This window comes from Alteromonas sp. ABV2_168, from assembly GCF_056161165.1.
The window spans coordinates 403,700-634,385 of record NZ_JBSWYQ010000001.1; the positions used below are offsets into that span (position 1 = coordinate 403,700).

A 230,686-nucleotide genomic window follows, 5' to 3' on the forward strand; every position below is an offset into this window, starting at 1 on the left:
ACGATACCCACGGCCGTTTGTATAAAGTGGTGAAGTTTGCCACAGAAATAACCGCTCAGGTTCAGCAGGAACAAGCGGTAGCGAATGCCGCTGATATCGCCTATCACACCTCTAATAATACCGATGCAGTTGCCCGCAAAGGTAAAGACGTAATCAATAAAGTGCTGGAAGAAATGTCCACGCTGTCAGAGCAAATGGACAAGGCGAAAGAGGGGATTCACGCACTGGACTCTCAGTCCCAGCAAATCGCGACTATTATCAGCAGTATCAGTGCTATTGCGGATCAAACTAATCTGCTGGCACTGAACGCTGCTATTGAGGCGGCCCGTGCGGGTGATCAGGGACGTGGCTTCGCCGTTGTTGCTGATGAAGTGCGTCAGTTGGCTTCCCGTACGTCTGAAGCCACGGAAGAAATTGTGAACGTAGTGAAACACAACCAGACACTGGCTGCAGATGCCGTAGAACTGGTGAATAAAGGTGATGAACGTGCACAAACAGGACTGGCTTTCGCAGAAGAGGCCGGTGCGGTCATTGATGAAATCCAGGAAGGTGCCCGTGCCGTTGTGGATGCCGTCGGTCAGTTTGCCAATCACCTGACAAAATAATCTCAAATCTGTTTGTTTTACTAAGAGCGCAGCCCGCACTTTAGCCGGCTGCGTTTTTTTGTCCCTGCATAACCGGCAGCGTTGTAAATCCGCTGCCTCATTCTCCTGTCTTGTCCCGTTTTATACCGACCTGTTCCGGACGTCCGGTGCGCCCTTCAGCCAGCTTTCATGTCTGAGTGGCCACTTCCCCGCGCAATCAACAGTTGCAATATAAGAAAATATTTATATAATAAAATTCTTATGTTTGTTTGGGTGATCCTGTGAAAAAGCTGTCAGCACGTTTTCTTAATTTTTCTGTCAATCATGCTCTGTGGGTTTATGCGCTTGTCGGGCTGATCACATTAGCGGCTGCTGCCATGATCCCGTACCTTCAGGTCGATACCGATCCTGAAAACATGCTGCCTGCCAGTCATCCTCAAAGAGCTTTTCACAATCAGGTAAAGCAAGATTTCGCGATGCATGATGCCATCGTGGTGGGCGTAGTACCGCAAAATGAAGAGAGTATTTACACCCCGAAAACACTGGCAGAAATTAAACAGGTTACCGGTGCAATACTGGCTATTGACGGGGTCATCGATGCAGATCTTATGTCCTTATCCACCGTGGATAACATCACTCAGGCCGGCCCCGGGACAATCCGGTTTGAATGGTTGATGGATAAGGCACCTGAAGATACCGCCGGTGCTGAGCGAATTAAAGAACAAATCGAAAGGTTGCCGTTACTTTACGACACGCTGGTGGCTGAAACTGGAATGGCTGCGGCGATTTACGTCCCCATCGCAGATAAAAATGAAAGTTACCGTATCGCGACGGCTATCCGTACTGAAATTGATAAAACGGGGTCGGAGCAGTCATGGTATATCACCGGCTTACCTGTTGCTGAGGACCAGTTCGGTGTCGAAATGTTTGTGCAGATGGGGATTTCTGCGCCGCTGGCCGGCGCCACAATCTTCTTCCTGCTTTTCCTTTTCTTCCGCAACTTGCCACTAATCATTGCGCCAATGATTGTTGCTATGGTCACGGTCATTGTGACCATGGGCGTGATGATTGGTATGGGATTTACTGTTCATATCATGTCGTCAATGATTGCTATTTTTCTCATGCCCATTGCTGTGGTGGATTCAGTTCATATTTTGTCGGAGTTTTCTGACCGTTATAAGCCCGGCGAGGATGCAGGCGATGTCGTTAGCCGGGTGGTGTCCCATTTGTTTACGCCGATGCTATATACCTCTGTGACCTCATCTGCCGGATTCTTCTCGCTGATGTTAACGCCAATTCCGCCGGTACAGATTTTTGGCGCGTTTGTGGGCAGCGGTATTCTGCTGGCGTTTCTGCTGACACTTATTTTTATACCGGCTTACGTGTCGCGGATGAGTGAATCATCGTTAGCCGGGCTTCAGCAGGCTCTCCACGGTGATGGTCAGTCTCAGTCCGGAGTCGCCCGGTTCGCTGCAAATATCGGCAGGGCGGCTATGGCATGGCGTCGTGGTTGGATTTTCTTATTTGGTGTCTTGTTCGTTTTTTCTGTTTGGGGCATGACAAACATTCAGATTAACGATAATCCGGTACGCTGGTTTAAAGAAGATCATGAAATTCGTGTGGCAGATCGCGTACTGAACGAACAGTTTGCCGGTACCTACAATGCTTACCTGGTTTTGACAGATAACCGTCCGGTACCGGACGCCGAATCCCTGCTGAGTACTCCTGTACCGGTGTCATTGAGCACCTGGCGCGAAGACACGCTGAAAAAGCTCGCTTCTTCTGATAGCGCCGCTGCTCTTGAAGCGCTGGTCTTTGCTATTGATGATGCGTTGTTTGCCGCAGAAGACGATGAGGCCATTGAATGGCTTGAGGGGGCAATGAGTAAAACTGAACTGGCTCTGTCTGCCAGCAAGACGTTTCAGTCTCCTGACTTATTAAATCAAATCAGTGAACTGCAAGGGTACCTGAGTCAAACCGGTTTGACCGGTAAATCAAATTCACTCGCTGATGTGGTGAAAGTGGTTAACCGTGAACTGAGAAGCGGTGAAGACACAGACTACACTCTGCCTGAATCTGAACAGGCTGTGGCGCAAACATTGTTGCAATATCAGTCGTCACACCGGCCCGGTGATCTCTGGCATTTTGTGACCCCTGATTTCAGACAATCCCTGCTCTGGTTGCAACTCACCAGTGGTGATAACCAGGCAATGACTGCAGTAAAAGAGAAAGTTGCAGCCTGGTTTGCAGACAACCCGTTACCTGAGGGTATTGAATACCACTGGGCAGGCAAAGCTTATCTGAATGTGGTCTGGCAGGACAATATGGTAAAAGGCATGACAGAAAGTCTGACCGGTGCGTTTGTCATGGTGTTCATTATGATGGTGATGTTGTTCCGCTCTCTGGTATTTGGCATGCTTGCCATGCTGCCGCTTACCATCACCATTTCATTGATTTACGGCATGATTGGTTTTATTGGTAAAGACTATGATATGCCAATCGCCGTTTTATCAGCGCTGACACTTGGCTTGTCTGTTGATTTCGCTATTCACTTTCTGGAACGTGCCCGCGCAATTTATAAAGAAACCGGGAACGTTGATATCACTTTGCAGGCAATGTTTGGCGAACCCGCCAGCGCGATCACTCGCAACGCGCTGGTAATTGCACTTGGATTTACACCGCTTCTGTTTGCACCACTCGTGCCCTACATCACAGTAGGTATTTTCCTGGCGGCTATTATGGCAATTTCAGCACTGGTCACTTTACTGGTGCTGCCTTCCGCCATGAGCCTGCTGCGTCGTTTTGTGTTCCCCTGATAACGGAGAGATTTTATGTTTATTGCTCAACAGTATTTTAAAAAAGTCAGGGTGTTATCGTTCGCTCTTATGTTCACCTTGCCGGCTGCTTTTGCCACCGCTGAGTCTGTGGATGTCACCGCCTTAATAACGGCATCGGAAAAAGCAGCCTATTATGCGGGAGATGACGGACGGTCAGACGCCAGAATGATGATTGTGGACGGGCAGGGACGGAAGCAAATGCGTCAGTTCACTATTTTACGAAAAGATGTTGCCGACAATGGCGATCAGAAAATGATGGTGTTTTTCAGTCGCCCGGCAGATGTGAAAGACACGGTTTTTCGTGTTGAGAAACATGCCAGCCTGCAGCAGGAAGATGACCGGTGGTTATATCTGCCGGCACTGGATCTGGTCAAGCGGATTTCCGCCGGAGACAAGCGAACCTCTTTCACTGGTTCCCATTTCTTCTATGAAGATGTATCCGGACGGGCAGTCAGTGAAGATCACTTCACGCTGCAAAGCGAAACCACTGAGCGTTATATCTTAAAGGCAAGTCCGAAAACACCTGATTCTGTGGAATTCAGCTATTACGTCGTTGAAATTGATAAACAAACTACGTTACCGGTGTTGATTAATTTTTATCGTGAAAACGATGAAAATTATCGCCGCGTTGAAGCTGTGTCTGTGGAGACAATACAGGGAAAGCCCACCGTTACCCGCTCTAAGGTAACGGATCTGGCATCAGGCGGTTATACCCTGATGGAATTCAGAAATGTGAGTTATGACCTGGGACTGGATGATAATATTTTCAGTGAACGGAGTCTTCGTACACCACCTGTTCAGTGGCTGAAATAGTATGAACCGGCAAGCTACCGTAGCAGTGGCACTGTGCCTGATGTCCGGGTTGACCACAACGGGTTACGCCCGGCAGTTCGCGGAAGAGCAAGGAGGTCAGGATGATCTGTGGGAAGACATGGGGGATTGGGATGAAACAGTATCGCCATTCAACTGGTCCGGCTTTCTCGATGTTGCCGGCGGTACCCGGTTGCAGAGCGATCCTTACCATCCGGACAGTACAACGCTGGCCGATGTGAGAATTCAGTTGCAGGGAGCGCACACGTTTTCTGAATCAAAAATCAGTTTTCGCGGCGATGCGTTGTACAACGGTGCGGAAGATAGGTGGCAGTCTCAAATCAGGGAATTGTACTGGCAGGGTAACTTAGGATTCTTAGGAGAAGCCGGCAAATCTGTCGACGTAAAAGCTGGTCAGCAGATCCTTACCTGGGGAACCGGCGACTATTTGTTTCTCAATGATTTATTCCCGAAAGATTACCAGTCCTTCTTCGCCGGGCGGGACGATGACTATTTGAAGTATCCCTCGCTGTCCATGAAAGTGAGTGGTTACTTCAATGTTTTGAATGTGGATGTGGTGATAACGCCTGAGTTTGAACCTGACAATGGCATCGACGGTGATATTTTTTCTTACTTTAATCCGCAGACCGGTGGAAACACATCAGACAGACTGTCGGTCAGTAATGAAAATACACCTGATAAACCGGAATATGCACTGCGCCTTTACCGGACCCTCGCCGGTACTGAACTTGCGGTATACGGATACAAAGGTTTCAGTAAATTGCCGCAATCTGCTGATGTGAATGGCCTGCCCCGTTACAGCGAACTGTCAGTGACCGGGTTCAGTGCAGTACGTGCCGTCGGACCTGGGCTGGGTAAACTGGAATACGCTTTTCACGATGGTGAAGATACATCGGGTAATGATCCCCGTTTGCCCAATGATCAAAGCCGCTTTCTGGTGGGGTATGAGCAGGAGCTGATAGCAAATCTGACCGGGGGTGTTCAGTGGTATACAGAGCTGACTCATGATTATGAAGCACTGATGACCAATTCGATGTGGCCACAATATGAACCGTCACAAAGGCGTCATGTGTTAACTACCCAATTGCGCTATCAGGCCTGGCGGCAAACCTTATCGTTGCAGGCTTTCAACTTCTATTCACCCACTGACGGGGATGGCTATCTGCGTCTGAAAGCAACCTGGTCACCGGTGGATACCTGGCAACTGAGCGGCGGGCTGAACCTGTTTTATGGTGACGAACTACACACGTTTTACAGTCAGTTCAAAGATGCCTCTAACGTCTATGTCTCATTTCGCTACTATTTCGGAGAATAATTATGTCAGCAGAACGTGCTCTTACAGCTTTCGCAGGCTTTATGGTGTTGTTAAGTGTTGCACTCACGTACTTCGTCAGCAGTTACTTTGTGTGGTTTACGGTTTTTATCGGTGCAAACCTGTTTCAGCAGAGCTTTACCGGCTTTTGCCCTGCAACCATTGTGTTAAGAAAATTCTTTGGTTTCAAAACGGAGAAAGAGCTGGCGTTTGCTGCCGGTCATAGTAAGTAGCCGGCCCCGGTTTCCCGCACCTTTAAAGCACCATGCCTTTGCATGGTGTTTTTTGAGTTATCCGCCCTCCTGTCTCTGTTAATCCCCTGTCTGACGAAAATTATCCATCGTGATATTGATTAGCATGCTAACTACATGCTTAAATGATTAGCATGCTAACTAATTGGATGTGCAGTGCAGATGGAAAACAATATCGGATGGTTACTGAGTCGTGCGGCGTTTGCCTGGCGGCACGCCGTAGACCACTACATGGCGGATCTTGGCCTGACTCAGTCCCGCTGGATCGCCATGCTACATCTCGACCGCACCGGTGAAGGATGCAGCCAGAAGGAACTGGCCGGTGATATAGGCATTGAACAGCCTTCGTTGCTACGCACGCTGAATTTGTTAGAAGAGGCCGGGCTCATACTCAGAAAGCCTTGTCCCGATGACGCCAGACGAAAAACCCTCTGGTTTACCGAAAAGGGCAGAGAACTCATGCAGGCCGTTGAGGCCAGAGCATTTGAGGGTCGCCAGCAGATGCTGCGCGGGCTGTCCGATGAAGAACGGTCAGTCTTTTACGGGCTGCTGAGTAAAGTCATCGATAACGCAAACCGTATTTCTACTCCGGAGAATTCATGACCGCAGATGCACAATTTAACCGATGGATGCGCGGCGCATTAGTGCTGTTCATTGCCATTTGTGCTTACATTTTTATTGCCGATTTCAATATTCCCATGACACCTCATTCCATGGTGCAGCGTCCTGTTGTGACTGTGGCACCCAGAGTGTCGGGTGAAGTGATCAGCGTTGCTGTGCGAAACAATCAGCCGGTCCGTAAAGGGGACGTGCTGTTTAAAATTGACGGTACTGACTACGAACTGGCGGTGGAAAAAGCCCGCCTGGCACTGCGGGAAGCGCAGCAGACTAACGACAATTTGCACGCACAGCTGGCCGAAGCGCAGGCAAGTATTATCGAATCACAAGTTACCCTTGCTGAAGACAAACGTGAACATAAGCGTTTAGCCTCGTTAGCTGCTAAAAATCTGGTCAGTACCCAACTGGTCGATCAAAAAATGGCTGAAGTTGAAGCCGCCGGGGCAAGACTGCAGGCTGCACAGGAGCGTAAAAAAGCGTTACAGGTTGAGCTTGGTGATGAAGGGGAAGATAACCTGCGCCTTCGTATTGCTACAAATACGCTTAAACAGGCTGAACTGGATCTGGCGCGAACAACTGTCGTAGCACCTGAAGACGGTGTCATTTCGAATCTGCAACTTTCGCCTGGCATCCAGGCTCAGGCAAATCAATCTTTGCTCTCGCTGGTGGTTACTGGTGAAGAACGTGTCGTTGCCGATTTTCGCGAAAAGAGCCTGAGTAAAATTGGCAATAGCGCAGATGCTCTGGTGGTATTTGATGCCCTTCCCGGGGAAGTGTTTCACGCTTCAGTTGTCAGTAAAGATTTGGGTGTGGCTACAGGACAACTTTTGCCGGACGGGAAGCTGGCCGAACCGGACGTATCCGACCGTTGGGTACGTGATGCCCAGCGTGTCCGTGTGTATGTTGCATTAACCGGCCAGGCTCTGCCCGCCGATATGGTGAGCGGCGCACGGGCGACGGTGTTGCTGCAACGTCATGAGGACGGCATCTTTAACTGGATAGGCGCAACGCAGATGAAAGTTGTCAGTCTGTTGCACTATATCTATTAAGATGGGTATCAGTAAGTTGTCCGGTCTTATACTGAAAAAGCAGCGTGACCATCGCTTTATTAATTCGGCCGGGGATTATTCCCCGCAGGATCAGCGTCGGGTGTTGCGCATAGCCCTTGGCAGCTGTGCCGGGTTTCTCATCAGTAAATACATGAACTGGCCGTACGGCGTATTTTTCGCTGTCTATCCCATGTTATTGCTGGGCATGTTGCCTAAGTTCGACCGCCTGATTGCCTGGCAGTTTATGGTAGGTGTGGCGGTGAATGTGGTGGAAATCTATCTGCTGAATGTGTTTTTCAAACATCATCCGGCTTTAATGATAATGGGTGTGTTTGCAGTATTTTTTGTTCATTTCAGGTTGATGGCTAAAGGTTCGCACTTCCTGCTATGGGCCTCCGGAATTGTCACTCTCTCAGTGTTGCTCCATTTTTCAAGCTATCCGGATGCATCACTAACCGATATGACAATGGCGGCATTCCTCGCCACGCTGATATCCGTTATTTCTGCAGCGGTGCTCTACTGGCTGATACCGGAGACTGATCCCATCGCACCGCCACCACAGCATAACGTGACGTTTGCACAGATTAATCACCGCACGCTGATGGGGGCGATTCTGGCGACGCTGTCATTCGTTGTCTTTCAAATTTTCGATTTGAAAGATTCCTTGTCTGCGCAGGTAGCAACCGTACTCGTGCTGTTTCCCATGACCTTCCGCGGCTCGCTGGAAAACTCCATGAAGCGGGCGAAAGGCGTTGCCCTTGGGTGTGCGCTGGGTATTACCGTACAATTATTTATGTACGATCTGATCCGCTATCTTCCCCTGGTCGTGATTGCGATGTTTATCACCGTTATGCTCACGGCACGGTTGCATCTGATTGAACGCACCGGTTCAGGTATGGGCTTTGGTGCCTTAACCACCATTGGCATTTTGTTCGGGCAGTATCTTCAGCCCAATTCAGACATGCTGTACAGCAGTATGTACCGCTTTTCCTCTGTCGTTATCGCACTGTCACTTCTTATGAGCCTGGCGTGGCTGCTGGATGGTTTTTTAAATCGATTCGCGATTACGCGAAATGTATGATGCAGTGATAATTTATTGAAGGAAAACAGTAATCTTGGAAGTAGCAAGCTTTACAGATTTATTTACCGGAGGCGGGGCAGTATCCGCTGCTGTGGCGCTGGGACTGATTATTCTTGCAGGCCTTACGTCAATGATAACTGCCTCATTCGGTGTCGGTGGCGGTGTTATGTTGCTGGCGACCATGGCAACGGTTGTGCCAGTCGCCGCGTTGATCCCTGTGCACGGACTTGTTCAGTTAGGTTCTAACGGGAGCCGTTCGTGGCTGACCCGTTCACACATCGACTGGGCCATGGTGAAGTGGTTCAGCGGTGGTGCGCTGGCCGGGGCTGTTGCTGCGTCTTTCATTGTGGTGCAACTGCCGCTAATCACCATTCAGTTTACTGTAGCGGGTTTTATCTTATTTTTAGTGTGGGGACCCAAACCGGCGAAAAGGGAGCTGAGCAAAACCGGCCGTTGCATTGCCGGTGCGCTGACGACGGTTGCGACTATGTTTGTGGGCGCGACAGGGCCGCTGGTCGCCGGGTTTGTGCACTGGAATACCGATAATAAGATGACCCTCACCAGTACGTTCGCTACCTGCATGACATTTCAGCATCTGCTTAAAGCCTTTGTTTTCAGCTTTGCCGGATTTGCTTTTTTTCAGTGGTTGCCACTGGTAGTTGCTATGGTAGTCAGCGGCTTTACCGGCACCTGGCTGGGGTTGAAAGTGCTGAAAAAAGTGTCTGATGCGCGCTTTGCACTGCTGTTTAAAGTTATCGTTACCATACTGGCTCTGCGCCTTATCTGGCAGGCAGTGATGTCGCTCTAACGCCTGCTGAGCGTCAGGCCGTATCGCCGGAGTTTTCTGTAAAGTGTTCTGGTGCTTATGCCAAGTACGTCTGCCAGCGCTTCCGGCGTACCGTCGAAGGCTGAGATGATTTTAGACAGGTACGCTTCCTCTGCTTCTTCCAGTGTTTTTAATCTGAGCGGGCCGGACTCCTGTTCGCTTTCCGGTACTGTCAGATGTGAAGGCAAGTCCGCCGGAGTGATGTGTTCATCTACCGATAACAGAGCGGCTTGTTCGGTGACGTTGCGCAATTCTCTGATATTGCCGGGAAATGCATAACGGCTGAGTACGGACAGGGCATCTTTGTTAAAGGTCATCTTCGTGTGCCCGGCTTGCGCCAGGAATTGCCCGCATAGCGCAGGAATGTCTTCCCTGCGCTGGCGTAGAGAAGGCAGGGCGATGGGAAAGCCGGCAATCCGGTAATAGAGATCTTGTCTGAATTCGCCTTTCTCAACCAGCTGTTTAAGGTTTTTGTGTGTAGCGCAGACCAGCCTGAAATCAGAGTGCTTCAGCTTCAGGCTGCCGACAGGACGGTAAGTTCCTGACTCCAGCAATCGCAGCAGCTTGACCTGCATACTCATGGGCACATCGCCAATTTCGTCAAAAAACACCGTGCCGCCACTGGCCACGTCAATGAGTCCTTTTTTCGACGATGATGCGCCGGTAAATGCCCCTTTCTCGTGGCCGAACAGCTCTGATTCAAATAATGACTCAGTCAGTCCGGTGCATTCAATGACTACAAACGGTTTGTCCTTCCGCGGGCTGCTTTCGTGAATAGCGTGAGCGACAAGTTCTTTTCCGGTGCCTGTTTCTCCCTGCAACAACACGGCAATGTCTGCCGGTGCTGCGCGGCTGATTTGATGCAGCATATTCCTGAAAGACGGTGCACTGCCAATGAGTTTCGCATTACCGGCACGGGGAGAAGCAAAGGTGATCTGCTCCAGCACCTCCAGGTAGCCAAGTACCATGCCATCTTCGTCCTCCACCGGCTTCATTGTGATCTGGCAATGAGAATCGCCTGTGCGGGTTTTGTGATTGTGTACCACTGAGCTTGGTCTTTGTGTACTTTTGCATTCAGCAAGGGGGCAGTCTTCTCCGGCTTGATCACAGGGAACAGCATTGTTGTGAGACACGCTGAAGCAGGTACTTTTACCGGTGATGATGTGCTCTTCATAAGTGTCGCGGTAGAGCTGGTTAACCGCATGCACCACATAATCCGGCGTGATAAAAATCGCCGGCTTATCAATCGCATTGATCATCGACTGAATAATAGAAATGTTCACGTTTATGCCCCCTCAGTGAGTTATGACAATTATGTCACAAGATTTGTCAAAAATGACTTTGTTTTTCCGGTGAGAAAGCTTGCGTTGGATCAAATAGCGGCCTGTTCGAAGGGTGTAAGGTAGCGGCTATGAAATTTGCGATGTATCCGAAGTCGTCCGGTGGCTCAAACATCCCTGTTGTGTTCGTTATTCACGCTTTCTGCGCACAATAATTGCGGTTTTTGATTTATCTCACGCTTCTGTGATTGCCAACGTTACTCTGTGGCACGACTTCTGCTCTGCCAGTGATATTAAATTCGGCTACATCGTCGACATTTCGCCAAATTACTAATTAATCGGGAGATGTTCCTAATGAGCGATACATTACTGGAGTTATCGCGCTGGCAGTTTGCATTGACTGCTATGTTCCACTTTATCTTTGTACCCCTTACCTTAGGTATGACTTTCCTGCTTGCCATCATGGAATCGGTTTACGTGATGACCGGCAAGGAAATCTACAAACAGATGACCAAATTCTGGGGTAAGTTGTTCGGGATAAACTTTGCGATTGGTGTGGCTACCGGCCTCACCATGGAGTTCCAGTTCGGTATGAACTGGTCTTATTATTCACATTACGTGGGTGACATTTTTGGCGCGCCGCTGGCTATTGAAGGCCTGATGGCGTTTTTCCTTGAATCAACTTTCGTCGGACTGTTCTTCTTTGGCTGGGACCGCATGTCAAAAGTGAAGCACCTTATGGCTACCTGGCTGGTGGCTATCGGTTCTAACTTTTCGGCGCTTTGGATCCTTATCGCCAACGGCTGGATGCAAAACCCTGTGGGCGCTGACTTCAATGTTGAATCTATGCGGATGGAAATGACCAGCTTCGCTGACGTTATTTTTAATCCGGTGGCACAAGTGAAGTTTGTACACACTGTTTCTGCAGGCTATACAACAGGCGCAATGTTCGTGCTGGCTATCTCCAGTTATTACTTACTGAAACACAAGCATGTTGCGTTTGCCCGCCGCTCTTTTGCCATCGCTGCAAGCTTTGGTCTGGCGTCTGTGTTGTCAGTGATTATTCTGGGCGATGAAAGTGGATACGAAATCGGTGACGTGCAGAAAGTGAAACTTGCCGCCGTTGAAGCGGAGTACGAAACCCATCCTGCGCCTGCGCCATTCACCATCTTTGGTATTCCCAATGACGAAGAAGAGCGTATGGACTACGCCATTCAAATCCCTTACGCCATGGGCATCATCGCCACCCGAAGCTTTGATGAAGAAGTTACCGGCATTAAAGATTTGAAAGAGCAGCACCGTGTTCGCATTTTGTCCGGTGTGCAGGCATACAAGCACATGGATGCAGTGCGTGACGGTTCAGCTACGCCGGCTGAGCAGGCCCTGTTTGACGCAAATAAAGAAAACCTCGGTTATGCCATGCTGCTGCAACCCTTTACGCAGGATATTACGCGGCCTACACCTGAAGCGCTTGAGCGTGCCGTGGATTACAGTATTCCGCCTGTTGCACCGCTGTTTTATTCCTTCCGCTTAATGGTACTGGCAGGCTTTTTAATGCTGGCTCTGTTCGCGGCAGCGTTCTGGTACAGCACTAAACACCGCATTACTCAGCCCCGCTGGTTACTGAAATCAGCCCTCTACGGTTTACCTCTGCCCTGGATTGCCTGTGAAGCAGGCTGGTTCGTCGCCGAGTTTGGTCGTCAGCCATGGTCTATTGCAGAAGTACTGCCGGTCCACGTGTCTGTTTCCAATCTGAGTGTGGGCGATGTGGTATTCACCATGGTGGGCTACACCTTGTTCTACACCGTGATGTTCATTATCAGCTTCTACCTGATGAAGAAATTCGCCAAAAAAGGACCGGTTCCTCCCGGCGATGAACAGGATGAAGCAAGCGTAATTGGTTTAACTGAAAAAGGAGCAAACGCATGATCGATTATGAAGTGTTGCGGGTGATCTGGTGGGTCCTTGTCGGCGTGTTACTGATTGGCTTTGCCATTACCGACGGCTTTGATTTAGGTGTAGGTTCGCTGCTGACGATTATCGGGCGTACCGACGAAGAGCGCCGGGTGATGATTAATACCATCGGCCCGCACTGGGACGGCAACCAGGTGTGGTTCATTACGGCCGGCGGCGCTATTTTTGCTGCCTGGCCAATGATTTATGCCACTGCGTTCTCCGGCTTTTACATCGCGTTATTTCTTACGCTTGCTGCGTTATGGATGCGCCCCATCGGCTTCGATTACCGTAGTAAACTGCCCGGAGCAAAGTGGCGTCAGCGTTGGGACTGGGCGTTGTTTGCCGGCGGATTTGTTCCGGCACTTATCTTTGGTGTTGCGTTCGGAAACCTGTTACAGGGCGTACCCTATGAATTTGATAACACGTTGAAATCCACCTATACCGGCTCTTTCTTCGGGTTATTGAATCCCTTTGCCATCCTGACCGGTCTGGTATCCGTTGCATTACTGCTTAATCACGGTGCCACCTGGTTGCAAATGAAAACAGACGGTTTTGTTGAAGTGCGTGCCCGTGCCACCTCAGTGATCCTGTCTTTGGTGACTGTGGCGTTATTTATTCTGGCCGGCGTGGTTGTAGCCTTCGGCATAGATGGTTATGTGATGAGCTCTGTAGCAGACACTTATGCCGTCTCAAATCCGTTGCACAAAACCGTTGTCACTGAAACCGGCGCGTGGATGAACAACTATGGTACTTACCCCTGGATGATGATTGCACCGGCACTGGGTATTGCAGGTGGCCTGGCGTGCGCGGCCTTTTCAAAAGCAGGCCGTGCGGGATGGGCATTTGTGTCCAGTTCTGCCATGATAGCCGGCGTTATTTTAACGGCGGGGTTCTCAATGTTCCCGTTCCTGATGCCAAGCAGCACAATGCCGGATGCAAGTCTGACAATGTGGGATGCTACATCCAGTGAAATGACATTACGTGTGATGTTCTTCGTAGCCTGTGTATTTGTACCCATTGTACTGTCTTACACCATCTACGGGTTCTACGTGATGCGTGGAAGAGTTAAACAATCTGATTTAGATAAATCTCACGCGATTTACTAGGAGGCATTATGTGGTATTTCACCTGGATCCTTGGCATTTTACTGGCTTGTTCATTTGGCATTATCAACGCCATGTGGCTGGAGTCTACCGAGAACATGGACCGCCCTGATACTGAAGAATAAGGGATAATTTGAGTCGTTCCCTCTCACTTACCCGCTGGTTTCAGCAATCTGTCGCCACCGGAAACCCTGCTCCCCGCAGGGCTCTGGTGGCGCTTACCGTCCTCCACGTTTTACGTGATGCTGCGCTAATTGCGGCATACTGGGGTTTTGCTGCCATGGTGTCGCAGTGGATCATTGACGGGGTTGCCGCTTCGTCCTCACTGTTATGGTTTACTGCAATTTGCCTTGCCGGCGTGTGGCTGAGTCAGGGGTGCAGCATCTGGTTGAATCATCATGGCAGACTAAAACTGCTCTTTCGCTTACAGCAACAGCTATTGCGCACATTTGGCCGTCAGCAACATGCTTTAGTGCGTCAGCATTCAACCTTTCACTGGCAAACCTTGTGGCAAATGCACATCCCTGCTGTGGTGAACTGGCATTTTGATTACCGTGTTCAGCAACTGGTGGCGGTGGTAGTGCCGCTTTTTGCTCTTGTGGTCATTTTCAGTGTCAGCATAGTTGTGGGCGGGAGTTTGTTGATCACTTTACCCATTGTACCGCTGTTTATGATACTGGTTGGTAAAGGTGCCGCGGCATTGCACCGCAAGCATTTTATTGCTCTTGAGCGGCTGGGGCGGCTGTTTACAGACCGGATATCCGCGTTGCCGCTGTTGGCCATGTTTAACGCCCATGATGCACAGGCCAAACGGATAGATACTGCTGGCAAAAGCTTAAGAGAGCGCACCATGAAAGTGGTGTCGGTGGCGTTTTTGTCTACTACCGTACTGGATTTTTTCTCCACCCTCGCCGTTGCGTTAATTGCTGTGTATATCGGGTTTACATTGCTTGGCGAGTTTAATTTAGGAGAGACAATAAACCTTCAACAAGGTTTGTGGCTCTTATTAACTGCCCCTTTACTGCTATCTGAGATGAAGACGCTGGGGCAGTTTTATCATCAAAAAGCGCAGGCTGAGTCTGCCATGGAGGCGATTCAGGATTTATTACATGATTCCCCGCCGGACGAAGCGCCCGCAAGCCATGGCGAAGTGCCAGCAACAAGGGACGAAGCTGCACCAATTACACTAACCGGAGAGCTCACCCGGTCACCTGCGTTAAGCACAAGTACGCTTACCGTCAACCCGGGTGACTGGATCCGTTTAAATGGTGCATCCGGTGCAGGAAAAACCGTGCTGATGGAGTTACTGAGCGGTCAGCGCCCGGGATTAGCAAAGCCGGTATCTGATTACGTTCTGCTTACGCAAACGCCGGTTATTCTGCCGGGCACGGTAAGAGAGAACCTGTGTCTGGCTATGACCTGTTCTGACACGCAGTTACTTGCGGTACTGGACAGCGTGGAACTGGGGGCCTGGCTTTCTATGTTACCTGCGGGACTGGATACGCCAATGGGTGAGCATCCGCCTTTATCCGGTGGTCAGGCGCAGCGACTGGCCATTGCCCGGTTGTTACTCCGGCAAGCACCGGTGTGGTTTCTGGATGAACCTACCGCCCATTTGCCTCAGTCTCAGCATGAAGCGATTTGTCAGATTATCCATCGTAACTGTCAGCATGCAACTGTCATCTGGGCGTCGCACAAGCCACTGCCATCTGACTGGTTCAACGCGCACTGGCTGATAAAAGATGGTCGTGTCTGCGAAACCGAAAGCGCAGAGCTATCCGGAACAGAAGTTAAAACAACAGGAGCAGGCGAATGAAGCAAATCCCTGTAGTCAGCTTATTGCTTGCTATTGCTCACACCAGTGCCGGACTGCTCATTCTTATATTCTCAAGCTGGTTCATTGCGGCCTGCGCACTGATGCCGGTTAACTTAAATTATATGCTGCCGGCAGTCATCATCCGCGCCCTGGCGCTGGTACGTATTGGTGCCGGCTACGGACACATGTGGCTGGCGCATCACGATTTACTGGGACGTACCACGGTGCTTCGCAGTGAACTGTTCAGCAAGCTGAAAGACCATGTATTACATGAAAAAGCAGGCGATGTGGAAAAGCTTGCTGCCCAAACTGAACTGCTGTCGTCGGTTTGGGTGGGATGGGTTGCCCATCAGGCAAGCGCGGTTGTGCTGGTTATTCTGGCAACGGGTATTGTTACGCAACTGGCGCTGCCCGGCACGTTGGCGATGCGGGTCATGGCGGGCCTCTGGCTTGTACTTACACTGTGGCTTGTAGTGTACGGACTTAATCAGTCAGCGAAACAAACCGCTGAAGAAAAGCGTTTCCGGTTCGGTTCAGAGCATTTCTTTAACAGTAGCAGTTTGTGGCATTTATCTGTTAATCGTCGCAACCCTCATTTTGCCTCTGCTCCCGGGCTGGATAAAGTGTGGCGTCATCAGTTTGCCACGGACGTAGCCGGACAATGGGCATTATGGTTGCTGCATGGCTGTGCTATCCTGGCGCTGGTGGCCTTGTTTGCTTTCAATCAGGATAAGGGATTTGGCGACCCGGCATCACTGATTGTTCCCATGTTGCTACTGAGTATTACCGACTGGCTCGGACGGTCAGTGACGACTGCCGCACACCTTGGGCGCTACCGCCAGGCGAAAAGTGCGTTGGCTCAATCAGGAGCCATAGCCTTGCCGGCCATTCACGACACCCAACCCCGGGGGCAAATTCAACTGGAAAGCTTTCAGGCTGTAAATGTCTTGTCAGGTATCGATGCAACTTTGCCTGTTAAAGGTCTGGTTGTGTTATCCGGGCCCTCCGGCTGCGGTAAGTCATCGTTACTTAAAGCACTGGCCGGTCTGGTACAGGCGAAAGGTGATTTGCGTTTTGATGGTGATATTGTGCCGGCCGGCAGACGCAAGGGTTGGGTGTATGCTGAGCAGTCGCCGGTATTGCTGGAGGCCACATTAAGAATGAATCTGGTGCCGGATGAGTCTGTGCAAAGCGACCGGGCACTGAATAATGCGCTTTCTCAATTCGGTCTGGGGCACTTCTCACAACTGGACGAGTGGCTGGGACAGGGAGGCAGAGTACTCTCCGGTGGCGAGGCAAGACGTGTATCGTTAAGCCGGACTTTGCTTGCTTCGCCAAAGGTCTGGCTGGTTGATGAGCCCTTTGAAGGGCTGGATACCGGCAATCAGCAATATGTCGCCGCCGGGCTGACTGCGGCGGCAGAAAATGCGCTGGTGATTATCGCTACCCATGTCACACCGGAAGATATCCGGTGTTCTGCAGACCAATGGATTGAAATGTAACAGGTTTGCCAGCAAACTGGGGGCAGCTTTTAATAAAACTGCCGGAGACGCTTTTGCATTCCCACGATCATCATCACGGACACCACCACGGGCATCATCATGTCAGCGACGGGCAGCGCATCGGGTGGGCGTTCTGGCTTAACTTTATCTTCACGATCATCGAATTTATCGGCGGCTGGCTCACTAACTCCGTGGCAATTATGGCTGATGCCGTTCACGACTTAGGGGATTCGCTATCCATAGGCCTGGCCTGGTATCTCAGCAAAGTAGGGCACAAAAAAGCCGACGAACAATACACTTATGGTTACAAGCGCCTGAGTTTGCTGGGCGCGATGATCAATGGGCTGATTTTGATTGTGGGTTCCGTTTGGGTGTTATCGGAAGCCATTCCCCGTTTGTGGGCACCTGAAATGCCCGTGACTGAAGGCATGATTGCGCTGGCGATTTTAGGGATCGTGGTCAATGGCGTAGCCGCTTACAAGCTGTCTGGCGGAAACACGCTTAATGAAAAGGTACTGAACTGGCACTTACTGGAAGATGTACTCGGGTGGGTTGCCGTACTGATCGTGGGGATTGTGCTTCAATTCGTAAACTGGCCGGTGCTTGACCCTCTACTCTCGGTGCTGTTTACCCTGTTTATTTTGTTCAATGTAGGCCGCTACGTTTATCAGACAGTACGCTTATTTTTACAGGGCAGTCCGGATGCTAAACAACAGCAGGAAATTCACTCTGCATTATTATCTGTTGAACACGTCAGCAACCTTCACCATGTTCATTTCTGGTCTCTTGACGGCGAACAGCATGTGCTGACTGCTCACATTGAGCTCGCCTGCGACGTGGATGCCGCCACAGCCCGGGCCCTTAAAAAGCAAATAGACGACAAGCTCTCCGGATTTAATCTGGCACATACCACCATCGAACTTGAAATGCCCGGCGAGGTCTGCCGCGATACTGATGACCATGACCATGACCATGACCATGACCATGACCATGACCATGACCATGACCATGACCATGACCATGACCATAAAGGTTGATTTGCGGAAATAAAACAAAGAAAAGGCGCTGATTAGCGCCTTTGTTAGTTCTGTAGTTACATCAGCTTTTCAAGGGTGATGGGCAATTCCCTGACCCGTTTACCTGTTGCATGATAAACCGCGTTGGCTACCGCGGCGGCGAGGCCGGTGATGCCTATTTCTCCAAGACCCTTTGCGCCCACTTCACTGAAGTTATAGTCGGGCTTATCGAGAAATATTACCTCCAGCTCATCAGGCATATCACCGTGAACAGGCATCAGGTACTCCGCGATATTGTTGTTAACGGGGCGGCCGGTCCGCTCGTCATATTCGGTGTGTTCAAACATCGCCATGCCGATACCCATCACAATGGCACCTTCAACCTGGTTAGCTGCTGTTTTGTGGTTAACAATTTTGCCCACGTCAATGGCACTGACCACACGGGATACCCGTAAGTCGACGATTTCGGGATCCCAGCGAATTTCCACAAAGTGAGCGCCGAATACGCGGCTGGAATAGCCTTCTTTCATAGCGCCATCGGTACTGCCTTCGCCTTCCGCGCTTCCTGCCTTAATGGCCTTGAGGATGTCGCTGAACGACCGCGCGGTGCCTGATTGCGAAGAAAGTTGCCCGTTTTTAAATGTAAGGTCTTCTTCACTTTCACCGGCAAAAGGAGACTTGTCCATCACCGCATAGGTTTTCAGTTCGGATATGGCATTCTCACAGGCTTGCTTCACTGCAGGAAGCAAACTGGCTGTTGCCCATGAGCCACCGGAAAGCGGGCCGGCCACTAAGTCAGAATCACCGATTTTAACTTCTACTTTTTCCACCGGTATGCCTGTGGCGGCAGATACGGTCTGTGCCATGACATTGTACGTGCCGGTACCGATGTCCTGCACCGCACAAGACACGCGTATTTTACCATTAGCTAAGAAGGAAACCCTGGCTTTGCTGGATGACTTCATCGCATCCCAGGCACATGCTGCTACACCCCAGCCAAGGATGTCTTTACCATCGCGCATAGAACCCGGTTCCGGATTGCGTTTATCCCAGCCGAATTTAGCCGCGCCTTTGTCGTAGGCTTCTAAGATGTTGATATCAGACCAAGGTAAGTCTTCTACCTGATTACGATCAGTGAAGTTTTTCCGGCGTAAGGTCAGCGGATCCATATTCATCGCCACAGCCAGTTCATCCATGGCTGATTCCAGCGCAAAGATACCCGGCGCGGCACCCGGCGCCCTCATAGCGGCAGGGCTGCCGGTGTTCATCTGAATTACGCTGTTGGCAATATCCACATTGGGGCATTGATAAAAAATCGGCGCGGTACGGCCGGCGGTTTCCACCCGTATATCAATTTCTGATGTGCTGTTAAGCGTATGCTGAGTCATAGACGTCAGATTACCCTCAGCATCGGCACTGATTTTAAAGGTTTGCTCTGTGGCCGAACGGTGCCCTGTGGTGGTAAACATCTGCGCTCTGGGGACCATGAAATGTACCGGCTTACCCACTTCCCGCGAAATCGCCGCCGTGGCAATACAATGGGGCCAGGTGAACAACTTACCACCGAATCCTGAACCTAAAAACGGCGTACGCACCACGACATTCTCAGGAACCAGACCAAATACCCTTGCGAGGGTGTTACGGCTGAATGTCACGCCTTGTGTGGCTTCGTAAACCACCAGCTTGCCGTCTTCCCACTGCGCCGCTGTGGCATGCATTTCCATAGGGTTGTGGGTTTCAAAAGGTGTGGTGTAAACCGCTTCGTGCTGATAAGCCGATTGGGTGAAGGCTGCTTCAGCGTCTCCACGGCTTTTCTCAGAAGGCTTCTGCTCTATGGGTGATACACCTGCCGCTCTGGCCTGTTTTATAGAGGTCACAGATTGTGCTTCTGAATAGGTGACTTTCACCTTCAATGCGGCTTCGCGGGCTTTCGCAAAGCTGTTCGCCACAACATAAGCGACAAGCTGACCGGCATAATAGATGGTGTCATCTTCAAAGGGCAGACGGCTCTCATCAACTTTAAGCCCCTTGGCCATGTTCGCAGGCACATGGTAAAGCTTGTCTGTAAAGTGGTTGTGGTGAAACACATCTACGACTCCCGGCATTTGTCTGGTCGCCGAGGTATCGAGGGATGTGATTTTTCCCTTAGCGATAGTGCTGTACACACCGTAGCCGTAAAGCATTCCGGGCAGATGGTTATCGGCAGAATATTTTGCCCTTCCGGTCAGCTTATCCGGTCCGTCGACGCGGGGAAGGGCGGCGCCCATGATGTCGCTGGCATTTAAGTCAATAGTCATGGTGTCCTCCTACGCGGTGATGGTTTTAAGGCTGCGGACAATCGCTTGTTGTCCCAGTGGAATTTTAAACCCGTTCTGAGACTGGGGCCTGGCTGCCACAAAAGCGATAGCTGCTGCCTTTTCAAATGCCGCCTGAGACGGTGTTTTACCCTTCAACGATTGCTCTGCCTCAAAGGCACGCCAGGGCTTTGTACCTACTCCGCCCATCGCAATGCGGGCGTCGCTGATGGTTGAGCCCGAGAGGGACACAATTACGGCACTGGAAGCCAGCGCAAACTGATAAGACGCTCTGTCTCTCAGTTTCAGGTAGTGTGACCGGTTGCCGGGCAAGGGCTTGTCTAAAATTACGTGGGTGATGAGTTCGCCCGGGGCCAGATTGTGCTCTTTGTCCGGACTGCTGCCCGGAAGCAAATGAAAGTCGGTAAAAGGAATTTCCCTCTCTCCTTCAGGGCCGGATACTAAAATCGTGGCACCAATGGCGGCCATCGCCACACACATGTCTGACGGATGGCTGGCAATGCAGTGTTCGCTGGTGCCCAGCACTGCGTGAACAGAACGGTTATTACCTTTTATGGCAGAGCAACCGCTACCCGGTGCCCTTTTGTTACAGGGCGATACGCCGTCGCGGTAGTACGGGCAGCGTACTTTCTGCATAACATTGCCGCCGGTAGTGGCTTTGTTCCGTAAAGAAGTTGAAGCACCGGAGAGCAAGGCTTCTGATAAAACAGCGTAACGGGCCTTCACTTCAGGATGCCAGGCAAGGTCGTTATTGGTGACCAGCGCGCCAATTTTAAGCCGCCCGTCTTTTAATTTTTCAATGTCGTAAAGTGGCAGGCTGTTGATATCCACCAGGGTATCAGGCTGCATTACATCCAGCTTCACCAGATCAATAAGGGTCGAGCCGCCGGCCAGAAATGCATTGGCTTGTGTCGCTTTTGCTTTTACTGCCTGTGCGGTATCTTCTGCTCTTACGTAGGAAAATTGTCGCATGATGCCTCCTTACACGTGTTTGCTGGCTTGCTGCATAGCAGAAAGAATATTCTTGTACGCACCACACCGGCAGATGTTGCCGCTCATAGCTTCCCGCCAGGCTTCAGGACTGGCCGGAATATCATCACTGCGAATCACATAATCTGCGGTCATCATCTGTCCGGCAGTACAGTAGCCGCACTGAAAGGCATCATTTTCGTGAAAGGCTTTTTGCACCGCACTCATCTCACCATTTTCTGATAATCCTTCGATGGTGGTGATGTCATCGCCATCGTGCATCACCGCCAGACTCAAACAGCTGTTAATGACTTTGCCGTTCACATGCAGGTTGCAGGCACCGCACTGACCGTGGTCACAGCCTTTCTTGGTACCGGTCAGTTGCAGGTCGTCACGAAGTACATCAAGTAACACTGCATTAGGTTGGACTTTCATTTTTCTGGCTTCACCATTGATCTTGAGGGTGATGGCTACTTTCGACAGCGCTTCCGGGTCGTTTGCTTCAATGGCTGATTCCGGTGCTGAGGTACTTCTTGCAGCGCAACCACTTGCCGCAACCGCAACGCCGGATACGCCAACGCCCTTAAGAAAGTTCCGGCGTGAGCGGGACGCCGTGCTGTTTTTAAAAACTTCTCCGTTTTTCTGATATGGCTTCAACTTATCTTGTGCCATGGATCACTCCTGTTCGGTCTGTGGTGAGGGTGGTGCATAAATGCCAGTGAAATTCACAAGAAAAACTCAGTGTGGAATGGTGAACTGATGCATAAACTTTCACTGTAACGGTCCACATGCCTACGGGGACGGTGTATGGCTGAGATCAACCTGTGCGGATGGAAAGGACGGGATAGACCTGCTCGCATTATTTTAGTTTATTAAAATCAATTTGTTAGCGATTGATGAAGAGAACTAATAGGCGAAAGTTTAATGATTCATTGATCTTTATCCGCGTGATAAATCCGCAATTTGTGGTGCTTTTCATTTACAGAAACTAACGGTGCTTGTGTCTGCTGTGATGTACAGATACGAATGGTTTACTGATATTAGTTTTCAGTGTGCTCTTTAGCCGGCAGTGACGAACAGGTATGCTGAGTATGTTTCCTCAATACAACGACAGGACGAATAACGATGACAAAAACCGAACCTATGGAAACGACGTTTGACGTGCGCTTTTATGAAACAGACGGGCTTGGTCACGTGGGTAACACCGTGCATGTGGGATGGCTGGAAGCCGCAAGAGATCCTCTATTCCGGCTGTTTGTACCAGACCTGGACTTAACCGCCTGGCCACTGATTCTGGCCAGCTACAAGGTCGACTTTCTGAAGCAAATTTATTACGGAAAATCCGTCACCGTGAAAACATGGGTAGGGCGCCTGGGGAGCAGTTCTTTTGATGTGTATCAGGAGATCTGGCAGGAGGGTGAGCACTGCGCAACGGGAACGACCACTATGGTGCATTTCAATTACAACACGCAAAAAGCCGAACCTGTTCCTGATGCAGTAAGGGAAAAGATGCAGACTTGGTTGAAGGACTAGTCGATGTACGGAAAAGACACAGATTTTATTACGGTAACAGACGACGTCCTGTCACCGGAGCTATGTAAAGATATCATCGCCGCATTTGATGGCAGCGCTAACCTTGCTCCCGGCAAAACCGGCGGAGGGATTGATACTGACAAAAAGCGCAGCACAGATGTTTCCTTCACTCAGGATCCAGTATTCCAACCCTTTCACAAAGAGGTGATGACGAAAACGGGAAATGAACTGTTAAAGTATATTGATGAGTATTTCTTTGCGCTGGTAGGGCCCATTGGCCTGACAGTGAGACATCCGCAAACCGGGCAACCGGTGAAGCTTACCGGCGACAACTATGCGGAAGTGGGGCGCCCGAATCTGGCTAATATGGTGAATTATTTGTTCAGGATCGGAGATATCAATACCCAGCGTTATAAAGCCGCAGAAGGGGGTTACCCGTACTGGCATTCAGAAGTCTATCCGCAACTTCAACACAATGATGCCCTGCACCGCGTTATGCTGTTTATGTTTTACTTAAATGATGTAGAAGAAGGCGGGGAAACGGATTTTTACTATCAGGGAAAAAGTATCGAGCCTAAAGCAGGCAGAATGGTGATTGCCCCCGCTCATTTTACCCATACTCACCGGGGCAATATTCCGGTGAGTAATGATAAATACATCCTCACTTCATGGATGCTGTTTAACCGCGCTGAACAAATTTATACGCAGTAATTTCTGCGTATTATGCTGGAGGATCAGTACGCGGTGACGGAAACACCGGTCATACGGTAGCCCACTGAGGCGATATCACCTTTCCAGCCTTCGGTAGAAAGGGTGCCGGTTACCCAGATGGCGTCGTATAAATCTTCGATGGCGACGCCTTTTTCAAAGGTCACATGCACGATTTGGTTGGATGCCGGTGGTGGAACGTGAATACATGCGCCGAAATAGGGAACCAGTAAAAATTCTGTGGTCAGTTCGTCAGTACCTTCCAGCGGCACCACAAACCCCGGAATTTTAACCAGCTTATCATTGTACTTTTCAACCACTGGCGCATCAGGCTGCAATTGCGCCATGGTACTTTCGTGGCTGGCAACCGGCGGCGGAGCGAGTTCGTTAAAGCCCGGCGGGACCAAATCTTCCCAGTAAACCTCTTCTGGTTCGTTTGCCAGTGCTGGCATTGCCATGACTGAGATGATCAGGGTTAGCATTGCGGTGATTTTGTGTGATAAAGCCATAGTTCACTCTTGTCGTTATTACTCAGTCGCCGGAGGCAGCATTTCAGGATACAGATACTATTATCGCATGGATCCCTGAAGGGGAAAGTGCCGTTCAGCGATGGCTGATGCCTGATAGACGAAAGATACAAAAAAGCGGCGTGTCCTTAACGGATCACGCCGCTTTTCAGAGAAGCTGTTTTTTACAGCATCGGCTTCAGGAACCGGCCGGTATGAGACTGCTTCGCTTTAGCAATGTCTTCCGGTGTACCTTCTGCGATGATCTGACCGCCCCCTGAACCGCCTTCGGGGCCAAGGTCGACCAGCCAGTCAGCGGTTTTGATAACATCCAGATTGTGCTCAATGACCACGACAGTGTTGCCATGATCTCTCAGGCGGTGCAGTACAGCCAGCAACTGTTTAATATCATGGAAATGCAGACCGGTAGTCGGTTCATCCAGAATGTAAAGTGTCTGGCCGGTGTCCCGCTTCGACAGTTCTTTTGCCAGTTTCACCCGTTGCGCTTCACCACCGGACAGCGTTGTTGCTGCCTGGCCTAAACGCACGTATGACAAGCCTACATCAATCAGTGTTTGCAGCTTACGGGCAATGGCAGGAATGGCGTCAAAGAACTCTCTGGCCTCTTCCACCGTCATTTCCAGCACTTCGTGGATGTTCTTTGCTTTGTACTGAATTTCCAGCGTTTCACGGTTGTACCGTTTACCTTTACACACATCACATGGCACATATACGTCTGGCAGGAAGTGCATTTCTACCTTAATGACACCGTCGCCCTGACAGGCTTCACAGCGGCCACCTTTTACGTTAAAGCTGAAGCGGCCCACTTTGTAACCCCGTGAACGGGCTTCCTGTGTTCCGGCAAACAATTCACGGATGGATGTAAAAATGCCTGCGTAAGTGGCCGGATTCGAGCGGGGCGTACGGCCAATCGGGCTCTGATCGATGTCGACCACTTTATCCATCATTTCCAGCCCTTTCATGGTTTTGTACGGAGCCGGCTCAGATGTAGTGGCTTTATTCAGTTCGCGGTGCGCAATTTTAAAGAAGGTATCGTTAATCAGCGTCGATTTGCCTGAGCCCGATACGCCGGTAACACAAGTCATTACGCCAACCGGAATCTTCAGGGTTACATCTTTCAGGTTGTTGCCTGAGGCACCTGTCAGCGTTAGCCATTTATCATCTTTCGCACTGTTGCGCTTTTCCGGTACTTCAATTTTTTCACGACCAGACAGATATTTGCCGGTAAGTGAGTCTTCACTGTCAAGAATATCTTGCATAGTACCGGCAGCAATGACCTGACCACCGTGAACACCGGCACCGGGACCGATATCAACAATGTAATCCGCCTCGCGGATAGCATCTTCATCGTGCTCAACAACCAATACAGTGTTACCTAAATCCCGCAGGTGCGTGAGCGTCTTCAACAGACGTTCATTATCACGTTGGTGCAGACCGATGGAAGGTTCATCGAGTACGTACATAACGCCGACAAGTCCGGCGCCAATCTGGCTGGCCAGTCGGATACGCTGGGCTTCACCGCCTGAAAGGGTGTCGGCACTGCGGGACATAGACAGATAATTCAGACCTACGTTTACCAGAAACCCCAGGCGGTCGAGAATTTCTTTTAAAATCTTCTCGGCAATCTGCGCTTTCTGCCCGCTCAGGCTCAGTGTTTCAAAGAAATCAAAGGCGTCTGCGATAGACATATCTGCGATTTTCGGCAGATTGGTGCCTTCAATAAATACGTTTCGCGCTTCCGTACGCAGTCGTGTTCCGCCGCAGCTGTTACAGGGTTGCTGACTCAGATTTTTAGCCAGTTCTTCCCTGACTGCATTGGACTCAGTTTCGCGGTAGCGACGTTCCATATTCGGAATGATGCCTTCGAACGGATGCTTGCGCTCCATCACATCGCCGCGCTCGTTGATGTACTTGAAGTTCAGAGACTTACCCTTTGAACCATACAGCACCACATCACGGGCCTCATCAGAAAGCTCGTTGAAAGGCGCTGTAAGGCTGAATTTGTAGGCATCGGCGACAGCTTGCAGCATCTGAAAGTAGTAGTAGCTTCGTTTATCCCAGCCACGGATCGCGCCGCCGGATAAACTCAATTCATCATTCGAGACCACCAGAACCGGATCGAAGAACTGTCTTGTTCCCAGTCCGTCACACGTCGGACAGGCACCGGCAGGGTTGTTAAATGAGAACAGCCGTGGCTCCAGTTCACTTAAACTATAACCACAGTGGGGACAGGCAAAATTTGCGGAGAACATGATTTCGTCCGCGTCCGGCTCATCCATGTAAGCGACTTTGGCATTTCCGCCAGCCAGTTCCAATGCTGTCTCAAAGGACTCTGCCAGACGAAGTTGCAAATCGTCCCGCACTTTAAACCGGTCGACCACCACTTCAATGGTGTGCTTCTTGCGCAAATCCAGTTCGGGTGGATCGGATAAATCACACACTTCGCCGTCGATGCGGGCCCGGATAAAGCCTTGCGCAGCAAGATTCTGCAATGTTTTGACGTGCTCACCTTTCCGCTCCTGAATAACCGGTGCCAGCAGCATCAGCTTGGTACCTTCAGGCATAGACAGCACTTTATCTACCATCTGACTGATAGTCTGGGCGTCCAGCGGTACATCGTGGTCAGGACAACGTGGTGTACCGACCCGCGCAAACATTAAACGTAAGTAATCATAAATTTCTGTAATGGTACCAACGGTTGAGCGGGGGTTGTGCGACGTCGACTTTTGTTCAATGGAAATGGCCGGTGACAACCCTTCGATGTGATCCACGTCCGGTTTTTCCATCATTGATAAAAACTGACGGGCATACGCCGACAATGATTCAACATAACGGCGCTGACCTTCAGCGTACAGTGTGTCGAATGCTAATGAGGATTTACCGGAGCCAGACAGACCCGTAATCACAACAAGTTTGTCTCTGGGAAGGGTTAAATCGATGTTTTTGAGGTTGTGGGTGCGGGCACCGCGAATTTCGATTTTATCCATTGAAGCCTGAGAATTGCCAAAAGAGAAAGTATGCCACAACGGGCACGAAAATTAATCATTAACTACGTTTAAGTTATTAGTGGGATCACACCCGGACCATTATCAGACACTGGGCGAATGTTGGTTTTGTGTTACACTTCGCGGCCTGAGAAAGAGAAGCACGGGAACACACTTGAACGCACTTGAAGTTCGCGCCGCATTAGCACTGGCGCTGGTATATGTATTGCGCATGATGGGGCTGTTTATGGTCATGCCCGTGCTGGCCGTGGCGGCGATGGATTACCCTGATTATTCACCTTTGCTGGTGGGTTTAGCGATAGGTGGTTACGGACTGACTCAGGCAGCGCTGCAAATTCCCATGGGCATGATGTCAGACCGTTGGGGCCGCAAACCGGTTATTCTGCTCGGACTGTGTATTTTTGCCGCCGGCTCTTTCATCGCCGCATCAGCCGACAGCATGGTGATGATGATTGCAGGACGTATCCTGCAGGGGGCGGGTGCTATTGCCGGTGCAATTATGGCGCTGGCCACTGATGTGAGCCGGGAAACCCAGCGTGCCAAAGTCATGGCCGTCATTGGTATTGCCATTGGCTTCTCATTCTATCTTGCGGTGCTTGTAGGTCCCTTAATTGCTCAGAACTGGGGACTGTCCGGCGTATTTGGTGTCACCGGTGTGCTTGCTATTTGTTGTATGCCGCTGGTCAAATGGGTGGTGCCTGATGTCAGTATCAGCGCCAGCGGAGATACCCTTCCCCATGTGTCTGAAATCAAGTCTCTGTTTGTTTCACCCCAGCTCTGGCGACTGAATGTCAGCGTGATGGCGCTGCATATGATGATAACTCTGTTGTTTGTTCAGTTGCCCATTACTCTGACTCAGTTTGATATGACACTGGAGAGCCACTGGACGATTTATTTACCGGTATTAGCCGTGTCGATTATCGGTCTGATAGTGCTGATGGGGATCAGCCGGGGACAAACGCCGAAATCCGTGGTGATTACCGCTGCAGCGTTGATGATGACCGCTTTTCTGATGCTTAATATGCAGGACCACCACATGTGGGTCGTGTTTGCTGCGGTCATCCTGTTTTTTACCGGGTTTAACTATCTGGAAGCCAGCCTGCCTGCACTGGTCTCTACTATTGCTCCGGCCGGACAGAAGGGCAGTGCAATGGGCATTTATGCCAGCTTTCAGTTCTTCGGGGCGTTCCTGGGCGGTGTCTTGTCCGGCGTTGTGACCGACATCTGGACACCTAAAACCGCTTACCTCGCAGGCGCCACCGGTGCATGTGTCTGGATGGTCATACTGTTTGGCTTGAAAGAAGTGATGAAGCTAAAGCGGCTTTCCATGCAGGTATCATTCGATAAGGTTGATCCTGCAGTACTGGAAACTGAACTGCATAAACTGGAAGGTGTCCATGAAGTGGTGGCTTCCCGTGAGGAAAGTGCAGTTTATCTGAAAATCACCAAAGCATTTGATACGTCGGCCGCGCGGGCGCTGCTGGCAAAATACGCCTGAGGTTTCAGGTGTTCCGGTATTCATCCTGATTTCCGTTTCTGCCGTATCCTGATTACTATGCGGCGGCAACGGATTACTGTAATGTATTCTGCTGTAATGTCCCTGATTGTTAAATGAGCGTAGAGTTAAGTGTTCAGATTGGTTCGTAATTTTCTTTTGCTGGCATGTGTCTTTCAGCTTTCGGGCTGTGCTATTGATGTCAGTTCCTCCAGTTTCCTGCATCAGGATGCCTCCGCGTCCGGCCTTGATACCACTGCACTGAGTCAGGCTGTGAATAAAGATGAAGCGGCGATGACCATTACCACGGTAGAAATCGTGAATGGTGAAGAGTTGACACTTAAAGGTGTGGCTGTGGCGTATCCGGACCCTATCGTTAACGTTGTGTTGTTTGCCGATAATGGCATGACCATCAGTAAAAATTCAGCGCTGTTGCACGAGTTCGGAAAGCTGCCGGCGAATGTCTTGTGGGTGGATTATCAGGGCACGGGTGCCAGCGATAAGGCCAAAAGAGCAAGAATGTATAATCTCAAACGGGATTCTCTGCTGGTTTACGATTATGCCAAAGAAGTTTTTGCTAATGATTTACCTACGGTGGTACACGGCATTTCCATGGGGACCATTTTCGCCAGCTATGTAGCGGTGAAGCGGGATATCGACGGTCTGGTACTCGACAGCGCGATTAACAAAGTGAATGATGTTGTACAGAACATGGTGCCGGACTGGACCAAAACATTCACCTTTCTGAAGGTGTCTCCGGAACTGGCGATTATCGAAAACGATGATTTTATCCGTCAGTTTGATAAGCCGCTTTTCCTGGTGGTAGGAGACAAAGACCGGACTACGCCGATCACGTTCAGCCGGGAGTTGTATGAAGTGTCACCCAGCACAGATAAGTGGATTTACGTTGTACCGGGTGGTAAGCACAACAAGTCTATGACATATCCCGATGTGAAAGGGCAGTACCGGATGTTTGTGCGCTCGCTGAAATCCGGCAGATAAAGACTACGCGGCGCAGCAGGAAAAAGAGCGGCATGGCCGCTCTTTTTCGTTTCAGGCTATTTTCTGAAGTTGGTTTCTGAGGTTGCAGCCCAGAATGCGAAGGCGCTGAAGATCCCGGTATTTACCTTCAGTGCTTCCGGCTCAACTTTATCCAGCGTGTCGTTCTCAGTGTGGTGGTAGTCGAAATAATCACTGCCGTCCGGAGAGAAGTTAATCGCCGGCTGACCGGCTTCGCCCAGTGCACTCATGTCTGACTGGCCCTTAGCGTCGTTTTTGTCTGACATTCCCACACCGTAAGGTGCAAGGTATTCAGCAAAGTCGCGCACTTCAGACAGTGCCTGTGTGCCCACGCCCGGAGTCAGTTCGTAAATAGCGCCGTTACCAAAATCCCACTCTGCGCCAATGACGTGCTTATCCATATCGTTCTTATGCTGTACAACATAATCTTTAGCTCCGTAGAGTCCGATTTCTTCAGCAGCAAACAAAATTACCCGTACAGTGCGTGCCGGACGCTGTGGTAATTCAGCAATGTAATGGCCTGTTGCCAGCGTAATGCCGATGCCGATACCGTCATCAATGGCGCCGGTACCCACATCCCAGCTGTCCAGGTGTGCTCCCAGCGTGACAACTTCTTCCGGGTGTTCACTGCCGGTCACATCGCCGATAACATTGGCGATGGTCGCTACGCGGCCCGTAGGTCCGCTGGCGGACGTATTGAGGGAAAACATGACCGGCTCATCACGGGTCAGCATATTATCCAGTAGATCTGCGTCGGGATTTGAAATCGCCACAGCAGGAATGCGTTTAATGTTTTCTTCGTATTGCATCACCCCGGTGTGAGCAAGACGGTTGTCATCGGTGCCTACTGAGCGTAACAGAAATGCTACAGCGCCTTTTTCAGCAGCAATGGATGCACCGGCTACTCTGGCGCCAACAGCTTTACCGTAGCCGTGTCCGTCTTTGTGACGTTCCATACGATAAGCCACATAGGCTATTTTGCCATCAAGAGAACCGGGTTTAGCGGCTTTCAGTGCGTCCAGCGTAGCAAACCGGACAACTTCAGCTTCAAGGGGGTTTCCGTCTGTTCCCACACTGCCGCCAAGTGCCAGCGCTGTGACTTTATGCGGGTAAGGGGCTGAAATCGACGCGGTTAAATCGCCGCGGGTCCACAGCGGAACCTTGCTTTCTTCTATCCATACTTTATCAAAACCCAGGCGCTTCATGGTGTCCTGAGCCCACGCGACAGCCTTTTCAGAACCGGGTGTCCCGGCAAGCCTAGGGCCGACTTCTGTGGTCAGAGATTCGATGATCTGATAAGACAGATTGTCCTGTCTTGCGTTGGTTTGTAATAAATCCAGAATGACTTTCTGATCGTCAGTGACTGCCTGACTTTGCAGAGGAAGCGCGAAACAGGCACCGGTGAGCAGTGCCAGCAGGGTTTTATTTTTCATTGTTGTTCCTGTGTAGCGGAAGCGGGTTGAGAACCCTACTTTAACGCCTGTTGTGTTCGCAATTCACGGCATTTACGACCGTTACGGCAATGCAAAGGATTAAAGCGCTCCCTTACCCTGCCAGGGAAACACCAGGGGGACAAACCAGTATGTAACTGCGAATACTATCAGAAGGAGCGGGGTGCCCAGCTTAATGAAATCGATGAAACGGTAACGGCCCGGCTCAACCACAAGCGTGACCACCGGGGAGGCCACAGGGGTAAGAAATGCTGCAGAGGCAGCAAACAACACAGTCACTGCAAGCGGATAGGGAGATACTCCTGCCTGCTCTGCAGCGGTGATGGCAATCGGGGCCATCAGTACCGCTGATGCGGTATTAGACAGAAAGTTGGTGAGTACTACGGTAATAAAAAACAGCAGCACCAGTAGTACTTGCGGGTCTTTTCCTCCCGCCAGTGTCATCAACATACCGACAATCATTTTCGTTCCGCCGCTGGTATCCAGGGCTGTGGCAAGGGGAAGCATGCCGGCAATCAGTACCAGTGACTGCCAGTGTATCGCTCTGTAAGCCTCTTCAGCAGATAAGCACCGCCCTGTAACCGCCACCGCTACCAGCATCAGAACGGCGATGACCAGTGGCATGACATCGAACAACGAAATCAACACCATCACGGCAACAATTATGAGTGCCAGCGGCATTTTCTTATAAGCCGGTGCAACGTCATCTCCTTCTGAGGCCCGTTCAAGGACAACGAAGTCGTGGTTCTGATCTTCCAGCGCTTTAATGTTTTTCCAGGCGCCGGTCACCAGCAGGCTGTCAGACGGGGCCAGCCGAACATCTTCTGCAGCAGGTATGGCTTGCTGATTGCGGCGAAGGCCAATGACATCCAGATGATAACGGTCGCGGAACCGCACATCCTTAATTGTTTTCCCTGCCAGCCTGGAATTCGGGTGAATAAGCACTGCTGTTGCACCAAGCTCCCAGTTTTCCTGTTGTTTCTGCGTTGCAGACAGTGTTACCGGCTTTAGCTGAAGTGAAGTACAGGCCGTGTGAAGTTGCTCCGGATCGCCTGAAAGATGAAGAATATCTTTTTCCGATAACACAAAACCGGCGTGAGGCGCCGTGAAATACTGATGTTGTCCGTTTTGATGGCGGGCAATGCCGATAATGCGGATGCCGTAACCGGTATAGAGTTCGCTCATCCCGACAGTCACGCCGTTCAGTGAGCTTCGGGCGCTTATCATCACATCAGTGATCTCACGGTCGCTGCGGTAATCTTCCATCAGATGCGCCAGTTTCCGGTGATAGATATCCGGAACCTGCGCGGCATCGTTCTGTGGCAGTAATTTGCGGCCTGCAAAAACGACAAAAATAATGGTGGCAGCAAGAATGAGCAGGCCGGGTAACGAGAAGGAAAAGAACCCTAAAGGCGCGTAGCCGGACTCACTGAGTCTCGCGCTGATCACCAGATTTGGCGGCGTGGCAATCAGTGTGAGCATTCCAGACACCAGTGCGGCGAATGACATGGGAAGCAACAGTGACGACGCAGGCAGCTGATTGCGTTTTGCAATACCGAGAATGACAGGAATGAAAATCGCCACCACCGCAGTGGAGCTCATGATGGCACTCAGAAAGGCGCTGGCAAGCATAATAATGGCCAGCAGGCCGTGTTTGCTCTTCTTGCCGGCAGACTGAATGATGTCGCCGGTGATACTGGCTACGCCGGTTTTATCCAGCATTTCACCGATGACCAGCAGACCGGCAATCAGTACAACCACGCTGTTGCCGAAGCCGGATACCGCCTCGCGGGCAGACATGATGCCGCTGAGGGTGAGGGCTGAAATGACCCCGATGGCAATAAAATCGTAGCGCACTTTATTGCTGAGCATGGCTGCTGCAGCCAGGGCTATCAGTCCGAATACAAACCAGGCATGAAGGGATGCGTCCAGTGCAAACACAGGCTTATTCCGTGTGAGAATGAAAGAATTCTCAGCTTACTCCGCCCGTGCCTGTCTGAACAGACCCTGATATGCGCAGGATCAATTAAACCCTGAGTTCATCCGGTACACGGCATACACGGGTGCCGGCAATATGATCATGAACACAGCGATGGTCTTTCCTGAAGATGAATGCAATGTTGATAAGGCCAAGTATGCCGCCAATAAAAGGTATGTTGGTGACAACCTGAACCGGCAGGAACCGCATCAGCAGAATACGGCCTAAACCGGCCTGACGGTCCTGTAAATCTTCTATCCGGATATTCAAAAAGCGCTTTCCTACCGTTTGACCGAAGTGAAACAACAGGTATCCGTTAATCACGATATAAATCAGAATGCTGTAAACAAGGCCGGTGACCACTAATGTCATATCGGGGTTTTCGAGGGCTTCAAGGCCTGTGTAGAAGAAAAACGGAAGGGATGCGAGTATCGAAATCACTATATCAATGACAGCCGCAGCAAACCTTTCTCCCCGTGATGCCAGACGTTCTTCTGTTACTGCCTGTGTGACTTCCTCAAATTCTGCCATGAATGCTCCTGATGTTTTCCCGCGTGATGCCAGGAGCACATAATGTCAGGGAATCGGAGAAAAAACAAAAGGCCACAAAAAAAGGGCGCATGAAGCGCCCGAGGTATTCTCGCAAAAGAGAGCAGGAAACCATGAAAACGCTGGTAATGGGGTTACAGGGCTTCAGGTTTTCCCTGACAGCCACAATCCGGTGACTGTCGGAGTTATCATTTCACCCTTTTCAGCAGCCTTCGAGCGACTTTACCTATCTTGACTGATCTTTACCTTGAAGGCGGGCGTCCCACTGATTCCCGTTTAACAATAGTCGGGGTGTACTTGTAAGTGTCTTCTGATGTTGTTGTATTCCCGCTGGCATAGCTCAAAGCCAGTTCGGCGGCGCGGGCTGCCATCATTTCTATCGGGTAGCGCAGAGTGGTAAGTTTCGGGCGACAGTATTTTGCCAGCAGAACGTCATCATATCCGATCACAGACACCTGCCCGGGAATCTCCAGGTTGTGATCCTGCAACATAGACATCGCGCCGGAAGCCATGGCGTCGTTGTAGGCCATTATGCCGGTAAACTCGATCCCCCTTGCCAGCAAATTCTGCACAGCCTGCTCGCCCCCTTCCTGATCCGGCGTACCATATTCAATATGACTGTCGGGAACAGAAAGGCCGAATTCTGCCATCGCATTGCGTATTCCCTGTAACCGCATGGCGGGGTCAGCAATTTGATAACGGCTTGAAATTACTGCTAGTTTGCTATGACCCTGTTTTATCATGTGTTCAGCCATGATCTGCCCGCCGGCTTCGTTATCCAGCCAGACGCAGCGGTTGGCGATTTCAGGAATATACCGGTTTATCAGCATGAACCCCGGGATCTGAGACGCAAAGTGAATAATCTCTTCGTCCGGTAACGCTTTGCTGTGCACCACCATGGCTTCAACCCGGTGCTCCAGCAGAGTTTCAATTGCCCTGCGCTCTGTCGCCTGCTCAATAGAACCGGCGCTGAGCAGGATCTGGACTTCCTGTTTACGGGTAACGGTTTCTATACCATGAGCCAGGGTGGCGAAGAAGGGATCATGAAATTCGGGGAGCACAACGCCCAAAGATGCACTGCGCTTTGTTACCAGTGCGCGGGCATTGGCATTCGGCCGGTAGCCCATTTCTTCCATGATTTTTTTCACACGTTCCCGTGTGGCGTCGCCTACTTTGGGGCCGTTATTGATAACCCGTGACACAGTTGCCAGCGACACGCCCGCGGCGGTAGCGATATCTTTTATAGTTGCCATTGTGTAGCCAGTGCGGCCCTTGTACAGGTTTGCTCAGCGGAATTGTTCTACCAAATCACGCTTAGCTCACCGGATTAAGGGTAAATGTTTTCATTTATTTGCCGTCTATCTTATGAATATTTCAACCGATTGCATTAAAAAAATCCTGACGAATGCTTTCACAAAGGCAAAAATCCTTTAACAGAGCCTTTTCAAAAAGAGGGAAAACGTATACCCTATTTGTTGCGTATGTGTTAATGTTTAACGTAAGCGTTGTGTGAATGACCGGATTTCAGGCACAGTAGGGCTTACAGAAACGATTTTCAGAGAATGTGATTTTGCCAAAGATAACTCAAGCCCCGTTCGGACAAGTAAATGACAAACCCGTCAGCTTGTTTACCCTGACAAATGCCAACGGAATGACCGTGAAGATCACCAACTATGGCGGCATTGTCACGGCTATTCTGGCGCCGGACAGAGACGGTAACTTCGCAAATGTTGTCGCCGGTTTTGAAAGCATTGACGACTACGTTAAAGATGGCGCTTTTTTAGGGGCACTCGTCGGGCCTTACGCTAACCGCATTGCAAACGGCCGTTTTGCTATTGGCGACACGGTGTACGAACTGGAGCAGAATTCAGGCACAAATAATTTACACAGCGCCAGCGCCGGTATTAACAAAAAGTGCTGGCAGGCTGCCACTCACAGCAACGATACGGTTGCTACGTTAACCCTGTCGCTGGATTGCGCTGACGGGGAAGGTGGCTTTCCGGGCACGCGGCACATTGAAGCTGTCTATGCGCTGAATAACGACAACGAAGTGCTGCTGACGATGACAGTAAACAGTACGGCGAAATCGCCGTTAAGTCTTACCAGTCACAGCTACTTCAATCTGGCCGGAAGCGGTGATGTGCTTGCCCATAAAGTGATGATTAATGCCGGCAGATTTACCCCGGTGGGACCTGAATTTGTGCCAACCGGCGAATTGCAGGAAGTCAGCGGTACACCTTTTGATTTCAGGAAATTAAAACCCGTTGGTCAGGATATCGGCGCAGATGATGCGCAAATACGCACAGGCAGCGGGTACGACCATAATTTTGTGCTCGATACTTTTCCTGCGGATGAAGATGAGCCTGCAGCGCAGGTTGTCGATGAAGCCAGTGGCCGTGTGATGACGTTATGGACTAACACGCCGGGCATTCAGTTTTACAGCGCTAATGGATTGAGTGGCGCATCCGGTGATACTGCAACATTTACCGATGACGGTGCCTTGTGTCTGGAACCGCAGGCATTTCCTGATACGCCTAATCAGCCGTCGTTTCCGCTTGGCTGGGTTGAGCCGGGGGAAGCCCATGTAACGCGTATAAAATACGGTTTTTCAACGCAATAATTATCCTCTTTCCTGTGATTACACAGGAAAGATTTATTTTAAAAGGTTAAACGTTTACCTGATTTGTGCGGGCTTAAGGCACAAGAGGGTAGCAGAGTAATGAGAGAAGCAATGACAACAGCATTTGACCCGACCGACCATCCTCACCGCCGGTTTAATCCGCTGACGGGAGAGTGGGTGTTAGTGTCTCCCCACCGTGCAAAGCGTCCGTGGCAGGGCCAGAATGAACCGCCTTCAAATGAAGAGCGTCCGCAATACGACGAAACCTGCTATCTGTGTCCCGGCAATACCCGCGTGAACGGTGAATTGAACCCGGCCTATACCGGTACTTATGTATTCACGAACGATTTTGCTGCCTTGCAACAGGATACGCCGGATGCATCATCCGATGATCCCCTTTTCACTTTTCAGGCTGAACAGGGCTGCAGCCGGGTTATTTGTTTCTCACCCGACCACAGCAAAACCCTGCCTGAGCTCAGCGACGCAGAGCGTCTTGACGTGGTGAAATGCTGGGTCAAACAAACTGAAGAACTGGGTGCAGATTACACCTGGGTACAGGTGTTTGAAAACAAAGGTGCTCTGATGGGGTGTTCAAACCCTCATCCCCATGGTCAGGTGTGGGCACAGCATCATTTACCTACGCTGGCGGAAAAGAAACAAGCCCGCTTTACGGCGTATACCGAAAAATACGGCACCAGTTTATTGCTTGATTACGTGAAGCGCGAAACAGAGGCTGATGAACGGGTTGTCTGTAAAAATGATGACTGGGCTGTTGTGGTACCGTACTGGGCAGCATGGCCGTTTGAAACACTGCTGTTACCCCGTTTTGAAGCCAGTTCACTGCTTGCTTTAACCGCCGGCCAGCAACAGAGCCTGGCTGAAATCATTGGCAACATTACCACCCGTTACGACAACCTGTTCGAGACTTCTTTTCCTTACTCTATGGGCTGGCACAGTGCGCCATTCGATAATAAAGCCCATGGCGAATGGGGACTGCATGCGCATTTCTTCCCGCCGCTATTGCGTTCTGCATCGGTACGCAAATTCATGGTGGGATATGAAATGATGGCAGAAGCCCAGCGGGATCTGACCCCGGAGCAGGCAGCGCAACGATTAAAAGACTTAGCGGAAGTTCACTATAAGAAGGCACGAAGCCATGACTGATAACGCACAACTTATTTCCGCTTTTGAAGCGGCTTTCGGCAGCAGCCCAGCGGTCACTGTGCAGGCTCCCGGCCGTGTAAACCTGATAGGCGAACATACCGACTACAATGAAGGCTTTGTATTTCCGGCAGCAATTAACTTTGGTACCTGGATCACCGCATCGCCCAGAAATGACCGTGTTATTGATGTGGTAGCGCTGGATTATGACGGTCAGCGTAATACTTTCTCTCTGGATAACATTGAGCATGTCAAAGAGGCGACCTGGTCGAACTATATTCGCGGTGTGTGTAAGGTGCTGCTGACCCGTTACCCTGATTTAAAAGGGGCTGATGTGGTGGTGACAGGCAACGTACCGCAAGGCGCCGGATTAAGTTCGTCGGCGTCATTTGAAGTCGCGATTGTGAAAATGTTCAAGGCACTTTACAACCTCGACGTAAACGGGGTCGAAGCTGCGTTACTCGGCCAGAAGGCGGAAAATACCTTTGTCGGTTGCTCATGCGGCATCATGGACCAGTTAATTTCAGCCATGGGCAAGAAAGATTCTGCCATGTTACTTGATTGCCGTTCTCTGGCTATTCAGCATACGCCAATCCCCGACAAGTACAGCATTGTCATCATTAACTCTAATGTGAAACGCGGTCTGGTAGACAGCGAATACAATGTGCGGCGTCAGCAGTGTGAAGCGGCTGCAGAAGCGCTGGGTGTGAAAAGCCTGCGGGAAGCCGATATGGCCATGCTGGACGCCGCGAAAGATAAAATGACAGAAGTGGTATACCGCCGTGCACGGCATATCATCACAGAAAATATCCGAACTCTGGCGATGTTTGATGCGCTCAATGAAGACCGCACCGCTGACGTCAGTGAGTTGATGGCTGCCTCACATGCCTCCATGCGGGATGACTTTGAAATCACGGTAAAACCGATCGATACGCTGGTAGAAATTGTCGGTGACGTTATTGGTCAGCAGGGCGGTGTGCGGATGACCGGCGGTGGCTTCGGTGGTTGCGTCGTGGCACTGGTGCCAAAAAATCTGCTGAGTCAGGTAGAAGAAGCCGTTAATAAACATTATTATGCGCGGACCGGGTATAAACAAAACATTTACATTTGCTCGGCTGAACAGGGGGCGTTTGCCTGACTGTCATAAGACATTCTGATAAAAATAACATTCTGTTGGGAAATAATATGAACATTGAGACGTTGGATATCACAGTCTTTGTGATATATGTCATCGCGCTTATTGGGATCGCATGGTGGGTCTCCCGCGAGGAGAAAGGCCATGAGAAGGATACCAATGATTACTTCCTTGCTGGCTCAAGCCTGCCCTGGTGGGCGATTGGGGCATCATTGATCGCTGCTAACATTTCCGCTGAACAAATCATCGGAATGTCCGGCTCTGGTTATACCATCGGTTTAGCCATCGCTTCTTATGAGTGGATGGCAGCCATAACGTTGCTGATTGTTGGTAAGTTCTTCCTGCCAATCTTCCTGAAGCATAAAATTTACACCATGCCCCAGTTCCTGGAACAGCGCTATGACCACCGTGTGCGTGTCGTTATGGCGGTATTCTGGCTGGCAGTATACGTATTTGTAAACCTCACGGCTGTATTGTGGTTGGGAGCGCTGGCTATTAACACCATCGCCGGCGTGGACATGATGTACGGTATGTTGTTCCTTGGCGTGTTTTCACTGGCCTATTCACTGTACGGCGGCCTGAAGGCTGTGGCCATGACCGATATCATCCAGGTAGTGTTGTTAGTGCTGGGCGGTCTGTTCCTTTCATACACTGCGCTGAACCTGATCAGTGACGGTAACGGTGTGATTCAGGGATTTGTTGATATCACAAACCGTCTGCCGGAAAAATTCGATATGATTCTTTCTGAAGATAATCCGCACTATAAGAGCCTGCCGGGTATCTCTGTGCTGATTGGCGGTATGTGGATCATGAACCTGTCTTACTGGGGCTTTAACCAGTACATCATTCAGCGTACTCTGGCTGCTAAAAGCGTTAAAGAAGCGCAGAAAGGGATCGCGTTTGCGGCATTCCTTAAACTGCTGATGCCTTTGATTGTGGTGTTACCGGGTATTGCTGCGGTCATACTGGTGCCGGATCTGAACCGTGCTGATGAGGCTTACCCGTCTCTGATGACACTAATGCCGGTTGGTCTGAAAGGTTTGATCTTCGCTGCTCTGGTAGCGGCTATCGTGTCTTCACTGGCGTCAATGACCAACAGTGTTTCTACCATCTTCACCATGGATTTCTACAAGCCTAAAAATCCGGATAAACCGCAAAATCACTATGTGAAAGTGGGCCGTATTGTCAGTCTGGTGTCGTTAATCATCGCTATGCTGGTGGCTAAACCGCTACTGGGTAACTTTGATCAGGCATTCCAGTATATTCAGGAATTCACCGGCTTCTTCACGCCGGGCATTGTTGCCCTGTTTGCCCTGGGTATGTTCTGGAAGAAAACCACTGCAAATGGTGGTCTGGTTGCTGCGCTGGGGTCATTCTTCTTCAGCCTTGCGGGCCGTATGTTCTTCCCTGACGTTCCCTTCATTGACCGTGTAGGCATTGTGTTTTTGATGTGTGTGGGTCTGGCCGTGCTGATTTCTCTGTCTGAGAAAAAGGGCAACCACGACAATGCTATTGAACTGGGTGAAGTCAGCTTTGCTACGTCCTCCGGCTTCAATATCGCAGCCATTGCAATCACACTGGTAACTGCAGCGTTCTACATTACCTGGTGGTAATAAATCGCCGGTGAGTATGAATTGAAAACCGCCTCCGGGCGGTTTTTTTTGTTTATTTTCTGTGCAAGTTTAATGTGTAAATAACTCTTTCCGCTGGTAGCATAGTCACCGGTACTGTTCGTACGTTCTGTTTTCCCCTGACTATTCTTACTTGCGAGGCAATTATGTGTCGTATCCTGACGTTATGTTTTCTGACCGGCTTTGTGCTGAGTGCCCGCGCCGGTGCTGATGAGCCACTGCCTGAACAACTCACAATCACGCCATTAATAGAATCAGCGGGGATTGAACTGCCCGGTCAGTCCGCAGATGTTGACAATACACTTCGTTTCCGTGAAACCGGCACTACGCAGTGGCTGGATGCTAACCCGCTTTACTTTGACCCTGTTAAGGGGTCGTTATCCGGTGCCGTAGTGTACCTGAAGCCGTCTTCACACTATGACATTGAGCTGAGTGTGACAGATGATGCCGGAACCCGTTTGTATACAGATTCCTTCTATACCCGGGCTGACAAGCCGCCGGTGGACCCTCAGAAGATATATCATCTGAAAGATATTTATCAGGGCGGTACGCTGGATGTAGAAGCGCTGGGTATCGAAGGTGCGCCCGGTGCATGGGCCATGATTAAAGGCGATCTTAATACACCCATCGTAGCCCCGGAGGATGCTCTCTCGGCCATCCGCATCGGTGCGCAAAGTTATGTGTATTTCGAAGACATCACCATAGCGCAGAGCGGTCAGCTCGGTTTCTTTGCAGAAGAAGCACACCATATCTGGGTCAACGGATGTGACATTTCTCAGTGGGGAAGACGCCCGGCAGAGTACCGCAAAGGCATCGCTTATGACGACCGGGGCCGGCAGATTAACTACGATTCCGCTTTCTTTATGCGTCGCAGTGGCGTGATCACAGTAGAGAACTGTTACGTACATGACCCGGTGTTTGGCGCAAACCACTGGGGTAACGGCCACCCCAAAGGTACCAATGCTTTCCTCGCTTTTGCCAACCATCCGCAGGAAGTCTTTCAGGGGCAAATCATATTACGCAACAATACCTTCACCGGTACTGATGAGGTGCGCTTTAATGATGTGGTGGAAAGCCGGTTTAACCTCAACAGCGATGGCGGTTTCATCCGGGACTCGGCGATATATAACAACACGTTTGCTTTCGCCAACGATGACATTATCGAACTGGATGGTGGTCAGCACAACGTACTGGTTTACAACAATGATTTTTCCCACGGTTATGGCGGAATAAGTGTTGCGCCGGTGCGTCGCGGACCGTCTTATATTTTTAATAATACCCTTCACAGCATGGGCGACGAGCGTGGTATGATGTGGGCAGCTATCAAGGCCGGCGGCGTGTCATCTAATCCTGAAGGGCAGGTTAATCTGTTCAACAACTACGTTTATTCTTCAGGAAACGGTATCACCGCATCCTATGTCCAGGGTGATGACGGGTTCTGGGTAAATGCGGTGAACAATGTGATTATCACCGGTCCGGCAACAGACGTATCCGGCTTCAGCATTCTTGATAAGCAGTTCGATACCCGCAGTCTCTTCACAGGTAATTACCTGTTTAATCTGGATACCGCCAGTGAGCGGTTTCAGGCTGACATAACTGTGCCTTTTGCCGACTCAACTAAGCTCAACACCGCCTTTGCTCAGTCGCTGGCTGAACAGGCAGCGCCGAAAACCCTGAACATAGCTGATGGTCTCACCGTTGCTAATTTTTCGAAGTTCGCAAGCGGACTGATCACCGGAAAAACCCGCCCGGTGACCGGCGCGGCTCCTTACCTGTCGTTTAGCCATGTGTTACTTGAGGAAATGCTCAATTTTAATAAGTTTGCACCGGCAAGCTACGATGCGAAACAGGATGACACCGTCAATGGCGGAATGACTATTAGCGATGATGGTTCAACATTAACGTTATCCGGTAACGCATGGAAACAAATCGCAGGGCAGTTCATTGTCGACGCTGGCAGCCGGCTGGTAGCGACAGTTAAAATTGAAGGTCCGGCGGAAATTGCCGCGTTAGGCCTGGATACCAATTTAAAGCAGGGACCCGGCGTGATATTAAGCTTCGGTGGTTCGCAATCATACGGTCATCTTGTTGATGATCTGGGTGAACAGGACGGCTGGCAACGGTTGGTTATACCGGTAGGTCAGTATCTCAAAGCCGGTAATTATCAATTTCTGACATTTATTCTCGACAATGACGCCACGCCGCAAGCCGGTAAAATCCACTTCAGACACATAGCGCTGATACAAAGTGTGGATGAAGTATGACCGCGACTGGTCAGGTAATAAACGGACCGTCAGTACAGCTCGACAGCCTCTCTGCGTGTGATAAATTTTGACTCAACATAGAAACAGGTTGGTGCTGCGGGTGTATAAATCCGGAAAAAACCTTGTGCGACAATTAACTGGCTGCCGCAGCTTTTATTTAACGAAAATATTCCCTTAGCCAGAGAAAAAAATCAGGTATACTGGCCCACTATCACAAAATTTACAGCGACTGCACGGGCAGGGAACAACGTTGAGCAGCAACGTTAAATCCGCCAGAAATCCGCAAAAAGTGTGCGGGGCGGGTGGCTGTGAATTCATAAGTCACAGACAAAGACAGAGTTAACAGGAGACATCGATGGCAACGAAAGGCGTCAACAAAGTCATATTGGTCGGTAACCTCGGGAATGATCCTGAAGTTCGTTACATGCCAAATGGAAACGCCGTAGCAAACCTGAGTCTTGCTACCAGTGAAAGCTGGAAGGATCAACAAGGCCAGATGCAGGAACGTACAGAATGGCATCGGTTAACTATGTACCGTCGTCTGGCGGAAATCGCCGGTGAATACCTGAAGAAAGGCTCACAAATTTACGTTGAAGGTAAATTGCAGACCCGTAAATGGCAGGATCAACAAGGTCAGGACCGTTACACAACGGAGATCATTGTTGACCAGATGCAAATGCTTGGCAGCCGCGATGGCGGTGGTCAGGGTGGCGGTGGCTACCAGCAACGTCCTCAAGGTGGAAATCAGGGCGGCAACCAAGGTGGTTACAGCAACAACCAGGGCGGCGGTTATCAGCAACGTCCACAGGGTAACAATCAGGGCGGCTACGGCGGCGGCAATCAGGGTGGAAACCAGCAAGGCGGCGGTAACAAGCCTCCTATGGCCGAGCCTGATTTTGACTTTGATGACGATATTCCGTTTTAAAATATACCTTATACATCTTTTGTAAAGAATTATCATTAAGCCCTTTTTTATAAGGGCTTTTTTGTTTTCATGGCTAGGGATTTAGTGTAAAGAATTAGTTGTTATTTATTTGCTTATTGTGTACCTTGATAAAATGTAAAGAATGGGGGTGCGCAATGAACGCTGATTTCGGAACAACTGTATTTGTGATGGATAGTGGAGAGCGATACTGTTTAGTTATAGAGAAAGCCACAGGTTTACCTGTCTTCCATCCTAATTTATTTCTCACTACTCAGGTTCGTAATACTAAGTCCAATTCATTTTCTTCTATCTCGTCAGCCGCGAATAGTTTAGTCGTGTTACTTCGTTTCTTATGCAGGCGAGGAATTGATCTCGACCAGCGCATAAATAGCAGAACATTTTTTGACGTTCATGAACTGGATGACTTAAGAGATTTCACCCAAAGGAAGTTTCTATCCAGTCCAGTTGATGATTCAGTGCTTACTCAATTTTCACAAGAAGAGCTGGAAGAAGTTGAGAGTTTTGTAGAGTCTTCAACTCAATATAATCGGTTAACAGTCATTGCTGAATATCTGAAGTGGTTTTCAAGCCATGTTATTTCAAGGCCTTCAACGACAGAGTCGAAGCAAATTGAAGCAATCGAAAAGCAGATTAAGTCTAGGCGACCATCAAGAAAGGGTCGCAATAACGACATAGACCGATCAATAGATGATATTCAATTAGGTGCTTTGTTTGAAGTCATCCGAATTGGTTCTGAGCAAAATCCATTTACACCAGAAGTCCAACGTCGGAACCGGCTTATCATCTTGTTGCTTTATCATCTAGGGCTAAGAGGTGGAGAGTTACTTAATATCAAGATCTCAGACGTTGATTTTTCAAAGCATCAACTGAGAATTCTCAGACGAGCAGACGAAAAAGATGATCCTCGTGTGAATGAGCCAAATGTGAAAACGTTAGAGAGAACGTTGCCCTTATCGGAAACGCTTAGCAAGGAGTTGCATGACTATGTGACAAAAGATCGCCGAATGGTCTCTAATGCAAAGCGCAATAATTTTCTATTAGTTACACACAAGTCTGGCCCTTCTGTTGGGCAGCCAATCTCAAAGTCTGGATACCATAAAGTTATAGCTGTAGTAAAAGCAGTTTCACCAAAACTTTATGCTTTGACAGGGCATAAACTTAGACACACATGGAACCGTAAGTTTTCCGAGCTTATGGACTCAATGGACACCCCCCAAAGTGAAGAAAGGCAGGAACAAATACGTTCTTATTTGATGGGTTGGAAACCCGGCTCAGGGTCTGCTGCATACTACAATAAGCGCTTTAGACAAGAACAGGCAAATAAGGCTGCTTTAGCTCTTCAAGAAAGCAGCGGGACTCGTCTGCCAGAGGCTTTACGTAATGATGAATGAAGACAAGAAAACGTTGCTAGTCACTCATCATGGCTTTAGAAAACGGATACCAGCCAAGGCAAAGGGCTATGATTTTAATATTAATGACACTAATTGGAGTTTGGACAAGAACACCACGATAAACTTAAAGTGGATTCATAAACACTTGAAAGGCCCAACACTTGTAGGGTGTCTAAAAACTTTAGCCTTCTATGCATCTAATTTTTCAAGCACTCATACTCGTATGAGTGCAGATAAGTTAACACACATGCTTAAGGCGACTGGAGCCAATGAAATAACCGAGACTGTATTGATTAACTATCGTGCTTCTTTGACAAAGAGAACAGAATGGTATTTAGGCGCTATAAGGCCTTTTCTGCGACGATGGTATCAGTTGGGGTATTTGGGTGTGAGCGAGCAAGTTGTCACTTTGATCGATAGTTGGACGATCAAAGGCAGCATGAAAGGTGATGTGGTAAAGCGAAAAGATCCGCTCCAAGGTCCACTTACAGACTTTGAATTGCTGGCTTTTAACGAAGGTGTTGTGAAAGCGTATGAGTTAGACAAGATCAAAACCTTTGAATTAGCCATTTCCCTAGTGAGCAGTAACACTGGGCGCCGTCCAATCCAGATTTCTCATTTAAGAGTTCTTGATGTTATCAATGGCACGAACACAAAAGGTGAACCTTTCTACTTGCTAAATATTCCTAGAGCTAAACATCGCGATGGTTTTAGAGCTGAATTTAAGCCTTTTGCAATTACCAATGAGTTATGGTCTGTTCTAGTTGCTCAAGCCAAAAACGCGGTCTCTTTAACAGAGAAAAAGTTAGGATTTCAGTTACAAGGACAAGATCAACAACAAGTCCCGTTATTCCCAGATTACCGCGCTTTACTTCAAGTTACGTCACCTGGGGACTATCGTTCGCTACTTGAAACTGACAAGTTACATATATCTTCTGCTGAGGTGACTGACATTATTCAGTTTGCTGCCCAAGAAGCTTGCATTAAATCTGAGCGTACAGGAGAGAAACTGCATATAAACGCTCGCCGCTTTAGATATACAACAGGAACCAGAGCAGCCCGTGAAGGGTTCGGCGAGTTGGTTATTGCTGAACTACTTGATCATAGAGATACACAAAATGCGGGAGTATACGTAAAAAACATACCGGAACATGTTGAGCGACTTGATGCAGCGGTAGGTTTTCAACTTGCTCCGTATGCTCAAGCATTCGCAGGTGTATTAGTTGATTCGGAGAAGGAAGCCGAACGAGGTGATGACCCCTCAAGTAGGATTCGCACTGGATTCGGTAAAGGTGTTGGCACATGCGGTGAGCATAGTTTTTGTGGCGCTAATGTACCGATCCCCTGTTACACATGTATTCATTTTCAGCCTTGGCTGGATGGACCACACCAAGAGGTTTATGAAGACTTACTTGACGAGCGAGAGCGAGTGAAAGACATCACTGGTGACATTGAAATTGCGGCAGTTCTGGACAGAAGCATTATAGCTGTTGCTGATGTCATTTTGCGATGTGAAAAGCGCAGAGATGAACTTGAGAAGCAAGGAGAAGTTAATAATGGCTGATGTGTTCCATTTTAAACCGCGAGCCGAAATTACAGCCGAGGAAAACCTTCGCGCTTTTATCAATAAATGTCGCGACGAACTTACGGTGTTTGGTTCGGAGTTAGACTGGGATGCTCATGTATGGCCTAAATTAGCCGTATTCGCAAAGCTAGGTGTGACCACGCGTAAGCCTACACCAGAGCAATTGATGGATGATGAATTTATTGAATTTGCTAAGGCATATTTTCGCTACCAGCAAGGTCATAAACCCACTGGCTCAAAGAATGAATTGAAAGCACTAAGAGCAGTCGAGTCAGCACTCATCCAATTAAATGGGAACGCTTCGATTATGGGGTTCTCCATTGATTGTTTGGATGAGGCAATTGTACTTACTAAGCAACACTATTCTGACGGAGCTGCATATCACTGCGGAAGAGAGATAGAACGGTTAGCGGGATTTGTTACAACCCATCATCTCATTCCTGCAAATTTGCAGACATGGAAGAGTCCTATTCCAAGGCCCAGTGACACAATAAAAACGGGCAAAGAAGCAAAGGTGGCAAGAGATAAAAAGTTGCCAGATGATATCGCTTTAAATGCGCTGGCAGAGATATTTGCCAACGACCCTAGCGACAGTCGAGACATATTCACAACTGCAGTATTTGCGATGTTAATGTCTGCGCCATCAAGGATAACTGAAATTCTTGCATTGCCAGCAGACTGTGAAGTGACAGAGAAGGACAATAAAGGCGTCGAACGCTATGGTTGGCGTTTCTTTTCTGGAAAAGGCTTTGAAGGCGATATTAAGTGGATACCTACTGTGATGGTTGAAATAGCAAAAACAGCAATAAAGAGGGCTAAAAAACTATCGTCAGAAGCTAGGAAACTGGCCGCATGGATAGAAAATAATCCTGACAGATTCTATCGCCATAAAAAATGTCCAAAAGTGTCAGATACTGCCCGTTTAACTATGCAACAAGCTTGTCAGGCTCTAGGGCTGGCAAATGATACTCCTAAAAGTTGCAGGACTAGCCTTTATAACAGAAGCTTAAAAGCAGAGGATGGTGTTCATACGCTGGACAGCCTTTGGATTCATGTCACAGAACGGTTACCCGAAGGCTTTCCTTGGTTCGATCGAGAGAAAGGGATTAAGTACAGCAACGCATTGTTTGCATTGAATAAAAATCAATTGCATGGCAACCGTGGCTGTTTGTCAGTTGAATTGCACAAGCCCACAAATAACTTTTTCAACAACGACATCATTACTAGAGACAGTCTGGGAGATTCCCATCGAAGTATCTTTGATCGTTATGAATATCGTTCTGAAACCGGACAACGCTTAAAAGTAACTTCGCATCAGGCGCGGCACTTACTGAATACCATTGCACAACGTGGTGGCCTTTCAAACCTTGAAATAGCCAAATGGTCAGGTCGCGCAGATGTTAAGCAAAATCGCACATACAACCATATGACTGAGTTTGAACTGCTAGGTATGGCAGAAAGGCTTGATACATCCAAAGCTATGTTTGGGCCTGTAGGGGAAGTCAGTAAACACTTGCCTATTACGGCCCAAGAATTTAACACATTGGAGCAAGCTGCAGCACACGTTACAGAGTATGGTTTTTGTGTCCATGACTACACAATGAGTCCGTGTGAGAAGTATCGTGATTGTATCAACTGTACAGAGCAGGTCTGCATCAAAGGAGACTTATCAAAACTAGATCGCATGAAGGAACGTTTGGAAAGAACTGAAGTTCTCGTGAAAAATGCGGAAAAAGATGTGGAAGAAGGCGATGCAGGGGCTGACAGGTGGTTTACCTATCACCAAAAAACAGCAATTAGGTTACGTGAGTTAGTCAGCATACTGGAAAGCCCTGATATAGAGGAAGGTGCACAGATTAAATTACGTGGCAATGACTTCAGTCAGCTACGCCGTGTCGCGCAGAAAAAAGCGGTGGAATTCATCAGTAGTAATCATCCTGGTAACGAAGAAGCATCGATATTAGAAGATATAACTAAAATGCTTGGAGGCGGCATTGGCTAAACATCTCAACAGACAAGATATTTCAGCAATCGTCAATCTGATTCGGGGGTGGGAAGATGCGAAACTTACGTGGTCTGCCATTTGTGAAGAAGCTGAGCCCTTGATAGGTAAGTTACCTACTAGGCAATCGCTCAACGCGCATGAGGCCATCACAACTGCTTATCAGGCGAAAAAAGATGCGTTAAAAGGGAAAGCCCCTAAAAAACCTCGTCCAGCTAGTTTAAATGCCGCTGCGTCGCGTATTGCTAACCTTGAAGCTGAATTGGCTGAAGTCAAAGAGCAAAATCGCAGATATAAGCAGATGTTTACCATCTGGCAATACAACGCATATAAAAAAGGAATTAAGGAAGCTCAACTCAGTACGCCGTTACCAAGAATTGACCGCGAACGGTCTGACAAAGGTATGCGATGAAAAAAATCGCACCTGTATAAACACGATTTTAATAAGTGGTGAAAAACCTTCAAGATATCTGATTATTTCTGTAAGGTTTAGTTGCAACTGTTAAGTAGTTTTCTGTCTCATTGTGTGTAATTACAGGTAAAGAAAAGTTAGCGGAAATTCGAAAGGAAAATTAGGATGATTAGAAGGTTTCGGCTAGAACAGAAATCTTACTACGAGAAGCTAATAATTGCACAGCGCATCGCGGAAATGCTAAGCAAATTTCTCGATGGGAGGTTAACTTCTGTCGCTATTGGGGCTGAGCAAGGGGGGATCCAAGAGTGGGATGATGTTGTGATAATGCACTCAGAAAATGACAGGGAGCATTTGCAGATAAAACGCCAGACGACAGATTTTTGTGACAAGAATGCTGATAAAAGCAAGATATCAGCGCGCAAAAAATCTGGTAATTTGGGAGTTAAGGAGCCATCAGATTCAGTTCTCGATAAAGCCTTTAAAAGCCTCGCTAATCTTCTTGATTCAGGTAAGTTGGATAGTACCCCAGCTCGAACTTTTCAACTTACTCTCGTTGGTGCGCATATTAAAATAAAAAAAGACCTGACAATTAATCATTTGGATGAATTTTGTGCTTTGTGTCGTAAAGATGGATTAGATCTTCATGAGCTATCTAAGCGACAAGATGGCCCTACTCAGCGAGTTTACCTTTGGCTAACAACATGGTGTGGTTTTAAAGATTGGGAACATATTAGAAATACTCTAAGTCGTGTCACTGTCGTGTGTGCTGGAAATGAAGCGAACTTAGAGCAACGAGTACATGAATCACTTGGGCGGCACTTCAAAAATCCAGCCACCATGCTTAAGCAGCTTATTGCATATATCACCACCAATACCTCTGATGTTACAGCGCTTAGTTGCACCACAATTCTACAAGAATTTTACTGTGAACTTCGTACAGATTATAGAACATGGGCTCAGTATCATTCATGCACCGATGTCGTGACTGGAAGCGTCAACTGGTCGTTCTTTGGAACGCATGATTTGAAAGGTGTAACCTCAGAAGTTGCCACTGGTATAGTGAAGCATATGTGGGCTGATACACCAGGAAATCGACAGCTTAGAATATACGCTAATTACAAGCCACCATATCGAGAGGATCCTACACTTTCTTCTTCGATAATGCGAATGGCTTTGCATTTAACTCACGGTGGTCAGTGTCTAATGCTGGGAGAGTCTTCATGGCGCGCTGGAGCCAAGACTGAAGTAGGGTTCACATTAGGTTGTGCTGAGAATGACCTGAATAATCTTCCATGGTTTGAAAACTCAGAATGCTTAGACTCAGCGGTGAAGAATGAGTACAAGAATTTATCTGAAACTCGGGCTGCAGCTCAAGCGCTCCAGAGGGCAATGGATGAGATTGTTTGGCAGCGAGTCGTTAAATCTGTAACTCAAAAAGTAAATACTATAAGTGATGATACTCTAGCTGATGCTGTGGATAAGGTGTGGCAATCTTGGCAAATAAACTTTAATAGTAAATTAGATTGTCGACGAAGGTTTTTCGAAGATCTTTTATATCCTGCGACTGAAGGAAAGTTGGCGAAACAGGCACTACGATTAGGGCCGCAAACTACTGAGTTGTTGGCAGCAGCGCTTGAAACGCTGCTGCTCGTAGCAGTCGGACTGGCAGATACTGATATTGATTGGGCCAATTTCCCAGTTTGTGATGATGTATTTAGCATTGCTTTAAAATATTGGTCCGGCCCCTCAGGTAAAATTTCTGAAGTCCGAGAACTTTCTGATGATCGTTTGATAACTCTAACTGGGCCATCTCCTTCACCTATAGTAATTTTATCAGGTGTAAATGCGTCCCCTTCTCAGCTACAGGACAAAGGCATGGCTGACGATATTGAATCATCTACAAGTATGGCTGCGGAACGACAACCAGAACTTCTAGTTACAAAGTTTAGAGTTTTTCAACATTTTCGCGAAGGTACTCTAACATCCGTGCAACAACATTTCATGAAACAATGGAAAGACAGGCATATTGCTCGTCAAGCTGCCATTGTTGCGACTTCGGAAGGAGTTTGAATTGATAACAATCGCTGACATGACTGATGCTATAAAGGAGCGCGCAGAGGAGCGTTATAGTGTCGAGTTTTACGAAAATTCTGAAATTGAGCAACTTTGCCTTGAATTTGATGCTGTAGCTTTGAAACTCAAACGTATAAATCGTGGTAATGCGGGGGTTCGCACTCTATTAATTACCTCCTCGTCTACTGAAAACGCTAAAATCCATGAGACTTTGAGCTGGGCCGCAGATGTTCGAGACCTGCTGCCAGAGCCTCAAGCATCAGATCTATATATGATTATGTTGATTAATGGTGTTGCCGCTGAGCATGCAGCACGTATTGAGACAGATGATCGTTTTTGTAGAAAATTTGTTGCTAGGGAACAGGAGAGCGCTTACTCCGTTCTTGACCGTAGTTTTCTCGCGGAACTATCTCCAGCTGACAATTTTGAAAACATCAATGATCCACTAATAGCCTCTCTTAACCAAATGGCTCAGCGGCAAGCATGGATAGCTCCGGAGTTAAGGACGGTGCGAGATATGCTCTTGTCAGGTGAATCAGGTGCCGACATTGCGACACATATGATGGACATTCTTTTTGGAAATAAGGAATCCGAATGAAACAACTTAAGTCTATCACACTCTCAAACATTCGCAGGTTTGGCGCAGATGCAAAGATTGAACTAAGTTCGGGTGTAACGATTTTGTTAGCTCCGAACGGTACTGGAAAAACGGCTGTTTTCGAAGCGATAGAATTTGGACTAACCGGTAAGATCTCTAGGTTAGGTGAAAATCTATCTCCAATCATTCGAGAAAATCAAAATTTTGCTGAAGTGAGTCTAAACTTCGATGAAATCAAACTATCTTCAAAAGTTGATAGTGGTGGTAATGTTGAGAGAAAAGGAGATCTTAATACTGTATTTCCGGAAACTCCGGAGGAAGACATCCCATTTCTTCTTAGGCTTACTCATTTACTTGACCAACGTGAAGGTGAATGGTTGGTCAAGGCTGAAGCTAAAGCCGCTGGAGCTCAATTGGCACGGCTACCGATAGGCAAAGATGGTAGCCAAGTAAACTCATCTCTTATCGGTGTCAGGAGAGCAATTTCAGAGAAAATTAGAGTAGCCGAGAAAACCCTTATTAAGCTCGCTGATGAACTCCAAGAATGGCAGAAGCTAGTACAGGAACGGGATTCCGCTACGTCTTATGCTCGTGAAAGACTTAGAAGTAAAGAGCAGATCTTTGATTCTATTTATAGAATTATAGGACGGTCGGAAAGCTCTGAGCTTATACCCAAAAACTTAGCTACTTCTCCAGCGAATTCTGACGATTTAATGGTACTTCATGGTGCAATCGAGGAAATAATTCAAAATAAGTTAGAGCGGCTATGCGAACAAACTGCAATTGTCAATGAGGTCGATGGTATTGTTCATACGTTTGAAGAAGAGGAAAAGCGCTTAAAAAGAATTGAAAGCGAATTTTATACTGTCAAAAATGAATATGAAACTAAGCGAGAACAATATGCAGCAAAGACTAAAGAGATTGAGAAACTTCAAGATGAATTGGCAATAGCAGAAAAAGAGCGTTACGACATCTCGCAGAAAATCGAGAAGTTTCTAAATAAGAAGAAGGCCAATGAGTTTTTTGCGTCGTGCAGCGAGCAATTGAAGACCACAGAAGTGGCTTTAGCCACTGCTTTATCCGATTTACAAACTTCACAAATTAACTTTCAAGCCCATGAAGAGCTTAATGCTCAACATAATCTCATCAGAAAGCAGCGTCAAGAATTGGCACAGAAAGAGGCTGAGCTAGCTAATGCTCACGATTTATTGGAACGATGGGCTACCACACTCCAAGAGCTTAAAGATCTTGACGGCTTGTTAAATGAACAAAAAGCTGAGGAGCTTGATCTCCGCGCACGCCTAAAAATTGCCATTTCGGTGAGAACTCGAGCTGAAGATGAAAAGCGGGTAGCAAAGAGCCATCATGAGGCCTTGTCAATGGCTGAAGATTTTATTAAACAAGCTGTGGCCTCAATTGCGATAAATTTATCTGATGTGCGTGATGATTGCCCCGTATGCGGTGAGATTCATGGAGCAGTTGAACTACAAAAGCGGATAGCTGTAGCAATGAGTGCAATGGATCCAAACGTCGTAGAAGCCGAGCAGGAGTTAAAGAATAGAATTACTATTTATAACCGGTCTGAAATGAATGTAAAAGAGCTCGAAGCAAAGATAGAAGAAAAAATGGAAAAACTGGATTCCATTGGAATACAGAAGGACAGGCTAACAGCGAATATTTCTGCATTTATTAACAACCCTCTGTTTTTAGGCGATTCTATTGAAGCTGCAAATGAATCGATTATGAGCCAAGAAGAGTCTATTATACTAGCGAAGCGTCAGCTTGATGAAAGGCTGCAAGAGCTTGCAACTCCAGTTGACAGAGAATTATACGAAAATTCTAAAAGTGCATACGAATCAGCTTTACGAGCATTAGACTTAGCGGAGCAGAGGCACTCAGACGCTAGTAGGAAAGCCGAACAAGCGAAAGCAGAATTGGCAACTATCCCGGGTGACTTACAACCTGCACTAACGCTTGATGAACTTTGTGGTGTAGAAAATCAAATCGTATCTAAAATTGATTCATTGAAAGAAATATTAAAAACTGAAAGTTTCGCGGAAGAGAAACAAAAGGTTCAAATTTCAATTGAGACAGAGAGGTTGGCTCTGTTAGAGAAGCACATGTCTGCTGCAAATTCACGTCTAATTAGTATTCGAAATTCTTGGTTCCATCAAGATTTTACAGGCGACCCTAAAGCCGAATCTGTCAGTCACCGAAAAACGGAGTTGCGGCAAAAGCTCGATAAACTTAATCATAATTTAGACGAATTAAGAGCTATCAAGATAGAGATAGGAGCTTGGGGCAAGTCAGAACAATTACGCTTTGCTCAAAGTCTCTTAGATAGACGACGTGGCGAACTATCAGAGGAAGAGTTTGTAGCCAATTATCGCAACGATATTGAAGAGAATAAGACGCTTTTAAGTTGCTTGAACAAGCTCTATGAAGCAATGCATATCCTTAGCAATAGTTTGTCAGAGGAGATTAAAAACGTCCAAAAGCACGTGCGTGCAGTGTTACCTCGGTGGCAGGCGCTATTGAAACGGGTTGTGAGAGAACAACGATTCGCTGAGACCAACTTGAGTTTTCGCAGTTCATATGGAAAGGAGAAGGCTGAGGTGTCTCTATCTCTTCATGGGGAAGAGGTTCCAGTTCCGTTTATCGCTAGTGAGGCACAACTTACAGACTTGCAGTTGACCTTTTTGCTCTCAATGGCCTTAGAGCATTCATGGACTCCATGGCGTTGCCTCCTTCTAGATGATCCAACACAGCATCATGATATGGTTCACGCTGCATCAGTATTCGATGTTCTTCGTGACTATGCCGTCGATCATGGTTTTCAGATTATTATCGCGACTCATGATGCACTTCAGGCTCGTTATTTCATGCGAAAGTTAAAAAATGATGGGATAGATGCTCAAATATGGTCTTTAGCACCATCGGCAGAAGGTGTTACTGCTACAGCCAGTTAACTTAAAATTTTGAAGTGGCATTGTAAAGAATTACAATTACCGTGACTGAAATTTTACGAATTTCTTTACCACAATTTAAATTTAATATTTATAATCAATATCTTATGATGTTTATGTGTGTATTAGGTATGGTTAACCGTTCTAGCCAAAGACAAAATAATAAATGTTGTAAAAGCCCTTATTTCAAGGGCTTTTTTATTACTTATTTTCCAGTTTCACTGTAAAGAATAATTGGCCAGGACTATCTCTTTTCTGAAATTGAAAATCGTTTACACTTGGCAGAGAGAATGCAAAAGCGCTAACACATCTGCGCTGTTTGCTTATATTTTTAAAGATAGGTCATAAAGAATTCACCAACAATATTTAACACCGCAGGTGTGAAAAAACGATAGCCGTGTCCCCCGCCCTGTACATTATAGAACCTGACAATTTGATTATTATCTTCGAGCGCCTTATACAACAGAACACTTTGATTGAATGGTACAACAGGGTCTGAATTTGCGTGCATAATTAAAAATGGGGGTAACTTGCGTTCAGAATTGACATAGTTAATTGGATTGTACTCGTTAACTTTCTGTGCATTTTCTGGCAAATGGGGCTGTCCGCCAATGACCATGGATTCGGGTGAGTTAGGAGCTTTGTGATCAAAAATGCTGGGGTATTTTCCCATTTCCACAAAGTCTGTTGGTCCGTAAAAATCGACCACAGCTTTCACTGTCGATTCGGCTCCAACATTCTGATTTGTATCAAATTGAGACATATGTCCGGTAACGCCTACTAATGCAGATAAATGCCCACCCGAGGAATCTCCCCAAATACCCACTCGATTTGGGTCAATGTTGTATTTTTGAGCATTGAGTTTAAGGTATCTGATTGCCGATTTAACATCTTGCAATTGGGCCGGGGATTTCGCCATTGTGGATGGTCGGTATTGTACTGTTGCTACCGCGATATTGTACTTTTCGGCAAAGGCGATCAGCATCGGGATCTTTTCATCCAGGTTTTGTGCAAACCAGGCTGAACCCTGAACAAATACTATCAAAGGAAGCGCTTCGCGATTGGAGAAGCTGGGCGGCCCCATCTCCGTTTTTATCGCTCCGGGGATCATAACCCTTAACTCCGGAGAGAAATCGCCATAATCGGCATAATGAATCCCAGACTCGTAGTGTACGAAGGGGGCATCTGTCTCGCTCATAATAACTTGCATGCCCTCGGGGGCTTCCGACGAAGGCGTGAATGCTTTTTTAGATAGCGCCAAACCGGAAATTGCGTCTTCCGCATTGCTTGTTTGCATTATTGTCATCAATACTGCAGAGAGTAAAAAAGCCATCGCTTTTTTCATTTTGTGTAATCCTTGTGATTTAACTCCCTGTGATATCAACAGACATCACAGGGTAAAAATTAAAATATATAAGTGGCTTTAACCGCGACTTCCCGGGGACGGCCAAGGAACCAGCCTGTGCCGTCCTGACCAGAAATGTACGTTTCGTCGGTTAAATTGGTGACAAAAGCTTCTAAGCTCCAGTCTTCATAGAGATAAGTTAACGATGCATTGACAATATTGCGGCTCGCCAGGTAATCATTTTCACTCTGTTGAATACTCGCCCACTGCTCGTCGGTATAGGCGTAATCTGCCCGTACCACCAACGCGCTGTCATTGGCCAGTTCAAAGGTGTATTCAGCCCCTAACGTTACTGTTAAGTCTGGGGAGTAAGCGTTATTCACTCCTGCAAGGTTGGTCGTCGCATCACTGTAATCAAAACAATTGTCACCCCCGACCGCCGCACAACTTGGCCCCAGAGGGATATTCCCTGCACCGGGTAACAGAGCCGGATTAATATAGGGGGTATTGCCTACTTCTGAATCGGTTAAACCAACACCAAGATCAAACCTGAAGCCCTGGTTGTAGTACTGAGCTTGCAGCTCTAACCCTTTAATGGTTGCCTCACCAACATTGGTAATGCCTGTAGCACCGCCGAATTCGGTATTGGGCTCGGGCACCAGATACGTTCCCAGTTGCATGTCTTCGTATTCCATCCAGAACGCGTTAGCTTGCGTCCGGAGGCTGCCGCCGAGCCAGTTCGATTTTACACCCAGCTCATAATCATCTACTGACTCGGGCTCAAATGCAGGTGTACCGGGCGAATTTACACCACCGGCTTTGTACCCCTGTGCGTAAAAACCATAAACATAGTGCTCTTTTGACGCCTGCCAATTCACAGCAAACTTCGCGGTTACCGCGTCATCACTCTGCGACGCTGCCTGTGGTACTTCTATGGGGAAAGGAGCCAGGTTATACAAGACTGTCAGCCCTTCTTTCTCAGAGCGCGAATCGGTGTAACGAACCCCCATCTCAACTTCCAGCGAAGTCGAAATATCATAGGTGACGTGGCCAAATATAGCTTTACCGGTTTTAGTGGTTTTTACGCGTGCATCAACATCTGGTGGTGGCGACTGGTTTACACCCAACTTTATTTTTGGAATGTCACGCATGTAAAATGCACCTACCACCCAGGTTAAATCCGCTTCATCCGGCGATATGAGGTTTACTTCCTGAGTGAAAACCTCCTCAGTTCCCCGATTAGAAAGCACATTACTTTCAAGACTGCTGTGGTCTAAATCGCTTACCTGCATAAATTCAACGCGATTGTATCCAGACACAGATCGAAGCGATACGCCATTATCAAACTCGTAATTGATTTCTAGTGCTTGCCTAAAACCTTCTACATCATACTGGGTATCAGGTGTATTGTACTGGAGTTGATATTCAACACCAGAATATGACTCATTCAGTAAATTGGGAATGAGTGCAAAACCGTCGGTATTATTGCGATTAAATGTCGTGGTTGAGAGTATTGAAAGAGAATCTGTAGGCTCCCACAGTAACCCGAGGCGGATGTTTCGTTGGTTTTTATTACCGGGTGTTCTGGCGGGGCTGCCGGGATACAGCTCTGCGGTTTCTCCGTTTAATGAGAAATAGCTGTCTCGTTCATCAAAGTTAACCGCAATACGAGCGGCTACGTTTTCGGCCACGGGGGCGTTCAACACACCTTGAAAATTAACCCGGTCGTAACTGCCCAGCAATAACGATGCTGAGCCGGAGGTTTCATCCAATTGCGGGGCTGCGCCCCTGAAAAATATCGCGCCGCCAGTAGAGCTGGCGCCAGTGAATGTGCCTTGCGGACCTCTTAATACTTCAACCGTGTCCATGTCAAAGAGGGGCTCAGCAGGCATTAGCGGAGGCTGCAACAAACCATCCCGGTATATGGCAACCCCCGGAACAACATCAGGAGATGTAACATTCAGGCCAATGCCGCGAATATTAACATTCGATGTAATACCCGCTGAAGTAATAGACAAACTGGGAGTAGCAAACTGCAAACTTTCTAAATCGATAACCTTTTTTCTTTCCAGACCAGCTGCGGTTAGAAAGTCTCCGGTTACGGGGGTCGTCATGACATCTTCATCACGTTTCTGTGACGTAATTGAAATCACTTCATAGTTAGGATCATTCTGTGCAGATTCTTTCTCTTGCGCAACGGCGTTGGCAGACATAACAGCCAGAGGCACGGCTATTGCGGTTGCAATTTTATTCTTTTTAGCTGTAGGCAATTTCATTATTTTCTCTCTACTGTTTTTAACAACAATAATTGCCCCGCTTTTTTTCAACTCATACGTCAAAGAGGTGTTTGACAACATAATGTCGAGTCCGCTTTTTAAGGAATAACTCCCATGTAAAGCGCTTAACCTCTGAGTCGATACGTCATCATAATCATAAATCACCATGACATCTGCTTGTGAGCCAAAGAGCGGCAGGGCATCGGAGGCTGTCAGAGAGGGAATATCGAAACGTGTTGACACGTTTTCATTTGCAAACAGCGGCATTGTCCACAACGTAAATAAACATAATAAAATGATGTTTATGTGCTTTCGTTGTGTGCCAAATGATTTGCTTACCACTCTTTTCAACCTTAATGTTGGTAACAGTTGAGAGACTTTTTACCCCTAAAAAATTTACGTTTAAATTATATCTCCTCTCCAGACAGCTGGTTGCTGGCTAAAATAATAACGTCATTGGTTTCTCGCATTTGCAGCCCCCATCCTGACTCAATTGCCAACAGCAGGTTATCAATATTCTCAAATTTAAATCGACCACCCACTCTTTTCTTCAGCAGTTCAGGATCTGAAACGATAATTTCCTTTACAACATATCGCTGGATCTCTTCTATCGCTTCTTCAAGTGTCTCGCCACGAAAAATTAAGGCACTGTGCTTCCAGGCGACTTCCTGCTCAATCGATTCGGGATCAAGCGATTCAACCGCATCGAGTTTTTCGTTATAACGTATTTTCTGGCCACCGGTTATAAAGGCTTCTGACTGAACGTTTGCCAAAGGTAAAGAAAGTGAAAGATGTTCTTTTTTAACAGAATCGAGATTTGAAAATACTTTCACTTCACCTTCGGTTACCACAATTTCTACACTCTTCGGATTTTTGCGCACAACAAACTCTGTTCCAACCGCCCAGGATATGCCTTTGCCGGCATAAACAACAAAAGGAACCTCAGGGTTCTTGGCAACATTAAAACTTGCTTCCCCGTTTAATAAAGTAACCTTGCGTTGATTTTTTGCGTATTGGACAAGAACTCTACTATTGGTATTGAGGGTAATGATGCTTTGGTCGGCTAACACCACTTCTTTGACCTCTCCCACTCTGGTACTGACTTCACGTACATCAGGCGCAGAACGGTAATCAACTAAACTGACGCCAAGAAAAAAACCAAAGAAAACGAAAACGGTTAGCCAAACCGGCTTTAGTACGGTAGTACGAGAACGATCTGCAACCGTCTTTTTTTTGAGGAATTCAGCTTTGTGAGGCATGTGCTCGCGAAGATGTTCAAGCACGTCAGCCTGAGCCCAGGCCTCTGCCTGTTCCATTAGTATCTGATAATGCAAGTGAGACTGAGAAACCCACTGTTGCAGTTCAGTTTCTTCTCCAGCTAAAAGTGGCCCCTCATCAAGCCGCATTATCCAGGTTGCTGCTTCTTGTTGAACGCTTTTTCTATCGGGAAGGGTAACAATATTTTTCATGACTAAAAGCGACTTGCAGACTTATGCGTATGTACTGTATCACAGTGCGCCGCTTTTTTGTTACTTGAGCTAAGAGACTCGCCACACAAAATAATGGCTTTTGTCATGTGAGACTCCACGGTTTTTATACTTACTTTCAAACGCGCTGCAATCTCTTTGTTAGTATAGCCATACACTTTCTTCATAACGAATACTTGTTGGCATTTTGGCGGTAGTTTTTGCACAACAGCGGCGACTTTTTCTAGCTGACGATGCGAATTTAACAGCTCATCCAATTCACTTTGATGAAACTCAAAATAGTCGAGGTTGTCACCTGTAACAGCGTGCTTTGTTTCAGCTTTTTGCAGATGGTTTAATGATAAGTTTCGGATGGTTCGATAAACATAGGAAGCTGAGACATCTGTTTTTTGTAAATGCCTTGCTTCTAAAGCTTTTTTGAATGCTTCCTGAACAACATCTTCTCTGTCCTGACTACGTGCCAGAAACCGTTTAGCGTACGTTTTCATTCTTTGGCTTAAACTTTCATATAAAGACTGAAAATTTTTGCTATCGTTGTCTTTATCGTTTAAGTTGCCGTCATTTTTGATTCTCACGGGATTTTCAAAATTTAAAGCTTAACTGTTAAAGTTTTCCGATTGTATTTCATTTTTTACAAGTTTAAAACAAAAGTGTAACTAACTGGACGGGCAGTCTGGTAAATTAATAACTATATACAACTTAACGCAGCTAGATTGTTATGGCTTTCCTGCTAACATGTCAGAAAAAATCTTCCTTCAAAATCATACCTTTGAACGGACACCCTGGATTGCTCATTTGAAACTTTGGCTTAGAAGACTACACCTTGTGCTGGCGCTGATTTCAGGACTGTTTATTACCTGTCTGAGTGTGACCGGAGCGCTGCTGGTTTACGCCAAAGATATCCAGATTCTTTCACAACCTGATAAATGGCAGGTGTCATCACAGGATGAAGTACTTCCTCTTTCACGCCTGATGTCCGCCGTTGAAACGGAAACCGGACAACCCTTTGCCATGTTGATGCCGGAAACGGATCCACAGCTTGCCTGGCAGGGAAAGCTGGCGAACGATGAGTATGTCAGTGTCAATCCTTATACCGGTGGCGTTGTGTACCGGTATGACTACTACACCACTATCTACGGCTTCACGATGGCTTTGCACCGCTGGCTATTGTATGAGGACGGAGAGAAGGGCAAGCCGTTACGTAACTGGGTCTCGATAAGCGCACTGGTACTTATCTTCGAGCTTTTACTGGGTTTTTACCTGTGGGTGAAACCGAAAAACAGGTTAAAGCGGCTGGTAATCAAACGCCGCGCAAAGTTACGCATCCTGATGTATCAGCTTCATACGGTGCTGGGTGTCTACTTGCTGGTACCACTTCTCTTAATTGCGTTTACCGGCATGGCCTTCAACTGGAAAAAGCCAACGCAGCAGGTCGTCGAAACCATCACTTTTTCAGAGGTGGAAATCAGGCCCGTACCCGCGAGGCTAACAGCGTCTGAATCGTTATTGCCTGCCGCCATCGATATCGCTTATGACCGGGCAACAACAATATTCCCTGATGCCCGGTTATTCCGCATCTATTTCCCTCTGAAAGCCGGTGAACATATTGGTTTCAGAATGCAAAATCCCGGCGAGTCTCATGCTTACAGCTGGGTATGGGCTCACCCGGTGACGGGGCAGGAAACCGGACGTTACGATGCCTCTTCGGCAAACGTTGCCACGCAGGTCTGGAATTTCAAATATAAGTTCCATACCGGCGATTTTGCCGGCCCTGTGGTTCAGTTCTTATGGTTCTTTGTTGCTCTGTTGCCTGCTTTTTTTACCGGCTCAGGGATCTGGTTCTGGTACAAGCGACACTACAAATAAGTCATACTCTGTAAAGATAATGAGAATAGTTTTCATTATCTTTACATTGCCTCCCTACACCTTTAGTATAACGGGCCTTTCTTCTTGTTATATTTCTTAAAAGAGTTTTCATGTCTAAATTTTCCCTTTCTCTCGTGGCGTTGGCTGTCAGCACCTCCTCAATGGCTGTCGAGACACAAACAGACGACATTGAACGTATTATTGTTTCCGGAAGCCGTGTTATCGAAAGTATTGATGAAGTGCCGGCGTCCATTACAGTCATCTCTCAGCGCCAGATTGAAGAACATCTTAAAGTTAATCCCGAACTTCAGAGCTTGCTGGCTCAAATGGTGCCGGGACTTGCTCCTGATACCGGCAGTTCAAGCAATACCGGTCAGTCGTTGCGGGGGCGGGCGCCTCTGGTCATGATTGACGGTGTGCCACAGTCAACGCCGCTGAGGAACGGCTCACTAGGGATTAAAACTATCGATCCCAGTGCTCTTGCACGTATCGAGGTGATTAAAGGTGCCACGTCAGTATACGGAAACGGTGCATCAGGCGGCATCATTAACTACATTACGAAGCAGGCAACAACACAGGACAGCCATAAAGGGCAGATCAGTCTGTCATCACGGTTCAGTGCGGTGAAAACGGAAGAGTCCGCCGGCGCCAGGGTATCCGCAGCGGTTAACGGAAAAACCGGTAACTTTGATTACCTGCTGACTGCCAGTTACGAAGAAAACGGCGTGCAGCGGGATGCTGAGGGCGATATTCTTGGCTTGCAGTACGGGCTTTCAGACGCAGAAACGCAGAACTACTTCACTAAACTGGGTTATGAGTTTGATGACGAAAAGCGTCTGCAATTCAGTTACAACTATTTCAGCTCTCAGCAAAAAACAGATTTAGGGGATGTGGCCGGCGACATTAATCAGGGTGAGAAAACCTACGCTATTCACGTTCCGGAAGCCCTCCAGAAACAGGGTAAGCCCCAGGGGCCTGACGGAAATGAAAACATTACTGTTAAATACACCGACAGCACTATTTTCACCAACACCGAAATGACCCTCGATGTGTATTCGCAGGACATAGAAAATGTATTTTTCTTTTCGCCGAACCTTGCAAACCCTGACGAGGGTTACGACGGGGGCCAGTCGATTATCCGTTCAGAGAAACGTGGTGCCAGAGCCACATTCAACACCATTGCCGACTTCGATGGCGTGGAAGCAACGTTTATCTATGGTGTTGATGCCTTGCAGGACACCACTTCACAGCCTCTGGTGGATGGCCGGGTATGGGTACCTGAAATGGACATGGACAGCATTGCCGGCTTCCTGCAAACCAAGTGGGTAATTCAGGATAATATTATTGTGAAAGCGGGCGTCAGAAGAGAAAGCATTGACTTAACTGTCGATGATTACGAAACACTCAAGCTTTGCCGTACCGCAACACAATGCTCTGTGCCGTTACAGGTAAAGGGAGATACCATTGATTATGATGCCACGACGTACAACATTGCTATCAAGTACAACTGGAAGGATGTATTCAGTCCGTTTATTAACTATTCACAGGGTTCAGATATCGCCGATATTGGCCGTTTACTCCGCGCAGCAACAGTAGACGATATCGGTCTGATTCAGACAGAAGCGTCTATTATCGATAACTACGAAGCGGGTTTCACCTCCCTGTTTGATAATGTTCGTATTGAAGTGGCTGCTTACCGCAGCACTTCTGAACTGGGCACCACAAACCAGTTTAATGCGGTTACCGGTGTGTATGAGCCGGTGCGTGCACCACAGGAAATCTGGGGATATGAAGGGCTGGTTGACTACCGTGTTTCTGACACCCTGGGTGTCGTTGCAACATACAGTTACGTTGAAGGAAAGAATACCGAAGCCGATATCTATTTAGGCTCGCGTCAAATCAGTCCGCCGAAGGCCACGGTAAATGTAAACTGGCGCCCCCTTGATAGTATGTCATTAACAGTAAGCTATTTGCATGTTGGCGACCGTAAGCGCTTTGCGCCCGATGCTGACGGGGAATATGTGGGTGATCAGGGCCCAGTCTCCAGCTACAACATTTTCAATGTGAGCGGGAAATATCAGTTTGCAGACAACTGGAATGCGTTTATGGGAATCGAAAACCTGTTCAACAGTGATTACTACCCGGCGAGGGCCCAGTCTTACACCTACGGTGGCTACAATATTAAAGGTCTGGGTACGACAGCAACTCTGGGCGTGACCTGGTCATTTTAAAGCGGGTCTTTTCCGGATGGTGGCCGGCGAACCCGCGACAGTGGTGTTCGCCGGTACATCGTCAAACACCACCGCACCGGCACCGACAATGGCCTGATCGTCAATAGTGACGCCAGGTTGAATAACCGCATTAGCACCAATCCACACATTGTCGCCAATTGTCACCGGCGCATTATTCATATTGACGGGGGGATGAACTTCTCCTGTGTCTAACGGCACGGTACTGATGATTGCGCCCGGCCCGACAAATACCCCTTCGCCAAGACGGATATTTTGTTCAGCAATAAATGTCACGTTGTGATTGAGAAAAACGAACCGGCCCAGTTCCACGGAGGCATTACCTGACAAACAAAATACCGGCTCAATCCAGCAGGGACCGCGGCATGTAAAGAGAGCTTTCATTGCCTGTTTTTTGCTTTTAGCCGGCGCGTCTGCTTTGCTAAGTACATCGAGGTAAGGCCCTTTTACATCGCAGCGGAGAAGTGCCGCGCGTAACGAAGGCAGGCTCCGGTCTGAAAACGGTAACGGGGTCAAAGTGCTTTCTCTTTTGTAAGGGTTTGTTTATTATAGGATTCCGGATTTAAATTGCACATATGGGCACAGGTGTGAAGACTGAAATTGTATTGATCCGGCATGGCAGACCCCGCTCAGCAGATAATATCCGTTGTACAGCATCAGGTTACGCGAACTGGATTCGAAAGTATAATGCCGCCGACCTTGACCCCAAAAGCAAACCCGCTAAATTACTGAGTCTTAACAACTACTTTGTCATGAGCAGCGATTTGTACCGGGCCCGTTTAACGGCCCGATATTGCTGCGGCCATAGTGCCTGTGAGTACAGCAGTTTATTCAGAGAGATGGATATCCCTTATTACCGGTTACCGTTCCGGCTCAAAGCGTGGACCTGGGTTTATTTCAGTCGTGCCCTGTGGATGGCCGGGGCGGGCGGCAGGTTTGAAAGCTATAAAGACGCTAAAGCCCGGGCAGAAATGGCCGTTAACTTATTGGAAGTGCGGGCAAAGACCCATAAAAAAATAGTCATGTTTGGCCATGGAATGATGAACAGGGAAATTCGCAAAAGGTTGCAACAGCGGGGCTGGGCAGTTGCAGAGAAGGATAACGGCTATTGGGGCGTTAATCGTCTACACTTATAACGGCTGACAGTACGCTGACACTTTTTTCTGCCGGCGCTGAATAATAACTAAGCGAATTAATCACTATGTACATTGGTTGGACAACTTATCTCAAACAACGTTTTCAATCGAAGCGTACCGGCATGGCTGTCGGTGTATCGTTGTCTGCCGAAACTGCTACCTTCACGGCTTTGCGTAGTAAAGGCGGTGAATCTTATGTTGTCTCTGAAGTTTCTCTGCTTTATTCCCAGTGGCAGACGCAACTCAGTAAATGGGTAGCAAAGCAAAAGCTGTCCGGTGCAGAGTGTCACGTTGCGCTGGCGCAAAACTGGTATCAATTGCTGCAGATTGACCGGCCCGACGTTAAAGATGACGAAATCAATGATTCTCTGGTTTGGCCTGTGAAAGAGCTGATGGGATTCGACAAGCCCATGGTGCTGGACTACTTCGATCTGCCTGTGCCACTGGCCGGCAATAAAAAGGTCAATGTCGTTGCTATGCCTGAAGACACCATAAAAGAGATTGTCGCCGGTTGTATTGAAGCGAATGTACGGCTGGAAAGTATTTCTGTTGAAGAGCTGGCACACTGCGCGCTGTTGCCGGTTATGCAGGAACCGGTTATCACGCTGACGCAGGAAGCCGGAGAAGAAATTATTCTGAACGTCGTCAAGGACGGTCACTTGTATCTCAGCCGAAGGCTGAAAGGCTTCGAGAACCTGGGGAGTTTTTCCGAAGAAGAACTGAGAATGGGCGTGCTGGATTCATTATGTATTCAAATTCAGCGTTCCATGGACTTTTTCGAAAGCCAGCTGCGTCAGGCACCGGTACGTAAGGTGATGATTCGCATCAATGCAGCACAAACCGCAATTATTTTAGAACAGATATCACAGGCAGTTTCGGCTGAGGTGACTGAGCTGGATCTTAGCGGCGTGGTCAACGACCCGTCGGAAGTTATCTCTAATCTGAGCAGTCTGGGCATGGCGCTGACGCCTGCACGGAATAAAACGCTGTCTGCAAAACCGGTGGTGGCTGATGAAAAGTAATATTAACCTCTACCAGTCCCGCTTTGAGCCACGCATTGATTTTCTGTCATTGTCCTCCGTCAGTCTTGCCATTGGAGTTGTTGCTCTCATCGTACTGATAACAGGCAGTATTTATCATTATCTGGCCAGCAGCGCAGAAGCTGAATACGTGAAGCTGCTGGAGCGCAACCGGACCCATCAGAGTCAGATTGATGAATTACAGGCCGAGGTAACAAACTGGAAAGCAGACCCTGCGCTGATCAAAAAGGTAGAAGACATCAAACTGGATCTCAGTAAGCAACGTCGTGTACTGGAAGAACTTGCTGCCCGCGCCCCGCTGCGATTCAAAGGTTTCAGTATTCTGCTGGACGACCTGGCTGACAAACATGAGTCTGATCTGTGGATTGAGTCTATGGCGGTGTCTGAAACTAACATGACCTTTAACGGGCAGGTGTCTTCACCCCAGGCTTTTCCCCGCTGGTTACAGCGTTTAAGTGAAACCAGCAGTTTCAGAGGACGCAGTTTTGCCGCTGCCAGGGTGTATATGGACGAAGATGACGCCCTGAAATTTGAGTTGTCTACTCGCAGATCGGCATCAGCAACGGCTGCTGCGCCGGCACAGCAAAGTGCGCCGGGTTTAACGCTGCCGGGAGGTGCTCAATGAGTAAGCCTTCATTACACGTTAAATTTGAAGCGTTATCCCGGCGGGAAAAGATGATGACACTGGTATCCGGTATCGCACTGGTGCTGCTTACAGGCTTCACCTTCTTTATTGAGCCTGCCATGAATGACTTAAGCGAGTACAGAAAAGAGTTGGCTGCCGAAGAAATGAAAAAGCAGACGTTACAGGCGCAACAGGCCCTGTTCGTGGAAGCGCTGTCGGTAGAACCGGATGCGGAAAAGCATGCTGAATATGATGAGCTGGTGGCTAAGAAGAATGATTTGTCCGTCAGCTTTTCAACACAACTCGACGAGCTGGTGTCGCCGGATGAAATGGTGTTGCTGGTGGAAGAAGTGTTTTCCCATACCCACGCACTGACGTTGACTGAAATGTCGTCGGCGGAGCCCGTCTCTGTTTTTGCTGATAACGAATCTATGCAGGATGTAGAGCTTTATCAGCATGGCGTGACAATGACGTTCAGGGGCAATTATTTCGACGTTAAGAATTTCATCGAAGTGCTGGAAACCCGCTCAAGGCAGCTCTACTGGCGGTCAATTGATTATGAGGTGACGGCATGGCCGGCGGCAGATGTCACCGTGGAAGTGTATACCCTCAGTACAGATAAGGCGTTTATCGGTGTTTAACAGATACGGCAAATATTTGGTGTTTACCGGCATTCTTCTCATGATGAGCCAGCTTGCGCATGCCGGCGACCCGACCAGACCGGGACGGGGCTATAAAGGTCAGTCTTCTGCGGTAAAAACGCAGACCGGTTATCAGGTAACAGCGATTTTTAATCATGGCATGCGTCCTCAGGCCATCATTAACGGCAAGCTGGTGGCTGAGGGATATCAGTTCAGTGACGCAACCGTGAAAACAATTTTAAAAGATAAAGTGATTATCAGTCAGCAGCGCGACGGCCGCTGGCAACCGGTGACGCTGTCAGTGAATCCGGCATCATCAGATAAGTTTAGTATCCGCACTGCGGACTCATATTAGGGATCAGGCAATGCGTAAAGCCACCATCACCTTACTTGCAGCTTTCGTTTTGAGCGCTTGTCAGTCAGCGCCAAAAGAATCTGTTGTTGAGCGCTCGTTGAAGGACGAGTTGCAGGCACAGCTGGATGCTGAAAAGGCGAATAAGGCTACTTCTGAAAAATTGGATGAAGTACCGGATGCCGTGAATTCTGCGCTGATGACCGCGCCCGGACCTGCCGCTACGCCGGTGGCACTGCTTGGCCCTGAAAAATACGACATTAATGCCCAAAGCGTGGATGTGCGCCAGTTTTTGTCCGGGCTGGTTTATGACACGCCATACAGTGTAGCCGTGCACCCGGATGTGACCGGTTCGGTTACCCTCGATCTGAAGCAGGTGTCACTGGACGGGGTCATGTCATTACTCTCTGATTTATACGGATTCGATATCCAGAGACAGGGAAACGTATTTCGCGTGTTACCCGCGGGTATGCGTACCGAAACTTTCGCCGTGAACTACCTGCTGATGAAGCGTAACGGGGCGACTCAAACCAGTATCATTTCCGGCGGGGTATCGCAAAATGCCAATGGCGGAAACGGCAGTCAGTCCGGCAGCGGTAACTTCAGTAATTTTACCGGTAGTGAAATGGGCGGCAATGGCCAGTACAGCAGTATGTCCGGTAACAATAATGGCACAATGATCAGCACCCGCACAGAAACTAACTTCTGGGAAGATTTACAAACCAGCCTGGCGTCTATGCTTGGCACAGAAGGGGGGCGTGCGGTGTTTGTTACGCCTCAGGCCGGTCTGGTTACCGTCCGTGCTTTACCGTCTGAAATCCGTGCCATAAAACGCTTTTTGCAGGTATCTGAAACCCATCTGCAACGTCAGGTGGTGCTGGAAGCCCGTATTCTTGAAGTGGTGCTGAGTGACGGCTATCAGCAAGGGATCAACTGGAATGAAATTATTGCCAATGTGGGCAGCACGAATTTCTCATTCGCTACCACCGCCGGTACGTTTGGCAACGCACTGACCCCGGATTTGGGCGGCATCACCAGTTTGTCTTTCCTGAATCAGGATTTCTCCGGAGTGTTGAATCTGTTGTCCACGCAGGGGAATGTTCAGGTGCTGTCCAGCCCCCGTGTTACTGCAACAAATAATCAGAAGGCGGTGATTAAAGTGGGTGACGACGAGTATTTTGTTACCGACGTATCCAGCCAGAATACGATTACAGCCACATCGACTTCAGTGGTCCCGGATATTGAACTGACGCCGTTCTTCTCGGGTATTGCGCTGGATGTTACTCCCCAGATTGACGATAAGGGCAGTGTGCTGTTGCATGTGCATCCATCTGTTATTGAAACCGAAGAGCAGACTAAAGTTGTCACCCTCAACGAAGAAGAAATTGTGCTGCCGCTTGCACAAAGCACTATCCGGGAATCTGACACGGTTATCCGCGCGTCTTCGGGAGAAATTGTTGTAATTGGCGGCCTGATGCAAACCACTATTACCGATAATGAAAGTAAAACGCCGTTGCTGGGAGACATTCCTGTGGTGGGGAACCTGTTCAGAAATAAACGTCAGCAGGAAACCAAAAAAGAACTGATCATACTGCTTAAGCCCACTGTGGTTGAGCCCGGCACGTGGAGTAAGCAAATCGAAATGAGCCGTTCGCAGATGGCTGACTGGCTGTACGTGGAATAAGTCATGTATCTGAGTCACTTTGGCCTTCAGGAGCCGCCCTTCACGTTGACGCCGAATACCCAGTTCTACTTCGGATTGCCCAGCCATAATGAGGCAATGGAAGTACTGAAAACGGCGCTGGACGCAGGTGAAGGCTTTATCAAAGTGACTGGCGAGGTAGGCACTGGCAAAACCCTGCTGTGCCGGAAATTGCTTAACGAATTGCCGGATAACTTTCCCTCCGCATATATTTCCAACCCCATGCTGTCAGCGGAAGAGTTTCGTCGTGCGGTAGCCGCTGAAATTGGTGTGGTGCTGGATGTGGGAGGCGATCAGCAGCAATTTACCCGTCAGATTGAAGCCAAACTGATTGAAAAAGCTAAAGAAGGGTTGTCGGTGGTGCTGATCGTCGATGAAGCCCAGGCCATGCCTGAGGAAACGCTGGAAGCGCTCAGACTTATGACCAATCTGGAAACAGAATCCAAAAAGTTACTTCAGGTGGTGCTGTTTGGTCAGCCGGAGCTGGATCAGAAGCTGGCTACACCCAGATTGCGGCAGCTGAAGCAGCGCATTACTTTCAGTTACCGGCTGGCATTGATGAATGTGGACCAGGTTGAGCAGTATGTGCAGCATCGTTTGCAGGTCGCCGGATACAAAGGCGCGCCGGTGTTCGGCCACCGCGCCTGTCAGATGATGGTGTCTGCCTGCCGCGGAACCGCAAGGCTGATTAATGTGGTCTCTCATAAGGCTTTAATGCTGGCTTATGGCGAAGGAAAACATGAAGTGACACTGGAGCATATTAAATATGCCGTGAAAGATACTGAAGCCACACAACGGCGGATAGCCGGTATGTCTCTGCAAGCCGTTGGTATCGCTGCGGCGGGAGTGGTTATCGCGGTGACTGTCATCGCAGGTATGTGGTTCAGCGGAGGCGCGGCATGAGTGTCATTAATAAAATGCTCCGCGACCTTGAAGGACAGAATAATCAGGGCGGCAACACAAAAAACTATAAACCGTCCTCACCGGGAGACGCTGGCAGAAGGAGCCGGTTGATTATTCTCGGTGTGTTGTTGCTTGCCGCAATTGCATGGAGTGCGTTTACTTTTCTGGTGGACGCCAAAGACAGCGGGGAAAGAATCACCCCACCGGTCACAGTCGTGACTTCACCGGATAACCAAACAGGACCTGCGCCGTTATCGTTGAATACCGCGTCATCACCGGTCTCTGGTGAATCTGAGCCGGAGCCGCGCCTTACCGCATCAGGAGATAGCAGTCTTACTGCAATTGCACCGCCTGATAATACATCATTTGCTGTTATAAATAGCTCAGAGTCAGCACCGGTAACGCCGGAAAATATACCGCAGGCCGGAGGCCGGACAGCGTCACAAGCCGGTGACAATGGTCCGGTCGTTGTATTTAATCAAGTTCAAAAAGAATCACAATCCCGGCAGGAAGAGGCTGTACAAAAAGCGGCTCCGGATCCTGCAGGTGACAGGGTGCCGGTGATCACACCGGAAAAAGCACATAGTAAAACGGCTGATACAGGGGTGATGAAAGTCACTAAGTCGCAGCCTGCCGCTGTGGAGGCTACACTGCGCGATCAGATTGCCGGTGAGATGAAAAAAGGCAATATGCGTGAGGCCACCCGTTTGCTGATACTGTTATCGCAACGGGAGCCGGATGACCTTGATGTCCGCAAGAAACTGGCATCGGTGTATTTCGCAGAAGGACAAGTAGAGCAGGCGCAGCAAATGCTGGAGCAGGCACTTGAGGAAGCACCGGCGAATACCAGTATCCGGTTGATGCTGGGGCGTCTTTACACTCAGCAGAACATGAGTGAACAGGCGTGGGAGGTGATCAGTCAGCTGGCTGATACCACCGACATCGACTTTCTGGGTTTCCGTGCCGGATATGCCAATCAACTAAAAAAGTATGACGCAGCGCTAATTGATTATCGTGTGCTGACTGAACTTCAGCCTGCCATAGCACGCTGGTGGCTAGGTTTTGGAGTTGCCTCCGACAAGCTTGGAAAGCCGCATCTGGCGGTGCAGGCATACAAGGAAGCTCTTAACAGACAAGGGTTGGAAGACGCTGTTGAATTATTCGTTCGGAAACGGATTAAGGATCTCTCGGAGTAATTATGAGTCAGACGAAAATCCGTTTAGGAGATCTGCTGGTACAGGATGGTTTAATTACCGGTGAGCAATTGGTACAGGCTCTGGGGGAACAGCGTAAAACTGGCCGTAAGCTGGGTGCCACCCTTATTTCCATGGGGCTGGTGACAGAGCAGGAGTTATTAACGTTACTTTCCCGTCACCTTAAGGTCGCGCTTATCGACCTCGACCAGTATCAGGTGAATGCCAGTGCCGTAAAGCTATTACCGGAAATTCAGGCCCGCCGGTACAGAGCGCTGGTTATTGAAGACAAAGGTGACAGGTTGCTGGTGGCGATGAGCGACCCGGCTGACCTCAACGCGCAGGATAACCTGTCGGATCTGCTGCCCAAACCATTTGATATGGCTGTGGTCAGCGAAGCGCAACTATTTAACGCCTACGATACCCATTATCGTAAAACCGATGAAATCGCCTCTTTCGCCCATGAGCTGGCAGAGGAATATCAGGAAACAGATGACTTTTCGTTAAGTGCCGGTGTGGAAGAAGAGCAGGACACCGCTGTTTCCCGGTTACTTCAGTCAATCTTCGATGATGCGGTCATTGCCAAAGCCTCGGATATTCACATTGAGCCGGATGAAAGCAAGCTGCGCATACGTCAGCGTGTCGACGGTGTGTTACAGGAAACTGTTATTCCGCAGGGAAGCATTGCTGCAGCACTGGTATTACGCCTGAAGCTGATGGCCGGTCTGGATATCTCTGAAAAGCGTTTACCTCAGGATGGCCGTACCCAGGTAAAAGTACGGGGACACCGCATTGACGTGCGTTTATCAACCATGCCGGTTCAGTCCGGTGAAGCGGTGGTAATGCGTTTGCTGGATCAGTCAGCCGGAGTATTAACACTGGAACAGACCGGGATGCCTGCGCCGCTGTTGAAACGTTTCCGCACGCTGTTACAACGCCCGCACGGCATGATTCTGGTTACCGGTCCTACCGGCTCAGGAAAGACAACGACACTTTACGGCGCGCTGAGTGAGCTGAATAAACCGGAAAGAAAAATCATTACTGTTGAAGATCCTGTGGAATACCGTTTGCCCAGGGTAAACCAGGTGCAGGTTAACAGCAAAATCGACCTGACTTTCTCCAGTGTACTGCGTACCACACTGCGTCAGGATCCGGACATTATCATGGTGGGGGAAATGCGGGACCAGGAAACAGTGGAAATTGGTCTGCGGGGAGCATTAACCGGTCACCTGGTATTGTCAACGTTACACACCAACGACGCTGTTTCCAGTGCTATCCGCCTGCTTGATATGGGAGCGCCGGGCTACCTGGCCGCCAGTGCGTTACGGGGCGTTGTTGCCCAGCGTCTGGTCCGTAAAATTTGTGACAGTTGCGAAAGTGTTTACACCCCCACCCCGGAAGAGGTGTTCTGGCTCAAACACGTGGATGAATCTTTAGGTGAGGTGGTATTTAAAAAAGGTCGCGGTTGCCAGAAATGTAATCAGACCGGCTACAAAGGCCGGATTGGTGTGTTCGAACTGCTGGAACTGAATGACGCCATGATGGATGCGCTGAAGGTTGGGGATACCGTGGGCTTCGCGCAACATGCCAGAGAAAGCAACCGTTACCGGCCGCTGGCTTACGCCGCATTAACCTACGCTAAAATGGGCATGACCACCGTTGAGGAAGTGCTCAAGTTGTCTGAAATGGTCGCCGATACCTCAGATACAGACGTGGAAAAAGCAGAGGACACGGGTGATGGCCAGGTTTAGTTATACTGCCCGTGAAAGAACGGGGGAATTAACCGAAGGAACTATGGAAGCCACGGACGAGAGCGCCGTGGCAAAGCTGCTGTTGGCCCGCAATGTCATCCCCATCAAAATTGTTGCGAGCAAAGATGAGGCGGCTTCCGGTGCTGAAAAATCCATGGACGTGCACTGGTACACGCCCAATGTGTCGCTGGACGAACTGGTTATCTTTTGTCGTCAGATGTTTTCACTGACCCGTGCAGGTATTCCTATTTTGCGGGCAGTCAGTGGTTTGGCTGAGTCCAGTAACTCTGCGCGAATGCGTGTTGCTCTGCTTGATGTTATCGCTCAGTTAGAAAGGGGGCGCAGTTTGTCCTCGGCGCTGCATTTGCACAGCGATATTTTCAACCAGCTTTTTGTGAGCATTATTCACGTGGGCGAGAATACCGGTCGTCTGGATGATGCGTTTTTACAGCTGGCTGAGTACCTTGAACGGGAGCAGGAAACCCGTAAGCAAATTAAAGCCGCCACACGGTATCCTATTTTCGTGCTGATTGCTCTGGCAATGGCCTTTGTGGTGCTCAACGTGTTCGTTATCCCAAAATTTGCCACCATGTTTGCCAAATTCGGAGCCGAACTTCCCACCATGACCAAAGTGCTGCTGGCCATTTCTGATTTCATGCTTAACCGCAGTTATATTCTTATCGGCATTATCGCCTTAATCAGTTACGGCATTTACCGCTATGTGAGTACCGAAAGTGGCCGGTATAAATGGGATCTTCTCAAGCTTCGTCTTCCCGTGGTGGGAGACATCATCCGCCGCTCACTGCTGGCCCGTTTTAGCCGCAGTTTTTCTATGATGCTCCATTCCGGTGTGCCCCTTACCAATGCCCTTAATCTTGTGGCGGATGCGGTCGATAACGCTTATGTGTCAGCTTCTGTTATTGAAATGCGCCAGCGCATCGAGAAGGGCGAGAATTTAACCCGGGTTAGCCATGCCAGCGGACTCTTCACCCCGATGATATTGCAAATGATTAACGTGGGGGAAGAAACCGGGCGGGTAGATGAGCTGCTTGCTGAGGTTGCCGGTTTCTATGAACGGGAAGTGGATTACGACCTGAAAAGCCTGACTGCGAAAATTGAGCCGTTCCTGATTGTGATTGTCGCCGGCATGGTACTGATTTTAGCTCTGGGTATTTTCTCCCCGATGTGGGACATGATGAGTGCGATAAAGGGGGGCCGGTGAGAAAAAGTAACGCCGCCGCAGTGAATGAACAGCGCAAGATGTTCCTTGGCATCATATCAACCCTGGTGTTTGCCATTTTAATGGGCAGTTTTATCGTCTACTTCTACGAATCGGAGCCGAATTTGAAAGGCCAGATCCTGTTCCGCTTCGGCGATAAACTCGAAGACAGTGCTGTCAGCGCACATTGGCAGTGGCAGGCGGAGGGCCGTCCGGAGCGTATTTTGCTGGTGCACTATAATAGCGAAGGTAAAGAGACTGATCGCCGTCCGGTGGTGATGGGAGTAACGGGCTGGCCCGGCGTTAAACATACAGATGACGGCTGCCGGAAGCTGTGGCAGATGTTGCTGAATCAGCCTATGGAAGTGGATGGTTTCAGAGTCCGCGGGGATTTTTACGAAGGTGATACAGATACAGAGTCGGGTGAGCCAGTTAATGCTTATTGCCGGTTCGGACTGAGCAGCGGTGACTATTTTGATTATGCAATTTATCGCGGAGATGTGACCTATGAAGATGAGTGACCCGGTACATCGCCAGCATGCAGAAAAACGGGAGAACAGAAACATGGATATACAGCGTTATCGGGCAACACAGAGTCAGGCCGGCTTTACGCTGATTGAGCTGACCATTGTTGTGGTATTGCTTGGCCTGCTGGCTGCGGTGGCCATTCCCCGGTTTCTGGACGTAACCGAAGATGCGGAAAATGCCACCGTTGAAGGTGTGGCAGGCGGTTTTGCCACCGGCGTGGGGCTGGTACGGGCGCAATGGGAACTTGAGGCCCGTCCGCAGGACAACGACAGCACGAATCAAACCTTTGTCACATTGGATGGCGTGCGTGTAGGGGTCGACAGTGACACCGGCTACCCTACCGGACAGCTGGCGAATGATGGCAGCTCGGAAGATACCAGTATGAGTAATGCAGATTGCCAGAGCATTTTCAGTCTGATCATGCAGAGTGCACCGACCATTACTGCTAACTGGCAAAATATTCCCACGGAACGATTTCGTTACTATACCGCTGTAAGCAGTGGTACAGGATCTGGCGGAAATGACCAGTGCTACTATTATTTAAGTCAAACCATCAAGAACTTAAACACCGCGCCGGTCGATAACACACAGGGAAATGGATTCATATACGACTCAAGGATAGGTCAGGTTATTGTGTTCACTAACAATAGCGATCAATCCATAACTAACTGAGAAAGATTTTGAGCCATAATATATATAGTTAATTTCCTATTTAGAGGTACTGAACATGCAACAACGTGGTTTTACACTTATCGAACTGGTCATTGTGATCGTGATTTTAGGTATTCTTGCTGTGACGGCAGCGCCCCGTTTCATTGATTTACAAGGCGATGCCCGTGCATCCACCCTGCAAGGTGCTAAAGCGGCACTGACCAGCGGCATGCAACTGGTTTATGCAAAATCTGCCATTGCCGGTGAACAACGCACGGCCTATGCCGGTAACGCTACGACGCGGGTAACTATTGGAGGGGAAAACGTTAATACTGACTTTGGGTACCCAGATGCCGAAGTTGCTTCACTCGCAAACCTGAACTATTGGGTAGAGTTTGCTGATGCAGACTGGGACTTCACGGCGAATGCACCAGCTGCCGGTCAATTTACGATCACTCCAAATGGTGTTACAGCTGTAGCGATCACTTCATCTGATGCGTGTCAGGTGGTATATACAGAAGCTGCAGACGCGAATACAGCTCCATCCGTTGATGTTTACACAGACGGTTGCTAATACTCTGAAATAAAGAAGGATGTGTAATGCGAAAGCGCATTACGTCAAATTATGTTCAGTCGGGCTTTACCCTTGTTGAACTTGTCATCATCATAGTTTTACTGGGTGTGTTATCGGTGGTAGCGATTTCACGCTTCGATGATGGCAAGGGTTACAACGAGTTCCTGCTGCAGAAGCGCCTGCTTAGCGCACTAAGGCATGTTCAGATGCAGGCCATGCAGGACACCCGTGACGGATATTGTCACCGGCTGAACTTCAATTATTCCCCGTCATCTCTCAATTTCGGCCCGCCAGTGGCCACTCTGGCATCTGCCAGTGCATCCGCGTCCTGTCAGAGCGGCATTGATTTCAGCGCTGCCAGCCACCTCCGTACGGATAACGGTGAAATTAGTGCCATGGAAGTCACTATGTCGGGCTACGATGGCAATGCCTCTGCGCCGGTCTATATCGGTTTTAATAATGTGGGTAAACCATTGACTCCCGGCGCTCTGTGCGCTTCAGGTTCCGGTTGCCGTATTTCATTTGCCGGCAAATCAATCGCCAGTGTGTGCGTAAACAGCCAGGGCTTCATCTATGAATGCTAACCGGGGGTTTACATTACTGGAAACGGTTATCGGAATGGTGATATTTGCCATCGTGCTGGCCACGTCTGTGCAGCTCATTGCTGAACAGTCAAAGAAAAGCCTGGAACCCATCTGGCAAACCCGTGCAGCGGAACTCGGACGGGCATTGCTATCGGAAATTAACAGTAAAAAATTTGATGTGCGTTCCAGTTCTAATCCCGACGCCCCCCGGTGTAATGAGGGCAGTCGCTGTTCTTATACCAATGAATTCGGGCCGGGTAGCGGTGAAGTCAGAGCAAACTGGGATGATGTGGATGATTATCACCTGCTAAGCCAATCCGGGGCCGGTATTACTGACAGCCGTGGCGTTGCACTTATCGCGCCTGACGGCTCACCACTTTATCAGGGGTTTTCGCTGTTTGTCCGGGTGCACTACGATGATAATACCGATGGCATAGACGATGACGATACCAATCAGGATGGCGTATACGATACCGGTACCTATACAGGTAATATAAAACGCATTGTCGTCTTTATTACCACACCGGGTGGCGATACGGTTGTGTTCTCTGCTTATAAGTGGAATATCTGATGGCGAAGTTCAGTGTACAAAAAGGCTTCACCCTCATTGAACTTGTCACAGTGATTGTGATCCTGGGTGTTGTGGGTTTGGGAATAAGCAGCTTTATGGGAAATACCATGCTGCTGTTTGCCGGCAGTGTTGAGAGAGAGCAACTGATGAACGAGGGCCGCTTCGCCGTAACGCGGATGCAGCGGGAAATGGCCCGTGCTGTGCCAAACAGTTTTCGCATCGCCGGAAACAGTGGTGTGCACTGCGTTGAATTTACCCCGGTCGTCTGGCCTGCCAGCTATGCCACTGCACCTTTTGGTTCAACGTCCAACCGTACGATTAATATGTTCTGGCCACACGACCCGGATGGTAATTACCATATTGTCGCTAATGATCAGCACATAGTCATTTATCCCCTGCAACCCGCTGACGTATACGATCAGTCACGTAACAGAAAAGCGCGGGTAACAGGATGCTCAGATGACGGAGACGGGCATTGCCTCACCCGTGATGACAGTGATGATGTTATTCAGGTACAGGTAGACCGCGCCTTTCAGCAGGCATCACCCCATCACTATGCCTATTTTGTTAACCGGACAATCAGTTACTGTGTGGCGAATGGCAACGTATATCGCAAAGAAGAAAATATGAATACCTCGCAATCTTTGTCGTTGTCTGGTGCTGTAATTGTGGCTGAGCATGTTACAAATTCCTTGTCAGGTAATCCGGCGTCTTCCTATGCCGCTAACGATCCGTTAATGGTATTTGCCGGCCCTGCCGGAAAAAGCAATTTCGTCAGGATAAACCTTCAGTTTAATGATAATGGTGAGCAGGTTAATCATTTTCAGGAGGTGCACGTTGCGTTCAAACCCTGAAACAACCTGCGCTTTGCCCGCATCACAGAAGGGCAGCATGCTGGTACTGGCGATGTTTGCCATTGTAGTGCTGTCACTCATTGGTATTTCAATGGCGTCAATGGTGCAGTCATCAGAGAAAACCATTGTGTATGAAGTCATGGGCGAGCGGGCAGAGCAGGCCTCTCTGGTGGGAGTAGGAATACTGGTCCACGCGATTAAACCAGTTAACGGTAATCTGCATATTTGCGAAAACTCTTTCAACCTGGACAGTCTGGTGGTGAATATGCAGGGGTTTGAAGGCTGTACAATCGTGGTGCGGTGTACCACCCGTTCAATCCCTGTCAGCGGAAACCAGACAGAGTACCATTATGAAATTAAATCTACCGGCACCTGCGCTGCCGGTGATATGGTGGCGACGAAATCCAACACATACAACATGACTAAACCCTTCAACTATTAGTCTTGCCTGGTATGTTTATCTTTGCCTCCGGATTTTCCTGAACTTTTCCTGAACGGAATGCCGTCTTCTCAGTCTAACGACTGTTCAGAGTGGTGATTGTCACTCTTTTTGCACACTTTTACATAACGAAATAATTCCCCTGCTGGCTGATTTTTAAACTAAAATTCTGCTCAATCATTTAAGCTGACCAGCGAAGCGGTATTTTGTGCGCCTTAGGGGGCTATTTGCTTGCCCAAAGTAGTACCCGTTGTTAAAGTGTGCGGATATATATCTTCATTTCGCAGTCACGCCGCAAGCCATGCCCGAAGAAAGGTATGCAGGCGCAATAACAGGAACTGGCATTTCATGTTTAAAAAGCTTCGAGGCATGTTTTCCAACGATTTGTCCATCGACCTCGGAACGGCTAACACGCTCATCTATGTAAAAGATCAGGGCATCGTACTTAACGAACCATCAGTGGTAGCAATCCGTCAGGAACGGGCATCAGGACCAAAAAGTGTCGCAGCTGTGGGTTCTGAGGCTAAGCGTATGCTTGGCCGTACGCCGGGTAATATCCGTGCTATCCGTCCAATGAAAGACGGCGTTATCGCTGACTTCTACGTGACTGAAAAAATGCTGCAGCATTTTATTAAACAGGTTCACGATAATAATTTCCTGCGTCCCAGCCCGCGAGTGCTGGTATGCGTACCTTGTGGCTCTACTCAGGTAGAACGCCGTGCCATTAAAGAATCTGCACTGGGTGCAGGTGCCCGCGAAGTGTATCTGATTGACGAGCCGATGGCGGCTGCTATTGGTGCGGGTTTACCGGTATCAGAAGCTACCGGTTCCATGGTGGTGGATATCGGTGGTGGTACCACAGAAGTCGCAATTATTTCACTGAACGGTGTGGTGTATTCCTCTTCTGTTCGCATTGGTGGTGATAAGTTTGACGAAGCTATCATTAACTATGTGCGTCGTAACTTCGGTTCACTCATTGGCGAGGCTACTGCAGAGCGTATCAAGCACGAAATCGGTGCTGCTTACCCGGGTGATGAAGTACGTGAAATTGAAGTGCGCGGCCGTAATCTGGCTGAAGGTGTTCCCCGTGGCTTCGTGCTGAATTCCAATGAAATTTTAGAAGCCTTACAGGAACCGTTAACCGGTATCGTGTCTGCGGTCATGGTTGCCCTGGAGCAGTCTCCGCCGGAACTGGCTTCAGACATTTCTGAACGCGGCATGGTACTTACCGGTGGTGGTGCGTTACTGAAAGATCTGGACCGCTTACTGATGGAAGAAACCGGTATTCCGGTAGTGGTGGCAGATGATCCGCTTACCTGTGTAGCCCGCGGTGGCGGTAAAGCGTTCGACATGATTGATATACATGGCGGCGACCTGTTCAGCTACGAATAATCAAACCAGAAAGGCTACCGCAAGGTAGCCTTACTGCGTATCACGGGTAATATGGATACGATTTTCACACGCGGACCTTCACTGATTAGCCGCCTCATTCTTGCGCTGGTAATGTCGGTGGCGCTGATAATCGCAGATTCGAAATTTGATGCGTTTCAGTCTTCGCGCGTGTATATGAACTCACTGATGAGTCCATTACAATACCTTGCGAACCTCCCCAGCGTACTGCTCAGCGCCAGTGCGCAACGCCTTACCTCCCATGAAGACCTCGTTGAAGAAAACCAGCGGCTGACCAATCAGGTTTTGCTGATGAGTGAACGTTTACAGCGATTCGATGTGTTGCAGTCAGAAAACGATCAACTCCGTGCCTTACTGGATACGCCCGCAAAACCGGACGTGCGTAAAAAGGTGGCAGAGCTGATGGCCGTTGAAAACAGTCCTTTCAGCCAGCAAATTGTGATTAATAAAGGAGCGCTGGACGATGTGTTCCTGTCGCAATCGGTGCTGGATGATCGTGGCGTAGTGGGCCAGGTGATGGAAGTGGGTACGACGAATAGCCGGGTGGTGTTGGTCACTGATGTGACTCATGCTGTGCCGGTACGCTCAGTACGCAATAATATCCGCTTTATTGCCAGTGGTACCGGCTCTCTCGATGAGCTGCTGCTGGAACATGTCCCTCATAGTGTGGACGTGGAAGTCGGGGATATTCTGGTGACGTCAGGTTTAGGACAGGTATTTCCGGAGGGTTATCCGGTGGCACAGGTCAGCCGGGTGACTCGTGACGAAAGCCGCCCGTTTGCCATTGTTGCCGCTACGCCTCTTGCACGGCTGGACAGGCTGAAGTATTTGCTGTTGTTGTGGCCGGAACATCATGACGGGGAGGCGGAATTTGATGGTGTCAGTACCGCCGGTGATGAAAGCCAGGAGGGTGAGAATGATTAAGACCCGCCACTCTGCCATTATTGCCACTTTACTCATTGCACTGGTTTTACAAATTGTGCCTCTGCCGATCCAGGTCGATATTTACCGGCCGGACTGGGTGCTCATTGTGCTGGCTTACTGGACCATGGCATTACCTCACCGCGTGAATGTAGGCGTGGCCTTCATGGCGGGAATTGCCATGGATATTTTGTTGGGGACGTCGCTGGGGATTCATAGTTTTTCCCTGAGTTTATCGGTATTTACACTGGCGGCTAATTATCAGCGTTTGCGCAACTACTCGGTGTGGCAACAGGCTATTATCATTGGCCTTATCAGTGCGCTCTATCACACCGTTTTATTCTGGCTTCAGCACCTTCTCACCGGCATTCCTTTTCAGCTCAGCTATTTATGGCCTGTCCTCAGCACGATGATCTTATGGCCATGGATATTCTGGCTGCTCCGTAAAGCACGCAGACAACTCAACATTAATTAGGAGGCGTTATGTCAGCGCAACTTATTCTGGCATCAGCTTCTCCCCGCCGCACTGCATTACTTGACAAGATGGGGTTTGCCCATCGCCAGTTTCCCGTCGATATCGATGAGTCTCCCCTCGACGGAGAATCTCCCGAAACCATGGTGACGCGGTTGGCGGCTGAAAAGGCAAGGGTTGCCAGTGAGCGTCTGAACGTGGATGCGGATTCGTCTTATGTGGTGCTGGCTTCAGATACGCTCATTGCTTTTCAGGGCCGGCCGTTAGGTAAGCCGGCAGACCGTGATGATTGTTTTGCCACACTCAGAGCTTTGTCTGACAAGGAACACGAAGTGCTGACAGCCGTGAGTATTTATTGCGGCGGTAAATCAAAAACACTGCGCGTATGCACAAAGGTACTTTTCGCCCCTGTCACCGACGACGATATTGCCGCATACTGGGAGACAGGAGAACCTGCAGATAAAGCCGGAAGTTATGCCATTCAGGGCATTGGCGGTCAGTTTGTCAGATCGGTATCCGGCAGTGTGAGTTCAGTGATTGGTCTGCCATTGTACGAGACCCGTTGTTTGTTGAAAGAATTTGGAATTTCATCGTGAGTGCAGAACTACTAATCAACGTAACGCCCTCTGAATCCAGGGTCGCATTAATCGAAAACGGTATCCTTCAGGAAGTGCACGTAGAGCGGCATACCAAGAAAGGGCTGGTGGGGAATATTTACCGCGGGAAAGTGAGCCGTGTGCTGCCTGGCATGCAGGCAGCGTTTGTGGATATCGGTCTGGATAAAGCCGCTTTTTTGCATGCATCAGACATCGTTGTCCACAATGAAATTGTTGATGAGGTATCCAGCAGTCAGCTGCAAAAGCGGGATATCCGCGAGTTGGTGCGTGACGGTCAGGACATTATTGTGCAGGTGGTGAAAGATCCCATCGGTACGAAAGGCGCGCGGCTGACTACCGACATCACAATTCCGTCTCGCTATCTGGTCTTCATGCCGAGCGTCACCCATGTCGGCGTCAGCCAGCGCATTGAAGACGAAGCGGAGCGGGAGCGGCTGAAGAATCTGGTTCAGGAATACTGTGATGATGAAGGCGGCTTTATTTTGCGAACAGCTGCAGAGGGGGTATCGCAACAGGAGCTCTCTTCCGACGCGGCTTTTCTGCGCCGGTTGTGGAACAAAATCAAACAACGGATGGGCCGCAAGAAGCAGCATATCATGTATGAAGATTTGCCCCTCGCACGCCGGGTGCTGCGGGACTTTGTTGGCACCGAGCTGGACCGTATCCGTATTGACTCCAATTTGTCTTTCAGGGAATTAGGGGAATTTACCGCCGAATATGTTCCCGAACTGCAAAGTAAGCTTGAATATTATCGTGGCGATCGGCCCATTTTTGACCTGTATGATGTTGAAAATGAAATACAGCGGGCGTTAGATCGCAGAGTCGATCTTAAATCCGGCGGTTATCTCATTATCGATCAGACAGAAGCGATGACCACCATCGATATTAATACCGGTGCGTTTGTCGGTCACCGCAATCTGGAAGAGACCATCTTCAATACTAACATTGAAGCGACGCTGGCTATCGCAAGGCAACTCAGGCTGCGCAATCTGGGTGGTATGATCCTCATCGACTTTATTGATATGTCGGAACCGGATCATAAACGGCGTGTCTTAAATAGTCTGGAAGCGGCAACGGTGAAAGACCGGGCAAAGATTAATATTCACGGGTTTACCTCGCTGGGTCTGATTGAAATGACCCGTAAACGCACCCGCGAAAGTCTTGAGCATACCCTGTGCGGACTATGCCCGGTATGTAAAGGCCGGGGTTCGGTAAAAACTATCGAGACGATTTGCTTTGAAATTATGCGTGAAGTGGTGCGGGTTAACCGTGCCTATGACGCAGAATTATTTGTTATTTATGCTTCGCCAAATGTGGCCGATGCGCTGCTGGGTGAAGAATCCCATGTTCTGGCTGAGCTGGAAGTGTTTGTGTCTAAGCAGATTAAAGTGCAGACAGAGCCGCTCTACAACCAGGATAAATACGACGTAGTCATGATGTAAGGCGGTGTCCGTTAAGTGAGTAAAGCAGGTAAGGTAGCCACCTGGCTGGTAAAAAAGCTGTGGATGCTGCTGGCAGTCTTTTTAGTGTTGTTTGCTGTCATGCTGAGCGTTATGCGCTACGCATTGCCTCATATCGACCATAAAAAATACCTGCTTGAAGACTATGTCAGTGAAAAATACGGAGTCGATCTCAAAATCGGCAGCGTTCAGGCTGACTGGGAAAAATCAGGCCCAAGCATCGTATTGAATGATGTGGTGCTCGCCAACGGCGACTCTTCTCCGGTGGCGCTTGGCATTAAACAAGTCCACATGGATATCGACTTCTGGGAAAGCCTGCGCTTACGGATGTTGTCTTCCAATGCCTTTACTCTGGACGCACTGACACTCGAAATCGATGCCGACCGTTTTGACGGTGCCGGCGAGAGTGATTTTCCTGTCGTTGATGCCCTTAAAAGCCTTTTCCTTGAGCAGTTACAGCGCTTTTCACTTACTGACGGTGAGGTTGCGATTACCCGCAATAATGAGCGGGAAGTACTGCAACTGGAGTCACTGAGCTGGATCAACAAAGACCGGCGTCACCAGGGCACCGGCGCTGTGCGGGTACAGGAACTGGCAAATAACTCCGCTTCTTTTATTCTCGATCTCACCGGTACCCCTGATTCACTGGATGGCGTGATGTACGCCCGGGCAGAGGATTTGGATATTTCTCCCTGGGTTAGCGGCTTGCTGGCAACACGGCGTCCGTTGCGTGAAAGCCGGGCGAATTTTGAAGTCTGGGCTGAAGTAAAAGAAAGTCATTTCAGTGCGTTTTATACCGAATTCCACGAAAGTAAGCTGGCGTGGGGGGGCGACGATGCGCTGGTGTTTAACTCGGGGATCCGCGGCGGCAGCATTCAGGCGCAACCGGTTAAAGACAAATGGCACTTCCGTGTTGACCAGCTTATTTTTGATGCCAACGATCAGAGCCTGGTAACAGACCTGGTAGGGACCGTATCGGATAATGAATTACTGGTGAATACGGTGAAGCCGGCACCGGTGAACCCTTTTCTGGTGTTATTACCCCTGTTCACAGACGATACCGCCGATGACAATATCCGCGATATCAACCCGGGTGGTCAACTGGCGACACTACAGGTAAAACTGCAGCCGAAAGGGTTCGACCTGGCAGCAAAACTCATTGACGTGAGTTGGGATCAGGATGGCTATGTGCCCGGGCTTTCTCACCTCGACATGGATATTTTCTGGCATAAGAAGCAAGGTGTGGTGTTGTTATCCGCAGATGACAGCACCCTGGACATCGATAATTTGTTACCGGAATCAGTGAAGGTAAGCAAGCTGAGAGGGAAAGTGTTTGTTTACCGGCAGTCCCTTGATGACGGCAATCACTGGGTTGTCCAAAGCCACAAACTGGATGTGCAGTCGGATAAATTATCGTTTCAACCGGCATTCCGTTTTGATACCACATCACGGGAGTTGTCGGTGAGTGCTGACATCGCGTCCCGTCCGGTAAAAGATATACAGGACTTGTTGCCTGGTCCGGTAATTGGCAAGAACACAACGGCTTTTCTCAACCGCGCTTTCGTCGGGCCGGGGCAAATAGAAGGGGCCACTATACTCTGGCAGGGTAAGCCGGCAGAGTTTCCTTTCAGCGGCAATGAAGGGGTTTTTCAGGCCAAAGTACAGGTAAACGGCAGCACCTTCAGCTTCTCTGATGACTGGCTGCCACTGGAAGGGCTGGACCTTACTTTATTGTTCGAGAACGACAGCCTGACTATGCACAGTCCGGGCGGCACACTTGGTGGTGTTGCTGTAAGTGATATGACTGCTGTGATCCCTGCCTTAAGGGGCGACTCAAAAGTGATTATCGATGCCACGGGTAATGCCAGAGGGGCGGATGTCACTTCGCTTATGCTGCAGAGCAGTTTATCCGGTTCGCTGGGACGATTACTGGAAAAAGATGTGCAGATAAAGGGAGACCTGTCTGCCGGCTTACATCTTGAAATTCCTTTCGACAGTAACCAGGTCATTGCCCGGGGGGAAGTGACCCTGCCCGGGAACGATGTTCACGTGAGCAGCGTAAAAATGGATTTTGCCGGCGCTACCGGTAAAGTCACCTTTGAAAACGAAAAGGTACAGTTCACCGATCTAGAGGCGTCGTTGCTCGGGCAGCCGGTGAGTTTATCTTTTGACGGCAAGCAGGAAGACGAAGATTATCTGGTGGATCTGTCGCTGGATGGTACCTGGAACATTAATCCTCTGCTGGCTGAGTTTAACCCTGACTTCGACACTTATTTATCCGGTGATGCCCACTGGCAGGCCGTTGTCGCATTGCGTATTCCGCCGGAAGGATTCAGCTACCGTGCGAATATTACTACGCCGTTAACCGGCCTTAGTTCAAAGTTGCCAGTTCCTTTTGCTAAAACAGCAGACAGTGATTTACTGTTCAATGTGATCAGTGAAGGGAATGAGCAAGCCTCAACGGTGAAAGCCAGCTTAGGTGATGATGTGCGCTTCGAAGGTGTACTGCCTCATCAGGAAATGCAGTTTTCCCGCGCCCACCTGGCTTTGGGTGACAGCGACTTTGTAGGCATGGGCATAGGTTTCAGTATCTCTGCCGCCATGGATGTCGTGAATGTGACGGACTGGTACAAAACCATCGAGTTACTGGTAAACGGCATGGGCAGTGGCGGCGAACCCGGTACGCAGAAAAACGCGTTATTTTCTGTGCCGGAACGTATTTTCGTTAATGCCGGTAACCTGGTGATTGCCGGTCAGAATCTGCACAACGCTAAAATTACCACCAAGCAGCAAAACAACAACTGGATGCTGGATATTAACGCCACGGAAGCCAGAGCGACGGTGAATTTGTATGATGACTGGCTGGCGCGGGGCGTTGCCGTTGAAGCTGATTATATCCGTTTTGAAAGTTGGGAATCAGAAGATGAAGGCGTGGCCCATAACTGGGATGCGAATACGTTACCGCCGGTCTACTTCCACTGTAAGCAATGCATATTCCTCGACAAAGATTTAGGCGAGGTAACACTGGATGTAGCGAAAGCGACGTCTGGTCTGGATATCCGGCAACTTAGTGCAGTGAGTAAGCATGGCAAGTTTTCGGCAAAAGGAAAATGGGTCTTTGACGGCGACGACAACAACACTTTACTGGGTGGTTCGCTGGAAAGTGATGATGTGGGCATGATGCTGAAAAACTGGGGCGTCGATAGCGGCATTAAAGACTCAGGTGCCAGAATGAATTTTGATTTAAGCTGGGAAAAATCCCCCATGGATTTCAGTGCGGAGACCCTGACAGGCGATGTAGAGTGGTCTTTGTCAGACGGTTATCTCAGCGAAGTCAGTGATAAAGGCTCCCGTATTTTTACCCTTTTCAGTCTGAATTCACTGGTGCGTAAACTGAGCCTGGATTTCCGTGATGTGTTCGCGAAGGGGTTCTTTTATGATGATATGAGCGGTACCTTGTCCATCGCTGACGGCAAAGCGTATACCGGCGATACTGTAATTGATGGCGGTGCCGGTGAGATCAACATCAAAGGTTATACGGATCTGGTGGAAAACCAGCTGAATTACAATGTGGTGTTTTCGCCTAACGTCACCGGCAACCTGCCTATCCTGGTGTACTTCCTTGCCACGCCGCCAACCGCACTGGCTGCACTGGCACTTGACCAGGTGTTAACATCAGCGAAAGTCATATCAAATGTGAACTACCATGTTACCGGCAGCTTAAGTGAACCGGTATTTGAAGAGGTGGGCAGGGACAGCAAAGAAGTCGCACTGCCGGCGAAAACGCGGCCGGCAACATCGCCGGATGATCCCATCACAGACCAGGACATGGAGCGCATCAAACTGGAGGTAAACAATGGTTAATGTAGTCGCAATACAGATGACATCCGGACCGGATATCGAAGCGAACTTACAATTTGTTGAGTCTCAGCTTGCGTTACTGCCAGACCCGGACGAAGTGACCAGTCTGGTTGTACTGCCTGAGTGTTTCGCCTGTTTCGGCACCCGTGACGGTACATTACTGACGATCGCAGATGCAAAAGGTGAAGGCAAAATTCAACAGGCACTCAGTGCTATGGCGGCAAAATACCGGTGCTATCTGGCGGGTGGCACTATTCCGCTCAAAACCTCTGAGGAAAACCTGTTTACAGCTTCCTGCCTGTTTTATTCGCCGGATGGCGAACTGATAACCGAATACCAGAAGATTCACCTTTTCGATGTGGCGGTAAATGATCGCACCGGTACCTATCTGGAATCTAAATATACGAAACCCGGCAGCCGGGTGGTAGTTGTGGATACAGAGGTCGGGCGTATTGGTCTGGCAGTATGTTATGATGTGCGCTTTCCCGGCTTATTTACGGCAATGGGAGACATCGATATTCTGGTGTTGCCTGCTGCTTTTACGCAGCGTACCGGCGAAGCACACTGGGAAGTGCTTTTGCGTAGCCGGGCAATTGAAAAACAGTGTTTTGTGGCTGGCGCAAATCAAACCGGCATTCATGCCAACCAGCGCGAAACTTACGGTCACAGTATGGTGATTTCTCCCTGGGGGGATGTTCTGGCCTGCGAGCCTGAACAGACCGGGCTGGTAAGTGCTAAAATAGACATTAACGATCGGGTGAAGTTGAAGGCGAATATGCCTGTCAGCCAACATAACCGGTTCAGGAGCCAACTTGTTTAATAACGTAAAAACGCATCTGCTTACAGACTCAGGCCTTGATTTGTCATCGCTGGAAAAAGCGCTGGGTGAAATTTATCACCATGACAATGACTATGCTGACCTGTATTTTCAGTCCAGCCAGCATGAAAGCTGGGTGCTGGAAGACGGCATCATCAAAGACGGCAGCTACAACATCGAGCGCGGTGTGGGTGTGCGTGCAGTCAGTGGTGAAAAAACAGGTTTTGCATACTCTGACGACATCAATGAAACGGCTCTGCTGGACGCCTGCCGCGCAGCCCGCACGATTGCTCCTTCCGGTGGTAAACATCATGTTCAGTCACTGGAAACCGGCAGCTATATCACCCGTTACAAAGACAACAATCCCTTGCTTGCCATGCAGGACGCTGAAAAAATTGCGCTGTTAAAATCGGTGGACGCTTACATCCGTCAAAAAGAGCCCGGTATTAATCAGGTGGTAGTGAGCTTAAGCGGTGTATATGAAGAAGTACTGGTAGCTGCGACTGACGGCACCCTGGCGGCAGATATTCGTCCGCTGGTGCGTCTGAACTGCTCAGTACTGATGGAAAAAGGCGATCGCAGGGAGCGTGGCAGTGCCGGCGCCGGCGGACGCCACTCATATGACTTCTTCACCACAGATAAAGACGGCCGGCCTTATTACGAAACCCTGGCCGATGAAGCACTGCACATGGCGCGGGTGAATATGGAAGCGATCGCCAGCCCTGCCGGGACCATGCCGGTGGTGTTAGGTAACGGCTGGCCGGGTGTGCTTCTGCATGAAGCGGTAGGCCATGGTCTGGAAGGTGACTTCAACCGTAAAGGTGCATCTACTTTCAGCGGCCGTATAGGCGAGCGTGTAGCTGCCAAAGGGGTCACAGTGGTAGATGACGGCACAATGGCTGACCGCCGTGGCTCTCTTTCTATAGATGATGAGGGCACGCCGTCAGCACATAACGTGCTGATTGAAGACGGCATCCTGAAAGGTTACATGCAAGATAAAATGAATGCCCGTTTGATGGGTGTGAGCCCAACCGGAAACGGACGCCGTGAGTCATTCGCGCACTTACCCATGCCACGTATGACCAATACGTACATGATGGCCGGTGAGCACGACCCGCAGGAGATCATTGCGTCAATCGACAAAGGTGTTTACGCACCGAACTTCGCCGGTGGTCAGGTAGATATCACGTCCGGTAAGTTTGTATTTTCCAGCGCAGAGGCTTATCTGATTGAGAACGGTAAAATTACTGCACCGGTAAAAGGCGCTACCCTCATTGGCAATGGCCCTGAAGTCATGCAGAAAATTTCCATGATTGGTAATGATGTGGCGCTGGATCGCGGTGTCGGTGTGTGCGGTAAAGATGGTCAGTCCGTGCCGGTAGGCGTCGGTCAGCCAACGCTGAAGGTGGATGAACTCACCGTAGGTGGTACTGCTTAAGCGCTCAACTGCTCTGATGAAAAAAGGCGTGATAAATTTTTTATCGCGCCTTTTTTATATTATCCTTCGTGAATCACTTCTTTTAAGTACTGAAATAATTCGCGGAAGGCTTTTGGCGGTGCGTTGTTCTCCCGCTCTTTCCTGATTTGACGGTGGAACTGCCGCAGTTTCTGGCGATCCAGGGCAGGATGCTCTTCCATCAGGCGTTGTATGGCGTCATCACCCTCATTAATTACCGCTTCTCTGGCTTTTTCCAGCGCGTGAAACGCGGCATTGCTGGCCTGGTGTGCGTGCGTCAATTTTGCCAGCGCAGCTTCAATATCGCTGGTATCCCGGCTGCGCATTAATTTGCCGATAAACTGAAGCTGACGTCTGAAACCATCTTTTTTGCGGTTAATATTCCGCGCCAGCATCACTGCGTCTTCCAGTTCTTCGTCCATTGGAATGGTGGCAAGGTGGGCCGGCGTTAAGTTAACCAGGTCTTCTCCGAGCTTCTGACGTTCAGCAGACAGACGCTTCAGTTCGGATTTACTGATTAATTCACTCTCATCATCCTGATCAATTTCATTAAAAAAGTTTTCTTCATCAGAATGGTGGTTGTTATCGCTCATTTGGCACTCATAAATGTTACACTGCAGTATTCGGTTATTGTGACATACAGACGGAAATAGCGAAACTCACTATGCAAATTGAAAAGCAAATTGCGGAAATTCAGAATGTCGTAGACGACGTTCTTAAAATGGCGCTGAAAAAAGGCGCGACGCAGGCCGAGGCCAGTATGTCGAAAGTGCAGGGGATTGCTGTGTCATCCCGCATGTGCGATGTAGAAAATGTGGAATTTAATAACGACGGTGGTCTGGGGATCAGCGTTTATGTCGGTAAGCATAAGGGCAGTGCGTCTACAGCGGATCTGAGTAAGGAAGCGCTGGCACTGACGGTAGAAAAAGCGGTGGATATTGCCCGTTATACCAGTGAAGACCCGTGCACTGGCCTGGCAGACAAAGAACTGATTGCCACTGAATTTCCTGATTTAGAATTGTATCACCCCATTGAACTGGACCCGCAAAAAGGCATTGAGATTGCCATTGAAGCTGAGCGGGCCGCCATGGCATACGACAAACGCATTACCAACTCAGACGGCGCATCTTATAACGCAAACCTGGGGATGCGGGTGTACGGTAATACCCATGGTATCAACGCCGGCTATCCGAGCAGTCGTTACAGCGTGAGCTGCATGATGATCGGCTCTGAAAATGGTGATATGCAACGGGACTACGCCTATACAGTAAACCGTCAGGCGCATTTGCTTAAACCTGCAGCAGAAGTGGGCCGTGAAGCCGCTGAGGCAACTGTCGCCCGTCTGGGAGCCCGTAAAATTGCCACAGGCAAAGTACCGGTTATGTTGCATAAGGACGTTGCCAGTTCATTATTCGGCCATTATGTCAGTGCCATCAGCGGTGGCAGCCTGTACCGCCGTTCTTCATTCCTGCTGGATAAGCTGGGCGAACAGGTTTTCCCTCAATGGCTGAACATTGAAGAAAGGCCTCATTTGAAATCAGGGCTGGCCAGTTCCAGCTTTGATGCTGAAGGGGTGGCAACACAAGACATGACGATTGTGGAGAATGGTTGTTTATCTCACTATCTCTACACGACCTATTCAGCACGCAAACTGGGTGTTATTTCAAACGGTCACGCTGGCGGTATTCACAACTGGATTGTGGGAGACACCGGGCAGTCAGATGCCGAGATGCTCAAAGAGATGGGCACCGGTCTGCTGGTTACAGAGTTAATGGGGCAGGGTGTAAACACCGTAACAGGCGATTATTCCCGTGGTGCTGCCGGCTTCTGGGTTGAAAACGGTATTATCCAGTATCCGGTTCACGAAGTGACCATTGCCGGTAATCTGAAAGATATGTTTATGAACATTGCTGCCATCGGCGCCGAACGCGAGCTTCGCGGCGGTGTTCAAACCGGCTCAGTGCTGATTGGTGAAATGCGTATAGCCGGCAGCTGATTGCCGGCTTCAATCAAATAGCCGTATCAGAAACATCAGACACAAAAAATGCAGCCAGAGGCTGCATTTTTTCATCTGTGGAATGTGAAAGCTAATGCCCGGCGGGCTATCAGCTGTCTACAGAACCGCAGAAACGGTAACCTTCACCGTGGATGGTTACAATCAACTCTTCATCGCTCGGCTCGGATTCGAAGTGTTTACGGATCCGGCGGATGGTTACGTCAACAGTACGGTCGTTCGGGCGCAGTTCACGGCCTGTCATTTCCATAATTAGCTGTTCACGGGTAAGAATTTTGCCAGGGTTGCTCAGGAACAGGTGCAGTGCACGGAATTCAGAGCGTGGCAGACGGAATTCCATGCTGCTTGGTGAAATCAGAGAGCGGCTGTCGCCATCCAGAATCCAGCCGTTGAAGCTGACGCGGCTTGGTAAGTCGTCGTCTTCTGCAGAACTGGTAGTACGTGCAAGCAGGTTGCGGGCACGAATAGTTAGTTCACGCGGATTGAAAGGTTTAGTCAGATAATCATCTGCACCGATTTCCAGACCCAGAATACGGTCTACATCGTTGTCACGGCCAGTCAGGAAAATCAGACCTACATTCTTACGGTCGCGTACTTCACGCGCCAGAATAAGACCATTTTTGCCCGGCAGGTTAATATCCATGATAACCAGGTTAATAGAGTGATTTTCGAAGAAATCATGCATCTGATCGCCATTCTCGGCCTCAAACACATTGTAGCCTTCAGCTTCGAATAAGCTCTTTAGTGTGGTACGCGTTACCACTTCGTCTTCAACAATTAATATATTTGGCGTCTGCATGGTGTTTTACACTCTTCTACAATCGATTAAGCTAGCTTCTGACAATTCTAATATCCGGGTGACTATTTTAAAAGCGTTTATCGGATAACTTGTCAACGGTATAAGGATTTGTACAAAATTTACAAGGGCTTATTCACCTTTTAACGGTAAATTTCCGGTTTCAGAGCTTTCGACAGGGAAAATGATAATAAATTCCACGCCGTTTCCTTCTTCACTGGTAATTGAGATGGTGCCGTTCAATGCCTGTGTTACCAGGTTGTAGACCAGATGCATACCCAGTCCGGAACCACCTTGCCCCCGCTTAGTTGTAACAAACGGGTCAAAGATACGTTTGCGGATATCATTCGATATGCCTTTTCCGTTATCTTTGTAAATTAATTTCATTTTTGTCGGTGTCATCATTTCCGCAATGATGTCTATTTCACCGTGTTCTATATGCTCAAAGCCGTGTATGACAGAATTCATGATCAGATTTATTATTATCTGATTGATAGGGCCGGCTTTGGTCTCCACTGATAACGTCGGATCGCAGTCTACGCGAATATCATGATGGAGCTTTTTTAATCTGGGACGTAAGGATAACAGTATCTCATTAACCAGCTGTGCAAAGCAAAATCTGCGGTTACTTTCTGAAGACTGGTCTACCGCAACCTGTTTGAAGCTGGAAATCAGCTCTGCTGCACGGTTAAGGTTCCGGTAGATGATATTCAGGTTTTCCTGACTCTCATTTAAGAACCTGGCCATTGTACTGGCTTTTAGCGTTTTACTCTCGAATTCTTTTTGAATGATGTGCAATCTGTCCAGCATCATGGTGGAAGCCGTAACACCAAGACCAATTGGTGTGTTAACTTCGTGGGCCACACCGGCAACCATATCTCCAAGTGACGCCATTTTTTCGTTCTGAACGATTTGTCGTTGAAACTGGTGTAACTTCTCCAGTGTCTGGATTAACTCCTGGTTGGCATCTTTAAGCGCGTTCGTGCGCTGGCTCACCATATCTTCCAGGCTGGCATTCAGTTTACGGTGCTGCTCCTCCGCCATTTTTTGTTTTTGCATGTATTCCTGGATACGACTCAGCATTACGTTAATCGATTCAGATAAATACGCCAGCTCTCTGATATTGCCGGGTTCAGCACGGGCGGAGTAATCTCTTTGCCGGGACGTTTTACTGAGAAAATCTCCCAGACGCTGGATAGGCGCAGTAATGAGCTTTTGCATTTTGAGAGAAACAATAAAGCAGATCACCAGCATCAGAATAATGACGGTGACAGACGTCAAAATGGACTGCTGGATTTTTTCATTCAGACGATGTGTGGACACCTGAATATAGATGTACCCCGCCGTTGAGGCATCTTCATTCTCGATAGCACGTGCAATTTCAACGATTTCGTTTGAGTAAACCGGACGAAAATAATTACTGACAGAGGACTCTTTCGAACTGGTGCGGGTTTCGCCTTCTTTGGTGTAGTTTGCCACCATTCTGAGCTGACCGGATATATCCTGCTGGTAAATATGCACGTTGAGCAAATCAGGAGAAACCGCCAGGTTTTTAAGTTTATTACCCAGTAACCGTTTATCTCTGTCTGATTGTACTTTAAGAAGGTCGTCTTTAAACAGGGCGGCGAGTAAGTCAATAAAGATAGTGACATCTTCGCGCTGTGCTTCGCGGTAATGATTCACCTGGTTGTAGCCGGACAGACCCGCAGATACAAGCAAAGACGCTGTGGCGATGGCCATAACCATCCACAAAAACAAACTACGTATTGATAGCTGCACAGCGTGCTGACTCATTAAACAGTGTCTTATTCTAAGCGCGTCCCTTCACTCAATAGTGGCTTATAGTTGCGTAAAAATAAAGCAACATCCGTGATTTAATCCTTTAAATCATCGTCCTGTAGAGTGCGAGGTAAGATTCTGCTGACGCTTCCCAGGTGAAACGGGTTTGCATGCCACGGATTTGCATTTCTCTGAACTGCACCGGGTGTTCATAATAGAACAACAGGGCACGGCGGATACACGCCAGCAGCGCCTCTGGTGTCGGGGCATCAAAAACAAAGCCTGTCGCGTTCTCTTTATCCTGACACTGGTCAATGACAGTGTCTTTCAGGCCACCTACTGAACGCACGATGGGTAATGTTCCGTAAGCAAGGCTGTACATCTGATTCAGGCCACAAGGCTCGAACTGGGATGGCATCAGGAAGAAATCCGCGCCGGCTTCCACAAGGTGGGCGTGGTGGGTACTGAAACCGTTTATAAAGGCAAATTGTTGAGGATGATTCTGGGCAAACTCATCCAGATCCATACAAACTGTGGGATCACCGGTACCTACAATGACCATCTGTACGTTGTGGTGCATCAAATCCTGCAAAATAGGGACAAGGTAACCGAAGCCTTTCTGTTCTGTTAAACGGCACACCATGCCCAGCAGCGGCACATCGGGATTTTGAGGTAAATGGCTGAGTTCCTGTAACGCCAGTTTGCAGGTTTTCTTATCGTGTAAGGTGTCGGCAGAATAATTTTGCGGCAGATAGGTGTCGTCCTGCGGATTCCATTGCCCGTAATCACAACCGTTCAGAATACCCGACAAATCTTGCTGGCGCATGACCAGACGGTCGTGCAGGCCGTGTGAGCCCAAGTCTGTAAGCAACTCTTTTGCGTAATTCGGACTGACAGTTGTTACCTTGGTGGCGAATTCGATGCCCGACTGCAACATATTGATGTAGCCGCCGTGGATCTGAGACAAAATCGCAGGGTGATGGCGAAGATAAGGAATGTCGTCCAGTTTGTGCACGCCCTGAAAGGCTGCATTGTGAATAGTAAAAACCGTCTTCGTCTGATTGAAGTAGCCGGACTGATCAAAGCGCAACAGAAATGGCAGCATGGCCGTGTGCCAGTCGTGGCAGTGGATAATATCAGGCTGAATACTCACAGCCTGCAATGCATTCAACGCTGCTCCGCAAAAGAAGCTGAAGCGTTCAGCATTGTCCTGGTAGGCTTCATAGGTACTGCTGTATAAACCATCGCGGGCGAAATATTCAGGATAGTCAATAAAGTAGATATTGAGTCCCTGCCAGGACAACTGTTTGATGTTGTAGTGGTATACCTTACCTTCGGCAAATAATGTCTGTTGTGCACAGGCATCGGCGAGTTTATATTCGTCCGCAATCGCCTTGTAATAGGGCATGATGATGCTGATTTGTTCACCGGCATCCAGTAAAGCCAGAGGCAATGCCTTTCCTACGTCGGCAAGTCCTCCTGTTTTGACTAAATCTTCCACTTCTGAAATGGCGAAAACAATATTCACAACAAGACTCCCGACAACCTCAAAGCAATGGCGCTGCTTTGTTTACCAAACAGTTAAATCAACACCGGTTATGTGATGGTAAACGTTACCACACAGTTCAAAATCTGCCTATCCGCAAATACTCAAATACAATGAAAAGCGGGAATCCTGCGCCACCGTGTGGGTTTGCGGAAAAATATCACCAAGCAGTCCGGGGTAGGGTAAGAACCGGTTGGCAACCATTTGTAATGTGCCTTTTGAGTTCAGGCAGCGGCGGCTGTCTTCAATAAACCGGCGGGTCACTGTGTAATCTGTTTTTACGCCGGTATGAAACGGCGGGTTGGTGACAATGTGTGAGAAAGATTTGTTCACGCCATGCAAGCCGTCTGATGCAATCAGTGTTGCTGACTGCTGATTGGCGGCCAGCGTTCTGGCACTGCAATAAATGGCAAGGGCACTGACATCCAGCAATGTCATATCCAGATGGGGAAAGCGACGGAGCAAATGTGCACCGATAACACCGGCACCACAGGCAAAATCCAGTACTTTACCCCGTAAACGGTCAGATCCTTTGTCCAGCAGCATACGGGTACCGTCATCCAGTTCACCGTGACTGAACACGCCGGGCATGGAAACGACTTCCCATTGGATCCCCTGAACCTCGAATTCTGATTCGTCAATCCAGTCCCCCGGCTTAAACGCTGTTCCCGCTTTCTCAGGCATCACCGTAACCAGACTACAATGCCTTGCTGAGTCTACTTTCTGTGACGGACCGGTCTTTTCAATCAGCTTGCCGATACTCTTAATGCCACCTTTATTTTCACCCACAATGTGAATGCGGCCGCCTTCCTGCAACGCAGAGACAGCCATGGCCAGCAACATCTGCATGTGCGCTTTTGATTTAGGCATATAAATCAGAATGTCAGAAAAACAGGTTTCTGCCGGAATGAACGGGGCAAACAGATGGCGGTGAGCGCCGGTCTTTTGTTCAATGCAAAAGCCGGTCTCAGAATGACTGACATCGCGGCTGTCGAACTCACAGCAGGGGATCACCCGCACACTTTCACTGAAAATGTCGAAGTACTGGTGAAGAAAGGTCACAGGTCTGTGATCTATCTGATCGGCAAAATACGCGTCGGCAGGGTTGATAATCAACCAGTTACCTTCTTCAAAAAGTGCCAGGTTTCTTTCCATTAACTGGCTTTGCGGGCTGAGCATGTGTGTTTTCCGGTTATTTTATTATTCTGTACGTTGGTATATGAGATCCCACACACCGTGGCCAAGCTTTTGTCCACGGACTTCAAACTTCGTTATTGGCCGGTAGTCCGGACGGGGCACATAGTCTCCGTCTGTCGCGGTATTCTCATAGCCGGGAGCCGCATTCATCACTTCCGCCATATACTCAGCGTAAGGTTCCCAGTCTGTCGCCATGTGGAATTTACCGCCGACAGCAAGCTTTTCACGCACCATTTGTACAAATTCAGGTTGTACGATACGACGTTTATGGTGACGCTTTTTATGCCATGGATCAGGAAAGTAGAGTTGAACCCGGGCAAGGCTGCCGTCAGGGATCATTTTCTTAAACACTTCTACCGCGTCGTATTCCATGACACGTAAGTTCGTCAGGCCTCGTTCACCGGCTTCCGATAAACATGCGCCTACTCCGGGACGATGTACTTCAATACCAAAAAAGTTTGATTGCGGGTCGTTCTCTGCCATTTCTACCAGAGATTTGCCCATTCCGAAACCTATTTCCAGCACCACCGGCGCATCGCGACCGTAAAGATCCTGTAAAGACAGCATTTCATCTTCAAACTCAATGCCCATGGTTGGCCAGAAAGATTCCAGCGCTTTAGCCTGTCCTTTGGTTAATCTGCCTTCACGTTTAACAAAGCTGCGTACCTTGCTGATGTAAACGCCGGCGGCTTCCGCCTCTTCCTGATTTTTGTATTGACCCATTTTTTCGTGTCCGCACTATTACCGGTTAAACAGGGGCGGCATTATGCCCGCTGCCCGGGTGATTGCAATATAGAGTGGTTAATTTTACTGCAATTACTGTGGTACTGCTGTGAAATCCGCCGGATTAGTCCACAATCGACTGTAAAATACGGCTCACAGTGTCCGGTTGCTCTAAAAGACACATGTGGCCGGCGCCGGGTACCGGCGTGTATGAGGCTGAAGGAATGGTTTCTGCGGCGTGTTTAAGTACACTGGCTGTGACTACCTGGTCGTCAGCGGCGGCAATGATATGAACAGGGAAGGAGCAGGCTTTCAGTTTGTCTGTCAGCGCTGGTCTTGGCGTGGTCGCTTGTGTGTGAGCCAGTAAGGTGGCCGCACCGAGATCTTTCCCCATGTCCTGCACAACACCGGCTACATCGGGGTTGTTCTGGTGGTCAGGGTGAACAAAGCGGGTAATGTAGGCCGGGCTGTCAGGTTTGAAACTGCCTTTTTTCAACATAGTGACCAGTTGGGCACGGCGTTTTTCTTCTTCTGCAGTTAAACCGTAAGGAGAGCTGGCGATCATCGTCAGTGATGCAACGCTGTCAGGATTATCAATCGCCCAGCGTGCAGCGATATAACCGCCCATGGAAAAGCCGGCAAGGTGCACTTTTTCACCTGCCAGAACACGGTCGGTGGTCAAAGCCAGCATCTCATCCATAGAAGAAGCCCACTGCAAAGGTACGTAGCGACGCTGATGAACCTGCAGTTTCTGCCATACCGGCAACCACACTCTTTCATCACACAATGTGCCCGGAAGGAATAATGTAGGAAGTGACACGCTTAAACCTGCTTAACTTTGGTATTCAGCGCGGCATGTTATCATAGCGGTGTAGCAGAAAGAGTGAATAAATAGCCTAAATGACAAAGCAATTCTCAGAACGTGTACTGGACTGGTTCGATGTGCATGGCCGTAAACATCTTCCCTGGCAGCAGAATATCACGCCCTATGGGGTATGGGTGTCGGAAATCATGCTCCAGCAAACGCAGGTTTCAACAGTCATCCCTTATTACCAGCGCTTTATGAATAGTTTTCCTACGGTAAATGACCTGGCAGATGCATCGCAGGATGCCGTACTGGATCACTGGACGGGATTGGGGTACTACGCCAGAGCCCGCAATCTTCATAAAGCGGCAGGCATTATCGCCGGGCAATATCATGGCCAGTTTCCGGCTACCCTTGATGAGGTTGTCGCTTTACCCGGCATCGGCCGTTCTACTGCCGGTGCTGTATTGTCTATCGCTTGCGGTCAGAATCATCCAATCCTTGATGGCAATGTTAAACGGGTACTGGCGCGGTTCTATGCCGTGGAAGGTTGGCCGGGACAAAAGCCGGTGGAGAATCAGCTATGGGAATATGCCGCTGCGAATACCCCTGAGCAACGTTGTAATCACTACACTCAGGCCATGATGGACTTAGGGGCCATGATATGTACCCGTTCAAAGCCCCGTTGCGATGCGTGTCCGTTGCAAACAGATTGCCTGGCCTTTGCGCAGGGACGGCAAGGCGAGTTTCCAGGTAAAAAGCCAAAGAAAGTCTTGCCTGTTCGGACCACGTCTATGGTGGCAGTGCTTTATCACGGCAGTGTGTTAATGGCGCAGCGTCCTCCGGCCGGCCTCTGGGGCGGATTGTACGGATTTATAGAAACAGATAAAGCGGTCACAGAACTGACAGATGAGTTACCGGTGAGTGTGGGCGAAATGCAAGCGCTTGAGCCTTTCAGGCATACCTTCAGTCATTTTCATCTGGATATTCAGCCCTGGTTGATTTTGGCTGACGGCATTGAGCAGCAGCGGGTTGAGGAAAATAATCAGCGCTGGTTTAATCTTGATGAGCCTTTAGGTGTAGGTACTGCAGCACCCACGCAAAAAATTATCTCGCAAATAAAACAATTCCTTTAGACTATGCCCACATTCGCGGGTTTGTCAGCCCGGCTTAAGGAGACACCATGAGCAGACAAGTATTTTGCCAGCACCTGAATAAAGACGCAGACGGACTGGATTTTCAGCTTTATCCCGGCGAACTGGGAAAGCGTATTTTTGACAATATTTCTAAAGAAGCCTTTGCCGCATGGCAGAAAAAGCAAACCATGCTGATTAACGAACAAAAGCTGAATATGATGGAACCTACAGACAGAAAGTTCCTGGAAGAAAAGATGGAGGCCTTTTTGTTCGAAGGGGTTGAGCCGACCATCGAAGGCTACGTCCCCCCGAAGAAGTAGTGTTAAACGGCTGAAAAATGCACGGGTTGCTGTTTTTTTCTCTGAATTGCGCAACTAATGCGCAGTTGAAAAAAATATGCAGAAAAACGGTTGACTTGAAGCTCGGAAATCCGTTTAATACGCACCCACAGCAGGACAGGCTTTAAAAAGTCTCCTCGCTACCAAGTTTCGCCCAGATAGCTCAGTTGGTAGAGCAGCGGATTGAAAATCCGCGTGTCGGTGGTTCGATCCCGCCTCTGGGCACCATTCTTAGAAGCCTCGCGTAAGCGGGGCTTTTTTGATTCCGGAACCTGAAAATACCATCCGTTCCGGTGCCTTACCTAAAAAATGAAAAGCACGGCAATGAACGGAAAAATAACCGCTGTGACTGCCAGAGCCAGAATCCATTCCCGTCTTTCATCAGCTGCCATCTGCTTTTTATGCTCTTCCCAGGTTTTCATTCCTGTCTCCGTCTTTCATTGAACGTTAAGCATAGCTCAGATAATCATCACTATTACAGCTATCGGCCCGGCAATCAATTCTGGTTGGCCTTCTTTGACCGTCAGCAAATTTTAATGCTTATGGCGCACCGCTAATAGCAGTGCCGGATTGATATTTATCATAGTGGCACCGTGCGGCGGGGGATAGTCTCGGGAGTAAGGTTATTGCTTTTAGTATCTCCGGCTACTCACTTAAGGGTTGTTCATGTCATCTGTATCCGCTTCTGTAAAAAACGCTCAGTCTTCTGCTTCACAAGAATTCAAACAAGGCTACAAAGTGCTGCTGGCTGCGTTGATTGGTGCCGGTTGCGGACTCACATCGGTTTGTTTTTACACGAACAGCGTGTTTGTTGCGGCGATAGATGCAGACATGCCCTGGAGTCGGGGGGAAATTCAGCTCGGAATAAGTATCATGATTTTAGCTGCGGTGATCACAGCACCGCTTACCGGCCTGGTTATCGATCGTTTTGGTGCAAGGGCTGTGGCTTTGGTATCAAAGCCACTTTTTGCACTGAGTCTGATCGGGCTCTCCTTTACAGGCAAACAAATCTGGATGTTTTATACAGGTTGGGTGGTGATGTCTGTGTTGGCCGCCGGCACATTACCCGTAACCTGGACGAAAGTTGTGAACGGGTGGTTTGACCGTGCCAGAGGACTGGCGTTGGGGCTGACTCTGATGGGAACCGGCATCGCAGCGGCTGTCGCACCCGGCTATACAGCCTGGCTGATTACAGAGTTTGGCTGGCGTAATGCCTACGCGCTTTTGGGTATCACTGTCATCGTCATCGCATATGTTCCGCTGCTGCTTTTCTTTCGTGAAGCGGGCAGGGCTAATGTCGTCGGGGCTTCTTCCTCTGAAGCGGAAGACACAAATTTAGTCCCATCCGGACTCAGTCTTAAACAGGCACTGAAGGGTTATAAACTTTGGGCCCTTTGCATAGCTTTATTATGTGTGGCAGTGGGTATTTCCGGGGTTATTACCAATCTGGTTCCTATCCTGACTGACCGGGGCTTGTCAGTAAGTGATGCCGCGCATTTTGCCGGATATATCGGTATCAGTGTTATCGCCGGCCGGCTGCTGGCAGGTTTTCTTATGGACAAGGTTTGGGCACCTGCGGTTGCAGCGCTCTTTTTAGGTATGCCTCTGGTGTCTGCAATCATTTTGCAGCAACCGCTTCTTAATGAGATGGAAATTATGATTGCTGCTCTGATTGTGGGCCTCGCGGCAGGTGCTGAACTGGATATTATGGCGTATCTCATCAGCCGCTACTTCGGGCTGGCGCATTACGGTTCGCTGTATGGCTTTCTCTATATTTTCTTTTCGGTGGGAGCCGGGCTGGCGCCATTCGTCTTTGGCCGTTCTTTTGATGCCTCTGGCAGCTATGATTTCACGTTACATGCTGTGGCCATACTCTCTGCAACAGGAGCCGGATTAATCATTACACTGGGCCGCTACCCTGAACAGATGAAGCACTGATAAATACAGCCCGTTTTACCTTAAGAGAGTATCGGCTCAAATTTACACCAGAGTCTGTGATATACTTGGATGAACTGCAACACGCATCTCTTCATTTTTTATTTCAAAGGTTCTTCTATTATGATTCATCCCCGTTATGCACCGGTGGTTTTTGCATTATTCATGGCTTTCTTCATGTCCGGCATTATGTCGCTGGTAGTAACCACAATTAATATCGGTTTTACAGACGTGCTGATTGTTAGCTGGCTGAACTCCTGGCCGCTGACGTTTGCCATCGCTTTTCCGGTGATTATGGTGGTGTCGCCGGTGGTAAAGCGTATTGTTATGCGCCTTGTGGCAACAGAGGTGACCGCGCAGAGGTGAAGGGTTAACCCGGCAATAGCGCCAGTGCTGCGAGTAAGGTCATGATAATAACCAGCCAGCGGTAGTGAGCTTCACTGATACGTTTTACCAGCCAGATCCCGCAATATACCCCTGCAATGATGAGTGGCAGAGCGAGCAAATTCAATTTCAGGCTTTCCCAGCTGATGGTCTCCCACACAAAAACATGAAAAGGGACTTTAAACAGGTTGATGACAAGGAAAAACCAGGCAGCAGTACCAATAAATACATTTTTGGGTAACCGCATACTCAGCAGGTAAACAGCCATCACAGAGCCGGCCAGATTGCCTACCATAGTGGTGAATCCCCCCATGACACCGGTCAGCACAGCAAACGTTGTATTATCAGGCACGTCGGCCTTTCGCTTTTCCAGCCATAGCATTAACGCCACACTGGCGAAAATAATCACCGCCATGACCCGCATGAACATACCGTCGTCGATGTGGTCGCCCAGCCACGTGCCAAGCAATACTCCGGCAATCGCAGGAGGAAACAGTTTCATCAGAAACTGCCAGTTTGCGTGTCTGTGATAGTGATAGACTGCAAAAATATCAGCCGCAATCAGCATTGGCAGCATGATGCCTGACGAACCTTTTCCGCCGAACAGTATGGCAAGTAAGGGAACTGACAGCAGAGATGTACCATGGATGCCGGCCTTGGCCAGACCGACCATAAAGCCAATTGCCAGCACGATGCTGATGTCTGTAAACGAAAGTTGTTCGATAAACAAAAAGAAGCTCCTCAGATTGACTTCTCTGACGAAGAATAAAAGCGTCAGCGTTGAGGCGGGGATGAAAAAATAAATTATAAAGCACTTACAACAGGGAACAAACCATGAAACGAATGAAGAGCAAACGACTCACGTGTGGCATAGCAGTGCTGCTTGCCCTCTCCGTATCGCAGGCCATGGCGGCTCCGGGGTATTACCGTGAACCGGTTTTGCATAATGACCAGCTGATATTCAACGCTGAAGGCGATCTCTGGTCTGTAGATTTGAACACTAAGAATGGCGGTCAGTTTGGAGCGACAAGGTTAACTACCCAACGGGCAGAAGAAACCCAGCCGGTTATTTCTCCTGATGGCACACAACTGGCATTTGTTGCTAACTATGAAGGCACGACAGAAGTTTACATAAAACCTGTGAGTGGTGGTGTAGCAAAGCGTGCCACCTTCGAAAATGCGGCAGTTAAACTGCACCAGTGGACGACATCCGGCGCGCTCCTTTACAGCACGAACAGCCATACAGGACCAGCCAATAATTATGTTCTTAAACTGCTGGAGCCGGACTCTGGCAAGGTCTCTACTTTACCTCTCGCTGATGCCGTAGAGGGGGTCATTGATGACAAAGGTGAGTGGCTCTACTTTGTTCGTTTTGGCTTACAGGTTTCTGGCGACAATGCAAACTATTATCAGGGTGGAGCAAAAGGTGAACTCTGGCGATGGAAACTGCATTCCGGGCTGGAGGCTGAGCGGTTAACAGCAGACCATAACGGTTCTGTACGCACCCCAATGCTGGCAGACAACCGCATTTATTTTATCAGTAACCAGGATGGCCCGGACAGCCTCTGGTCGATGACTCCCGACGGTAAATCTTTGCGAAAAGAATCCGGAACAGCAGACTGGACGGTACGCGGTGCCAGTGCCGACAGCAACCGGATTGTGTACCAGCAGGGTGCGGATTTAGTGTTGAAAGACTTGTCATCAGGCAGCAGCGAAATTGTACCGGTTCAGCTGATTTCAGATTTTCCCTACCTGCGGGAACACTGGGACAATGCGCCTCTTGAGTTCCTTACCAATACGGCCTTCGCGCAATCTGGTGATGCTGTTGTGCTGACGGCCAGAGGCCGCATTGCTATTGCCAGAACAGATGGTTCAAGATTGGTTGAAGTGGATACGCCGGAAGATTCACGCAGCCGGAAAGCCCTGCTCAGTCATGACGGGAAGTGGGTTTATGCATTAAACGACGCCAGCGGTGAAACGGAGATCTGGCGTTTTGCAGCAGATGGTTCTGACCAGGCTGAGCAACTCACAAAAAATGGTGATGCGTTTCGCTGGCAGTTATCCCTTTCACCTGACGGTAAGTGGCTTGCCTTCGACGACAATGAGGGAAAGGTTCAGGTTCTCAATACTTCTGATAGCACGGTGTCCACGGTACTGGACGACAGTGACGGATTGTTTGCCACCCCGGACCTGGTGTGGTCTGCGGACAGCAAACTGCTGGCTGTCAGCCGTAATATTTTAGGTAACGAGCGCAACAGTATTTATCTGTATGCCATGGCTGAACAGCGGGGGATGGAAGTAACATCGGATAAATACCAGTCTTACTCTCCGGCGTTCAGTGCAGACAGTCAGTGGCTTTATTTTCTGTCTGACCGGCATTTTGTTGCTTCACCGTCGAATCCCTGGGGCGACCGTGCCATGGGGACTGCCTTTGACAAACCGACACAAATTTTTGCTCTTGATCTTACCGGTAACGGTGATTTCAGTTTTGCCGCGCCAACCGAGCTGAACCGTAAAATTAAAGGCTCAGAAAAAGATGAAACGGGGTCAGAGCAGGAAGGTGAGCAGTCCGGCTCCGTTGTAAAATGGGATGGCCTGACTTCGAGACTCTGGCAGGTGCCAGTCAGTCCGGCTAACTACGGTCATCTGACTATGACTGACTCAACCTTATTTGTAACGGAACAAAGTGGCAGCGCAGCCGTGCTGAAAGGGATGGCAATTAAGCACGACGGTAAGCTGAAGGCGGTGACCTCCGGTGTGGCCGGTTATGCCTTATCCGCAGACGGAAAGTCCCTGTTTGTACACAAACAGGGTAAGGGCAATAAGCACATGTATATCGTGCCTGCCAGTACCAGTTTTCCGAAAGACTTGTCAGGTAAGCAACTCGATACAGCAGGCTGGCAAATGCGCATTACGCCGCAGCAGGAATGGGCGCAGATGTTCCATGATGCCTGGCTGATGCACAGGGAGTCACTGTTCGATCCGGCGATGCGGGGGCTCGACTGGAAACAGGTAGAAAAAAAATACGCTCCGCTGCTTGCACGTGTAACACACCGGAGTGAACTGAATGACGTTTTTGCCCAGATGATGGGAGAGCTCAATGCGTTACACAGTCAGGTGCGGGGCGGTGAAATGCCGGAAGATAAAAATGCAGCCAAAGCGGCCATGTTGGGCGGCATCCTTGACGACACCGCTGATGGTGTACTTCTTTCCCACATTTACCGTTACGACAGTGAAATTCCGGCAGAGGCACCACCTCTGGCAAAGCCTGGTACCGATGCGAAAGAAGGCGACATTGTCCTTGCGGTGAATGGCCATGAAACACAAACCCGTGCAGACGTAGTACGGGCGCTCATGAACACCGCCGGCAAGCAGGTGTTGCTGACACTGAAACGGGATGAGGAAGTAGTGAAAACCGTTGTTACCCCGACAGATGTGAATACAGATTTTGCACAGCGCTACCGTGACTGGGTACTGGCGAACAGCGAAAAAGTGAATCAGGAAGATGCTGATATTGGCTATCTGCACCTCTATGCAATGGGGGGTAATGATGTCGCGTCGTTTGCGCGGGAGTTCTATGCCCAGTATAAAAAGGATGGCTTAATCATTGATGTCAGGCGTAATCGTGGTGGTAACGTGGACAGCATGATCCTGGAGAAGCTGCTCCGGCGGGTATGGATGTTCTGGCAGTATCCTACCGGTAGCGTGGGCACAAACATGCAGCAAACATTCCGTGGTCACCTTGTGGTACTGGCCGATCAGTTTACCTATTCAGATGGCGAAACTTTCACTGCCGGAGTAAAAGCAATGCGCCTGGCTCCGGTTATCGGCAAGCAGACCGCAGGTGCCGGTGTGTGGCTTACCGGACGCAACCGCGTTGCCGATAATGGTATGGCGCGGGTGGCTGAGTTTCCTGTATTTGCTGCAGACGGACGCTGGATAACTGAAGGGCGGGGGATCAGTCCGGACAGGGAAGTCGATAATCTTCCGTATGCAACATTTAACGGAAAAGACGCTCAGCTGGACGCTGCAATCCGCTATTTAAAAGAGCAGATAAAACTGAATCCGGTAAACCCGCTGGAAGGGGAGACACTGCCGGATGTCCGCACACCGGCGCATGATATCCGGCCGTAGGACAGAGCAGCAGGTCTATACTTTAGTTTACTTTTTGGCCAGTTAGTGTTGTTATGATTGTCTAAAAAACATGGAGTGTGTCATGAAAACAAATACTTTCGTAGCAACATTTCTGGCCTTACTGACAGGGAGTTTGTCTGCCAATGCTACCGGCAAGGAGCCGGAATTCCTCAAGTATTACCCGACGTGTGATTACGACGTACTCGATACCACTGTAGTGAGTGTGATGTCTTATGTACGCGGTGACAGAATCAGCGACGCTGCGCACAAAGAAATGATGGCTGAGGCCAGGGACGATCTGTTTTACGAAGCCCTTGATGTCGATGCACAGGGTGTTGCGGTATTACGGACAAAATTTCAGCAAACCAGCAATGACCGTGGCATGTTAAGGGTAACGGCCCAGTTGTTATCTGAATGCAAAGATGGCAGTGAATATGTTGATGGCGATCTGACCCCGTTTACTCCGGACGGATTCAAACAATTCGGCATGAATGTCATCCGCGCCAGACAAACGGTCTCAGTGCCGGCGTTTGACGCTTCCGATGATAAAACCCCGCCACTGCCTCAAAGTACTGAAGTCAGTATCGGGCAGGGCATGTATGGCATCAAACCCGGTGATAAGCAGGAAAAAGTAGAAAAACTTTTCGGAACGCCCTCTTTTACGTTCAGGCAGGATGAGCACTGGACAATGCTTGCCTATGGCCGCTCCCACTGGATTACCCTGAAAGACGGCATCGTGGCAGAGGCCCGGTACGGCTCAGCATTTTTTGGTAATGAACTGACCAACTTTTTCTTTTTTGATGATCGCTTCGACTACCGTAAGTGGTCAATTAATGGCATCGGGAAGGGAGAGAGTTATTCAGGCAAACAGCAAATGTCTTTCAGACAGGGAGATATTACCCTTACGCTCACCGGCGAAACCTATCTGGTGAACGATCAGAAAGACGTAGAGCGGGAAGCTACCGGTTTTGTATTGCGCAATGAAAAAGTGATGGCGTCGTTACCTGAATTTACATGGCAGGAAAACAATGAGGCTGTGGCATTTCTGGATGACTTTACAAATCGGGACGACAACGGGGAAAGTCTGGATATCTCCGCACTGCCCGGTGAAAAGATTGGCTGGACGAACCGGCGATTTGGCAAAGGGTATGTGTTAATAAACCCCTGGACGCTGGTAGAAGTCATCGGCCGGAATGTCAGTAAGGTCAATGTCAGCCCTGACTTTATTCAAAATGAATACACCCAAAATCATCACTGGCGCTTTGCGCAGTTCTTTAAAGGGCAATCTAAAAACGATGCCTTATCTGCGGTGGGCGAGGACAGTTTCGTGATGAATGATGTTATCGAAGTGGAAGCGCCTAATTATCTGTATAAAGTCTATATGTCAGAAATAAACGGCAAAGAGCAGGTGTACAGCATGGAAATGCGTATTTTTTAACGTACCTACGCCCGTACAACGCGCTGCGTCCTCTACTCAGGACGCAGTTGAATATACGAGCGTGACATCAGCTGGTTGTATACGCCTTCAATATTCAGTGGCATCCATTCCTCAAACATTTTCAATTCTGACCACGGGCTGAGCGCTTTAGTGGTCTGTATTTCCTCTAACGATTTGCCAGCCAGAATACCTTCCAGCACGGTGTCATGCAGGGTCACCAGATAATTTCTGTAGTTTTCCACATCCCTGTAGCTACCTGTGTCTGCGTGCCCGCCGATAAACAAATTGAAGGGCTGCTTCAGCACCTCTTCTACCGAAACTATCATTCCTTCAATGTCGTATCCCATTAAATCTTTATAGGGTAAACGTCCCAGTGTGATCCAGTCGGTCACCATCAAAATGTTGCCGGGCTGAATCCTGATAGCCACGTTGCCATAACCGTTATTTGGCCCCAGGTAACGCATTTCAATCGAACTTTCGCCGGCGTGCAGGATGAAGGTGTCACTGAAAACCAGCTTCGGGATAGTCGTCTGCGCTTTTGTTCGTACTAAGTTAGCTCTCGCATCTTCGTGACTGATAAAAACTGTATTACCGTCATCGAACACGTTGCCACCGTAACTATGGTCAGGATGGCTGTGACTGTAGATCACGTAACGTACTGGTTTATTAAAGCGCTCTTTTACTTCTTTTTTCAGCCAGTTTGCAGCATCCGTGTTTAGCGGGTCGACGACCACTATACCGTCGCTGGTATTGATCACCACGGAGCGGTAGTTTCCGGCCACATACCGGTAAACATCATTTCCGGTATCTTCGAGGCGATATTCCTGCGCTGATGCCGGAGAGATTATGCAAATGGTTATGAGAATATATCTGGTGAGAAATGACATAAGTGGGTCCGGAGTAACGTGTGATGGCTCTAATTTCAGTTATATAAATGTATAACTATGTATGTTTGTCACTGATTTCACTGATAATTTCAGTATCTTCTTTCATGCGACTCATTCTTATTTCAATGTTAAGCGATTAATTTATAGTCAAAATTTAATGCTTACACTATCTTTGTCGCAAATGTCGTTAAAATTCACTATTGTCGCCAAATAACCAAAAGTATAATTTCGCGAATTTGGATCTTGTTCATACTGTGTACTACGTTTATTGGCATCACCGATCACTTTCTGTCCGGTTTAATGCCAACACCGAATAGTGAGGAGTAATCAGGTGAGTACACGGGTTTTAGTTGTAGATGATTCCGTTTCGATCAGACAAATGGTGGAAATGACATTGCGTGCGGCTAACTTCGAAGTGACATTAGCCGAAGACGGTCAGCATGCACTGGATATGTGTTCCGGTTCCGCATTTGATGTTGTGCTTACAGACCAGAACATGCCACGCATGGACGGACTGACACTGATTAAAGCGCTCAGAGGCAAACCGGCATTCCAACGCGTTCCTATCGTCATGTTAACCACCGAAGCCGGTGATGACATGAAAGCAAAAGGGCGCGCAGCCGGTGCCACCGGCTGGATGGTTAAGCCCTTTGACCCCAATAAACTTGTGACAGTTATCAATAAGTTGGCCAGCTGATTCTATGCTTCACGGGAGCGTAAAATGTCCATTGATGTTGGGCAGTTTCATACTGTCTTTTTCGACGAAAGCGACGAACATTTGCAGGAAATGGAACGCATCTTATTGGAAATTGATGTGTCTGCCCCTGATGATGAGGAACTGAACAGCATATTTCGCGCCGCCCACTCCATTAAAGGCGGCAGCGGTATTTTTGGTTTCGACGCACTTACCCGTCTGACCCATGTCATGGAAAACCTGCTCGACCAGGCCCGCAAACACCTTATGCCACTCACCACGGAATCCGTGGACTTACTGCTTTCCTCCACAGATGTGCTGAAGGAAACCCTCGAAGCTTATAAAGCGGGAACTGATACTCCCGACGACAATATTTCTGCCCGTATTGCTGAACTGGAAACCGTCCTTGGGAGCGGGGGTCAGGGAGAGAATAGCGGTCAGGACAGCCAGCCGGCTGCATCCTCTGAATCCGTTGATGATGGTGAGGGATTCGATTTCGGCTTTTTTGATGATGAAGAAGAATTCCCTGTTGTTGCAGAAAGCGCAGGTGAAACCCCTTCCGCGAATACGACAGATGTTACGGCGGATGCCAAAGCGGCCGGGCAATCTGAACCTGCTCCGGCGGCCGTCGCAGTGAAACCGAAAGTACCGGCGAAAGAGAATGCCTCTATCCGCGTAGATACTACCAAGATCGACGGATTAGTAAATCTGGTGGGAGAGCTTGTGATCACTCAGTCAATGCTCTCGATGGTGGGCAGTGAAGTAGACGGACAGGCAAGCGACCGGTTGCAACATGCAATCACCGAGTTGCAACGCAATACAAGGGAAATTCAGGAATCGGTGATGTCCATGCGCATGTTGCCTGTAAATATGACCTTCAGCCGTTTCCCCCGGGTTGTCCGTGACTTGTCTAAAAAGTTAGGTAAGCAGGTCAATCTGGTGATGGAAGGTGAGCATACCGAAATTGACAAAAGTTTGATTGAAAAGCTGGTGGATCCGCTCACCCACCTGGTGCGCAATAGTATTGATCACGGTGTGGAATCCCCGGAGGTCCGTAAGGCAGCCGGTAAACCAGAGGCGGGTACGGTGACTCTGAGTGCGGAGCAAAAAGGCGGCAATATCGTCATCGGTATTACAGACGACGGTGCCGGTCTTAACCGTGAGCGCATTCTGGACAAAGCACGTCAAAATGGTCTGCCATTCAGTGACGATATGCCAGACAGTGATGTGTGGAATCTGATTTTCGAACCCGGCTTTTCCACTGCTGCGGAAGTGACTGACGTCAGTGGCCGGGGAGTTGGCATGGACGTGGTCAGACGAAATATTGAGTCGATTGGCGGAAGAATTGAGATAGTTTCAAAAACTGGTGAAGGATCAGGGTTTTACATCCAGTTACCCCTCACTTTAGCCATTCTTGATGGCATGTGTGTGAAAGTTGGAAGTCGCATTTTTGTGATTCCTCTACTAAATATAATTGAGTCATTCCAACCAAAACCTAACGAACTGAAAAATATCCGGAATGAAAAACTGCTGTGGATCAGAGAACAGTACTGGCCAATGGTGGCACTGCACCAAATGATGGATATCGATGATGCCGTCACGTCGGCTACTCAAGGCATTGTTGTACTGGTGGAAAGTAGCAAAAAACGCTACGGCATTCAGGTTGACTCCATTTTAGGTCAGCAGCAGGTGGTGATTAAGAGTCTGGAACGCCATTACCGGAAAATCCCCGGTCTGGCAGGAGCAACAATTATGGGTGATGGCACCGTGGCCATGATACTGGATGCAGACGCCGTGGCAGAGCATTGTCAACTGCCCGCAGAAGAGGAGTTATGTGTATGAGCGAAGCCGCCGTACAACAGTCGGTGATGGCCGGAGATGATCGTGAGTTTCTCAGTTTTGTCTTAGGTGAGGAGCACTACGCGCTGGACATCACCACCGTGAAGGAAATCAGAGGTTACGAGCAGGTAACAAAAATCGCCAATGCTCCGGACTTTATAAAAGGGGTCATGAACCTGCGGGGCGATATTGTGCCTGTGGTTGACCTGCGCATTAAGTTCAATGTGGGCGAAGCCACTTATAACGAATTCACCATTGTCATTATGTTGAATGTGGATGAGCGCATAGTGGGTATTGTGGTTGACGGAGTATCTGATGTTATCCGTTTAAGTGAAGAAGAAATGTTGCCACCTCCGGAGTTTGGCGTGGCGTTTGATAGTCGGTATTTACATGGCTTGGCGGATGTGGACGAAACCATGGTCATTCTTGTCAATATTGAAAGTTTAATTAACAGCAATGAACTTGGGCTGGTGGAAGTCGGTCAGGCGAGTGTAGGAGAGTAATCGATGGGTCTTTTTAAATGGTTAAGTGGTGAGGACAATGCCGTAGTAGGATCGCTGGAAAGCATCCAGGCCCTTGAAGCATCGTCTGCAAACCTGCTGATTTTAGACAATCAGTGCAACATAGTTGTTGCAAACAAAGCGGCAAAGGCGCTGCTGGGGCAACTGGAAAGTAGTATTAAAGCCCGCAATGGCGGCTTTTCGGTCATGACCCTTATTGGCAGTAACATCAGTGCCCTTGGCTTACAGGCCAGCAGTCTTCAGCAGGCCGCGGCGCACTCGCCGGGCGGTGGCGAGGTGTTACTGGAACTGAAGGACCGGAATATTAAGGTTACGGTGGCCGGGCTGAAAAACGTGCGTGGCGAGACAACCGCCTACAGCGTTGAACTGATTGATAATCAGGACGCCATTTTAACCAATGCTATTACTGACGCATTGAATCGCGTTCAGGCAGTTATTCAGTTCTATCCGGACGGTACTATCATTACGGCTAATGAAAACTTTTGTGGCGCAGTGGGTTATGACCTGGAGGAAATTCAGGGACAACACCACCGTATGTTTTGCAAAGGTGACTATACTTCCAGTCAGGAATATAAAGATTTCTGGCGCAATCTGGCCCGCGGTCAGGTGTCCTCAGGTGAGTTCTGCCGTATTCGTAAAGACGGCAGTGAAATTTGGATTAATGCATCTTACAACCCGGTATACGATGAAAACGGTAAAGTGATCCGGGTTGTTAAATTTGCCACAGACATCACTGACGAGAAAATCAAAAATGCTTATTACGGTGGTCAGATTGAAGCATTGAACCGTGCTCAGGCGGTTATCGAATTTAACCTGGACGGTACAATTATCAACGCCAATGAGAATTTCCTTGGCGCTATGGGTTATTCACTGGAAGAAATTCAGGGCAAACATCACAGCATGTTTGTTGATGCGGAATATAAGAAAAGTCCGGAATATCGTTCATTCTGGGAGCAACTGAGCAAAGGTATTTACTTCGCCGATGAATTTAGACGCATCAATAAAGCCGGTGACGATGTGTGGATCCAGGCTTCCTACAACCCGATTTTCGACCAGAATGGTAAACCCTACCGTGTGGTTAAATATGCTGTAGATATTACCGCGCGGGTTAAGGCAGTTCAGGCTATCCGCGCCACCATGCAGCGCCTGGTGGTGGGTGATCTGGATACCGACCCGCTGCGACTGGATGGTGATTTTGCTGAACTGGGTAATTCAATTAACCAGTTTGTTCAGGACAATAAACGTATCATCGGTACTATCAGCGATGTTATGTCTTCAATGTCAGCCGGTGACTTAACACAGCGGGTAGATGATGACTTCCAGGGTGAATTCCAGGTGCTGGCCAACGCCATCAACTCATTTGCCGAAGAAATCTCAGGGACTATCCGTTCGATTAACGAAGCGGTAGACACCATTAATACGGCTTCGTCGGAAATTGCCACAGGTAACGCCGACTTATCCAGCCGTACTGAGCAGCAGGCGTCCAGTCTGGAAGAAACAGCTTCCGCTATGGAAGAACTGACCGGCACCGTGCGTCTGAATGCCGAGAACGCAGAGCAGGCAAACATGCTGGCTTCACAGGCTTCAAAAGTTGCAAATGAAGGCGGGGACCTTATTCGTCAGGTGGTCAATACCATGGGCGATATTAATGCATCAGCTCAGGAAATCTCAGACATCATCGGCGTCATTGACGGTATTGCCTTCCAGACTAACATCCTTGCCCTGAATGCGGCTGTAGAGGCAGCCAGAGCCGGTGAGCAGGGCCGCGGTTTTGCGGTGGTAGCATCGGAAGTGCGTACGCTGGCACAACGTTCAGCGGAAGCAGCGAAGGAAATTAAGGAATTAATTTCTGACTCTGTGGGCAAAATCAACGGCGGTAACCAGCTGGTTAACAAATCCGGCGATACCATGGCTGAAGTGGTTAATGCGATTCAGCGCGTGAACGACATCATGTCTGAAATCTCTGCAGCGTCTTCTGAGCAGGCTACCAGCATCGAAGAAGTGGGCAAAGCCGTGAACAGCATGGACGAAATGACGCAACAAAACGCGGCACTGGTTGAAGAGGCTGCTGCTGCGGCTGACAGCTTGCAACAACAAGCCATTGGCCTGACAGAACGGGTTGCGATGTTCAAACTGGATGGCGGCAGTTTGCTTGCGCCACCGCCAGCTAAGAGAATGAACGGCTCTGCAAAGCCGGCCGCACGTATGACAGCCGTGAGTACGCCTAAAGCTCTGAAGCCAGGCTCGCCAAGCGAAAGTGAGTGGGAGACATTCTAAATGACCGCCGCAACCGCTGAGCAAGTCGACAGAGAATATGCTTATAGTCAGGACGACTTCGAACGGGTGCGCGCCACCGTGTTTAAGATTGCAGGCATTCGTCTGGCAGACTCTAAAGTTACCATGGTGTACAGCCGGTTATCCCGGCGCCTCAGGGCGCTGGGGCTGAAAACCTTTAGTGACTATTTAAAAGTGGTAGAGCGCAGTGACATTGAACAACAGGAATTTGTTAATGCGCTGACTACTAACTTAACGTCATTCTTCCGTGAGCCTCATCACTTTTCCGCGCTGGAAAAATACCTTCGTAATCATTCCAATGTGACCGCAATCTGGTGCGCGGCGAGCAGTACAGGAGAAGAGCCTTACTCTATTGCTATGACGGTAGCTGAAACCTTTGGTTCATTCCGGCCGGGTATCAAAATCTATGCATCGGACATTGACAGCAAGGTGCTGGCAACCGCAAAAAATGGTGTATACAAAGCGTCGTCTATCGAGAAAATGTCACCGGAAAGACAAAAGCAGTTTTTCTACCGGGGCAAAGGCTCAAAATCCGGCATGGTGCGGGTGGTCGATGAAGTGCGGGAGATGGTGGAATTCAGGCAAATCAATCTGTTACATAAAGATTATGGCTTCAAAGAGAAAATGGATGTCATTTTTTGCCGTAACGTAATGATTTACTTTGATAAACCGACTCAATATCAGATCCTGAACAGGCTGGTCGGTCATCTCAAGCATGACAGCCTGTATATCGCCGGGCACTCTGAGCATTTCGCTGATGCATCGGATATTCTCAGACCGGTTGGTAAAACAATTTATGCGCCAGTCAGGTAGTTACACATAACGTGTCCGCCCATGATTTTAGTCAGCCTCCTTCCTACTACGACAGTCGTTTTGGCCGTGATGCGGTAAAAATTTTACCTGGTCAATACTATGTCACTGCGGCAGACAAACTCATTGTGACGGTACTCGGCTCCTGCGTGGCAGTATGCCTGTATGATCCCATCACTGAAGTTGGCGGCATGAACCATTTCATGCTGCCAAATAATAAGCAAATCGACAAAATGTCTTTTGAAGCAAACCGCTACGGTGTGCATGCCATGGAAGTGCTGTTAAATGATTGCCTTCATCTGGGCGGAGAAAAGAAACGTTTGGTTGCTAAGGTATTCGGCGGTGCCAGAGTGTTGCCCGGATATGTGCAAAATGATATCGGCGCAACCAATTCTGAATTTGCCATCGACTTCTTAAGAACCGAAAATATTCCCATCCTGGCCAGCGATCTGATGGCTAATTACGCCCGCAAGATTTATTTCACCCCATCTACCGGTTCGGTGCTGATGAAGCGCATTTACGACATGAACAACAACACCATTCATGACCGTGAAGCGGAACTCGCCATGCGTGTTAACGAGGAAACGAAAGCGACCGGTTCCATTGATATGTTTGGGAATTAAGCGTTCTGCCAGCGCCCTTATATAGTCCGGGGCCTTTAATCTTCATAAAAGCTTCAACAAAACCGGTTTGCTCACTGAGTTGATATGATATAACATCCTGCGCCATTTGGTTCCCCCCTTACAGAAGATTTTATGAAAAAGCAGTTTTTATATTCATTACTCGCACTATCCACCAGCGCAGCAGCACAAGAGAGTGTTATTGCCGCGCAGGAAAAGAAGGATGACGTGGAACACATTGAAGTGAAGCGACACTTCCAGCCTTACCGTGGCAATGTTCCGTTAATTCAAACGCCTCAGGCAGTCGATCGCATCAGTGCAGATCAGTTAGCCAATGAAGGCATTACCCGTTTCATTGATGCGCTGGATTTTTCTCCTGCTGTGGTCAGACAGAATAACTCCGGAGGCATGTTCGACAGTTTTGCCATTCGTGGTTTCTCAGGCGATGAAAACAACGCCACTGGCTATCTCATTAACGGCTTTAATGTTCGCGGTTACAGCGGGAACCGCGGCACAGTAAATATTCAGTCAGTTGAAGTAATGAAAGGCCCCGGTTCTGCCTTGTACGGACAGGGAGAACCCGGCGGTACCATCAATATCATTACTAAAAAGCCGCAATTTGAAGAACAGGGCTACGTTCAGGGCACACTGGGTAATTACAGTAAGAAACAGGTTGAATTCGATTACACGAATGGTCTGAATGATGACATGGCTTACCGGCTCAATGGTTTATATGAAGACTCTGACACGTACAGAGATACCGTTTTCTTTAAAAACCTCAATATCAATCCTTCGTTCATCTGGAACCTGTCTGATGTCACCAGTGTGAGTTATCAGATGGAAATCCTTGATCAGGAAAAGCCGCTGGACCGTGGTGTTTATGTACTGGACAACGATTTTGATGCGGTGAACCCGGAAGACTTTTACGGTGATATCCGGGACGGTGCACATGAGGTGAAAACCTTCGGTCATCAACTGGTGCTGAACCACGAACTGACTCACAGCTGGCACCTGCTTACAGGCATGGCGTACCGCGATTCGTCCATGAAAGGACAATCTTCAGATACTGAGCTGTCGGCTGGCCGTCAGTTATTACTGACTGATCCGGATATTCTGTCGCGCCAGCGGAGAACCCGTGATTATGAAGCGCAGGATTTATCCTTACGTGCAGAATTGAGTGGCGAAGCAGAGGTTGCCGGTTTAACCAATAACCTGCTGATTGGTCTGGATTACTACAATTATCATATCGATACTGACTATCGTCGCTGGCGAACAGCCTGGGGCGCCGGTGACACCACTTACAGTATTGATCCGGCCAATCCTGATTACACCATAGCCCGTCCTGATGTCTCGCCTGTTACCCTTACTGCAGAAAAGCAACAGGGTCTGGGTTTTTATGCGCAGGATCTCATCGAGTTAAATGAAGCCACTAAACTTCTGCTTGGTTTCCGTGTAGACAAATTCGAGCAGGAAATTTATGACCATCTGGCAGGTGCCGGTCAGAGCCAGGATCAAACAGTGGTCACGCCCCGTCTCGGCCTGACTTACTCTGTAAACGAAAAGGTCAGCCTGTATACCAGCTATGCTGAAGGATTCAGACCTAACCCCGGGCTTGATTCCGACCGCAATGCGTTTGACCCGGAAGAAACAACCTCGTTTGAAGTGGGGGCTAAGTGGGAAAATCTGGCTGAGCGGTTCTCCGGTAGCATTGCCATCTTTGACGCTGAAAAAACCAATATGCTGACAGCAGAGCCCAACACCGGGTTGTCGGCGACATTAGGTACAGTGGAGAGTCAGGGCATTGAGTTTCAGTTGACCACAGACTTAACAGCCAATACCCGTCTGGATTTCTCGTATGCTTACACAGATGCGCAAACCGCCAATGAAGTGAACAACCTCGATTGGGGCGTGACCATTCCGAAAGGTTCCCGCCTGATCAATGTGGCGAAACATGCAGGTTTTATCTCGCTGAATCACTACACGCAACTGATGGAAAAAGAGGCCTTCTTCGGCGCTACGGTGCGTTACGTGGGCGACCGGTTGGGGGAAACCACTGACGCAGGATTTATACTGCCGTCTTATACGCTGGTGAACCTGTCGGCTTCGCTGGCATTAAATGAGAAGCTGAGTGTGAAGTTCGACGTCAACAACCTGTTTGATGAAATCTACTTTGAAAACTCATACCACAAGCTTTGGGTAATGCCGGGCTCACCGGTGAATTACACTGCCAGCGTGAAATATCAGTTTTAACTAAATATGCTCATAAAGCCGGTTCCGCTGCCTTCAGGGGCCGCTGACCGGCTTTTCTATATTTAAGTCGCTACCAGTCCTGATAAATCATAGTGACGCCAGGAAAGTACCAATGCGCTTTATACCTTCATCCAGTGCAGTTTCTGAAGCCGCGAAGGACAAACGCACATAATCATCACCGGTGGCCTCGCCAAAATCATTACCCGGTGTCAGGGCAACGTGCTGTTCTTCCAGTAACCGCTCACAGAATGTCATGGCGTTCAAACCCGTAGAGGTGACGTTGATATATACATAAAACGCGCCGTCCGGCTCCACGTCCACGGATAATCCAGCCTGCTTTAAGCCATCAAGAACCCGCTGACGCCGGTGCAGCAGAATATCTCTGCGTCCTTCGCAAACGTTCAGGGTTTCCGGGGTGAAACAGGCCAGCGCCGCATATTGCGCGGGGGTCGACGGACAAATGTATAAGTTCTGCGCCAGACGCTCCATCACCGGCACCATGTCATCCGGCACTACACACCAGCCTAAACGCCAGCCGGTCATACCGAAGTACTTTGAAAAGCTGTTGATCACAATGGCGTCGGGGTCAAAAGCCAGTACTGTCTGAGCGTGACCATCATGGCTGAGATTCAGGTAAATTTCGTCAACAATACGCCAGCCACCGCGGGATTTTACAAAATCGCATATTGCCGCCAGATCACTTTCAGGCACCGATGTGCCCGTGGGATTAGACGGTGATGCCAGCATCACACCTTTGGTATCGCTCTGCCAGTTTGCCTGCACGCTTTGTGGTGTCAGCTGAAAGCGCTGTTCAGCGCCGGCGGAAATGCTTTGCAACAGCCCGCCAAAGCTTCGGATAAACTGACGGTTGCACGGGTAGGCCGGGTCGGCCAGCATCACTTTATCGCCGTGGTTAACCAGTGCGGCACTCACCAGAAGCAGCGCGGCTGATGCTCCGGCAGTAACCACAACATTGTTTGGATTGACAGCAACACCATGTCGCTGAAGATAGAAACCGGCAATGGCTTCCCGCAGGGCCGGTAAACCTAAGGCTGAAGTGTAGGGCAGTTCTGCCTTTTCCATGACATCCTGCATGGCCTGCACAACCGGACCCGGAGCACCGAAATCCGGTTCGCCAATATTGAGTCTGACGACATGATGCCCTTTTGCTTCAAGGGCACTGGCTTTCTCTGAAAAAGCCATGGCATAGAAGGGTGTAATGGCGTTGGCACGATCTGAAAACTTCAACAAAACAGGCTCCCCGTAAAAACGAGGAGCCATGATACCGCAAACCGGTCAGCGCCAGCCAGCTTACTTGTAGATCACCTGGTTTACGATGTTTTCCAGGCCTTCCTGTTTGCCGGATACCGGCTTGGGATCCAGTGCGTTATCGCTGGCGAACTTAGCTACGTCTTCCAGCGACATTTTACCGTTTAATACCTGTTGGCCGAAATCTTCTGACCAGCCGGCATAGCGTTTCTCAACGGCGTCACCCAGTGCTTCAGACTCCAGCAGGGCAGCGGCTTTTTTCAGGCCCAGCGCACAGGTATCCATGCCGCCGATGTGGCCCAGGAATAAGTCCTCCGGCTCGATACTTTGACGGCGTAATTTGGTGTCAAAGTTAAAGCCACCTGAGGTGTAGCCACCATTTTTCAGAATTTCGTAACAAATCAGTGTCATTTCTTCTACTGAATTAGGGAACTGGTCAGTATCCCAGCCTAATTGCGGGTCGCCGCGGTTGGCATCAATAGAACCGAAGATCCCCAGCGCAAATGCAGTGGCTATTTCGTGATGGAAAGAGTGGCCGGACAAGGTGGCGTGGTTAGCTTCAATGTTTACGGCAAACTCTTTCTCTAAACCAAATTCAGACAGGAAGCCATGAACGGTTGCTGTGTCGTAGTCGTACTGATGTTTCGTCGGCTCCTGTGGCTTAGGTTCAATCAGCAGCAGGCCGTCAAAGCCGATTTTGTGTTTGTGCTCAACCACCATGTTCATGAAGCGCCCCAGTTGCTGACGTTCACGCTTTAAATCGGTGTTCAGCAGGGTTTCGTAACCTTCACGGCCGCCCCACAACACGTAGTTTTCACCGCCCAGTTGTTTGGTGGCATTCATCGCATGAAATACCTGAGTGGCTGCGCGGGCAAACACGGCCGGATCCGGGTTGGTTGCTGCGCCTGACATGTAACGTGGGTGGCTGAATACATTCGCCGTGCCCCAGAGCAGTTTCATGCCGGTTTCTTCCTGCTTGTGCGCCAGCACTTCAGTCATGGTGGAAAAGTTGTGCACGTATTCCTTCAGAGACTGACCTTCCGGTGCCACATCAACATCGTGAAAGCAGTAATAAGGCGCGCCGAGCTTTTCCAGAAATGAGAAAGCCGCATCCGCCTTCGCTTTGGCTTGCGTCATGGCATCACCCTGAGTCAGCCAGGGACGATTAAATGTGCCGCCACCGAATACATCAGCTCCGTCCCAGCAGAAGTTGTGCCAGTAGCAGGCAGCAAAGCGCAGGTGCGCTTCCATGGTTTTACCCATGATCACTTCTTCCGGGTTGTAGTGTTTAAATGCCAGCGGATTGGTCGAGTCCGCGCCTTCGTATTTGATCTTTGGAATTGCGTCGAAATAGTTGCTCATATTCTTTTTCCTGTTCAGGCAGGGTTATGGTGAAGACAGTGTGAAAGACCCTGCGCAGTTCAACAATTATGTTAATTCGTGAAAGTTTTCTGTTTTTTCGGTGACGACCAGAAAGGTTCTATGGCGTAGTAAAGCTCACGGAACTGCTGACGTTTTGCTAAATAGGCTTCATTAACTTTGGGGTCTGGTTGATATTCCGCTTCTGCTTCGGGCTGAAAACAAATGTCAGATAAGGATTTGTCAGGATTCACCGCCAGTTGCGCAAGCCTTGCAGCTCCGAGCGCAGGACCAACATCGCCGCCTTTGCGGTAGGTGAGAGTCTGACCGCTGATATCGCTGAGCAATTGTCGCCAGAAAGGACTTTTCGCTCCGCCGCCGATCAAGCTGATTGACGATACACTCACGCCACTTTGATGCACTGCGTCCATGCCGTCTGCCAGTGCCATAGAAACGCCTTCAATAACTGCTCTGGCCATGTGCGCGCGGGTAGTGCTGGCTGTGACCCCGAAAAAGGCTGCTTTCGCATAAGGATTATTATGTGGTGTCCGCTCACCTGTCAGGTAAGGCAAAAACAACGGTGTTGCGTCATCAGAGTAAGAGACTGACTGCTCAACATCATCAAGCATCGCCCCTACATCCTCATAGCCACTTTGACCTGCGTACCATTGTAAACAGCTTGCAGCACTCAGCATTACCGACATCATATGCCAGCGGGAAGGCAGGGCATGACAGAAGCTGTGTACAGCCTGCTCTGTGTTAATGCGAAAGGTATCGGTGACGGCAAAGTAAACCCCGGATGTGCCCAGTGACAACATGGCCTGACCCGCATCAACAATACCGCAGCCAATAGCGCCGGCAGCGTTATCGCCACCGCCGCCGGCAACAGGGACGGATTTCATGCCCCAGCGTTCGGCAAGGCTGGCCGTCAGCTCTCCTGTGACCGCATTCCCTTCGAAAAGTGCCGGCATATGAGATTCATTCAGCCCTGTGGCAGCCAGCAATGTGCTGTCCCATTTACGGGATTCCGTATTCAGCCAGATAGTGCCGGCTGCATCTGACATTTCGCTGGCAAATTCACCGGTCAGTTTGTAACGCAGGTAATCTTTGGGCAACAATACTTTGTGAATGCGTCTGTAGGCATCAGGTTCATGGTGCTTAACCCACAGGATTTTAGGCGCGGTGAAGCCTGCCATCACGATATTACCGCTGCGCTGACGTGCGTCGCTCACGGCCGCTTCTATTTCATGACATTCATCATCGCAGCGGCCGTCGTTCCACAGGATGGCAGGGCGCAACACGTCACCGTTTTCATCCAGCAAGGTTGCCCCGTGCATTTGTCCGCTCAGTCCGATAGCCTTCACGGTACTTAAGTCCTGCGATGCTTTCAGCGCATCCAGACACTGACAGGTCGCTTCCCACCAGTCTGCCGGATTCTGCTCTGACCATAAGGCCTTTGGCATCGACACATCCAGAGACGCATGGGTGGTTCTTAACACCGCGCCCTGTTCGTCTGTTAACACCACTTTTACCCCTGAGGTGCCTAAATCAATGCCTATGTACATGTTGTTTCCACTTCTGGTAATCCGCTATTCCTCTATGTTGATTATCAAAAGCGATCAGAGCAATTATGAAATTTTGTAATCTTTTTGTTAATTGCTTTGCGGTGGTTTAGGATGCGTAAAAACAATATTCATAAATTGCTTTACGGAATCTTATTAGTCGGGGCCAGCTATGTTCGAAAAGTCACACAGTATCACGTTGCTGTTTAATGCCAGTAAGGTTTATGACCGTCAGATTATCGAAGGTATAGGCCGATATTTGCAAACGTCGAAAGCCGATTGGGACTTGTATCTTGAAGAGGACTTTATGACCCGGCTGGAGCATCTGGACGAGTGGAGCGGAAACGGGATTATTGCAGATTTTGACAATCCTGCTATTGAAAAAGCGCTGACTAAAGCCAGAGTGCCGGTCGTGGCAGTGGGCGGTTCTTATCAAAATCAGGCTGATTATCCCCAAGTGCCCTACGTCGCTACCGATAACTTTGCATTGGTTGAAGCTGCATTTGAACATTTAAAACAAAAAGGCATAGAACAATTCGCCTTTTACGGTGCGCCTCTTGACTCTCAGAACCGGTGGGCACATGAGCGTGAGCGAGCCATGCTGGAATTGACTCGGCGGGAAGGCTATGAGTGTTTCGTTTATCGTGGTCATGCCGTACGTCCTGAAACCTGGCAGTATTCTTTAAAACGACTCACCGACTGGCTGAATAGTTTACCGGAACCGACCGGAATCGTGGCAGTTACCGATGCAAGGGCCCGTCACCTGCTGCAAGCCTGTGATCATCTTGGCTTACTCATTCCTGAAAGGTATTCAGTGATAGGTATAGATGATGACGAGCTGGCCCGGTACCTGAGTCGTGTCAGTCTGACATCAGTGAAGCAGGGCTGTTTTGACATGGGGTTTCAGGCTGCAAGAATGCTGCACCGGCAATTGCAGGGTTTACCAGTCAGCAAAGCGCCGGTACTCGTACCACCCGAGCGTGTAGCTGAACGGCAGTCTACCGATTACAAAGCGATTAAAGACCCGCTGGTAATGCAGGCTATGCATTTCATACGGCATAACGCATGTCGCGGCATTAAAGTTGATCAGGTGCTGGACTACGTAGGTATATCCCGCTCAAACCTGGAGGGCCGTTTCAAAGAGGAGCGGGGACACAGTATTCACACCGAAATTCATAACGAAAAACTCAGCCGTGCCTGCAAAATGCTGAAGGAAACTGATGAAGCCGCAGTTGAAATCGCAGAAATTTGTGGCTACCCGTCGATTCAATACATGTATGCCATATTCCGCAAGCATTTTAACCAGACTCCGGTGGAGTACCGTCAGGCACACCGGCCCCAAAGTCTGGATGACTTGCCCGTGGAAGGTTTATCAAAGTTTGCCGCTATCTAGAGAGCAATGAAACTTAAATGACGCAGAATTATTAATAACGGAGAATCAGTACCCTATGGACACCGTGTTATCAGCAAGTGCAGACAAGCCCTCTGAAAACAGGAGTTTTATACTCTTCATCAGTGTTGTTGCCACTATAGGTGGTTTCTTATTCGGGTTCGACAGTGGCGTTATTAACGGCACTGTTGACGGTTTGCAGGCCGCCTTTCAGTCAGAAAGTGTGGGTACGGGATTTAATGTTTCCAGTATGCTTTTAGGTTGTGCTGTCGGTGCTTTTTTTGCCGGGCGGCTGGCAGATAAGTACGGCAGAAGAGCATTGCTGCTGGTGGCGGCAGTATTTTTTATTATCAGTGCCTGGGGCTCCGGCGTTTCAACCAGTGGTGGTGAGTTTGTTTTTTATCGTATCCTGGGTGGACTTGCGGTAGGCGCTGCCTCTGTCATGGCGCCGGCTTATATTGCCGAAGTCTCGCCTGCCAGATACCGCGGCATGCTCACGTCGATCCAGCAAATCGCTATTATCAGCGGGTTATTTGCCGCTTTTCTCAGTAACTATATTCTTGCCGATTTCGCCTCGGGTTCTACGCAGGCTCTGTGGATGGATTATGCAGCCTGGCGCTGGATGTTCTGGATGGAGCTGATCCCGGCGTCGTTGTTTTTACTGATGCTGTTATTTATACCTGAAAGTCCCCGTTTCCTTGTAGTAAAAGGAGATAAAGTCAAAGCGCAGCAGGTTCTGGGTAAGCTTTACGGTGATGCAGGAGCGGGAAAGCTGACTGAAATTGAATCCACACTGGCAAATGATCATCAGCCGCGCCTGAGCGACCTGAAACAACCGGATACCGGAAAGGTCAGACCCATCGTGTGGATTGGTCTGGGACTTGCCACCTTGCAGCAACTGGTGGGTATTAACGTGGTATTCTATTACGGCGCGGTGTTATGGCAGGCCGTCGGCTTCTCAGAAAGTGACGCTCTTCTGATCAACGTGATAAGCGGAGCCATCAGTATTGCTGCCTGTCTGGTTACCCTGGCAATCATCGATAAAGTGGGCCGTAAACCACTGTTGAAGTGGGGTTCTGCCGGTATGTCTGTAACGCTTATCGCGCTGGTTGTCGCGTTTGGTAACGCAGAGCAGGGGATGGACGGAAAACTGATAATGGGTGCCTGGGGACCTGTTGCACTGATTGCTGCCAATCTGTATGTGTTCTGCTTCAACTTCTCATGGGGACCGGTCATGTGGGTGATGCTGGGAGAAATGTTCCCCAATCAAATCCGTGGCTCCGGTCTGGCGGTGAGCGGATTGATTCAGTGGCTGACAAACTTCGCCATCACATGGACTTTCCCGATGATGCTGGCCGGTATTGGTCTGGCAGGTGCATACGGCTTCTATGCATTGTGCGCGGTGTTGTCAGTGATTTTTGTCAGCAAGTACGTGTATGAAACCCGCGGTCGTGAACTGGAAGATATGCAAGGCTGAGCCGGCGGAAAAAAAGCCTTACATCCACTGAGTATTAAAGGCATACGAAAAGCGGTAATATGCCTTTTTACGTTTCAGCCTTTTACCGCAAGCAGATACCGGAGTGTAAAGGGCTGCATCACAAGGATGCCTCATGTCACAGCCGGTCAGACTCCTCAGTTTCTCCATCGCATTTGCCTGCATATTGTTATCGCTCAACTTTGGATTGCGCTCTTCCATGGGCTTCTTCATGGAGCCTGTTTCCTCAGAGTTTGGCTACGGCCGTGAGGTGTTTGCTTTTGCGCTGGCGATGCAAAACTTATGGTGGGGACTCTTTCAGCCTGTTGCCGGGGCAATGGCAGACCGTTTCGGTACCGTAAAAACCGTTATTCTTGGCGCCTTCCTGTATGCCGGTGGTTTAGCGGTTACTGCCTTCAGTGACAGCGCCGGCAGCCTGAACGCGGGAGCCGGCTTGCTGATGGGGATGGGCATCGCCGCCTCCGGCCTGGGTGTGGTATTGCCTGCGATGGCAAGAATGGTGTCTCCGGAAAAACGCTCATTTGCCTTAGGTCTTGGCAGTGCAGCCGGCTCCGCCGGACAGTTGCTGGTAGTACCCGTTGCACAGCATTTTATTGCCGCTTATGGCTGGAGCAATGCGTTGTTACTGATGGCGGGAAGTGCGCTGATGATGAGCCTGATGGCCGGTTCATTAACCGGCAGCGGCGGGCAACAGGCGGCGCAGGGCAACACACAGGTGCGTCAGACTGTGAAAGAAGCGCTGAAAGAGGCTTGTACTTACCCCCATTACTGGCTGATTGTGGTGGGGTTTTATGTGTGCGGTTTCCAGCTGGCATTCATTACCGTGCATATGCCTGCATTTCTTGCTGACAGGGGCTTTACCGCTGACATCGCGGTCATGAGCCTGGCGCTCATTGGATTGTTTAACATCATTGGCTGCCTGTTGTCCGGCTCATGGGCGGGTAAATATTCCAAGAAAAATCTGCTCACCCTCATTTACGCATTGCGGGCTGTTGCCATTGCCGGCTTCATGTATTTTCCCATGTCATCAACATCGGTCTACATATTCTCTATTGTGACTGGTTTGTTGTGGCTGGCCACGGTGCCGCCTACATCCGGGCTGGTGGCGCAGTTATTCGGTCTGCCGCACATGGGGCTGCTGTACGGCATTGTGTTTTTAAGCCATCAGCTGGGTTCATTCAGCGGAGTCTGGCTGGGTGGTTATCTGTACGATACTACCGGTTCTTATGATGTAGTCTGGTGGAGTGCCTGCGTGATTGCCGGTATCACTGCGCTGATCCACATTTTCATTGATGAGCGCCCGGTGTTAAGATTGCGAACGGCACAGGCATAGTGAAGACGGGCGTGATGTCACGCCTGTCTGTTGATTCAGATAAAACGTGACATATCCGGATGGGCGATCTCAATCCATTGTTTCAGTGACGGTTCCTCAATGAAACTGAAGTCGGCGAAGTCAAAGCCCGGCGCTACGCTGCAGCCCACGAGAGTGTATTCTCCGGTGGTTTCAGCGGCCTGAAAGTTGCCGGCCGGAATGACAGCTGCATAGCCATGTTCCCTGCCACCAATCCGCTGTTCTCTCAGCTGTTGCTGATGAATGTGGTACAGACGCAATGGCGCTCCCTCGTAATGGTTCCAGACTTCATCGTGTAAAACGCGGTGGAAGCGGCTTACCTGACCTTCAAGCAACAGAAAGTAGATATGCGTCATGGCGGGGCGGCCCAGACCGTGTGCAGGTGAATTAACCTGTTTATCAGACTTGAATATCTGCCTGTAAAATCCGCCTTCCGGGTGGGGTTCCAGTTGCAGTTGATCGATTAATTCGTGATGTCGCGTTTTGCCCATGTTTTTATAATTCTTCTTTTGTGTGTTTACCCTGTACAAATAGCATACCGTGCCCGTTAATCGAAAACATCATCTTTATTAACCAATTCTAAACAAATCCGATGTGGTGAATGGGTGAACTTTTTTTCACAACATCACCGTATGAATGAGAAATTCTCCGGCGCTTTTTTGTCTGTTCAGGCCATACAGAACCGCGCACTCATTCAATTTGAAAGGTGAAAACGTGAAATATCAGAAGTTTACGACCGTTAATGTTGGCGATAATGCATTCAAAGCAATCAGTTTCGATTCCATTGGGCAGCAATTCGACCTCGACCGTCTGCCTTTCTGCATAAAGATCCTGCTGGAAAACTTAATCCGCCACGAAGACAAGGAATTCGTAAGCAGCGAAGATATTGAGAAAGTGGCGAAGTGGGATATCAAAGATGACAGTCAGCATGAAATTTCCTTTGTGCCGGCCAGGGTAATTCTGCAGGATTTTACCGGCGTCCCGGCCATTGTTGACCTCGCCGCCATGCGTGATGCGGTTAATAATTTAGGAGGGGATGCACAAACCATTAACCCTCTGAACCCTGTAGAGCTGGTTATCGACCACTCTGTTATGGTGGATTATTTTGCCTCAGAGGATGCTTTCGAGAAAAACACTGGTGTTGAAGTTCAGCGAAACCGTGAGCGCTATCAGTTTCTGAAATGGGGACAGTCTTCTTTCGACAACTTCAAAGTGGTACCGCCGGGCCGGGGTATCGTGCACCAGGTGAACCTGGAATATCTCGCACGTTGTGCGTTTACCAAGCAGGAAGGAGACGACACACTGGTGTATCCGGACACGCTGGTAGGCACAGACTCTCATACCACAATGATTAACGGTCTTGGCGTACTTGGCTGGGGCGTGGGTGGTATTGAAGCCGAAGCGGCCATGCTTGGACAACCCGTTACCATGCTGCGCCCGGACGTTGTAGGCTTCCGTTTAACCGGTAAGTTAAATCCCGGCGTAACTGCTACTGACATGGTTCTGACGATCACTGAACAACTGCGAGAGCATGGTGTGGTGGGTAAGTTCGTTGAATTCTACGGCCCGGGCATTAAATACCTTACCACTGCAGACCGCGCGACTATTGCGAACATGGCGCCTGAATACGGTGCCACCTGCGGTATCTTCCCGGTAGACAGTGTGGCACTGGATTACCTGAAACTGACCGGTCGTCCTGACGAACAGATTGAACTGGTAGAAGCCTACGCAAAATCAGCCGGTCTGTGGCACGACGATCACACGAAAGATGCCATTTATCATGAAACGCTGGAATTGGACCTTGCTGATGTGGTGCCTTCCATTGCAGGACCCAAACGTCCGCAGGACCGTATTGCTCTTGATACTGCCGCCAGTGCCTTCACTGACTGGTATCAGTCTCAGATTGATATAAAAGTCGAAGGTGAAGAAGCTAAATTTGTTGCTGAAGGCGGCGACATGGCAGAGGTGGATGAAGAGCAGGATTCTTTCGTCGACTTCAATGGTGAGAAATTTAATCTGGAAGACGGTGCAATCGTTATTGCCGCCATTACCAGCTGTACGAATACGTCTAATCCGTCAGTGCTTATCGGTGCCGGTTTGCTGGCGAAGAAAGCGGTGGAACTGGGTCTGACCCGTAAGCCGTGGGTGAAAACTTCACTGGCGCCGGGTTCACAAGTGGTCACACAGTATCTGGAAGATGCAGGACTGATGGAGCCCCTTGAGCAACTTGGCTTTAACCTGGTGGGATACGGCTGTACGACTTGTATCGGAAACTCCGGTCCGCTGCCTGAAGAAATTTCCCGAGCAATTAACGATGCGAAACTCACCGTTACCTCGGTATTGTCCGGTAACCGTAACTTTGAAGGTCGTATCCATCCGGATGTAGCGGCTAACTACCTGGCTTCACCACCGCTGGTGGTGGCGTACGCGCTGGCTGGCAACATGAAAGTGGATATTACCCGTGAGCCAATCGGTACAGATAAGAACGGAAAACCGGTTTATCTGAAAGATCTGTGGCCATCAGAACAGGAAATTCAGGCGAAAATTAACGACTATGTATCGGGCGATCTGTTTAAGCAGAAATACGCGGATGTATTTAAAGGCAATGACATCTGGAACGAACTGAATGTGTCTTCAAGCTCTGTGTATGACTGGCCGGATTCCTCTTACATCAAACATCCGCCGTTCTTCGCTGACATGGGCAGTGAGCCTGCGGCACTGAGTGCCATTGAAGGTGCGCGTTGTCTGGTGAAGGTGGGTGATTCCATCACTACCGACCATATTTCTCCTGCCGGCGCCATTGCCCCGGACAGCCCCGCGGGACAATATCTGCAGGAGCAGGGTATTAAGCCGGAAGACTTTAACTCTCTGGGATCACGCCGTGGTAACCACGAGGTGATGATGCGGGGTACGTTTGCCAATGTGAGACTGAAAAATCAGTTAGCACCCGGCACCACCGGCAGCGCAACCACCCATTATCCCAGCGGTGATGCTATGTCTATCTTCCATGCGGCCATGCGCTACCGTGAAGACGGTGTGCCGGCTGTGGTTATCGGAGGCAAAGAGTATGGTACAGGCTCAAGCCGGGACTGGGCAGCCAAAGGGCCGTCATTATTAGGTGTCAAAGCCGTAATGGTAGAGAGTTATGAGCGTATTCACCGTTCTAACCTCATTGGTATGGGTATTCTGCCGTTGCAGTTTAAAGAGGGCGACAGCGCGTCATCACTGTCATTGCGTGGTGACGAAACCTACAGCATTGCGCCGGTTGAACGTGGTCAGAAGGAAGTGCAGGTAACGGTCACGACTGACGATGGTGAGGCCCGTCAATTTATGATGGACGTACGGATTGATACCGCCAATGAGTTTACCTACTTCGAAAACGGCGGCATCCTGCACTACGTTATCCGCGAGTATCTGAAGAAAGGCGCTTAAATATAGCGCCGTCTTTCGGCAAGTACGCCCAGAATGATGAATGCACTGATAAAGCCCGCGCCCTGTAAATACCAGGGCAGATATTTTATCAGGTAGAGCAGGAACGGCGCACCGTGAATAGTGAGCAGCCCGTATCCGAAAGCACACAGCAACACGAACAGTGTGGTGCGGATAAGAAAATGATACGGCGCCAGCATGCGTTTGATATGTTTATTGATGATATCGCCGTACACCACCAGAATGGTGGCCATCAGCATGATACTCAATTGGGTGTAATAGGGAGATAGCCACTGGCTTAACTGACCAAATAGTTCTGTCATAAATTCACTGCAAAAATGCCCGCTTTGATAGCGGGCATTTTACGTTTTGCGGCAAAGAAAACCTACGTCTGAATTAAGGTTCAGCGTATGTGCATGACCACTCAGGTATTAGCCGGCCAGCAAGGTGGATACGGCTTTGTAACCCTGCTGAATGGTTTGCAGTTTATCCGGTGTCTGGTCGCGTTCAACGAAACGGTGCTCTACGCCTGCCTGCTTCGATGCGGCAAAGATTTTGGCAAAGTTAATTGTACCGGTACCTACGTCAGCGAACTGGCCCTGCTTGTCCATGTCTTTGACGTGCCACAGCTTGAAGCGGCCGGGATGTTTGGCAAAATAGGCCAGCGGATCTTTATTGGCTTTGAACATCCAGAACAAATCCATTTCCATCGCCATTTTGTCGGCATCCACTTCATTCAGTAACACATCGTACGGCTCGACACCGTCAGTAACGTGGAATTCGAAATCATGATTGTGGTAGGCCAGTTTCAGTCCCTGACGGTTACAGGCATCGCCCCACTTATTGCATTCTTCTGCCAGCTTTTTGTACACATCGATGGTTGTACCACGCTGTTCTTCAGTCAGATAAGGGATAACCACATATTTGTGGCCTACTTCGAGGGCGGTTTCGATAACTTTATTAATGCCTTCTTTGCGGAACATATCCAGAGGAATGTGTGCAGAAGGAGCTGAAAGGCCTTCACCATCAACAATTTTGCGGATTTCTTTCGGGCTGTGACCAAAATAACCGGCGAATTCCAGTTCTTTGTAGCCTACCGCTGAAACCAGTTTCAGCACGGCGGGCACACTGACGGCCATCATATCGCGCAGTGTATACAGCTGTAGTCCTACGCGGGTTTCCGCTTTAGCCTGACCAAATGCAAATCCCGGTGCCATCAGCAGGCCTGCTCCGGCTGCGCCCAGTTTTACGAATTGACGACGGTCCAGTGAGGACTGGCCGATCTTGCTGGCAATATGACTTGCCTTATTGTTTCTGCCTGACATGTTATTCTCCTTCGTCATTTGCACTTGCTCACGAAGTTACAGCGTACGCAGCAAGTAAAAGTCATCGTTCTGTTTAATCCGGAGCCTTTCCGGTGCTGCCCCGTAAAATGAGTTCAAACGGCATAATTACTTTAGGTGCCGTTGTCAGTTTGCCTTCCAGTACGTCCACTAACAAGTTTACAGCAGTGCGGCCGAAGGCTTCTGCCGGCTGTGCAATGGTGGTCAGAGGGGGATCGCAATAGGCGGCAAAGTCGATATTATCAAAGCCGGCAACCGAGATATCCTGAGGTACCCGCAAACCTGCGTTTTTAAAGCCCTGAAGTGCACCCAGAGCGGTTTCATCGTTCTCACAAAATACCGCAGTAGGGCGGTTATCCAGTGCCAGCATCCGGCCGGCAGCTTCATATCCAGCCTGCAACGTAAAATCGCCGGCGAAAAGCAAAGATTGATCGTAAGGAATATCGGCGGCCTGTAACGCGTCACGGTAACCGGCAAGCCGCTCCTGTGTGAGGGGACTGTCTGCAGGCCCCTTAAAAAGCGCAATACGTTTGTGACCAAGAGAGAGCAGATGCTCCGTCATGGCTCTGGCCGCGGCGCGGTTATCCAGTGTCACGGTCGGGCAAATATTCGAACTGAGCACCTCACAGGCATTCACCATGGGCAGCATGCTGTCGTTCTTGCCGGTATCTTCAGAAAACGGGTTGTGTGCGCGAAGCTGAATAAGTCCGTCAGCTTGTGATGTTTGTACCATCTTGGCGTAATTTGCCTCGATGTCTGCTTTACCAAGCGTGTTGCCCAGTAACAGTGAATAGCCGGATTCGGCTGCAGCTTCCTGCATGCCACTGATCACCCGGGCAAAAAATACGTTTGCCACCGTCGGAACCAGTACTACCAGACTGTGCGTTTTACCGGAGCGGAATTTTACCGCCATCAGATTAGGCTTATATCCTACTTCACTTACTGCTGACATGACCTTAGCCCGTGTTTTCGGAGAAACACGTTCAGGCTGTTGCAAAGCACGCGACACAGTTGCCACGGAAACTCCGGCTAAATCAGCGACATCTCGGATATTTGGCATTACCTTTTTCTCAAACCACTTTTTTATTCTTTGCAGTGCGAAGTGAGGTATTCACTTCTGTGCATATGTAACGGATTACATTTTGTCGCGACAGGATTACCCAAATGTAAGCATAAATCCAGTTTTAAATGTGAAATATAAACAAAAAATATACAAAATTTCCGTGTATTCATTACATTTGGTCGTTCGAACTACGACGATGGTAGAAAATTCGTTGACATCAATTTATGTAATCCGTTACATTTTTACAGTAATTACATATTTGTAACAACGATGTGCACAATTGGGGGAATACATGGCGAAGTTGCAGCGGGTTCGCATGGGTATGGTCGGTGGTGGTGAAGGTGCTTTTATCGGTGCCGTACATCGTCACGCAGCAGGCCTGGACGGTCAGTACGATTTAGTTTGCGGGGCATTCAGCCGCGATACTGGGAATAATCAGCGTACCGGTGACAGTTTGGGTTTAAGCAGCGACCGCGTTTATGCGTCGTGGCAGGAAATGCTGGAAGCAGAAAATAAATTGCCTGCTGACGAGCGTATGGAAGTGGTTGTGGTTGTCACGCCGAACCATCTTCACGTGCCGGTCACCATAGCCGCGCTCGAAGCTGGCTATCATGTATTCTGCGAAAAGCCTGCCGGTCTGAATCTGGCAGAAACCAAAGAGCTGGCGAAAGTCGTTAACAGTTCTGATCGTCTGTATGGACTGGCACACACCTACCTGGGGTATCCCATGGTGTGGCAGGCTAAAGCCATGGTTGAAGATGGCAAACTGGGCAACATCCGTAAAATTCTCGTTGAGTACCCGCAGGGCTGGTTAAGTGGCGAAGACGATCCTGATAACAAACAGGCTGCATGGCGCACAGATCCGGCATTGTCGGGCGGTGCAGGGTGTATGGGCGATATCGGTACCCATGCCTTTGGTCTGGCCGAATTTATCAGCGGCCACACGGTAACTGAACTGTGTGCAGACATGAACATCATTGTGCCGAACCGCCGTTTAGACGATGACGGTGCAGCATTCTTCCGCACTGCTGAAGGCGCTAAGGGCGTGCTCATCGCCAGCCAGGTGTGTGCCGGTGAAGAGAACGCGCTGAAAATTAAAGTGTACGGTGATAAAGGCGGACTGGAATGGCATCAGATGGAGCCTAACTCCGTTATTTTCCGCACACTGGATGCACCTTACTGCGTATACCGTGCCGGTTCCGGCCAACCGGGTTTGTATCCTGAAGCGTCCGATCGCTGCCGTACTCCGTCAGGTCATCCTGAAGGCTATCTCGAAGCTTTTGCTAACCTCTACCGTTACTTTGCCATCGCTGTACGCGAAGGTCAGACAGGTAAAGCTGAAGGCGTGCCCGGTCTGAAGTCCGGTTTACGCGGAATGGCATTTATTGAAGCAATGGTTGCCTCCGGCGCCAGCGACGTGAAGTGGCATCCGATCCCGGATACCGAGTAACAGACCCGTATACAGAATTTAGGAGATTACCATGGCAGCAATTAAAGGCCCTGCGATTTTTTTAGCACAATTTGCAGGTGACAAAGCGCCGTTCGATACCCTGGAAGGGATGGCAAAGTGGGCAGCTTCACTGGGCTATAAGGGCATTCAGGTGCCTACTGACCCCAAATTATTTGATTTGGAAATTGCCGCAGAAAGTCAGGAATACTGCGACAAAGTAAAAGCCATGTGTGCTGAAGCCGGTGTTGAAATTACCGAGCTGTCTACACATTTGCAGGGACAACTGGTGGCTGTTCACCCTGCTTACGATGAGTTATTCGATAACTTCGCGCCTGAGCATTTACACGGTAAGCCGAAAGAGCGTACAGAATGGGCAATCAATCAACTGATGCTGGCAGCAAAAGCCAGTAAACGTCTTGGCCTGAAAGCACACGTGACTTTCTCCGGTGCACTGATGTGGCATCTGGTCTACCCGTGGCCGCAACGTCCTGCCGGTCTTGTTGACGAAGGCTTCAAAGAACTGGGGAACCGCTGGAGACCTATTCTGGATGCATTCGAAGAGGCTGGTGTTGATTTGTGCTACGAAATCCACCCGGGTGAAGACCTACACGACGGTGCAACATTTGAGCGTTTCCTGCAGGAAGTCGACGATCACCCCCGCGCAAACATCCTGTTCGATCCCAGCCACTTCGTGCTGCAACAACTGGATTATCTGGACTTCATCGACCGTTACCACGACCGCATCAAAATGTTCCATGTGAAAGATGCTGAGTTCCTGCCAAATGGCAGAAGCGGCGTATACGGTGGTTACCAGGGTTGGGTAGACCGTCCGGGACGCTTCCGTTCACTGGGCGACGGCCAGGTAGATTTCAAGAGCATCTTTACTAAGCTTACCCAGTACGGTTTTGAAGGCTGGGCAGTGCTTGAGTGGGAATGCTGTCTGAAAGATTCTGCGCAGGGTGCAGCTGAAGGTGCACCATTTATCGCATCTCACATTATTGAGCCAACTAAAGTTGCGTTCGATGACTTTGCCGGTGCTGGCAGCAGCACAGAAAGAAACCGCCGGATCCTGGGTCTGGACAAATAATAATAATGCCCGGGGCCAAAAGGCCCCGAAGTAGTAAGAGGATAGAACAATGATAATGACCCGCCTGAGCATTATGATGTTTCTCCAGTTTTTTATCTGGGGTGGCTGGTTTGTGACCTTAGGTACCTTCATGGGGCAAACACTGGGCGCTTCCGGTAGTGAAATCGGTATGGCGTTTTCTACCCAGTCCTGGGGGGCGATTATTGCGCCTTTCATCGTTGGCTTAATCGCTGACCGTTTCTTCAATGCAGAACGTATTCTGGGTGTGCTTCACCTGATTGGCGCGGCGCTGATGTACATGATGTACGTCTCGACTGACTTTGCATCATTTTATCCATATGTACTGGGTTACATGATTGCTTATATGCCGACGCTGGCGCTGGTTAACTCGGTATCATTCGGCCAGATGACTGACCCGTCAAAACAATTCGGTAAAGTACGTGTTTGGGGAACCATAGGTTGGATTTTAGCCGGTCTGGTGATCAGCTATGTGTTCTCATGGGATTCTTCCAGCGGCATTTCTGAAGGCGCACTGCGTAACACCTTTGCACTTTCTGCCATTGGCTCATTAATTCTGGGTATCTTCAGCTTCACGTTACCTGCAACACCACCTAAAGCGAAAGGTACAGCTTCGGCAAGTCTGGGTGAAATGCTGGGTCTGGATGCACTGACACTGCTTAAAAGCCGCAGCTTCCTGGTGTTCTTCCTGTCTTCGGTACTGATTTGTATTCCGCTGGCGTTCTACTATCAGAATGCGAACCCGTTCCTGGCCGGCATCGGCGTGGAAAATCCGACGGGTAAAATGGCGCTGGGTCAGGTTTCAGAAGCATTGTTCATTCTGGCACTGCCGGTATTCCTGAACCGTTTCGGCATCAAGGCAACGTTATTGCTGGGTATGCTGGCGTGGGTACTGCGTTATGTGATGTTCGCTTACGGTGATGCTGACGGCGGTATGTTCTTATTATTAGTCGGTATTGCACTGCACGGTATTTGTTACGATTTCTTCTTCGTATCCGGACAGATTTATACCGATGCTAAAGCCGGTGAAAAAATCAAAAGTGCGGCGCAGGGCCTCATCACATTAGCCACCTATGGTGTGGGTATGCTGATTGGTTTCTGGGTTGCAGGTAAGATCACCGACACTTACACATCAGAAGCCGGAGCGGACTGGAGCAGCATCTGGTTGTTCCCTGCAGGGTTCGCGGCTGTCGTACTGGTACTTTTCTTCATCCTGTTCAAAGACGAGAAGGTTTCCACCGATGCGTAATTCGCGTAGAGCGGTGCTTAAAGGGCTGGCGCTGTCAGGGGTTGGGCTGACAGCGACCAGTGCTTTATCTCTTCATGCGCATGCTGGCACAAGCCAGCATGCCGCCCTCAAAGGAAATATCAAACACGCAGTGGCGCGTTGGACATTTCCGGATCTGTCTTTAGAGGAGCTATGCCTTGCCATTAAAGATATGGGCTTTTCAGCAATCGACTTAGTGGGTCCTGATGAGTGGCATATCCTTAAGAAACATGGCGTGCATTGCTCTATGTGTAATGGTGCTGAACTGAACCTTGAAGACGGTTGGTGTGACGACCGTTTTCATGAAGCGCTCTTCGAACGTTACATTCCGCATATAGAGAAAGTGGCGGCAGCCGGTTACACCAACCTCATTTGTTTTAGTGGTAACAAACGGGGTATGGACAACGAAACCGGACTGAAAAATGCCGTTAAAGGGCTATCACAAATTCTGCCTCATGCTGAAAAGCACGGGGTAGTGCTGCAAATGGAACTGTTTAACAGCAAGGTCAATCATCCTGATTACATGGCCGACAATTCAGCCTGGGGTATCGAGCTGTGTCGCCGGCTGGGATCAGCGCATTTTAAATTGCTGTACGACATCTACCATATGCAGATAAGCGAGGGTGACATCATTCGCACCATACGTGACAACCATCAGTATTTCGGGCATTACCACACAGCGGGTGTGCCGGGGCGTCACGAGATTGATGACTCTCAGGAACTGTATTATCCGGCCATTGCGAAAGCGATTAAGGATTTACCGTTTGACGGGTATCTGGCCCAGGAATTTATTCCAACTCCAGACAGTAAGGCAGGCAAACTGAAGTCGCTTAACCAGGCGATCCGCATTTGTGATGTCTGATCAGTAGAAACGCTTTTGCCGGACGTGTTTAAGGGGACAAAACATGGCAAGTAATAACTATGATGCGATCGTTGTCGGATCGGGGATCAGTGGCGGCTGGGCTGCCAAAGAACTGACCGAGAAAGGCCTTAAAGTACTCATGCTGGAACGTGGCCGAAATATTGAGCACGTTAAAGATTATATTAATGCGCATAAAGAAAGCTGGGACTATCCTCACCGGGGCCTGGCTACGCAGGACATGAAAGAAGTTTATCCTGCACTTTCCCGCGATTACCCGCTGAATGAAATGACGCTTGGCATGTGGGCTAATGAGCAGGAAGCGCCATACATTGAAAAAGAACGCTTTGACTGGTACCGCGCCTACCAAATGGGCGGACGTTCACTGTTATGGGGACGTCAGAGCTACCGTCTGAATCCGGAAGATTTCATGGCTAACGGCAAAGAAGGTATCGCCGTTGACTGGCCAATTCGTTATGAAGACCTGTCGCCATGGTATGACTACGTTGAAAAATATGCGGGTATCAGTGGTACCCGTGAAGGCTTGAGCGTTCTGCCTGACGGTCACTTTATGCCTCCTATTCCGCTGAATGCGGTTGAGAAAGACGTTGCTGCCCGCGTTAAGAAAGCGTTTGGTGGTTCACGTCATTTCATCCACTCACGTTCTGCAAACATTACCCAGGGGATTAATGATATCCGTGTGGGTTGTCAGTTCCGTAACAAGTGCTGGTTAGGCTGTCCGTTTGGCGGCTATTTCTCAACTCAGTCTTCTACGCTGCCGGCAGCAATGGCAACCGGTAACCTGACAGTGCGTCCTTTCTCCATCGTAAAAGAAATCAAATACGATAAAGATAAGAAGCGTGCAACCGGTGTTGAAATCATTGATGCTGAAACTAACGAGACTTACGAGTTCAACAGTAAAATTGTATTCGTAAACGCCTCTGCCTTTAACTCTGCATGGCTGCTGATGAACTCAGCAACGGATGTGTGGGAAGGCGGTCTGGGCAGCAGCTCTGGCGAACTGGGTCACAACGTAATGGACCACCACTTCCGCGTAGGCGCAAGCGCCAGTGTTGAAGGGTACGAAGACAGCTATTATTTCGGCCGTCGTCCGGCTGGTTTCTATGTGCCCCGTTTCCGTAACTGGGACGGCGACAAGCGTGATTACGTACGTGGCTTCGGTTATCAGGGTTCTGCAAGCCGTGGTGGCTGGCGTAAAGACATCGCCGAGCTTGGTCTGGGGTCTAACCTGAAAGATGCGATGTCTGAGCCGGGTGACTGGACTATTGGTATGACAGCGTTCGGTGAAATGCTGCCGCATCACGACAACCGTATCTATCTTGATAGTAAGAAGAAAGATAAATGGGGTCTGCCGGTACTTGCCATGGACGTTAAGATCCGTGAAAACGAATACAAAATGCGTAAAGACATGCAACAGGATGCGGTTGAGATGTTTGAAGCGGCGGGCCTTAAGAACGTTCAAGGCTACGACGTGGACTACGCACCAGGTATGGGTATTCACGAAATGGGTACGGCGCGTATGGGTCGCGATCCGAAGAGTTCAGTACTTAACAAGCACAATCAGGTTTGGGATGCACCAAACGTGTTCGTGACCGATGGTGCGGCAATGACTTCAGCATCGTGTGTTAACCCGTCTCTGACCTACATGGCAATGACTGCCCGTGCAGCAGACTTTGCAGTAGACGAACTGAAAAAAGGAAACCTGTAGCCATGAACCGTCGTGATTTATTGAAATTCATCACCGCTGCCACAGGTGTTGCATTTGTAGGTGGCAAAGCGCTGGCTTATGAAAATCTGCCAGTGGTGCCGCTGTCCGACACCGGTTTCAGCAAGGAAGACGTAGCCTTCTTCAACGAACTGGGCGAAGTTATCCTTCCCCGTACCGACACACCGGGAGCAAAAGACGCCGACGTAGGTAGCTGTATGGCCGTACTGGTAGCAGACTGCTATCACCCGACTATGCAGAAAACCTTCAAAGAAGGCCTGGTAACCCTGAAGAAGCGTGCTGAAAAAGAGTATGGCAAAGACTTCCTGTTACTTTCTGCTGAGCAGAAGATGGAACTATTGTCTGCCCTCGATGAAGAAGCCAAAGCTTACAATGCTAAAAAAGGCATTTATGGTGATGTGGCCATGAGCAATCCGAATGCCGGTGCGCCATGGGATGAAGAGCTGGTTGCTCCTCATTACTTCTCGCTGATCAAGCAACTGGTGCTGTTCTCGTTCTTCACGTCAGAAGTTGGCTCGACGAAAGTACTGCGTTACGTTGCCATTCCGACTAAATACGAAGATATCCCTTATAAGAAAGGTGACAGAGCCTGGGCTACCTGAGGTAGCCTTTTCACCAACACCATCATTTCAATATTAAGGGCACATAATGAAAAAGATGACAAAAACAACATTGCTATCCGGCTTAGCACTGTCACTGGCGTCAACAGCGTCAATGGCGAAGGAACTGAGTCCGGAAGAGCAAGCTGCTAAATCCGAAGTGTGGGAACCTGTTCCTGCTATGGTTGAAACTGCGCCGGGCAAAGCACCTTCTGATGCGGTGGTACTGTTCGACGGTACTGACTTATCCGCTTTTGAATCACTGAAAGGTGGTGAAGCGAAGTGGACGGTAGAAGACGGTACGCTAACTGTAAAACCGGGAACCGGTGACATTGTCAGTAAGCAGTCTTTCTGCAGCGTGCAACTGCATGCCGAGTGGAGAACGCCTGAGGATGTTGAGGGGCTGGAGAGCCAGCAGCGAAACAACTCAGGTATTTTCCTGCAGCAGCGTTATGAAGTTCAGGTTCTGGACTCTTATAACAATAAAACTTACCCCAACGGTCAGGCAGGCAGTATCTACAAGCAGGCTATCCCGTTGGTTAACCCGGTCAATCCGCCGGGTGAGTGGCAGAGTTACGACATCATTTTTAATGCGCCTGAGTTTGATGGTGATGAACTGGTGAAACCGGGTTACCTGACCGTTTTAATTAACGGTGTGCTGGTACAAAACCACACTGAAATCTTAGGTAAGACCGAATGGATTGGCGGACCTTCTTATGAAGCGCATGGTTGTGCACCTATCCAGTTACAGGACCACAGTAACCCTGTGAGCTTCCGTAATATCTGGATACGTGAAATCGGCCAGAATACTCTGACGGATTTCCGCTAAGCTTTACGGTGTTAACCTTTCAAAGCCGCGAATTATCGCGGCTTTTTTTGCTTGTCTGGTGAACAATTGATCTATATAATGCGCGCCCTTACAGCCATCAAACCTATCTAGTTCCTTGTCTCTATACAGTTTGGCTGTACTGTCGAGGCTACAACCGTAAGGAGCGTGTAATGCGTCATTACGAAATCGTATTTATGGTTCACCCTGATCAGAGTGAACAAGTACCTGGTATGATCGAGCGTTATACCACTATCCTGAAGCAAGAAGGTGGTCAAATCCATCGTCTGGAAGACTGGGGCCGTCGTCAACTGGCTTACCCAATCGAAAAGCTTCACAAAGCACACTACGTTTTGATCAACGCTGAAGCAACTGCAGAAGCTGTTGACGAGCTGGAAAATGCTTTCCGCTTTAACGATGTGATCCTGCGTAACCTGGTTATGCGCACGAAGAACGCTGTGACTGAACCTTCTCCAATGATGAAGGAAGAACGTCGTGAGCGTCGTGACGATTCTGCTCCACGCGGTGAGCGCGCGGAAAAGAAAACTGAAACCACTGAAGACAACGCGTAAGGAGATCTATCATGGCTCGTTTTTTCAGACGTCGTAAGTTCTGCCGTTTTTCTGCAGAAGGTGTTGAGCAAATCGATTATAAAGATATTGCTACACTGAAAAACTACATCACTGAGAGCGGTAAAATCGTTCCTAGCCGTATCACTGGTACCAGTGCAAAGTATCAGCGTCAGCTGTCTACTGCTATTAAACGTGCGCGTTTCTTAGCACTGCTGCCGTACACAGATTCACACAACAAGTAATTGGCGAAGGAGTAACTTAGATGGAAATCATCTTATTAGACAAAATCGCTAACCTTGGTGGTCTGGGCGATACAGTTAACGTTAAAGCTGGTTTTGCGCGTAACTTCCTGTTCCCACAGGGTAAAGCAGTTCCTGCAACTAAAGCTAACGTTGAAAAGTTTGAAGCTCGCCGCGCAGAGCTGGAAGCGAAAATCGCTGACCAGTTGTCTGCTGCTGAAGCTCGTGCTGCTAAAGTTGCTGAACTGGGTGAAGTGACTATCGCTGCTCCTGCTGGTGACGAAGGCAAACTGTTCGGTTCAATCGGTACACGTGACATCGCTGAAGCAATCACTGCTGCCGGCGTTGAAGTATCTAAAGCAGAAGTTAAACTGCCTACCGGTACACTGCGTGAAACTGGCGAATACGACATCGACCTGCAGTTACACTCTGAAGTAATGACATCTGTTAAGGTTGTTATTGTTGCAGAAGCTTAATTGCCAGTTGATTAAGTAATACTGAAAACCGCTGCACTTGCAGCGGTTTTTTTATGCCCGTTAAAATGTTTCCCGTATCAACTTACAGCATTAGCTGCATTTGTATATCGCACCGCGCGTAGGGTGAAGGTGTGGGTTTATCCACTTCTTTGAACCCCAGTTTGCGGTAAAGGCTGATGGCCGGTGCCAGTTTCCTGTTACTTTCCAGGTAAAGCTTCTTCGCTCCGGCATCCCGGGCCTTTTGTATGGCAGCTTCCCCAAGGAGTGCTCCCAAACCTTTGCCCTGTTCGCTGTCTGCCACAGCCATTTTAGCCAGTTCATAGCAGTCATCATCCATGGCTATCAGTGCTACCGTTCCGCAAATATCACCGGCAGGATTTTGCACCAGCAAAACATGGCCCCCTTTTTTCAGAATATAATTTTCGGGGTCCCCCAGCGAGGCATGATCAGAGCTTTCCATGGTGAAATAGCGTTCTATCCAGTGCTTATTGAGCTGGTAAAACGCATCACGATGCTCAGGGGAATAGTCAATTACGCGGAATCCCCGTGTTGCCTTTTGTTTTATCAGGCCCAGCAAAGTCGTTTGTGATAGCAGGGTTTCTACGGCACCCAGCTGTTCAAGGAAGTCCGGCGCCACGTCGTTCAGTGCTGAATTAAGGGCATTGCCGATGTCGGCTATCTGCTTTTCAAGCACCGGTAGCATCGTCAGAGCTTTATCTGACAATGAAAGCAATTGCACCCGCTTATCCTGCTCAGAAGGACGGGTGACAAGTAATCCTGCGCTTTTCATCTGAGCGGTGGTTTTACTGACAAACGGGTGAGACTGGCCGGTAATTTCTGCAATGGTACTTACACTTAACGGCGATTCCTGCATCAGACTATACATGACAGGGAACCAGCTTGGTTCCATGGAAACGTTATACGCTCTATAGACTTCACTGGCCTGCGCAACCAGCTTTTCAGACAATCTTCTGAACCGGCTGCCCAGTGCAGCTGCACCTGCCAGTTGTAAAACATCAGCCATTTCCCTAAACCCCATAATATACGTAACTAGTTACGCATATTAGATCTCAACGGGTAATGTGACAAGGGGAAATGATATAGCCGGCAAGAGAATCCTCTAGACGAGACTTTTATAAAGGTCCGTGTAAGCATCCGCCATGGCGGCGATACTGAAATGCTGCTGCACATGATGAAACGCGTTTTCACCCAGAGCCCGGGCTTCTGCCGGGTTATCCAGCAGACGAAGAATTTCCCGCGCCAGTGCGGCCGGGTCTCCCGGCTCAACCAGTAAGCCGGTTTTTTCGTTGTGAATAATTTCCGGAATGCCGCCAACAGGGCAGCTTATCATGGGGACTTTACAGGCCCCGGCTTGAAGAAGGATTATGCCAAGGCCTTCTGCATAAGCAGGGTGAACCATCACATCAATATTTGGCAAAATACGCGGAACATCTGATGTGAACCCGCACAGCCTGATATTTTTACCGGCTCCGGAGTCATCTGCCAGTTGCTGATACGCAGCCTGTTGTTTACCTTTACCGAACAGTAAGCAGGTCACATCCTGTCTGCGGGCAATTACAGCTTGCATGGCCATGATGAGATCTTTCTGACCTTTCCTCGGGATAAGCTGGGCAAAGTTTGCGATGACCTTATGGTTTGCAGGGATGTCATACTTTTCCCGAAACCACTCAGCGTCCCTGCTGTAGCGGAAGTCATTCAGATCGACTGCCGAGTGGATCACAGGCTGCAGGATCTGTTTGCAATGCCGTGACACCACATCATGTACACCTTGCGAGATACTGACGACAGCTTTGTAGTGCCGGTACTTCAATGCAGCCAGTGCAGACTCTTTATTATCTACTCTGCGGGTACATACAGCCGGAATACCGAACAGTGCACTCACCAGGCCGCCCCACACATCAGCACCCCGGCGGCTGTGAATGTGCAGAATATCCGGTTTAGACCTTTTTATAAGCCGGTAAAGGCGGAAAGGAAACCTGAGATCCGTATCGCCGGAGTAAGGGACCGGATGCTTGATACAGCCGGGCGCCGGGATGTCAGAAATCGCGCTGTCTGATGCGCACACCAGGTGGCTGGTAATGGTGTCTTCTGGCAACGCATTGATAAGATATTCAACCTGTTTGGCACCGCCATACAACTGTCTGCCAAGTTCCACATGCATCACCATTATCGTCATAGCCACTTCTCCAGCCATGCGGTGACTTTTTGTGGCGTGATAGCCCGCATGCAGTCATAGGCTCCGTTGCAAACCGGCTTACGCTTACAGGGGGCGCAAGGTAAGTTTTCGTACAATACTGTCGCATCCGGATTATCTGTTTTCGTATACGGACAGGTGGAACCGAACAGGGCTAGAACAGGTCGCTGATGACAAATCGCCAGGTGAGTCAAACCGGTATCCACACCAACCACAACACGTGCATTTGCCAGTAATGCCCCGCTGGCAGCAAGAGACAGTTTTCCTGTGAAAGAGAATATGTGTTCTTTGCCTGATGCCAGTTCTGATGCTGTATCCGCATCGTAAGGCCCTCCGGCAATAATCACCGGAAGACTGTCATGATTGTTTAACCACGCTATGACATCTTTCCAGTGTTGCACTGGCCAGTGTTTCTGAGGACGGGTGGTAAAGGGACACAGAACGATATAGTCGTGATTGATACCGCTGGCAGCAAGGGCATCCTTCGCCTGGCGAACAGCTGACGGGGAGGCAGGGAGTGTCATGGTGAATTCATGTGCACCAAGATAGCGCCCCAGTGCTTTGTACTCCGAGCTGATGTCATCAGAGTCCGGTTTATTCAGTGATTCTGTCAGTAGCCAGTGACTGTGCTCTTTGCTTTTAAACCCTATGCGACGGCCTGCGCCGGACAACCAGCAAAAAAAGGCGCTTTTAAGCAGTCCCTGTGCATCTATAGCGATATCGAAGTGATGTGATGACAGCTCAGCCTTAAATGCTATTACAGCGCGACAGAGGCTCAGCCAGCGCTTTTTTTTTGCCAGTGCTGACCATTCTTTCTTCGGCCAGGGAATAACCTGGTCAACATCAGGATGAGCAGCAATGAAACTGGCATAGGGCGCTTCGGTAAGCCATACAAGACGTGAAGCATTTAGTGAGGATTTTATGTTGGATGGCAAACCCGAGGCCATTACAATGTCACCGATGGCGCTTAGTTTAACCAGAAGTACAGCAGGCTTGTGACTCTTGTCCGGCATAACAAACACAATAATTGAAAACTGATTTTTAGTTAAACAAAGCTTCACGACAGTTTAATGACGAAAGGACGCAGAGTACGTATGACTGCCAGCAAAAACCAATACCGGCCCGGCCTCAGTGAGACGTTGTTTCGCTGGTTTTATTCACTAGTGCTGGCGCTGATCGTTCCGTTCGCTTTTCTGAATCTCATCATTCGCGGGCAGAGAAGAAATAAAGAATATAACCATCGCCGGTTTGAGCGGTTTGGTTTTGTACGTCAGCCGGCCGCACCGGGAGGATACCTTTTTCACTGTGTGTCGGTAGGCGAGGTGGTTGCGGCGTCTGTGCTGATTAAGCAGTTAATGAAAGAAGAACCGGAAACACCGGTGACGATAACCACCACCACGCCCACCGGTTCGGCGCGGGTCAGATCTATATTCAAAGATACTGTTCACCACTTCTATTTACCATACGATTTACACATGGCTATGGCGGGTATGCTGCGGCGGGTGAAGCCCAAAATGGTGCTGATCACTGAGGTGGAGCTGTGGCCTAATCTGATCCATAGTTGCTGGCGTCGGGACATTCCGGTTGTAGTGATTAATGCGCGTATGACAGATCGCTCCGCCAGACGATATAAGAAATTGAAAATACTGTTTGAGCCCATGCTCCACAAGCTTTCCCATGTATGTGCCCAGGGCATGAGAGACTTTAAAAATTATCAGTTTCTCGGTATCGAAAAAGAGAAGTTAACACTTACTAACAACATAAAGTTTGATCAGGCAATGTCTGCACCGGATGCCGGTGATTCATTTTACGGTCTTGAGAAAAATGTCCGCAGGGCACTGATTGGTGGAAGTACTCATGAAGGTGAGGAAAGTGCCTTACTTGATGCTTATCAGAGCCTGAAGCCCGGATTTCCGGATTTATTGCTCATTCTTGTACCCAGGCATCCAGAGCGGTTTGCCCGTGTAGCGGATCTGCTGGAACAAACAGGGTTACACTACCTGCGCACAGCTTCACCGGGCGCACAGGTGAGCAGTGAGACTGATGTCATGCTGGTAGATGAAATGGGCAAGCTCAATACGGTTTACACATTCGGCACCATTGCGTTTGTCGGTGGCAGTCTTGCGGATAAAGGTGGTCACAACGCCCTGGAGCCGGCTGCACAAAAATTACCGGTAATCATGGGCCCCAACGTTTATAACAATCCGCTTATTTGCCAGTACCTGCAAGAATGTGGTGCGCTCAGCATTGTAGAAGATGCAACGCAACTCGCCGCCAGTTGTAAAACGTTGCTTGATTCTCCCGAAGCTGCCCGTGTGGCGGGCGAGGCCGGATTCGCTGTGATCAGTGCAAACCGCGGCGCGACCGGGAAGACACTGGAAGTCATCCGTTCATCCCTTTGAGTCTTTTTGGTGCATGTGAGTTGAAATGGTGCGTGCTGTTGGTGCGTCAACAGTGGGCAATGGTTGGTAAATGCCCTGTAAAAAGCATAAAGTACTGATAACTATGTCATTTCAAAAGTTGGTCTGTCTATTGCTTTCATAAGCGCCGACGGTGTAGCTCAAGTAAAAAATAAACAACAACGCATCCAATAATAATAATAGAGGGGAGCGCTTGAATACACGTTATTTCCAGGGAGAGGCACCCTGCCCCAAGGGTAGGGTGCCGTTCTGGCCTCACACCGGTTCACTCTCCGGTATAATCAAGCTGATTAATTTCCATCCTGCTTTCGGCGCAATATCTTTACCATTCAAAAATGCATGAGAACGTCCGTTCTCGTCCAGAGCAATAAGCGGAATAGCTCTGTCGCCGTATCTTGCGGAATAATCTTCGAAAGTAAATTCTTCGCTCAGGCGTGTTGTTTTCACGGATGCATCATGAGAGACAGCAGAAGCCAGGTATCCGTATGTGACTCCCTCAGCAAACAGTGTCAATTTCTGCGCATACTGGGTGCTAACCTGATGCGATGGCCGTGCACTTTGTTCGTTGTTGGTTAAGCCCCACACTTTATCTTTACCCATGGTGTACTCAAAATGATAAGCAATCATAGGGTTAAGTTGTTTGTAGGGGGACATGATCAGTACAGTACCGAATAAACCTAAATCCAGGCTTCGCGCTGCGTGATCCGACATGGGGTTCCCGAAATAGGCCGGAATATCCATCATTCTGGTTTCTTTAATGGCATCCCAGTTGGTATCGGCAATACAAACCGGTAAATCATGTGCTTTCAGTTCCTTTGCCAGCATCCGGCTGAACTTACTGCCGCCGAAAATTAAAAAGCCGTTTGGCGCAGGGGAACGAACCTTCAGAAGTTTGGCCACAGATTTAGATGACAGACTCTGCACAACGACGGTGGTAATAATGACCACAAAGACGATGGGAACGATAACCCCTGCACCCTCATAGCCAATTTCCTCCAGCTTCAGAGAAAACAGTGCGGATACGGCTGCCGCTACAATACCTCTGGGCGCTATCCAGCTGATCAGCGCCAGTTCACGCCAGTTTAGTCCGGTGCCCACAGAGGAAGCCAGTACGGAAAGGGGTCTGGCGATAAACATAATGGCCACCAGAACCACAATGACGCCGGAGCCGACCTCGAACACAGAGTCGAGATTCAACCGTGACGCAAGAATAATAAACAGGCCGGAAATCAGAAGAACACTTAAGGTTTCTTTAAACTCCAGGATGTCTTCCACGTCCACATTTTTCATATTTGCCAGTACCATACCGGCAATGGTCACTGCCAGCAGGCCTGACTCATGGGCTACATGATTAGAGATGGCAAAAACACCCAGTATCAGGGTGAGAACAGCTGTGTTTTGCAGATAGTGGGGGACCAGTTCTTTACGTAGCGAAAGACCAAGCAGGTAGCCGGCGGCCAGACCAAGGACGGTGCCCATGCCTACCGTCTTACCAAAAGCCACCAGAGTATGTACCAGTGCCGTGTCCTGAGAGGCCACAATGTACTCGTAAACCAGCACCGCCAGAAGTGCACCGATAGGGTCAATGACAATGCCTTCCCAGCGCAGAATGTTAGCGATGTTACTTTTCGGTCTTACAGTTCTGATCATCGGCACAATGACCGTCGGGCCTGTTACGGTCACGATGGCACCAAACAGGGCTGCAAGCTGCCAGGATAAATCCAGGCTCAGATGGGCAGCGATGGTTGCAACCACCCAGGTGACCAGCACGCCAACGCTGCACAGGTTTCTCACCATATTGCCGTGACCCGCAATATCACTGAATTTCAGTGTCAGCGAACCTTCAAACAGGATGATGGCCACCGACAGGGACACTACAGGGAACAAAAGATCCCCGAACAGTGCGTCTGCGTCGAGCACGCCAAATACCGGGCCAACGATAATACCGGTTATCAGCAAAGGTAAAATGGCTGGCAGGCGTATTTTATAAGCCAGAAACTGACAGAATATAGACAGCAGGCCGACACTGACCAGGCTTAATAACGGGTCTGACACGTGGTGTTCCTTCTTAAAGTTGAAGTTATGCCGCTGATGCCCGGCATATTTATTATTTTCCGGCTTTTATACTGACCTCAGGTCAAAGCAGATTTATCGTTAGCCATTGCAAAAAATAATCGTCACAATGGTATAGTAGTCTGAACTTGTGCATATCACATTGTTTTATTTAGATTAACCTTATTTACAGCAGAAAGAGAATATCAGTGAACCGTATTGTTTTCATTTTAAGCCCGTTATTGTTACTGGCAGGTTGCAGTGTGTCAGCAGATCCACAACATGGTGTTGAGGTGCTGTCCACCTATACGCTGGATAACGCGCTGAAGGAAACATCGGGCCTGTTCTGCGACAGCAACAATATTTACACCATCAATGACTCTGGCAATGAGCCGGAATTGTTTACCCTTGGACAGGATGGAGCGCTGACCGCAAGGGTGACGCTGGATGCAATAAACCGTGACTGGGAAGCCATTACCGGTGACGATGAATATTTCTATATTGGTGACATCGGAAATAATGCCGGTAAGCATAAATCACTCACCGTCTATAAAATTAACCGTGCAGACCCCGTGCAGGAAGCAGTAAAGCGCCGTTTTACCTACGCAGGTAATACGCCGCAGGAAAATGCTCCCTATGCTCACGATTATGATGGTGAAGCCATGACAATGCGGGATGGAAAACTGATCCTGTTTTCAAAAAGCTGGGCTACTGAGCAGTCACACGTCTACGTTTTACAGGATATAAAAGCTAAGCAAGTACTTACTCCTTTTGCATCTGTAGACGGACTTCCCGGCGTTGTCACCGGCGCAGACTGGAACGGTAACACACAGGAATTTGTCCTCGTCGGTTACCGCAGTAATGCCCTCGGCATGTTTAAACCTTTCATCGCCACTGTCAGTGGTGACTATCAGCTTAAAACTGTGGACTTTCTCTCACAATTTGCTCAGGTCGAAGGTGTTTGCTACGGTCCTGACGGTAACGTATGGATCTCACAGGAAAGCACGCCTTATACCTCTGCAAAACTCGCAAAGCTAAAATTTCATTAATGGCTATAAAATCAACGCACTGATATTTTTTGGGTATAGTTAGACTAATTGAGGATGGTTTTATATACCCAAAAAGCTGCCCGTTTGCTTATACTTTAATCACTCGCTGAGGTAAGCCCTTTGCAGAATGATAATAAAGCGGAGCAGAACCATGTTGAAACAGGTAACCACATTAGCACTTTGTGCCCTGCTGACACCTCAGGTATGTCTGGCCAGTTCTTCTATTGGTGACCAGGCTGAAGCCTGGCTGGAAGAAAAACTCGATTACTCCGGTGATATCTCCGTTTCCCTGTCGAAAAATAAAATCAGATTCAATGGTTGCCGCCAGAAAGATTACAAACTGAGTCTGGCAACCAGAATCAGCGATACAGTTAATCTTGAAGCAGTGGCATCTTACGGTCGCGCTGTAATGGACTTTGGTGTGTTCAGTCAACGGGTAACATCGAGAGCGTATGAGTTGATTACCTGGTGGGAACAACCAGCTTACCGGGTTGGGGTAGCGTCCGGCGTGCGTCCTGCTCATGATATTGATTTACCGGTAAGCGGCTCTTTTGCCCTGCCTGACAGCAACACCGTATCAGTATATCTGGAAACGGAAGGTGCTGAAGAAAATCACACCATGTCGTTTGCTGTTCGCAGAGAAACCTGGCACGGCGATACATCAGATATCACTTTGTCTCAGGACAAGAGTTACGACAACCAGGTGCAGTTGGGTTACCGCGTAAGCTTTTAATTCAGTGTTGAGAGGCTGATAAAAAAGGGGCGATTATCATAATCGCCCCTTTTTCGTTATTAAGCGGTTTACTCAGGTACCGGGAAACCACGTGCACGCATCAGGGCATCTGTTTGCGCATCGCGACCACGGAACAGTCGGTAAGCTTCGGCCGGATCCATTGCATTGCGGACAGCAAAGAGATATTTCACCAGCTTTGCCGATAAGTCTTTATCGTAAAAGCCGCCCGGGGCTTCTGCGAATGCTTCCGCTGCATCTGCAGAGAGAACGTCAGCCCACATGTAGCCATAGTATGCTGCTGCATAACCTTCACCGGAAAATACATGTCCGAACTGTGTGCTGCGGTGACGCATCACAATCTCTTCCGGCATATCCAGCGCCTTCAGTTGATCCCGTTCAAAAGCATCAGGCTCAATCTTCTCAGGATCGGTGGTGTGATACAGCAAATCCATAATTGCCGACGCCATATATTCGGTTGTACCGAAACCGGAATTGAAGGTGGATGCATTCTTAATTTTTTCTACCAGTTCCGCAGGGATAGGCTCGCCGGTTTTGTAGTGCACCAGGTAGTTATTGATGACTTCATCAGTGGTGAGCCAGCGCTCCAGCAATTGAGACTGGAACTCAGTATAGTCACGGACACCGGAGTGGGAGGTGGGGTATTCCACATCTGAAGACAGGAAGTGCAGAGCATGACCAAATTCGTGGAAATAGGTATTGGCGTCATCCCAGGAAATTAGCGTGGGTTCGCCCTCAGGGCCTTTAACGAAGTTAGAGTTGTTAGAAGCCAGCACAGTGGTTTCACCGTCAAAAGTGGTGTAACTGCGGTATGTGGTCGCCCATGCTCCTGAGCGTTTGCCCTGACGTGCGAATGGATCGAGATACCAGAGACCAATCAGCTTACCGCTGTCCTTGTCTTTTACTTCCCATACCTTCACATCAGGGTGAAAAACCGGTACCGAACCTTCAGGAACCGGAGTGAAGTCAAAGTTAAACAGACGGCCGGCGACATAGAACATCGCTTCACGGAGTTTATCCAGTTGCAGATATTGTTTTACTTCGTTTGAGTCCAGGTCGTATTTAGCTTTACGTACTTTTTCGGCATAAAAACGGTAATCCCAGGGCTTGATAGTAATGTTTGCGCCTTCTTCATCAGCGATAGCCTGCATGTCAGCCACTTCTTCGTCTACCCTGGCAATGGCTGCCGGCCAGACTTTCATCATCAGATCCATGGCATTCTCAGGTGTTTTTGCCATACGGTCTTCTAAACGCCACTGGGCGTAGTTGTCATACCCCAACAATTCGACCCGTTCATCACGTAACGTCAGGATTTGCTTTATGATGTCATTGTTATCATATTCATCGCCGTTATCACCACGGTTGTAGTAGGTGTTCCACACCTGCTCACGAAGCGCCCGGTCTGTGCTGTAGGTGAGGAAAGGATCCATAGATGAACGGGTGTTAGTAATTGCATACTTACCTTCCTGCCCACGTTCTTTTGCAGCAGCGGCTGCACCTTTTACAAATGAATCCGGCAGGCCGCCCAGCTGCTCTGCGGTGATGTAAGTCACGTAGTTTTCTTCGTCGGCCAGCACATTCGTTGAGAACTGGTTGTACAGCGTAGCCAGCTCTTTGTTGATTTCGGCATAGCGTGCTTTTGCGTCACCATCCAGGGTAGCGCCGTTTCGGGCGAAGCTGTTGTAGGTGATCCACGTAATACGTTGTTCTTCGGGCGTAAGCGATTTCAGTTCTTCACTTTCGTAAACCGCTTTAATACGCTCAAACAGCGCTTCATTTTGGGTGATTTTTGTTGAGAATGCGGAAAGTTCCGGAGACATTTCTGCCCGCACATCCCGAAATTCAGGGCTGGATTTGTTCGAACTGAAAATACCGTAGTAACGGAATACACGGTCCAGTGCACTGCCGGCACGTTCCATGGCGACAATCGTATTGTCGAACGTAGGCGGTTCAGGGTTATTTGCAATGGCGTCTATTTCCTCCAGGTTAAGTGCCATTCCTTTTCTCAGGGCTGGCTTAACATCTTCAACCTTCATTTTGTCGAACTGGGGAACGCCGCCGTAAGGCCCGGGGAAGGGTTGCAGTAACACATTGTCAAATTCCGGAGACTGTTGCTGCGTTTGTGCACTTGCATCCGGTGAGGTCGTTGCAGCCTGGTTGGCTGCCTGGTCAGAACATGCGCCGAGGGTAAACGCAACAGCCAGCGCTGTCAGCGAGGCGGTAAATTTTTTCATTATAGAGTTCCATCGTCGTTATTATCAGCGGTTCAGTGTATAAGAATGCGGCGCTGAGGGCCATATAACGACGACGGGTTCCGGGACAGGTACGGTGGACTGTGGTCTTTACGCGAAGACCACAGTTTTGTTGCGGTGAATAATGACCCGGTCTTCCAGGTGATAACGCACACCGTGGGCCAGCGCTGTCACTTCGCAATCTTTTCCTTTGCGGACCATGTCTGCGGCTGAATCGCTGTGACTGATACGCTTTACGCTCTGCTCAATGATAGGACCTTCATCGAGATCCTTCGTCACGTAGTGGCACGTGGCTCCAATCAGCTTAACACCGCGATCATAGGCCTGCTGATAAGGTCTTGCACCGGCAAAAGACGGCAGGAAGCTGTGATGAATATTAATCGCTTTTCCCTGCAACTTTGTGCACAACGTATCCGGCAGAATTTGCATGAATCGGGCAAGGACTGTGAGGTCAATTTTGTATTCGCTGATCAGCGTTTCTATCTGCGAGAACGCCTGTTCTTTACCCAGAGCTTTAAAATCCACCCAATGGAACGGTACTTTGTACCAGTCAGCAAACTGTTTCATCTGCGGGTGATTACCGATGATCACCGGAATGTCGCAGTGCAGTTCGCCGGTGTGCCAGCGGTGCAGCAAATCTACCAGACAGTGGGATTCAAGGCTGGCCAGCAGAGCAACACGCTGTTTTACGCGGGAGTCGGTTAGTTTCCAGTTCATCCGGAATTCATCTGCAACCGGTGTAAACGCTTTTACAAACCCGTCATAGTCCAGTTTGATTGAGTCAGCCCCGATTTCATGGCGCATAAAAAAGCGGCCGGTTTGCAGGTCGGTATGGTGATTAGCCTCGACGATAGTGGCTCCGTGACCGGCAAGAAACTGGGAAACTTTGGCGACAAGGCCAATCTGGTCCGGACAATCAATTACAAGACGAAAAGTTTGTTGCATGAGATGTAAAGGCTCTGACAAATAGGTTGTTGAATTCAGTGTGTTGTTTTACCCATGCAATTGGCATCTGTAAAGCCTCAATTGATATATCTCATACCAGACCCCGCCGCAATCGCTCGCGAACGGAGATATCAGGCTCCAGAGACCAGGAGTGCCGCACGGGGTAGCGGACACCTGATGGCGTAGAGACAGACTCAAAAAAGTGAAAGTCACGGAATTGCAGTTTGATATCCGGAGGCAACAGAGGGGGAGGCAGGTCGCTGCCGGCCTTCCTGACAACCGTGACATGAGGTTTGTATTCACGGTTTTCCAGCGATATTCCCGCTTCACGGGCGGCTTTACGTACACACTTAGCTAACTGCATCAATGGCGGGCACGGCTCATCAGGGCCCGCATATAAAATTTTAGGTCCGTCCCACACGCCGGTGGTGTTGAGGGTGACAGAAAAAGGTTCTGCAGCGACGTCGTCCAGTGCGTGTAACAGTGCTTCATGCTGTCTCTGGTTGATGTCGCCAAGAAATGCCAGCGTGAGGTGATAGTTCTCCGGTGGCACCGCAGCAGGCGGGGCTTTCTGACCGGGAGCGACAATGGCACCTGTTTTCCTGAGCGCTACAGCCGGAAGTGCCCGTTCCCGCCAGCCGGAGAGCGCGAGCTTCTCCTGCAAAGAAAGATCAAGACCGATAAATGAACGCATCGCAGTAACCCGTGTTTTTCTGTGAAGGGCGTACAGTAAACCAGGCTTACTGGAGATTCAAAGTAAACCGGGCTAATTTACTGCCATGCTTCAGCGGCATGCTCCGGTCCGGAAATGCTGACCGTATTCCGGCCTTCTGCTTTTGACTGGTAAAGTGCTTTGTCAGCACGGTCAAACAGCGCTTGCCAGCCTGAATCATCGTGATTACTTAACGCACTGCCTATGCTGATTGTAATATTCATTGGCTTATCGTTCATCATCACCGGCCGGCTTGCCACAGACTGCCGCAATCGTTCACTCACCCGCTGCAATTGTTCTGCATTACAACGTGTCAGAATAATCAGAAATTCTTCGCCGCCGATCCTGAAACAGTTGTCTTCATCTCTGACAATGTCTTTTGCCCGCGATGTTATTTGCTGCAGAGCAACGTCACCGGCATGGTGACCCCATTTATCGTTAATCGCTTTAAAGTGATCAACGTCGAATATGATGATGCCGAAAGTATGTCCTGTCCGCTGCGCTGTTTCCCGGCATGAAAGTGCACAGGGCTCAAGTGCTTTTCTGTTCAGCCAGCCGGTGAGGAAATCCGTGTCCGAGAGTTTTTTCAGCATCTGCTGGTGTTCGCCGTTGATGACGTAATTTAATGTTACTGCCAGCATTGAAATAAAAGTAATAACGGCCAGCGAGCCTGCAATCTGAAATATGTCGTTACCGGTAAATGCCAGTGCGTCGTGAGAAGTGAGTAACGCCACAGTGCGTATTAACATTTGCAGGGCAAAAATGGTGATTGTGATAAGCAGTGGCCACAGGAATCTCCCCTTTTTACGCATGGCGGTGTGCCACAGCATGGTAATGGATGCACCACTGAGCATCACTACAACGGGAGTCAGGATAATAAATCTGGCATCAACCGACCCTCTGAAATCCGGGCTTAGATGGAGCAGAAGGGTGAAAAGCGCCACAACGGTTGCCAGATAAGGCGGAGCCTTACCATAAATGTACAGGGCAATACCCGAGGTGATAAAGGCATGGCCTGCCATGTATAACACATTCGCTATTCCCGGGTGGAGCACGCCTTGTACGTCGAGTTTAATGCAGACAAAAGCAGTAAGGTTGGAGACGAGAAAGCAGGCGCCGGCACACATCCAGTGGAAGATATAGTTTGATTCCTTGTGACTTTGCCAGGCCATGCCCATAGTAAAACACAATGTCATACTGGCAATGGCCGTACAAATAATGATGGTCTGTAAATCCATTTACTCACTTCATTTATCTGATACGTAATTTAAATATATGAAAGCAAAACTGTATGCGGAAAATAAAAACAGTTCGCTTACAGTCTAAAATCTAAACGGAAGTGGCTGACTTATCAATGACTTTATGTATTTCTTCCGTGGCACAGGTATATACTTGCCAGATTATCTGTTGAACCTGTTTTCTTGTTATGCAAAGTAAATTACCTGCCGCAGGCCTGATCCCTGAACTGATAACTGCTGTTGCCGCCGGTAATGTCATTGTCGGTGCACCGCCCGGGGCGGGCAAATCTACCGTACTGCCTCTGGCACTGCTGGAGCATGTTCCGGGGCGCATTGTCATGTTGCAACCGCGGCGGGTTGTGGTACGCAATCTGGCAGCTTACCTTGCTTCATTGCTCGGAGAGGAAACCGGACAAACTGTGGGTTACCGTATCCGCGGTGAAAGTAAGGTCAGTAAGCAAACACGTCTGGAGATTGTCACAGAAGGTGTGTTGTCTGCCCGTATCCAGAGGGACCCGGAATTAGCAGGTGTAGACTTAATCATCTTTGACGAATTTCACGAACGTAGTATTCACAGTGACTTTGGTCTTGCGCTGGCGCTGGAAGTACAGGAAGGGTTGCGGGAAGATTTATCTTTGGTGGTGATGTCTGCCACCCTCGATGTGGATGAATTACTGACGCTGATGCCCGATGCCATGGTGCTGAAATCTGCCGGCAGGCAGTTTGAGGTAGAGGAAATCTATACCGGTCAGGTACAAAGCCATACTTTGCATGAGCAGGTTACCAGGCAAATTCAGTTCAGCCTTGCACAGGATGACGGCGATATTCTCGTTTTTTTACCGGGCGCCGGCGCGATTAATAAAGTTGCCACCTTGCTGGAGCAGCGGCTGAATGCATCTGAATATGTGGTGCATCCTCTGTATGGCGCGTTGAGTAAACAACGGCAAACTGCCGCTATTTTACCGGATAGCCGGGGAATGAGAAAAATCATTCTTGCTACTAATATTGCCGAAACCAGCCTGACGATTGAAGGCATTAAAGTAGTCATAGATGCCGGTCTTGAAAATGTCGCTAATTACCATCCTCCCACCGGATTTACCCGCCTGAATACGCAGATGATTTCACAGGCATCGGCTGTTCAGCGCAAGGGACGGGCAGGGCGCCTGGGGCCCGGGAAAGTGTATCGCATGTGGCCGAAAGAGCAGCATGACAGACTGGCAAAATACCCGCTGCCACAAATTTTGCGTGAAGATATCTCCCCGCTTACTCTGGATGCGCTGGCTTGGGGAACTGAATTGCATAATATGCGCATGTTGACGCCTCCTTCTCAGGCGCAATCTGCAGCAGCATTACACCGCCTGCAACAAGCCGGTGCCGTAGACCGCGATGGTACGTTAACAGCACATGGTCGCGGACTTAACAAATTATCGGTGCACCCGGCTCTGGCAAATATGTTAGTGAAGGCAAAAGAAGCCGGAGCGCAGACGCGCCTGCCTGAACTGGAGGATGTTGCCTGCTATGTGGCGGCTGCCTGTGAAGAGCATTCAGCTTCTGAGCGGCAATTTCACGTATCAGCCTGGCTTGAAAAACTGGCAGAACCCCAGTTATCCGGTTTGAAATCCAGGGCCTCGCGGTTTGCATCTGCACTTGGCATCTCACTGAAAGCAGAGCCCCGAAAGTTAAATGGTGAAGCTGTTGCAGTGTGTCTCGCGCTGGCTTTTCCTGAGCGGGTTGCGAGACGTAAGCAGGGTAGTGATTATAAGCTGGCCAGTGGCCGTGGCGCTGCTCTGCCTGAAGGAATGATTGAAAAGTCTGACTGGCTGGTGGTTAAGGAAGGGCAGGTTAACGGTTCCGACGTGATCATTCGTCAGGCCGAACCTGTTAATGAAACCTTATTAAGACAGTTATATTCGCAGGCTTTCAAACTTAAAGATACGGTGACGTACAACAGTCAGAAGAAGCAAATGGAAGCGCGCAAAACCGAAGGTTTCCATGAAATAGTGTTAAGCAGTGAACCGGCAACTAACGTGCCGGCCCGCATTCGCGGTGAGGCCTGGGTATCGTTGCTGGAAGGATTGCCGTTATCCGCGTGGCCTTTCAGTGAAAAAGACTGGCAATGGTGGTACCGGTATCAAATGGCCTGCGGGTGTGACTTACATCAACCGCAAGCTTTCGACAGCCCGCCGGTATGGAAAGACCCTGAGTCACCATTGTCGCTTCTGGACCGTAGTGATATTTCCGCACGATTATCTTCGTTTAAAAGTTGGGAGCAACTTGCCGGCCTGTCCTGGGCGACACTGCTACACCAGTCACTCCCCTGGAGCCAGCAACACGCCATGGACAATGCTTTGCCACTGAGCATCACCGTGCCTTCCGGTGAAAAAAGGAAACTGGTCTACCGGTCAAACGGCGAAGTCGTGCTTCCGGTCAGACTGCAGGAAATGTTTGGTTGTGCAGATACGTTCACTGTTGCAGACGGCGCAAAAGTCATTACGCTGGAGTTGCTGTCTCCTGCGGGAAGACCAGTACAAACTACATCGGATTTGGCCGGCTTCTGGCAGGGTAGTTATCTTGCTGTGCAGAAAGAAATGAAAGGACGATATCCGAAACACCGGTGGCCTGATAATCCGATGGAAGCTGAAGCCGGACGTTCAATGAAGCCGCGAAAATAAACGGGGGGTTGTTCCTGAACTATTGTACCCGTCTTACAACTTTAATCATGTTTGAACGGTGTATACAACTAATTTACGTGCTGCAATTATTATGCAAGTATTTGTTATTAAAAGAGATCCTCTGACCAGTTAATAGCTAAATACTTGTTTATTTTTTCAACTGCATGATAAGTAAGAAGTTTCTTATTCACTATAGTCATTCATCTGGACACGGGCATTGACCCCGCGCAAAAAGTCTTCAGGTTTCCGTTGTCAACATCTCATCAAGCATGCTTATATAGAATTGTTGTACAAATATGAGTCAACATTTGAGGGAGACGAAATGAGCAAAGTTGCACTGGTCACAGGTGGCACCCGGGGAATAGGTGAAGCAATTTGTGTAGCGTTGAAAGATGCGGGTTACACTGTTGTGGCAAATTATGGTGGTAACGATGAAGCGGCTAAGGCGTTTACTGAACGCACTGGCATACCTTCATTTAAGTTCGATGTCTCGAATTTTGAGAAAACGAAAGAAGCAATTGACCAAATCGCGACAGATTATGGTCCGGTGGATATTCTAATCAACAATGCCGGGATCACCCGGGACGGCACCATGCACAGAATGAATTTTGAGCAATGGGATGCCGTTATTCAAACTAACCTCGCTTCCTGTTTTAACACGTGTCGCTCAGTGATTGATTCAATGCGCGCCCGTGGTTTTGGTCGCATTGTTAATATCGGTTCGGTTAACGGTCAGGCTGGTCAGTATGGCCAGGTTAACTATGCGGCAGCTAAGTCCGGTATTCATGGTTTTACTAAAGCGCTGGCACTTGAGGGTGCAGGTAAAGGTGTAACCGTAAACGCTATTGCGCCGGGTTATGTTGATACTGACATGGTGCGTGCGGTACCGGAAGAAGTATTGAAGAAGATCATTGCAACAATTCCGGTGGGTCGTTTGGGGAAACCTGAAGACATCGCCCGCAGTGTTATGTTCTTAATAGGCGATGAAGCCGGATTTATTACCGGTTCTACATTGTCCATTAACGGCGGACAGCACATGTACTAAGCTGTACGGTTACAATGTTCACAGAGCACGCCCGTGCTCTGTGAACTGACCGTATCCGGATCCAGCTACTCGCTTTCTTTATTGCCGTCGCTCTCTTTGAGTTCATCCGGCAACACACCAATCGCTTTCATCACATCCAGTCCCGGAAAACCATCAGCAATCAGGTTGCTGGCCAACTGATATTCGCGGATCCCTGCACGGGTTGCCGGTCCGATAATACCGTCGGGTTTACCTACATTGTAACCGGAAGCATTCAGCGCTGTTTGCAGTTTCAAAATGTCATCCCTGGTATAAGCCGGTAATTCCGGTAACGCTTTATCAATACCGGCTTCACCGGCAATCTGGTCAGCCAGCTTACCTACGGCGATGGCGTAGAATTCAGAATTGTTCCAGCGCATAATAATTCGGAAGTTGTGATAGGCAATGAACGCCGGACCGTTATGACCGGCAGGTACAACGACATAGCCTTTTTCATCACTGTTACCCAGCGCACTACCGTCTGCTTTTTTGATCCCGCTTTCGTTCCACTCAGTAATACTGCGCCGGTTTTTATATCCCGTTTCGCGATAATCGAAATTATCCGGTAACTGAATTTCCCTTCCCCAACGGAATCCGGGTTGCCAGCCTAATTGAGACAAAAAGTTAGCCGCTGAAGCGAGGGCATCTTCTTCACTGTCCCACAGATTGATCTGGCCATCGCCGTCGCCGTCAATCGCATAGTTCATATATGCTGAGGGCATAAATTGTGTATGGCCCATGGCGCCTGCCCAGGAACCTACCATTTTGGTCTGATCTAAAGATTCTCTTTCAAGAAGCTTAACCGCAGTGACTAATTCTTTGGAAAAATAGCTGCTACGTCTTTCATCACAGGCAAGAGTCGCCAGTGAATTCAGTACATTCATCTTACCTTTGTAACCACCAAAATTGGTTTCCAGCCCCCAAAATGCCACCAGATAATGGGCAGGCACACCGTATTTATGGCTTAAGCTATTTAACAGTTCTTTATGTTTAGCGTACATTTCCCGGCCTTTGCCGATACGCCATGCCGTAACGCGTTTGCTGTAGTAGCCCGGAAAGGTTTGTACAAATTCAGGCTGGCTGCGGTCCAGCGAGATCACGCGGGGCTGATATTGAATGTTGGCGAACACGGCCTTTGCCGTTTCTTCTTTCACGCCCTGTTCTACGGCTTGCTGAGATAACTGTGTTTTACACTGTTCAAAATCTGTATTGGCATAAGCTGAAGAAGTCGCTGTCAGCAGTGACAGTATTGAAAAACCAAGCTTACGCGGCATCCATTTAGACATTGCATATTACCTTTGTTGATGAGGCGTTCATGCTACCTTATCCTCGCCCCCGGGGGCGAGGGAAACATGGGGAAAATACGGCGCGCTCCGCCGGTGAGATCAGGAGCGCTGCAGGAAAGAGTTATTTGTCTGGGAAGGCTTATGCGTACTTGTGGATGAAATCAGTGATAACCGGGCGTACCGATTTGCGGAACTTAGATCCACTGAAGATACCGTAATGACCGGCTCCCTGTTGTACGTGATGTTTACGCATATTTTTCGGAATATTTTTACAAATATCCTGTGCCGCTTCTGTTTGTCCTAAGCCGCAAATATCATCATCAGCACCCTCTACGGTAAGCAGAGCAGTATTGTCGATGGTTTCAAAATCTACAGGGTTACCCTGATAAGTAATCGCACCGCGGGCAATCTCGTTATTCTTGAATACCCGTTCAATGGTTTCAAGATAGAACTCGGCGGGCATGTCCAGTACTGCCAGATATTCATCGTAAAAGGCGCGGAAACGATCAGCATCTTCTTCTTCACCAAATACCAGATTTTGGAAGAAACTCTGATACTTTTTCATGTGAGTTTGCTGGTTCATACTGATAAAACCGCCCAGCTGCATGAAACCGGGATACACCTGACGACCTTCGCCCGGATAACCATAAGGTACCGACATAATCGCCACATTACGGAACCAGTTCATCGGATGTTCCTGAGCGAACTCGTTCACCCGTGTAGGATTCTTGGAGCAGTCAATGGGGCCCGCCATGAGAGTGAGCGACTTGGGCACACAGGCATTTTTCTGTCCGGCCATCACTGCGGTGGCGATTAAAGCCTGAACAGTAGGCTGACATATCGCCATTAAGTGCGTGCCCGGCCCTAAGAACTCAAGAAACTCGATAAGATAACCCACATAGCAATCAAAACTGAACGGACCGTCTTCCAGCGGTACTTCTCTGGCATCAGCCCAGTCAGTCACATAAATCTCGTGATCCGGAAGCAGCGCTTCCACCGTGCCTTTCAACAAGGTAGCAAAATGGCCGGATAAAGGCGCAACAAGCAAGACCTTATGATCATCTTTCACACCGATCCGGTTGAAATGAATGAGATCACAAAACGGCTTGCTCATTACGATTTCTTCTTTCACCTTATGGCGTTTATCGTCGATTTTGATTTCGTCGATATTAAACCCCAGCTTCTCGTAGCGTTGTGTCAGCCGCATGGCAGTTTCCAGCGAAGCGCGGGTTATGCGGCCGGGTAAGGTATGTGCGAAAAGATTGGAAGGATGGTTCGCAATATCATTAAGCAGACTGAAACCCTCGTGCATAATGTATGCGCCGCGCGTCAAATAATCGTAAGCCTGATAATTCATTACGTCTCTCCTCAAATACTGGCTGGGGCTAAGACCTTTTGGGGGATGAAAAGGTTCACTTGATGTGGGGTAACCTGAGCGGCCTCTGAAGGCCGCTCAGGAGGGACTTATGCTTTAGCTGCGCTTTGGAATTTCGCAGTCATTTCGTCGCTTAAACCTTTGAACATCTCGCCAGCTTTCTGCTGTGCATCAGAAATTACTGCATATGAGCTTTTCGCTGCATCAGTAACAGTTTCCTGAATAGTTTCAACATATGCCTTGTTCATCTCAGCCAGACCAGACAGATCTTTCTGCTGAGAAGCTTTTTCAAAATAAGACATATTTTCAGATAACAGAGATGAATACAGGGCGTTCTGTTTTTCTGCCAGATCCTGCATTGTACTCATGTTCAATGTCGCAAGGTCAGTCATCGGCTTCATTGCGCTTTTCATTTGCTCGTTCATTTGCTCAAACATTACTAGTCTCCAGTTTCCGGGGTAAGTTAGCTAGTTGATTTAGTCGTTGTCGCAGTCTTCTTAGCAGTCGTGCGACGGGTACGTGTTGCTGGTTTCTTTGCTGCTGCGGCAGGTTTTGCCTCAGCAGTCGCTTCCTTTGCTTCTTCAGCAACGGCTTTTGTCTCTTCAGCGGCCTTCTCAACAGTTTCCTTTGTTGCTTCAGCCACTTTTTCTGCTGCCTCTACCGGCGCTTTCGCGGCTTCAGGCGCAGCTTTTTTCGGTGCGGCAGCTTTTGTGGTTTTCTTCACGGCTGCTGTCGCTTTTTCAACTGTTTCTTTGGTTTCTTCAGTAGCGGTGGCCAAACTGGCCGCCATCACTTCGGTCATTTCTTCACGCATAGCGTTAAGGGTGGAGTAGGTGTCTTTTGACGCGCTGGTCATGCGTTCACGCACTGACTCAGCCAGTTCAGAATTCGCTGTCATTACACCTTTAAACTCTGTTTGTTTCGTTACCGCTTCAATGTAACGAACACTGTCGCTCAACAAACCCGTGAATAACGTGGTTTGGTGTTGAGACAGACTTTCCAGCGTTTTTGTATTCACAGCAAACAGCGTATGTACCGGTTTAGTGGTACTTTTCAGCTGTTCTGAAAACTTGCCAAACATACTCTTCTCCCGACCAGTTGATAAAGTCCTTCTGCTGCGTTGCAGCAAGATTTGATTAGATATTAACCAGGGTATTTGCAGAGATCAACAAAAATGTTGCGGTGCAGCAAGAATGTTTAGACGAATATTTAATAAGCAAATAGCTTTTTATGCTGCTCTGCAGCATTGAAGAGGAAATGTGGCAGGTCTGTCCGTTCTGGGGCAGGAGAATTGCTCCCCTGCCAGTATGTGATACTTACTTCTGGTTCTTCTTCCAGGCATCCATATTTTGTTCGATGATTTTGTTAAACATACCGAAGGGCGTGTTATCCATCATATTTTTCATCATACCCTGCACCTGATCCTGTTGCTCTATAAAGGTAACAAGAGATTGTTCAAGGTACTGTCGCAGAAAGTCCTGCATGTCAGTGTCGTAATAACGGATTAGTTGTTTGAGTAACGAATTTGTCAACAGTGACTGATTTTCGTTGGCTTCGGATTCACTGATAATTTGCAGCAATAATGACTTGGTAATGTCATCTTCACTTTTGGAATCAATCACCTTAAATTCCTGACGTTCATTGATTAACGCCTTTATATAATCGAGGTTAACGTACTGACTCTGAGATGTGTCGTACAATCTGCGATTAGGATATTTTTTAATGATGATCATAATGTTACCTCCGGCGATGCTGAAATGAGAGTAACGCACAAAATGCCGCTGCGGCAACCTAAAAGGTGTGAAAATAAGCGACACTCTGACTACCTTTTTCACTGATAAGAAAATCTGATTTTTGTTAACTTTCTGAAATTATTGATTAAATCGTGATTGGCATAGTTATCGCTGTATCACTGTTGAGAGCCTGAATAGCCGGATTATCTTTCTTTTAATCACATTCATTTGAAGATAACGCATTTCAGGCAATTCAAATGAAACCGGAGATTATTATGACTAAACTTGTCAAATCACTTGTGATGAGCCTCGCTGTTGCTTGCACGTTAAATTTCGCTGCACAGGCAGCTCAGGAAACCAGAGAGGCTGCCCCGTCAAGTGCGCCGATGACACAGTCGAAGGATTTCGATGATGCAACTCTTGAGAAATTTACAGTCGCGATGAATGCGGTCAGTGATGTTGCAGATAAATATCAGTCTGAACTGAAAGGTGACGAAACACCTGAGAAGATGCAGCAAATTCAGCAGGCTGCACAAACTGAAATGGTAACAGAAATTGAAAAAACAGGTCTTGAGGTGCAAACCTACACGACCATTGCACAACTGGTACAAACGGATGAAAAACTAAGATCCCGCGTACTGGACATCGCTAAAACACAGAACAGCGAATCGTAATACTGAATCCTCATGTAGACAGAAGTAAAGCGGGGCGTTGAACGCCCCCTTTTTTTTGTCTGCCGGTTTATCCCAGCTGTTTTTTCACGTAACTGCCCGGGGCTGCTTCGATGGCCGGATATTTTTCACTTTCACCGGGCTGCGGGGCATTCACTTTTGTTTTCCGGTGACCCTGCAACCATGCATGCCAGTCTGGCCACCATGAGCCTTCCTGCTTCACAGCACCATCAAACCATTCGCTGGCACTTGCCGGTAAATTGTCGTTAATCCAGTGCGGATATTTCCCGGGATCTGGCGGGTTAATTACCCCTGCAAGGTGTCCCGACCCGGCGAGTACAAAGCGTGTATCGCCTGATACCAGCTGTGTACCTTTGTACGCGCCCTGCCACAGCACAATGTGGTCTGCCAGAGTAGTCAGGAAATACACCGGCACATCGATATTTCCAAGGTCGATGGGAATGCCGTCAATTTCTACTGCCCCCGGCACTTTCAGTTTATCTTCCCAGTACATGGTGCGGATATATTGCTTAAAGCAGGCCGCGGTGATGTTGGTGGCGTCGCTGTTCCAGAATAAAATATCAAACGCAGCAGGGTCTTTGCCCTTAAGGTAGTTATTAATAAAATACGACCAGAAAAGGTTATTTTCCCGCAGCAAACTAAAGCTCAGGCCCAGTATGCGGCCGTCGTAAATACCTTTGATGTCTGCGTTCTGCTCCATCACAGGTAATGCATCTTCGGTAAGGTAATTACCAATTTCGCCGGGTTCACTGAAGTCCAGCAAGGTGGTCAGTAAAGTGAGTGACTCAATGCGGGTGTCTTTTTTCGCACGCAGATAGGCCGTTGCTGTACTCAGCAATGTGCCGCCTACACAAAAGCCCGCCATATTCACTTTCTTCTTACCGGTGATATCACAAACCACATCAAGGGCTTCCACCGGGCCTTTCTTCATATAATCGAAGAAATCCTGGTCCGCCAGTTTTGCATCCGGGTTAACCCATGAAATCATAAACACAGAAAAACCGGCATCAAGCAGGCCTTTTACCACGGACTTACGTTCGTCGAGGTCAAGAATGTAGTATTTGTTTATGAAAGGAGGCACAAACAGTATTGGCGTTGCAAAGGTTTTCTCATGCTTCGGTGTGTAATGAATTAACTGCATCAACTCGTTCTGATAAACGATCTGGCCTTCGGTGGTAGCCAGGTTGACACCTAACTCGAAGGCATCCATATCGGTCTGTGTGATTTTGAACGCTTCAAGAGGACTCTTTTCCAGATCCCGCATGAAATTCTCAATACCTTTCACCATGTTCTGGCCTTTGGTTTTCAGAATTTCTTCACATACTTCCGGGTTAGACAGCAAGTAGTTAGTTGGTGATACCGAGTTGATATATTGGCGTGTGTAGAATTTTACCTGTTCTTCCGACTTAGGATCTTTGAAATGCATGGATGAAATCATGCCTTGCAGCATCTTAGAATTAATCAGGTAAGCCTGTTTCATATAGCTGAAAATGGGATTGTCCTGCCAGTCTGTATGAGAAAAACGACGGTCGCCTTTTTCTTCCTGCATAACAGGATGGGCATTCTCTCCCAGCATGGCCTTAGTGGCCTGCTGCCACAATTCAGTTTGTTGACGCATGAAATCCATTTGCGTCTGGATAAGCTTTGCCGAATCTACCTCTACCGTGTCGTTTGACAGCAGCGAACCTAACTTTTCCGGGTCGAACATAGCGGATGTCTCCTCACTGCTATTTTTCTTCGTCAGAATGTTATGAACCATGGCGTTAAACTGCTGTGCGTATTGATTCAATGTGTCCAGAATATGATCTTTGTCCTGCTCGTGCACAAAAAACCTCCGTGCTTATTTTTTGCTGGTTCCTGTGGTTGCCATGCTTTCCAGCATCTTTTGATAGAATGAGAATGCTTGCTGACTGCCGTCCAGGTAGGGCTTCAGCATGGACATCATGGCTTCCTGATTTCCGCTTTTGATTTGCTCGCTGAGTTGTGAGATGGTGGCCTCATGAAGTTTGCTCATATCCGGCCATCCCATGAGTTCTCTTGCTTCCTTGGGTGAAAGGTCGATATCGATGGAAATTTTCATGTTTCACTCCTTTCTGGCGCCTTCCGGGCCATCCGGATTGATTGTTCTAGAGTAATCATAAGATTACTGCAAGATGACAATGATTTGCACGGTTAGTTTCAGGCTGGAAATTCAGCCGCGAAAACCGCAAAATCCCCTTTGACGTTTTCTATATTGGCATGATAAGTGGCTAAAAAACAGACGAAAGTTAATAAACCAAAGAAAATTGGCAGCAAGCCCCGCCGTCGCTGGCCCGGGCTGTTGTTCAAGTTATGTATTGTCGGGTTCGTGGTGCTGGCAGGGTACATGGTGTATCTGGATGCCCAGATTAAGCACACCTTTACAGGCAATAAATGGGAAGTTCCGGCGCAAATATTTGCCCGGCCACTAATGTTATCTGAAGCGCTGGAAATCACGCCAAAAGAAGTGCTGGATGAACTGAAACTGCTTGGTTACCGGAAGGTCACGAATCCCGATAGTAGCGGAGAATATCGTTATACCGGCAATAAGCTGGTGGTTCAGCGACGGGCTTTCAGTTTTCCTGACGGCGATGAGCCTTTACGCCAGATCACCATTACCTGGCAGGGCAGCCGCATCAGCAGTATCCGGGATGACAGTGCCGGTATTTCACTGCCGAAAATTCGTCTGGAGCCCTGGCTTGTCACGCGGATGGTAAGTGGCAGCCGCGAAGACCGTATGCTGGTGAAGCTGAATGAAATTCCGCCTTTATTGCCGAAAGCCCTGATCCTTGTAGAAGATAAAGATTTCTACAAGCACCACGGGGTCGCACCACTTTCTATTCTCCGCGCGCTGGTTGCCAACATTCAGGCAGGGAGAACCGTGCAGGGTGGCAGTACTTTAACGCAGCAGCTGGTGAAAAACCTGTACCTCACCAGAGAAAAAGCGCTGACGAGGAAAATAAAAGAAGCATTGATGGCACTCATCATCGATGCCCGTTACAGCAAAGATGAAATTTTACAGGCCTATCTGAACGAAGTTTTTCTGGGTCAGAACGGTGACATGGCTGTGCACGGGTTTGGCCTTGCCAGTTATTTCTATTTCGACCGGCCGGCCAATGAACTCAGCGTACCTGAAATCGCCACGCTGGTGGCCATGATAAAAGGGCCATCCTATTACAATCCGAGACGCTACGAGGAACGGGTTATTGAGCGGCGTAATCTGGTGTTGCGCATTTTATTTGAAGCCAACGAACTCGACCGTAAGCAATACGAATTTGCTGTTAACTCTCCTGTAGGTCTGGCGTCCGGCGCGAGCTTAGCCAGCGGGAAACATCCTGCTTTTATGGATAAGGTGCGCCGTGAACTGAACACCATTCTTGCCGATCCTTCCCTGCGTGACTCCGGGGTGAAGGTATTTACCACGCTGGATATATACGCCCAGCGCAGGGCTGAAAAAGCGGTTGAAAACACACTGAAAGGTTTGCAGTCAGATCGCAAAGCTGAGTTACAGGCAGCGATGATTGTGACGGATATCGCCAGTGGTGAAATTCGTGCCATTGTGGGCAGCAAAGATACCAGCTTCAAAGGGTTTAACCGTGCGTTGGATGCCAAACGTCAGGTGGGCTCACTCATTAAGCCGGCAGTATATCTCACTGCTCTGGAAGACCCGGTAATGTTTAATCTGGCCACTCCTTTACAGGACGAACCCATTACCCTTGAAAATGGCAACGGACAAACCTGGTCACCCCTGAACGCGGATAAGAAATTCCGTGGACAAGTACCTCTGATTGAAGGTCTGACAGAATCGTTAAATGTGCCTACAGTGAATCTCGGTATGCAAGTGGGGCTCGACAATGTGACAGAAACCATTCACCGGCTGGGAGTAGAGAGTGACTTCCGCGAGGTGCCGGCTATGACACTCGGGGCCATGTCGTTATCGCCGCTGGAAACTAACCAGATGTATCAGACCATTTCGAACAATGGCCGTTATATTCCGCTGCATACTGTGACATCGGTTGTTTCTTCGAATAACCGGCTGGTATGGCAGAATGCCGATTACTATTCACAGCGGGTAGATGAGGCCGCCACATACCTGCTGAACTACGCGTTGTATAAAGTGACCACGGAAGGTACAGCGAAACGTGTGGGCAGTAACTTCCCGAATATCAACATGGGCGGTAAAACCGGCACCACAGATGATTACCGCGACAGCTGGTTTACCGGCTTTGACCGGAATAATGTGGCAACTGTATGGGTAGGGAATGATGATAACCAGCCAGTGCTGTTAACCGGTGCCGGCGGGGCCTTACCTGTGTTTGTAAACTATCAGAAAAGTCAGTCGCCCAAGTCACTGTCACGACGTTTTCCGGAAGGGTTAGGTATTGCTCATTTCGACAGTCAGACGGGGGCACTGACCATTGCCGGCTGTCCTGACTCCATGAGTGTGCCGGCTATTCTTGATGTACTGCCGCCGCCGGCGCAGGATTGCTACGGTAAGCCTGTCGCGCCTCCGGGCAAAGAAAAGAAAAGCTGGTGGGAACGTTTGTTTGGAAACTAAGGCTTTTTCTTATCGAAAAAGCCCTGTAGTCAGAACTGGCAGCGACATACGGCTCAGTAAAAATCTGTCCCGCTACCAGATCTGACTCAGGGAAGGCCCTACGGGAGCTCGTTGGGATTAGTGAAAGCGGTCTGCAATGTGTTGCACACCGCTGAATAACACTGCGCTGGCGAGATACGCGACAACCGGTCCCAGCGCAAGCAACAACAACGCACCTGATGTCATCATCATTACTCTCCTTTGATGTCTTCAAAAGAAATAGCATCTTCCTGTTTAAGATCACGGATCTTGATGTCAGCAACCAGTGTTTCTTCAGCTACTTCAGGTTCGGCCTGATACGTGGTGTTGGCCACTAGCTGAGTCACTTCAGACAGGATTTCTGTGCGCACATTATCGATTTGTTGCTCAACCATCTCAGATAAATAGCCCTGAAGCTGGCTTTGCAATGATGTTTCAGCCATTGCCGGTACAGACAGAACAGAAGTAGCAACAAGTGCAAGTGCAGTGAATTGACGACGTAAAGTAAACATAATTTCTCCAAAGTTAAGGTTAATAAACTGCACTCTTACTGACTTCCCGGCAGTTAATTGTTAAGTCGCATTAACTTTAGCGATAGTTGTGCCAACACGAATAAAAATTTTAAGGTGTTGATTTTAAATGTTTTGTTTTGTCGGTGTGGAAAAGCTTAGATAAGTATAAATAGTATAAACACTAAGAATTAGTAATTTTGAAAACTCTATTTGGCGAATTTGACCAGGTATGATGTAAGGGGCTGACAGGTGAGTCAGCCCGCGATGATTTTGGTTATGGCCAGCGCAAAGCTTGCCGCCCCGACAACATCAGAACAGCTTAATGCGCGTCTTTCTTTTTAGAAAACAGTGAAACAATACCCACAATTACCGAGCCGGCAATCAAACCAGCCACACCATCGGTGATAAGGGAAATGACAAAGCTGAGTTGCTCCACACTGTGATTAATGGATTCAGCGAGGTGGTGCATAAACGGAATATTGTGAGTAAGGATGCCACCGCCAACGAGGAACATAGCAATGGTGCCGACAAAAGCGAGGGTTTTCATTAACAGAGGCGCAGCAACGAGCAGGGCGCGGCCAGTGACACGCTGAAAACCGTTGTAGCCGCCGGTGAGTGACTTTCTGAGGAGATACAGACCGACATCGTCCATTTTCACAATGCCGGCAACCAGACCATACACACCGGCGGTGATCCCCACACTTAACGCGCACAACACACCTACCTGAGTAACAAAATCAGCCTGCTGTACGCTACCCAGTGCAATGACGATAATCTCTGCGGACAAAATAAAATCAGTCCGGATGGCGCCTTTAATCTTGTCTTTCTCAAGCGCCACAAGATCAATATTTTCCTGTGAGAGTTTTTCAATTCTGGCTTCACGCTCTGCTTCATCTTCTTTATGGAAAAGCCGGTGCAATACTTTTTCAGCCCCTTCGAAACACAGGTACAGACCACCAATGACCAGCATGACGGTGATCAGAACCGGAATAAAAGCAGAAATAAGCAGCGCTGCAGGTACCAGGAACACTTTGTTGAGCAGCGAGCCTTTTGCCACAGCCCAGACCACAGGCAGTTCTCTTTCGGCACGCACTCCCTGAACCTGGTTGGCATTTAATGCAAGATCATCACCCAGAACCCCGGCAGTTTTCTGCGCAGCCACTTTAGACATGGCGGAAATGTCATCCAGCAAAGTAGCGATATCATCAATCAGGGCGAGTAAGTTAGCGGCTGCCATAGGTTTTCCTCAATAAGAATCGGGGCATAGGTTATCTGTAGAAGCCCTTATACGCAATACAGACTAATTTTGATTCTCTTCTTCTTTGACCCCTTTATTTATCCGCGCATCAATGAATTTCTCAAACCCTTTGCCCCTGTCTGAACAGGTCGCCCGTCCACCGGTAAAACGTGAAATAAATGCCAGGGTTTGGGTGGTTTTACTACTGCAATCCACTTCAACGGCAGGGGGCGGGGCAAGAGGATCTTCTTTTTCTGCGCCTTTGCGGGGATCGCTGATATCCGGTGACGTTTTTGCCCGCCTGAGTTCTTTGGCTACCTGCTCAGCATCCTGCTGTGTACTGGCAGCCTGTTGCCGGCTGAAAAAAGCATCCAGAGCACGGCGCGATGTTAATGACGGTCTGGTTGAAACCGTGCCTGAATCTGTTGGCGCAGCCGGCTGCGCAATAACAGAAGACACAGGCGGTTGAACCGGCTCTGACGTCTCAGGCTGCACAGGTTGTTGCGGCAACGGCGCTTTTACTGCCGGCGCTGTTTTGACGTCAGGCGGGGCTGCCTGTTCCGGAGCTGGTTTGGACTCCGGTGCGGCCAGTTCAGGTTCAGGCTTGGCGGTAGCCGGTGCTTCCGGAATGGTTTCCGGTAGTGTGTCCGGTAGTGTGTCCGGTTCCCGGGCAGCCTGAGGTTGTGGCAGACGGATTAACGTCGCCGTGATGGGTTTACTGACCACGGGCTCCGGAATATCGCGCTTACTTTCCATCAGCGCCAGTGCGGCAAGCAATATAAGGTGAATAATAACAGACACGACAAAGACCCCGCTTTTCTTTCCTGAGCGGGGTGGATCAAAAGTTGGCCTTTGAGGGGCAAAGAAAGCGGTGTCCGTGGTTTCCATACGCGACAGAAGACCGCTGAAATAAGATGAAGTTCCCGGTCTTTACACAAGCACGATTTTGGCTGCCCAATTATGGTGCGCTATTTTGCCTTCGCACGATCATGGTGCGTAATTTTTAAGCTCTTCATTCGTTTTAATGCATAAATATCTGTTTTTTATAGATTAAAATTTGTGGCATAGGACTTGGTTTACTTCAGCAACCCCCGCTAAAAGCGAAAACAAACAACCATTATTTGGGAGCAACACATGAAACTAGTCACAGCTATCATCAAGCCATTCAAGCTGGATGATGTTCGTGAAGCCATTTCAGAGATCGGTATCGACGGTCTTACCGTTACCGAAGTGAAAGGGTTTGGACGTCAAAAAGGACATACTGAATTATATCGCGGCGCCGAATATCAGGTGGATTTCTTACCAAAAGTAAAACTGGAAGTTGCTGTTCAGGCAGACCAGGTTGATCGTCTGGTAGAAGCCATCGTTGGCGCAGCAAAAACGGGCAAGATCGGTGACGGTAAAGTATTCGTCTACGACCTTGAACATGCTGTTCGTATTCGTACCGGCGAAGCTGACGCAGACGCGCTGTAAAACAACACAATAAGAAATTGCGGAGAAAACAATGGAAATCACATTTGAACTCGGGTATGCATTAGATACCTTCTATTTCCTTATTTGCGGTGCGTTAGTCATGTGGATGGCTGCCGGCTTTGCCATGCTTGAGGCGGGTCTGGTTCGTGCTAAAAACACCACTGAAATTCTGACCAAGAACGTGGCGCTTTATGCCATTGCCTGTACCATGTATATGATCTGCGGTTACAGCATCATGTACGGCGGTGGTGACTTCACATTATTCCTTTCAGGTATTGTTGGTGACGGTGCAACAGGTGTTGCAGAAGAACCGGCTACCTACGCGCCTTCAGCTGACTTCTTCTTCCAGGTAGTATTCGTTGCCACTGCAATGTCTATCGTATCCGGTGCGGTTGCTGAGCGTATGAAACTGTGGGCCTTCCTGGCATTCGCAGTTGTGATGACTGGTTTCATCTATCCAATGGAAGGTGCATGGACATGGGGCGGTGAGTCTGTATTCGGTATGTACGTGCTGGGCGACAACGGTTTCTCTGACTTTGCAGGTTCCGGTATTGTTCACATGGCAGGTGCTGCTGCAGCCTTAGCCGGTGTACTGGTACTTGGCGCACGTAAAGGTAAATACACTGCAGATGGCAAAGTAAATGCTATCCCGGGTGCTAACCTGCCTCTGGCGACTTTAGGTACATTCATTCTGTGGATGGGTTGGTTCGGCTTCAACGGTGGTTCTGTTCTGGCAACAGCTACTGTAGAAAGTGCTAACTCTGTTGCGGTTGTATTCATGAACACCAATGCCGCCGCTGCCGGTGGTGCAATTGCTGCTCTGCTGCTGGCCCGCGTAATGTTCGGTAAAGCTGACCTGACTATGGTACTTAACGGTGCACTGGCTGGTCTGGTAGCCATTACTGCTGAACCTTCAACGCCAACGCCTCTGATGGCAACACTGTTCGGTGCGTTAGGTGGTCTGCTGGTTGTTCTGAGCATCGTGTTCCTGGACAAACTGAAAATCGATGATCCTGTAGGTGCTATCTCTGTTCACGGTGTAGTTGGTCTGTTAGGTCTGTTACTGGTGCCGGTAACTAACGAAGGTTCTACTTTCGGTGGTCAACTGTTAGGTGCTGCTACAATCTTTGTATGGGTATTCGTAACCAGTCTGATTGTTTGGGTAATCCTGAAAGCTGTAATGGGCATCCGGGTTTCTGAAGAAGAAGAATTTGAAGGTGTTGACGTTGCTGAATGTGGTCTGGAAGCATATCCTGACTTTACTTCAGGTCGTTAATCTTCAACACGGAGACTTGATTGGGCAACCTATAACAAAAGCATAATGCTCAACTCACCAAAATTTGAACCCCGCATCTGCGGGGTTTTTTCTGTTTAATAGAAATAAATAATTAACATCTTTTAAAAAATAGATTGGTCGTTTTCCGGCTCTCTGTTGTACGCATAGTTACACCAACTATCGTGCTTTTCCCAGGAGACCGTCATGAGTAAAAAACCAACTCTCACCACCAGCGCGGGCGCGCCCGTCGAATCTAACGAAACCAGCAAAACAGCGGGCGCAAGAGGTCCGGTTCTGCTGACAGATTATCAGCTTGTTGAAAAGCTGGCACACCAGAACAGGGAGCGTATTCCTGAGCGTACGGTGCATGCCAAAGGCTGGGGTTTGCAGGGTACATTTACAGTGACCCACGACATTACCCGGTACACCTGTGCCGACCTGTTCTCTGAGATTGGCAAAAAGACCGAAGTGCTGAGTCGCTGGTCTACCGTTGCCGGCGAATCAGGCGCTGCTGACACCGAGCGTGATGTACGCGGTTTCAGTCTTAAGTTTTATACCGAAGAAGGTAACTGGGATATGGTGGGTAACAATACCCCAATCTTCTTTATCCGCGACGCGTTTAAGTTTCCGGATTTTATCCGTACTCAAAAGCGCCATCCGAAAACGAATCTTCGCAGCCCGGAAGCGATGTTTGATTTCTGGGCCGGACAACCTGAGTCTGTGCATCAGGTCACCATTCTGATGTCTGATCGTGGTATTCCTAAGAACCCTATGTACATGAACGGCTACGGCTCACACACTTTCAGTATGTGGAATGCCAAAGGCGAGCGTTTCTGGGTGAAATTCCACTTTAAAACACAGCAGGGGCATGAACATTACACCAATGATGAGGCTGAAGAGATCATAGGTAAAACCCGTGAGTCTTATCAGGAAGACTTAATCAATGCCATCGAAGACGGCAAATATCCTAAATGGACTCTGTACATTCAGGTGATGCCTGAAGAAGAGGCAGGGAAGCAGGCTTATAACCCTTTCGACCTCACCAAAGTGTGGCCTCATGGTGATTTCCCTCTGATTGAAGTGGGCGAACTGGAAATGCACACCGTGCCTGAAAACTACTTCCAGATGATTGAGAATGCAGCCTACAGCCCGTCAAACGTGGTGCCCGGTATCGGCTTCAGTCCTGATAAAATGCTGCAGGCCCGGGTGTTCTCCTATGCAGATGCTCACCGTTATCGTTTGGGAACTCACTATGAAGCCTTACCGGCTAATGCGCCGAAGAAAGCGGAATTGAACCATTATCATAAAGACGGTGCGATGCGCTTCTTTACCAATGATTTTGGTAATCCTGACGCCTATTACGAGCCAAACCAGCACAACGGTCCGGTGGCTCAAATTAAGAACCCGGAACCACCGCTGCGCATCGATGGCGATGCTGACCGCTACTATCAGGAAGAATCGGACATTGATTACGTGCAGCCAAGAGCCCTTTACAACATGTTCTCTGACGAGCAGAAAGAAAGGTTGTACAAGAACTATGCTGCCGCGATGGGGCCATGTTCAGACGGCGTAAAAGAGCGCTGGTACGCTGTTCTTGAAAAAGTACATCCTGACTACGCTGCAGGTGTCCGAAAAGCGGTGGAAGCGTTGGATACAGACGTTAACGCGGTGCCCATCACCGAAGACACGCCTCTGGAAGATAAGTAACAGTTGCCCGGTCACGGGCAATTAAACTGAAAAACATAACACCCGGCAGATGCCGGGTGTTTTCGTTGTGAAGAACCAATCGCGGGGAACCGGACCCCGCGTAATTTCTTACATCAGGCCGTTTGCTTCAATGCACCTGTACGGGTTAACGTACCAGCCGGAGCTGATGTGCCTTCTGACGCCACACTATCCGGTTCTTTTACCAGGTAAGTCGCCAGCTCTTCATCTGTAACCAGACGTACCACACGCATACCAGACTCCTCATAATCTGCGTTAATAAGCCCGAGTTCAGCGAAGCGGGCGAACAAATCACAGGACGGATACGCACCCCATTTCTGTTTGAACACTTCAGCGTTCGATACGATATCGCATAAGTGATTTACCGGTGGGTTGTAGTGAGCGTGGAATTGCTTGAATACATGACGGCCGGTGTTAACCAGATAAAGGCCTGCCTGGCTGCAACGTGCAGCAAAATCCAAATCGCCGATACCAAAGCCATGATAATCGAGATCGAACCCGCCTACACGCTCATAATCCTTCCGGGTGATACCGAATATATTAGTATCGAACTGCACAAACGGGACTTTTTCTGCGGCAGTGGCCTGAGGAAGGGCAAGCTGCTGCACGTAGCTTTCGTTAATATCTTCCGCTTTTTTATCAAGCTGGCATACATTGGCGGTGACAACCTTACCGATGGCGAGTGAACGGACCAGATTTTCCAGTAAAGATTCAGGGCAGATGCAGTCCACATCAAGGTAAATAAATTTGTCGGTTTTGCAGGTATCGAAACCACGGTTACGGGCTTTCGGGATCGGAAGTTCATCACTTGCTGCAAAACGGTGCACGATAGGGAAGTTTTCGCTACTTAATAGTGATTCGTCACTTGGCGGAGCCATCCATACAATCACCATTTCTTTTGGTAAAAGTGTAGAGCGTTCTATGCTGCTAATCAGGTTAGACAACTGCTGGGTACGTCGCTTAACAATAGTAACAATACTAAAATCAGTGCTCATGGCGTCGTCTCTCTGTCGGTTCATGTCCCTGCGGGACGGGTTAATTTCCAACCACAGATACGGCTCGTGGTGAGTCTGTTAGAAAAACAGTGAATAAATCCGCAAAATTACTGCAAACTTAGTTCCACCTTTAAACTAAAGTATAGTGAACGGGCTAACTTCGCGTTAATTCGTCATTTTTTGCTTTCTGGCCTGCCCGGATGAATTGCAGGGCGGAGTGTGTTAAATATGAATTTACAGAAAGCCGGTAATTTTTACAGTGGTTAGACAGAGCGGGGAAATGCATTTGCGACTGATAAGAAAGAGTCTGAAGCCGGTTATCACCGGTATGGTATTACTGGGCGTGTCTGCCGTTGCCGGGGCATACGACCGGATCACCGGTGAAATGTTTGCCAGCCGTTCCGAGGTCATTGCACAGCACGGGATGGTAGCCACCAGTCAGCCTCTGGCGACCCAGGTGGGGCTGGATATTCTTAAGCAGGGTGGCAATGCTATCGACGCAGCGATTGCAGCGAATGCCATGCTTGGTCTGGTGGAGCCCACCGGAAGCGGTATCGGTGGTGATCTGTTTGCTATCGTGTGGAGTGCAGAAGAGAAGAAACTCTATGGTCTGAATGCGTCCGGCCGCTCACCCCGTACCCTGACCAAAGCCGTGTTTGCAGAAAAAGGGCTCAATAAAGTGCCCTCATTTGGTCCGTTGCCGGTATCGGTTCCCGGTGCTGTGGATGGCTGGTTTGAGCTGCACAGCAAGTTCGGCTCTCTGCCTGTGACTGCCATTTTAACCCCGTCTATTGAATATGCCCGTAATGGTTTTCCGGTTTCTGAACTCATTGCGTATTACCTGCAAATGAATGCCGACCGGATTGGTCAATATGACGGATTTGCTGAAACCTTTATGCCCGGCGGTAAAGTACCTAAAAAAGGGGATGTGTTTAAAAATCCCGGACTGGCTGCCACCTACGAAAAAATCGCCACCGGCGGCAGAGATGCCTTTTATAAAGGCGATATAGCGCGGACAATCGCTGCCTACATGAAAGAGCAGGGCGGTTACCTTACCTTAGATGATCTGGCCAGCCATACGTCAGAGTGGGTTGAACCGGTATCCGCGAATTACCGGGGGTACGATGTATGGGAGTTACCCCCTAACGGACAGGGTATTGCTGCTCTGCAAATCCTGAATATTCTTGAGCGTTACGATATTGAAGGGATGGGGTTCGGCTCTGCAGACTACATTCACACTTTCGTTGAAGCGAAAAAGCTGGCATTTGAAGACCGCGCAAAATTCTATGCAGATATGGCATTTACTTCAGTGCCCGTAGACTGGCTGGTTTCTAAAGACTACGCCGCAGAGCGGCAGCAACTTATCAATCCGGAAAAAGCGGCCAAACGCTATGATGCCGGTGTGTACGAAGGTGATACCGTGTACCTGACCGTCGCCGATAAAGACGGCAACATGGTGTCTCTGATCCAGAGTAACTACCGTGGTATGGGCTCAGGCATGACGCCACCGGAACTGGGATTTGTGCTGCAGAATCGGGGGGAGCTGTTCACCATGCAGGAAGGACACGCGAATGAGTATGCGCCGGGCAAGCGTCCCTTCCACACGATTATTCCTGCCTTCGTTACCCGCAATGGTAAGCCGTGGTTAAGCTTTGGTGTAATGGGCGGTGCCACCCAGCCACAAATGCATGCACAAATCATCGTCGATCTGATTGATTTTGGCATGAACTTACAGGAAGCCGGTGACGCGCCCCGTATATTACATTCCGGTTCCAGCAGCCCTACCGGACATCTCATGCTGGATGGCGGTCAGGTACATCTTGAATCAGGCTTCAGTGAAACGGTTAAACGTGAACTGATGGAGAAAGGTCACACTCTGCAACCTGCCGTCGGGATCTACGGTGGTTATCAGGCAATTATGCAGGACAGTCAGCGGGGCGTGTATTTCGGTGCCTCTGAAAGCCGAAAAGATGGACAAGCCGCGGGGTATTGAGCCACACTATTACTTACTGGCCCGGGAAAATGCCCATAAATCAATAATCAGCGGGCAAACGGAAGGATGTCATGAGTCAACCTCAAAAAGGGGTGTGCGCCGAACCGAATCTGCATGCGCAATATTTATTGCTGAATGTCGTGGATGACGATGCAGAAACGGTGAGGGGAAAGCTTGCCCGCGTGTTGGATATATTCGATTTTTACGAAAACGAGCACTATGAAGCCATGCTCACCGGCATGATTGCCATCGGTGCCGGTTTCTGGTCTGAATTGTATCCGGGCTTTATTCCCACTGAACTGGCTCCGTTTCCGGATATGCAGTGTGAAGATCGCACTGCCCCTTCCACGCCCTGCGACCTGTTTATTCAAATACGTGCTGACCGTGCTGACATCTGTCATGCGGTAGGCATGGAAGTGATGGAGCTGCTCAGGCTGCACGTTGAGCTGGTGGAGCAGGTAAGAGGTTTCCGTTATCTCGATGGCCGTGACTTGAATGGTTTTATCTATGCGCCGGATAATCCGCGTGGAATGCAGCGACGCAAAACCGGTATTATCGATAACGACGAACTGGCTTTTAACGGCGGCAGTTACGTGCATGTGCAACGTTACCGCCACGATTTGCGACGCTGGGAAAGTCTTACTGCCCGTCAGCAGGAACAAATTATCGGTCTGACCAGGGAACACAACCTGGTGAGTCAGGAGCAAAACCCCATGTCTCATTGTATCCGCGCGTCGGCGAAAGGGCCTGATGATGATTTACCGGGGTTAATTAAACAGGGAATGCCTTACGGAGATCTGACAACTCAGGGGCTTTTCTTTGTAAGCTGTTCAGCCAGTGCACGGCCTTTCAAGTCTATGTTGCACAGCCAGGTTTTCGGTACCGGAGACGGTGATTATGACCGCTGGCTGGATTACACCAGTGCGGAAACCGGGGCATCTTTCTTTGCGCCGCCGGTTAACTTTATCCGCGAGCACGCAAAAAAATAACCAGGTTAGTGGTGCAGCTTCAATGCACCGTCCCAGTCTTCACTGAGCGTTAAATTACGGTATTGCAGGCATACATCGATGTGATGCTGAGGCAGTTGATCCTGCGGATTGATATCTCTGGCTTTCATGAAGTGAGCAATGGCGTCGTCCCACTCCCTGCGCATACGACAGGCCAGTCCGGCGGTGATTTGTGTTTGCACAGAGAGCCTGGCTTTCTGTTCTTCCTCACTCAGATGATCGAGCACTTCATACACTTCAATGGCACTTTGCCGGCCTTTCACTTTAACCCAGTCAAGTAAACGGGTTTTAACCGGATAGCCCGCGCCTACCGTTTCCAGGGTTTGTGCGCTGACAATAATGTCAGCATTGTATTTTTTGGTCAGTGACTCAAGTCTGTAAGCAATATTCACACTGTCGCCGAGTACCGTGGTGTCCATGCGGTCATCTGAACCGATAGTACCGATGATCACCGGTCCGAAATGAATACCGATCCCGATATTAATGGGCAGATATTCACAGTTATCCCTGTGAGAGTTGTACATCACCAGTGCTTTTCGTAAATCGATAGCAGCCTGAAGGGCATCGCGGGCTTTATCTTTAGCGGTGCCGCCCGGGTGGTCGAACAGCGCCATAATGGCATCGCCAATAAATTTGTCGATAAATCCACGGTTCTGATGAATAGGATCATTCATGCGCAGGAAATAGGAATTCAGGAAGCCCATGAGTTCCTGCGGGCTGAGATGCTCTGACAAGCCGGTGAAGCCGCGGATATCACAAAACAGGATAGCCACTTCGTCTTCGTCTGCATGTCCCAGTTCCAGCGTGGCTCCGCTGCCATGTTTGGCAAAGTGTTCAACGAACTGACGGGGGACGAATTTCTGGAAGGTTTTACTCAGTTGCATCGCCTCATTGGCTTTTTCGACGTAACTGGCTTCACGGCCGTCAGGGGTATCAGAAACAGGCGTTTTCTTCGGATGTGTTCTGTCGAGTTCAGCCTTCAGTTCGCGGATTTGTGCAGACTGTCTGAACAGGAAATATGCGGCAACACCGCCCACAGCGATAAGACCATAAATGAGTAGCCAGCTTAACGTCATGGTGTCACCACATATCCAACACTACAGAGAGCCTAACACTTTATCAGCAATGCTGAGTGTTTTATCAATTACGTCTGCAGTGTGCATTTTTGACACAAACCCTGCTTCATAAGACGCCGGAGCCAGGTAAACACCGTTGTCCAGCATGCCGTGATAGAACACACGGAATTGCTCCTGGTTGCAGTTGATGGCCTGCTGGTAGTTCGTCACGCGGTCAATGCCGGTAAAGAACAAGCCGAACATGCTGCCGGCAACGTTGGTGGTCATAGGGATGCCGTGTTTATCCGCCAGAGCCTGAAAACCGTCTGCCAGTGCCTGAGTTTGAGCGAAAATCCCTTCATACATGGCGTCATCATCAAGTTGAGCCAGTGCGGCAAGGCCGGCTGCCATGGCTACCGGATTACCTGATAAAGTCCCTGCCTGATAAACCGGGCCGGTAGGGGCGATATGTTCAATAATGTCGCGGCGGCCACCGAATGCACCCACCGGCATACCGCCACCAATCACTTTACCCAAACAGGTAAGGTCCGGCCTGATGTTGTATCTTGCCTGTGCACCGCCTTTGGCGACACGGAAGCCTGTCATCACTTCATCGAAAATCAATACACTGCCGTGGTCATCACAGATCTTACGTAAGCCTTCAAGGAATCCTTCTACAGGCGGAATACAGTTCATGTTGCCGGCAACCGGTTCAACGATGATGCAGGCGATGTCATCGCCGTGTTCACGGAAGACTTCTTCAACGCTTTCAAGGTTGTTGTATTCCACCGTCAGCGTATGCTGCGCCACATCCGCAGGTACACCCGGTGAACTTGGTACGCCCAGTGTCAGTGCGCCGGAACCGGCTTTTACAAGCAGTGAATCGGCATGACCGTGGTAACAGCCTTCAAATTTAACCAGCTTGTTGCGGCCGGTATAGCCACGGGCCAGCCGGATTGCCGACATGGTTGCTTCGGTCCCTGAATTTACCATGCGTACCATTTCCATTGACGGCACCATGCTGCTGACCATTTCGGCCATGATAATTTCTGATTCTGTAGGCGCACCAAAACTCAATCCGTTTTGTGCGGCATTGATAACAGCTTCACGGATTTTATCGTTGTTATGACCCAGTACCATGGGGCCCCAGGACTGCACGTAATCAATGTACTGATTGTCGTCAGCATCCCAGATGTAAGCGCCGTCTGCTTTAGTGATGAAACGGGGTGTGCCGCCTACCGCTTTAAAGGCACGGACCGGGGAGTTCACGCCACCGGGAATCGTTTTTTGCGCGCGGGCAAAGAGGACTTCAGATTTTGACATAATGCTTATTGGCTCTTGTTAGTGTACCAAACCACGTCGCGTTCATATTTCGCGACCAGATCTTCAACGCCCAGTGTCAGCGCGAAGAGTGCCATTCTTACCAGCACGCCGTTATCGGTCTGCCGGAAGATGGCCAGGTTCGGGTTGGTATTCAAATCGTTATCCAGCTCATTAGCTTCCATACGGGAATCCCGCGGAAGTGGATGCATGATCACCGTTTTTGACTGGAAGTGCTTAGTGTAAATAGACTGGTTGAGGCGGAAGCGGCCACGGTATTTATTGGCTTCTTCCTGAGAAGGAAAGCGTTCTTCCTGAATGCGTGTCTGATAACAGATGTCCGCATCTACCGTGCCGTCGATATGCTCAGAGATAGTCAGTTTGTGACCGGCATCTTCAATGGCAGAGACAATGTAGTCCGGCATGGCCAGCTCTGCTGGTGCGATAAGTGTAAAGTGGATATCCTTATACAAACACAGCAGTTTCGACAAAGAATGTACGGTACGGCCATATCGCAAATCACCAATCATGGCGATGTGGAGTCCGTCGATGCCTTTACCATTGTATTCCAGCTCACGCTTTATGGTAAATAAGTCCAGTAATGCCTGCGTCGGGTGTTCGTTTGCGCCGTCGCCGCCGTTGATGACCGGTACACGGCTGCCGTCAGCAAATTCGCTTACTGAACCCGCGTGCGGATGACGCATGGCAATAATATCGGAATAGCCACTTAATACACGGGCTGTGTCGTAAAGCGATTCACCTTTCGCAAGCGCAGAGTTGCTCATGCCGGTGGTTTCCCGTACTTCCCCGCCAAGCAGGTTAAAGGCAGTCCCGAAACTTACCCGTGTACGTGTGCTGGGTTCGAAAAATAAGTTACCCAGGATGGCGCCGTCCAGCACCGTGGTGCGCTTCTGACGCTTTGCATAAGGCTCCATGGAATGGGCCACAGAAAAGACTTTCTCGATGGCATCACGATCGAATTGATTGACCGAAAGGATATGGTTGCCGGTAAACTGTGACATAGTGCTCTCAACAAACAAAATAAACCTGAACAGTTTATCAAAAAGCCGGCGATGTGTAGAGATAAGAACCTTAAATAGGTTTATGAGTTTTTCTGCGCAGGCCGGGGTAAAATCAAACTTTCTTCAGATAATCACCGGATGAATGTGACAAAGCGACCGCAGGCAAACAAACCATCCCGTTCATGGTGGCGGACTGACTGTCCGCAATGCCGGCGTCTGCGTATGATATTCATCTGGGCGGTTATCGTATTTGTGGTGTATTTTTATGTCTGGAACTGATTCTGACCCTATTTATGTCAGGGCAACGTCAAAGGGTAACGGCATCACTGCATTGGTGCTGGGTGTGGCCGGACTGATAATGTCGGCAATATGGATGAAATTTCTGCCGGACTGGCTGTTTCTGGCTGCTATTTTCCTGACCAGTGCGTCGATTGTATCGCTGCTCATCGGCTGGTTCAAAGTAAGAGAGCCTCAGTTCAGTATCGAAATTTCTCCGCAGGAAATCCGTTATCATCACCGGTTGGGCAACTGGCTGTTACAGTGGGATAACGTGCAGCGTATAGACTGCCCGCGGGTGCAGCAGGGTTTAGAACAGGTGGAGCTTGAAGCGGTAGGTTTCCGGATTAAAGACTACGGTGCGTTCTTAAATCATGTTTCCCCCCGGCTGGCCACCCATTTACTGATGGAGCAACGTCCGTTGCTGCTTCACAGGGATGAAAAAAACTGTAAAACCGGTGCCTGTTTTGAGCAGGAAATGTTTGATGATAAACATTACACCACTGCAGACAATCAAACTTTTACCGGCGTTAAAGCCATGCTGGCGAACAGAATGTCTCAGCTTCGTCAGTCGCTGGGGTATGATGTGTTTATTGCCGCCTCTGATATTGATCGTGAACCTGCTGACTTTGCCCGCTTTATGCGCCAGTGCCAGCAAGCCCGTCAGGACAGACTGATGGATACTCAGGCAGGTTGATGCCTGCACCTTCCCCTGAGTCTCCGGCTCAGGGGAAGGTGTAATTCATTTCTTCCAGGAAGCGTCTGGCTTCTGTCATTAATATTTCGCACTCATTCAGCAGGGCAGGCAGATGCTCTGCAATCAGGAAGTTTTGCTCAAGCTTTAGTGCGATTTCCAGTTCTGAAGCCAGTTCCTGTAACTTCGGTACACCGGTGTAACAGCAGGCTCCGTGGAGTTTGTGCACTTCCGCCTTCAGGCCGTCGAAGTCTTTTTCTTTCCACATCGATTTTAATGTGGAAATGGTGGGCGGCAGCAACACCACAAAATCCCCCAGTAACGAGCGTGCCGCTTCCGGGTTCTGGTGGGTGCGTTTAACCGCCAGTTGCCAGTCCAGAGTAGGTAAAGCCATGGCTGTCGGGGTGGCGTTCTGACACCAGCGCTTAATCAAATCGAGAAGCGCGCCCATTTCGATAGGCTTGGGCAGATAATCGTCCATACCTGATGCCAGCAACCTTTCCTGTTCCTCTTTGAAAGCATGGGCGGTGACTGCAATGATGGGGGTACCCATATTCAGAGCCGTTTTGCGGATCAGTCTGGATGCCTGCAAACCGTCCATACCCGGCATCTGAACATCCATCAGAATGAGATCATATTCCGTACTCTGACAACGGTTAACGGCATCCTGCCCGCTCATGGACGTGGTAAGACTGACCGGCGAGTGGTCCAGCCAGGTATGCAGCAGTTTAAGGTTCATTTCCATGTCATCAACAGCCAGAATACGCGCCTTAGGCAGGTTATTCATCTTATCCTGCATCGGATTGCGGCGACGGGCTGTTTTCTGATGCAGCAGGCTTTCCAGTTTGGTGAGTGTGACAGGCATTCTTACCTGTTCATGGAAGTGCTGGGTCAGGCTGGGATACTGGTTGAACGGTTCCGGACCGGAGTACCACAGGATGCGTTTTTTCGCCGGAAACTCCACCAGTTCACTGAGGTACGTGTTCCGCTTCTCCAGATGGGAAACCGGTACAGTAGCAAACAGTAAATCAGGATGTATATCCAGCATGTTCAGAAAGGCTACGGAATCTGCTGATGTCACTCTGGCTCCCAGCGCGGTGAGCATGGAGGCTGTGGCTCTGCGGGTGTCCGGCACAGGGTCGAATACCACAACCCGTTTTCCAATCCATTCGGCGTTCGGTGTCAAACTGTATTTCTGACTAAGCTGATTCGCCCGCAGACGAATGTCAAAGACACTGCCAAGACCGGGAACACTGTTTAAATCCAGTGTGCCGCGCATCAGTTTTATCAGCTCCCGGCAGATAACCAGGCCAAGCCCTGTGCCCTGATAACTACGGTTCAACGCATCATCAATCTGGGAGAAAGCATTAAACAGCTTTTTCTTATCCTGACGGCTGATACCAATACCGGTATCTTCAATCCGGAAGTGTAATTCATGGATGCCGTGGGGCAGGGACGTGCCTCTCACTGTGAGGGTGATGGTGCCGGAAGAGGTGAACTTCAGTGCGTTACTGAGGAGGTTGTTCAGTACCTGCTTAATTCTGAATACATCGCCGATGAGTTTTTCCGGTAACGGGCCGGTATCAAAAACAAATTCCAGCCGCTTGGAGTGGGCAGACTTAGACATCAGCGTCACCATGTCTTCCAGTAACTGGTTCGGTGAGAATGGCTGATTGTTAATTTGCAGTTTACCGGCCTCAATTTTAGAGAAGTCGAGTACGTCATTGACGATACCCAGCAGGTTATCCGCCGCTGTGTTAATGATTCGAACCTGCTCCTGTTGTTCCACCGGCAGGGCAACATGGGTGAGCTCTTTACTGAATCCGAGAATGGCATTGAGTGGTGTACGGATTTCATGGCTCATATTGGCCAGGAACTGAGATTTTACGTTACTGGCTTTAATAGCGTCTTTGCGGGCAATGTCCAGACGGGCATTCTGCTCTTCAATGAGTTCCATATTATTGCGAAGCTCATTGGTTGCCTGGCTAACCTCAGAGGCCAGTTGGTTGCGACTCTTTTCCATGAGGGCGAAGGAGAACAACCCGGCTTCGATAAACACGCCGACCTGGAAGCAGTATGTGGTGTAGTCATTGGAAGGTAAAACATTCAGTAAGCTCAGAATGCCCACAATTGCGCCGCTGGCCAGCATGCCCCAGGCGAAGATGAAATAGAGGGCGGGTTTGAACTTATTAAGGTAAGCCTCAAAGCCGGCATAGATGTAACTGCAAATCGCAATCATACCCACGCCATACACCAGGTTATTCTTCCAGATGTGAGGCAGCAAATCGATGAGACAGCCTGCGCCGATAACGCCCTGCAAAACCAGCAGAGACATGATCACCGGATGGGAATTCGGGGCATGTTTTCTGGTTTCCAGAAAGGTAACCGCGAACAGCCCGGAGCTGATCCCGATGATGACGAAAATCATCTCTGTATGCGCAGCAAACCACGGGTCAAAGCCGTCGCGGAATATCAGGTGAAGATGGCCGCCCCAGACAAATTGCCATAGCAATACCGCCACAATGTAGCCCACATAGGCGACCAGGCTTGGCTCTCTGGAACCGAAGAACAGCGCGAAGTTGTATATTGCCAGAATGATCAGGCCGCCGTAGAACAATCCCCACAGCAGACTGTCCAGTTGTACGCCGAAACTATGGCGGGTTTCCGGCTCCACAGATAACGGTACAATCAGGCTGGAAGAGGAACTTTCGACCCGCAGGTATAACTCCAGCGGGGCGTCCACCGGCAGCTCAGCCCGCATGGTCGGTACGCGGAATATCTGCTCGGTTTGCAGCTTACCCTGATGACTTTGCTTTAAGACTTCATCGCCTCTGACGAGATAAAAATCGACTTTATCTAACTGGCTGAAATCGATATTGAATACCCAGTCACGGGTATTACTTGTGTTGTTGAATTTGGTAACCAGCCACAATGCGCGGGACTGAAAACCGAAGTTAGGATTCGGGTCGGTATAAAAACGGAAATCAGGACGACGCTTGATTGCTTCACTGATAGTCAGCTGCGTGTCTGTCTCGAAGTAAAATTCAAAATTGTCCGTCAGGCTGGTTTCAATATTTTCATTGATGAGCTGATGGGTAGTCTGAGCCTGAGCCGGCGCAGTGCACACCCCAAAAAACATCAAGATGCTGAACCAGGACCACAGTACTGCGCGCATTTTTGATAAGCTGGTTGGAAAAACGTGCGCCTATTAAACCACCAACAGGCGCGTTTGTACAAAAAACAGGGTGTAAATTGCTGCTATCTGTAAAATTAGCCTTCCGCATTACGGAAGGCTTGACGGTTATTTAAGCATAGGCAGATTCAGGTCGTGTTTCTGTGCACATTTCTGTGCCAGTTCGTAACCTGCATCAGCATGACGCATCACGCCGGTGGCCGGGTCATTCCAGAGTACACGGCCAATGCGCTTGTCAGCCTCTTCAGTACCGTCACATACAATCACAACACCTGAATGCTGGCTGAAGCCCATGCCCACACCACCACCATGATGCAGCGATACCCAGGTGGCACCGCCCGCTGTATTCAGCATGGCATTGAGCAGCGGCCAGTCGGAAACCGCATCCGAACCGTCCATCATGGCTTCGGTTTCACGGTTCGGGCTCGACACAGAACCGCTGTCCAGGTGATCACGGCCAATAACCACCGGCGCTTTAAGTTCGCCGTTACGGTACATTTCGTTGAACGCCAGTCCGAGACGGTGACGGTCGCCCAGTCCCACCCAGCAAATGCGTGCCGGTAAACCCTGGAAGCTGATCCGTTCCTGCGCCATATCCAGCCAGTTGTGCAATGAAGCGTCATCAGGCAGCAGCTCTTTTACTTTGGCATCGGTTTTGTAAATATCTTCCGGGTCGCCTGAAAGGGCAACCCAGCGGAATGGTCCTACACCTTCACAAAAGCGCGGACGAATATAAGCGGGTACAAATCCCGGGAAGTTAAAGGCATTGGTTACACCTTCCTGCAAAGCCACCTGACGGATGTTATTACCGTAATCAAAGGTAGGGATACCCATATCATCAAAGGCCAGCATCGCTTTTACATGTTCCGCCATAGACACTTTCGCTGCTGCAGTCACTGCTGCCGTGTCGCTCACCTGTTTCTCACGCCATTCTTCCAGCGTCCATCCCGCAGGCAGGTAGCCGTTAACCGGGTCGTGGGCTGATGTCTGGTCGGTAACCATATCCGGCTTAATGCCACGTTTAACCATTTCCGGCAGTATTTCCGCTGCATTTCCTAACAGGCCTACCGATACCGGTTTACCGTTTTCTTTTGCCCGTTCAAGGATGGCCAGTGCTTCATCCAGTGTTTCTGCTTTTTCGTCCAGATAACGGGTGCGCAGACGCATATCAATGCGGGTAGCATCGCACTCAATAGCGAGCATGGAGGCGCCGGCCATGGTGGCCGCTAAAGGCTGTGCACCGCCCATACCGCCCAGTCCGGCAGTCAGGATCCAGCGTCCTGCCAGGTTACCGTTGAAATGCTGGCGGCCGGCTTCGACGAAGGTTTCATAGGTGCCCTGAACAATGCCCTGAGAGCCGATGTAAATCCATGAGCCGGCAGTCATCTGGCCGTACATCATGAGGCCTTTTTTATCGAGCTCGTTAAACGTGTCCCAGTTCGCCCAGTGAGGAACAAGATTGGAATTGGCAATCAGTATCCGCGGCGCATTTTCGTGGGTGGGGAACACTCCCACCGGCTTCCCTGACTGCACCAGCAGGGTTTCATCGTCATTCAGGTTTTTAAGCGTATCGACAATCTTGTCGAAGCATTCCCAGTTTCTGGCTGCTTTACCGATACCGCCGTAAACCACCAGATCTTCGGGACGCTCTGCCACTTCCGGGTCCAGGTTGTTCATCAACATACGCAGGGGCGCTTCGGTCAGCCAGCTTTTAGCGTTCAGTTCACTGCCTCTCGGGGCACGGATTACTCGGGATGTTGTCATGATCTTTCCTCAGGATTTTGCCCGGTCAATCAGCCGGGAGAGTAACTGTTTTAATTCGTTTTGAAGCGGAGCAGCATAAGCCGCATCGTATTCCGGCCGGCCGGGTTCTGCCGGCTCACGCAGGTAGCAGCGCTGGGCGATTTCCAGTTGCAGTGCATGAATACCTTGTCCCGGATTGCCGTAGTGACGGGTGATCCAGCCGCCTTTGAAGCGACCATTGCTTACCGCAGAATGTACGCTGCTTTGCAGCGCAGAAAATGCAATGGTGGCATAGTCGCTGTGGCAACTTTTATCTGTGTTTGTACCCAGATTCAGGCCCGGTAATTCACCTTCAAATAAACGGGGGCACAGCGAGCGGATGGAATGGGCATCAAACAGGACGACCTGCCCGAGCTGACGCTTAAGCCGGTTCAGCTGGTGGGACAGTGCGTTGTGATAGGGCATAAACCACGTGGCTTTCCGGTATTCCGTTTCTTCTTCAGAAAGCGGTGCGGGATAAAACGGTACGCCGTCAAAACGTTCCTGCGGGCAAAGTTGTGTGGTGGTCTGGCCCGGATAAAGCGATACGCCGGACGGGTCCCGGTTTAAATCGATAACCGTGCGGGAAATATGGCTGCGCACCACGGTAATACCGAGTTCAGGCGCGAAGCTGTATAGTTTGTCTACCCACCAGTCTGTGTCAGCCAGTGCCGTTTCTTTATCGCATTGCAGCTGTTGTGCTATTTCATCCGGTATGGTCAGCCCGGTATGAGGGATACTCAGCACAAGGGGCGCATTGCCCTCGCTGATCTCCAGCCAGTTACTACTCATGCTGACGCTCCGCCGGACTGCGCAGGGTTAAAAATCTCTGCGACCGGTCCTGTAAGGCCCGAACCTGATATAAGCGCAAAGGCGGCTGCCATGTCTTTTGCCATGTAGCGATCATCCTGCAACATGGGGACTTCACTGCGCAGGGTTTGTCTGACGGTTTCCAGATGAGGACTGGTTTTCATGTCACCGTGCAAATCGATGCCCTGTACCGCGATCAACAATTCTATGGCCAGAATATGCTGCAGATTGGTGTTCATACCAGCCAGTCTGCGTGCACCGTGCGCGGCCATTGAAACATGATCTTCCTGATTCGCGCTGGTGGGAATGGAGTCCACACTGGCCGGGAATGCCTGTTGTTTGTTTTCAGATACCAGGGCCGCGGCCGTAACCTGCGGGATCATAAAGCCGGAATTCAGGCCCGGACGGGGCGTCAAAAATGCCGGCAAACCTGACAGCGCCGGGTCAACCAGCATGGCAATACGCCGCTCGCTCAGTGAACCGGTTTCGCACACGGCCATGGCAATCATATCGGCTGCAAAGGCAACCGGTTCGGCGTGAAAATTTCCCCCTGACAGGGCTTCATCCGTATCACTGAAAATGAGGGGGTTATCTGACACACCATTGGCTTCAGTAAGCAGGGTGGTGGCGGCCTGATTCAGTAAGTCAAAAGCGGCACCCATGACCTGGGGCTGACAGCGAAGACAGTAAGGGTCCTGCACTTTCTCGCATTGCAGATGAGAGTCACGGATTGTACTGCCTTCCAGAAGCTCACGCAGCACTGCAGCTACGGTGATTTGGCCCTGGTGACCACGCAAGGCGTGAATGCGTGGATCCATCGGGGCGGTTGAACCTTTGGCCGCATCGGTAGACATGGCACCGGTAATTAGTGCGGTGGCGAAGCCATGTTGTGCGGCGAACAGTCCTGCAAGGGCCTGAGCCGTAGAGTATTGGGTACCATTGAGGAGCGCCAGACCTTCCTTCGGTCCGAGGCTGAGCGGAGTGAGTGAAGCTTTAGCCATGGCGTCAGCGGCAGGCATTTGTTTGCCGTTGACCAGCACATCGCCCAGTCCGATGAGCGCCATAGTCATATGCGATAAAGGCGCAAGATCGCCGGATGCCCCGACTGAGCCTTTTTCCGGTACAACCGGAGTGATCCCTTTATTAAGGAAAGCTTCCAGCAGTTTAACCGTTTCCAGCTTCACACCGGATGCGCCGTGTCCCAGGCTGGCCAGTTTAAGCGCCATCATCAAACGGATAACGTTAACCGGAGCCGGCTCACCCACGCCGGCAGCATGAGAAATGACGATGTTGTGCTGCAGTTGTGCCAGCTGATCATCAGGAATACGGACATTTGCCAGTTTTCCGAAGCCGGTATTAATACCGTATACCGGTTTGTTGCGGGCGATAATGCGCTGTACTGCCTGTTCTGAAGCAATCACCCGGGGTAAAGCATCTTCGTGCAGAACAGCCGGTGCGCCTTCGTAAATCGTACGCCAGTCTTTAAGTGATACCTGACCAGGTTGCATTATTATTGTTGTCATTTTTCCAGTCCTCTGAAGATTCGGCGACGTAAGGGATTAAGTCCGATTTGATAGATAAGGTGTGCCGGTGACGGTGCGTCCCAGCAGGCAAGGTCGCAGTACTTTCCGGCTTCCAGACTGCCGGTCTGAGATTGCTGACCCAACGCAGCGGCGGCATGAAGTGTCATACCACTGAAGGCTTCAGCAACGGTAAGTCCGAAAAGGGTACAGGCCATGTTCATGATAAGTAGTGGTGACGTTACCGGCGATGTACCGGGATTGGCATCTGTAGCAACAGCCATCGGAACATTGTGTTGTCTGAGTAATTCAACCGGTGGCTTCTGCGTTTCTCTCAAACAGTAAAAGGCGCCCGGCAGCAGCACTGCTACGGTGCCGGAAGCGGCCATGGCTTCCACGTCTTTCGCGGTGGCAAATTCAATGTGATCGGCAGACAGCGCCTGATAGTTTGCTGCCAGCGACACGCTGCCATTATCTGACAGTTGTCCGGCATGAAGCTTTACCTTGAGTCCGGCTTGTCTGGCAGTGTCGAAAATCCGGCTGGTTTGATGTGGCGTAAAGGCAATGTGCTCACAAAATGCGTCCACTGCATCAATGTTGCCATCTGCCAGTGCAGCCGGGAACAGCTGTTCACATACATACGACACATAGTCGTCAGCGCGGCCTTTAAATTCCGGCGGTACCACATGCGCGGCCAGCAGTGTGGGGGAGACTGACACTGCCCGGTGCTGCGCCAGTGACCGTGCAACCCGTAACTGCTTAAGTTCAGACTCAATATCCTGTCCGTAACCGGATTTTATCTCTACCGTCGTCACACCCTGTGCAAGCAGACTGTCGAGCCGGGGCAGGGTTTCATCCAGCAGGGTTTGTTCTGATGCGGCGCGGGTTGAGGTGAGCGTAGACATAATGCCGCCACCTTGTGCGGCGATGTCAGCATAACTGGTCCCTTCCAGCCTGGCTTCAAATTCATTGGCACGGCTGCCTGCATACACCAGATGGGTATGACAGTCGATGAGGCCGGGTGTTACCAGCAGGCCCTGTAAGTCAATAACCTGGTCAGACTGATACTGCACAGTGACGGAGGCAGCAGGACCGGCGGCCAGAATTTTGCCATCAGCCATCGCGACGGCACCGTCTTCTGTTATCGCCAGAGGGGCGGCGGGATCGGCCATGGTTACCAGCCTTGCATTCACCCAAATCTTTTCAGCTTGTTGCTTCATGCGCTTGTCTCTGTGGACGCTATTTCAATTTAATATAGCCAACAATTTTTAATATGTATAGTCATATAAATCCAAATATTTATCCATTTCATCGCAATATCTATGTTGCGTCTTGTATTTATTGCCAGCCCCCGATATAACAGAACAATAAAAATAAAATTGCCTGTCACCATTAGTATAAGTATAGACATAAGAGGTAAGCATGAATTCAGTGTTGATTGCGGTGTGCATAATGCTGGCGCTAAGTCTGGCGCGGGTGCACGTAGTTATAGCGCTTATTATCGCGACGTTTGCAGGTGGCCTGCTCAGTGGTCTGGGTACCTTAGGCACGCTGAATAACTTCAACAGCGGACTGGGTGCAGGCGCAACGGTGGCACTGTCGTATGCCTTTCTGGGGGCCTTTGCGGTGGCAATTTCCCGCTCGGGTATTCCTGATCTGCTGGCCGGGCAGGTACTGAAAAAACTTGATAAGAAGCAGGGTGAAAATCCCGCGCTGGCACGGACTGTCCGTTATGGCGTAATGGCTGCTTTGTTAGTGATGGCGGTATGCTCGCAAAACCTCATTCCTATTCATATTGCCTTTATTCCTTTGCTGGTACCGCCTCTGCTGCTGGTCACGCAAAAGCTGAAGCTGGACCGCCGGGCCATTGCCTGCGTGCTGACGTTTGGTTTGATCACCCCGTACATGTTTCTGCCGGTGGGGTTCGGTTCCATTTATCTGAATGACATTCTGCTGGTAAATCTGCAGGAAAGCGGTGCTGATGTGTCCGGTGTATCTGTCATCCGGGCCATGGCATTGCCTGCCCTTGGCATGCTGGCCGGTTTACTGGTTGCTGTGTTTATCAGCTACCGCAAACCGCGGGAATACAGTGATAAAAAGCTGAAACGGGCTGAGCATACAGAGGTGAAATACAGCGGCCGTTCACTGGCGGTGTCAGGTGTTGCCGTGATTACTGCATTTGTGGTGCAACTGATGTTTGACTCTATGGTGCTTGGTGCACTGGTGGGCTTTGTGATCTTCAGTATCAGCGGGGTTATCCGCTGGAAGCAGGCCGATGATGTTTTTGTTGAAGGCATGAAGATGATGGCCAACGTGGGCTTTATCATGATCACAGCGTCCGGGTTCGCGGCAGTGATGCGTGCAACCGGAGATATTCAGTCTCTGGTTGATACCAGTGCGGCGTTGATTGACAACAGCAAGGCGTTAGGCGCGCTGATGATGTTAGTGGTGGGTCTGGTGATCACCCTTGGCGTGGGCTCTTCTTTTTCCACTGTCCCGATTATCGCCGCGATTTTTGTGCCGCTGGCCTTGCAACTGGGTTTTAGTCCGCTGGCCATTGTCACGCTGGTGGGCACGGCAGGTGCACTGGGCGATGCGGGCTCTCCGGCTTCAGATTCCACTTTGGGACCCACTGCCGGACTCAATGCAGATGGTCAGCACAACCATATCTGGGACACGGTTGTACCTACCTTCTTACACTACAATTTACCCTTGCTGGCAGGCGGTTGGGTTGCTGCCATGTTGCTATAGCAGGAAGCCGCAGCCTTTTTAAAGCGTGGCTGCGGTTAACCGAAAGCGGGTGAGAAACGGGCGAGAAGATTATAGGCATCGCCCGGAAATAACTGTCTTACGTAAGTGATCCCTTCGCCGCCACGCCATGTCTGACGCTCCAGTAACAGGCATGCTGTACCTTCTTCAATACCCAGCGCTTCAGCCTGTTCTGCATTGGCTGAAATGGCAGAGATACGGTGCTGGGCTTTACTCCAGGCTACATGTTCAAGCAGCCAGTGACCCGGCGACACATCCTCAAACGTGATGCCTTCAGCCTCAGGGACGGCATTCAGGTTGATGAGACGCATTTCCAGTGCAAAGGGCCGGTTACTTGCCAGATGAAGACAGCGTAATTCCAGTAACGGATTGTCAGCACCCAGTTCCAGTTCTTCCGCTTTCCGTTTCTGCGCGGTGCGTTTGCGCCGTGATAACAGAGAGAAGCCGTATGGCTGCCCCCGGTTAGCGATTTCAGTTTGTATATCAGGAATATCCACAATGACAGACTGAATTTTCGGACGCGCCACAAAAGAGCCGGCGCGACGGCGGCGGTGAATCAATCCTTCATCTACCAGAGAGGTAATGGCTTTGTTTACCGTCATACGGGAACACCCGTAGTTCTCAACAAGCTCATGCTCAAAAGGGATTTTGTAACCCGGAGGCCAGGTGCCCGAGAGGATCTGCTGACGAATGTCGTTGCAGATTGTCTGGTGCAGCGTATCTTTGACCCCTTTTTCCTGCGGTTCTGGCGGCATTACTGAAATACTCTGTTAATAGTCTTAATGAAGGCGCGTTGCGCGTGTTCTCTGCCGGCATGGCGGCCTTCTTTTACTGTAAGCCGGCCATTTACCCACACACAGTCAATCAGGTCTTTATTGTGACAGAAAACCAGTTGCTCGATAATATTATCGTGAGACCTTAGCATATCGGGTAACCCGCTGATTTTCAAAGAAACCATATCGGCACAGGCGCCGGGCTGTAATCCGGGAGCAACGCCCAGTGCCTGAGCGCCGCCGGCAACGCTTTGTTGCCACAAAGACTGACCACAGCGTTCACCTGCATGACGCTGGCTTACATTCCGGTTTTGCAGTTGCAGGCGCTGACCATATTCAAGCAGGCGTAACTCTTCCGGTGCATCAATTTTTACGTTGGAGTCTGAACCCACACCAATGCGGCCGCCGGCTTCCAGGAACGGGTTAAGCGGAAACAGACCATCGCCCAAATTGGCTTCGGTAACAGGGCACAACCCAGCGACAGCTTGTGAACGTGCAATACCGGAAATTTCGGCGTCATCCAGGTGAGTAGCATGCACCAGACACCAGCGCGCATTCACGGGCTGATTGTCCAGCAGCCACTGAACGGGACGGGCGCCGTAATGGGCCAGACAACTGTTCACCTCTTTCATTTGCTCTGCAATGTGAATGTGAACCGGTCCGTTTCCCAGCGACGTTAAAAACTGCAGCTCTTCTCCGGTCACTGCCCGTAAACTGTGAGGGGCTACGCCGGTTACGGCACCGTCTGTAGTCAGCAGCCGGCGTTCAATATGCTCATAGAGTTTACCGAAGTCGTCGGTGCTGTGAATGAACCGTTGCTGTGCAGCTTCCGGTGCCTGACCGCCGAAACCACTGTGCGCATAGAAAACCGGAAGCATTGTGAGGTTGATGCCGGTATCGGTGGCAGCATCGATGATGGCATCACTCATGGCGGCGGGCTGGCCGTACGGTTTACCATCAGGCGCATGGTGAAGGTAATGAAATTCGCCAACACGGGTAAACCCGCTCTCCAGCATTTCAATGTATGCAAGGGTGGCAATTGCAGTAAGGTCGTCCGGTGTGAGTTTTTCCAGAAAGCGGTACATTACCTGCCGCCAGGTCCAGAACGAATCTGCGCCCGGTCCTTTCACTTCTGCAAGCCCTGCCATCCCTCTTTGAAAGGCGTGACTGTGCAGGTTTGGCATGCCGGGAAGCAGCGCATCAATCACAAGATCTGAAGGTTCAGGTCTTGCCGGTGTGATATGACTTATTTTCCCGCCGGCAATACTGATGCGCTGATCCTGATGCCAGCCGTCAGTGAGCAATACATGACGGGCAAAAAGGGTATAGTCAGAAAGCGATGCAGTATGTGATGTCATGGTAGCTACCATTCGGAAGATGATAGATTTATTGTATAGACATAATTTGGGAAAGGAAACAAAAATACCGGCTCAGTCGTCGACAGAGCCGGTTGCATAGTTATGCGTTGTGGCGTTACTTGTACAGGTTGTTGAAGATAAACTTGTACGTGCCGTGTGACTGGGCGCGCCATTGAGGCTGGAAGCCCAGCAGGTACACCTCGCCGTTACCGTAATTCACTTCCATAGCAGCCGCTTTGCCATTTATCGCTTCAGGGTGCAGCAACACACCGCTCAGCAATACATCACCTTCTTCAGGGTAGGAAGACAATATGGTGCCGTCAAAGCCGGGTAACGTATCAAAGGCAGGACCGTGTGAGAACATCACCACCGGGGCATCCGGCAGGCCCTGTGTGGCGGCACTGTCAGCTTCTTTGTTCAGTTCGGTTTGTACCAGTGCACCGGCACAGTAGAAAACGTCACTGCCCACACCGGCGAGGACATTTTTTACCGGCAGTCCCAGTAAGCTGATAGCGGCATCAGACGCCTGGTTGAAGGCAATGAGTTTACCGCCACGGGCAACAAAATCCCGTAATGCCTGTGCACCTTCTGAACCAATGCCTCCGGCATATTTTGCCGGTACAGGATCTTCTGTGGCACCACCGGTACGGTTATACCAGCTGTCGCTCTTGGGTGCACTGAAGCCTTCGGTGATCCAGCTTAAATCGATGTCCGGCAGTACCAGTACATCAATTTTCGACAGTAAATCTCCGGCTTTCATATCGTCGTTGTACAGGGTGACCGGGTTATAACCGTACTGCTCGAATATCCAGCGGGTCCAGCCTTCGTCCATAGACGGTTTCCACGGACGGTAGAGTCCAACTCTCGCTGTTTCTACTGCCTGCGCATTTTCAGGTGCGCGGGAAGTGCCTTGCAGAGTAACATCGTGGGCTGTGGCCAGCGCTTCAGCGCTGTCTTTGTCTATCCCTGAAATAAAGAATGCGGGTTGCTCGTCATGCATTCCGCGGCTTACCGAAGCACCTTTTGCAAGGGCTGCATTAATCAGGGCGAAGCTGGCATTCTGATTCTGAGGAGCAACAAAAACATTACCGCGGCCTTCAATACCGGAGGGCAGATCTACGGTTGTAACAGCTTTCAGTTTCTTCTTGTCGCGGTCAGACAGTTTGGATGTCAGCGCTACTGTATCCACACCCATTTGCAGGGGTAAAGTCCAGCCTGTGGCATCGTAGGGCAGATTTTCCGGAAGGCCGTCTTTATCAACAAAGGTAGCGGGATACGTTTGACGTTCAAACAACTCCTGTACCAGTCCGGCGAACGGCTGATCCATGGGGATAACCCAGCTGCCTGCAGCGACTTTGGTGTCGCCAAATGTAGCGGATTTGCTTACCTGATACACTTCAATCTGCTGGCGCAGCATGACTTCAACCAGTTCACCGGCCTCTGATAAATCGTGTTGCTGAGCCGGAATTATCCAGGCAAAAGGCCCTTCTTCTTTAAAACGGGCGACGGTATCGCGACCTGACTGATAGCGGTCATACAAGATTTGCTCGCGGTAGCGTGATGCAGTATCCAGCGTAGAAAGTGAGGCCACTTCCATATAGTGTACGGCATCATCCAGCGTCCATTTGCCGCCTTTCCACGGAGACGGATACATCACCTGAGGCTTCAGATCTTTGCGGTTATCCGGAAAGTCTTTGGCATCGTATTCCCAGGGCGTGGCGTAAAGGTGAAGAGCCGTTTCCGTGAAATAGGAAATAGTGTGGCGGAAGGCGTGGGTGTAATCCAGAAAGCCCGGGAACCAGTTATCAAACCGGGCCTGCGCGATAGCTCCCGGTAACTGCTGGTGCTCGAACTCGCCAATCATGTGCATGCCAATCAGGCTGGTCCAGTGTCGTACCAGCGGGTCGATATTTTCTGAAATAGGATCTGAAAACGGCGGTACCCAAATCCGGGCAGGGAAGGGCGCTTTCTGGTGCTGGGAATAGAAAATCGCCGGCGCATTCTCCTGAACCTGAGCGGTGACAGAGCGGCTTTCTGTCATATTCAGCATATAGCCGTCGCGGTTGTTGTCGTGGCCGACGTACTCCTGATACAACCACGGCATGGGGCTGGTTTCGTGCTCTGTTCCGGTGTTCTGGCGATACCAGTCAACCACCATGTCCTGTCCGTCCGGGTTCAGTGTTGGCCATAAAACCAGAATCACATCGTCAAGGATGCGGCTGATTTTCGGGTCGCCCGGGGTCACCATGGTATGAGCCAGTTTGATAGGGAGCTGATGGTCAGCCACTTCAGAGGCGTGCATGCCGCCATCAATATGAACGATAATTTTTGACGTGGCAGCCAGTTTCCGGGCTTCCTCATCCGTCAGATCTCTGGAGTCAGCCAGCCTGCGGGAAATGGCTTTATACTCTTCCCACTTCGCCAGGTTTTCCGGTGTGGAGATGATGGCGTATTCGAAGGTTTTACCTTGCGTGGTTTTACCCGCCGTGAACATCTGCATTTTATCCGTGCTGTCTGCCAGCGCATGAAAATACTTCAGTGAATCTTCGTAATTCGCCAGATAAAAATCATCACCCGGCGCGTGCCCCAGCACATCAACCGGAGCCGGTATGGCATCGTTTTGTGCCAGTACCGGCGCAGAGGTGCCAAGCAGGCCACTGATCATCAAACCCAGAGCCAGCTTTCTAAAGGACTTAACGGACTTTGCTGTGAAAAACGCCCCGTTGGAAATAGTCATATTTGTTCCTTTTTTAATGTTGTTATCCGGCAACCGCACTGTAGTGCCATTGCCTGAGTGTCCGTCAGAAGAAGTCTTTACGTATGGTTATACCAACTGTTCCGGGTTGAGCGCTACTGGCAAACACATTGGGATATGATGAACTGCCGCTGATATACATGTGTGGCTTTCATTATCGCATCCTTATGCAGGTGGTATTTTAATAGGTCTATACATTTAAGGATTGCGGGTGCAATAACTCTGCCTTTAATACTTTTGTATAGTGTGAGTATCCTATTTATCGCGTTGAATTTCGTAATTATGAGGATGGCTTTACTAATATTTCAGTTAAAGTGCAGCGGGGTTTTCAGTTTCTATAGATATATACAAGATATTTTCCGGTGAATAAATATGCTATTTAGCTGAATGTTGAGCGTGGAGAGTGCAACTTGCACTAATGTTGGGCGGAGGGGCTTACGGCGGGAAAACACTGAGGCGCGGTACTAACCACACGCCTCAACAATCATGACATCCACGCCATGCTGCCTGATACGTTGCACGGCTTCAGGATTGGCCTGGCTGTCTGTGATCACAATGTCTACTTCCTCCAGGCCACAGAACAGCAGGTTGCCCTTCACACCGATTTTGGTGCTGTCAGCCAGTACCACCAGCTTGTCAGCCCGTTTGCGAAGTTTCTGTTCTGCGAGAATTAGCAGCGGGTCGGTTTCCATGATGCCAAATTCGCTGACCCCGGGTGACCCCATGAACATCATGCTGCCCCGGTATTTTTGCGTCGTATCGTTTTCAAACGAGCTGAGAATAATGCTCTGGTGGCGGTAAACCTGTCCGCCGGGCAGGGCAACCTGATTCTGGCTGCTTTCCAGCAGTTCGTGGGCAAGAATGAATGAGTTAGTCAGGATGTTCAGTTTTCTGTCCGCCAGGAACTCGGCCATCATAAAGGTCGATGTACCGCCGTTTATAATGATGGCCTCACCGTCCTGAACGAGCTGGGTGGCTGCTTTGGCAATCATCCGCTTAGTGTTCGCATTACGGCTTCTGTCCTGTGCAAAAATGCTGGCAGAGAGCCCGGGTTTGCTGTCCCGTACCGCATTCTCTTTTACCTGCGCACCGCCACGAATTTTGCGAATTTTGTCCAGTGCCGCCAGCTTGACTAAATCCCGGCGGATGGTGGCTTCTGACGATTTTAACTGTGAGCAGAGATCTTTCACGCTGAGAAATTCGGTTTCATCCAGAGCGCTGATGATCAGTTGATGCCGTTGTTTTTCAAGCATGTGCGGTCTTCTTATTTTTCCGTCAATAACAAGGGGCAACGAACCCCGGTTTATCCTGCCGTTTCCGGACGGGCAGTGGTTTCTGTGTCGTGGAGCCGGTTTAAAGCCTCTGTGAAAGCGGATTCCGGCACAATGGCTCCCGGAAACCGGATAATGGTGGACGCCACGTCAGCCCCCTGCTGCGCGGCCTGACGGACGCTTTTTCCGTCGAGACGTGCTGCCAGATAGCCGCCGGTAAATCCGTCACCCGCCGAGGTGGTATCGACAACATGGGCTACCGGTGTCACGGGAATGGTCACCATGGTTTCATTAAACAGCACGCGTATCTTGTCGGTTCCGTTCTTCGCAACAACTTCTTTCACGCCCCAGTCAGCTACAATATCCATCACATCAAAACAGTCTTTGTGACCGAAAAGCAGTTTGTGTTCATCCATGCCGGGAAAGGCGATATCAGCAATATGGTAAGCCCGTCGGGTCCATACTGCGGCTTCATCAACAGATGCCCACAGTTGCGGCCGGTAGTTAGGATCAAACGCTACTCTGATACCGTTTTCTCTTGCCTGATGCAGCCAGTCGAACAATAAAGCCCGTTGGGTTTCATCCAGCACTGCCAGTGTAATTCCGCTCAGGTAAATTAAATCTGCCTGCGGTAGAGGCGATGGTTCTGACCCGGCAAGGGTTTGCTGCCACAGCGTTACCCATTCCCTTGCTGCCGCGTCATTGCGCCAGTACTGAAAGCTTCTTTCTCCACTGGCGTCGGTATGAATGGCATAGAGTCCCGGCCCCTTTTCGGGGTGTGTGAGTATGAAGCCGGTGTTGATGCCTTCCTCACCCATGGCCTGTTTCATTGCTACACTAAACGGATCCTGCCCCACAGCGGTGAGCATGCTCACCTCGCAGTCGGGCAGGCAGCGCTTGAGATATACCGCCGTGTTGTAAACATCGCCGGCAAAACTCTGCCTGAACAATCCGGGTTCCGCGCGGGATAATTCCACCATCACTTCGCCGGCAAGCAGGCAGCGTGGCATGGTTGTATTAAAAAGCGAATCTGCTGTCACAGGCACCGACCTAATTGCTTACCCGTTCAAGCTGATAGGCATCTTTATAGATGCCTCTGGCTGCTTCTTTAACCATTTCAGCCACTTTAGGCACGGCTGTTTTGGGAAATACAGCGGCCGGTGCGGTGATACCCACCGATGCCACTACGGTGCCCAGACTATTGCGCACAGGAACAGCAACACAACGTACGTCCTTGTTATATTCTCTTTCGTCAACGGCATAGCCTAATGCCCGGACCCGGTTAAGCTCTTTGCGCAAATCGGCGATGTTAGTGATGGTAAACGGCGTATGCTGTTCCATAGGATGTTCGGCCAGCAACAGTTCCAGATTGTCGTAATACAAAAACGCCAGAAATACCTTTCCTGTTGAAGAACAGTGCATTTGGGCTTCTACGCCCGGGCGTTTGGATACCATTAACGGATTCGGGCTGTCGAACACTTCGACGATCAGCGCTTTACCGTGATTCGGTACAGCCAGATGCGCAGTATGACCGGAGCGCAGGGCCAGGCGCTGAATATGGGGAATGGCCATTTGCTGCATGCGATCTGAGTGAATGATTTGCAGACCCAACTGCATCAGATTGGCACCACAGAAGTAAATTTTGCCGCGCTTTTCCAGCATCTCTTCAGCAACCAGCGTACGCAGTAAACGGAAAACCGTGGTTCTTGGCAGATCCAGTGCAGCTTCCAGTTCCTGCATGGTCATGCCGCGATCTCTGCTGGCCAGCAAGCGGAAAACTTCGCAGGCATGCACCACACTGGGTATCAAATATCGTTCTGTCATAACTGTGTCCTTTTTTGCTATGTAGCTAACCTTTATTCGCTGCCGGAAGGGAACTGCCAATCCCGCCCGGTACGGGTTACCGGGCTAAGAATCCGCCATCCACGGCCAGAATGTGTCCGTTGATGTAATTGCTCGCTGCGCTGGCAAGAAAAACGGCTGCCCCCTGTAAGTCCTGCGCCTCGCCCCAGCGGTTAGCAGGAATACGCTTGAGAATTTCAGTGCTGCGGTTTTCATCATCCTGCAGGGCCTGAGTATTGTCGGTACGGATGTAGCCCGGTGCGATGGCATTAACCTGCACATTATGCGCGCCCCATTCATTGGCCAGCGCTTTGGTTAAACCGGCAATGGCGTGTTTGCTGGCGGTATAGGCAGGAACCGTTATGCCTCCGCTGTAGCTCAGCATCGATGCAATATTGATAATTTTCCCCGACTGGCGCTCTACCATGGTTTTGCCGATGGCTTGCGACAAAATAAATGCAGAATCAATATTCACCCGCATCACTTCCTGCCATTTATCCAGCGGAAAATCAGTTGCCGGTGCCCGGAAAATCGTTCCGCCGTTATTGAGCAGAATATCCACGCCCCCATACACGGATAACGCTTCTTCAGCGAGGGCTTGTGTTGCATCAACGTCACTTAAATTGGCTGACAATGCGGTGGCTTCGCCACCGTTATCGCGGATTTGGGCAACAGTATCGTCACACCCGCCGGCGCGGCTGCTGGCACAGATCACTCTGGCGCCTGCACTGGAAAGCCCGCTGGCGAGGGCCTGACCTATTCCACGGCTCGCGCCTGTCACCAGGGCTGTTTTGTTCGTTAGATCAAATGAAACAGACATAACCGGTTTCCTTAAGGTTGTTGTGCTCTGGCCACTTCTACGGCGTAAACGTGCACCGGGCCATGCATATTGGAACGGAAGACCACCCACTTGTTATCAGGGGTAAAGGTAACGTTAGGTTCAAGGCGGTAGTCGTGGTCAGCCATATTGACCAGACGCTCTGCCTGTAAGGTTGCCGGTTTAATCAATGACGCTGCATCAGGGGCACTGATCCCGGCCACATCGTTTATTGGTTCATCCCTGAACAGATAAATCCATTTACCGTCTTTGGCTCTGGCAACCATTTCTTCATCGCCACCGTCACCGGCAAACAGCTTGCCGTCGGGGGAAATGTTGAAATGCACTGACCAGTAGTCCCTTGGCATGTGCCGCCAGATACGCTCTCCTGAGGAAAGATCGACACTGGCTAACCAGAACACTTCCCCGCGGGGTGTTTGTAAGTCGTAGAAAATACGGCTACCGCTGTGGTCAAAGAACTCATGACCGGCAATTTCCATATTCATGCTGCGGGTGTGCATTTTTTGAATATGGCTGCCATCCACATTCATCGTCCAGATGCGATCCACTTTATGCCAGGGGCCTTCATGGCAGAACATGATTTTGTCCGGGTCAGCGGGGGAGAACTGAATGTGATTCAGCCAGTCAGTGGCTTTATGTATGGTTCGTTGTTCGCCGGTTTGGGTATCCACCACAAACATTTCCATGGGAATACGTGCTTCCAGCCGCTCGTTAATGCGCACTTCTTTGGCTTCTGCAAAGGTCAGCGGTTTGCCATCTTTACCGGTCGCTTCATAGCGTGCTTCGAAACGGGCGTGGCGGGGACCGGATTCAATGCTGTATTCGCGCTCTGCAAATGCACCAATGAGCAGGCTTTCATCCTTATTGATGGAATGAATTTTTCCCCGCGGTACGGTGGCAACATGCCGTACCCGGCCATTGTCTATATTGATAGCCAGAACTTCTGTGGGCTGTTGCAGCTCATTTTTTGCAACGACTTCACCACTTCCTGCGCCTTCTATACGGGTCACATATACATCACGGCTGGCAGGGCCCATGAACAATATGCCCGCGTCAGGGTCTTCAAACAGTCGCTTAACAGTCCCGTCTTTCAGATTAACAACGGCGATTCCTTTGGGGTTATCCACCGAAATAACCATGCTGTTGCCATCTGCGCTGTAGGCATTTTGATGAAAGTACAGCGAGCGGGACCCGGGTTCTTCTGACAGGCGTATTACCCGGTGGCCGGTGTCTTTATCAATCCATGATTTAGGAATGTCTTCAGCATTGACTGCCGGAGACAAAGCCCCGGCCATCAGGGCAACCGCTGCGGTGAGCAATGTTTTACACATTGGCATTTTCATGACGACTCCCCGCTGATGAACTGTTGTCCTGTGCAATACCAACCGTGTTATTACCCCACAAGTCGCGGTAAGCGAAGCCTGATAAGTCTTCGACAATGGCTTTGTTTTCTTCGCTTGTCGGTGTGGTTGCTCCGCGCTTTAAGTGCTCAATTTCGTTCATCAGCACTTCGTGGGTTTCTTTGGATAACTTAAATTTAGTCGAGACCCAAAAGCCGAAAATAAGTACTACTACCGGGCCAATGGCGAGCATCAGGACGATGGTGGAAATAGCCTGGTTGCTTTGGGTTTCTGCACCGGAAATAAAGCCGCCGGCTTCCAGAATAATACCCACTGACATCACTGCAACGGCCTGGGTTGCTTTACGGATAAAGGTCATCACGCCGGCAAAACTGCCCTCACGGCGTCGGGCGGTCACAATCTGGTCCACATCAGCCATGTAATTGTATGTGTTCCAGGGAATGTAGTTCAGTGCTCCCCGGCCTAGTCCGGCAACAATGACGCCCAGCATCAGCCACATGAAGTTGAAGTTATCGGTGGTGATATACATGGCAACCAGAGACACAATGGCAATGATGTAAAGCAAAATGGCAACCCGGTAACTGGGGGCGGGACCAAATTTCATCACCATGGGGATCGCGACTGCGACGGCAAAGAGCTGTGCAACATAGGTTACGGCCATCATTTCTGATGCAATGACCACAGAGCCGCCTATAGCGAAAACTACGAAATACGTGAACACGGCATTAAATACGTCCTGACTGATGTAACCACCCAGATACATCCCCAGGTGGAGCCTGAAGGCACGGATTTTCATAGTGGAGGTAAGGTTGGTGTACAGCGCTTTAAGCGTGCCGGAAACCGTCCAGCCTTTGCCTTTGGTCAGCTCCTGCTCTCCGACTTCTTTGACGTCACGTTCCCAGGTGAAAAGCCATACGGTGAACACAACCACCATAAACAGCACGGAGAAAATGACACCCATGATTAAGAAGGTGGAGGCTGACTCTTTGCCGCCAACTGCACTGACTATCCAGCTTGGCAGAATGCCGGCCAGGATGGCTGACACCTGACCCGTCAGGATGCGGGCACCGGCCAGTTTAGCCTTTTTCTTATAGTCATCTGTCATTTCTGCAGCAAGGGTTTCATAAGGAATGATGACCGCCGCGTAGACCAGCTCGAAGAAGACATACGTCACGAGGTAGTACAGATAATGCTGACCACTTACCCACATCAATGCAAAGCTGGGTAACAGAGGAATGGAGAAGATAAGAAATACCCGGCGTCGCCCAAAACGACGCCCCAGTTTAGTATTGCCTAATCCATCAGAAATATGACCAATAAGCGGGCTCGCCACTGCATCGAGTATACGGGCGATGGCGAAAATACTGGCGGCCTGAACGGCTGACAAGCCGCAGAATGTGGTATAGAAAAATAATATCCAGCCACTTATCACGGCCATGGAGCCGGCCCCGAGAATATCATTGAGGCCGTATGCTACGTAGTTTACCGGTTTGAGCTCGCGTCGTGCCATGGTGCGCTCCTCCTTGATTAAATCAATCAGATGTATGCGTTCATGTACTCAACGAGTGCCAGAATCGCCATGGACTGGCCGTAAGGCATCGACGTCAGCGGAATATCCTTGTAGCCCTGTAAGGTGTCAAACACCGGCGTACCAAAGGAGACCTGCTGTAACTCGCCGGTTTCATCGATGTTTTCAAGCACAGCTTTAATGGCTTTTTCTGCACAAGGACGGTATTCATCGCTGATGTAGCCTTTGCGTACCGCTTTTAAGATGCCGTATGCGAAACCGGCTGCGGCAGATGCTTCAAGGTAAGAAGTAGGGTCATCCAGTAGTGTGTGCCACAAACCGCTTTCATGCTGCGTTTCAACCAGCGCTTTGACCTGAGCCTCAAGGGTTTCAATCAAAAACAATCGCAGTGCGTCGGTTTCAGGGAGATCCAACAGCTCTATAAACTCAGGAATGGCAATGGTGACCCAGCAATTACCACGGGCCCACAGTGCGTCAGCGAAGTTGTGACGGCCGTCGAATGTCCAGCCGTGGAACCATAGTCCGGTTTTACGATCAGCCAGGTATTTGGTGTGTACCATAAACTGGCGCTTAGCTTCTTCAACATAGTGAGGTCGGTCGAGTAACAAGCCGATTTTTGCCAGCGGCATAACACTCATCATCAGCGTGTCATCCCACATTTGCTGGTAGTTTACCGAGTTGAAAACAATATGCTGAATACCATTTTCCTCAGTGCGTGGAATACCATCCATGATCCACTCTGCCCACACATCCAGATACGGCAGGTAGCTGCGGTTGCCCGTGCGTTCCTGCATGTATGCCAGTGTCAGGAACGGCGACATGGTGTTGACGTTTTTCGTGGGAGTGCCTTCTGCAAAGCGGTTAGCAAACCAGTCTTCTATAATTTCACGGGCCTTATCGTCGCCGGTGATATCCCAATATTTAAGCAAGCCATATAAACCAATGCCGTGGGTCCATTCCCAGTCATTCCAGCCTTTGGTGTCTATCACTCTGCCGTCTTCCAGCTTTAGCAAGAATTCTCCGGTTTCATCGGTGATGTTCACCAGATTATCGATGAGTTTGTCTATGTTCTGCCGGACGGTGGAATACGCGATGTCGTTAACTAATGCAGGCATGATAAGTCCTTCTTTAAAACCAAACGGGTAACGGCGTTACCGAAATAATCAATTTCAATCACGTTACCTCGATTTACATTGGCTTAACATCGAAATGTTAAAATATGTGACATTAATTTCACATTTGAAACAGAGGGTTCAGCGAAGTGAAATCAAAAAAGGAAGGACGTTGAAAAAAGGGCGGCAAAACTGCCGCCCGAAGGGTAGGTTTGACTGACACAAACCTTTTCCACACACTGTTGCGCTTTACCGGTGAAAGCGCGTCATTCTATGAAAGTGCTGACTTCACCAGCGCCAGATTCTGAATAGCGGCCAGGCCCCACTGGGCGGCATCATTTGTCGATACCCAGGCGGCTTCATCAACGGGGTTTAGCACATCAGGACCCGTTACCCGGGTTGTGCCAATGGATTTCTCTCCTCCCCATTCCTGCCTGAATTCTTTCCAGGCGCGTCTGGCCAGTTCAGGATCATTTTCCTGCGCAGCCACATAGGCGGTTAACCGCGAGTGGGCCACGGTAAGACTGTTGCCGCGCATCACTTTCCCCAGCGCAGCTTCCTGCTCTTCATCCGGCGCGCTGTAAAGCCGGCCGTATTTAAGCCAGGCTTCCCGGTAAGCCGGAATATCGATGAGCTGATTTAGTTCTGTGGACATTTCGATGAGGCCGAACACTGAACTTAAATGAGACAGGGTTGGGTCAGCTTCAGGGTAGGGTACTAACGCCTGTTTCTCAGGATCATACCCAAATGCTCCGGCGAAAAAGCCCTGAGGGTGATTGCCGATGACTGTCATGGCATCCGCAAGACGTGCTCTGTACTTATCATCGCCGGTACGCTCCCATGCAGTCAGCCAGTTTGCGGCGGCAGAGCCCCAGTCTGTGCCGGCTCCCATTTTCGCCAGGCCGGGGATCGGGTTTGTCCTTTCTACCTTGCGGGTGGGGTTGAGCACGGCCAGCGCTTTATCTGCATCCGTCACTTCGCTGAGCACATCACCTGTGCGGTCATCGCCGGTAATGAAATAATGAAAACGGCGATAAGACGCGGTGCTGATCCGCATTTGCTTGGCACTGCATCCCCAGTGCTGCACATTGTGACGGGTGCCTAATCCTTTAAAGCGGCCTGCGTGATAAATGTCCACATCACGGTTATGGCGGGTCATTCTTTCAGCCAGATGGAAGGTGGTGGGATCGCCGGTGCGGAGGAAGGAGTACCAGAGCCACAGGTCCGGCGAGAGCTCTGAGTTATCCCAGGCATATCCGCCTATGTCATAGCGCCACACGTGCCGGTCGCTGTCGTAGGTATGCATAATGTCGCCGTAGTTCCAGAATCCGTACCAGTGACGTTGCTCCACTTGCCCGGCATAATATTCCACTTGCCAGGCCAGGCGATCTTCAATTTTCTTCATGGCAGGGGTTGATGAGTCCGGTAGGCTCCAGGAGCCGCCGAATACGTTGGCTGCCAGGTAGTCCTGCGGTGCGGCAATCAGTCTGGCCGGTTCGCGAATTGCCGCTGCCATATCAATAGTTTGCTGGCGGGATGGCGTACTGCCGGTTACGGCCAGAGTAAACTCTGTGGTGCGCGCAATACCATGAGCATCGCCGAATCCGGGCTCATAGTCTTCGTAAATAATATTCAGGGCATCGAGTTGTTTGTCGTAGGTATCCTGACCCATGCCGTCATGGTAAAAACGTAAATCCATCGCGGGGGCTTCAGGAGAGTAGAACCAGATAGTGGCAGAGGATTCATCCTGACCGGTGTCCCGCAAATCAATTTGCACCGGGTGTAATTGCCAGAAATCCCGCATGCCAAACAGGATCCCGCCGGACACGCCTCCCAGGTAGCCGACGCCGCTGGCACGATGCCCCTGATCTGAACCAATCCAGCCATGCCCGGCTTTGGTACGTTTGCGGATTTCGAAACCGTTTGCCGTTGTCTGGGTAAGGGTGACATCGTTCCACACGGGAATGTAATGCAAACGGCTGGTTACCCGTTCATCCCACTCTGACTCAGGTGGCAGAGCTATACCTTCAATTTGCGCTTTCCGGACCGCTTCACCCGGGTCACGGCGCAGCCCGGTGATGCCTCTTACCGCCTCGCCCCACAAACCGTTGTCTGCGCCCACTAAGCGAACGTGGCGGTTGTAAAGCTCGTCTCTTTGCACCACGTTAAACCTGAGACCTAAACCACTGATAAAGTCGGATTCTGCATCTCCGTCGAAGATAAATGAATGGGTGAGTTGTACGGTTTCACCGCCTGCATAAGCATACATGCGTAACGTGAAAGGTAGCCAGTCACGTTGTGATGCAGTGCGGTTTATGCCGGTTACTTTAATTACCGCCCGCACCGGACCGTTTTGTTCCACAACGACCTGTTGAATTTGAGATTCAAAATGCTCATTGGTGGCGTCGTTATCAGGCGACGCTTTTCGCATTCCCACCAGTTTGGCGTCTTTCCCCGTTACTTTGCCATCGCGGGAGAGCGTGCTGATTAACGACGAACCTTTTTTGGGAACAGAAAACTGTATGACACCGGTGTTTACATTGATGTGCTGATTCGATTCATCAACGGATACCGCCTTAGCAGGCGTGGCGGGTTTACTTTTCACTATTTTACACGCATCACCGCATCGGGCGTCTGCCGGAATAGCATGCGCAGTCCACTTAACCGAGCCATCGGGCCAGTAAGCGGTGGGCCAGGACTGCAGCGGGAGCTGCGTGCCTGATTCATGAACCATCGACAACGGCGTTTCAGCTTGTAATTCGCCGCGGGGCCAGGGATAGCCAAACGTGGTGCCCGGTTGATAAGCGGGTTGTTCTCCCTCCAGCCAGCTCAGTGCTCCGGGCAGTCGCGTTACCGGCTTTATTGCCTGTTGCCCTGCTGCCTGTCCCGCTACCGTTGAAGCACAACCTGTTGCTGACAATGCAAAAGGTACGGACGCCGCCATACTGCTGTTAACGATGAATTGCCGTCTGTCCATGAGATTCCTTTTATACCAAATCTGAAACTAAAAATATTAACCGCTTGTTAATCTTTGTTTAACTTCTATCATACGAGAACGAAAATAACACTATTTGACCGGTTGTGATTGCCAGTGAATCGTCAAAGAGTTTCACATTTGAAAAATAGTGTTATGGCACACGGAGGGAGTATGGTTTCAGTCAGAACGTATTTTGCTGCAGGCGCTTTATTTTTTCTGGCCTGTGGCTGTAGTGGTAATGCATCACCGGGGATGACTGCCAGTGCACAGGTGGTGGAAGAAAAATGGACAAAAGGCGACATTATTTATCAAAATCCGTTATCCCGGGAGGTGGATATGGCGGGCTGGCGTATGGAAGGCCCGGGCCGGGCAGCCTTTCAGAATGGTTGGATGCAAATGTGGTCGCCCGACGAAGCAGGTCACCATGTGTTCTGGATGCCTGAGACGTTGCCTGACAGTTTCATTGCAGAGTGGAATGCGCAGGCGCTGAAAACCGATGCGGGACTGGTTATCGTGTTTTTTGCCGCAAAAGGTATAAATGGTGAAGATATTTTTGATGCAAGCCTTACTCCGAGGGATGGCACATTCACTCAATATACCAACGGGGATATTCGCAGTTACCATATTTCTTATTACGCGAACGCTGCGCACAATCCGGCAAGGGGGCACGCTAACCTGCGAAAAAACAACACATTCTCGTTACTGCAACAAGGTGAGCCCGGCATAGCGGCAACAGAGACCCGCATCAATCATATTCGCTTAGTGAAACATAAGAATCATATTCAACTTTCAATCAACGGGCGCACCGTTATCGATTACACCGATGATATGCCGGTGGTGGACGGTATCGACACCGGCCCGCCGTTACAGGGCGGGAAACTCGGCATCCGGCAAATGCAGTGGACAAAGTTTCAGTACCGCGATTTGAAAATTTGGGCGCTAAAAGGAGCTGGCCATGGGGAATAACAATAAACAAAGTCTTTCCCGGCGGGACTTCCTGCTCGCATCATCGTCAGCAGCCTTGCTGGCTGCATGTCAGCAATCTTCAGTTATCAACTCATCACGGGCCGGTATGAATACGCAGTCGTTTAAGACCAATACGCCTTTTGCTATGCCGGATATCATTGTTCCCGACTTTGCTCATACGCCGGAGTTTGATATCCGCGCCTTTGGTGCCATCGCGGGTGATAAGCACGCCAACAACCGGGCGATCGCAAGTGCAATTGATGCCGCTCATCAGGCTGGTGGCGGGCGGGTGATTATTCCTCAGGGTGAGTGGGTGTGCGGTAAAATCCATTTAAAAAGCTTTGTGAATTTGCACGTCCGGAAAGGTGCTCAGCTTACTTTTTCAGGGGATCCGAAAGATTACTTACCCGCTGTAAAAACATCCTGGGAAGGCATGGAGTGTTATAACTACTCGCCGCTTATTTACGCTTACGGATGCGAGTACATTGCGCTTAGCGGTGAAGGCAAGCTTTTTGCCAACCTGGATACCTGGAAAATTTGGTATAAGCGTCCGCCTGAACATATGCAGGCGCTGGCCAACCTTTATCATATGGCAGCGAAAGGAGAGCCGGTGGAAGCGCGCAAAATGGATTATGAAGGTGCCAACCTGCGTCCTCACTTCGTGCATTTCAATCGTTGTAAACACGTGCTGATAGAAGATATTGATATCGAAAACAGCCCGTTCTGGGTACTGCATCCTTACATGAGTGAGCATGTTGTTATCCGCGGCGTTTCAGTAAAAGCGCACGGGCACAATAATGACGGCGTTGACCCTGAAATGACACAGAATCTGCTGATTGAACATTGTGAGTTTGACCAGGGGGATGATGCTATAGCCATTAAGGCTGGCAGAAATCAGGACGCCTGGCGCTTAAACATGCCGTGCAAAAACGTGGTTATCCGGCATTGCCGGATAAAGCGGGCTCATCAGCTAATCGCCATAGGCAGTGAATTATCCGGTGGCATTGAAAATGTGTTTGTTGATGATTGCCATTTTGAAGGCGGCGCAGCGTTTAAGTATGAAGGCACGGGCAATCTGGTGCTGGTTAAAACCAATGAGCGCAGAGGAGGTTATGTACGAAATATAGTGGTACAGAATATCATCGCACCTGCCATCAACGGCGGCGCACTGACCATAGCCACAGATGTACTGTATCAGTGGAAAGATCTTGTACCCACTTACGAGCGCAAACTGACGACTATCTCCGGCATTCATTTGCAGAACGTCCGGGTGGGCAAAGCCGGGTATGTGTGTAAGATAGAAGGCCAGGCAGAAATGCCCGTCAGCAACGTCACACTCAGCAATGTGGTTGCAGAAAACACCCGCGAAGAGGCGGTTCAGAATAGCAATGTAAATGGATTTTCATGGCAAAACTCACAAAATTAAATGCTTTACTCATTATGCTGGCGGTTTCTTTTGCCAGTCACGCAAACAATGAGCTGCAAGCGCTCGGGTTAAAGATAGACGGGATCGCATCGGGCATGATAAGTCCCGGCGGCCCCGGTTGCTCTGTTGGCGTCATTCAAAACAGGCAATTCTTGTTTAAAAAAAGCTATGGTATGGCTAACGTTGAACATTCCGTTGAATTAACTTCCACGTCAAAACACAGAATGGCGTCTGTCTCTAAACAATTCACGGCCTTTGCTGTTTTACTGCTTGAGGACGACGGTTCGATAGCGTTGAGTGATGACATAAGAAAATACCTGCCCGGACTCCATGAGTACCAACACACAGTAACAATCAATGCCATGCTGGGCCATTTTGCCGGTATGGGAGATTACGACACGCTTAAAACATTGCTATCAGAACCGTTGTTGTCTTCAGCAGGTAACGCATTTCGCCTGGGCGACGAGGATTATTTATCCAATGATGAATATTACGAAATGCTCAAAAGCTTGCCTTTATTGATCGCACCGGAAAAGGAACAGCGATACAGCAACTTTGCATACAATATTCTGACTTTACTGGTTGAAAGAGTGAGTGGAATGTCTTTCAGATCATTCACCCAAAAGCGGATTTTTGATCCTTTAGGTATGCACGATACCTTTTTTGCAGATGACAAGCGTGAGGTGATTGGAAACCGGGCGTATGGATACCGCATGGATGCAAAGAACAGCAGACCGGAGGTTTTCATGACTAACCTCTATATCACAGGTGATGGCGGGCTGTTTACAACACTGGATGATATGTTGCTATGGGACAACCATTTTTCAGACCCAAAACTGGGAAAAGACCCTGAAGGACTTGTGAATCTGATGAATACGCCTAACGGCGATTTTCCCGATACAGAGGAGGGAAAATGGTATTACGCGAACGGACAATATACCGATGGTCGTTTTTTCTTTCATAATGGAGGATGGTTAGGCACCAGTACCAGTTACATTCGCAGGCCTGACACCAATACGTCGGTTGTTGCGATGTGCAACAGTTCTTCCCTCGACGCGAATGCGCTCTCTTATCCCATGTTCCAAATCTTGTCAGATTCAGGTTTGTGGGAAGGAGAAGATGCTTCTGTTTATTGAATCTTTATTCTTCTGCTTTTCCAAAAAAGGTTGTTTAAAGTGCAGTCACGAAGATTGTTTCTGCACTCTGCGGATCCCTATCAATTTTGAGGGCTGAATAGCCGCATCGGGTATGCTCTTGACTCGTCTTCTGAAACTATCACAATTCCTTCTCTCTCGTTTATGGCACCGTCATAGTTGAAAGGGAACACTCCGAAGGCTAATAAGCCGTGATAATCAAGGTCTTCATAGCAAGATTCGACCTTGATAGATACGTTAAAAAGAGCATTGATTCCGGCAACAGGTTCGACATTTCCGGAATAAAGACAGCCAACACTATTGGAGCCGCTGATCATACCGTCGTCGTCGATGGCAACAGAGAGGGTGTAAGTAGAAAACTCATCTGTCGACGTCCTCGAATAATTACCTGCGATGTCCCTGAGAGAAATTGTATCCTGTGCGACAAGCTTCGTAGCTGAGAACTCAATAACCGAACCTGACAGATGGGCTACTCCATCGAGCTTTCCATCGTCAGCACTTGCCTGCACGGAACCATATCGCGTCATACCGTCTCTGGGATAGTACATAGTATCTTCAGAGGTAAATTCATTACTGCTGACAACCCCGTTAGAGAGAAACATATTGAGGGACTCTTCAGCAAACAGAACTGCAGTCCCTCCGGGGGCAATTGCCAATACTACGTTTTCCTGGTCACCTTCAACTGTCGTTGCCTGACCAAACCAGATGCCAGTCACATCATCAGTTTGTTCTGCGTCAACATTATCACTGTTATCGCTGCATGCAGCCAGACATAATGTGCATGCAATAGCAGTGACCAGAATTAAAGACTTTAAAAACGCACCTGTCGTTGAATGTGCATTTTTGAATTGAGAATTGAGGCTTATTTTCAATTTAACTTTCCTTGTCGCTTTTCTTCCTTAGAAAAAAGTAACATTAACCAGCGACATTGAATAGGTGAGTTCTCCTATATATGAACGGGTTACTGACTATTCGGTAGAGGTATCAATACTTCACCAATATACTCATCACTCAGCCGGGGTCAAAAACTCATAAAAACCGGCAACACCGGCTTCAAGAAAACTGTCTACCGGGCCGAATTCTTCTTCGCCTGAAAGGTAAAGCGCTTCACGACCTTTTTCCAGCAGTGTGCAGGCTACTTCATCTTCTTCAGCGGTTTCCATGTAGGCGTTTTTCTCTGCCGTGAAGTATTCCGGCGATTTTGCGTGGAATGTTTTCGGATAATAAAACTCTACGTGGTTAGTACAGTGTCGCGGACCGTCCGGATATACAGTGCTGACAACCAGTACTTCGGGATACCACTCAATCATGATGTTGGGATAGATAAAGCACCAAATCGCACCGTACCGGGGGAGGTTGCCGGCGAAGCGCTCAGCCAGCGCATCCTGAAAATGGCGGTAGCAAGGTGTTGTTGCTTTCAGTAAATCCTGTCCCAGTCCCACTTTCTGAACTGAGAAATCATTGCCAAATTCCCATTGCAGGTCATCGGCTTTCACGTACTGTTTTAAACCCGGGTGCATAGAGAATACGTGGTAATTTTCCAGGTAAATCTCGATGAATGTCTTCCAGTTAAAATTATAGCGGGCCGTTTCCAGATCAGCGAAAAAATAGTCATCGAAGTTAATGTAGCTGCTAAGACCCAGTGCTTCTAAGTCCATGTCCGGCGCGCGGTCGCGGAAGAGTAAGCCGTGCCAGTTCACCAGTGACTCTTTTTTCAGTGCACCGGTTTGCTTTTCGCCAAATTGCGGTGTGCCACGCAGCGTGCCCAGGTTGTCATAGCCCCAGCAATGCAACTTACAGATTATATTTCGTGTGCGCCCTGCGCCTTCAAGCAGTTTTGCCTGTCTGTGCAGACAAACATTCGACACGATGTCGTAACCATCACCCTGATTAAAAAGCACGTAGCGATCATGCAGGTGAGGCAGGGTAAAGTAGCTGAACTTTTCGGGTACCATAAGAGTGTGGCCTGCATAACGCAGCCCTTTTTCGAAGGCAAACTTAACCTCAGCATCGCATGATGCAGCGTCGAAATAGCTCTTCACCGGCGGATATTGAAATGCCATTGAGTTCTCCGGCAATGACAAAAAAGTAAGCTGCAAGACTGGCTGGCAGAGTAGGATCCGGCTTACCCGAATTTGGCGCATTTTTACTCTGTAAATGAGTCCGCGTAAAGAATAATTTTTAAATAAAATGGTGCGGCTAACCGAAATCTCAAGTGTTGCTCTACCTGAGATAAAAAACCGGCTTCAGTGGCACGCTGACGGGGCTGTTATCGGGATTGTGGTCCATAATGTCGCCCATATACGCCCACCATTTTTGCATTATTGCCTGCTCTGGCAGGGTATCCATTTTGTGATTTTCCGGGCGCTTAAGTGTGGCGAACAGTTGCAGCGTTTGCGGATGCAGGAAAATGGAATAGTCTTCTATTCCGGCTTCTTTCAATAGCGTCACCAACTCCGGCCATATTTCATCATGGCGTTTTTCATATTCCGCTTCAAAACCGGGGCGTAATTGCATAACAAATGCGATGGTTTCCAAAGGTAGCTCCTGGTAAGTAAACAAAGAAAGGCTTCCTGTCAGGAAGCCTTATGTAACAAAGTTAACTATGTCGGTATCAGAACTGGTAAGTCACACCTACAGCGTACTCACGTCCGGACCACTGCAGATCTGATAAACGGTGCGGGCCTGCAGTATAAGTTTTCACTTCACCGGTTAAGTTACGACCGTCAGCGTATAAGCGCAGGTTTTCTGTGACGTTGTATACAATTTTTGCGTCCAGATACCCCGAATCATCAACGAAGACGGGGTTCCCGGATCGGTCTGCCGGCGATGCCAGGTATTCGTCGCGATAGTTGTATGCAAGGCGAACACTCCACATATCCGTTTCATAGAACGCAGTCAGGTTATAGCTGTTTTCAGATTGTGACGGGAAGGGCAGTTCCTCACCGTTTAACTGGTTGAACAAACCAACATCATCAGCAGACATGCGGGTGTAGTTCACACTACCGCCGAAGCCGTCGAAGGGCGCCGGCAACCAGGTGAATACAGTGGAAGCCTGAAGCTCGATACCCTTGGTGGTTACACCTGAGCCATTGATTTTCTGGCGCACATCAAACAGACGGCCGTCGCCGAAGAAGTCCACGTCAAAACGGGTTTCTGCATCAATGATCCAACTGGTGATATCTTTGATGAAGTAAGCACCGGAGATGACTGAGTTCTCATCGGGATACCAGTTCAGTGAAATATCAAACTGATTCGCACGATACGGATTCAGAGCGGGGTTACCGGCAGTACAGTAATCGTGAATATCATCTTCGACAGAGCGTCGTGTTTTATAAATGGTACAGTCAGCGTTCACGTTCAGGTCGGTGGTTTTTGGCCGTGACATGACTTTTGCTGCACCCATGTAAAGCACCAGCTCATTAGGAATGATACCGAGGTTCACGTTAATGCTTGGCAGCGTGTCGCTGTATTCACCGTCAACAGTTTTACGGCCCTCGAAATCCTCCGGATGATCCGGATCTTCCACACCTGCTAAGTCTTCGCCGGTGATTGGGTCAGTGAGAACATCACCATTCTCATCAACCTGGTCAACAATAATCCGTTCCCAAACGTTACCGTTTGCAGCCGTTTTCGTTTTAACGTAACGCACACCGGCATTACCCCAAAGACGCATCTCACCTACGTAAGTCTCGAAGTTACCCTGCAGATAGATGGCCTGGGTTTCTACCGATACGTCGTAGTTGCCCGAACGCACATCGAGATCTTCACGGGTTGTGTTGTCGTCCGAAATGGCCTGAATTGCATCGATGAAAGGCTGGGTATCAACGGCCTGATAAGAGCCTACGGTACTTACCGGTAAATCATAGCCGTCAAACAACTCATCTGACTGGAAAGTATTGCCGCTGATCAGCGCAATCTGGTCATCAACGGTCCACTCAACACCATTATATACCTGACCCACATCACGAATGATGTTGTACTGATAATCGGCGTTGATCTGCTCCTGTTTCGTGTACTGCACACCGGAGCGCACCATAGTGATGAAATCTGAATCCGGCACATAAGTGAAATCCAGTTTTGCCATGGTTTCGTCTGATTCATCGGTATGCGGTGCATATTTATAGCGTGAGCGTGAGCGGTAGCTGCCCGGGTCGTTTACATCAAAACGGTCGGAGGTATCGGTAGGGTCATCGGCATTATAAAAATACCCGTCGTTGAAATCCCATTCTGGCATGCCTTCATCATTCAGCGTAACAGCAATGCCAGCAAGACCTTCGGCAGTAATGTGTGTATCCCGGGAATCTATGTCCTGCTTAGAGTCTGATTTGGAGAGCAAGCCTTCTACGCTCCACACATCGGCATCATATTCAAACCCGGTTTCGAAAATAGACGTTGTCTGATCCCAGGCGAAATTCAGCGTACGGTTGGTTACACCGGCGGCAATGGTCTCAAAATAGGTCACATTGTGCTGGTCATCAACCACTACAGATGCCGGATCGACACGGGCGGCGGAACCTGATTCAAGGTGCAGGTTCAGGTCAGTTGCGGTCTTGTCACGATCGTTATAGGTGTAACCCACATGTGTCTGGAAACGATCATTGAAACGGTACTGTACCATCAGGTTGGCGCTGATCCGGTCTTCCTCACGACCCCAGATACCGTAGCGGGGAATACGGGGAGAGAAGTCATACCATTGTTGCTCACACATGTCCTGATCACTGGATGTGGCACAGTCTGCTTTGTCAGTAATATCTGCAAAATCCTGATTCACGAACGTCTTTTCTGCGGTGTTGTCGTAATCATCGAACAGCATCCACTCGGTATTCCGGATAGCATGGATCATGGTGTTCTTTTTCTCACTGGTTACGTTCGCCAGTACACCAAAATCTTCATTAAATTTGTATACGCCAACAAAGTTAAAGCGGTTATTGGGCTCGCCTGTAAGGTCGTTGTACTGGCCTTCGGCGTTCACAGACAGGAAGTTCTCAGTAAACTCGTTAGGTTTACGGGTGTTAACCTGCACGGTACCACCGATACCCCCTTCAGTTAGCCGGGCTTCTGAACCTTTAATTACATCCAGTGAGCGGATGAGTTCTGACGCCATGGCGCGGAAGTCGACACCACGGTCGCCGCCGAAGCCCTGGGCTGATACATTATTCACTTCTACACGGAGCAAGCCGGGTTCAACACCGCGGATACTGATTGACGCACCTTCACCAAAATCACGGTCAAGTTGAACGCCGGGAATACGTTGCAGGGCTTCACCCACGTTTTTGTCGGGGAACTGGCCGACATCTTCAGCTACAAGGGAGTCCATAATGGTGCCTGCCATCTTCTTACGATCGATAGCGCCACGCTGACTGAAACGGATACCTTTGACTTCAATAACTTCTGTTTCGTCATCTGCATTTTCTGCTTCTGCAGTTTCAGCGTTATTGGCATTAGCAGTAGCGGACACCTTAATGGCGTCTTCCTGCTGCGTAGCGGTATTCTGCTGTGCAAATGCCGGCACTGCTGCCAGTGAAAGAGACGCACAGGATCCTGCAATCAGTATGTTTGAAATAAGTGTGGCAAGTGGCTTGCGGGCAAGGGTAGGGTTTTGCCCTGTGTTTCTTCTGTTGTCCTTGAAGTTTTTCATTTTAACCTCGATTTGCTGTTATCGGCCAAGTTCGATGTAAGTCTTCCGTACATGTTTTTAATATTTTGTTTACATCGAAAATGATGGTAATCCCGGCCCAAAAAGCCGTCAACACAGCCCAATCATTTCCAATCAAGCGTTTTCATCCACAATCAGCCGTCAAGGGATAAATAAGCTTTTAACTATAAAGTTCCATAATTGAAATGGGAGCGGTTGGCGTGTGTTTAAAGTTATGATTAATAATGGTTTTTTAGGTGATCAAATAAGCGGGTTTGATGTCATTTACCGGTGTGTCAGGTCAGTCATCGTGCTTTTCGGGGGCAAAATTACCGGTCAATAGTGGCCAAAACTATTTTCGGAAAAGTACAAAAAATTCAATATATGAAACTAACAGGTTTTTAAATCTGTTTTGACGGCTGGTTTACAATTGTTTCGCGGGAATTGCCGGTGTAAAAATAACAGGATAAATTGCGTGTTTGCCCGGAGGGTTGGGTACAGAGGATTGAGCAAACACGCTTGAAAAGGGTTGAACTACAATTGATTATCCAGAAAGGAAAGTACCTTGTCGATGTTGCCGGCAGATGTATTTTCTAGAATGATCTGAATATCCGGTTTAAATCTGGCCAGCCAGGCAAAAAGATAGCGGTGATTCATCTCACCTGTGCCGGAAGGTAAATCCCCGAATTTTTTGTGGTCTTTAGTGATGAAGTCTTTACAGTGCACTGCGACGATTTGCTGTCCAAGCTTTGCAAACATCTCATCCATGGCAGCCTCCTGAGAGACAGGCATGTTTACCGGAAAGAAGTTTACCGGATCATAGATCACTTTGACGTTTGGGGAATCCACCGCCTCCAGCAACTGACACAAACGTTGCGGTGTATTAATAATGTGGTGATGGGCCACACCTTCAATACCGACGATTACCCCGAACTTCTCTGCGGTCAGGGCAAGCCTTCTCACTGAAGTAACCAGTTCATCAAACGCTTTCTCTGAATGATTATCGGGATGCCAGAGGCAATCTGCATTAATACTGCCGGTTTCCGTTCCCACGATTTTGCAACCGAAGTCGCTGGCAAACTGCAAATGCTCTTCAAACCATTGCAGCGATGCTTCACGGATTTGCTTATCCGGATGCACGGGGTTGATGTAGCAACCCAGCACAGCAATATCGATATTGTGTGCAGCGAAGGCGTTTTTCACTTTGCTGGCAAAGCCCGGCGTAATACGCCCTGCATCCGGTCCCATAAAAGGAAAGGACTTGGGCAAAGCCAGTTGCACGCAGGACACATCATACTGGCCAATGCGGTTGCTAACTTCCTCGATACTGCCCTGACCAAAATCATGGGCGCGTACGCCGATATTCAATGCACTCATGTTTACAGACCCAGCATAGGTTTTAAGCGCTCAGCGACTATTGCTGCAGTGACTTCTGCGCCTACTTTGCTGGTGTGGGTATGGGCATCACCAAAATAGCTGTCGATTAACTCATGGGGTTTACCGTCGTAAGCGTTTGCAACCAATTCGTGTAAATCGATGAAAGCCGTGTTGCCAGTGCGGGCCACCGCCTCTGCCCATTGGGGATAACTGTCACGGGCGCGGGCAGTACGAAAGCCGTTGTCTTCCCATTTTTTACGGGGAACCGGAGAGCAAATTACCGGGATGACGCCCTGCGCTTTGGCCTCTCCAATCATCTTACGTAAATACCAGCCATAGGTGTGAACAACTTCAGGTTCGCCGGTAAGCATGTTCTCAATACGCTTTTGCTCCATGCCTGTGCCCTTAATGGTACCGCGGGCTCTGGAGTCATCGTTAAGCGCGCCGGCATCATTATGGCCAAATTGTAACAGCACAATATCGCCGGGCTTCATCATATTCAGTGCCCGTTGCCAGTGTCCGCCGGTGACGAAAGTCCGGCTGCTCAGGCCTCCTACGGCGCGGTTAACAAAGTTCACATTGGCATCAGGCAACGCGGCGGCAATGAAATCACCCCAACCCCACTGACCGCCGGCACCATCGCCACGACCATTTCTGACAGTAGAATCGCCCACCATAAACACACTGCGAAGTGCCTGATTTTGCACCACGGGTAAATTAACGAAGGTCCAGTTGTTCGCAGTAACCGCATTACCGGCTTCTGAATACAGTTCTGGTGAAAGAGACGGGCGCATACCTTTTATGGCAGCGACAACGACTTCAGCGTGAAGCTTTGCCCCCTGCGTATGAAAGTGAGTATGATCCTTTGGATAAAGCGCAGCGGTGTCTTCCTTGCCCAGTGCTTCTAACTGATCAGCCGCAGCGTTGGTCACATCAATAAATGGTGTATGCAGTTCCATGGCCAGACTGTGCATCCAGCCACCATATTCACCGGAGCCCCGTTCGATACGATCGCCATGCCAGATATTTCTGGCCGTCAGCGACAGTAAAACAGGGGTGGCTTTTTTCTGTCGGACATCTGCCACCATCTGGCGAATGTAGTGACCGAAAGAAAATACCCGCTCGTCTTTGCCGGTCAGTAAATTGTGTATGTCGCGGTATTCTTCAGTCAGAGACTTCAATGTCCCTCTGGCTCTGGAGTCGTCATTGACGGGGCTGGCATCATTGTGACCGAACTGGATAAGCACGATATCCCCCGGCTTCACATCGTTAAGTAATTTGTCCCACCAGCCTTCAGCAATAAAGGTTCGCGTGCTGCGGCCTCCTTTGGCACGGTTATCAACGGTGACCTGTTTGTCGTCTAAGTATTGTTGAAAAACCGCTCCCCAGCCCTGGTGATCAGCATTGTTATACGTGGCTGCAGTGGAATCGCCGGCGATAAAAATGGTGGCTGGTGTCAGATGCTTTTCATCATCTGCCAGTGCGGTAAAGGAAAACACCACGCAAACACTGGTAACGAAGAACGCGAAAACGGGGCGTAAGAAGCGTGATAGATAAGGCATATTATTTCTCTGCTTTGTCATGTTGCGATACACGGAGGTAACTGGCCAGGTCTGATTGCTGACGGCTGATTTCATCCACTATAAATTGTGCGAATATCCCTGCGCCGTGCTCGTTTGAATGGGTCTGATCGTCATCCACAAAATAGGTTTGTGCTTCAGCCTGTCCCAACCGGGTGGCCCAGTCATGGGAAAGCGACATTAAATCAATGTAGGGTACATTCGCGGAGGCGGTGATTTCAGGCAGTACGTCCCGCACAACAAGATCGCCGTATATGTGCTGCTGCGTGAGCGGAATATTGTGATTGCGGATCATCGGAGAAATTACAACCGGATGTGCTCCCTTACCCTGAATGGTTTCAAGTAATCCGGTCATCCGTGACACGTAAACGGACTTTGGGGTTTTCTTATCGTTGTGCCCGAGTTGGATTAATACCCAGTCATCAGGCTGGATTTGTCCCGCCATTTTCTGCCAGAGCACGCCATCAGGCACAGAGAATGCTTCGGTGCCTTCTCCGCTGTCTGCATAGTTAATGACAGTCATTGACGGCGCAAACCAGGCTGGCAGCAACTGCCCCCAACCGGTATAGCGATCTTCGCTGGCCTTTGACCATTGCGGTGTTTGATCGCACACCGTTGAATCACCGATGATAAACAAAGAGCGGCTGTTCCTGACAGGTGTCACTTCAATACTGCTGATGGTATCAAGGGGCTGCATAAAGGTAAGGTTCAGTCCATCCGTTGACGGCTCGCTGACATCCTGAATGGGCTGGCCTTCCGGGTCGCGCACATTAACCGCGAAGTAAGCAGTGGAAGACCCGGGGTTAGCAGACATATCGCTGGCGACCGCCGGAGTGAACATTTTTCTGCGGCTCTCTGCGTAGATATCTGATGACAGTGTGCCGGAAACTGCGACCTGGTAATTGCCCGTGCCGCCCCCCAGTTTGCAGGTTAACGGTACACCACTGCACACTGATTTCAGTGAATCTGCTGACCAGTGCGTTGTGTCATCACCCCGGGCGTTAAGCAGTGTCTGAAGTTCTTCTTCGGTAATGGGAATAGCACTACCATGACGGGTGCCGGCAGGCAAATTAAGCTGAGGCGTTCTGTCTTCAAAGTGAATGAAGTCTCTGGTGAACATAGCACCAAACCGGTGTGTCATATAGGCATCGTAATACACCAGGAAACCGTCTTTTACCTTAAGCGTCGTCGGGCCTTCTACCCATAAACTATCCGGAGAAAAAGACGATTCAGTGAACCTCCATGGCCCGTTGATATTGTCACTGAATGCCGTATGTAAGCGTTTGGCGGCAGGATAACGGGTCTCGTCTTTTACCAGCATCACGTATCCTGAATCCAGCGCCGTAATGTTGGCATCAATGACATTGAAGTCCGGCTGATAGAAAAGCGTGGTGGGGGTAAATCCGGCGAAATCTTTCGTACGGGTTGCATAGATGCGGTGATCCCAGCCCTTATCTGCCTGAGCCTCAGTTTTAGGATATTTTCCGGCCAGAGTAGATGCCCAGAAGATGACAAACTCCTGCTCTGTTTCGTCATAATAAATTTCCGGCGCCCAGGCATTTTTAGCGGCAGGATAGGACGACATCACTGGGACAAACTGCTGGTCGCTCCAGGTGACCAAATCATCACTGTGAGCTATACCAATACCTTTGTCTTCCCAGCCGGTGGTCCACACCATGTGAAAAGATTCCGGTCCTCTTATTAACGTGGGATCCCGCATCAGCTTCGTGCCGACGTCTGGTGTCAAAACGGCATAATCGTTATTCAACGCAGTCCAATTCAGACCGTCTCTGCTGTATGCCAGATGCAAGCCGTCTTCACCATTACCTCTGAACGACGCAAACAGGTAAGCGGTATAGTCAGGTTCGGATTGGGGAGGAGGGGATTTGGCACAGCTTGCCAGGAAAAAAGCTGTGAAGGTAATGATGCTTGCAAAAAGAGCGGTGTGGCCGGCAAGCCTCGCGGCAAATGGATTGGTTAGTTTCACTGTGATTCATCCTGAAAAGTACAGTCAAATTCAATCACAAGGATTCACAATGCGTAAACAGGTATGTAAAAATAATTTCACATTTGAACCGGCGGGTTCAAAATTATTTTGCCGGTAAGGATATAAGCGCAGGCGCATTCCTGTCAGTAGTCAGCCAGTTACCTTCAAACTGCAACTCAGTGACCTGAATGACACTGCGTCTGGACTCTGCATTGTCTTTCCCTGCATTCTCTCCCACTCTGCCGCCATGGGTGAAATAGAAAAGCCAGGCGCGGTCATTTTCAACCACTACGTCGGGATGGCCGCCGTTAATACCGTCGTCTTTTCCTGTTCCGGGGTCCGCCAGTAAATAGCCGGTTTGTTGTTCCCAGCGGGTTAAATCATTCGAGCGGTAAACCGCCAGCCCTCGCCATGCGTCAACAATCAGCCACCAGTAACCTTGCCACTTAAAAGCAACCGGACCTTCCCCGCGACTGGCCAGTTGAGCTTTGCCTTTGTCCTGCCAGTGATACAAATCGTCGCTGTCAGCATAGTACACAGACTTCCCGTCAGGCTCATTGTTGTAAAACATGCGCCAGCCACCATCCGGCAGGGCGATGACATCGGCATCAATGACTTTCTCATTGGCCAGCTTCAATGTTGACTCATAATGCCATGACAGCATGTCAGTACTGGTGAAATGCGCGATGGTGCGGGGATGAGCCCAGTCTGTAAATACGCCGGGCACAATGGTGAGATACATGTGCCAGGTTTCTTCATGAAAAAACACATCCGGTGCCCAGTAGGTAATACTGTTATCACCGGAGTGGGGATAGTTGATAACAGCATTGCGCTTATAGCGCCATGTCACACCACCATCCGTTGATTCTGCGATACTGATGGGCGTTCCATGAACCCATTCAACACCTTCGGGATCTGGCATATTGGCACGCCGGTTTGTGTAGAACATGAACCAGCTGGAAGTTTGAGGATTCCACATCACTGTAGGATCAGCGGCGCCGTCATAAACGGGGTCACGGTAAAGTGGTTTCGGGGCTGCCTTACCTTGCACAGACTGTGTTTCAGATACGCTTCTGTCACCGGCACAAGCTGTCATCAAAGAAACAGCAAGGCATAGAATAATTGCTTCAGGCTTCATCCCTGTCCACGTTAATAAGTCGTCACTGAGTGAAGCGAGTGTAGAGCGGGCGGTGTTCCGCAGGCAAGGCTGAACAGGCGGCTTCAACGTTTTGTTCCAATAATGAAATTACCGCCCGGTTTGTCAGCTTATTGCGTATCGGCGGGGATTGGCTCACAATGGCTAAAAAGTAGTGAACCACATCATAACGAAAATAACGCATGAGCGACGAAATCATTATCAACCGGGATGGGGTTGAGCAACTTCCTCTACGCCGGTTTACCGAAGATGCCTATTTAAATTACTCCATGTACGTAATCATGGACCGGGCATTACCTCATATCGCAGATGGCTTAAAGCCCGTTCAACGCCGCATTATATATGCGATGTCTGATCTTGGTTTAAGTTCAACGGCAAAATACAAGAAGTCGGCCAGAACCGTGGGTGACGTATTAGGTAAATTCCACCCTCACGGTGATTCTGCCTGTTACGAAGCCATGGTACTGATGGCTCAGCCGTTTTCATACCGCTATCCGCTGGTAGACGGACAAGGAAACTGGGGAGCACCGGATGATCCCAAATCCTTTGCTGCCATGCGTTATACAGAAGCCCGTTTATCCCGTTTCAGTGAAGTGCTGCTGAACGAGCTGGGACAGGGCACCGTAGACTGGATGCCTAACTTTGACGGTACGCTGAAAGAACCTAAAGTTTTACCTGCACGTTTGCCGCATATTTTGCTAAACGGCGTGACAGGGATTGCGGTAGGGATGGCCACAGACATTCCTCCTCACAACGTGCGTGAAGTCGCCAATGCCTGTGCCATGCTGCTGGATGACAGCAAAGCCGAATTAAATGACGTACTGGAGCATGTTCAGGGACCGGATTTCCCAACCGATGCAGAAATCATTACCCCGCGGGCAGACATCCGGAAAATTTACGAAACCGGACGCGGTTCAATAAAAATGCGTGCTGTGTACACTGAAGAAAGTGGCGACATTGTTATTACGGCGCTGCCTCACCAGGCCTCCGGCGGCAAAGTGTTAGAGCAAATTGCTGCGCAGATGCAGGCGAAAAAGCTGCCTATGGTAAGTGATTTACGTGACGAATCTGACCACGAAAATCCAACCCGCCTCGTTATCACGCCGCGTTCTAACCGTGTGGACAGTGAACAGCTCATGCAGCATTTGTTCGCGACTACAGATTTAGAGAAAAGTTACCGCGTAAACCTGAATATGATTGGTCTTGACGGCCGTCCTCAAGTGAAAGATTTGCGCACTATTCTTGCGGAATGGCTGGTTTACCGTAAAGACACTGTAACCCGCCGTCTTCAGTACCGCCTGGATAAAGTGCTGGCGCGTTTGCATATTTTAGAAGGTTTAATGATTGCCTTCTTAAATATCGATGAAGTGATTGAGATCATCCGTACCTTTGATGAGCCGAAAGCAGAGCTTATGCGCCGGTTCTCACTGTCTGATAAGCAGGCAGAAGCCATTCTGGAACTGAAATTACGTCACCTCGCCAAGTTAGAAGAGATGAAAATTAAAGGTGAGCAGGATGAGCTGGAAGAGGAGCGCAAGAAACTGGAAACCTTACTGGGCTCTGATCGCCGCTTAAAGACGCTGATTAAGAAAGAAATTCTGGCTGATGCTGAGAAGTACGGTGATGATCGCCGTTCGCCGCTGGTAGAGCGTGGCGAAGCCAAAGCCCTGTCTGAAAAAGAGCTTATCCCGTCCGAAGCGGTAACAGTAGTTCTGTCGGAAAAAGGCTGGGCACGATGCGCCAAAGGTCATGACGTAGACGCAGAAGGGCTAAGCTACAAAGCCGGTGACGGATTTCTGGCGAGCGCGAAAGGCCGGAGCAATCAGCCTGCGGTGTTTTTAGATACTTCGGGCCGCGCATTCTCCTGTGACGCCCATGGTCTGCCTTCTGCCCGCAGTCAGGGGGAACCGCTGACCGGGCGCTTCAGTGTAGTGGGAGGAGAACAGTTTACTGATGTACTCATGGGTGATGATGAGCAGCGATATCTCATTGCATCTGATGCCGGTTACGGATTCGTCGGCAAATTTGCGGATATGATCAGCAAAAATAAAGCCGGTAAAGCGTTCTTAAGTTTACCCTCCGCAGCCAAAGTGATTACGCCGCAACGGGTAAATGATATTGAATCCGACTGGTGCTTAGCCATTTCTAATGAAGGGCGTATGTTGCTGTTCCCATTACGGGATTTACCCAGCCTTGCGAAAGGAAAAGGCAATAAAATCATTAATATCCCATCAGCGAAAGCACAAACCCGTGAAGAGTTTGTGTGCTGTTTAGCCGTTGTACCTGACGGCGCATCGGTGAAAGTGGTTGCTGGCAAGCGCAGCATGACACTGTCACCGGCTGACCTTGAGCATTACCAGGGTGAGCGGGGACGCCGGGGCAACAAACTTCCCCGTGGTCTGCAGCGGGTAGACGACCTCATTGTTGAACTCCCCAAAGCTGCTGCGCCTGAAACAGACAGCGAAGGCAACGACGACGACGCCTAAGTCTCTGACTGCAATCAGCTTACCTTCTGCGGTTTAGACCAATTATTGAGTTGTGGCCCGGTATTACCGGGCTACACTTAATAAGATTGGATAAAACAGGAATGTCCGTATGCTGGGGATTGTGTTCACAACGCTGGTTGAAATGCTGGAAGAAAAGGTCTCACCGGAATTTGCTGATGAGGTGATTATCGCGGCGAACCTTGAAAATGATGGTGCCTACACATCAGTAGGTTACTACCCCTTCTCTGAAATGCAGAAACTGGTTGGTGTGCTGGTGGAAAAGACCGGCAAGCCTGCAGAGGAACTGCTGCACGACTTTGGCTACTATTTGTTTGGTCGTCTTGCTTCCGCCCATGGCCAGGTGATGGCAGGGCGCAGCGGCATTCTGGATGCCCTCAGTGTGCTGGACAACGATATTCACGTTCAGGTGCGCAAACTCTATCCTGATGCTGATTTACCGACTTTCAAAGTGTTGTCCAAAACGGATAACACCATGCTGTTAGAATATTACTCAACCCGCGAACTGCATTCTCTGGCTGAAGGTCTGATGGACGCAGCTGCCGATCACTTCGGGCAAACAATTCAACGTACAACAGTCAGATCAGACAAGCCCCATACCTATGAATTCAATATCACCGTTGAAAGCTGATGCGGACATGGACAAAAACAGCAAGGCGATTGCAGCGCTGGAGCGCCGTTTAGCCAGGGAAAAGCGTGCCCGTGAACAGGCGGAAGCCCTGTTGACTGAACGTAGCGTAGCTTTGTATGACGCTCTGCAGCAGAGTCAGGCAACGGAAACCCGGTTGCGTCTTGCCATGTGGGCTGCCCAGGAGTCTTACTGGGAATGGCGTGCCAGTGACGACAGAATTACCATCCGTTCATTTTCACTCCATTCCGCTAAAGAGTCTCTGCGGGAAAGTAGTCCGATTGATTTGCTGCGAAACATACACGAAGAAGACATTTCCAATCTGGAGTTTCAGTGGTCCATCGTACTGCATGGCGGCGAAGACCGGCTTGAGGTGTCCTTCCGTTACCGGTTCCGCGAAATGTTTCTCTGGATGCGTTTACGGGGCAGAGTGCTGGAGCGGGACGAATTTGGTTCTGCAGTGCGGATTGTGGGCACCACCCGCGACATCACTTACGAACGTGAAGCAGAGCAGACCTTTCATCTGATGGCATCCGCCTTCGCAAGCTCCCGCGAAGCAATGCTGGTGTTGTCAGACGACTATTCCATCACTGAGTGTAACGAGGCATTCGTTTCTCTTATCAAAGTGCAGGATAAAAACATGACCCTCGGCTGGTCGTTAAAGGATTTGATTGTTGATGCAGACAAACATTTGTCAAAGCACGGACACCAGCAAATACGGTTTGAAACGGTGCTGGTAACACTTGATGAGCGGGAATTGCCGGTAGATATATCGCTGGCACGGTTTGAAAGCCAGTATCAGAAAAAGCCTTATCTGATTGCCACTGTCCGTGACATTTCAGAGCGTAAATTTAATGAAACCCGCTTACGTCAGATGGCTATGCATGATGATCTGACCGGTTTGAGCAACCGTAACGGGCTGAATGAAGCTTTGGAAAACGCACTGGAATCCGGTCAGAATTTTAAGCTCTTGTTTATCGACCTGGACGGGTTTAAACAAATCAATGACGGTGCCGGCCATGAAATCGGTGACCGCTGTTTACAGGAAGTGGCCCGCGTACTTTCCCGCATACATTACAACAGTAAAACAGTCACCCGCTGGGGGGGCGATGAGTTTGTGGTGGTATTGCCGGATTGTGATGAAGAGCGTGCCAGCGCCATCGGTGAATCTGTCATTAAGGGGATAGAAAACCTCAAAATTGAGGCGCAGAGTACCGAGTTACATCTTTCCGCGAGTATCGGCATTGCCTGTCATCCGTTTGATGGCGGCAGCGTTGAACGCTTAATTCAGAATGCCGACGCAGCCATGTATCAGGCGAAGATTGGCGGTAAAGGGCGGGTGAGTGTTTACCAGCAGGGCTTGTGGGAGAGTATGAAGGCGCAGGTCAGCATGCTGTCTGATTTACGTAAGACCATCGAGCAGGATAGCCTGGATTTCTACATTCAGGGTAAATACGATGTACAGGGCGTGCTGAAGTCCGGCGAAGTATTGTGCCGGTGGCAGTCTGCTATGCACGGTAACGTCTCTCCGGGCATTTTCATTCCGCTGGCTGAGGCGAATCAGCTGGATTTGCAAATCGGCTTGCAGGCTTTGTCCCGCGCATGTGACTACCTCATCGTTATGGCACAGCAGCATCAGGTTGTGCCTCTCGCCGTTAACATCAGTGCAAACCAGTTATTAGATCCTCACTTTCCCGCTCAGGCGAAAGCCATTTGTGCGGAAAAAAAAGTGTCGGAGTCATTAATTGAAATAGAACTGACCGAGTCTATTTTTATGCAGGATGAGCAGCGGGCAATTAGTGCACTTCAGGCGTTAAGGGATGCCGGTTTCGACTTGGCGCTGGATGATTTCGGCAGCGGATTCTCTGCGTTAAGTTACCTCAGAATGTTTGAATTCAGTACGGTAAAGCTGGATCGCAGCCTGTTAAAAGACATCCATCATGACGCGAAAGCACTGGCGTTGTTTCAGGGCATTATTGTTATGTTGCAACGGTTAGAAATTCATACTGTAGTGGAAGGGGTGGAGTTGACTGAATACCTGCCGTTACTTCGTGAAGCCCGGGTGGATTTATTGCAGGGCTTTTATTTTGATAAGCCATCCCGGTTCAGTGAATTCCTTGCAAGATTACCGGAACAGAGTACGGTAACAGGCTGACCATTGCAAAAATAGCTGGCGTAAATAAAAAAGGCTGCTTCACCTGTGGTGAAGGAGCCTTTTGCCAATGAAAGTACGGCAGATTTCTGCTGTGTAATTACTTAGCGTTTGTGCTTTCGAAAATTTTGTCAGCCGATGCAGCAACAAAGCCCTGGTACAGTTTGCCGTCAGGCAGTTCGTAGCGCTGTGCGAACTCGTAGAAGCAGGAAGGGATCTGAACCGTTTCTTCGTTCATTTCAACACCGGCTTTGTCGGCCATAGTCGATGACTGGGCTAGAAATACGTTTTCGCCACCTTTGATTTCGCCACCTGAGGTGTTAAGAACAAAACCTGCTTCCTTAAGCAGCGTGTTCACGTCAACCAGAGACTGTGTCTGACTGAGGTGGTTAACACTCACGGTGAAGTGGTTAGCCTGAAAGCCCCATGCCGCCATCCAGGCTGCATATTCAGATTCATTCAGCAGCGTATCGTAGTCTTCTCTAGACAGTGACCACTGAGGCCCTGAATAAAGAAACGTTTCGCTGGTGGTGATGCTTTCATCCATTTGCTCTACCAGCTTATGGATGATCGCCTGAGAGGCTTCTGACAGCTCTTCTACACGGAGTTCACTGATAAACACTTTAGGTTTAGTCAGGTCGGCGTGTTCGAAATGCTTTGCGGTCAGCTTTTTGGCTTCAAAGTCGTAATCGCCTTTCGCCTCGTAGCCCAGCGCCAGAAAATGCGCAGCGAGCTTATCCAGCCGGCATTTGTCGAGATTGAAAGTACGGAACGCCACATGATCGTTCACGATACTGTCACTGTTTTCCTCACCCACCAGCAGCGCATGAATTTTATGGGCTGAAGGTGTGATAGCCACATATTTGTCCCACAGGCGGTCAAATAAGGTATCTACATTTGTATGCATGTTAACTGCGTCCTTTTGCTACAGCGTTAAACCCGGGCTTAATGTACCCGGCAGGGTGACTTTTTCCAGCTCAACAGATGCTACAGGGTATGCGCAATAGTCGGCTGCGTAGTACGCGCTGGCGCGGTGGTTGCCACTTTCGCCTACACCACCAAAGGGGGCTGCACTGCTGGCTCCGGTGATCGGGCGGTTCCAGTTAACAATACCGGCACGGATACGCTGGAAGAAATAACGGTAGTCTTCTTCGCTGTCGCCCAGGAAACCTGCAGATAAACCGTAACGGGTATTGTTTGCTTCTTTGATAGCTGCATCAAAATCGGTATAGCGGATGACTTTCAGTAACGGTCCGAAATGTTCTTCGTCCGGCAAGGCATCAAGTATGTCTGTCACATCAATAATGCCAGGTGTTGCAAAGCCCTTGTTTGCTTCCGGCTGAGTCAGTTCCACAATCACTTTGCCGCCAAGAGAAACCAGTTCCGCCTGAGCATCGACCATCATTCTGGCCGCTTTGGCAGAAATCATCGCACCCATGAACGGCTGCTCCTGCGCGTCATAGTCGCCAACTTTGATGTTTTTTGTAACTTCAATCAGGCGGTTCAGGATGGTATCCCCTGCTGCACCTGATGGCAGGAATAAACGGCGGGAACAGGTACAACGCTGACCAGAGGTCACAAAGGCTGATTGCACGATGTCGTGAACGGCGGCATCAGTGTTAGCCACGTCTTTTACGATCAGCGGGTTGTTTCC

The 230,686-nt window shown here is 49.5% G+C and carries 186 protein-coding genes and 1 tRNA gene (2 of these 187 cut by a window edge); 108 read left to right on the plus strand and 79 right to left on the minus strand.

What is annotated here, in order from left to right:
* The 9 genes from ACXAH4_RS01830 to ACXAH4_RS01870 all read left to right on the plus strand — a co-directional run.
* Positions 1-605 carry the end of a methyl-accepting chemotaxis protein gene (locus ACXAH4_RS01830; protein ID WP_474880460.1) on the plus strand. Its footprint begins 712 nt before the window's first position, so only the last 605 of its 1,317 coding nucleotides appear in the window; its start codon lies beyond the left edge, outside the window; it ends in the stop codon at positions 603-605.
* A gap of 260 nt (positions 606-865) precedes the next feature.
* On the plus strand, positions 866-3,400 hold the full coding sequence (locus tag ACXAH4_RS01835) for an efflux RND transporter permease subunit (RefSeq protein WP_474880462.1): 2,535 nt from the start codon (positions 866-868) through the stop codon (positions 3,398-3,400).
* Between the two features lie 15 nt (positions 3,401-3,415).
* A complete protein-coding gene (locus ACXAH4_RS01840; RefSeq protein ID WP_474880464.1) occupies positions 3,416-4,234 on the plus strand; it encodes an outer membrane lipoprotein-sorting protein in 819 nt (272 codons plus the stop codon).
* 1 nt (position 4,235) lies between these two features.
* A complete protein-coding gene (locus ACXAH4_RS01845) occupies positions 4,236-5,567 on the plus strand; it encodes a hypothetical protein (RefSeq protein WP_474880465.1) in 1,332 nt (443 codons plus the stop codon).
* A gap of 2 nt (positions 5,568-5,569) precedes the next feature.
* Positions 5,570-5,797, plus strand: a complete 228-nt coding sequence (locus ACXAH4_RS01850) for a YgaP family membrane protein (RefSeq protein ID WP_474880467.1) — start codon at positions 5,570-5,572, stop codon at positions 5,795-5,797.
* A 180-nt stretch (positions 5,798-5,977) separates the two neighbouring features.
* Positions 5,978-6,418 (plus strand): MarR family transcriptional regulator, encoded by a 441-nt coding sequence (locus ACXAH4_RS01855; RefSeq protein ID WP_474880469.1) that lies wholly within the window; start codon positions 5,978-5,980, stop codon positions 6,416-6,418.
* On the plus strand, positions 6,415-7,482 hold the full coding sequence (locus ACXAH4_RS01860; RefSeq protein WP_474880471.1) for an HlyD family secretion protein: 1,068 nt from the start codon (positions 6,415-6,417) through the stop codon (positions 7,480-7,482). Before ACXAH4_RS01855 ends, ACXAH4_RS01860 begins: the two co-directional genes overlap by 4 nt.
* A 100-nt stretch (positions 7,483-7,582) precedes the next feature.
* Positions 7,583-8,563 (plus strand): DUF2955 domain-containing protein, encoded by a 981-nt coding sequence (locus ACXAH4_RS01865; RefSeq protein ID WP_474880473.1) that lies wholly within the window; start codon positions 7,583-7,585, stop codon positions 8,561-8,563.
* Positions 8,564-8,597: 34 nt separating this feature from the next.
* The gene (locus ACXAH4_RS01870; protein ID WP_474880475.1) at positions 8,598-9,371 is read left to right on the plus strand and encodes a TSUP family transporter; all 774 of its coding nucleotides are present in this window, start codon (positions 8,598-8,600) and stop codon (positions 9,369-9,371) included.
* Here ACXAH4_RS01870 and ACXAH4_RS01875 read toward each other — a convergent pair.
* Positions 9,368-10,648: a sigma-54 interaction domain-containing protein gene (locus ACXAH4_RS01875; protein WP_474880649.1), complete on the minus strand. Its 1,281-nt coding sequence runs from the start codon at positions 10,646-10,648 to the stop codon at positions 9,368-9,370. The two genes, ACXAH4_RS01870 and ACXAH4_RS01875, sit on opposite strands and share 4 nt — an antisense overlap.
* Before the next feature lie 375 nt (positions 10,649-11,023).
* Between ACXAH4_RS01875 and ACXAH4_RS01880 the strand changes: the two genes are divergently transcribed.
* Genes ACXAH4_RS01880 through ACXAH4_RS01905 form a run of 6 tightly spaced genes read left to right on the plus strand, consistent with a single transcriptional unit; the run spans position 11,024 to position 18,083 of the window.
* Complete coding sequence (locus ACXAH4_RS01880; protein WP_349590170.1) at positions 11,024-12,598, plus strand: cytochrome ubiquinol oxidase subunit I; 1,575 nt, start codon at positions 11,024-11,026, stop codon at positions 12,596-12,598.
* Positions 12,595-13,731 carry a cytochrome d ubiquinol oxidase subunit II gene (cydB, locus tag ACXAH4_RS01885; RefSeq protein WP_349590168.1) on the plus strand — a complete coding sequence of 379 codons (1,137 nt, stop codon included), beginning with the start codon at positions 12,595-12,597 and terminating at the stop codon, positions 13,729-13,731. Before ACXAH4_RS01880 ends, cydB begins: the two co-directional genes overlap by 4 nt.
* 8 nt (positions 13,732-13,739) lie before the next feature.
* Positions 13,740-13,853, plus strand: a complete 114-nt coding sequence (gene cydX, locus ACXAH4_RS01890) for a cytochrome bd-I oxidase subunit CydX (RefSeq protein ID WP_119502908.1) — start codon at positions 13,740-13,742, stop codon at positions 13,851-13,853.
* A gap of 8 nt (positions 13,854-13,861) precedes the next feature.
* The gene (locus ACXAH4_RS01895) at positions 13,862-15,544 is read left to right on the plus strand and encodes an ABC transporter ATP-binding protein/permease (protein WP_474880476.1); all 1,683 of its coding nucleotides are present in this window, start codon (positions 13,862-13,864) and stop codon (positions 15,542-15,544) included.
* On the plus strand, positions 15,541-17,046 hold the full coding sequence (locus ACXAH4_RS01900; protein WP_474880477.1) for an ATP-binding cassette domain-containing protein: 1,506 nt from the start codon (positions 15,541-15,543) through the stop codon (positions 17,044-17,046). The genes ACXAH4_RS01895 and ACXAH4_RS01900 overlap by 4 nt, the downstream gene beginning before the upstream one ends.
* Before the next feature lie 53 nt (positions 17,047-17,099).
* Positions 17,100-18,083 carry a cation diffusion facilitator family transporter gene (locus tag ACXAH4_RS01905; RefSeq protein ID WP_474880479.1) on the plus strand — a complete coding sequence of 328 codons (984 nt, stop codon included), beginning with the start codon at positions 17,100-17,102 and terminating at the stop codon, positions 18,081-18,083.
* A 56-nt stretch (positions 18,084-18,139) separates the two neighbouring features.
* Here ACXAH4_RS01905 and ACXAH4_RS01910 read toward each other — a convergent pair whose 3' ends face one another.
* From ACXAH4_RS01910 to ACXAH4_RS01920, 3 genes are read right to left on the minus strand one after another with little or no spacing between them, the layout of a single operon-like run.
* Positions 18,140-20,359, minus strand: a complete 2,220-nt coding sequence (locus ACXAH4_RS01910; RefSeq protein WP_474880480.1) for a xanthine dehydrogenase family protein molybdopterin-binding subunit — start codon at positions 20,357-20,359, stop codon at positions 18,140-18,142.
* A 9-nt stretch (positions 20,360-20,368) separates the two neighbouring features.
* Positions 20,369-21,349 carry an FAD binding domain-containing protein gene (locus ACXAH4_RS01915; protein ID WP_474880482.1) on the minus strand — a complete coding sequence of 327 codons (981 nt, stop codon included), beginning with the start codon at positions 21,347-21,349 and terminating at the stop codon, positions 20,369-20,371.
* A 9-nt stretch (positions 21,350-21,358) separates the two neighbouring features.
* Positions 21,359-22,018, minus strand: coding sequence for a 2Fe-2S iron-sulfur cluster-binding protein (locus tag ACXAH4_RS01920; protein WP_474848362.1), 660 nt, complete (start codon positions 22,016-22,018; stop codon positions 21,359-21,361).
* Between the two features lie 453 nt (positions 22,019-22,471).
* Between ACXAH4_RS01920 and ACXAH4_RS01925 the strand changes: the two genes are divergently transcribed.
* Positions 22,472-22,879 carry an acyl-CoA thioesterase gene (locus ACXAH4_RS01925; protein WP_474841725.1) on the plus strand — a complete coding sequence of 136 codons (408 nt, stop codon included), beginning with the start codon at positions 22,472-22,474 and terminating at the stop codon, positions 22,877-22,879.
* 3 nt (positions 22,880-22,882) lie between these two features.
* A complete protein-coding gene (locus tag ACXAH4_RS01930; protein WP_474841723.1) occupies positions 22,883-23,590 on the plus strand; it encodes a 2OG-Fe(II) oxygenase in 708 nt (235 codons plus the stop codon).
* 23 nt (positions 23,591-23,613) lie between these two features.
* Here the strand turns inward: ACXAH4_RS01930 and ACXAH4_RS01935 are convergent, their stop codons facing one another.
* Positions 23,614-24,069, minus strand: a complete 456-nt coding sequence (locus tag ACXAH4_RS01935) for a DUF3299 domain-containing protein (protein WP_474842379.1) — start codon at positions 24,067-24,069, stop codon at positions 23,614-23,616.
* Positions 24,070-24,278: 209 nt separating this feature from the next.
* Complete coding sequence (uvrA, locus tag ACXAH4_RS01940; RefSeq protein WP_474841721.1) at positions 24,279-27,101, minus strand: excinuclease ABC subunit UvrA; 2,823 nt, start codon at positions 27,099-27,101, stop codon at positions 24,279-24,281.
* 172 nt (positions 27,102-27,273) lie between these two features.
* Between uvrA and ACXAH4_RS01945 the strand changes: the two genes are divergently transcribed.
* Both ACXAH4_RS01945 and ACXAH4_RS01950 read left to right on the plus strand, forming a co-directional pair.
* A complete protein-coding gene (locus tag ACXAH4_RS01945; RefSeq protein WP_474841718.1) occupies positions 27,274-28,617 on the plus strand; it encodes an MFS transporter in 1,344 nt (447 codons plus the stop codon).
* Between the two features lie 129 nt (positions 28,618-28,746).
* Complete coding sequence (locus ACXAH4_RS01950) at positions 28,747-29,616, plus strand: alpha/beta hydrolase (protein WP_474841716.1); 870 nt, start codon at positions 28,747-28,749, stop codon at positions 29,614-29,616.
* 56 nt (positions 29,617-29,672) lie between these two features.
* Here ACXAH4_RS01950 and ACXAH4_RS01955 read toward each other — a convergent pair whose 3' ends face one another.
* The 4 genes from ACXAH4_RS01955 to ACXAH4_RS01970 all read right to left on the minus strand — a co-directional run bounded on the left by ACXAH4_RS01955 (position 29,673) and on the right by ACXAH4_RS01970 (position 34,865).
* Positions 29,673-31,067 carry a M28 family peptidase gene (locus tag ACXAH4_RS01955; protein ID WP_474848360.1) on the minus strand — a complete coding sequence of 465 codons (1,395 nt, stop codon included), beginning with the start codon at positions 31,065-31,067 and terminating at the stop codon, positions 29,673-29,675.
* A gap of 99 nt (positions 31,068-31,166) precedes the next feature.
* A complete protein-coding gene (locus ACXAH4_RS01960) occupies positions 31,167-33,026 on the minus strand; it encodes an SLC13 family permease (protein WP_474848358.1) in 1,860 nt (619 codons plus the stop codon).
* 85 nt (positions 33,027-33,111) lie between these two features.
* The gene (locus ACXAH4_RS01965; protein ID WP_474841710.1) at positions 33,112-33,594 is read right to left on the minus strand and encodes an RDD family protein; all 483 of its coding nucleotides are present in this window, start codon (positions 33,592-33,594) and stop codon (positions 33,112-33,114) included.
* A gap of 260 nt (positions 33,595-33,854) precedes the next feature.
* Positions 33,855-34,865, minus strand: coding sequence for a LacI family DNA-binding transcriptional regulator (locus ACXAH4_RS01970; RefSeq protein ID WP_474841708.1), 1,011 nt, complete (start codon positions 34,863-34,865; stop codon positions 33,855-33,857).
* A gap of 311 nt (positions 34,866-35,176) precedes the next feature.
* Here ACXAH4_RS01970 and ACXAH4_RS01975 point away from each other — a divergent pair, with 311 nt between their 5' ends.
* The 13 genes from ACXAH4_RS01975 to ACXAH4_RS02035 all read left to right on the plus strand — a co-directional run bounded on the left by ACXAH4_RS01975 (position 35,177) and on the right by ACXAH4_RS02035 (position 54,402).
* A complete protein-coding gene (locus ACXAH4_RS01975; RefSeq protein ID WP_474841706.1) occupies positions 35,177-36,232 on the plus strand; it encodes an aldose epimerase family protein in 1,056 nt (351 codons plus the stop codon).
* A gap of 111 nt (positions 36,233-36,343) precedes the next feature.
* On the plus strand, positions 36,344-37,396 hold the full coding sequence (locus ACXAH4_RS01980; protein WP_474841704.1) for a UDP-glucose--hexose-1-phosphate uridylyltransferase: 1,053 nt from the start codon (positions 36,344-36,346) through the stop codon (positions 37,394-37,396).
* Positions 37,389-38,531 carry a galactokinase gene (gene galK / locus ACXAH4_RS01985; protein ID WP_474880484.1) on the plus strand — a complete coding sequence of 381 codons (1,143 nt, stop codon included), beginning with the start codon at positions 37,389-37,391 and terminating at the stop codon, positions 38,529-38,531. The genes ACXAH4_RS01980 and galK overlap by 8 nt, the downstream gene beginning before the upstream one ends.
* A gap of 47 nt (positions 38,532-38,578) precedes the next feature.
* Positions 38,579-40,141 (plus strand): sodium/sugar symporter, encoded by a 1,563-nt coding sequence (locus ACXAH4_RS01990; protein WP_119502886.1) that lies wholly within the window; start codon positions 38,579-38,581, stop codon positions 40,139-40,141.
* 164 nt (positions 40,142-40,305) lie between these two features.
* The gene (locus ACXAH4_RS01995; protein WP_474880485.1) at positions 40,306-42,423 is read left to right on the plus strand and encodes a right-handed parallel beta-helix repeat-containing protein; all 2,118 of its coding nucleotides are present in this window, start codon (positions 40,306-40,308) and stop codon (positions 42,421-42,423) included.
* A gap of 355 nt (positions 42,424-42,778) precedes the next feature.
* Complete coding sequence (locus ACXAH4_RS02000; RefSeq protein ID WP_474841697.1) at positions 42,779-43,348, plus strand: single-stranded DNA-binding protein; 570 nt, start codon at positions 42,779-42,781, stop codon at positions 43,346-43,348.
* 155 nt (positions 43,349-43,503) lie between these two features.
* Positions 43,504-44,760, plus strand: coding sequence for a site-specific integrase (locus ACXAH4_RS02005; protein WP_474880487.1), 1,257 nt, complete (start codon positions 43,504-43,506; stop codon positions 44,758-44,760).
* Positions 44,750-46,324 (plus strand): site-specific integrase, encoded by a 1,575-nt coding sequence (locus tag ACXAH4_RS02010; RefSeq protein WP_474880488.1) that lies wholly within the window; start codon positions 44,750-44,752, stop codon positions 46,322-46,324. Before ACXAH4_RS02005 ends, ACXAH4_RS02010 begins: the two co-directional genes overlap by 11 nt.
* Positions 46,317-48,347, plus strand: a complete 2,031-nt coding sequence (locus tag ACXAH4_RS02015) for an integrase (protein ID WP_474880490.1) — start codon at positions 46,317-46,319, stop codon at positions 48,345-48,347. The genes ACXAH4_RS02010 and ACXAH4_RS02015 overlap by 8 nt, the downstream gene beginning before the upstream one ends.
* On the plus strand, positions 48,340-48,759 hold the full coding sequence (locus ACXAH4_RS02020) for a hypothetical protein (RefSeq protein ID WP_474880491.1): 420 nt from the start codon (positions 48,340-48,342) through the stop codon (positions 48,757-48,759). Before ACXAH4_RS02015 ends, ACXAH4_RS02020 begins: the two co-directional genes overlap by 8 nt.
* A 165-nt stretch (positions 48,760-48,924) precedes the next feature.
* Positions 48,925-50,832 (plus strand): ABC-three component system protein, encoded by a 1,908-nt coding sequence (locus tag ACXAH4_RS02025; protein WP_474880493.1) that lies wholly within the window; start codon positions 48,925-48,927, stop codon positions 50,830-50,832.
* Between the two features lies 1 nt (position 50,833).
* Positions 50,834-51,433: an ABC-three component system middle component 1 gene (locus tag ACXAH4_RS02030; protein ID WP_474880495.1), complete on the plus strand. Its 600-nt coding sequence runs from the start codon at positions 50,834-50,836 to the stop codon at positions 51,431-51,433.
* Positions 51,430-54,402 (plus strand): AAA family ATPase, encoded by a 2,973-nt coding sequence (locus tag ACXAH4_RS02035; protein ID WP_474880496.1) that lies wholly within the window; start codon positions 51,430-51,432, stop codon positions 54,400-54,402. Before ACXAH4_RS02030 ends, ACXAH4_RS02035 begins: the two co-directional genes overlap by 4 nt.
* A 328-nt stretch (positions 54,403-54,730) precedes the next feature.
* Here the strand turns inward: ACXAH4_RS02035 and ACXAH4_RS02040 are convergent, their stop codons facing one another.
* From ACXAH4_RS02040 to ACXAH4_RS02055, 4 genes are all read right to left on the minus strand, one after another.
* Positions 54,731-55,744, minus strand: a complete 1,014-nt coding sequence (locus ACXAH4_RS02040) for an alpha/beta hydrolase fold domain-containing protein (protein WP_474880498.1) — start codon at positions 55,742-55,744, stop codon at positions 54,731-54,733.
* 59 nt (positions 55,745-55,803) lie between these two features.
* Positions 55,804-58,020 carry a TonB-dependent receptor gene (locus ACXAH4_RS02045; protein ID WP_474880500.1) on the minus strand — a complete coding sequence of 739 codons (2,217 nt, stop codon included), beginning with the start codon at positions 58,018-58,020 and terminating at the stop codon, positions 55,804-55,806.
* A 407-nt stretch (positions 58,021-58,427) separates the two neighbouring features.
* Complete coding sequence (locus ACXAH4_RS02050; protein WP_474880501.1) at positions 58,428-59,489, minus strand: FecR family protein; 1,062 nt, start codon at positions 59,487-59,489, stop codon at positions 58,428-58,430.
* Positions 59,490-59,491: 2 nt separating this feature from the next.
* On the minus strand, positions 59,492-60,082 hold the full coding sequence (locus tag ACXAH4_RS02055) for an RNA polymerase sigma factor (RefSeq protein ID WP_474880503.1): 591 nt from the start codon (positions 60,080-60,082) through the stop codon (positions 59,492-59,494).
* 220 nt (positions 60,083-60,302) lie between these two features.
* Between ACXAH4_RS02055 and ACXAH4_RS02060 the strand changes: the two genes are divergently transcribed.
* Both ACXAH4_RS02060 and ACXAH4_RS02065 read left to right on the plus strand, forming a co-directional pair.
* Entirely contained in the window at positions 60,303-61,373 is a 1,071-nt protein-coding gene (locus ACXAH4_RS02060; protein ID WP_474848354.1) for a PepSY-associated TM helix domain-containing protein, read from the plus strand.
* A gap of 110 nt (positions 61,374-61,483) precedes the next feature.
* Positions 61,484-63,604: a TonB-dependent receptor gene (locus tag ACXAH4_RS02065; protein WP_474841693.1), complete on the plus strand. Its 2,121-nt coding sequence runs from the start codon at positions 61,484-61,486 to the stop codon at positions 63,602-63,604.
* Here ACXAH4_RS02065 and ACXAH4_RS02070 read toward each other — a convergent pair.
* The gene (locus ACXAH4_RS02070) at positions 63,596-64,138 is read right to left on the minus strand and encodes an acyltransferase (RefSeq protein WP_474848350.1); all 543 of its coding nucleotides are present in this window, start codon (positions 64,136-64,138) and stop codon (positions 63,596-63,598) included. The genes ACXAH4_RS02065 and ACXAH4_RS02070 overlap by 9 nt on opposite strands.
* A gap of 71 nt (positions 64,139-64,209) precedes the next feature.
* Between ACXAH4_RS02070 and ACXAH4_RS02075 the strand changes: the two genes are divergently transcribed.
* The 25 genes from ACXAH4_RS02075 (at position 64,210) to tldD (ending at position 89,381) form a co-directional block, all read left to right on the plus strand.
* Complete coding sequence (locus ACXAH4_RS02075; RefSeq protein ID WP_474880505.1) at positions 64,210-64,758, plus strand: histidine phosphatase family protein; 549 nt, start codon at positions 64,210-64,212, stop codon at positions 64,756-64,758.
* Between the two features lie 65 nt (positions 64,759-64,823).
* A complete protein-coding gene (locus tag ACXAH4_RS02080; protein WP_474880506.1) occupies positions 64,824-65,780 on the plus strand; it encodes a biogenesis protein MshI in 957 nt (318 codons plus the stop codon).
* On the plus strand, positions 65,770-66,423 hold the full coding sequence (locus tag ACXAH4_RS02085) for a hypothetical protein (RefSeq protein WP_474880507.1): 654 nt from the start codon (positions 65,770-65,772) through the stop codon (positions 66,421-66,423). The genes ACXAH4_RS02080 and ACXAH4_RS02085 overlap by 11 nt, the downstream gene beginning before the upstream one ends.
* Positions 66,420-67,064, plus strand: a complete 645-nt coding sequence (locus tag ACXAH4_RS02090; protein ID WP_474880509.1) for a hypothetical protein — start codon at positions 66,420-66,422, stop codon at positions 67,062-67,064. The genes ACXAH4_RS02085 and ACXAH4_RS02090 overlap by 4 nt, the downstream gene beginning before the upstream one ends.
* Complete coding sequence (locus ACXAH4_RS02095; RefSeq protein WP_474880510.1) at positions 67,057-67,419, plus strand: hypothetical protein; 363 nt, start codon at positions 67,057-67,059, stop codon at positions 67,417-67,419. The genes ACXAH4_RS02090 and ACXAH4_RS02095 overlap by 8 nt, the downstream gene beginning before the upstream one ends.
* A gap of 10 nt (positions 67,420-67,429) precedes the next feature.
* Positions 67,430-69,100, plus strand: coding sequence for a pilus (MSHA type) biogenesis protein MshL (gene mshL, locus ACXAH4_RS02100; protein WP_474880511.1), 1,671 nt, complete (start codon positions 67,430-67,432; stop codon positions 69,098-69,100).
* Positions 69,101-69,103: 3 nt separating this feature from the next.
* Positions 69,104-70,021: an ExeA family protein gene (locus ACXAH4_RS02105; protein ID WP_474880513.1), complete on the plus strand. Its 918-nt coding sequence runs from the start codon at positions 69,104-69,106 to the stop codon at positions 70,019-70,021.
* Positions 70,018-71,217 carry a tetratricopeptide repeat protein gene (locus ACXAH4_RS02110; protein ID WP_474880514.1) on the plus strand — a complete coding sequence of 400 codons (1,200 nt, stop codon included), beginning with the start codon at positions 70,018-70,020 and terminating at the stop codon, positions 71,215-71,217. Before ACXAH4_RS02105 ends, ACXAH4_RS02110 begins: the two co-directional genes overlap by 4 nt.
* On the plus strand, positions 71,217-72,965 hold the full coding sequence (locus ACXAH4_RS02115; RefSeq protein WP_474880651.1) for a GspE/PulE family protein: 1,749 nt from the start codon (positions 71,217-71,219) through the stop codon (positions 72,963-72,965). The genes ACXAH4_RS02110 and ACXAH4_RS02115 overlap by 1 nt, the downstream gene beginning before the upstream one ends.
* Positions 72,952-74,187, plus strand: a complete 1,236-nt coding sequence (locus ACXAH4_RS02120; RefSeq protein ID WP_474880516.1) for a type II secretion system F family protein — start codon at positions 72,952-72,954, stop codon at positions 74,185-74,187. Before ACXAH4_RS02115 ends, ACXAH4_RS02120 begins: the two co-directional genes overlap by 14 nt.
* On the plus strand, positions 74,184-74,705 hold the full coding sequence (locus ACXAH4_RS02125; RefSeq protein WP_119502865.1) for a hypothetical protein: 522 nt from the start codon (positions 74,184-74,186) through the stop codon (positions 74,703-74,705). The genes ACXAH4_RS02120 and ACXAH4_RS02125 overlap by 4 nt, the downstream gene beginning before the upstream one ends.
* A gap of 43 nt (positions 74,706-74,748) precedes the next feature.
* A complete protein-coding gene (locus tag ACXAH4_RS02130; protein WP_119503517.1) occupies positions 74,749-75,384 on the plus strand; it encodes a pilus assembly FimT family protein in 636 nt (211 codons plus the stop codon).
* A 55-nt stretch (positions 75,385-75,439) separates the two neighbouring features.
* Positions 75,440-75,937 (plus strand): type II secretion system protein, encoded by a 498-nt coding sequence (locus ACXAH4_RS02135; RefSeq protein WP_474841668.1) that lies wholly within the window; start codon positions 75,440-75,442, stop codon positions 75,935-75,937.
* Between the two features lie 26 nt (positions 75,938-75,963).
* The gene (locus tag ACXAH4_RS02140; protein WP_474880518.1) at positions 75,964-76,521 is read left to right on the plus strand and encodes a pilus assembly FimT family protein; all 558 of its coding nucleotides are present in this window, start codon (positions 75,964-75,966) and stop codon (positions 76,519-76,521) included.
* Complete coding sequence (locus ACXAH4_RS02145; RefSeq protein WP_474880520.1) at positions 76,511-77,092, plus strand: type IV pilus modification PilV family protein; 582 nt, start codon at positions 76,511-76,513, stop codon at positions 77,090-77,092. The genes ACXAH4_RS02140 and ACXAH4_RS02145 overlap by 11 nt, the downstream gene beginning before the upstream one ends.
* Positions 77,092-77,946 (plus strand): PulJ/GspJ family protein, encoded by an 855-nt coding sequence (locus ACXAH4_RS02150; RefSeq protein WP_474880521.1) that lies wholly within the window; start codon positions 77,092-77,094, stop codon positions 77,944-77,946. Before ACXAH4_RS02145 ends, ACXAH4_RS02150 begins: the two co-directional genes overlap by 1 nt.
* Positions 77,930-78,388: a hypothetical protein gene (locus ACXAH4_RS02155; RefSeq protein ID WP_474880523.1), complete on the plus strand. Its 459-nt coding sequence runs from the start codon at positions 77,930-77,932 to the stop codon at positions 78,386-78,388. The genes ACXAH4_RS02150 and ACXAH4_RS02155 overlap by 17 nt, the downstream gene beginning before the upstream one ends.
* Before the next feature lie 345 nt (positions 78,389-78,733).
* The gene (locus tag ACXAH4_RS02160; protein ID WP_119502859.1) at positions 78,734-79,777 is read left to right on the plus strand and encodes a rod shape-determining protein; all 1,044 of its coding nucleotides are present in this window, start codon (positions 78,734-78,736) and stop codon (positions 79,775-79,777) included.
* Between the two features lie 51 nt (positions 79,778-79,828).
* Positions 79,829-80,719, plus strand: coding sequence for a rod shape-determining protein MreC (gene mreC, locus ACXAH4_RS02165; protein WP_474880524.1), 891 nt, complete (start codon positions 79,829-79,831; stop codon positions 80,717-80,719).
* The gene (gene mreD / locus ACXAH4_RS02170; RefSeq protein ID WP_442858433.1) at positions 80,712-81,191 is read left to right on the plus strand and encodes a rod shape-determining protein MreD; all 480 of its coding nucleotides are present in this window, start codon (positions 80,712-80,714) and stop codon (positions 81,189-81,191) included. Before mreC ends, mreD begins: the two co-directional genes overlap by 8 nt.
* Positions 81,192-81,199: 8 nt before the next feature.
* Positions 81,200-81,784 carry a Maf family protein gene (locus tag ACXAH4_RS02175; protein ID WP_474880526.1) on the plus strand — a complete coding sequence of 195 codons (585 nt, stop codon included), beginning with the start codon at positions 81,200-81,202 and terminating at the stop codon, positions 81,782-81,784.
* Positions 81,781-83,247, plus strand: coding sequence for a ribonuclease G (gene rng / locus ACXAH4_RS02180; protein WP_119502856.1), 1,467 nt, complete (start codon positions 81,781-81,783; stop codon positions 83,245-83,247). The genes ACXAH4_RS02175 and rng overlap by 4 nt, the downstream gene beginning before the upstream one ends.
* A gap of 15 nt (positions 83,248-83,262) precedes the next feature.
* Entirely contained in the window at positions 83,263-87,129 is a 3,867-nt protein-coding gene (locus tag ACXAH4_RS02185; protein ID WP_474880528.1) for a YhdP family protein, read from the plus strand.
* Positions 87,122-87,946, plus strand: a complete 825-nt coding sequence (locus ACXAH4_RS02190) for a carbon-nitrogen hydrolase family protein (RefSeq protein WP_474880529.1) — start codon at positions 87,122-87,124, stop codon at positions 87,944-87,946. The genes ACXAH4_RS02185 and ACXAH4_RS02190 overlap by 8 nt, the downstream gene beginning before the upstream one ends.
* On the plus strand, positions 87,939-89,381 hold the full coding sequence (tldD, locus tag ACXAH4_RS02195) for a metalloprotease TldD (protein ID WP_474841649.1): 1,443 nt from the start codon (positions 87,939-87,941) through the stop codon (positions 89,379-89,381). Before ACXAH4_RS02190 ends, tldD begins: the two co-directional genes overlap by 8 nt.
* A 59-nt stretch (positions 89,382-89,440) precedes the next feature.
* Here tldD and yjgA read toward each other — a convergent pair whose 3' ends face one another.
* Positions 89,441-89,992, minus strand: coding sequence for a ribosome biogenesis factor YjgA (gene yjgA, locus ACXAH4_RS02200; RefSeq protein ID WP_474880531.1), 552 nt, complete (start codon positions 89,990-89,992; stop codon positions 89,441-89,443).
* A 71-nt stretch (positions 89,993-90,063) separates the two neighbouring features.
* Between yjgA and pmbA the strand changes: the two genes are divergently transcribed.
* Positions 90,064-91,395, plus strand: coding sequence for a metalloprotease PmbA (gene pmbA / locus ACXAH4_RS02205; protein WP_474880533.1), 1,332 nt, complete (start codon positions 90,064-90,066; stop codon positions 91,393-91,395).
* A gap of 109 nt (positions 91,396-91,504) precedes the next feature.
* Here pmbA and arcA read toward each other — a convergent pair whose 3' ends face one another.
* The 6 genes from arcA to ACXAH4_RS02235 form a co-directional block, all read right to left on the minus strand.
* Positions 91,505-92,212 carry a two-component system response regulator ArcA gene (arcA, locus tag ACXAH4_RS02210; RefSeq protein WP_474880535.1) on the minus strand — a complete coding sequence of 236 codons (708 nt, stop codon included), beginning with the start codon at positions 92,210-92,212 and terminating at the stop codon, positions 91,505-91,507.
* A 129-nt stretch (positions 92,213-92,341) separates the two neighbouring features.
* The gene (locus tag ACXAH4_RS02215) at positions 92,342-94,003 is read right to left on the minus strand and encodes a sensor histidine kinase (protein ID WP_119502848.1); all 1,662 of its coding nucleotides are present in this window, start codon (positions 94,001-94,003) and stop codon (positions 92,342-92,344) included.
* Positions 94,004-94,091: 88 nt separating this feature from the next.
* Positions 94,092-95,516, minus strand: coding sequence for a glycogen synthase GlgA (gene glgA / locus ACXAH4_RS02220; protein ID WP_474880537.1), 1,425 nt, complete (start codon positions 95,514-95,516; stop codon positions 94,092-94,094).
* Between the two features lie 108 nt (positions 95,517-95,624).
* Positions 95,625-96,713: a methyltransferase gene (locus ACXAH4_RS02225; RefSeq protein WP_474841641.1), complete on the minus strand. Its 1,089-nt coding sequence runs from the start codon at positions 96,711-96,713 to the stop codon at positions 95,625-95,627.
* Between the two features lie 21 nt (positions 96,714-96,734).
* Positions 96,735-97,454 carry a tRNA (guanosine(46)-N7)-methyltransferase TrmB gene (trmB, locus tag ACXAH4_RS02230; protein WP_474880539.1) on the minus strand — a complete coding sequence of 240 codons (720 nt, stop codon included), beginning with the start codon at positions 97,452-97,454 and terminating at the stop codon, positions 96,735-96,737.
* 124 nt (positions 97,455-97,578) lie between these two features.
* A complete protein-coding gene (locus tag ACXAH4_RS02235) occupies positions 97,579-98,274 on the minus strand; it encodes an alpha/beta fold hydrolase (protein WP_474880541.1) in 696 nt (231 codons plus the stop codon).
* A gap of 80 nt (positions 98,275-98,354) precedes the next feature.
* Between ACXAH4_RS02235 and mutY the strand changes: the two genes are divergently transcribed.
* The 5 genes from mutY (at position 98,355) to ACXAH4_RS02260 (ending at position 102,034) form a co-directional block, all read left to right on the plus strand.
* Positions 98,355-99,395 carry an A/G-specific adenine glycosylase gene (gene mutY, locus ACXAH4_RS02240; protein WP_474880543.1) on the plus strand — a complete coding sequence of 347 codons (1,041 nt, stop codon included), beginning with the start codon at positions 98,355-98,357 and terminating at the stop codon, positions 99,393-99,395.
* Positions 99,396-99,442: 47 nt separating this feature from the next.
* A complete protein-coding gene (locus tag ACXAH4_RS02245; RefSeq protein WP_474864499.1) occupies positions 99,443-99,715 on the plus strand; it encodes an oxidative damage protection protein in 273 nt (90 codons plus the stop codon).
* Positions 99,716-99,885: 170 nt separating this feature from the next.
* Positions 99,886-99,961: transfer RNA gene (locus tag ACXAH4_RS02250), tRNA-Phe, on the plus strand.
* 438 nt (positions 99,962-100,399) lie between these two features.
* Positions 100,400-101,671: an MFS transporter gene (locus ACXAH4_RS02255; RefSeq protein ID WP_474880545.1), complete on the plus strand. Its 1,272-nt coding sequence runs from the start codon at positions 100,400-100,402 to the stop codon at positions 101,669-101,671.
* Positions 101,672-101,791: 120 nt separating this feature from the next.
* Complete coding sequence (locus ACXAH4_RS02260) at positions 101,792-102,034, plus strand: DUF2798 domain-containing protein (protein ID WP_474848304.1); 243 nt, start codon at positions 101,792-101,794, stop codon at positions 102,032-102,034.
* A 4-nt stretch (positions 102,035-102,038) separates the two neighbouring features.
* On the opposite strand, the gene ACXAH4_RS02265 is transcribed toward ACXAH4_RS02260, so the two are convergent.
* The gene (locus ACXAH4_RS02265; protein WP_474880547.1) at positions 102,039-102,782 is read right to left on the minus strand and encodes a sulfite exporter TauE/SafE family protein; all 744 of its coding nucleotides are present in this window, start codon (positions 102,780-102,782) and stop codon (positions 102,039-102,041) included.
* Positions 102,783-102,895: 113 nt separating this feature from the next.
* On the opposite strand from ACXAH4_RS02265, the gene ACXAH4_RS02270 reads away from it, so the two are divergent.
* Together ACXAH4_RS02270 and ACXAH4_RS02275 are read left to right on the plus strand one after the other, a co-directional pair.
* Complete coding sequence (locus tag ACXAH4_RS02270; protein WP_474848811.1) at positions 102,896-106,186, plus strand: S41 family peptidase; 3,291 nt, start codon at positions 102,896-102,898, stop codon at positions 106,184-106,186.
* An 82-nt stretch (positions 106,187-106,268) separates the two neighbouring features.
* Entirely contained in the window at positions 106,269-107,624 is a 1,356-nt protein-coding gene (locus ACXAH4_RS02275) for a hypothetical protein (protein ID WP_474841627.1), read from the plus strand.
* Between the two features lie 32 nt (positions 107,625-107,656).
* On the opposite strand, the gene ACXAH4_RS02280 is transcribed toward ACXAH4_RS02275, so the two are convergent.
* Entirely contained in the window at positions 107,657-108,511 is an 855-nt protein-coding gene (locus ACXAH4_RS02280; protein WP_474841623.1) for an MBL fold metallo-hydrolase, read from the minus strand.
* A 331-nt stretch (positions 108,512-108,842) separates the two neighbouring features.
* On the opposite strand from ACXAH4_RS02280, the gene ACXAH4_RS02285 reads away from it, so the two are divergent.
* The 7 genes from ACXAH4_RS02285 (at position 108,843) to ACXAH4_RS02315 (ending at position 117,540) form a co-directional block, all read left to right on the plus strand.
* On the plus strand, positions 108,843-109,208 hold the full coding sequence (locus tag ACXAH4_RS02285) for a response regulator (RefSeq protein WP_119502839.1): 366 nt from the start codon (positions 108,843-108,845) through the stop codon (positions 109,206-109,208).
* A gap of 24 nt (positions 109,209-109,232) precedes the next feature.
* The gene (locus tag ACXAH4_RS02290; RefSeq protein WP_474880549.1) at positions 109,233-111,047 is read left to right on the plus strand and encodes a chemotaxis protein CheA; all 1,815 of its coding nucleotides are present in this window, start codon (positions 109,233-109,235) and stop codon (positions 111,045-111,047) included.
* Positions 111,044-111,547, plus strand: a complete 504-nt coding sequence (locus tag ACXAH4_RS02295; RefSeq protein ID WP_474867935.1) for a chemotaxis protein CheW — start codon at positions 111,044-111,046, stop codon at positions 111,545-111,547. Before ACXAH4_RS02290 ends, ACXAH4_RS02295 begins: the two co-directional genes overlap by 4 nt.
* A gap of 3 nt (positions 111,548-111,550) precedes the next feature.
* The gene (locus tag ACXAH4_RS02300) at positions 111,551-113,842 is read left to right on the plus strand and encodes a methyl-accepting chemotaxis protein (protein ID WP_474880551.1); all 2,292 of its coding nucleotides are present in this window, start codon (positions 111,551-111,553) and stop codon (positions 113,840-113,842) included.
* Positions 113,843-114,673: a CheR family methyltransferase gene (locus ACXAH4_RS02305; protein WP_349589992.1), complete on the plus strand. Its 831-nt coding sequence runs from the start codon at positions 113,843-113,845 to the stop codon at positions 114,671-114,673.
* Positions 114,674-114,684: 11 nt separating this feature from the next.
* On the plus strand, positions 114,685-115,293 hold the full coding sequence (gene cheD, locus ACXAH4_RS02310) for a chemoreceptor glutamine deamidase CheD (RefSeq protein ID WP_474841613.1): 609 nt from the start codon (positions 114,685-114,687) through the stop codon (positions 115,291-115,293).
* A gap of 132 nt (positions 115,294-115,425) precedes the next feature.
* Positions 115,426-117,540, plus strand: a complete 2,115-nt coding sequence (locus ACXAH4_RS02315; RefSeq protein ID WP_474880553.1) for a TonB-dependent siderophore receptor — start codon at positions 115,426-115,428, stop codon at positions 117,538-117,540.
* 87 nt (positions 117,541-117,627) lie between these two features.
* Here ACXAH4_RS02315 and ACXAH4_RS02320 read toward each other — a convergent pair whose 3' ends face one another.
* The 3 genes from ACXAH4_RS02320 to xylB form a co-directional block, all read right to left on the minus strand.
* On the minus strand, positions 117,628-118,788 hold the full coding sequence (locus tag ACXAH4_RS02320) for a pyridoxal phosphate-dependent aminotransferase (RefSeq protein WP_474880653.1): 1,161 nt from the start codon (positions 118,786-118,788) through the stop codon (positions 117,628-117,630).
* Positions 118,789-118,851: 63 nt separating this feature from the next.
* Entirely contained in the window at positions 118,852-120,171 is a 1,320-nt protein-coding gene (gene xylA, locus ACXAH4_RS02325; RefSeq protein WP_474841609.1) for a xylose isomerase, read from the minus strand.
* 71 nt (positions 120,172-120,242) lie between these two features.
* A complete protein-coding gene (xylB, locus tag ACXAH4_RS02330; protein WP_474880555.1) occupies positions 120,243-121,733 on the minus strand; it encodes a xylulokinase in 1,491 nt (496 codons plus the stop codon).
* 169 nt (positions 121,734-121,902) lie between these two features.
* On the opposite strand from xylB, the gene ACXAH4_RS02335 reads away from it, so the two are divergent.
* The 3 genes from ACXAH4_RS02335 (at position 121,903) to ACXAH4_RS02345 (ending at position 125,948) form a co-directional block, all read left to right on the plus strand.
* Positions 121,903-123,123, plus strand: coding sequence for a XylR family transcriptional regulator (locus ACXAH4_RS02335; RefSeq protein WP_474841605.1), 1,221 nt, complete (start codon positions 121,903-121,905; stop codon positions 123,121-123,123).
* Between the two features lie 55 nt (positions 123,124-123,178).
* Positions 123,179-124,597: a sugar porter family MFS transporter gene (locus tag ACXAH4_RS02340; protein WP_474841603.1), complete on the plus strand. Its 1,419-nt coding sequence runs from the start codon at positions 123,179-123,181 to the stop codon at positions 124,595-124,597.
* A gap of 133 nt (positions 124,598-124,730) precedes the next feature.
* Complete coding sequence (locus tag ACXAH4_RS02345; protein ID WP_474848291.1) at positions 124,731-125,948, plus strand: MFS transporter; 1,218 nt, start codon at positions 124,731-124,733, stop codon at positions 125,946-125,948.
* Between the two features lie 35 nt (positions 125,949-125,983).
* Here ACXAH4_RS02345 and ACXAH4_RS02350 read toward each other — a convergent pair whose 3' ends face one another.
* Complete coding sequence (locus ACXAH4_RS02350; protein WP_119502826.1) at positions 125,984-126,457, minus strand: cupin domain-containing protein; 474 nt, start codon at positions 126,455-126,457, stop codon at positions 125,984-125,986.
* A gap of 145 nt (positions 126,458-126,602) precedes the next feature.
* Between ACXAH4_RS02350 and acnA the strand changes: the two genes are divergently transcribed.
* Entirely contained in the window at positions 126,603-129,398 is a 2,796-nt protein-coding gene (acnA, locus tag ACXAH4_RS02355) for an aconitate hydratase AcnA (RefSeq protein WP_474880557.1), read from the plus strand.
* On the opposite strand, the gene ACXAH4_RS02360 is transcribed toward acnA, so the two are convergent.
* From ACXAH4_RS02360 to ACXAH4_RS02370, 3 genes are all read right to left on the minus strand, one after another.
* Positions 129,395-129,718, minus strand: a complete 324-nt coding sequence (locus tag ACXAH4_RS02360; protein WP_119502824.1) for a DUF3392 family protein — start codon at positions 129,716-129,718, stop codon at positions 129,395-129,397. The two genes, acnA and ACXAH4_RS02360, sit on opposite strands and share 4 nt — an antisense overlap.
* A gap of 108 nt (positions 129,719-129,826) precedes the next feature.
* Entirely contained in the window at positions 129,827-130,720 is an 894-nt protein-coding gene (locus ACXAH4_RS02365) for a sugar phosphate isomerase/epimerase family protein (RefSeq protein WP_303572102.1), read from the minus strand.
* Positions 130,721-130,793: 73 nt separating this feature from the next.
* The gene (locus tag ACXAH4_RS02370; protein ID WP_474880559.1) at positions 130,794-131,798 is read right to left on the minus strand and encodes a LacI family DNA-binding transcriptional regulator; all 1,005 of its coding nucleotides are present in this window, start codon (positions 131,796-131,798) and stop codon (positions 130,794-130,796) included.
* 295 nt (positions 131,799-132,093) lie between these two features.
* On the opposite strand from ACXAH4_RS02370, the gene ACXAH4_RS02375 reads away from it, so the two are divergent.
* The 10 genes from ACXAH4_RS02375 to rplI all read left to right on the plus strand — a co-directional run bounded on the left by ACXAH4_RS02375 (position 132,094) and on the right by rplI (position 140,941).
* Positions 132,094-133,251 (plus strand): Gfo/Idh/MocA family protein, encoded by a 1,158-nt coding sequence (locus ACXAH4_RS02375; RefSeq protein ID WP_474848285.1) that lies wholly within the window; start codon positions 132,094-132,096, stop codon positions 133,249-133,251.
* Positions 133,252-133,282: 31 nt separating this feature from the next.
* Complete coding sequence (locus tag ACXAH4_RS02380; protein ID WP_119502820.1) at positions 133,283-134,338, plus strand: sugar phosphate isomerase/epimerase family protein; 1,056 nt, start codon at positions 133,283-133,285, stop codon at positions 134,336-134,338.
* A 49-nt stretch (positions 134,339-134,387) separates the two neighbouring features.
* Entirely contained in the window at positions 134,388-135,605 is a 1,218-nt protein-coding gene (locus ACXAH4_RS02385; protein WP_474880561.1) for a nucleoside permease, read from the plus strand.
* Entirely contained in the window at positions 135,598-136,485 is an 888-nt protein-coding gene (locus ACXAH4_RS02390; protein WP_474880563.1) for a hydroxypyruvate isomerase family protein, read from the plus strand. The genes ACXAH4_RS02385 and ACXAH4_RS02390 overlap by 8 nt, the downstream gene beginning before the upstream one ends.
* Before the next feature lie 43 nt (positions 136,486-136,528).
* Positions 136,529-138,211, plus strand: coding sequence for a GMC oxidoreductase (locus ACXAH4_RS02395; RefSeq protein ID WP_474880564.1), 1,683 nt, complete (start codon positions 136,529-136,531; stop codon positions 138,209-138,211).
* A 2-nt stretch (positions 138,212-138,213) separates the two neighbouring features.
* Entirely contained in the window at positions 138,214-138,831 is a 618-nt protein-coding gene (locus ACXAH4_RS02400; RefSeq protein WP_474841586.1) for a gluconate 2-dehydrogenase subunit 3 family protein, read from the plus strand.
* Between the two features lie 55 nt (positions 138,832-138,886).
* Positions 138,887-139,657 carry a 3-keto-disaccharide hydrolase gene (locus ACXAH4_RS02405; RefSeq protein ID WP_474880654.1) on the plus strand — a complete coding sequence of 257 codons (771 nt, stop codon included), beginning with the start codon at positions 138,887-138,889 and terminating at the stop codon, positions 139,655-139,657.
* 170 nt (positions 139,658-139,827) lie between these two features.
* On the plus strand, positions 139,828-140,226 hold the full coding sequence (gene rpsF / locus ACXAH4_RS02410) for a 30S ribosomal protein S6 (RefSeq protein ID WP_119502814.1): 399 nt from the start codon (positions 139,828-139,830) through the stop codon (positions 140,224-140,226).
* Positions 140,227-140,237: 11 nt separating this feature from the next.
* Entirely contained in the window at positions 140,238-140,468 is a 231-nt protein-coding gene (rpsR, locus tag ACXAH4_RS02415; RefSeq protein ID WP_070126454.1) for a 30S ribosomal protein S18, read from the plus strand.
* 20 nt (positions 140,469-140,488) lie between these two features.
* Positions 140,489-140,941 carry a 50S ribosomal protein L9 gene (gene rplI, locus ACXAH4_RS02420; protein ID WP_119502813.1) on the plus strand — a complete coding sequence of 151 codons (453 nt, stop codon included), beginning with the start codon at positions 140,489-140,491 and terminating at the stop codon, positions 140,939-140,941.
* A gap of 82 nt (positions 140,942-141,023) precedes the next feature.
* Here the strand turns inward: rplI and ACXAH4_RS02425 are convergent, their stop codons facing one another.
* The 3 genes from ACXAH4_RS02425 to ACXAH4_RS02435 all read right to left on the minus strand — a co-directional run bounded on the left by ACXAH4_RS02425 (position 141,024) and on the right by ACXAH4_RS02435 (position 144,169).
* Positions 141,024-141,965 carry a bifunctional helix-turn-helix transcriptional regulator/GNAT family N-acetyltransferase gene (locus ACXAH4_RS02425; RefSeq protein WP_474848282.1) on the minus strand — a complete coding sequence of 314 codons (942 nt, stop codon included), beginning with the start codon at positions 141,963-141,965 and terminating at the stop codon, positions 141,024-141,026.
* Between the two features lie 96 nt (positions 141,966-142,061).
* A complete protein-coding gene (locus tag ACXAH4_RS02430; RefSeq protein ID WP_474848280.1) occupies positions 142,062-143,138 on the minus strand; it encodes a glycosyltransferase family 4 protein in 1,077 nt (358 codons plus the stop codon).
* Complete coding sequence (locus tag ACXAH4_RS02435) at positions 143,135-144,169, minus strand: glycosyltransferase family 9 protein (protein WP_474848278.1); 1,035 nt, start codon at positions 144,167-144,169, stop codon at positions 143,135-143,137. Before ACXAH4_RS02435 ends, ACXAH4_RS02430 begins: the two co-directional genes overlap by 4 nt.
* A gap of 81 nt (positions 144,170-144,250) precedes the next feature.
* Here ACXAH4_RS02435 and waaA point away from each other — a divergent pair, with 81 nt between their 5' ends.
* Positions 144,251-145,558, plus strand: a complete 1,308-nt coding sequence (waaA, locus tag ACXAH4_RS02440) for a lipid IV(A) 3-deoxy-D-manno-octulosonic acid transferase (RefSeq protein ID WP_474880566.1) — start codon at positions 144,251-144,253, stop codon at positions 145,556-145,558.
* Between the two features lie 273 nt (positions 145,559-145,831).
* On the opposite strand, the gene ACXAH4_RS02445 is transcribed toward waaA, so the two are convergent.
* Positions 145,832-147,631 carry a cation:proton antiporter gene (locus ACXAH4_RS02445; RefSeq protein ID WP_474841575.1) on the minus strand — a complete coding sequence of 600 codons (1,800 nt, stop codon included), beginning with the start codon at positions 147,629-147,631 and terminating at the stop codon, positions 145,832-145,834.
* Positions 147,632-147,837: 206 nt separating this feature from the next.
* Between ACXAH4_RS02445 and ACXAH4_RS02450 the strand changes: the two genes are divergently transcribed.
* Positions 147,838-148,677: an NHL repeat-containing protein gene (locus ACXAH4_RS02450; protein ID WP_474880568.1), complete on the plus strand. Its 840-nt coding sequence runs from the start codon at positions 147,838-147,840 to the stop codon at positions 148,675-148,677.
* A gap of 151 nt (positions 148,678-148,828) precedes the next feature.
* Positions 148,829-149,410 (plus strand): hypothetical protein, encoded by a 582-nt coding sequence (locus ACXAH4_RS02455; protein ID WP_474841571.1) that lies wholly within the window; start codon positions 148,829-148,831, stop codon positions 149,408-149,410.
* Between the two features lie 68 nt (positions 149,411-149,478).
* Here ACXAH4_RS02455 and ACXAH4_RS02460 read toward each other — a convergent pair whose 3' ends face one another.
* From ACXAH4_RS02460 to ACXAH4_RS02475, 4 genes are all read right to left on the minus strand, one after another.
* Positions 149,479-151,662 carry a M3 family metallopeptidase gene (locus tag ACXAH4_RS02460; RefSeq protein ID WP_474880570.1) on the minus strand — a complete coding sequence of 728 codons (2,184 nt, stop codon included), beginning with the start codon at positions 151,660-151,662 and terminating at the stop codon, positions 149,479-149,481.
* 108 nt (positions 151,663-151,770) lie between these two features.
* Positions 151,771-152,625 (minus strand): formyltetrahydrofolate deformylase, encoded by an 855-nt coding sequence (gene purU, locus ACXAH4_RS02465; protein ID WP_303572086.1) that lies wholly within the window; start codon positions 152,623-152,625, stop codon positions 151,771-151,773.
* Positions 152,626-152,716: 91 nt separating this feature from the next.
* Entirely contained in the window at positions 152,717-153,319 is a 603-nt protein-coding gene (gene thpR / locus ACXAH4_RS02470) for an RNA 2',3'-cyclic phosphodiesterase (protein ID WP_474880572.1), read from the minus strand.
* Between the two features lie 77 nt (positions 153,320-153,396).
* Positions 153,397-154,575: a GGDEF domain-containing protein gene (locus ACXAH4_RS02475; RefSeq protein ID WP_474880573.1), complete on the minus strand. Its 1,179-nt coding sequence runs from the start codon at positions 154,573-154,575 to the stop codon at positions 153,397-153,399.
* A 188-nt stretch (positions 154,576-154,763) separates the two neighbouring features.
* Between ACXAH4_RS02475 and hrpB the strand changes: the two genes are divergently transcribed.
* The gene (gene hrpB / locus ACXAH4_RS02480) at positions 154,764-157,247 is read left to right on the plus strand and encodes an ATP-dependent helicase HrpB (RefSeq protein ID WP_474880575.1); all 2,484 of its coding nucleotides are present in this window, start codon (positions 154,764-154,766) and stop codon (positions 157,245-157,247) included.
* A gap of 322 nt (positions 157,248-157,569) precedes the next feature.
* A complete protein-coding gene (phbB, locus tag ACXAH4_RS02485; RefSeq protein WP_349589921.1) occupies positions 157,570-158,292 on the plus strand; it encodes an acetoacetyl-CoA reductase in 723 nt (240 codons plus the stop codon).
* A gap of 65 nt (positions 158,293-158,357) precedes the next feature.
* On the opposite strand, the gene ACXAH4_RS02490 is transcribed toward phbB, so the two are convergent.
* The 5 genes from ACXAH4_RS02490 to phaR all read right to left on the minus strand — a co-directional run bounded on the left by ACXAH4_RS02490 (position 158,358) and on the right by phaR (position 162,704).
* A complete protein-coding gene (locus ACXAH4_RS02490) occupies positions 158,358-159,596 on the minus strand; it encodes a lytic murein transglycosylase (RefSeq protein WP_474841560.1) in 1,239 nt (412 codons plus the stop codon).
* A 139-nt stretch (positions 159,597-159,735) separates the two neighbouring features.
* Positions 159,736-160,953, minus strand: coding sequence for a polyhydroxyalkanoate depolymerase (locus ACXAH4_RS02495; protein ID WP_119502800.1), 1,218 nt, complete (start codon positions 160,951-160,953; stop codon positions 159,736-159,738).
* Positions 160,954-161,060: 107 nt separating this feature from the next.
* Positions 161,061-161,408, minus strand: coding sequence for a phasin family protein (locus ACXAH4_RS02500; RefSeq protein ID WP_119502799.1), 348 nt, complete (start codon positions 161,406-161,408; stop codon positions 161,061-161,063).
* Positions 161,409-161,434: 26 nt separating this feature from the next.
* Positions 161,435-162,052 (minus strand): phasin family protein, encoded by a 618-nt coding sequence (locus tag ACXAH4_RS02505; RefSeq protein WP_474841557.1) that lies wholly within the window; start codon positions 162,050-162,052, stop codon positions 161,435-161,437.
* Between the two features lie 235 nt (positions 162,053-162,287).
* Entirely contained in the window at positions 162,288-162,704 is a 417-nt protein-coding gene (phaR, locus tag ACXAH4_RS02510) for a polyhydroxyalkanoate synthesis repressor PhaR (RefSeq protein ID WP_119502797.1), read from the minus strand.
* Positions 162,705-162,979: 275 nt separating this feature from the next.
* Here phaR and ACXAH4_RS02515 point away from each other — a divergent pair, with 275 nt between their 5' ends.
* The gene (locus ACXAH4_RS02515; protein WP_474841554.1) at positions 162,980-163,378 is read left to right on the plus strand and encodes a DUF4168 domain-containing protein; all 399 of its coding nucleotides are present in this window, start codon (positions 162,980-162,982) and stop codon (positions 163,376-163,378) included.
* 67 nt (positions 163,379-163,445) lie between these two features.
* Here the strand turns inward: ACXAH4_RS02515 and ACXAH4_RS02520 are convergent, their stop codons facing one another.
* The gene (locus ACXAH4_RS02520; protein ID WP_474841552.1) at positions 163,446-165,221 is read right to left on the minus strand and encodes a PHA/PHB synthase family protein; all 1,776 of its coding nucleotides are present in this window, start codon (positions 165,219-165,221) and stop codon (positions 163,446-163,448) included.
* Positions 165,222-165,236: 15 nt separating this feature from the next.
* Positions 165,237-165,476 (minus strand): DUF6489 family protein, encoded by a 240-nt coding sequence (locus tag ACXAH4_RS02525; protein ID WP_119502794.1) that lies wholly within the window; start codon positions 165,474-165,476, stop codon positions 165,237-165,239.
* A 165-nt stretch (positions 165,477-165,641) separates the two neighbouring features.
* Here ACXAH4_RS02525 and mrcB point away from each other — a divergent pair, with 165 nt between their 5' ends.
* The gene (gene mrcB / locus ACXAH4_RS02530; RefSeq protein ID WP_474880577.1) at positions 165,642-167,972 is read left to right on the plus strand and encodes a penicillin-binding protein 1B; all 2,331 of its coding nucleotides are present in this window, start codon (positions 165,642-165,644) and stop codon (positions 167,970-167,972) included.
* 230 nt (positions 167,973-168,202) lie between these two features.
* Here mrcB and ACXAH4_RS02535 read toward each other — a convergent pair whose 3' ends face one another.
* The 3 genes from ACXAH4_RS02535 to ACXAH4_RS02545 all read right to left on the minus strand — a co-directional run bounded on the left by ACXAH4_RS02535 (position 168,203) and on the right by ACXAH4_RS02545 (position 170,627).
* Positions 168,203-168,502: a hypothetical protein gene (locus ACXAH4_RS02535; RefSeq protein ID WP_474880579.1), complete on the minus strand. Its 300-nt coding sequence runs from the start codon at positions 168,500-168,502 to the stop codon at positions 168,203-168,205.
* A 319-nt stretch (positions 168,503-168,821) separates the two neighbouring features.
* Positions 168,822-169,739 (minus strand): DUF808 domain-containing protein, encoded by a 918-nt coding sequence (locus tag ACXAH4_RS02540; protein ID WP_349589908.1) that lies wholly within the window; start codon positions 169,737-169,739, stop codon positions 168,822-168,824.
* Positions 169,740-169,802: 63 nt separating this feature from the next.
* Positions 169,803-170,627 carry a hypothetical protein gene (locus ACXAH4_RS02545; RefSeq protein WP_474880581.1) on the minus strand — a complete coding sequence of 275 codons (825 nt, stop codon included), beginning with the start codon at positions 170,625-170,627 and terminating at the stop codon, positions 169,803-169,805.
* A gap of 246 nt (positions 170,628-170,873) precedes the next feature.
* On the opposite strand from ACXAH4_RS02545, the gene glnK reads away from it, so the two are divergent.
* The 3 genes from glnK to ACXAH4_RS02560 all read left to right on the plus strand — a co-directional run bounded on the left by glnK (position 170,874) and on the right by ACXAH4_RS02560 (position 174,195).
* Entirely contained in the window at positions 170,874-171,212 is a 339-nt protein-coding gene (glnK, locus tag ACXAH4_RS02550) for a P-II family nitrogen regulator (protein WP_119502789.1), read from the plus strand.
* Between the two features lie 31 nt (positions 171,213-171,243).
* Positions 171,244-172,488 (plus strand): ammonium transporter, encoded by a 1,245-nt coding sequence (locus ACXAH4_RS02555; protein ID WP_119502788.1) that lies wholly within the window; start codon positions 171,244-171,246, stop codon positions 172,486-172,488.
* A gap of 204 nt (positions 172,489-172,692) precedes the next feature.
* The gene (locus tag ACXAH4_RS02560) at positions 172,693-174,195 is read left to right on the plus strand and encodes a catalase (RefSeq protein ID WP_349589900.1); all 1,503 of its coding nucleotides are present in this window, start codon (positions 172,693-172,695) and stop codon (positions 174,193-174,195) included.
* A 113-nt stretch (positions 174,196-174,308) separates the two neighbouring features.
* Here ACXAH4_RS02560 and ACXAH4_RS02565 read toward each other — a convergent pair whose 3' ends face one another.
* Positions 174,309-175,208, minus strand: coding sequence for a glycosyltransferase family 2 protein (locus ACXAH4_RS02565; protein ID WP_474841541.1), 900 nt, complete (start codon positions 175,206-175,208; stop codon positions 174,309-174,311).
* Positions 175,209-175,536: 328 nt separating this feature from the next.
* Here ACXAH4_RS02565 and ggt point away from each other — a divergent pair, with 328 nt between their 5' ends.
* Together ggt and ACXAH4_RS02575 are read left to right on the plus strand one after the other, a co-directional pair.
* Positions 175,537-177,201 (plus strand): gamma-glutamyltransferase, encoded by a 1,665-nt coding sequence (ggt, locus tag ACXAH4_RS02570; RefSeq protein WP_474842372.1) that lies wholly within the window; start codon positions 175,537-175,539, stop codon positions 177,199-177,201.
* 71 nt (positions 177,202-177,272) lie between these two features.
* Entirely contained in the window at positions 177,273-178,190 is a 918-nt protein-coding gene (locus ACXAH4_RS02575; RefSeq protein WP_119502783.1) for a Dyp-type peroxidase, read from the plus strand.
* A gap of 5 nt (positions 178,191-178,195) precedes the next feature.
* Here the strand turns inward: ACXAH4_RS02575 and ACXAH4_RS02580 are convergent, their stop codons facing one another.
* The 3 genes from ACXAH4_RS02580 to ACXAH4_RS02590 are packed head-to-tail and all read right to left on the minus strand — an operon-like array spanning position 178,196 to position 181,605.
* Positions 178,196-179,284, minus strand: a complete 1,089-nt coding sequence (locus ACXAH4_RS02580; RefSeq protein WP_474880583.1) for an adenylate/guanylate cyclase domain-containing protein — start codon at positions 179,282-179,284, stop codon at positions 178,196-178,198.
* Between the two features lie 21 nt (positions 179,285-179,305).
* Complete coding sequence (hemL, locus tag ACXAH4_RS02585; RefSeq protein ID WP_474880584.1) at positions 179,306-180,586, minus strand: glutamate-1-semialdehyde 2,1-aminomutase; 1,281 nt, start codon at positions 180,584-180,586, stop codon at positions 179,306-179,308.
* A gap of 5 nt (positions 180,587-180,591) precedes the next feature.
* Positions 180,592-181,605 (minus strand): aspartate carbamoyltransferase, encoded by a 1,014-nt coding sequence (locus ACXAH4_RS02590; RefSeq protein ID WP_474841535.1) that lies wholly within the window; start codon positions 181,603-181,605, stop codon positions 180,592-180,594.
* 265 nt (positions 181,606-181,870) lie between these two features.
* Between ACXAH4_RS02590 and ACXAH4_RS02595 the strand changes: the two genes are divergently transcribed.
* The gene (locus ACXAH4_RS02595) at positions 181,871-182,578 is read left to right on the plus strand and encodes a DUF2982 domain-containing protein (RefSeq protein ID WP_303572068.1); all 708 of its coding nucleotides are present in this window, start codon (positions 181,871-181,873) and stop codon (positions 182,576-182,578) included.
* A 28-nt stretch (positions 182,579-182,606) separates the two neighbouring features.
* Here the strand turns inward: ACXAH4_RS02595 and ACXAH4_RS02600 are convergent, their stop codons facing one another.
* The 5 genes from ACXAH4_RS02600 to hutI form a co-directional block, all read right to left on the minus strand.
* Positions 182,607-185,714, minus strand: coding sequence for a hybrid sensor histidine kinase/response regulator (locus ACXAH4_RS02600; protein WP_474880656.1), 3,108 nt, complete (start codon positions 185,712-185,714; stop codon positions 182,607-182,609).
* 162 nt (positions 185,715-185,876) lie between these two features.
* Positions 185,877-187,532 (minus strand): urocanate hydratase, encoded by a 1,656-nt coding sequence (hutU, locus tag ACXAH4_RS02605; protein ID WP_474880586.1) that lies wholly within the window; start codon positions 187,530-187,532, stop codon positions 185,877-185,879.
* A gap of 9 nt (positions 187,533-187,541) precedes the next feature.
* Positions 187,542-188,342: an N-formylglutamate deformylase gene (hutG, locus tag ACXAH4_RS02610; protein WP_474880587.1), complete on the minus strand. Its 801-nt coding sequence runs from the start codon at positions 188,340-188,342 to the stop codon at positions 187,542-187,544.
* Entirely contained in the window at positions 188,339-189,883 is a 1,545-nt protein-coding gene (gene hutH / locus ACXAH4_RS02615) for a histidine ammonia-lyase (protein ID WP_474880589.1), read from the minus strand. Before hutH ends, hutG begins: the two co-directional genes overlap by 4 nt.
* A complete protein-coding gene (gene hutI / locus ACXAH4_RS02620) occupies positions 189,880-191,100 on the minus strand; it encodes an imidazolonepropionase (RefSeq protein WP_474880590.1) in 1,221 nt (406 codons plus the stop codon). The genes hutH and hutI overlap by 4 nt, the downstream gene beginning before the upstream one ends.
* 202 nt (positions 191,101-191,302) lie before the next feature.
* Here hutI and ACXAH4_RS02625 point away from each other — a divergent pair, with 202 nt between their 5' ends.
* Complete coding sequence (locus ACXAH4_RS02625; protein WP_474880592.1) at positions 191,303-192,631, plus strand: Na+/H+ antiporter family protein; 1,329 nt, start codon at positions 191,303-191,305, stop codon at positions 192,629-192,631.
* A 35-nt stretch (positions 192,632-192,666) separates the two neighbouring features.
* Here ACXAH4_RS02625 and hutC read toward each other — a convergent pair whose 3' ends face one another.
* The 11 genes from hutC to ACXAH4_RS02680 all read right to left on the minus strand — a co-directional run bounded on the left by hutC (position 192,667) and on the right by ACXAH4_RS02680 (position 208,464).
* Positions 192,667-193,404, minus strand: a complete 738-nt coding sequence (gene hutC, locus ACXAH4_RS02630) for a histidine utilization repressor (protein WP_474841522.1) — start codon at positions 193,402-193,404, stop codon at positions 192,667-192,669.
* Complete coding sequence (locus tag ACXAH4_RS02635) at positions 193,404-194,780, minus strand: formimidoylglutamate deiminase (protein ID WP_474880594.1); 1,377 nt, start codon at positions 194,778-194,780, stop codon at positions 193,404-193,406. Before ACXAH4_RS02635 ends, hutC begins: the two co-directional genes overlap by 1 nt.
* A 115-nt stretch (positions 194,781-194,895) precedes the next feature.
* Positions 194,896-197,517: a M14 family metallopeptidase gene (locus tag ACXAH4_RS02640; RefSeq protein ID WP_474880595.1), complete on the minus strand. Its 2,622-nt coding sequence runs from the start codon at positions 197,515-197,517 to the stop codon at positions 194,896-194,898.
* Positions 197,518-197,999: 482 nt separating this feature from the next.
* Positions 198,000-198,788: a DeoR/GlpR family DNA-binding transcription regulator gene (locus ACXAH4_RS02645; protein WP_119502768.1), complete on the minus strand. Its 789-nt coding sequence runs from the start codon at positions 198,786-198,788 to the stop codon at positions 198,000-198,002.
* A 50-nt stretch (positions 198,789-198,838) separates the two neighbouring features.
* Positions 198,839-199,846 carry a sugar kinase gene (locus ACXAH4_RS02650; protein ID WP_474880597.1) on the minus strand — a complete coding sequence of 336 codons (1,008 nt, stop codon included), beginning with the start codon at positions 199,844-199,846 and terminating at the stop codon, positions 198,839-198,841.
* 10 nt (positions 199,847-199,856) lie between these two features.
* Entirely contained in the window at positions 199,857-200,630 is a 774-nt protein-coding gene (locus ACXAH4_RS02655; RefSeq protein WP_474880599.1) for an IclR family transcriptional regulator, read from the minus strand.
* A 76-nt stretch (positions 200,631-200,706) separates the two neighbouring features.
* Complete coding sequence (locus ACXAH4_RS02660; protein ID WP_474880601.1) at positions 200,707-201,468, minus strand: glucose 1-dehydrogenase; 762 nt, start codon at positions 201,466-201,468, stop codon at positions 200,707-200,709.
* A gap of 11 nt (positions 201,469-201,479) precedes the next feature.
* Positions 201,480-202,829, minus strand: a complete 1,350-nt coding sequence (locus ACXAH4_RS02665) for an oligogalacturonate lyase family protein (protein WP_474880603.1) — start codon at positions 202,827-202,829, stop codon at positions 201,480-201,482.
* Positions 202,810-204,357 carry an MFS transporter gene (locus ACXAH4_RS02670; protein ID WP_474848226.1) on the minus strand — a complete coding sequence of 516 codons (1,548 nt, stop codon included), beginning with the start codon at positions 204,355-204,357 and terminating at the stop codon, positions 202,810-202,812. The genes ACXAH4_RS02665 and ACXAH4_RS02670 overlap by 20 nt, the downstream gene beginning before the upstream one ends.
* Before the next feature lie 26 nt (positions 204,358-204,383).
* Complete coding sequence (gene bglB, locus ACXAH4_RS02675; protein WP_303572053.1) at positions 204,384-205,490, minus strand: beta-galactosidase BglB; 1,107 nt, start codon at positions 205,488-205,490, stop codon at positions 204,384-204,386.
* A gap of 268 nt (positions 205,491-205,758) precedes the next feature.
* Positions 205,759-208,464, minus strand: coding sequence for an exo-rhamnogalacturonan lyase family protein (locus tag ACXAH4_RS02680; protein WP_474880605.1), 2,706 nt, complete (start codon positions 208,462-208,464; stop codon positions 205,759-205,761).
* 171 nt (positions 208,465-208,635) lie between these two features.
* Here ACXAH4_RS02680 and ACXAH4_RS02685 point away from each other — a divergent pair, with 171 nt between their 5' ends.
* From ACXAH4_RS02685 to ACXAH4_RS02695, 3 genes are read left to right on the plus strand one after another with little or no spacing between them, the layout of a single operon-like run.
* Complete coding sequence (locus tag ACXAH4_RS02685) at positions 208,636-209,430, plus strand: DUF1961 family protein (RefSeq protein WP_474880607.1); 795 nt, start codon at positions 208,636-208,638, stop codon at positions 209,428-209,430.
* The gene (locus ACXAH4_RS02690) at positions 209,420-210,856 is read left to right on the plus strand and encodes a glycoside hydrolase family 28 protein (protein ID WP_474880609.1); all 1,437 of its coding nucleotides are present in this window, start codon (positions 209,420-209,422) and stop codon (positions 210,854-210,856) included. The genes ACXAH4_RS02685 and ACXAH4_RS02690 overlap by 11 nt, the downstream gene beginning before the upstream one ends.
* Positions 210,835-211,992: a serine hydrolase domain-containing protein gene (locus ACXAH4_RS02695; RefSeq protein ID WP_474880611.1), complete on the plus strand. Its 1,158-nt coding sequence runs from the start codon at positions 210,835-210,837 to the stop codon at positions 211,990-211,992. Before ACXAH4_RS02690 ends, ACXAH4_RS02695 begins: the two co-directional genes overlap by 22 nt.
* A gap of 80 nt (positions 211,993-212,072) precedes the next feature.
* Here the strand turns inward: ACXAH4_RS02695 and ACXAH4_RS02700 are convergent, their stop codons facing one another.
* The 8 genes from ACXAH4_RS02700 to ACXAH4_RS02735 form a co-directional block, all read right to left on the minus strand.
* Positions 212,073-212,882 carry a hypothetical protein gene (locus tag ACXAH4_RS02700; protein WP_474880613.1) on the minus strand — a complete coding sequence of 270 codons (810 nt, stop codon included), beginning with the start codon at positions 212,880-212,882 and terminating at the stop codon, positions 212,073-212,075.
* 135 nt (positions 212,883-213,017) lie between these two features.
* Entirely contained in the window at positions 213,018-214,073 is a 1,056-nt protein-coding gene (locus ACXAH4_RS02705; RefSeq protein WP_474880615.1) for an aromatic ring-hydroxylating oxygenase subunit alpha, read from the minus strand.
* 160 nt (positions 214,074-214,233) lie between these two features.
* Positions 214,234-214,548 (minus strand): L-rhamnose mutarotase, encoded by a 315-nt coding sequence (rhaM, locus tag ACXAH4_RS02710; RefSeq protein WP_474841499.1) that lies wholly within the window; start codon positions 214,546-214,548, stop codon positions 214,234-214,236.
* A 76-nt stretch (positions 214,549-214,624) separates the two neighbouring features.
* The gene (locus ACXAH4_RS02715) at positions 214,625-217,651 is read right to left on the minus strand and encodes a TonB-dependent receptor (protein WP_474880617.1); all 3,027 of its coding nucleotides are present in this window, start codon (positions 217,649-217,651) and stop codon (positions 214,625-214,627) included.
* Between the two features lie 531 nt (positions 217,652-218,182).
* Complete coding sequence (locus ACXAH4_RS02720) at positions 218,183-219,025, minus strand: sugar phosphate isomerase/epimerase family protein (protein ID WP_474841495.1); 843 nt, start codon at positions 219,023-219,025, stop codon at positions 218,183-218,185.
* Positions 219,026-219,027: 2 nt separating this feature from the next.
* A complete protein-coding gene (locus ACXAH4_RS02725) occupies positions 219,028-220,587 on the minus strand; it encodes a rhamnogalacturonan acetylesterase (protein WP_474880619.1) in 1,560 nt (519 codons plus the stop codon).
* Position 220,588: 1 nt separating this feature from the next.
* Entirely contained in the window at positions 220,589-222,592 is a 2,004-nt protein-coding gene (locus ACXAH4_RS02730; protein WP_474848214.1) for a GDSL-type esterase/lipase family protein, read from the minus strand.
* Between the two features lie 103 nt (positions 222,593-222,695).
* The gene (locus ACXAH4_RS02735) at positions 222,696-223,730 is read right to left on the minus strand and encodes a family 43 glycosylhydrolase (RefSeq protein ID WP_474841489.1); all 1,035 of its coding nucleotides are present in this window, start codon (positions 223,728-223,730) and stop codon (positions 222,696-222,698) included.
* A gap of 200 nt (positions 223,731-223,930) precedes the next feature.
* On the opposite strand from ACXAH4_RS02735, the gene parC reads away from it, so the two are divergent.
* The 3 genes from parC to ACXAH4_RS02750 all read left to right on the plus strand — a co-directional run bounded on the left by parC (position 223,931) and on the right by ACXAH4_RS02750 (position 229,035).
* On the plus strand, positions 223,931-226,234 hold the full coding sequence (parC, locus tag ACXAH4_RS02740) for a DNA topoisomerase IV subunit A (protein ID WP_474841487.1): 2,304 nt from the start codon (positions 223,931-223,933) through the stop codon (positions 226,232-226,234).
* Positions 226,235-226,343: 109 nt separating this feature from the next.
* Positions 226,344-226,883 (plus strand): heme NO-binding domain-containing protein, encoded by a 540-nt coding sequence (locus tag ACXAH4_RS02745; protein ID WP_474841485.1) that lies wholly within the window; start codon positions 226,344-226,346, stop codon positions 226,881-226,883.
* Positions 226,855-229,035, plus strand: a complete 2,181-nt coding sequence (locus ACXAH4_RS02750) for a putative bifunctional diguanylate cyclase/phosphodiesterase (RefSeq protein ID WP_474848212.1) — start codon at positions 226,855-226,857, stop codon at positions 229,033-229,035. The genes ACXAH4_RS02745 and ACXAH4_RS02750 overlap by 29 nt, the downstream gene beginning before the upstream one ends.
* Before the next feature lie 97 nt (positions 229,036-229,132).
* On the opposite strand, the gene ACXAH4_RS02755 is transcribed toward ACXAH4_RS02750, so the two are convergent.
* Both ACXAH4_RS02755 and astD read right to left on the minus strand, forming a co-directional pair.
* Positions 229,133-229,939, minus strand: a complete 807-nt coding sequence (locus ACXAH4_RS02755) for a 2-oxoadipate dioxygenase/decarboxylase family protein (protein ID WP_474841481.1) — start codon at positions 229,937-229,939, stop codon at positions 229,133-229,135.
* Between the two features lie 18 nt (positions 229,940-229,957).
* Positions 229,958-230,686, minus strand: partial view of a succinylglutamate-semialdehyde dehydrogenase gene (gene astD, locus ACXAH4_RS02760; RefSeq protein WP_474880621.1) — the 3' end only. Its footprint extends 741 nt past the window's final position; 729 of the gene's 1,470 nt are visible here — the last part of the coding sequence; the start codon falls outside the window, past its right edge — the gene reads right to left on this strand; it ends in the stop codon at positions 229,958-229,960.

Coding starts and splice junctions, on each gene's coding strand:
- ACXAH4_RS02035 (WP_474880496.1), top strand. CDS start 51,430: ATGAAACAACTTAAGTCTATCACACTCTCAAACATTCGCAGGTTTGGC.
- parC (WP_474841487.1), top strand. CDS start 223,931: ATGAGCGACGAAATCATTATCAACCGGGATGGGGTTGAGCAACTTCCT.
- hutG (WP_474880587.1), bottom strand. CDS start 188,342: ATGAGTAGTAACTGGCTGGAGATCAGCGAGGGCAATGCGCCCCTTGTG.
- rpsR (WP_070126454.1), top strand. CDS start 140,238: ATGGCTCGTTTTTTCAGACGTCGTAAGTTCTGCCGTTTTTCTGCAGAA.
- rplI (WP_119502813.1), top strand. CDS start 140,489: ATGGAAATCATCTTATTAGACAAAATCGCTAACCTTGGTGGTCTGGGC.
- ACXAH4_RS01995 (WP_474880485.1), top strand. CDS start 40,306: ATGTGTCGTATCCTGACGTTATGTTTTCTGACCGGCTTTGTGCTGAGT.
- ACXAH4_RS02270 (WP_474848811.1), top strand. CDS start 102,896: ATGAAGAGCAAACGACTCACGTGTGGCATAGCAGTGCTGCTTGCCCTC.
- ACXAH4_RS01915 (WP_474880482.1), bottom strand. CDS start 21,349: ATGCGACAATTTTCCTACGTAAGAGCAGAAGATACCGCACAGGCAGTA.
- ACXAH4_RS02280 (WP_474841623.1), bottom strand. CDS start 108,511: ATGTCATTTCTCACCAGATATATTCTCATAACCATTTGCATAATCTCT.
- ACXAH4_RS02720 (WP_474841495.1), bottom strand. CDS start 219,025: ATGAGTGCATTGAATATCGGCGTACGCGCCCATGATTTTGGTCAGGGC.
- ACXAH4_RS02460 (WP_474880570.1), bottom strand. CDS start 151,662: ATGAAAAAATTTACCGCCTCGCTGACAGCGCTGGCTGTTGCGTTTACC.
- ACXAH4_RS02525 (WP_119502794.1), bottom strand. CDS start 165,476: ATGAAAATTTCCATCGATATCGACCTTTCACCCAAGGAAGCAAGAGAA.
- ACXAH4_RS02575 (WP_119502783.1), top strand. CDS start 177,273: ATGAGTCAACCTCAAAAAGGGGTGTGCGCCGAACCGAATCTGCATGCG.
- ACXAH4_RS02565 (WP_474841541.1), bottom strand. CDS start 175,208: ATGAGCACTGATTTTAGTATTGTTACTATTGTTAAGCGACGTACCCAG.
- ACXAH4_RS02500 (WP_119502799.1), bottom strand. CDS start 161,408: ATGTTTGAGCAAATGAACGAGCAAATGAAAAGCGCAATGAAGCCGATG.
- hutU (WP_474880586.1), bottom strand. CDS start 187,532: ATGACAACATCCCGAGTAATCCGTGCCCCGAGAGGCAGTGAACTGAAC.
- ACXAH4_RS02640 (WP_474880595.1), bottom strand. CDS start 197,517: ATGACTATTTCCAACGGGGCGTTTTTCACAGCAAAGTCCGTTAAGTCC.
- ACXAH4_RS02065 (WP_474841693.1), top strand. CDS start 61,484: ATGTCTAAATTTTCCCTTTCTCTCGTGGCGTTGGCTGTCAGCACCTCC.
- ACXAH4_RS02365 (WP_303572102.1), bottom strand. CDS start 130,720: ATGTCAGGCAGAAACAATAAGGCAAGTCATATTGCCAGCAAGATCGGC.
- ACXAH4_RS02635 (WP_474880594.1), bottom strand. CDS start 194,780: ATGACATCACATACTGCATCGCTTTCTGACTATACCCTTTTTGCCCGT.
- ACXAH4_RS02090 (WP_474880509.1), top strand. CDS start 66,420: ATGAGTAAGCCTTCATTACACGTTAAATTTGAAGCGTTATCCCGGCGG.
- cydB (WP_349590168.1), top strand. CDS start 12,595: ATGATCGATTATGAAGTGTTGCGGGTGATCTGGTGGGTCCTTGTCGGC.
- ACXAH4_RS02370 (WP_474880559.1), bottom strand. CDS start 131,798: ATGCCAAATATCCGAGATGTCGCTGATTTAGCCGGAGTTTCCGTGGCA.
- ACXAH4_RS02390 (WP_474880563.1), top strand. CDS start 135,598: ATGCGTAATTCGCGTAGAGCGGTGCTTAAAGGGCTGGCGCTGTCAGGG.
- ACXAH4_RS02085 (WP_474880507.1), top strand. CDS start 65,770: ATGAAAAGTAATATTAACCTCTACCAGTCCCGCTTTGAGCCACGCATT.
- ACXAH4_RS02335 (WP_474841605.1), top strand. CDS start 121,903: ATGTTCGAAAAGTCACACAGTATCACGTTGCTGTTTAATGCCAGTAAG.
- ACXAH4_RS02350 (WP_119502826.1), bottom strand. CDS start 126,457: ATGGGCAAAACGCGACATCACGAATTAATCGATCAACTGCAACTGGAA.
- ACXAH4_RS02535 (WP_474880579.1), bottom strand. CDS start 168,502: ATGTTTACTTTACGTCGTCAATTCACTGCACTTGCACTTGTTGCTACT.
- ACXAH4_RS01980 (WP_474841704.1), top strand. CDS start 36,344: ATGACAACAGCATTTGACCCGACCGACCATCCTCACCGCCGGTTTAAT.
- ACXAH4_RS02050 (WP_474880501.1), bottom strand. CDS start 59,489: ATGAAAAATATTGTTACCCTTCCCGATAGAAAAAGCGTTCAACAAGAA.
- ACXAH4_RS02140 (WP_474880518.1), top strand. CDS start 75,964: ATGCGAAAGCGCATTACGTCAAATTATGTTCAGTCGGGCTTTACCCTT.
- uvrA (WP_474841721.1), bottom strand. CDS start 27,101: ATGGATAAAATCGAAATTCGCGGTGCCCGCACCCACAACCTCAAAAAC.
- ACXAH4_RS02130 (WP_119503517.1), top strand. CDS start 74,749: ATGGATATACAGCGTTATCGGGCAACACAGAGTCAGGCCGGCTTTACG.
- yjgA (WP_474880531.1), bottom strand. CDS start 89,992: ATGAGCGATAACAACCACCATTCTGATGAAGAAAACTTTTTTAATGAA.
- ACXAH4_RS02405 (WP_474880654.1), top strand. CDS start 138,887: ATGACAAAAACAACATTGCTATCCGGCTTAGCACTGTCACTGGCGTCA.
- ACXAH4_RS02435 (WP_474848278.1), bottom strand. CDS start 144,169: ATGCCGGACAAGAGTCACAAGCCTGCTGTACTTCTGGTTAAACTAAGC.
- ACXAH4_RS02315 (WP_474880553.1), top strand. CDS start 115,426: ATGAAAAAGCAGTTTTTATATTCATTACTCGCACTATCCACCAGCGCA.
- ACXAH4_RS02395 (WP_474880564.1), top strand. CDS start 136,529: ATGGCAAGTAATAACTATGATGCGATCGTTGTCGGATCGGGGATCAGT.
- ACXAH4_RS01875 (WP_474880649.1), bottom strand. CDS start 10,648: ATGATCAATGCGATTGATAAGCCGGCGATTTTTATCACGCCGGATTAT.
- ACXAH4_RS02105 (WP_474880513.1), top strand. CDS start 69,104: ATGTATCTGAGTCACTTTGGCCTTCAGGAGCCGCCCTTCACGTTGACG.
- arcA (WP_474880535.1), bottom strand. CDS start 92,212: ATGCAGACGCCAAATATATTAATTGTTGAAGACGAAGTGGTAACGCGT.
- ACXAH4_RS02725 (WP_474880619.1), bottom strand. CDS start 220,587: ATGCCTTATCTATCACGCTTCTTACGCCCCGTTTTCGCGTTCTTCGTT.
- cydX (WP_119502908.1), top strand. CDS start 13,740: ATGTGGTATTTCACCTGGATCCTTGGCATTTTACTGGCTTGTTCATTT.
- ACXAH4_RS01860 (WP_474880471.1), top strand. CDS start 6,415: ATGACCGCAGATGCACAATTTAACCGATGGATGCGCGGCGCATTAGTG.
- ACXAH4_RS02360 (WP_119502824.1), bottom strand. CDS start 129,718: ATGACAGAACTATTTGGTCAGTTAAGCCAGTGGCTATCTCCCTATTAC.
- ACXAH4_RS01935 (WP_474842379.1), bottom strand. CDS start 24,069: ATGCTAACCCTGATCATCTCAGTCATGGCAATGCCAGCACTGGCAAAC.
- ACXAH4_RS02455 (WP_474841571.1), top strand. CDS start 148,829: ATGTTGAAACAGGTAACCACATTAGCACTTTGTGCCCTGCTGACACCT.
- rpsF (WP_119502814.1), top strand. CDS start 139,828: ATGCGTCATTACGAAATCGTATTTATGGTTCACCCTGATCAGAGTGAA.
- ACXAH4_RS02750 (WP_474848212.1), top strand. CDS start 226,855: ATGAATTCAATATCACCGTTGAAAGCTGATGCGGACATGGACAAAAAC.
- ACXAH4_RS02685 (WP_474880607.1), top strand. CDS start 208,636: ATGGTTTCAGTCAGAACGTATTTTGCTGCAGGCGCTTTATTTTTTCTG.
- ACXAH4_RS01855 (WP_474880469.1), top strand. CDS start 5,978: ATGGAAAACAATATCGGATGGTTACTGAGTCGTGCGGCGTTTGCCTGG.
- ACXAH4_RS02175 (WP_474880526.1), top strand. CDS start 81,200: ATGTCAGCGCAACTTATTCTGGCATCAGCTTCTCCCCGCCGCACTGCA.
- ACXAH4_RS02745 (WP_474841485.1), top strand. CDS start 226,344: ATGCTGGGGATTGTGTTCACAACGCTGGTTGAAATGCTGGAAGAAAAG.
- ACXAH4_RS02645 (WP_119502768.1), bottom strand. CDS start 198,788: ATGCTTGAAAAACAACGGCATCAACTGATCATCAGCGCTCTGGATGAA.
- hemL (WP_474880584.1), bottom strand. CDS start 180,586: ATGTCAAAATCTGAAGTCCTCTTTGCCCGCGCGCAAAAAACGATTCCC.
- ACXAH4_RS02245 (WP_474864499.1), top strand. CDS start 99,443: ATGAGCAGACAAGTATTTTGCCAGCACCTGAATAAAGACGCAGACGGA.
- ACXAH4_RS02260 (WP_474848304.1), top strand. CDS start 101,792: ATGATTCATCCCCGTTATGCACCGGTGGTTTTTGCATTATTCATGGCT.
- ACXAH4_RS01955 (WP_474848360.1), bottom strand. CDS start 31,067: ATGAAAAATAAAACCCTGCTGGCACTGCTCACCGGTGCCTGTTTCGCG.
- ACXAH4_RS02215 (WP_119502848.1), bottom strand. CDS start 94,003: ATGAGTCAGCACGCTGTGCAGCTATCAATACGTAGTTTGTTTTTGTGG.
- ggt (WP_474842372.1), top strand. CDS start 175,537: ATGGTATTACTGGGCGTGTCTGCCGTTGCCGGGGCATACGACCGGATC.
- ACXAH4_RS02080 (WP_474880506.1), top strand. CDS start 64,824: ATGTACATTGGTTGGACAACTTATCTCAAACAACGTTTTCAATCGAAG.
- ACXAH4_RS02665 (WP_474880603.1), bottom strand. CDS start 202,829: ATGAAAATGCCAATGTGTAAAACATTGCTCACCGCAGCGGTTGCCCTG.
- ACXAH4_RS02160 (WP_119502859.1), top strand. CDS start 78,734: ATGTTTAAAAAGCTTCGAGGCATGTTTTCCAACGATTTGTCCATCGAC.
- ACXAH4_RS01965 (WP_474841710.1), bottom strand. CDS start 33,594: ATGGCAGAATTTGAGGAAGTCACACAGGCAGTAACAGAAGAACGTCTG.
- ACXAH4_RS02345 (WP_474848291.1), top strand. CDS start 124,731: ATGTCACAGCCGGTCAGACTCCTCAGTTTCTCCATCGCATTTGCCTGC.
- trmB (WP_474880539.1), bottom strand. CDS start 97,454: ATGGGTCAATACAAAAATCAGGAAGAGGCGGAAGCCGCCGGCGTTTAC.
- ACXAH4_RS02290 (WP_474880549.1), top strand. CDS start 109,233: ATGTCCATTGATGTTGGGCAGTTTCATACTGTCTTTTTCGACGAAAGC.
- ACXAH4_RS02295 (WP_474867935.1), top strand. CDS start 111,044: ATGAGCGAAGCCGCCGTACAACAGTCGGTGATGGCCGGAGATGATCGT.
- ACXAH4_RS02560 (WP_349589900.1), top strand. CDS start 172,693: ATGAGTAAAAAACCAACTCTCACCACCAGCGCGGGCGCGCCCGTCGAA.
- ACXAH4_RS02275 (WP_474841627.1), top strand. CDS start 106,269: ATGAAAACAAATACTTTCGTAGCAACATTTCTGGCCTTACTGACAGGG.
- ACXAH4_RS02255 (WP_474880545.1), top strand. CDS start 100,400: ATGTCATCTGTATCCGCTTCTGTAAAAAACGCTCAGTCTTCTGCTTCA.
- ACXAH4_RS02735 (WP_474841489.1), bottom strand. CDS start 223,730: ATGAAGCCTGAAGCAATTATTCTATGCCTTGCTGTTTCTTTGATGACA.
- ACXAH4_RS01920 (WP_474848362.1), bottom strand. CDS start 22,018: ATGGCACAAGATAAGTTGAAGCCATATCAGAAAAACGGAGAAGTTTTT.
- ACXAH4_RS02005 (WP_474880487.1), top strand. CDS start 43,504: ATGAACGCTGATTTCGGAACAACTGTATTTGTGATGGATAGTGGAGAG.
- xylA (WP_474841609.1), bottom strand. CDS start 120,171: ATGAGCAACTATTTCGACGCAATTCCAAAGATCAAATACGAAGGCGCG.
- pmbA (WP_474880533.1), top strand. CDS start 90,064: ATGCAAATTGAAAAGCAAATTGCGGAAATTCAGAATGTCGTAGACGAC.
- ACXAH4_RS02225 (WP_474841641.1), bottom strand. CDS start 96,713: ATGCTCAGCCCGCAAAGCCAGTTAATGGAAAGAAACCTGGCACTTTTT.
- purU (WP_303572086.1), bottom strand. CDS start 152,625: ATGCAACAAACTTTTCGTCTTGTAATTGATTGTCCGGACCAGATTGGC.
- ACXAH4_RS02000 (WP_474841697.1), top strand. CDS start 42,779: ATGGCAACGAAAGGCGTCAACAAAGTCATATTGGTCGGTAACCTCGGG.
- waaA (WP_474880566.1), top strand. CDS start 144,251: ATGACTGCCAGCAAAAACCAATACCGGCCCGGCCTCAGTGAGACGTTG.
- ACXAH4_RS02495 (WP_119502800.1), bottom strand. CDS start 160,953: ATGAATTATCAGGCTTACGATTATTTGACGCGCGGCGCATACATTATG.
- ACXAH4_RS01845 (WP_474880465.1), top strand. CDS start 4,236: ATGAACCGGCAAGCTACCGTAGCAGTGGCACTGTGCCTGATGTCCGGG.
- ACXAH4_RS02010 (WP_474880488.1), top strand. CDS start 44,750: ATGATGAATGAAGACAAGAAAACGTTGCTAGTCACTCATCATGGCTTT.
- mreC (WP_474880524.1), top strand. CDS start 79,829: ATGGATACGATTTTCACACGCGGACCTTCACTGATTAGCCGCCTCATT.
- ACXAH4_RS02430 (WP_474848280.1), bottom strand. CDS start 143,138: ATGACGATAATGGTGATGCATGTGGAACTTGGCAGACAGTTGTATGGC.
- bglB (WP_303572053.1), bottom strand. CDS start 205,490: ATGCCTGCATTAGTTAACGACATCGCGTATTCCACCGTCCGGCAGAAC.
- ACXAH4_RS02045 (WP_474880500.1), bottom strand. CDS start 58,020: ATGAAATTGCCTACAGCTAAAAAGAATAAAATTGCAACCGCAATAGCC.
- mutY (WP_474880543.1), top strand. CDS start 98,355: ATGACAAAGCAATTCTCAGAACGTGTACTGGACTGGTTCGATGTGCAT.
- hutI (WP_474880590.1), bottom strand. CDS start 191,100: ATGAAGCAACAAGCTGAAAAGATTTGGGTGAATGCAAGGCTGGTAACC.
- ACXAH4_RS02695 (WP_474880611.1), top strand. CDS start 210,835: ATGGCAAAACTCACAAAATTAAATGCTTTACTCATTATGCTGGCGGTT.
- ACXAH4_RS02305 (WP_349589992.1), top strand. CDS start 113,843: ATGACCGCCGCAACCGCTGAGCAAGTCGACAGAGAATATGCTTATAGT.
- mreD (WP_442858433.1), top strand. CDS start 80,712: ATGATTAAGACCCGCCACTCTGCCATTATTGCCACTTTACTCATTGCA.
- ACXAH4_RS02705 (WP_474880615.1), bottom strand. CDS start 214,073: ATGGCATTTCAATATCCGCCGGTGAAGAGCTATTTCGACGCTGCATCA.
- hutH (WP_474880589.1), bottom strand. CDS start 189,883: ATGACAACAATAATAATGCAACCTGGTCAGGTATCACTTAAAGACTGG.
- ACXAH4_RS02690 (WP_474880609.1), top strand. CDS start 209,420: ATGGGGAATAACAATAAACAAAGTCTTTCCCGGCGGGACTTCCTGCTC.
- ACXAH4_RS01910 (WP_474880480.1), bottom strand. CDS start 20,359: ATGACTATTGACTTAAATGCCAGCGACATCATGGGCGCCGCCCTTCCC.
- ACXAH4_RS01840 (WP_474880464.1), top strand. CDS start 3,416: ATGTTTATTGCTCAACAGTATTTTAAAAAAGTCAGGGTGTTATCGTTC.
- ACXAH4_RS02385 (WP_474880561.1), top strand. CDS start 134,388: ATGATAATGACCCGCCTGAGCATTATGATGTTTCTCCAGTTTTTTATC.
- ACXAH4_RS02300 (WP_474880551.1), top strand. CDS start 111,551: ATGGGTCTTTTTAAATGGTTAAGTGGTGAGGACAATGCCGTAGTAGGA.
- ACXAH4_RS02135 (WP_474841668.1), top strand. CDS start 75,440: ATGCAACAACGTGGTTTTACACTTATCGAACTGGTCATTGTGATCGTG.
- mshL (WP_474880511.1), top strand. CDS start 67,430: ATGCGTAAAGCCACCATCACCTTACTTGCAGCTTTCGTTTTGAGCGCT.
- ACXAH4_RS01930 (WP_474841723.1), top strand. CDS start 22,883: ATGTACGGAAAAGACACAGATTTTATTACGGTAACAGACGACGTCCTG.
- ACXAH4_RS02595 (WP_303572068.1), top strand. CDS start 181,871: ATGTCTGGAACTGATTCTGACCCTATTTATGTCAGGGCAACGTCAAAG.
- phaR (WP_119502797.1), bottom strand. CDS start 162,704: ATGATCATCATTAAAAAATATCCTAATCGCAGATTGTACGACACATCT.
- ACXAH4_RS02375 (WP_474848285.1), top strand. CDS start 132,094: ATGGCGAAGTTGCAGCGGGTTCGCATGGGTATGGTCGGTGGTGGTGAA.
- phbB (WP_349589921.1), top strand. CDS start 157,570: ATGAGCAAAGTTGCACTGGTCACAGGTGGCACCCGGGGAATAGGTGAA.
- ACXAH4_RS02025 (WP_474880493.1), top strand. CDS start 48,925: ATGATTAGAAGGTTTCGGCTAGAACAGAAATCTTACTACGAGAAGCTA.
- acnA (WP_474880557.1), top strand. CDS start 126,603: ATGAGAAATTCTCCGGCGCTTTTTTGTCTGTTCAGGCCATACAGAACC.
- ACXAH4_RS02145 (WP_474880520.1), top strand. CDS start 76,511: ATGAATGCTAACCGGGGGTTTACATTACTGGAAACGGTTATCGGAATG.
- ACXAH4_RS02515 (WP_474841554.1), top strand. CDS start 162,980: ATGACTAAACTTGTCAAATCACTTGTGATGAGCCTCGCTGTTGCTTGC.
- ACXAH4_RS02120 (WP_474880516.1), top strand. CDS start 72,952: ATGGCCAGGTTTAGTTATACTGCCCGTGAAAGAACGGGGGAATTAACC.
- ACXAH4_RS01850 (WP_474880467.1), top strand. CDS start 5,570: ATGTCAGCAGAACGTGCTCTTACAGCTTTCGCAGGCTTTATGGTGTTG.
- ACXAH4_RS01990 (WP_119502886.1), top strand. CDS start 38,579: ATGAACATTGAGACGTTGGATATCACAGTCTTTGTGATATATGTCATC.
- ACXAH4_RS02490 (WP_474841560.1), bottom strand. CDS start 159,596: ATGTCTAAATGGATGCCGCGTAAGCTTGGTTTTTCAATACTGTCACTG.
- ACXAH4_RS02680 (WP_474880605.1), bottom strand. CDS start 208,464: ATGGACAGACGGCAATTCATCGTTAACAGCAGTATGGCGGCGTCCGTA.
- ACXAH4_RS02660 (WP_474880601.1), bottom strand. CDS start 201,468: ATGTCTGTTTCATTTGATCTAACGAACAAAACAGCCCTGGTGACAGGC.
- ACXAH4_RS02670 (WP_474848226.1), bottom strand. CDS start 204,357: ATGGCACGACGCGAGCTCAAACCGGTAAACTACGTAGCATACGGCCTC.
- ACXAH4_RS02755 (WP_474841481.1), bottom strand. CDS start 229,939: ATGCATACAAATGTAGATACCTTATTTGACCGCCTGTGGGACAAATAT.
- ACXAH4_RS02110 (WP_474880514.1), top strand. CDS start 70,018: ATGAGTGTCATTAATAAAATGCTCCGCGACCTTGAAGGACAGAATAAT.
- thpR (WP_474880572.1), bottom strand. CDS start 153,319: ATGCGTTCATTTATCGGTCTTGATCTTTCTTTGCAGGAGAAGCTCGCG.
- ACXAH4_RS01900 (WP_474880477.1), top strand. CDS start 15,541: ATGAAGCAAATCCCTGTAGTCAGCTTATTGCTTGCTATTGCTCACACC.
- ACXAH4_RS02625 (WP_474880592.1), top strand. CDS start 191,303: ATGAATTCAGTGTTGATTGCGGTGTGCATAATGCTGGCGCTAAGTCTG.
- ACXAH4_RS01880 (WP_349590170.1), top strand. CDS start 11,024: ATGAGCGATACATTACTGGAGTTATCGCGCTGGCAGTTTGCATTGACT.
- galK (WP_474880484.1), top strand. CDS start 37,389: ATGACTGATAACGCACAACTTATTTCCGCTTTTGAAGCGGCTTTCGGC.
- ACXAH4_RS02475 (WP_474880573.1), bottom strand. CDS start 154,575: ATGGATTTACAGACCATCATTATTTGTACGGCCATTGCCAGTATGACA.
- ACXAH4_RS02340 (WP_474841603.1), top strand. CDS start 123,179: ATGGACACCGTGTTATCAGCAAGTGCAGACAAGCCCTCTGAAAACAGG.
- ACXAH4_RS02380 (WP_119502820.1), top strand. CDS start 133,283: ATGGCAGCAATTAAAGGCCCTGCGATTTTTTTAGCACAATTTGCAGGT.
- ACXAH4_RS02590 (WP_474841535.1), bottom strand. CDS start 181,605: ATGTCACAGTTTACCGGCAACCATATCCTTTCGGTCAATCAATTCGAT.
- ACXAH4_RS02555 (WP_119502788.1), top strand. CDS start 171,244: ATGGAAATCACATTTGAACTCGGGTATGCATTAGATACCTTCTATTTC.
- ACXAH4_RS02600 (WP_474880656.1), bottom strand. CDS start 185,714: ATGTTTTTTGGGGTGTGCACTGCGCCGGCTCAGGCTCAGACTACCCAT.
- ACXAH4_RS02015 (WP_474880490.1), top strand. CDS start 46,317: ATGGCTGATGTGTTCCATTTTAAACCGCGAGCCGAAATTACAGCCGAG.
- ACXAH4_RS02505 (WP_474841557.1), bottom strand. CDS start 162,052: ATGTTTGGCAAGTTTTCAGAACAGCTGAAAAGTACCACTAAACCGGTA.
- hrpB (WP_474880575.1), top strand. CDS start 154,764: ATGCAAAGTAAATTACCTGCCGCAGGCCTGATCCCTGAACTGATAACT.
- ACXAH4_RS02190 (WP_474880529.1), top strand. CDS start 87,122: ATGGTTAATGTAGTCGCAATACAGATGACATCCGGACCGGATATCGAA.
- xylB (WP_474880555.1), bottom strand. CDS start 121,733: ATGTACATAGGCATTGATTTAGGCACCTCAGGGGTAAAAGTGGTGTTA.
- ACXAH4_RS02040 (WP_474880498.1), bottom strand. CDS start 55,744: ATGAAAAAAGCGATGGCTTTTTTACTCTCTGCAGTATTGATGACAATA.
- ACXAH4_RS02545 (WP_474880581.1), bottom strand. CDS start 170,627: ATGGAAACCACGGACACCGCTTTCTTTGCCCCTCAAAGGCCAACTTTT.
- ACXAH4_RS01970 (WP_474841708.1), bottom strand. CDS start 34,865: ATGGCAACTATAAAAGATATCGCTACCGCCGCGGGCGTGTCGCTGGCA.
- ACXAH4_RS02715 (WP_474880617.1), bottom strand. CDS start 217,651: ATGAAAAACTTCAAGGACAACAGAAGAAACACAGGGCAAAACCCTACC.
- ACXAH4_RS02580 (WP_474880583.1), bottom strand. CDS start 179,284: ATGACGTTAAGCTGGCTACTCATTTATGGTCTTATCGCTGTGGGCGGT.
- ACXAH4_RS02655 (WP_474880599.1), bottom strand. CDS start 200,630: ATGACAGAACGATATTTGATACCCAGTGTGGTGCATGCCTGCGAAGTT.
- ACXAH4_RS01925 (WP_474841725.1), top strand. CDS start 22,472: ATGACAAAAACCGAACCTATGGAAACGACGTTTGACGTGCGCTTTTAT.
- hutC (WP_474841522.1), bottom strand. CDS start 193,404: ATGCCGCCAGAACCGCAGGAAAAAGGGGTCAAAGATACGCTGCACCAG.
- ACXAH4_RS02425 (WP_474848282.1), bottom strand. CDS start 141,965: ATGGCTGATGTTTTACAACTGGCAGGTGCAGCTGCACTGGGCAGCCGG.
- glnK (WP_119502789.1), top strand. CDS start 170,874: ATGAAACTAGTCACAGCTATCATCAAGCCATTCAAGCTGGATGATGTT.
- ACXAH4_RS02540 (WP_349589908.1), bottom strand. CDS start 169,739: ATGGCAGCCGCTAACTTACTCGCCCTGATTGATGATATCGCTACTTTG.
- ACXAH4_RS02150 (WP_474880521.1), top strand. CDS start 77,092: ATGGCGAAGTTCAGTGTACAAAAAGGCTTCACCCTCATTGAACTTGTC.
- ACXAH4_RS02400 (WP_474841586.1), top strand. CDS start 138,214: ATGAACCGTCGTGATTTATTGAAATTCATCACCGCTGCCACAGGTGTT.